206 protein-coding genes and 1 tRNA gene (1 of these 207 cut by a window edge) are annotated in these 230,686 nt (G+C 57.2%); 110 read left to right on the top strand and 97 right to left on the bottom strand.

All coding sequences use genetic code 11. The features are described 5' to 3' along the window. On the top strand, window positions 1-1,450 hold the 3' portion of the coding sequence (locus D9N14_RS02445) for a 3-hydroxyacyl-CoA dehydrogenase NAD-binding domain-containing protein (protein ID WP_290576489.1). 695 nt of this gene lie to the left of the window's left edge; 1,450 of the gene's 2,145 nt are visible here — the last part of the coding sequence; its start codon lies beyond the left edge, outside the window; the stop codon is at window positions 1,448-1,450. 163 nt (window positions 1,451-1,613) lie between these two features. Further along, a complete protein-coding gene (locus D9N14_RS02440) occupies window positions 1,614-3,263 on the top strand; it encodes a hypothetical protein (protein WP_290576487.1) in 1,650 nt (549 codons plus the stop codon). A 29-nt stretch (window positions 3,264-3,292) separates the two neighbouring features. Here D9N14_RS02440 and D9N14_RS02435 read toward each other — a convergent pair whose 3' ends face one another. After that, window positions 3,293-3,841, bottom strand: coding sequence for an outer membrane beta-barrel protein (locus D9N14_RS02435; RefSeq protein WP_290576485.1), 549 nt, complete (start codon window positions 3,839-3,841; stop codon window positions 3,293-3,295). A 233-nt stretch (window positions 3,842-4,074) separates the two neighbouring features. Here D9N14_RS02435 and D9N14_RS02430 point away from each other — a divergent pair, with 233 nt between their 5' ends. The 3 genes from D9N14_RS02430 (at window position 4,075) to D9N14_RS02420 (ending at window position 7,499) form a co-directional block, all read left to right on the top strand. Next, window positions 4,075-5,457, top strand: coding sequence for a tetratricopeptide repeat protein (locus D9N14_RS02430; protein ID WP_290576483.1), 1,383 nt, complete (start codon window positions 4,075-4,077; stop codon window positions 5,455-5,457). A 56-nt stretch (window positions 5,458-5,513) separates the two neighbouring features. Further along, a complete protein-coding gene (amrS, locus tag D9N14_RS02425; protein WP_290576481.1) occupies window positions 5,514-6,635 on the top strand; it encodes an AmmeMemoRadiSam system radical SAM enzyme in 1,122 nt (373 codons plus the stop codon). 105 nt (window positions 6,636-6,740) lie between these two features. Next, complete coding sequence (locus D9N14_RS02420) at window positions 6,741-7,499, top strand: SDR family oxidoreductase (RefSeq protein WP_290576479.1); 759 nt, start codon at window positions 6,741-6,743, stop codon at window positions 7,497-7,499. A gap of 51 nt (window positions 7,500-7,550) precedes the next feature. Here the strand turns inward: D9N14_RS02420 and D9N14_RS02415 are convergent, their stop codons facing one another. Continuing rightward, a complete protein-coding gene (locus D9N14_RS02415; protein WP_290576477.1) occupies window positions 7,551-8,396 on the bottom strand; it encodes an SDR family oxidoreductase in 846 nt (281 codons plus the stop codon). A gap of 468 nt (window positions 8,397-8,864) precedes the next feature. Between D9N14_RS02415 and D9N14_RS02410 the strand changes: the two genes are divergently transcribed. Beyond that, complete coding sequence (locus tag D9N14_RS02410) at window positions 8,865-10,034, top strand: alginate export family protein (RefSeq protein ID WP_290576475.1); 1,170 nt, start codon at window positions 8,865-8,867, stop codon at window positions 10,032-10,034. A 95-nt stretch (window positions 10,035-10,129) separates the two neighbouring features. Here the strand turns inward: D9N14_RS02410 and can are convergent, their stop codons facing one another. The 10 genes from can to D9N14_RS02360 all read right to left on the bottom strand — a co-directional run bounded on the left by can (window position 10,130) and on the right by D9N14_RS02360 (window position 21,658). Continuing rightward, window positions 10,130-10,777: a carbonate dehydratase gene (can, locus tag D9N14_RS02405; RefSeq protein WP_290576473.1), complete on the bottom strand. Its 648-nt coding sequence runs from the start codon at window positions 10,775-10,777 to the stop codon at window positions 10,130-10,132. A gap of 109 nt (window positions 10,778-10,886) precedes the next feature. Further along, window positions 10,887-13,277 carry an endopeptidase La gene (lon, locus tag D9N14_RS02400; protein ID WP_317622562.1) on the bottom strand — a complete coding sequence of 797 codons (2,391 nt, stop codon included), beginning with the start codon at window positions 13,275-13,277 and terminating at the stop codon, window positions 10,887-10,889. Between the two features lie 158 nt (window positions 13,278-13,435). Beyond that, window positions 13,436-14,329, bottom strand: a complete 894-nt coding sequence (locus tag D9N14_RS02395; RefSeq protein ID WP_290576471.1) for a MerR family transcriptional regulator — start codon at window positions 14,327-14,329, stop codon at window positions 13,436-13,438. Window positions 14,330-14,368: 39 nt separating this feature from the next. Then, complete coding sequence (locus D9N14_RS02390) at window positions 14,369-15,160, bottom strand: hypothetical protein (RefSeq protein WP_290576469.1); 792 nt, start codon at window positions 15,158-15,160, stop codon at window positions 14,369-14,371. A gap of 32 nt (window positions 15,161-15,192) precedes the next feature. Further along, a complete protein-coding gene (locus D9N14_RS02385) occupies window positions 15,193-16,452 on the bottom strand; it encodes an SAM-dependent methyltransferase (RefSeq protein WP_290576467.1) in 1,260 nt (419 codons plus the stop codon). Continuing rightward, window positions 16,449-17,195: a DUF1365 domain-containing protein gene (locus D9N14_RS02380; protein WP_290576465.1), complete on the bottom strand. Its 747-nt coding sequence runs from the start codon at window positions 17,193-17,195 to the stop codon at window positions 16,449-16,451. The genes D9N14_RS02385 and D9N14_RS02380 overlap by 4 nt, the downstream gene beginning before the upstream one ends. Continuing rightward, on the bottom strand, window positions 17,165-18,469 hold the full coding sequence (locus tag D9N14_RS02375; RefSeq protein ID WP_290576462.1) for an NAD(P)/FAD-dependent oxidoreductase: 1,305 nt from the start codon (window positions 18,467-18,469) through the stop codon (window positions 17,165-17,167). Before D9N14_RS02375 ends, D9N14_RS02380 begins: the two co-directional genes overlap by 31 nt. Continuing rightward, the gene (locus D9N14_RS02370) at window positions 18,459-19,226 is read right to left on the bottom strand and encodes an SDR family NAD(P)-dependent oxidoreductase (RefSeq protein WP_290576460.1); all 768 of its coding nucleotides are present in this window, start codon (window positions 19,224-19,226) and stop codon (window positions 18,459-18,461) included. The genes D9N14_RS02375 and D9N14_RS02370 overlap by 11 nt, the downstream gene beginning before the upstream one ends. Then, window positions 19,223-20,653 (bottom strand): deoxyribodipyrimidine photo-lyase, encoded by a 1,431-nt coding sequence (phrB, locus tag D9N14_RS02365; protein ID WP_290576455.1) that lies wholly within the window; start codon window positions 20,651-20,653, stop codon window positions 19,223-19,225. The genes D9N14_RS02370 and phrB overlap by 4 nt, the downstream gene beginning before the upstream one ends. A gap of 39 nt (window positions 20,654-20,692) precedes the next feature. Continuing rightward, window positions 20,693-21,658 (bottom strand): YbgA family protein, encoded by a 966-nt coding sequence (locus tag D9N14_RS02360; protein ID WP_290576453.1) that lies wholly within the window; start codon window positions 21,656-21,658, stop codon window positions 20,693-20,695. Window positions 21,659-22,230: 572 nt separating this feature from the next. On the opposite strand from D9N14_RS02360, the gene D9N14_RS02355 reads away from it, so the two are divergent. Genes D9N14_RS02355 through D9N14_RS02345 form a run of 3 tightly spaced genes read left to right on the top strand, consistent with a single transcriptional unit; the run spans window position 22,231 to window position 24,566 of the window. Further along, the gene (locus D9N14_RS02355; protein WP_290576451.1) at window positions 22,231-22,503 is read left to right on the top strand and encodes a PepSY domain-containing protein; all 273 of its coding nucleotides are present in this window, start codon (window positions 22,231-22,233) and stop codon (window positions 22,501-22,503) included. Window positions 22,504-22,547: 44 nt separating this feature from the next. After that, window positions 22,548-23,222 (top strand): response regulator transcription factor, encoded by a 675-nt coding sequence (locus D9N14_RS02350; protein WP_290576449.1) that lies wholly within the window; start codon window positions 22,548-22,550, stop codon window positions 23,220-23,222. Between the two features lie 3 nt (window positions 23,223-23,225). Beyond that, window positions 23,226-24,566 carry an ATP-binding protein gene (locus tag D9N14_RS02345; protein ID WP_290576447.1) on the top strand — a complete coding sequence of 447 codons (1,341 nt, stop codon included), beginning with the start codon at window positions 23,226-23,228 and terminating at the stop codon, window positions 24,564-24,566. Between the two features lies 1 nt (window position 24,567). Here D9N14_RS02345 and D9N14_RS02340 read toward each other — a convergent pair whose 3' ends face one another. Continuing rightward, window positions 24,568-26,967, bottom strand: coding sequence for a hybrid sensor histidine kinase/response regulator (locus D9N14_RS02340; protein ID WP_290576445.1), 2,400 nt, complete (start codon window positions 26,965-26,967; stop codon window positions 24,568-24,570). A gap of 269 nt (window positions 26,968-27,236) precedes the next feature. Between D9N14_RS02340 and D9N14_RS02335 the strand changes: the two genes are divergently transcribed. Together D9N14_RS02335 and D9N14_RS02330 are read left to right on the top strand one after the other, a co-directional pair. Then, window positions 27,237-27,890, top strand: a complete 654-nt coding sequence (locus D9N14_RS02335) for a hypothetical protein (RefSeq protein WP_290576443.1) — start codon at window positions 27,237-27,239, stop codon at window positions 27,888-27,890. Next, window positions 27,859-30,858, top strand: a complete 3,000-nt coding sequence (locus D9N14_RS02330) for a Dyp-type peroxidase domain-containing protein (protein WP_290576441.1) — start codon at window positions 27,859-27,861, stop codon at window positions 30,856-30,858. The genes D9N14_RS02335 and D9N14_RS02330 overlap by 32 nt, the downstream gene beginning before the upstream one ends. A 16-nt stretch (window positions 30,859-30,874) precedes the next feature. Here the strand turns inward: D9N14_RS02330 and D9N14_RS02325 are convergent, their stop codons facing one another. The 5 genes from D9N14_RS02325 to tcdA form a co-directional block, all read right to left on the bottom strand. Continuing rightward, window positions 30,875-34,096 carry an adenylate/guanylate cyclase domain-containing protein gene (locus D9N14_RS02325; protein ID WP_290576439.1) on the bottom strand — a complete coding sequence of 1,074 codons (3,222 nt, stop codon included), beginning with the start codon at window positions 34,094-34,096 and terminating at the stop codon, window positions 30,875-30,877. Window positions 34,097-34,255: 159 nt separating this feature from the next. After that, window positions 34,256-34,465: a hypothetical protein gene (locus D9N14_RS02320; protein ID WP_290576437.1), complete on the bottom strand. Its 210-nt coding sequence runs from the start codon at window positions 34,463-34,465 to the stop codon at window positions 34,256-34,258. A 325-nt stretch (window positions 34,466-34,790) separates the two neighbouring features. Further along, the gene (locus D9N14_RS02315; RefSeq protein ID WP_290576435.1) at window positions 34,791-35,999 is read right to left on the bottom strand and encodes a GAF domain-containing protein; all 1,209 of its coding nucleotides are present in this window, start codon (window positions 35,997-35,999) and stop codon (window positions 34,791-34,793) included. Window positions 36,000-36,126: 127 nt separating this feature from the next. Then, window positions 36,127-37,758, bottom strand: coding sequence for a M12 family metallo-peptidase (locus D9N14_RS02310; RefSeq protein WP_290576433.1), 1,632 nt, complete (start codon window positions 37,756-37,758; stop codon window positions 36,127-36,129). An 81-nt stretch (window positions 37,759-37,839) separates the two neighbouring features. Then, window positions 37,840-38,646, bottom strand: coding sequence for a tRNA cyclic N6-threonylcarbamoyladenosine(37) synthase TcdA (gene tcdA, locus D9N14_RS02305; protein WP_290576431.1), 807 nt, complete (start codon window positions 38,644-38,646; stop codon window positions 37,840-37,842). 190 nt (window positions 38,647-38,836) lie between these two features. Here tcdA and D9N14_RS02300 point away from each other — a divergent pair, with 190 nt between their 5' ends. Both D9N14_RS02300 and D9N14_RS02295 read left to right on the top strand, forming a co-directional pair. Further along, window positions 38,837-39,130 (top strand): ArsR/SmtB family transcription factor, encoded by a 294-nt coding sequence (locus D9N14_RS02300; RefSeq protein ID WP_290576429.1) that lies wholly within the window; start codon window positions 38,837-38,839, stop codon window positions 39,128-39,130. Beyond that, a complete protein-coding gene (locus tag D9N14_RS02295) occupies window positions 39,130-40,407 on the top strand; it encodes a serine hydrolase domain-containing protein (RefSeq protein ID WP_290576573.1) in 1,278 nt (425 codons plus the stop codon). The genes D9N14_RS02300 and D9N14_RS02295 overlap by 1 nt, the downstream gene beginning before the upstream one ends. Window positions 40,408-40,420: 13 nt before the next feature. Here D9N14_RS02295 and D9N14_RS02290 read toward each other — a convergent pair whose 3' ends face one another. Continuing rightward, entirely contained in the window at window positions 40,421-40,657 is a 237-nt protein-coding gene (locus D9N14_RS02290; protein WP_290576427.1) for a TM2 domain-containing protein, read from the bottom strand. Beyond that, window positions 40,641-41,222 carry a DNA-3-methyladenine glycosylase I gene (locus D9N14_RS02285; protein WP_290576425.1) on the bottom strand — a complete coding sequence of 194 codons (582 nt, stop codon included), beginning with the start codon at window positions 41,220-41,222 and terminating at the stop codon, window positions 40,641-40,643. The genes D9N14_RS02290 and D9N14_RS02285 overlap by 17 nt, the downstream gene beginning before the upstream one ends. Before the next feature lie 444 nt (window positions 41,223-41,666). Between D9N14_RS02285 and D9N14_RS02280 the strand changes: the two genes are divergently transcribed. Together D9N14_RS02280 and D9N14_RS02275 are read left to right on the top strand one after the other, a co-directional pair. Continuing rightward, window positions 41,667-42,407 carry a response regulator gene (locus D9N14_RS02280; RefSeq protein WP_290576423.1) on the top strand — a complete coding sequence of 247 codons (741 nt, stop codon included), beginning with the start codon at window positions 41,667-41,669 and terminating at the stop codon, window positions 42,405-42,407. 36 nt (window positions 42,408-42,443) lie between these two features. Beyond that, window positions 42,444-44,069: an ATP-binding protein gene (locus D9N14_RS02275; protein WP_290576421.1), complete on the top strand. Its 1,626-nt coding sequence runs from the start codon at window positions 42,444-42,446 to the stop codon at window positions 44,067-44,069. Here D9N14_RS02275 and D9N14_RS02270 read toward each other — a convergent pair. From D9N14_RS02270 to D9N14_RS02250, 5 genes are all read right to left on the bottom strand, one after another. Next, window positions 44,066-45,010: a LysR family transcriptional regulator gene (locus D9N14_RS02270; protein ID WP_290576419.1), complete on the bottom strand. Its 945-nt coding sequence runs from the start codon at window positions 45,008-45,010 to the stop codon at window positions 44,066-44,068. The genes D9N14_RS02275 and D9N14_RS02270 overlap by 4 nt on opposite strands. A 132-nt stretch (window positions 45,011-45,142) precedes the next feature. Then, window positions 45,143-46,804 carry a glycerol-3-phosphate dehydrogenase gene (gene glpD, locus D9N14_RS02265; RefSeq protein WP_290576417.1) on the bottom strand — a complete coding sequence of 554 codons (1,662 nt, stop codon included), beginning with the start codon at window positions 46,802-46,804 and terminating at the stop codon, window positions 45,143-45,145. Between the two features lie 265 nt (window positions 46,805-47,069). After that, the gene (locus tag D9N14_RS02260; protein WP_290576415.1) at window positions 47,070-48,131 is read right to left on the bottom strand and encodes a heme-binding protein; all 1,062 of its coding nucleotides are present in this window, start codon (window positions 48,129-48,131) and stop codon (window positions 47,070-47,072) included. Window positions 48,132-48,249: 118 nt separating this feature from the next. Continuing rightward, a complete protein-coding gene (gene pdxH / locus D9N14_RS02255; RefSeq protein WP_290576413.1) occupies window positions 48,250-48,885 on the bottom strand; it encodes a pyridoxamine 5'-phosphate oxidase in 636 nt (211 codons plus the stop codon). Window positions 48,886-48,911: 26 nt separating this feature from the next. Continuing rightward, on the bottom strand, window positions 48,912-49,700 hold the full coding sequence (locus tag D9N14_RS02250) for a DeoR/GlpR family transcriptional regulator (protein ID WP_290576411.1): 789 nt from the start codon (window positions 49,698-49,700) through the stop codon (window positions 48,912-48,914). A gap of 231 nt (window positions 49,701-49,931) precedes the next feature. On the opposite strand from D9N14_RS02250, the gene glpK reads away from it, so the two are divergent. Next, on the top strand, window positions 49,932-51,419 hold the full coding sequence (gene glpK / locus D9N14_RS02245; RefSeq protein WP_290576409.1) for a glycerol kinase GlpK: 1,488 nt from the start codon (window positions 49,932-49,934) through the stop codon (window positions 51,417-51,419). 23 nt (window positions 51,420-51,442) lie between these two features. On the opposite strand, the gene D9N14_RS02240 is transcribed toward glpK, so the two are convergent. The 4 genes from D9N14_RS02240 to D9N14_RS02225 are packed head-to-tail and all read right to left on the bottom strand — an operon-like array spanning window position 51,443 to window position 56,491. After that, complete coding sequence (locus tag D9N14_RS02240) at window positions 51,443-53,260, bottom strand: methyl-accepting chemotaxis protein (RefSeq protein ID WP_290576407.1); 1,818 nt, start codon at window positions 53,258-53,260, stop codon at window positions 51,443-51,445. Window positions 53,261-53,306: 46 nt separating this feature from the next. Next, window positions 53,307-54,359, bottom strand: a complete 1,053-nt coding sequence (locus D9N14_RS02235) for an ABC transporter ATP-binding protein (protein WP_290576405.1) — start codon at window positions 54,357-54,359, stop codon at window positions 53,307-53,309. A gap of 5 nt (window positions 54,360-54,364) precedes the next feature. After that, a complete protein-coding gene (argF, locus tag D9N14_RS02230) occupies window positions 54,365-55,279 on the bottom strand; it encodes an ornithine carbamoyltransferase (RefSeq protein ID WP_290576403.1) in 915 nt (304 codons plus the stop codon). Between the two features lie 33 nt (window positions 55,280-55,312). After that, a complete protein-coding gene (locus D9N14_RS02225; protein WP_290576401.1) occupies window positions 55,313-56,491 on the bottom strand; it encodes an aspartate aminotransferase family protein in 1,179 nt (392 codons plus the stop codon). 252 nt (window positions 56,492-56,743) lie between these two features. On the opposite strand from D9N14_RS02225, the gene D9N14_RS02220 reads away from it, so the two are divergent. The 3 genes from D9N14_RS02220 to grxD all read left to right on the top strand — a co-directional run bounded on the left by D9N14_RS02220 (window position 56,744) and on the right by grxD (window position 60,920). Beyond that, entirely contained in the window at window positions 56,744-58,354 is a 1,611-nt protein-coding gene (locus D9N14_RS02220; RefSeq protein ID WP_290576399.1) for a hydantoinase B/oxoprolinase family protein, read from the top strand. A 30-nt stretch (window positions 58,355-58,384) separates the two neighbouring features. After that, entirely contained in the window at window positions 58,385-60,484 is a 2,100-nt protein-coding gene (locus D9N14_RS02215) for a molybdopterin oxidoreductase family protein (protein WP_290576397.1), read from the top strand. 109 nt (window positions 60,485-60,593) lie between these two features. Then, window positions 60,594-60,920, top strand: coding sequence for a Grx4 family monothiol glutaredoxin (gene grxD, locus D9N14_RS02210; RefSeq protein WP_290576395.1), 327 nt, complete (start codon window positions 60,594-60,596; stop codon window positions 60,918-60,920). 72 nt (window positions 60,921-60,992) lie between these two features. Here the strand turns inward: grxD and D9N14_RS02205 are convergent, their stop codons facing one another. After that, on the bottom strand, window positions 60,993-63,380 hold the full coding sequence (locus tag D9N14_RS02205) for a putative bifunctional diguanylate cyclase/phosphodiesterase (RefSeq protein ID WP_290576393.1): 2,388 nt from the start codon (window positions 63,378-63,380) through the stop codon (window positions 60,993-60,995). Window positions 63,381-63,571: 191 nt separating this feature from the next. On the opposite strand from D9N14_RS02205, the gene D9N14_RS02200 reads away from it, so the two are divergent. The 3 genes from D9N14_RS02200 to D9N14_RS02190 all read left to right on the top strand — a co-directional run bounded on the left by D9N14_RS02200 (window position 63,572) and on the right by D9N14_RS02190 (window position 66,447). Next, window positions 63,572-63,880: a hypothetical protein gene (locus D9N14_RS02200; protein WP_290576391.1), complete on the top strand. Its 309-nt coding sequence runs from the start codon at window positions 63,572-63,574 to the stop codon at window positions 63,878-63,880. Window positions 63,881-63,992: 112 nt separating this feature from the next. Further along, window positions 63,993-65,393 carry an asparagine--tRNA ligase gene (asnS, locus tag D9N14_RS02195; RefSeq protein WP_290576389.1) on the top strand — a complete coding sequence of 467 codons (1,401 nt, stop codon included), beginning with the start codon at window positions 63,993-63,995 and terminating at the stop codon, window positions 65,391-65,393. Between the two features lie 127 nt (window positions 65,394-65,520). Further along, window positions 65,521-66,447, top strand: a complete 927-nt coding sequence (locus tag D9N14_RS02190; protein ID WP_290576387.1) for an alpha/beta fold hydrolase — start codon at window positions 65,521-65,523, stop codon at window positions 66,445-66,447. 35 nt (window positions 66,448-66,482) lie between these two features. Here the strand turns inward: D9N14_RS02190 and D9N14_RS02185 are convergent, their stop codons facing one another. From D9N14_RS02185 to D9N14_RS02170, 4 genes are all read right to left on the bottom strand, one after another. Next, a complete protein-coding gene (locus D9N14_RS02185; protein ID WP_290576385.1) occupies window positions 66,483-68,090 on the bottom strand; it encodes a flagellin in 1,608 nt (535 codons plus the stop codon). A gap of 70 nt (window positions 68,091-68,160) precedes the next feature. Beyond that, the gene (locus D9N14_RS02180; protein ID WP_290576383.1) at window positions 68,161-68,508 is read right to left on the bottom strand and encodes a hypothetical protein; all 348 of its coding nucleotides are present in this window, start codon (window positions 68,506-68,508) and stop codon (window positions 68,161-68,163) included. After that, the gene (locus tag D9N14_RS02175) at window positions 68,474-68,905 is read right to left on the bottom strand and encodes a class I SAM-dependent methyltransferase (RefSeq protein WP_290576381.1); all 432 of its coding nucleotides are present in this window, start codon (window positions 68,903-68,905) and stop codon (window positions 68,474-68,476) included. Before D9N14_RS02175 ends, D9N14_RS02180 begins: the two co-directional genes overlap by 35 nt. Before the next feature lie 224 nt (window positions 68,906-69,129). Then, window positions 69,130-70,530 carry an SDR family NAD(P)-dependent oxidoreductase gene (locus tag D9N14_RS02170; RefSeq protein ID WP_290576379.1) on the bottom strand — a complete coding sequence of 467 codons (1,401 nt, stop codon included), beginning with the start codon at window positions 70,528-70,530 and terminating at the stop codon, window positions 69,130-69,132. A gap of 145 nt (window positions 70,531-70,675) precedes the next feature. Here D9N14_RS02170 and D9N14_RS02165 point away from each other — a divergent pair, with 145 nt between their 5' ends. Next, window positions 70,676-71,659, top strand: a complete 984-nt coding sequence (locus D9N14_RS02165) for an alpha/beta hydrolase (protein ID WP_290576377.1) — start codon at window positions 70,676-70,678, stop codon at window positions 71,657-71,659. Here the strand turns inward: D9N14_RS02165 and D9N14_RS02160 are convergent, their stop codons facing one another. Genes D9N14_RS02160 through rnt form a run of 4 tightly spaced genes read right to left on the bottom strand, consistent with a single transcriptional unit; the run spans window position 71,660 to window position 74,986 of the window. After that, the gene (locus tag D9N14_RS02160; RefSeq protein WP_290576375.1) at window positions 71,660-72,772 is read right to left on the bottom strand and encodes a saccharopine dehydrogenase family protein; all 1,113 of its coding nucleotides are present in this window, start codon (window positions 72,770-72,772) and stop codon (window positions 71,660-71,662) included. Next, window positions 72,769-73,845 carry a DUF4166 domain-containing protein gene (locus D9N14_RS02155; RefSeq protein ID WP_290576373.1) on the bottom strand — a complete coding sequence of 359 codons (1,077 nt, stop codon included), beginning with the start codon at window positions 73,843-73,845 and terminating at the stop codon, window positions 72,769-72,771. Before D9N14_RS02155 ends, D9N14_RS02160 begins: the two co-directional genes overlap by 4 nt. 10 nt (window positions 73,846-73,855) lie before the next feature. Continuing rightward, complete coding sequence (locus D9N14_RS02150) at window positions 73,856-74,335, bottom strand: DUF2269 family protein (RefSeq protein WP_290576371.1); 480 nt, start codon at window positions 74,333-74,335, stop codon at window positions 73,856-73,858. Window positions 74,336-74,341: 6 nt separating this feature from the next. Beyond that, window positions 74,342-74,986 (bottom strand): ribonuclease T, encoded by a 645-nt coding sequence (gene rnt / locus D9N14_RS02145; protein WP_290576369.1) that lies wholly within the window; start codon window positions 74,984-74,986, stop codon window positions 74,342-74,344. Between the two features lie 152 nt (window positions 74,987-75,138). Here rnt and D9N14_RS02140 point away from each other — a divergent pair, with 152 nt between their 5' ends. The 9 genes from D9N14_RS02140 to D9N14_RS02100 all read left to right on the top strand — a co-directional run bounded on the left by D9N14_RS02140 (window position 75,139) and on the right by D9N14_RS02100 (window position 84,842). Next, window positions 75,139-75,987 (top strand): flagellar protein MotY, encoded by an 849-nt coding sequence (locus D9N14_RS02140; RefSeq protein WP_290576367.1) that lies wholly within the window; start codon window positions 75,139-75,141, stop codon window positions 75,985-75,987. Between the two features lie 105 nt (window positions 75,988-76,092). Continuing rightward, window positions 76,093-77,313, top strand: a complete 1,221-nt coding sequence (locus D9N14_RS02135) for an argininosuccinate synthase (RefSeq protein ID WP_290576365.1) — start codon at window positions 76,093-76,095, stop codon at window positions 77,311-77,313. 173 nt (window positions 77,314-77,486) lie between these two features. Next, complete coding sequence (locus D9N14_RS02130; protein WP_290576363.1) at window positions 77,487-79,580, top strand: EAL domain-containing protein; 2,094 nt, start codon at window positions 77,487-77,489, stop codon at window positions 79,578-79,580. 94 nt (window positions 79,581-79,674) lie between these two features. Further along, a complete protein-coding gene (gene gloA, locus D9N14_RS02125) occupies window positions 79,675-80,061 on the top strand; it encodes a lactoylglutathione lyase (protein ID WP_290576361.1) in 387 nt (128 codons plus the stop codon). Window positions 80,062-80,095: 34 nt separating this feature from the next. Then, complete coding sequence (locus tag D9N14_RS02120) at window positions 80,096-80,374, top strand: hypothetical protein (protein ID WP_290576359.1); 279 nt, start codon at window positions 80,096-80,098, stop codon at window positions 80,372-80,374. A gap of 246 nt (window positions 80,375-80,620) precedes the next feature. Beyond that, entirely contained in the window at window positions 80,621-82,582 is a 1,962-nt protein-coding gene (locus D9N14_RS02115) for a TonB-dependent receptor (protein WP_290576357.1), read from the top strand. 20 nt (window positions 82,583-82,602) lie between these two features. Continuing rightward, window positions 82,603-82,872, top strand: coding sequence for a hypothetical protein (locus tag D9N14_RS02110; RefSeq protein ID WP_290576356.1), 270 nt, complete (start codon window positions 82,603-82,605; stop codon window positions 82,870-82,872). Next, window positions 82,865-83,152, top strand: a complete 288-nt coding sequence (locus D9N14_RS02105) for a hypothetical protein (RefSeq protein WP_290576354.1) — start codon at window positions 82,865-82,867, stop codon at window positions 83,150-83,152. Before D9N14_RS02110 ends, D9N14_RS02105 begins: the two co-directional genes overlap by 8 nt. A gap of 43 nt (window positions 83,153-83,195) precedes the next feature. After that, complete coding sequence (locus D9N14_RS02100) at window positions 83,196-84,842, top strand: PepSY-associated TM helix domain-containing protein (RefSeq protein WP_290576352.1); 1,647 nt, start codon at window positions 83,196-83,198, stop codon at window positions 84,840-84,842. On the opposite strand, the gene D9N14_RS02095 is transcribed toward D9N14_RS02100, so the two are convergent. From D9N14_RS02095 to metG, 10 genes are read right to left on the bottom strand one after another with little or no spacing between them, the layout of a single operon-like run. Continuing rightward, window positions 84,826-85,494 carry an alpha/beta hydrolase gene (locus D9N14_RS02095; RefSeq protein ID WP_290576350.1) on the bottom strand — a complete coding sequence of 223 codons (669 nt, stop codon included), beginning with the start codon at window positions 85,492-85,494 and terminating at the stop codon, window positions 84,826-84,828. The two genes, D9N14_RS02100 and D9N14_RS02095, sit on opposite strands and share 17 nt — an antisense overlap. Before the next feature lie 6 nt (window positions 85,495-85,500). Beyond that, complete coding sequence (locus tag D9N14_RS02090; RefSeq protein WP_290576348.1) at window positions 85,501-85,713, bottom strand: Trm112 family protein; 213 nt, start codon at window positions 85,711-85,713, stop codon at window positions 85,501-85,503. A gap of 7 nt (window positions 85,714-85,720) precedes the next feature. Then, a complete protein-coding gene (gene nth / locus D9N14_RS02085) occupies window positions 85,721-86,359 on the bottom strand; it encodes an endonuclease III (RefSeq protein WP_290576345.1) in 639 nt (212 codons plus the stop codon). 35 nt (window positions 86,360-86,394) lie between these two features. Beyond that, window positions 86,395-87,108: an electron transport complex subunit E gene (locus D9N14_RS02080; protein ID WP_290576343.1), complete on the bottom strand. Its 714-nt coding sequence runs from the start codon at window positions 87,106-87,108 to the stop codon at window positions 86,395-86,397. A gap of 51 nt (window positions 87,109-87,159) precedes the next feature. Continuing rightward, window positions 87,160-87,825: an electron transport complex subunit RsxG gene (gene rsxG / locus D9N14_RS02075; RefSeq protein ID WP_290576341.1), complete on the bottom strand. Its 666-nt coding sequence runs from the start codon at window positions 87,823-87,825 to the stop codon at window positions 87,160-87,162. A gap of 10 nt (window positions 87,826-87,835) precedes the next feature. Beyond that, a complete protein-coding gene (gene rsxD / locus D9N14_RS02070) occupies window positions 87,836-88,882 on the bottom strand; it encodes an electron transport complex subunit RsxD (protein WP_290576335.1) in 1,047 nt (348 codons plus the stop codon). Next, window positions 88,882-91,050 (bottom strand): electron transport complex subunit RsxC, encoded by a 2,169-nt coding sequence (gene rsxC, locus D9N14_RS02065; RefSeq protein ID WP_290576333.1) that lies wholly within the window; start codon window positions 91,048-91,050, stop codon window positions 88,882-88,884. The genes rsxD and rsxC overlap by 1 nt, the downstream gene beginning before the upstream one ends. Then, window positions 91,047-91,643, bottom strand: a complete 597-nt coding sequence (gene rsxB / locus D9N14_RS02060) for an electron transport complex subunit RsxB (RefSeq protein ID WP_290576331.1) — start codon at window positions 91,641-91,643, stop codon at window positions 91,047-91,049. Before rsxB ends, rsxC begins: the two co-directional genes overlap by 4 nt. Before the next feature lie 9 nt (window positions 91,644-91,652). Continuing rightward, a complete protein-coding gene (gene rsxA, locus D9N14_RS02055) occupies window positions 91,653-92,237 on the bottom strand; it encodes an electron transport complex subunit RsxA (RefSeq protein WP_290576329.1) in 585 nt (194 codons plus the stop codon). 35 nt (window positions 92,238-92,272) lie between these two features. After that, window positions 92,273-94,318, bottom strand: a complete 2,046-nt coding sequence (metG, locus tag D9N14_RS02050; RefSeq protein ID WP_290576327.1) for a methionine--tRNA ligase — start codon at window positions 94,316-94,318, stop codon at window positions 92,273-92,275. A 157-nt stretch (window positions 94,319-94,475) separates the two neighbouring features. Between metG and apbC the strand changes: the two genes are divergently transcribed. After that, a complete protein-coding gene (gene apbC, locus D9N14_RS02045; protein WP_290576325.1) occupies window positions 94,476-95,570 on the top strand; it encodes an iron-sulfur cluster carrier protein ApbC in 1,095 nt (364 codons plus the stop codon). A 190-nt stretch (window positions 95,571-95,760) separates the two neighbouring features. Beyond that, entirely contained in the window at window positions 95,761-96,330 is a 570-nt protein-coding gene (gene dcd, locus D9N14_RS02040; RefSeq protein ID WP_290576323.1) for a dCTP deaminase, read from the top strand. Window positions 96,331-96,407: 77 nt separating this feature from the next. On the opposite strand, the gene D9N14_RS02035 is transcribed toward dcd, so the two are convergent. Further along, complete coding sequence (locus tag D9N14_RS02035; protein WP_290576320.1) at window positions 96,408-97,028, bottom strand: carbonic anhydrase; 621 nt, start codon at window positions 97,026-97,028, stop codon at window positions 96,408-96,410. Between the two features lie 132 nt (window positions 97,029-97,160). Here D9N14_RS02035 and D9N14_RS02030 point away from each other — a divergent pair, with 132 nt between their 5' ends. The 7 genes from D9N14_RS02030 to D9N14_RS02000 all read left to right on the top strand — a co-directional run bounded on the left by D9N14_RS02030 (window position 97,161) and on the right by D9N14_RS02000 (window position 107,814). Further along, window positions 97,161-97,613 (top strand): NfeD family protein, encoded by a 453-nt coding sequence (locus D9N14_RS02030; RefSeq protein WP_290576318.1) that lies wholly within the window; start codon window positions 97,161-97,163, stop codon window positions 97,611-97,613. A gap of 17 nt (window positions 97,614-97,630) precedes the next feature. Beyond that, on the top strand, window positions 97,631-98,482 hold the full coding sequence (locus D9N14_RS02025) for an SPFH domain-containing protein (protein WP_290576316.1): 852 nt from the start codon (window positions 97,631-97,633) through the stop codon (window positions 98,480-98,482). A 172-nt stretch (window positions 98,483-98,654) separates the two neighbouring features. Further along, window positions 98,655-100,478, top strand: coding sequence for a diguanylate cyclase (locus D9N14_RS02020; RefSeq protein ID WP_290576314.1), 1,824 nt, complete (start codon window positions 98,655-98,657; stop codon window positions 100,476-100,478). Window positions 100,479-100,657: 179 nt separating this feature from the next. Further along, a complete protein-coding gene (locus D9N14_RS02015; RefSeq protein WP_290576312.1) occupies window positions 100,658-104,260 on the top strand; it encodes a response regulator in 3,603 nt (1,200 codons plus the stop codon). Beyond that, window positions 104,260-105,102: a CheR family methyltransferase gene (locus tag D9N14_RS02010; protein WP_290576311.1), complete on the top strand. Its 843-nt coding sequence runs from the start codon at window positions 104,260-104,262 to the stop codon at window positions 105,100-105,102. The genes D9N14_RS02015 and D9N14_RS02010 overlap by 1 nt, the downstream gene beginning before the upstream one ends. Continuing rightward, the gene (locus D9N14_RS02005) at window positions 105,095-105,676 is read left to right on the top strand and encodes a chemotaxis protein CheB (RefSeq protein WP_290576309.1); all 582 of its coding nucleotides are present in this window, start codon (window positions 105,095-105,097) and stop codon (window positions 105,674-105,676) included. The genes D9N14_RS02010 and D9N14_RS02005 overlap by 8 nt, the downstream gene beginning before the upstream one ends. Beyond that, complete coding sequence (locus tag D9N14_RS02000; protein ID WP_290576307.1) at window positions 105,673-107,814, top strand: EAL domain-containing protein; 2,142 nt, start codon at window positions 105,673-105,675, stop codon at window positions 107,812-107,814. Before D9N14_RS02005 ends, D9N14_RS02000 begins: the two co-directional genes overlap by 4 nt. 2 nt (window positions 107,815-107,816) lie before the next feature. On the opposite strand, the gene D9N14_RS01995 is transcribed toward D9N14_RS02000, so the two are convergent. From D9N14_RS01995 to purM, 3 genes are read right to left on the bottom strand one after another with little or no spacing between them, the layout of a single operon-like run. After that, entirely contained in the window at window positions 107,817-108,515 is a 699-nt protein-coding gene (locus D9N14_RS01995; RefSeq protein WP_290576301.1) for a DUF3108 domain-containing protein, read from the bottom strand. Window position 108,516: 1 nt separating this feature from the next. Beyond that, window positions 108,517-109,158 carry a phosphoribosylglycinamide formyltransferase gene (purN, locus tag D9N14_RS01990; RefSeq protein ID WP_290576299.1) on the bottom strand — a complete coding sequence of 214 codons (642 nt, stop codon included), beginning with the start codon at window positions 109,156-109,158 and terminating at the stop codon, window positions 108,517-108,519. Further along, window positions 109,159-110,205 carry a phosphoribosylformylglycinamidine cyclo-ligase gene (purM, locus tag D9N14_RS01985; protein WP_290576297.1) on the bottom strand — a complete coding sequence of 349 codons (1,047 nt, stop codon included), beginning with the start codon at window positions 110,203-110,205 and terminating at the stop codon, window positions 109,159-109,161. It abuts the gene before it with no gap. Window positions 110,206-110,355: 150 nt separating this feature from the next. Here purM and D9N14_RS01980 point away from each other — a divergent pair, with 150 nt between their 5' ends. The 6 genes from D9N14_RS01980 (at window position 110,356) to D9N14_RS01955 (ending at window position 119,401) form a co-directional block, all read left to right on the top strand. After that, window positions 110,356-111,510, top strand: coding sequence for a DUF2066 domain-containing protein (locus D9N14_RS01980; protein WP_290576295.1), 1,155 nt, complete (start codon window positions 110,356-110,358; stop codon window positions 111,508-111,510). Window positions 111,511-111,520: 10 nt separating this feature from the next. Next, window positions 111,521-112,087: a CDP-alcohol phosphatidyltransferase family protein gene (locus D9N14_RS01975; protein WP_290576293.1), complete on the top strand. Its 567-nt coding sequence runs from the start codon at window positions 111,521-111,523 to the stop codon at window positions 112,085-112,087. Continuing rightward, the gene (hda, locus tag D9N14_RS01970) at window positions 112,080-112,784 is read left to right on the top strand and encodes a DnaA regulatory inactivator Hda (protein WP_290576291.1); all 705 of its coding nucleotides are present in this window, start codon (window positions 112,080-112,082) and stop codon (window positions 112,782-112,784) included. Before D9N14_RS01975 ends, hda begins: the two co-directional genes overlap by 8 nt. 57 nt (window positions 112,785-112,841) lie before the next feature. Further along, complete coding sequence (locus D9N14_RS01965) at window positions 112,842-115,718, top strand: EAL domain-containing protein (protein ID WP_290576289.1); 2,877 nt, start codon at window positions 112,842-112,844, stop codon at window positions 115,716-115,718. Window positions 115,719-115,798: 80 nt separating this feature from the next. Further along, window positions 115,799-118,300, top strand: a complete 2,502-nt coding sequence (locus D9N14_RS01960; protein ID WP_290576286.1) for a hybrid sensor histidine kinase/response regulator — start codon at window positions 115,799-115,801, stop codon at window positions 118,298-118,300. A 75-nt stretch (window positions 118,301-118,375) separates the two neighbouring features. Beyond that, window positions 118,376-119,401, top strand: a complete 1,026-nt coding sequence (locus D9N14_RS01955; protein ID WP_290576284.1) for an AraC family transcriptional regulator — start codon at window positions 118,376-118,378, stop codon at window positions 119,399-119,401. 53 nt (window positions 119,402-119,454) lie between these two features. Here D9N14_RS01955 and D9N14_RS01950 read toward each other — a convergent pair whose 3' ends face one another. From D9N14_RS01950 to D9N14_RS01925, 6 genes are all read right to left on the bottom strand, one after another. Beyond that, window positions 119,455-119,925: a hypothetical protein gene (locus D9N14_RS01950; RefSeq protein ID WP_290576282.1), complete on the bottom strand. Its 471-nt coding sequence runs from the start codon at window positions 119,923-119,925 to the stop codon at window positions 119,455-119,457. Beyond that, entirely contained in the window at window positions 119,915-121,363 is a 1,449-nt protein-coding gene (locus tag D9N14_RS01945) for a Ni/Fe hydrogenase subunit alpha (RefSeq protein WP_290576280.1), read from the bottom strand. The genes D9N14_RS01950 and D9N14_RS01945 overlap by 11 nt, the downstream gene beginning before the upstream one ends. Continuing rightward, on the bottom strand, window positions 121,363-121,905 hold the full coding sequence (locus D9N14_RS01940; RefSeq protein ID WP_290576278.1) for an NADP oxidoreductase: 543 nt from the start codon (window positions 121,903-121,905) through the stop codon (window positions 121,363-121,365). Before D9N14_RS01940 ends, D9N14_RS01945 begins: the two co-directional genes overlap by 1 nt. Beyond that, window positions 121,895-122,626, bottom strand: coding sequence for a 2Fe-2S iron-sulfur cluster-binding protein (locus D9N14_RS01935; protein WP_290576276.1), 732 nt, complete (start codon window positions 122,624-122,626; stop codon window positions 121,895-121,897). Before D9N14_RS01935 ends, D9N14_RS01940 begins: the two co-directional genes overlap by 11 nt. Continuing rightward, window positions 122,619-124,304: an NADH-ubiquinone oxidoreductase-F iron-sulfur binding region domain-containing protein gene (locus D9N14_RS01930; RefSeq protein ID WP_290576274.1), complete on the bottom strand. Its 1,686-nt coding sequence runs from the start codon at window positions 124,302-124,304 to the stop codon at window positions 122,619-122,621. The genes D9N14_RS01935 and D9N14_RS01930 overlap by 8 nt, the downstream gene beginning before the upstream one ends. A gap of 157 nt (window positions 124,305-124,461) precedes the next feature. Then, the gene (locus tag D9N14_RS01925) at window positions 124,462-125,412 is read right to left on the bottom strand and encodes a glucokinase (protein ID WP_290576272.1); all 951 of its coding nucleotides are present in this window, start codon (window positions 125,410-125,412) and stop codon (window positions 124,462-124,464) included. A 169-nt stretch (window positions 125,413-125,581) separates the two neighbouring features. Between D9N14_RS01925 and glgP the strand changes: the two genes are divergently transcribed. Next, window positions 125,582-128,140 (top strand): alpha-glucan family phosphorylase, encoded by a 2,559-nt coding sequence (glgP, locus tag D9N14_RS01920; RefSeq protein WP_290576270.1) that lies wholly within the window; start codon window positions 125,582-125,584, stop codon window positions 128,138-128,140. A gap of 10 nt (window positions 128,141-128,150) precedes the next feature. On the opposite strand, the gene malQ is transcribed toward glgP, so the two are convergent. The 3 genes from malQ to glgC are packed head-to-tail and all read right to left on the bottom strand — an operon-like array spanning window position 128,151 to window position 132,561. Continuing rightward, on the bottom strand, window positions 128,151-129,602 hold the full coding sequence (gene malQ / locus D9N14_RS01915) for a 4-alpha-glucanotransferase (RefSeq protein WP_290576268.1): 1,452 nt from the start codon (window positions 129,600-129,602) through the stop codon (window positions 128,151-128,153). Between the two features lie 3 nt (window positions 129,603-129,605). Further along, on the bottom strand, window positions 129,606-131,309 hold the full coding sequence (locus tag D9N14_RS01910) for a glycoside hydrolase family 57 protein (protein ID WP_290576266.1): 1,704 nt from the start codon (window positions 131,307-131,309) through the stop codon (window positions 129,606-129,608). Then, window positions 131,299-132,561 carry a glucose-1-phosphate adenylyltransferase gene (gene glgC / locus D9N14_RS01905; protein ID WP_290576264.1) on the bottom strand — a complete coding sequence of 421 codons (1,263 nt, stop codon included), beginning with the start codon at window positions 132,559-132,561 and terminating at the stop codon, window positions 131,299-131,301. The genes D9N14_RS01910 and glgC overlap by 11 nt, the downstream gene beginning before the upstream one ends. Window positions 132,562-132,916: 355 nt before the next feature. Here glgC and glgB point away from each other — a divergent pair, with 355 nt between their 5' ends. Continuing rightward, window positions 132,917-135,085 (top strand): 1,4-alpha-glucan branching protein GlgB, encoded by a 2,169-nt coding sequence (gene glgB, locus D9N14_RS01900; protein WP_290576262.1) that lies wholly within the window; start codon window positions 132,917-132,919, stop codon window positions 135,083-135,085. A gap of 46 nt (window positions 135,086-135,131) precedes the next feature. On the opposite strand, the gene pgi is transcribed toward glgB, so the two are convergent. After that, a complete protein-coding gene (gene pgi, locus D9N14_RS01895) occupies window positions 135,132-136,781 on the bottom strand; it encodes a glucose-6-phosphate isomerase (RefSeq protein ID WP_290576260.1) in 1,650 nt (549 codons plus the stop codon). A 260-nt stretch (window positions 136,782-137,041) separates the two neighbouring features. On the opposite strand from pgi, the gene glgA reads away from it, so the two are divergent. Beyond that, window positions 137,042-138,505, top strand: coding sequence for a glycogen synthase GlgA (gene glgA, locus D9N14_RS01890; protein ID WP_290576258.1), 1,464 nt, complete (start codon window positions 137,042-137,044; stop codon window positions 138,503-138,505). Window positions 138,506-138,509: 4 nt separating this feature from the next. Beyond that, window positions 138,510-139,493 (top strand): carbohydrate kinase family protein, encoded by a 984-nt coding sequence (locus D9N14_RS01885; RefSeq protein ID WP_290576256.1) that lies wholly within the window; start codon window positions 138,510-138,512, stop codon window positions 139,491-139,493. A 24-nt stretch (window positions 139,494-139,517) separates the two neighbouring features. Here D9N14_RS01885 and D9N14_RS01880 read toward each other — a convergent pair whose 3' ends face one another. From D9N14_RS01880 to arsC, 12 genes are all read right to left on the bottom strand, one after another. Continuing rightward, entirely contained in the window at window positions 139,518-140,900 is a 1,383-nt protein-coding gene (locus D9N14_RS01880; protein WP_290576254.1) for a serine/threonine-protein kinase, read from the bottom strand. Between the two features lie 2 nt (window positions 140,901-140,902). Further along, a complete protein-coding gene (locus tag D9N14_RS01875; RefSeq protein ID WP_290576252.1) occupies window positions 140,903-141,784 on the bottom strand; it encodes a DUF3365 domain-containing protein in 882 nt (293 codons plus the stop codon). 17 nt (window positions 141,785-141,801) lie between these two features. Next, window positions 141,802-142,656 carry a hypothetical protein gene (locus D9N14_RS01870; RefSeq protein WP_290576250.1) on the bottom strand — a complete coding sequence of 285 codons (855 nt, stop codon included), beginning with the start codon at window positions 142,654-142,656 and terminating at the stop codon, window positions 141,802-141,804. A gap of 171 nt (window positions 142,657-142,827) precedes the next feature. Next, window positions 142,828-144,171: a DUF58 domain-containing protein gene (locus D9N14_RS01865; protein WP_290576248.1), complete on the bottom strand. Its 1,344-nt coding sequence runs from the start codon at window positions 144,169-144,171 to the stop codon at window positions 142,828-142,830. Window positions 144,172-144,182: 11 nt separating this feature from the next. Further along, window positions 144,183-145,106: an AAA family ATPase gene (locus tag D9N14_RS01860; RefSeq protein ID WP_411267911.1), complete on the bottom strand. Its 924-nt coding sequence runs from the start codon at window positions 145,104-145,106 to the stop codon at window positions 144,183-144,185. 47 nt (window positions 145,107-145,153) lie between these two features. Further along, window positions 145,154-146,392 carry a DUF4350 domain-containing protein gene (locus D9N14_RS01855; protein WP_290576244.1) on the bottom strand — a complete coding sequence of 413 codons (1,239 nt, stop codon included), beginning with the start codon at window positions 146,390-146,392 and terminating at the stop codon, window positions 145,154-145,156. Beyond that, complete coding sequence (locus D9N14_RS01850) at window positions 146,389-147,903, bottom strand: DUF4129 domain-containing protein (RefSeq protein WP_290576242.1); 1,515 nt, start codon at window positions 147,901-147,903, stop codon at window positions 146,389-146,391. Before D9N14_RS01850 ends, D9N14_RS01855 begins: the two co-directional genes overlap by 4 nt. Further along, window positions 147,890-148,867, bottom strand: coding sequence for a stage II sporulation protein M (locus D9N14_RS01845; RefSeq protein WP_290576240.1), 978 nt, complete (start codon window positions 148,865-148,867; stop codon window positions 147,890-147,892). Before D9N14_RS01845 ends, D9N14_RS01850 begins: the two co-directional genes overlap by 14 nt. Further along, window positions 148,864-149,544 (bottom strand): RDD family protein, encoded by a 681-nt coding sequence (locus D9N14_RS01840; protein WP_290576238.1) that lies wholly within the window; start codon window positions 149,542-149,544, stop codon window positions 148,864-148,866. Before D9N14_RS01840 ends, D9N14_RS01845 begins: the two co-directional genes overlap by 4 nt. Window positions 149,545-149,549: 5 nt before the next feature. Further along, window positions 149,550-149,921 carry a DUF2069 domain-containing protein gene (locus D9N14_RS01835; protein ID WP_290576236.1) on the bottom strand — a complete coding sequence of 124 codons (372 nt, stop codon included), beginning with the start codon at window positions 149,919-149,921 and terminating at the stop codon, window positions 149,550-149,552. Between the two features lie 6 nt (window positions 149,922-149,927). Next, complete coding sequence (gene wrbA, locus D9N14_RS01830; protein ID WP_290576234.1) at window positions 149,928-150,521, bottom strand: NAD(P)H:quinone oxidoreductase; 594 nt, start codon at window positions 150,519-150,521, stop codon at window positions 149,928-149,930. Then, window positions 150,518-150,862, bottom strand: a complete 345-nt coding sequence (gene arsC, locus D9N14_RS01825; RefSeq protein WP_290576232.1) for an arsenate reductase (glutaredoxin) — start codon at window positions 150,860-150,862, stop codon at window positions 150,518-150,520. Before arsC ends, wrbA begins: the two co-directional genes overlap by 4 nt. A gap of 102 nt (window positions 150,863-150,964) precedes the next feature. Here arsC and D9N14_RS01820 point away from each other — a divergent pair, with 102 nt between their 5' ends. Then, window positions 150,965-152,230 carry a YihY family inner membrane protein gene (locus D9N14_RS01820; protein ID WP_290576572.1) on the top strand — a complete coding sequence of 422 codons (1,266 nt, stop codon included), beginning with the start codon at window positions 150,965-150,967 and terminating at the stop codon, window positions 152,228-152,230. Here D9N14_RS01820 and D9N14_RS01815 read toward each other — a convergent pair. Further along, window positions 152,217-153,758 (bottom strand): hypothetical protein, encoded by a 1,542-nt coding sequence (locus tag D9N14_RS01815; protein ID WP_290576230.1) that lies wholly within the window; start codon window positions 153,756-153,758, stop codon window positions 152,217-152,219. The genes D9N14_RS01820 and D9N14_RS01815 overlap by 14 nt on opposite strands. A 241-nt stretch (window positions 153,759-153,999) precedes the next feature. Here D9N14_RS01815 and D9N14_RS01810 point away from each other — a divergent pair, with 241 nt between their 5' ends. The 5 genes from D9N14_RS01810 (at window position 154,000) to D9N14_RS01790 (ending at window position 158,668) form a co-directional block, all read left to right on the top strand. Next, window positions 154,000-154,968 (top strand): alpha/beta fold hydrolase, encoded by a 969-nt coding sequence (locus D9N14_RS01810; protein ID WP_290576228.1) that lies wholly within the window; start codon window positions 154,000-154,002, stop codon window positions 154,966-154,968. Window positions 154,969-155,013: 45 nt separating this feature from the next. Continuing rightward, the gene (locus D9N14_RS01805; RefSeq protein WP_290576226.1) at window positions 155,014-156,531 is read left to right on the top strand and encodes a fumarate hydratase; all 1,518 of its coding nucleotides are present in this window, start codon (window positions 155,014-155,016) and stop codon (window positions 156,529-156,531) included. A 190-nt stretch (window positions 156,532-156,721) separates the two neighbouring features. Beyond that, window positions 156,722-157,087, top strand: a complete 366-nt coding sequence (locus tag D9N14_RS01800) for a response regulator (RefSeq protein ID WP_290576224.1) — start codon at window positions 156,722-156,724, stop codon at window positions 157,085-157,087. Continuing rightward, window positions 157,084-157,719, top strand: coding sequence for a histidine kinase (locus D9N14_RS01795; protein ID WP_290576222.1), 636 nt, complete (start codon window positions 157,084-157,086; stop codon window positions 157,717-157,719). Before D9N14_RS01800 ends, D9N14_RS01795 begins: the two co-directional genes overlap by 4 nt. Window position 157,720: 1 nt before the next feature. Further along, a complete protein-coding gene (locus D9N14_RS01790) occupies window positions 157,721-158,668 on the top strand; it encodes a diguanylate cyclase (protein ID WP_290576220.1) in 948 nt (315 codons plus the stop codon). Between the two features lie 11 nt (window positions 158,669-158,679). Here D9N14_RS01790 and D9N14_RS01785 read toward each other — a convergent pair whose 3' ends face one another. The 4 genes from D9N14_RS01785 to D9N14_RS01770 form a co-directional block, all read right to left on the bottom strand. Next, window positions 158,680-159,270 (bottom strand): lytic transglycosylase domain-containing protein, encoded by a 591-nt coding sequence (locus tag D9N14_RS01785; RefSeq protein ID WP_290576216.1) that lies wholly within the window; start codon window positions 159,268-159,270, stop codon window positions 158,680-158,682. Window positions 159,271-159,294: 24 nt separating this feature from the next. Beyond that, window positions 159,295-161,022, bottom strand: a complete 1,728-nt coding sequence (locus D9N14_RS01780) for a proline--tRNA ligase (protein WP_290576213.1) — start codon at window positions 161,020-161,022, stop codon at window positions 159,295-159,297. Window positions 161,023-161,189: 167 nt separating this feature from the next. Beyond that, a complete protein-coding gene (locus D9N14_RS01775; RefSeq protein ID WP_290576211.1) occupies window positions 161,190-161,654 on the bottom strand; it encodes an HU family DNA-binding protein in 465 nt (154 codons plus the stop codon). Window positions 161,655-161,852: 198 nt separating this feature from the next. Continuing rightward, a complete protein-coding gene (locus D9N14_RS01770; RefSeq protein WP_290576209.1) occupies window positions 161,853-163,001 on the bottom strand; it encodes an HD-GYP domain-containing protein in 1,149 nt (382 codons plus the stop codon). A 186-nt stretch (window positions 163,002-163,187) separates the two neighbouring features. Between D9N14_RS01770 and D9N14_RS01765 the strand changes: the two genes are divergently transcribed. The 17 genes from D9N14_RS01765 (at window position 163,188) to nadA (ending at window position 176,645) form a co-directional block, all read left to right on the top strand. Continuing rightward, complete coding sequence (locus D9N14_RS01765; RefSeq protein WP_290576207.1) at window positions 163,188-163,451, top strand: FmdB family zinc ribbon protein; 264 nt, start codon at window positions 163,188-163,190, stop codon at window positions 163,449-163,451. 40 nt (window positions 163,452-163,491) lie between these two features. After that, a complete protein-coding gene (gene aspS / locus D9N14_RS01760; protein ID WP_290576205.1) occupies window positions 163,492-165,258 on the top strand; it encodes an aspartate--tRNA ligase in 1,767 nt (588 codons plus the stop codon). A gap of 75 nt (window positions 165,259-165,333) precedes the next feature. Next, window positions 165,334-166,080 (top strand): YebC/PmpR family DNA-binding transcriptional regulator, encoded by a 747-nt coding sequence (locus D9N14_RS01755; protein ID WP_290576203.1) that lies wholly within the window; start codon window positions 165,334-165,336, stop codon window positions 166,078-166,080. Between the two features lie 360 nt (window positions 166,081-166,440). Further along, window positions 166,441-166,965, top strand: a complete 525-nt coding sequence (ruvC, locus tag D9N14_RS01750; RefSeq protein WP_290576201.1) for a crossover junction endodeoxyribonuclease RuvC — start codon at window positions 166,441-166,443, stop codon at window positions 166,963-166,965. Between the two features lie 38 nt (window positions 166,966-167,003). Further along, entirely contained in the window at window positions 167,004-167,612 is a 609-nt protein-coding gene (gene ruvA / locus D9N14_RS01745) for a Holliday junction branch migration protein RuvA (protein WP_290576199.1), read from the top strand. Window positions 167,613-167,654: 42 nt separating this feature from the next. Then, window positions 167,655-168,710: a Holliday junction branch migration DNA helicase RuvB gene (gene ruvB, locus D9N14_RS01740; protein ID WP_290576197.1), complete on the top strand. Its 1,056-nt coding sequence runs from the start codon at window positions 167,655-167,657 to the stop codon at window positions 168,708-168,710. Further along, a complete protein-coding gene (gene ybgC, locus D9N14_RS01735; protein ID WP_411267910.1) occupies window positions 168,685-169,107 on the top strand; it encodes a tol-pal system-associated acyl-CoA thioesterase in 423 nt (140 codons plus the stop codon). The genes ruvB and ybgC overlap by 26 nt, the downstream gene beginning before the upstream one ends. A 26-nt stretch (window positions 169,108-169,133) precedes the next feature. Beyond that, window positions 169,134-169,817, top strand: coding sequence for a protein TolQ (tolQ, locus tag D9N14_RS01730; RefSeq protein WP_290576193.1), 684 nt, complete (start codon window positions 169,134-169,136; stop codon window positions 169,815-169,817). Between the two features lie 17 nt (window positions 169,818-169,834). Next, window positions 169,835-170,272 carry a protein TolR gene (gene tolR, locus D9N14_RS01725; protein WP_290576191.1) on the top strand — a complete coding sequence of 146 codons (438 nt, stop codon included), beginning with the start codon at window positions 169,835-169,837 and terminating at the stop codon, window positions 170,270-170,272. Window positions 170,273-170,275: 3 nt separating this feature from the next. Continuing rightward, window positions 170,276-171,037 (top strand): cell envelope integrity protein TolA, encoded by a 762-nt coding sequence (gene tolA / locus D9N14_RS01720; protein WP_290576189.1) that lies wholly within the window; start codon window positions 170,276-170,278, stop codon window positions 171,035-171,037. A gap of 30 nt (window positions 171,038-171,067) precedes the next feature. Continuing rightward, on the top strand, window positions 171,068-172,363 hold the full coding sequence (gene tolB / locus D9N14_RS01715; protein ID WP_290576187.1) for a Tol-Pal system beta propeller repeat protein TolB: 1,296 nt from the start codon (window positions 171,068-171,070) through the stop codon (window positions 172,361-172,363). A 222-nt stretch (window positions 172,364-172,585) separates the two neighbouring features. Then, the gene (pal, locus tag D9N14_RS01710; protein WP_317622561.1) at window positions 172,586-172,969 is read left to right on the top strand and encodes a peptidoglycan-associated lipoprotein Pal; all 384 of its coding nucleotides are present in this window, start codon (window positions 172,586-172,588) and stop codon (window positions 172,967-172,969) included. A 251-nt stretch (window positions 172,970-173,220) separates the two neighbouring features. Then, a complete protein-coding gene (ybgF, locus tag D9N14_RS01705) occupies window positions 173,221-173,793 on the top strand; it encodes a tol-pal system protein YbgF (RefSeq protein ID WP_290576183.1) in 573 nt (190 codons plus the stop codon). Between the two features lie 61 nt (window positions 173,794-173,854). After that, window positions 173,855-174,499 carry a 7-carboxy-7-deazaguanine synthase QueE gene (gene queE / locus D9N14_RS01700; protein WP_290576181.1) on the top strand — a complete coding sequence of 215 codons (645 nt, stop codon included), beginning with the start codon at window positions 173,855-173,857 and terminating at the stop codon, window positions 174,497-174,499. A gap of 2 nt (window positions 174,500-174,501) precedes the next feature. Then, complete coding sequence (gene queC / locus D9N14_RS01695; RefSeq protein ID WP_290576179.1) at window positions 174,502-175,179, top strand: 7-cyano-7-deazaguanine synthase QueC; 678 nt, start codon at window positions 174,502-174,504, stop codon at window positions 175,177-175,179. Between the two features lie 141 nt (window positions 175,180-175,320). Next, window positions 175,321-175,396: transfer RNA gene (locus tag D9N14_RS01690), tRNA-Lys, on the top strand. Window positions 175,397-175,586: 190 nt separating this feature from the next. After that, the gene (gene nadA, locus D9N14_RS01685; protein WP_290576177.1) at window positions 175,587-176,645 is read left to right on the top strand and encodes a quinolinate synthase NadA; all 1,059 of its coding nucleotides are present in this window, start codon (window positions 175,587-175,589) and stop codon (window positions 176,643-176,645) included. Here the strand turns inward: nadA and D9N14_RS01680 are convergent. Continuing rightward, window positions 176,642-178,093, bottom strand: a complete 1,452-nt coding sequence (locus D9N14_RS01680; RefSeq protein WP_290576175.1) for a M48 family metalloprotease — start codon at window positions 178,091-178,093, stop codon at window positions 176,642-176,644. The two genes, nadA and D9N14_RS01680, sit on opposite strands and share 4 nt — an antisense overlap. Before the next feature lie 194 nt (window positions 178,094-178,287). Here D9N14_RS01680 and D9N14_RS01675 point away from each other — a divergent pair, with 194 nt between their 5' ends. Together D9N14_RS01675 and D9N14_RS01670 are read left to right on the top strand one after the other, a co-directional pair. Further along, window positions 178,288-178,533 carry a sulfurtransferase TusA family protein gene (locus D9N14_RS01675; RefSeq protein ID WP_290576173.1) on the top strand — a complete coding sequence of 82 codons (246 nt, stop codon included), beginning with the start codon at window positions 178,288-178,290 and terminating at the stop codon, window positions 178,531-178,533. Window positions 178,534-178,560: 27 nt separating this feature from the next. Next, the gene (locus D9N14_RS01670) at window positions 178,561-179,658 is read left to right on the top strand and encodes an AI-2E family transporter (protein ID WP_290576171.1); all 1,098 of its coding nucleotides are present in this window, start codon (window positions 178,561-178,563) and stop codon (window positions 179,656-179,658) included. Here the strand turns inward: D9N14_RS01670 and D9N14_RS01665 are convergent, their stop codons facing one another. After that, entirely contained in the window at window positions 179,659-180,129 is a 471-nt protein-coding gene (locus tag D9N14_RS01665) for a peroxiredoxin (protein WP_290576169.1), read from the bottom strand. A 61-nt stretch (window positions 180,130-180,190) separates the two neighbouring features. Further along, window positions 180,191-180,718: a glycine cleavage system protein R gene (locus D9N14_RS01660; RefSeq protein ID WP_290576167.1), complete on the bottom strand. Its 528-nt coding sequence runs from the start codon at window positions 180,716-180,718 to the stop codon at window positions 180,191-180,193. 262 nt (window positions 180,719-180,980) lie between these two features. Between D9N14_RS01660 and dapA the strand changes: the two genes are divergently transcribed. Genes dapA through purC form a run of 4 tightly spaced genes read left to right on the top strand, consistent with a single transcriptional unit; the run spans window position 180,981 to window position 184,516 of the window. Then, window positions 180,981-181,856, top strand: coding sequence for a 4-hydroxy-tetrahydrodipicolinate synthase (gene dapA, locus D9N14_RS01655; protein WP_290576165.1), 876 nt, complete (start codon window positions 180,981-180,983; stop codon window positions 181,854-181,856). Between the two features lie 58 nt (window positions 181,857-181,914). Further along, window positions 181,915-182,982, top strand: coding sequence for an outer membrane protein assembly factor BamC (bamC, locus tag D9N14_RS01650; protein ID WP_290576163.1), 1,068 nt, complete (start codon window positions 181,915-181,917; stop codon window positions 182,980-182,982). Further along, window positions 182,982-183,770: an MBL fold metallo-hydrolase gene (locus D9N14_RS01645; RefSeq protein ID WP_290576161.1), complete on the top strand. Its 789-nt coding sequence runs from the start codon at window positions 182,982-182,984 to the stop codon at window positions 183,768-183,770. Before bamC ends, D9N14_RS01645 begins: the two co-directional genes overlap by 1 nt. A 32-nt stretch (window positions 183,771-183,802) precedes the next feature. Further along, entirely contained in the window at window positions 183,803-184,516 is a 714-nt protein-coding gene (gene purC, locus D9N14_RS01640; protein ID WP_290576159.1) for a phosphoribosylaminoimidazolesuccinocarboxamide synthase, read from the top strand. A gap of 80 nt (window positions 184,517-184,596) precedes the next feature. Here the strand turns inward: purC and D9N14_RS01635 are convergent, their stop codons facing one another. From D9N14_RS01635 to D9N14_RS01625, 3 genes are all read right to left on the bottom strand, one after another. Continuing rightward, window positions 184,597-185,379, bottom strand: a complete 783-nt coding sequence (locus D9N14_RS01635) for a TIGR04219 family outer membrane beta-barrel protein (protein ID WP_290576157.1) — start codon at window positions 185,377-185,379, stop codon at window positions 184,597-184,599. 128 nt (window positions 185,380-185,507) lie between these two features. Beyond that, a complete protein-coding gene (locus tag D9N14_RS01630; protein WP_290576155.1) occupies window positions 185,508-185,942 on the bottom strand; it encodes an SRPBCC family protein in 435 nt (144 codons plus the stop codon). A 15-nt stretch (window positions 185,943-185,957) separates the two neighbouring features. Beyond that, window positions 185,958-187,181: a saccharopine dehydrogenase family protein gene (locus D9N14_RS01625; RefSeq protein ID WP_290576153.1), complete on the bottom strand. Its 1,224-nt coding sequence runs from the start codon at window positions 187,179-187,181 to the stop codon at window positions 185,958-185,960. 317 nt (window positions 187,182-187,498) lie between these two features. Here D9N14_RS01625 and D9N14_RS01620 point away from each other — a divergent pair, with 317 nt between their 5' ends. The 5 genes from D9N14_RS01620 (at window position 187,499) to D9N14_RS01600 (ending at window position 194,161) form a co-directional block, all read left to right on the top strand. Continuing rightward, window positions 187,499-187,903 (top strand): CBS domain-containing protein, encoded by a 405-nt coding sequence (locus D9N14_RS01620; RefSeq protein WP_290576151.1) that lies wholly within the window; start codon window positions 187,499-187,501, stop codon window positions 187,901-187,903. Window positions 187,904-188,176: 273 nt separating this feature from the next. Next, the gene (locus D9N14_RS01615) at window positions 188,177-189,925 is read left to right on the top strand and encodes a 7TM diverse intracellular signaling domain-containing protein (RefSeq protein ID WP_290576148.1); all 1,749 of its coding nucleotides are present in this window, start codon (window positions 188,177-188,179) and stop codon (window positions 189,923-189,925) included. 79 nt (window positions 189,926-190,004) lie between these two features. Continuing rightward, window positions 190,005-191,066: a patatin-like phospholipase family protein gene (locus D9N14_RS01610; RefSeq protein WP_290576146.1), complete on the top strand. Its 1,062-nt coding sequence runs from the start codon at window positions 190,005-190,007 to the stop codon at window positions 191,064-191,066. A gap of 3 nt (window positions 191,067-191,069) precedes the next feature. Beyond that, window positions 191,070-191,741, top strand: a complete 672-nt coding sequence (locus D9N14_RS01605) for a class I SAM-dependent methyltransferase (RefSeq protein WP_290576144.1) — start codon at window positions 191,070-191,072, stop codon at window positions 191,739-191,741. 179 nt (window positions 191,742-191,920) lie between these two features. Next, window positions 191,921-194,161, top strand: a complete 2,241-nt coding sequence (locus tag D9N14_RS01600) for a M48 family metallopeptidase (protein ID WP_290576142.1) — start codon at window positions 191,921-191,923, stop codon at window positions 194,159-194,161. Here D9N14_RS01600 and D9N14_RS01595 read toward each other — a convergent pair. After that, the gene (locus D9N14_RS01595) at window positions 194,131-194,775 is read right to left on the bottom strand and encodes a TetR/AcrR family transcriptional regulator (RefSeq protein WP_290576140.1); all 645 of its coding nucleotides are present in this window, start codon (window positions 194,773-194,775) and stop codon (window positions 194,131-194,133) included. The genes D9N14_RS01600 and D9N14_RS01595 overlap by 31 nt on opposite strands. Before the next feature lie 327 nt (window positions 194,776-195,102). On the opposite strand from D9N14_RS01595, the gene D9N14_RS01590 reads away from it, so the two are divergent. The 11 genes from D9N14_RS01590 (at window position 195,103) to D9N14_RS01540 (ending at window position 206,192) form a co-directional block, all read left to right on the top strand. Continuing rightward, complete coding sequence (locus D9N14_RS01590; RefSeq protein ID WP_290576138.1) at window positions 195,103-196,548, top strand: glyceraldehyde-3-phosphate dehydrogenase; 1,446 nt, start codon at window positions 195,103-195,105, stop codon at window positions 196,546-196,548. A 519-nt stretch (window positions 196,549-197,067) separates the two neighbouring features. After that, window positions 197,068-198,402 (top strand): Na(+)-translocating NADH-quinone reductase subunit A, encoded by a 1,335-nt coding sequence (locus D9N14_RS01585; protein ID WP_290576136.1) that lies wholly within the window; start codon window positions 197,068-197,070, stop codon window positions 198,400-198,402. Window positions 198,403-198,408: 6 nt separating this feature from the next. Next, window positions 198,409-199,608, top strand: coding sequence for an NADH:ubiquinone reductase (Na(+)-transporting) subunit B (locus D9N14_RS01580; RefSeq protein WP_290576134.1), 1,200 nt, complete (start codon window positions 198,409-198,411; stop codon window positions 199,606-199,608). Continuing rightward, the gene (locus D9N14_RS01575) at window positions 199,598-200,413 is read left to right on the top strand and encodes a Na(+)-translocating NADH-quinone reductase subunit C (protein WP_290576132.1); all 816 of its coding nucleotides are present in this window, start codon (window positions 199,598-199,600) and stop codon (window positions 200,411-200,413) included. Before D9N14_RS01580 ends, D9N14_RS01575 begins: the two co-directional genes overlap by 11 nt. Window positions 200,414-200,417: 4 nt before the next feature. Next, window positions 200,418-201,080: an NADH:ubiquinone reductase (Na(+)-transporting) subunit D gene (locus tag D9N14_RS01570; protein WP_290576130.1), complete on the top strand. Its 663-nt coding sequence runs from the start codon at window positions 200,418-200,420 to the stop codon at window positions 201,078-201,080. Between the two features lie 15 nt (window positions 201,081-201,095). Continuing rightward, on the top strand, window positions 201,096-201,707 hold the full coding sequence (nqrE, locus tag D9N14_RS01565; protein ID WP_290576128.1) for an NADH:ubiquinone reductase (Na(+)-transporting) subunit E: 612 nt from the start codon (window positions 201,096-201,098) through the stop codon (window positions 201,705-201,707). A gap of 21 nt (window positions 201,708-201,728) precedes the next feature. Next, window positions 201,729-202,961 carry an NADH:ubiquinone reductase (Na(+)-transporting) subunit F gene (gene nqrF, locus D9N14_RS01560; protein WP_290576126.1) on the top strand — a complete coding sequence of 411 codons (1,233 nt, stop codon included), beginning with the start codon at window positions 201,729-201,731 and terminating at the stop codon, window positions 202,959-202,961. A gap of 14 nt (window positions 202,962-202,975) precedes the next feature. Then, window positions 202,976-204,004 (top strand): FAD:protein FMN transferase, encoded by a 1,029-nt coding sequence (locus tag D9N14_RS01555; RefSeq protein ID WP_290576124.1) that lies wholly within the window; start codon window positions 202,976-202,978, stop codon window positions 204,002-204,004. A gap of 64 nt (window positions 204,005-204,068) precedes the next feature. Next, a complete protein-coding gene (gene nqrM, locus D9N14_RS01550) occupies window positions 204,069-204,296 on the top strand; it encodes a (Na+)-NQR maturation NqrM (RefSeq protein ID WP_290576122.1) in 228 nt (75 codons plus the stop codon). Window positions 204,297-204,401: 105 nt separating this feature from the next. Further along, complete coding sequence (gene sthA / locus D9N14_RS01545) at window positions 204,402-205,799, top strand: Si-specific NAD(P)(+) transhydrogenase (protein WP_290576120.1); 1,398 nt, start codon at window positions 204,402-204,404, stop codon at window positions 205,797-205,799. Continuing rightward, on the top strand, window positions 205,800-206,192 hold the full coding sequence (locus D9N14_RS01540) for a VanZ family protein (RefSeq protein WP_290576118.1): 393 nt from the start codon (window positions 205,800-205,802) through the stop codon (window positions 206,190-206,192). A 12-nt stretch (window positions 206,193-206,204) separates the two neighbouring features. Here the strand turns inward: D9N14_RS01540 and D9N14_RS01535 are convergent, their stop codons facing one another. The 8 genes from D9N14_RS01535 to D9N14_RS01500 all read right to left on the bottom strand — a co-directional run bounded on the left by D9N14_RS01535 (window position 206,205) and on the right by D9N14_RS01500 (window position 212,920). Next, on the bottom strand, window positions 206,205-207,128 hold the full coding sequence (locus tag D9N14_RS01535) for an HD-GYP domain-containing protein (protein WP_290576116.1): 924 nt from the start codon (window positions 207,126-207,128) through the stop codon (window positions 206,205-206,207). A 32-nt stretch (window positions 207,129-207,160) separates the two neighbouring features. After that, window positions 207,161-208,237 carry an aminopeptidase gene (locus tag D9N14_RS01530; protein WP_290576115.1) on the bottom strand — a complete coding sequence of 359 codons (1,077 nt, stop codon included), beginning with the start codon at window positions 208,235-208,237 and terminating at the stop codon, window positions 207,161-207,163. Next, window positions 208,221-208,949 carry a glycerophosphodiester phosphodiesterase gene (locus D9N14_RS01525; protein WP_290576113.1) on the bottom strand — a complete coding sequence of 243 codons (729 nt, stop codon included), beginning with the start codon at window positions 208,947-208,949 and terminating at the stop codon, window positions 208,221-208,223. The genes D9N14_RS01530 and D9N14_RS01525 overlap by 17 nt, the downstream gene beginning before the upstream one ends. Window positions 208,950-208,959: 10 nt before the next feature. Further along, window positions 208,960-209,880, bottom strand: a complete 921-nt coding sequence (locus tag D9N14_RS01520) for a carbon-nitrogen hydrolase (protein ID WP_290576111.1) — start codon at window positions 209,878-209,880, stop codon at window positions 208,960-208,962. Next, window positions 209,877-210,914, bottom strand: coding sequence for an agmatine deiminase family protein (locus tag D9N14_RS01515; protein ID WP_290576109.1), 1,038 nt, complete (start codon window positions 210,912-210,914; stop codon window positions 209,877-209,879). The genes D9N14_RS01520 and D9N14_RS01515 overlap by 4 nt, the downstream gene beginning before the upstream one ends. Before the next feature lie 70 nt (window positions 210,915-210,984). Further along, window positions 210,985-211,278: a hypothetical protein gene (locus D9N14_RS01510; RefSeq protein WP_290576107.1), complete on the bottom strand. Its 294-nt coding sequence runs from the start codon at window positions 211,276-211,278 to the stop codon at window positions 210,985-210,987. 70 nt (window positions 211,279-211,348) lie between these two features. Further along, window positions 211,349-211,924, bottom strand: a complete 576-nt coding sequence (locus tag D9N14_RS01505; RefSeq protein ID WP_290576105.1) for a PilZ domain-containing protein — start codon at window positions 211,922-211,924, stop codon at window positions 211,349-211,351. 96 nt (window positions 211,925-212,020) lie between these two features. Continuing rightward, window positions 212,021-212,920: an oxidoreductase gene (locus D9N14_RS01500; RefSeq protein WP_290576103.1), complete on the bottom strand. Its 900-nt coding sequence runs from the start codon at window positions 212,918-212,920 to the stop codon at window positions 212,021-212,023. Window positions 212,921-213,155: 235 nt separating this feature from the next. On the opposite strand from D9N14_RS01500, the gene D9N14_RS01495 reads away from it, so the two are divergent. The 3 genes from D9N14_RS01495 to lolD are packed head-to-tail and all read left to right on the top strand — an operon-like array spanning window position 213,156 to window position 215,793. Continuing rightward, window positions 213,156-213,815 carry a TetR/AcrR family transcriptional regulator gene (locus tag D9N14_RS01495; protein WP_290576101.1) on the top strand — a complete coding sequence of 220 codons (660 nt, stop codon included), beginning with the start codon at window positions 213,156-213,158 and terminating at the stop codon, window positions 213,813-213,815. A 45-nt stretch (window positions 213,816-213,860) separates the two neighbouring features. After that, on the top strand, window positions 213,861-215,096 hold the full coding sequence (locus tag D9N14_RS01490) for a lipoprotein-releasing ABC transporter permease subunit (RefSeq protein WP_290576099.1): 1,236 nt from the start codon (window positions 213,861-213,863) through the stop codon (window positions 215,094-215,096). Then, window positions 215,089-215,793, top strand: a complete 705-nt coding sequence (gene lolD, locus D9N14_RS01485; RefSeq protein WP_290576097.1) for a lipoprotein-releasing ABC transporter ATP-binding protein LolD — start codon at window positions 215,089-215,091, stop codon at window positions 215,791-215,793. The genes D9N14_RS01490 and lolD overlap by 8 nt, the downstream gene beginning before the upstream one ends. Before the next feature lie 9 nt (window positions 215,794-215,802). On the opposite strand, the gene D9N14_RS01480 is transcribed toward lolD, so the two are convergent. Then, window positions 215,803-216,261: a DUF2062 domain-containing protein gene (locus D9N14_RS01480; RefSeq protein ID WP_290576570.1), complete on the bottom strand. Its 459-nt coding sequence runs from the start codon at window positions 216,259-216,261 to the stop codon at window positions 215,803-215,805. Here D9N14_RS01480 and D9N14_RS01475 point away from each other — a divergent pair. The 8 genes from D9N14_RS01475 to murB all read left to right on the top strand — a co-directional run bounded on the left by D9N14_RS01475 (window position 216,154) and on the right by murB (window position 223,287). Then, window positions 216,154-216,426, top strand: a complete 273-nt coding sequence (locus D9N14_RS01475) for a hypothetical protein (RefSeq protein WP_290576581.1) — start codon at window positions 216,154-216,156, stop codon at window positions 216,424-216,426. The genes D9N14_RS01480 and D9N14_RS01475 overlap by 108 nt on opposite strands. 54 nt (window positions 216,427-216,480) lie before the next feature. Continuing rightward, window positions 216,481-218,667 carry a ComEC/Rec2 family competence protein gene (locus D9N14_RS01470; RefSeq protein ID WP_290576095.1) on the top strand — a complete coding sequence of 729 codons (2,187 nt, stop codon included), beginning with the start codon at window positions 216,481-216,483 and terminating at the stop codon, window positions 218,665-218,667. Between the two features lie 176 nt (window positions 218,668-218,843). Next, window positions 218,844-219,479, top strand: a complete 636-nt coding sequence (locus tag D9N14_RS01465) for a MotA/TolQ/ExbB proton channel family protein (protein WP_290576568.1) — start codon at window positions 218,844-218,846, stop codon at window positions 219,477-219,479. After that, window positions 219,476-219,892: an ExbD/TolR family protein gene (locus D9N14_RS01460; protein WP_290576093.1), complete on the top strand. Its 417-nt coding sequence runs from the start codon at window positions 219,476-219,478 to the stop codon at window positions 219,890-219,892. Before D9N14_RS01465 ends, D9N14_RS01460 begins: the two co-directional genes overlap by 4 nt. Window positions 219,893-219,912: 20 nt before the next feature. Next, window positions 219,913-221,004, top strand: coding sequence for a tetraacyldisaccharide 4'-kinase (gene lpxK, locus D9N14_RS01455; protein ID WP_290576091.1), 1,092 nt, complete (start codon window positions 219,913-219,915; stop codon window positions 221,002-221,004). 7 nt (window positions 221,005-221,011) lie between these two features. Further along, the gene (kdsB, locus tag D9N14_RS01450) at window positions 221,012-221,776 is read left to right on the top strand and encodes a 3-deoxy-manno-octulosonate cytidylyltransferase (RefSeq protein WP_290576089.1); all 765 of its coding nucleotides are present in this window, start codon (window positions 221,012-221,014) and stop codon (window positions 221,774-221,776) included. 21 nt (window positions 221,777-221,797) lie between these two features. Next, a complete protein-coding gene (locus tag D9N14_RS01445) occupies window positions 221,798-222,265 on the top strand; it encodes a low molecular weight protein-tyrosine-phosphatase (protein ID WP_290576087.1) in 468 nt (155 codons plus the stop codon). Then, window positions 222,262-223,287: a UDP-N-acetylmuramate dehydrogenase gene (gene murB / locus D9N14_RS01440; protein ID WP_290576085.1), complete on the top strand. Its 1,026-nt coding sequence runs from the start codon at window positions 222,262-222,264 to the stop codon at window positions 223,285-223,287. The genes D9N14_RS01445 and murB overlap by 4 nt, the downstream gene beginning before the upstream one ends. 73 nt (window positions 223,288-223,360) lie before the next feature. On the opposite strand, the gene rne is transcribed toward murB, so the two are convergent. Beyond that, window positions 223,361-226,312: a ribonuclease E gene (rne, locus tag D9N14_RS01435; protein WP_411267908.1), complete on the bottom strand. Its 2,952-nt coding sequence runs from the start codon at window positions 226,310-226,312 to the stop codon at window positions 223,361-223,363. Window positions 226,313-227,211: 899 nt separating this feature from the next. Here rne and rluC point away from each other — a divergent pair. The 3 genes from rluC to D9N14_RS01420 all read left to right on the top strand — a co-directional run bounded on the left by rluC (window position 227,212) and on the right by D9N14_RS01420 (window position 229,836). Further along, window positions 227,212-228,156, top strand: a complete 945-nt coding sequence (rluC, locus tag D9N14_RS01430) for a 23S rRNA pseudouridine(955/2504/2580) synthase RluC (protein ID WP_290576081.1) — start codon at window positions 227,212-227,214, stop codon at window positions 228,154-228,156. Between the two features lie 4 nt (window positions 228,157-228,160). Next, entirely contained in the window at window positions 228,161-228,817 is a 657-nt protein-coding gene (locus D9N14_RS01425; protein WP_290576079.1) for an HAD family hydrolase, read from the top strand. Window positions 228,818-228,930: 113 nt separating this feature from the next. Further along, on the top strand, window positions 228,931-229,836 hold the full coding sequence (locus D9N14_RS01420) for a S49 family peptidase (RefSeq protein WP_317622563.1): 906 nt from the start codon (window positions 228,931-228,933) through the stop codon (window positions 229,834-229,836). A gap of 84 nt (window positions 229,837-229,920) precedes the next feature. Here D9N14_RS01420 and D9N14_RS01415 read toward each other — a convergent pair whose 3' ends face one another. After that, the gene (locus D9N14_RS01415) at window positions 229,921-230,559 is read right to left on the bottom strand and encodes a TetR/AcrR family transcriptional regulator (protein ID WP_290576075.1); all 639 of its coding nucleotides are present in this window, start codon (window positions 230,557-230,559) and stop codon (window positions 229,921-229,923) included. Window positions 230,560-230,686: the final 127 nt, after the last annotated feature.

The raw sequence follows: 230,686 nt of genomic DNA, 5'->3' as shown, positions 1-230,686 counted from the left end.
GCTGCCGATCGTCCCGGCGATGCTGAAAGCTAAAACCAAAGGCTGCTATCCGGCTCCGGAAAACATCCTCTGTGCCGCAGTGGAATCCCTGCAGGTGGACGTGGACACCGCGTTCATCATCGAAGGCCGTTACTTCACCGAATTGGCGGTGGGCCCGGTTTCCACCAACATGATCACCGCGTTTTTCTTCAACCTGCAGCAGATCAACAAGGGCGGCAGCCGTCCTCAGGGCTTCGACAAGTACACCACCAAGAAAGTGGGTATCCTGGGTGCGGGCATGATGGGTGCGGGTATTGCGTACTCTTCTGCCATGGCGGGCATCGAAGTGGTGTTGAAAGACATCTCTGAAGAAAACGCTCAGAAAGGTAAGGATTACAGCAAGAAGCTGTTGGACAAAGCCATTTCCCGCGGCAAGATGACCCAGGAGAAGGCCGACGCTGTGTTGAGCCTGATCAAGCCGACCGCCAACGCGGAAGACCTGCAGGGTTGTGACCTGGTAATCGAAGCGGTGTTCGAGAAAACGGAACTGAAAGCGGCGGTGACCCAGGAAGCGGAAGCGCAAATGCTGCCCACCGGTGTGATGGCGTCCAACACCTCCAGTCTGCCGATTACCGGTTTGGCACAGGCTTCCTGCCGTCCCGCCAACTTCATCGGTCTGCACTTCTTCTCTCCGGTGGATAAAATGCCGCTGGTTGAGATCATCTGCGGTAAAGAGACTTCCGACGAAGCGCTGGCCAAGTCCATCGACTATGTGCTGCAAATCCGTAAAACGCCTATCGTGGTCAACGATGCCCGCGGATTCTTCACCACCCGTGTGATTGGCACTTATGTCAATGAAGGTCTGGGCATGCTGGCTGAAGGCCTGAGCCCGGCTTCCATTGAGATGGCCGCGTCCTGTGCCGGGTTCCCGGTGGGTACCCTGGCCATCAGCGACGAGCTGAACCTGCAGACCATGCGCAATATTCGCCTGGCGACAGAAGCCGCCCTCAAAGCAGAAGGCAAAGAGCTGCAGAAAGGCCCATCTGACACCGTCATTGATCGCATGATTGATGAGTTCGACCGTGCCGGTAAGCTGGCAGGTAAGGGCTTCTATGATTATCCGCAGGGCGGTAAGAAGACTTTGTGGCCTGGATTGAAGGATGCCTTTGGTGCCGGCAGCAACGAAATTCCGTTTGAGGACATGAAAGAGCGCTTCCTGTTCGTTCAGTCCCTGGAGACCGTTCGTTGCATGGAAGAGGGTGTGGTCGAGAAAGTGGCAGATGCCAACATCGGTTCCATCTTCGGCATTGGCTTCCCCGGCTGGACCGGTGGTGTGGTGCAGTACATCAACCAGTATGGCCTGCGTGAGTTTGTTGCTCGCGCCCAGGAGCTGGCTGACAAGTATGGTGAGCGTTTTGCTCCCCCTGCCTTGCTGGTGGAAAAAGCGGAGAAGGGCGAACTGTTCGAATAAGTTTGTCCTGATCCAAAAAAGCCCGCCCTGCTTTCAGGGCGGGCTTTTTTGTGCCCGTTGTAAACAAGTCACAAACCGGTTTGGGGATATTTCACTGCGCTGCGGTGTGGTTCGGTATTAGCCTTGGGTTTCCGTAACAGGTTGATTGCCGGAGAGGGATATCATGAGCCAATTCTACCAACGGGTCTGCCAACAGAGTCTGTTCACTCTGGTGTTGCTGCTGTGTCCAGTGCTGGCTCAGGCCTATCTGCCGGGCACCATCCAACGGGTGTCCATCGTCCCTAAAAGTGCGGAGCCTAACGCGGCCAGTGAGAGTCCTGCCGTGGATGACGATGGCAGCCATGTGGCCTTTTTATCTCGCGCCACCAACATTTCGTCGATACCGGTTCCCCCCAATACCCGCCAGGCTTACCTGCGTGACATGAGCAATGGCAGCATTCAGCTGGTGTCCCTGAATCCGGATGGCAACCCGCTGCCAACCGGGGTGCAGGAAGTGGATATCAGCAGTGATGGGCAGTTTGTGATTTTTACCTCGCAGTATGTTACTGGCCCACCCAAGAGTTTTCCTTCTGAGCTGTACATTCGGGACATGGCGGCCCAGACCACCACCCGCATCACTGACTACACCAGTTATAACGGATTTGTGGATGATGGTATTGCCATCAGCAGCGATGGGCGCTATGTCTCGTTTTCCGGTCACCGTTCCAATCTGGTGCCGGATCTGGACAGCGCCACCATGTATGTTTTTCGCTGGGACCGACTGACCGGCGTGACCGAGGTGGTGTCCCGTTCATATTTTGGCGAGCCGGTATATGGGCGTGGCCTGACCGACATCAGTGCGGATGGTCGTTTCGTGCTGTTTGAATCCCCGCGCGCGGACATCACCTTTGGCGATACCAACGATGGCAATGATGTATTTGTCCGGGATATGGAAAAGGGAATCAATCTGCGCGCCTCTTTGGCCAATGATGGCAGCCAGTTTGATTTCTATATTATGCCGGCCCGTTTGAGCGGCAACGGGCGCTATGTGGCAATGATGATTCTGGATGATGGAAAAGACCCTGTGTATCCGGATTCCAACACGGGCATCAGCCTGGACGGCTATGTGCGCGATCTGATGCTGAATACCACCCGCAGGATCACCATCTCCAGTGAAGGATATGAGGCCAATGATTACAACAGTGGCCTGGTCTCCATCAGCCAGGATGGCCAGGTGGCCGTGTTTGAATCCCTGTCCAGTAACTTTGACCTTGCGGATACCAACGGGGATTGGGATGTGTTTGTTCGGGATGTCGCGCACGGGCATACTGATCGGGTTTCCCGCAGTATGAATGGAAATTTCTCCGGAAATCTTGGTTCCTATACCGCGGTGATCAGCGATGATGGAACCCATGTGGCATTTGCCTCCAAAGCCAGTGATCTGGTGGCAGGAGACAGTAATCAGGTGGCAGATGTGTTCATCGCTACGCTGGTTGAGGGCACCCATTTTCCCCGCTACCGGTTCAAGTGGCCACTGGAATACAATCCTTGGGTGAACCCCTATTTCAAGGAGCTGGTGGAGAAGGTGCTGCTGGATCATGACCACAACCCCAGAACCAAGCCGGTGGTCGTACTGGACTATGAAGTCACCCAGTGGCGGGAGAGCCTGCTGCAGGTGGGGAGTTGCCTGTTACCGCTCCCCGCTAATGAGGAGCAGTTCACTCATATGCTGCTTGAAGGCAAGTACATCAGTGCAGAAGGCGAAGAGAGTGAATGGGTGGACGGGTGCTTACCGGATGCGGTGCTTGGCGCAATCCGGGCGGAATTGCGCTAGTACTCAATGCTGCTCCAGTTCAATTAGCGCTACAGTCCAAACAGAAATCCCAGTTGGAGTACGTCCACGTCCTCATCGATGACTGTGTACTCCAGTTCTGTGCGCAACCGGCCCTGCATTGTCAGGCCCAGTCCAACGCCATAGACGGTGGCGCCATCATCCCTGGAAAGGGTATTGGTGCAGAGGCTGTAGGGGCACTCGAGCTCGGTCGCGTCCAGGCGATTGACGGAAACGCCCAACTTCAATTTGCCATAGAAAGAACCGGGTGTGCGATACACACCGTAGGCGCCCAGATGTTGAATCCGAATTTGCCCACCTTTGATGGTATCTCCGTCGTAGTCGAATTCCGCCTTCCCGCTGTCACCGTACTCGAACTCCAGGGCAAGCCCTTTGCGCAGGGCGAGATTGCCCAGCAGGGAGAAGCCATGGCCTTCCTCCGTTCGGGAGGCGTGGTCCAGGGTGAAGTCGTATTGTCCGTATTTGGCTCCCAGAAAAAACGTGCTCTCCTGCGCATAGAGAGGGCTGTTCAACATATAGAACGTGGTCAGCAGTGTGATAATAAGTGGGGACTGTTTCATGGGGAGGTCCGGACTGCAACAAACGGTGTTCATCAAAAGCCAGTATTGTAGCGGAAAAGTTGCAGCTGGAACGTCACTGTGTGAATCGGGGATACAGACTTTTTGTTCCGTTTGGCGGGAGTTTTGTAATTGCGTCCTTTGGAATCGGACATCAGCAGTGGTGCTATACTGGAGGCAAACGAGGGGAAGGCATGGCGCGTCAATTCTGTAAATATCATCCATTGGAACCGGCGATGTGGTATAGCACCCAGCGCCATATCGCCTATTGTGAACGCTGTGTTGACAGTGGCGAAACCCTGGGTGGCCTGGGGCAGGCCAGGTGCTTCACCACCGGGGAGGAGCTGGATTACCTCGGCAGCTCCAACACTGCACAGCCATTCTGGGATCGGCTGGGTGTGTTTTTCCGTTATCCGTTGAAGCAGGACAGCCTGCTGGTCATCGCGGTGTTCATGGTGCTGACCTGGGTCCTGGTGGGATTGACGGACATCACCTCTTTTGTGTTTTTCCTGATCGGTGGATTGTTGCTCCTGGCCTGCATAACCCGCTATGGTTTTATGATCATTGAGCACACCGCCGAAGGTCGATTTGACCCGCCAACACTGCAGGAGACGTTCTCAGAATCCGGTTTCAGTGTGCTGTTCCAGCAGGTGGTGGTGCAACTGGTCTTTGCCGGTTTCACCATTCTGGTGGCGATGTTGAACAGCAGTTTTCTGGATGTGCTCGCCAATGCCCTGGTGATCTTCGTGGCACCTGCCAGCATGATGATCCTGGCTACGGAAAAATCCATTTCCTCAGCGATTTCCCCTGCGGCCATCTCCCATCTGATTCGTGGTATCGGCTGGTCCTACCTGCTGTTGTACGCCTTTTTGTTTCTGCTGCTGGGGGCCGAGGCCGCGCTGTTTGAGGTGTTCGCAGAAGAGCTTTCTGCTGAGTTGTTCATCCCGGTGTTTGTGGGGGTGACCCTATATTTCCTGATGGTGGGCTATCACCTGATGGGTTACGTGATATTCCAGTACCAGTCCGAGATCGGCTTCATCGCGGAAGACCAGCAGGCTCGCGAGCGCCGCCGCCGCACGGTGGAGCCGGTGGACGCCAAATCAGAAATCCTGGTGAAGGAGGGGCAGTACCAGCAAGCAGCCGAAGTGCTGACCCGCTATCTGATGGCCAACCCCAACAGCGTGCGTCACCATGACAAGTTGTCCCGTTTGTTGCTGGCCATGGGGGATAAGGAACAGGCCCTGGCCCATGGCCAGCGGTATATGACGGTACTGAATGGCTTGGGGGATGATTCGCGCCTGTACTTTCTGTTTGGCAGTTACCAGGCGCTGGACCCGGCGTTCACTCCGGATGATCCTGATGTGGTGCTGAACCTGGCCCAGCAGTATTTTAACCGGGGCAAGTACAAGCCGGTGTGCCAGCTACTGGCCAATCTGCATAAAAGCGCCCCTCATTACGACCGAATCCCGGAGGCCTATCTGCTGATGGCCAGGGCACTGGTGGAAGGCTTTCAGCACACCCAAAAAGCCACTCAATATCTGAAGTTCATCAAGGCCAAGTATCCGGATTTCAAGGAAATGGCCGAGGTTGATCAATTGTTGGCCCAATGTGGCGCTTGAAATTCACCGGCTTGACAGCAATATAGAGGGAAGACCTGTTATACGCCGGAGGTACGATGACCGGTTCCACTGTTGTGGGGGGGGCGGACGGTCTCGATCCCGCCAGCCCCTTCATTCATCCCACCGAATACTGGCACAGCCTGCCGGATGGTCGCGTTCAATGTGACCTGTGCCCCCGTGCCTGTTCGTTGCGGGAAGGGCAAAGGGGGTTGTGTTTTGTGCGGGCCAACCTGAGCGGGGCGGTGGTATCCACCACCTACGGACGTTCCAGCGGGTTTTGTGTGGACCCGATCGAGAAAAAGCCCCTCAATCACTTCTATCCTGGGTCCTCGGTGTTGTCGTTCGGTACGGCCGGTTGCAACCTGTCTTGCAAGTTCTGCCAGAATTGGGACATCTCGAAATCCCGGCAAATGGACACCCTGGCCAGCCAGGCTGCTCCCGAGCGGATTGCCAGGGCGGCAGTGGACGCCGGTTGTCGCAGTGTGGCCTATACCTACAATGACCCGGTGATCTTTCAGGAGTACGCTGTTGATGTGGCACAAGCTTGCCGGGAGCTTGGCGTGCTGTCGGTGGCGGTGTCGGCGGGATATCATTGCCCTGAACCCAGGCAGCGGTTTTATCAACACATGGATGCCGCCAATATTGATCTTAAATCGTTTAATGAAGAGTTCTACTGGAAACTGACCGGTGCCCATCTGGCGCCGGTGCTGGACACCCTGCAATATATCCATCATGAGACGTCCACCTGGCTGGAGATTACCACGCTGGTGATCCCGGATCACAACGACTCGGTTGCCGAGCTGGAGTCCATGTGTTCCTGGATTCGGGAAGCGTTGGGGCCTCAGGTGCCGCTGCATTTTTCCGCCTTTCACCCGGATTACAAAATGACCGGCGTGCCCGCCACACCCAGGGCTACCTTGCTCAAAGCCCGCGATATCGCCATCGCCCAGGGGTTGCAGTTTGTGTATACCGGTAATGTTCACCATCGGCAGGGTGACACGACGTTTTGCCCCGGTTGCGGTGAGGCCGTGATTGAGCGCGACTGGTATGAGCTGACCCGATGGGGGCTGAATGCGGAATCCGGTTGCCAGCACTGCGGAACCACCATCGCCGGACGCTTTGACCCGCAACCTGGCCACTGGGGTAGAAAGCGGCGGGGAATTGAGATCACTGAGTGATCTGGAGGTGTTGCTCGATGATCGTCTGTTCCGGTGCGGTCCCTTTAACCTGTTCCTGCTAATATACTTTAGACCAATTGGCCACTTGAAGGGGGCATCCTGTTGATGAAGACTATTTTGATTACCGGTGCCGGTTCCGGTATCGGGCGGGCGGTGGCAACCCTGCTGTACGAACATGGCTGGAATCTGGGGTTGCTGGATATTAACCGGGAGCCATTGGCGGAGTTGAGCGGACACTGGGATCCGGGTCGATATTCCATCCAGGTGGCGGATGTGACCAATGCCGATAGGGTTTCCACCGCCATTGAGGGATACATGCAGACGGTGCCCCATCTGGATGTGCTGTTCAACTGCGCGGGGGTGTTGGAGATCGGGGATTTTGAATCCATTGACCTGAATCGGCACCACCAGATTCTGGATATCAACAACCGGGGCCTGTTGAACTGCACCTATCTTGCGTTCCCGTACCTGCGGAATACCAAGGGCGCCAGGGTCATCAATATGTCCTCCGCCTCTTCGCTGTTTGGGGTGCCGGGATTTGCCAGCTATTCGGCGTCCAAATTCTGGGTGAAGGGCTTTACTGAATCGCTCAATGTGGAGTGGGCCCGCCACGACATTACCGTGATGGATATCGAGCCACCCTTTGTGAGAACGCCGATGCTGGCCGGTAAGGAAAGCCAGATTATCCAACGCCTGGGAGTCAAACTGGATGCCGATGATATTGCGCAGCAGGTGCTGGCGGCCTTGACCGACACCAGCCTGCATCATCCGGTGGGGTTGGAATACAAGCTGCTGCGCACTGCCCGCAAATATCTGCCGGATGCGGCAACCCGTACGTTAATGAAGGTGCTGTCGGGGTATTGAGAAGCGCCCCATGGCCGGGGCACCTCGGCTCTACAGGATTGTTCTGTTCACTCAGTCTATAAAGAAGTCAGGGATGAGCTGGTTGGCTTCCAGGGACTGGTCCACCTGATACTGGCGCAGGTCGGTGACACCGGCCTCTGCCAGCACTTCATCATCAATAAAGAAATTACCGCTGCAGTCGCCACTGGGTCGCTTGAAAATCTCGTAAGCGGCATCCGCCATTATGGTGGGCAGGCGAGACAGTTTGATGGTGATGTCTCCACCCAGGTGATTCTGCACGGCGGCGGTGGCGATGGCTGTGCGGGGCCACAATGCGTTAAAGGCGATTTGATCCCGGCTGAATTCTTCAGCCATTCCCAGCACACAGAAACTCATACCGAATTTGGCCATGCTGTAGGCCAGGTGCGGCGCGAACCAGCGTGGGTTTGTGCTAAGAGGTGGCGCAAGATTGAGCACGTGTGGATTTTCTGCATTTTTTAGGTGCGGCACCGCGAGCTTCGAACACAGAAAAGTGCCCCGAAAATTTATCTGGTGCATCAAATCGAAGCGCTTCATGTCCACTGACAGGGTGTTCGATAAATTTATTGCACTGGCATTGTTCACCAGGATGTCGATTCCACCAAAGGTATCAACGGCTTTCTGCATGGCTTCCGCCACCAGTTGTTCCTCCCGCACGTCCACCACCAGAGGCAGGGCTTTGCCCCCGGCTGCTTCGATTTCTTCGGCGGCACTGTAGATGGTGCCTTCCAGTTTGGGGTGGGGCTCGGTGGTTTTCGCGGCGATCACCACATTGGCCCCGTCCCGCGCGGCTTTCAGGCCGATTTCCTTGCCGATTCCGCGGCTGGCTCCGGTGATGAAAAGGGTTTTTCCTGCCAGGTTGTCGAGCGCTTTGGACATGATTTTTCCTCTCAATTAGGCGTTCACCAGAACACTATAAAACAGTTTCTGCAGGAAAAAAGCAGGTTGCCCTGCGGAGTGAATTATTTGTCATTTTGGGTCGAAAACGGCCTGAATTCAGGCCTGCCCCAAATTTGGGCGACAAAATCTGGCCTGAGTATTGCTAATTCGATGCTGTATTGTTGCAAAGTGATGACAGTCACTTTGGTGCAGTGTGGTATGTGATTAAAGCCGTGCAGGCCAATGGGAAGCCACTGAATGTTTTCCAGCATGGTGATTTGTGGGGGCACAGGCAATACATCTGTGAGCTTGAATTGTTTTTTGACTGTATTTTAAGAATCTCTGAGGAGTACCACCATGGCTAACACCAAACCAATGGCTAAAGCAGTTGCAATCAGTTCCGTACTGGGGGCAATGGGTATAGCAATTCCCTTTAATGCGATGGCTGCTGATTCCCTGGAAGGTGCTTTGAAAGAAAGCACGACCAAACTGAACCTGCGTCCCCGTTATGAAAATGTTGAAGCCGTAACGGCCGCGGGCGACGAATCCCGTTCCGAAGCTGCCACATTGCGAACCCGATTGACCTTTACCACCGGCAGTTTCTATGACTTTTCTGCGGTACTGGAATTTGATGATGTGACTTCACTGAAAGATGTGAACTATTTTGACGGTGTGAATTCCAAGGACGGCCCGATCATCGCAGACCCGGAAGGCACTGAAGTGAACCAGGCTTACCTGGCCTATTCCGGATTGCCGGATACCAAATTCATTTGGGGCCGTCAGCGAATTCTGCTGGACAACCAGCGTTTTGTCGGTGGAGTAGGCTGGCGCCAGAACGAGCAGACTTATGATGCGTTCTCCATTGGTAATTCCAGTATTCCCGGCTTGTCCGCGTTTTATGCCAATGTATCCAACGTGAACCGAATTTTTGGTGAGCAGGCCACTCCCGATGTGGTGCCCGTTGCACGCCAGGGTGATCACACCCAAGAGACCAATCTGTTGAACGTAGGCTATACCATCGACGGCATAGGCAAGATCAGTGCGTACTACTATGACATTGACAACCTGGATGCTTTGGCGCTTTCCAACACCTCGATGGGTGTGCGTTTTGCCGGTGCCACCGAATTGGACGCCATTAAACTGGACTATGAGCTGGAATGGGCGGAACAGGAAGATACCGGTGACAATCCCAACGATTACACTGCGGACTACACGCTGATCAGCTTGTCCGGTACCATGAGCGGATTCACCCTGGGGCTGGCGCAGGAAACCCTGGGCGCGGATGATGATGCGGGTGTGGGCTTCACCACCTCCCTGGCCACGCTGCACAAATTCCAGGGTTGGGCGGATGTGTTCCTGGCTACCCCGGGCACGGGTATCGAAGATATGTACGTAACCTTCAAAGCCGGCCTGCCCATGGGTATGTCCTTCATCGCTATGTACCATGAGTTCGAAAGTGCCGAAGATGTGGCTGCAGGAACCTCCTCTGATTTCGGTTCTGAAATCGATATGGCGTTGAGCAAGAAATTCAGCAACGGTGCAACCCTGTTGTTGAAATACGCTGACTTCAGCGGTGGCGACGACTACTTCACTACAGATGTGACCAAAGTCTGGGTGATGGCGGAATACGCTATCTAATCATCCGCAGAATTTGAGGTCCAGGGCGCCGCTTAATTGCGGCGCTTTTTTTTGGGGGGGAGGGGCCACTGCCAGCGTTTGCAGGGTGGCTGGTGTTATGAATCCTGGGGTGTATTGTTTACCCGATATTCGTCGGCCAGGTCATCCGGTGAGTGAATATCTATGCCCAAGTCGTTTACCAGCCCGTCCTTCAGGCTGTAGATCCAGCCATGTACCGTCAGATCCTGACCCCGGGACCAGGCATCCTGAACCACATGGGAGTGCGCGACGTTCTTGACCTGCTGGGTGACATTCAGTTCACACAAATAATTATGGCGAGCCTCTTCGGACTGCAGTGTGTCCATCCGGTATTTGTTGCGGTAGTAGAGATTTTTGATGCTGTAGAGCCAGTTGTCGATGAGCCCGTGAGAGGTGTTATCCACCGCCGCCTTGACACCGCCACAGCCATAATGGCCGCATACAATGATGTGTTTTACCTTGAGGACTTTGACGGAAAATTCGATCACGGACATGCAGTTGAAGTCGGTGTGCACCACCAGGTTGGCAATATTGCGGTGCACGAAGATTTCCCCGGGTAACAGACCCACGATTTCATTTGCCGGTACGCGGCTGTCGGAGCAACCGATCCAGAGATACTCGGGGGATTGCGCTTCAGAGAGGCGACGAAAGAACTCAGGGTCTTCCCGGGTGATGCCCTCCGCCCATTTGACGTTATTGTCCAGCAGTGCTTGTAGCTTGTGCATTTGAATCAACCCGGTTTGTCTGGCTTTACCGGCAGATGATAAGGACCGACAGCCCGGCTGTCGATCCTTTGAGGTGGGCAAAAGTTGTTACAAATAATGGCCTGACCGCTTAGCCAAACACGACCTGGTATACATCCCGGTAGTGATCGGCGAAGTGCACAGTGAGGCCTTTACGAATGTAGTCCGGCAATTCGTCGTAGTCCCGTTGATTGGCTTTGGGGAGGATCAGTTCCTTGATCTTCTGGCGCCGGGCCGCAATCACTTTCTCGCGGATGCCCCCCACCGCCAATACCTGGCCGGTCAGCGTAATTTCACCGGTCATGGCGATGGGGCGGCGCAGCTTTTTGTTGCAGGCCATGGAGATCAGTGCGGTGGTCATGGTGATACCGGCGCTGGGTCCATCCTTGGGGGTGGCGCCTTCTGGCACATGGAGGTGCACGAAGGCTTTGGCAAAGAACGCCTCCGAGCCGCCGTACTCCTCGATGTGGGAGGAGGCATAACTGTAGGCCAGTTCCGCAGACTCTTTCATCACATCACCCAGTTGCCCGGTAATTTTCATGCCCGCATTGCGGTGGTGTACCGCGGTGGCTTCGATGGGCAGGGTGGCACCCCCCAGTGAGGTCCAGGCCAGGCCAGTGACCACGCCGACCCCTTGGATGGGGGTTTCGTCCCGGAAGATGGGTGGGCCCAGATACTCCTCCAGATTGGCCGGGGTGATGCTGATCTTGTCATTGGGGGCCTTCAGCAGTTTCACCACTGACTTGCGGACGATCTTGTTGAGGGTTTTTTCCAGGTTGCGCACCCCGGCTTCCCGGGCATAGCCTTCAATGATGTTGCGCAGGGCGGTCTTGGAAATTTTCAGCAGGGACTTTTTGACGCCGGCCCGGTTCAGGCATTTGGGCCACAGATGATTTTGGGCGATGGCCAGTTTTTCCTCGGTGATGTAACCGGACAGGCGAATCAGGTCCATGCGGTCCAGCAGGGGGCCGGGTATGCTGTCCAACTGATTGGCGGTACAGACAAACAGCACGTTGGAGAGGTCCAGGCGCAGATCCAGATAGTGATCCAGGAATTCCCGGTTCTGTTCCGGGTCCAGCACTTCCAGCAGGGCGGAGGCGGGATCGCCCTGATAGGAGGCGCCGATCTTGTCGATTTCATCCAGCATGATCACCGGGTTACTGACCTCCACATCCTTCAGGGCCTGCACCAGTTTGCCGGGCATGGCGCCGATGTAGGTGCGGCGATGACCTTTGATTTCCGCTTCGTCGCGCATGCCACCCAGGCTGAATCGATAGAATTTACGCCCCAGTGCTTCGGCGATGGATTTGCCGATGGAAGTCTTGCCCACGCCGGGCGGGCCCACCAACAGCAGAATCGAGCCGCTGATTTCCCCTTTATAGGTACCCACCGCGAGAAATTCCAGAATGCGTTCTTTAACGTCATCCAGGCCGTCATGATGTTTGTCCAGGGTGACCCGGGCGTGTTCTATGTCCAGCATGTCCTCGGAGGTGATACCCCAGGGCACCGCGGTGGCCCAGTCCAGATAATTGCGCGTGACGGCATATTCCGGTGAACCGATTTCCAGCATGGACAGCTTATGCAGTTCGTCCTCGATCTTTTTCATGGCAGCCGGGGGTACGGTGCATTTGTCCAGGCGCTCACGAAACTCGTCAACGTCGCTTTCCTTGTCATCCTTGGTGATGCCCAATTCTTTCTGAATGACTTTCAGTTGTTCCCGCAGGAAGAAGTTGCGCTGGTGTTCCTCCAGCTTGGCATTCACCTGGCGATTGATCTGCAGGTGCAGGCGGGCGACTTCCAGTTCCTTTTTCAGCAGCAACAGCACCTTCTCCATGCGCTTTAACAGCGGCACGGCGTCCAGCACTTCCTGCAGGTCTTCCGGTTCGGCAGTGGTCAGGCCGGCGGCAAAGTCCGTCAGCGGAGAGGCGTCGTTGGGGCTGAACCGGTCCAGGTAGTCCCGCAGTTCTTCAGTGTAAAGGGGGTTGATGGATACCAGTTCCTTGATGGAGTCGATGATGGCAATGCCGTAGGCTTTTACCTCCTGGGCATCTTCTTCCCGAGGATATGGGTAGGTGACTCCGGCCATCAGCGGCGGGGACTTGTGCAGCCACTGGTGGACCCAGGTACGGCGAATACCCTGGGCTATGAACTGGATCTTGCCTTCATCGCGCACCACATTGTGAATGCGCACCACGCAGCCCATGCGCTCAAAGCGGTCGGTCAACAGGACGCCGTCGTCCGGCTCCGGGGCATAACAGAGTGCCAGGCAGCGGTGAGGCGTTTTAGCCACCCGTTCGATGGTGGAGGCCCAGGGCTCTTCGTCCACCACGATGGGTTGTACCTGAGCCGGGAAAAACGGCTTGTTGGAAATGGGAATAACGTAGAGACGTTCCGGTAAAGAGGAATCCGGCAGGGCCAGGCCCCGTTCCAGTTGTTCCTCACTGACTTCGATGATATCCGGATCCTGATCGTCTTTTGCCACCTGGTGTCCACCCGTGTTGCAGAAAATGAAATATCCATTTATATCGGTGCCGGGGTGACAATTTTCAAGTGGGGCAGGGATTTATTTTACAGTCTGGGTCCGTTCGCCGTGGTGTGGATGGGAGCGCGCCGGGTATTTTTGTCAGGAGCGTTACCAACTCAGCGCAGGGAATCCAGGACTCCGGACAGGTTGCTCAGCGAATCCACCTGCAGGGCGCCGATCTGCGCCAGGGTCGCTGTGTAGCGTGCCGCGCTGCTGCCGCCGACGATGAGCCGGCTTTGGGTCGGCATGCTGCGCCCGAGTTGTTCCAGTTGCAGTGGAATGGACGGGTCGTCCATGGGATAACCCAGGCTGATGGCAACGGCGCGGGCGACTTTGTCCTCAGCGCAGAACAGGATCTCCTCAAGGGGCACGGCGGCGCCCAGGTAAATCACGTTCCAACCGCTTTGGGCTGCTACCACCGCTGACATGGTGGCTCCCAGTTCATGAAGCTGCCCCGGCAGTGTGGCAACGATGATTCTGGGGCCGTGGGCGTCGGTGTTGGCTTCCAGCATGAAGCGGCCCAGGAAAGAGCGCACGTGGGCGCTGGAAAAGTGCTCCTGACAGGTGCGTATCGCCCCGCTGCGCCACAGTTCACCCACCTGCTCCATCAGTGGGTAGAGAAAGTGCAGCATGAAGCCCACGGAGCCCATGCTGACGAAAGCCTGCTGCAGGGTCTGTTCCAGCCGCACTGGGTTGAGTTCGATGATGGCGTCGATGGCCTCGGCGATGGTTTGGTTTACCGCCAGGTTTGCCGCTGGGCGGCTACTCGGGGTGGCGGAGACGGTGATGTCGCGTAATTCCTCATTGCTGAGTGCGGCCACAGCACTTATGCGCCGCCCCTGCTCGGTCACCCGCCGTAACAGGCTCAGGCGTTCTATATCGTCGTCGCTGTACAGGCGTTGATTGGATGGCGTGCGCTCCGGGGCAACCACGTTATAACGCCGCTCCCAGATGCGAATGACATCCGGGGTGAGACCGGTTTTTTCTGCCACGGACTGGATGGTGTGCACTGCCTGTAACCTCGTATTTGAAAGCGCTATTGTAACCCGTCAGAACAGGTTCACAATCGGTTGCGCGGGCTGCTGTGGGTATTCGTAAAATATGTTTGCCACCACCGGTTGGTCGCCTGAAAGCTGCATATTGGTCTGGCCGCTGTAATGCATCAGCTGCGGACGAGCATCCGGATTAGTGCCCAGTTCATAGGTCAATAGAATGGGGTCCACTAACCATCGTAACAGGGTGTTTTCCGGATACACCCGCAGGGTGATGGTATGCGGGGATTGCTCCAGGGGTTCAGCGCGAAAACGGAACCAGTCCAGGCGTGCCGGATTGATGAAGTTGAACTGCAGGGGCTGGCCGGCCCGCAGCGTGTCCATATTGTCCTTCAGGAAGGCATCAAAGCCGGCGTCCGCCACCACCGGCTCCGGAATCCGCAAGCGCCGCTCCCGCCATTCCTCACCGGCTTCTTTGCATCGCACCAGCACCTGGTCGGGGCCTTGCCAATACAGGGCCTCCTGGTAATCCGCGGCATGGTTGGCGAAGGTGAATTCCGGGGCGTAGGGGTGTTTGGCATAATCCAACGCTTTGCTGGCCAGCGGGGTGTTGCCTTGTGCCGGCCGGTATTCGACAGCACTGGAGAGCAGTCGACCCTGCTGATCGAACCGGTTGCGATAGGCTTCAGTGAAGAACAGGGCCCCTGTTCGCTCATGGTAGGCGTAGCCGACAATGGTGGGCGCCTGGCGGGACATATGAGGTGTTATTTGGGGTGCCATTGGGGGTTGAGTCCAGCCTGTGCTGGACACCAGTAACCCCAGCAGCAAAATGGGCAATGCAATTCGCATGGTTTTGACCTCCCTGCAGTGTGTCCGGCCGGTTACAGTTGACCCAGTACCGACGGGCCGCGATACATCGGCTTGGCGAACAGCATCTGCACGTCACCGATGATGCGCTCGGCAAAGCCGCCCTCGCAGTAGCAGAAGTAGTAGTCCCACATGCGAATGAATTCCTCGTTGTAACCCAGGGCACGAATGGCATCGATATTGTCGAAGAATTGTTGCCGCCACAATTGCAGGGTGCGGGCATAGTGGGGCGTGATGTCTTCCAGGTGGGTGAGTGCCAGATCGCTGTTGCGCCCACTGACTTCGGTCAGGGCTTTCACCGAGGGCAGGCAGGCTCCGGGGAAAATGTAGCGTTGAATCCAGTCGATATTGTTCTTGGCTTTTTCGTAGCGTTGATCATCAATGGTAATGGCCTGAATCAGAGCCAGTCCATCCTCTTCCAACAGGCGGCCCAGGGCACGGAAGTAGTCCGGATAGTACTGATGTCCTACGGCTTCAATCATCTCAATGGACACCAGCTTGTTGTACTTGCCCTGCAGGTTGCGGTAGTCCTCCTTGAGCAGGGTGACCAGGTGGCCAACACCGGCTAGCTGGATTTGTTCCCGGGCGTAGTCGTATTGCTGCTGGGAAATGGTCGTGGTGGTCACGCGGCAACCGTAGTGACGGGCCGCATAAATGGCCATGCCACCCCAGCCAGTGCCGATTTCCACCAGGTGGTCGCTGGGCTTCAGATCCAGCTTCTGACAGATACGCTGTAGTTTATAGAGAGAGCCTTGCTGCAGTGATGCATCGGGGCGGGGGAAAACCGCAGAGGAATACATCATGGTGGGATCCAGAAACAACTTGAACATCTCGTTGCCCAGGTCGTAGTGGGCGGCGATGTTGCGGCGTGAGCCTTTTTCCGTGTTGCGGTTGCTGAGGTGATAGGCCAGCTGTGCCGGCTTTGATAACAGGGCGAATCCGGAATCCAATCGTTGTACCGTGGCCAGATTCTGACTCATGAAGCGGATGACGTCAGTGGTGTTGGGCGAGTCCCAATCCCCGGACATGTAGGATTCGCCGGCGCCGATGCTGCCACCCAGGACCATGGCGGGATAGCAGGCCGGATCACGGATCACGATTTCGGCCACCACTGAGTCGGCCTGCTTTTTGCCGGTGAAGGTATAGCTGCCTTCTGCATCGGTCACCTTCAGGGTGCCGTAGTCGACTCGCTGTAACAGCCTGAACAGTTGCTGTTTGCAGAGCCGTTTCATGCCTTTGAGCGGGGCCGATGTGGTCAATGTGGTGGAGTTCATGATGATGGGTCCTCGTGAATGTTGGGATGATGATAAAAGCGCGCGCCCTTGAGCCAGAGCTTGAGAGCCTGCCAGTAGATGCCACTGATGGTCTTCAGTGTCACCAGGGGAAATTTGAACAGGATGCGGTTCAGGTTGTGCCGGGTGGCGGCCATGCGTTCCAGCTCCAGCAGTGCTGTGAATACGGTGTCACCGTTGCGCAGGCAGCGAATGGATATGTTCGCGGATTGGTCGGGGGCGGGTATCCGCCAGCGGTACTGCAGGTCCATGTCCAGAAAAGGCGACACATGAAAGCGTTTTTCGGTGTCCTCGCTGCGTTGAAGTTCCGCCTCGGTCAGGACGTAAGTGTGTTTTTCCTGCCAGGGGGTGTTGGTGACTTCCGTGACCACATATTTAAGTTGGTCCCCTTCAAAGCAAAAATAGAACGTGGCCGGATTGAAACAGATGCCGAGATAACGCAGGTGGCCCAGCAGGCACACGCGGCCGCTGAATGTCTGTCCGGTCTGGCGTTCGATCTCGGCGCTCACGGCTTGCTTGAGATCGGGTATGTCTGGTCGCAGATAGTCTTCGCGATGGAAGCTGGCCCAGTTGAAACGCTCGCGGGACCACAGTGGGGAGGTCCGGAAAAACGGATCCAGCTCATCCAGGTCCAGGTACAGCATGAACATGGGGTAGCGGAACTGATGTGCCGGCGCCTGGCGGCGCAGGTGGGTTACAAAGCCCTGGTAGAGTGCGCTGTGCATGCTGGCACCAATTCATCAAAGTGGACGTTGAGGGACTCGGCAACCCGTATGGCGCTGTTGACCCCGTCTTCGTGAAAGCCATTGAACCAGTAGGCACCGCAATAGAATGTGTGTTGATGACCGTTGATCTCGTCAAACCTGTTTTGAGCGTCAGCGCCGGCCAGGGTGAAGGCCGGGTGACTGTAGCGATAGCGACGCAAAATGGTGGCGGGATCAATATCGGCATCCTGATTCAGGCTGACGCAGAACGTGGTTTCGGAATCGAAATTCTGCAGAATGTTCATGTTGTAGGTGACGGTCACCGGCTGCCCTGCGTGGGTGGGAATGCGGTAATTCCAGGCCGCCCACCCGTTTTTGTTGCGGGGCAACAGGCGCGTGTCGGTATGCAGTACCACGCTGTTGTCCTGATAGGGAATCGCCCCCAGTATGCTGTGTTCCCGGACACTGGGTTGGGCCAGCATCGCCAGAGCCTGGTCGCTATGACAGGCAAACACCACGGCATCGAAGTCATGCTCTGCGCCCTGGTGGTCGGTGAGCCGGACTCCGTGTTCATGGCGGGTTACCCGGCGGATGCCCCGCTGCAGGTGTACGGCTCCCGTCAGTTTGCGCTTGAGTACATCCACGTAGGATCGGGAGCCACCACTGATGACGCGCCATTGGGGCCGGTTGTTCACAGACAGAAGTCCATGATGGTGGAAGAACCGAATAAAAAAGGCGGCAGGAAACGCCATCATGTCCGCTTCCGGTGCTGACCAGATGGCTGCGCCCATGGGAATAATGTAGTAGCGGCGGAACGCATCGCCGTAGCCTTCACGGTTCAGGTAGTCCTGCAGAGTAATGCCGTTGTCCAGGGTGCCGCTCAGGTAATGGCGGGTGGCTTCCTTGTTGAAGCGCATGATGTCCTGGATCATGCGCCAGAAACGCAGATTCACCAGGTTGCGCCGTTGACAGAACAGGGTGTTGAGGTTGGAACCGTTGTATTCCAGGCCGCTGCGATCACAACGTACGCTGAAGCTCATGTCGGAATCTTCGCTGGCCACGCCCAGATGATCCATCAGGCGAATGAAATTGGGATAGGTCCAGTCATTGAATACAATGAAGCCGGTGTTCACCGGGTAAACCCGGCCATTGTGTTCAATGTCCACGGTGTTGGTGTGGCCGCCCAGATAATCATCCTGTTCGAACAGGGTCACCTGGTAGCGACGTTGCAACAGGTAGGTGGTGGTCAGGCCGGAGATGCCGCTGCCGATGACGGCGATGTGTTTATAGTTCATGGTGTACGTTCCTGGAGAGGCTGCTGGTAATACGGTGACGCAGGAAATGGGGGGTGGACCTGAGGCAGCGCAGTACCCACGTTAAAGGCTTGGGGAAATCAATATTGAAGCGACCATGCTCGATACCTTTAATGATGCGCGTTGCCGCCTGCTCGGAGGACATCAGCAACGGCATGGGGAAATCGTTGCCCTGGGTGAGCTCGGTATCTACAAAGCCCGGATGAATCACACTGAGGGCAAATCCTTCCGGTTTCAGGTCGGAGGCCAGAGATTCCATAAACTGGGAGATGGCAGCTTTGGCGGCACTATAGGCTTCGGCCCTGGGCAGACCCGCGTAAACCGAGCTGCTGCTCATGGCGACAATATGGGGGTGGTCGGAGCGCCGCAGCAGGTGCAGGCAGGATTCCAGCGTGTAGACGAAGCCCAGATAGTTGGTTTCCATCATGCGGCGCGCGACGCCACTGTCGAAGTGGCGTACATCCAGGTATTCGCAGTGACCGGCGTTGGCGATCAGGCAGTCCAGGCGTCCGAACATGTGGTCGATGAAGGCGCTGGTGTCTGCCAGTTGCGACATTTGGGTCACGTCCGCTTGCCGGATCACAATCTCCGGAACTTCCTCTTTCAGTTGCAGCAGCTTCTCCTGGGAGCGGGCACTGGCAATCACGGTGTTGTAGCGGGCCAGCTGGACAGCCAGGGCACGTCCGATGCCGCTGGAGGCGCCGGTGATCCAGATGACGTTGTTACGCAATTCCATCATGCTATCTCCGCGGCCATGGCCTGAGCGTTCTTGAACGCTTGTTTGACCTGCTCTACTGAAGTTCGGTGATCCACGATGGGTTGCGGGTAACCGCACATCTGTCGTTCCAGCGGGGTCGGATCGTGAATTTGCCTGGGGCCTAATTGCGCCAGCTCCGGCACCCACTGGCGAATGAAATCGCCGTTGGCATCAAAGCGTTGCGACTGGCGGACCGGGTTGAAAACACGAAAGTAGGGGGCGGCATCGGCACCGGTGGAGGCGGACCACTGCCAGCCGCCGTTGTTGGCGGCATAATCGCTGTCGATCAGGGTCTGCATGAAATAGGCCTCCCCCAAGCGCCAGTCCATGAACAGTTGCTTGGTAAAAAACATCGCTGTGACCATGCGCAGCCGGTTGTGCATCCAGCCCATCTGATTGAGTTGGCGCATGCCGGCGTCCACCAACGGGTAGCCGGTCAGGCCCTGTTGCCAACGTTGCAGATGCTCCGGGTCTCTCGACCAGGGAATGAACCGGGTCTGGGGGTTAAAGGCTTCACCCTTACTGAGTTCCGGGTAGTGATAGGAGAGGTGCTTGTAAAATTCCCGCCAAACCAGTTCGTTGATCCAGGTGAGAATGCCGGGATTGCCGGAATCCCACTCAAAGTGGTTACCCTTCAGAGCCTGCAACAGGCAACTGCGGGGTGAGATGGCGCCCACCGCAAGGTAGGGAGACAATTGGCTGGTGGCACCCAGGGAAGGTATGTCCCGCCGCTCTTTGTAGTGGTCGATCAGGCGCTCGGAGAACTGATTCAGCCGTTGCCAGGCCGCCTCGCTCCCGGCCTGCCAGAAACGGTTGGCCGCGGTGGGATGCTGCCAGGACAGTATTTCTTCTTCCGGTGTGGCGGCGATGGGCAGCGGGGACTGGGCGCTGGGACGCGGCAGGCTGGTCAGGCTGTGCTCGGCTATCTGCTTTTGCCAGGCCCGTTTGAACGGTGTGAAAACCCGATAAGGGTTGCCTTCGGCCGTCAACACCTGGCCCACCGGTAGCAGGGTTTGATCCTGATAAAATTGAACCCCGGTGCCGGCCTGTTGCAGTGCACGGTGGGCGTCGCTGTCCCGCCGCCGTTCGTTCAGCTCCAGCTCCCGATTGGCAAACAGGGTTTGCACCTGATGCTGGCGGCAAAGCTTCACCAGCAACGTAACCGAGCTGCGGTAGTCGTCACACAAAAGGGCGAGCAGGGGGATGTTCAAGTCAGCCAGCTCTGCGCGCAGCGCCGCTACATTTTCCAGGATAAAACGCTGCTTGGTTGGCCCCACGTCATGTCGTGCCAATTGCGCCGGCGTGAAGAAGTAAAACGCCACCACCGGCTGGCCGCTTGCGGCGGCTGCGTGCAGGGCCGGATTGTCGTGGGTACGAAGATCGTTACGGAACCAGACGGCGTGCAGCATGTAGTACTCCCTGTGACGGTGTCTATAGCAAATGGGCGGTTAGAAAATATGGCTGCGCAGACCCAACTCATGGGGATAGGGCGCCAGATAGTGCTGTTGCAGCGGATAGGCGTACTCTTCCGCTTGTTGTTCAAAGTGATGACGCAGCAGGGCAATGGGGACAATCAAGGGCACGATACCGCGGCGATAGTCCTCGATGCTGACCACCAGTTCCTGCTTGTCGCGGGGGCTTAATACCTGTTTGAGGTAGCCCATGAGGTGCATCAGCACATTGCACTGCGTGCCCCGCTTGGGTGGGGTTTCCAACGCGGCCATCAGCAACTTGATGTACTGGTCAGCGATGGGCTGCAGGTCCGGTTGATCCAGGCGCGATACCAGGCGGCCAAGGGTTTTGTAGGCGGCGTAGTCGCGGGACATCACCAGGTACTTGTGGCGACTGTGGAACGCCACCAGCCCGGCGGCGGTTACGCCTGTGGACACCAGGTTTTTCCAGCGGTGCAGGGTGAACACCCGAACGATAAAATTCTCCCGCAAGCCGGCATCGTTGAGGCGCCCTGCCTCTTCGATGGGGAGCAGCGGATTGGATTGGCGCAGGGCCAGGCTGAACAAACCCTCGGTCTTGTTCACCGGGTGCCCGTTGGGCAGGTACAACTTCACCCCGAACACACCACAACTGGGCGAGTTTGGGGTGGCGATGAAGCCGCACAGGTCTGGCTGTGCCCGGGCATAATCGCGGCCATGCTGGAGCAGTGGAATGCTGTGATCCCGGCTTGGGTCATCGCTCTCCACCGCCCGTACGTCATTGCCCATGTCCACCAGACGAATGGGCTTGCGGGGTACTGGCAAGCCAATTTCCACCTCCGGGCAGGTGGGCACGAATTCAAAGTGGTCGGCGAGCACCGAAGTGCAGAAGCGGTTGTGTTTGTGATCGCCGTTGTAGCGTACGTTATCCCCCAGCAGGCAGCGGCTGATGCCGACGGGGATTTTGGAAGTTGCCTGGTCCATTTTGTTTGTCCATATGTTGTCCTAGACAAATGAATATTAAATCCAGTTGTTGAGGGTTGTCAAAGTTTATGTCTAGGTATTGTCTAATTCTGTTTCAGAGTTGTTCAGGCAGGGGGTAGCAATAGGGCTGGGGCATAAAAAAAGCCAGCGGGCGCTGGCTTTGAACTCGAACGGGAGGAATAACGTCAGGTTTTGTACAATAAACGGGTGCTGGATTATCCGAAATACATGTTCTCGAGGTATTCTTTCAGAGCACAGAAGCCGGCGGCCTGCTCTGGATGAGTGATTTCAAATAAGAAAGTGGCGGATTCCTTGATGCTCATATCGTGCCTCCAGGCTTGTGTAAGGTGATCAGCGAAATGCTTGATCGCATTTTGTATACAGCAACCCCCATGCCATTCGGCTATCCTTGTTGCTAAGGTTATGAATATTCAATAAAAACAGTTGTGGCTATGGGATTGTTCTGCGTTCCTGATGGGGTGACGACGTTTTAATTGAGGGCAGTCAATTCAGGGTTGGTTCACAATGGGTGCGTTATGGTGATCACCAGATTATCGGAGTTGTTCAGGTTCATGAGATTCAAATTCCCTATGCTGTGCGTCGTAATGCTGCTATTGGGCAGTCTGCCGGTGGCCTCTCATGCCCGGGATGGGGTCATGTGGGTGGCGGAGCTCAGTCCGTCCCAGGCCGCCAGCAAGGTGGTCAAGAAAACCGGTGGCAAAGTGCTCAAGGTCACACTGGAAGAGCGCGACGGTCGCGGGGTTTATCGGGTCAAGGTACTGTTACCGGAAGGCCGCATCAAAACCGTGTTTGTGGACAAGGAAACCGGCGGCAACGGCGGTTAAAGGTGTCTAGGCTGGTCAACGTTGTGTAAGGAGGGAAGTTTCCGGTGAGAATTCTGGTGGTGGAAGACGAGCAGCACTTGCGCGAGCAGATCGGCAATGCGCTGCAAAAGAAGGGCTACAGTGTCGATCTGGCGGTGGACGGTGAAGAGGGGCGCTATTACGGCACGGAGTTCGAATACGATGTGGCCATCATCGACCTGGGGCTGCCCAAGCTGAGTGGCATCGACCTGATCCGCGCCCTGCGGCAGCAGGACATCAACTACCCAATATTGATCCTGACCGCCCGGGGGCATTGGCAGGACAAGGTGGACGGACTGGAATCCGGAGCCGATGATTACGTGGTGAAACCCTTTGAAATGGAGGAGGTGTTTGCCCGTCTCAATGCCCTGATCCGACGCTCCGCCGGACACGCCAAACCGGTGGTGACGGTGGGGGGCATCGCGCTGGACACGGCGGCGCAGAAAGTCTCGCTTAACGGCACCGCGGTGGAGCTCACCAGCTTTGAGTACAAGGTGCTGGAATACCTCATGCTGCGGCCCGGCGAAGTGGTTTCCAAAACCGTATTGACCGAGCACATCTATGCCCAGGATTTCGACCGCGACAGCAATACCATTGAAGTCTTCGTGGGGCGTCTGCGTAAGAAACTGGACCCGGACAATGCCCTGAAGCCCATCGAAACCCTGCGCGGCCGTGGTTACCGGTTTGCTCTGGAGTCCTGATTCTTGTTATCGCTGAGAACCCGTTTTGTGCTGGTGGCGGCGCTGATACTGGCGGCCTTTTCCATCAGCGCCGGTTGGATTTTGCGGCAGTCGTTCCAGGCCAGTATCGTTGATCGGGCGCGGGAACAGCTGAAGCTGCAGATGTTTGGCTTCATTGCCACTGCGGATTACGACCACGACCGGCTGGAATTGCCGGAGCAACTGGCGGACCCTCGCTTCAATCAATTGAACTCCGGCCTGCTGGCGGTGGTCATTCATGAGGGAGAGGTGATCTGGCAGTCCCGCTCCCTGTTGCTTGAGCAATTCCCCCTGCCGCCCACCTCCGATACCGGGCAATGGATATTCCAGACGGTGGAAGATCAAAACGGGCGGCAGTATTACCAGCTCAGCATCAATGTATTCTGGGAAGAAACCGCGGCAGCCTCACCCTACACCTTCGTGGTAAGGGAATGGGACCAGCCCTACCTGGCCCAGATCAAAAGCTTTGAAACCACGCTCTGGATCTGGCTGGGTGGTCTGGTATTGGCGGCCATTGTGCTGGTGTTCGGTGTACTGAACCTGGGTTTTCGTCCCTTCCGCAGGCTGGCCCGGGAGTTGGATGGGGTGGAGATGGGCCGCCAGCAACGCATCATCAAACAATACCCCTCTGAGATCATGCCGGTGGTGAATAACCTGAATCGCCTGGTGGAGCATGAGCGTTCCATGCGCGAGCGCTACAAGCACAGCCTGGGCAACCTGGCCCACAGCCTGAAAACCCCGTTGGCGGTGCTCAAGGGATTGGAGCGTGGTAGCGATCCGCTGGCCGACCCGCAGCAGGACACCCTGAATGAACAGGTGCGCCGTATGGACGAAATCGTCAACTACCAGTTGAAACGGGCAATCACCGCCGTGCCTCAGGTGAGTGGACAGGGCGCCGTGCTATTGGACATGTACCAGCGCATGACCAAGGTGCTGGCCAAGGTCTACGCCGACCGTGCGATCAGTTTTGAGCAGGACATCCGCCCGGGCCTGCGTATGCCCTGGGATGACGGTGACACCCTGGAGGTGCTGGGCAACCTCATGGACAACGCCTGCAAATACGGGGGCGATCGGGTCAGAGTGGGCGGGCACATCCACGATGGGCAGATTCGTTTTTACGTTGAAGACAACGGACCGGGGATTGCGCCCGGTGATGAAGCCAGGGTCCTGAGTCGTGGTGTGCGCCGGGATGAACGGGCCAGCGGGCAGGGTATTGGCCTGGCGGTGGTGAATGACATTGTTACGGCGTCCGGCGGCACCCTCAGTATCGCGGCCTCTGAATGGGGCGGAGCCCGCTTCCTCATCAGCCTGCCGTTGAACTGGTAACTCAGGCCAACTGTGGCGATTCGGTATCGTAGCTCAGCCAGCGGTTGATGGCGGCAATCAGGATGGCCTGGTTGAAAGGCTTTTTGATGTAATCGTTCATGCCGGCGGAGATGCAGTGTTCCCGGTCCCCCGGATTGGTGTTGGCGGTGACGGCAATGATGGGTATGGATGCATTGCGATTGTTCAGCTGGCGGATGCGGCGGGCGGCCTCAAAGCCATCCATGATCGGCATCTGGCAATCCATGAACACCAGATCATATTCCCGCTTCTCCATCATATTGATGGCTTCACGGCCGTTGCCCGCAGAGAATACCTGGAAGCCCAGTTTGCGCAACTGGCCTTCCATCACCAGTTTGTTCACGTAGTTATCCTCCACTACCAGGATGTCGGTGTTATCCGGACGAATGCTGGTGGAGATCTGGTTGGCCTGGCGGAACTGATCTGCAGCCGGTTTGAAGGGCAGGGTCAACACCACCTGGGTGCCTTCGTTCACCACCGACTTGAATTCCAGTTTGCCCTGCAGGATGTTCACAATCTTCTGGCAGAGGGCAAGGCCGATCCCCAAACCGCCTTTACGGCGCGTCAGTGAGCCGTCTGCCTGTTTGAAGGAATTGAAAATATCCGATTGCAGGGATTCCGGCACACCGCAACCGGAATCCCGGATCACAAACATGAGTTTTTCCGTCTCCGACTCACTGGACTGCAGGTGGGTCACCTCAAACCGCACAAACCCCTGATCGGTAAACTTGAATGCGTTGTCCAGCAGGTGATCCAGCAGCAGGCGCAGCTTGTCCTCGTCCCCTTCCAGCGTCATGGGGATGTTATTGTCCAGCCGGAAGTCAAAATCCAGATCCTGCATGGAAGCGCGCCCCCGATAATACATCGCCATCTCCTGCAGGCATTCCTTGATACGGAAGGGGTGGGCATTGGGTTTGGCGATGCCGGATTCCAACTGGGTGTAGGTCAGTATATTTTCGATCATGCCCATCATGTCCCGGCTGGAACGGCTGATGGTGCTCAGGTATTTCACCTGCTCGGTATTCAGGTCGGTGTGTTCCAGCAGCTCATAGGCGCCGAAAATACCGTTCATGGGGGTGCGCAACTCGTGGCTGACGGTGGACAGGAACTCATCCTTGAAGCGATTGCTGGCCGCCAGTTTCACGTTGCTTTCCTCCAGGCGCCGCTTGGCATCCTGCTCCACCTGGATGCGCTCGGCCTGCAGTACGTTGATGCGGTCGCCCAGGGCCAGACCCAGCAGGATGGTTTCCAGCAGGGCCCCCATATGCACACTGAACAGGGTGAATTTATTCAGCGGAAACACACCGGATATGGTCAGCACCCAGCAGGCGCTACCGACAATGACACTGAGCCAGGCGATGAGAAAGAAGCGGGCGGTCTTCAACCCCCGCAGCATACCGACGCTGCCGGCGGAAAGACCGGCCACACAGATCAGTATGGTCAGCAGGTTCGCGGAGTTGGGCAACAACACTTTGCCGGTGACGATGATCAGCAGGATGTCGATTACCCCCATCAGCACCAGAAAACTGAACGCCTTGTGATGCAGAGGCATGTTCTCGCCGGTGTTCAGAAACTTCTGACAGAAGATGGCCCCCATGCAGATACTGAGCAGGGTGAAGATAAAGTGCACCCGGTAGGAGGCCAGGGACTCGTTGTGCATGAACAGCATCTCGCGCAGCAACCCATCGTGGGACAGCGTCCACAGGCCCAGGGAAATGATGTAAGCCACGTAGTACAGATAACTGCTTTTGCGGGTGGAGAAATACAGGAACAGATTGAACAGCCCCATCACCATGAAGGCGCCATAGAACAGCGCAGACAACGCCATCATGATGCGTTCGCTGCGCAATTGGCTGTTGGGGCTGCGCAGATTGATGGGCACAAACATGGGGGAGTCACTGTTTACCCGCAGGTACAGGGTCTGGATGTTGGTGCTGTGGCTGATGGAAAAGCAGGGGCGGGAACAATGCAGTTTGCTGGTTTGGGGATCGCCATAGCCCGCGTTCTGCTCATCCAGCAGGCGCCCGTTCTCAAAGCGGAACAGAGTGATGTGTTTCAGATGCGGGTAACCCAGCTCCAGCACCAGGTCGGAATGTTCCTGGTTGAAATCCACATCAAAGCGGAACCAGAACACAGAATGGGTGCGCCCCAGATAAGGCGTGTCCACGAACAGGGGCTCGAACTGCCGGCTGATCGCGGGCGAGCGCACGTCCTCCACCAGCAGGGTGCCGGACGGGTCCTCCAGCATCTGCAAATGCCGGCCCATGGGCATGTCCGTCACCTTCGATGCCTGAATAGGAGCAAAGTGGGGGGACGCTGCCCCCGGCCCGCAGGCAAGAACCAGCAACACGAACAGCAAAGGCTGATAAATGCGAAACTTCAACACGCCCCCCGGCCTGCCCTGCAATCAACGGGAATAATCATGTGGTGGGTCTTTAGTACTAAATTGCTGTAAGTGTAGTAAATAATTTCTTAAGTGATCGAATTTTAATGTTTTTTTTTGCAAGATCAGCCGCCACTCAGCCGCTAAATACACAAAATGTGAAAAGCAGTTTACAGAGTCCCAATCAAGTGCTTTGATTAGTCAAGGAAAGTGAAGTAGTTCTCATTTTCCTGGTCATCATTCTTTTAATAACCATCAAGGATCACTGGATGTCACACGTTCAGGACTCACGTTTTCTGGGTGGTGTGAATGAGCTTACTGTCATCACCACCATAAAAAGGGGGCGCACACAGGATGGTGTGCTGACATACAAACAACAACTGCAGAAAGTTCTGGACTCCGTCGTGAATCGGGAATCGAAAGGAATTCCCACCCCGATTCGACTGGTTCAGACCATACACTTTGCTCGCTGGATCATCTGGGAGGACCCTTCTTCCCAAGAGGACAAGCTGATCTTCACCTCCAATTATGACGGCAGCATGTGGCAATACCTGAGAGACTTCTCGACCCTGATTGCAGCGGACATGGATCGGGTTTGGGGTAACTGTGAAGGTTACCCGCAGCAGGGATGCCGCGACTTCGACGCCTTCTGGCAATACGTAAAACAGCATCAGGTGAAAACCACCGCCTTCTACGCAGCGATTCCCGACGAGTCCCTGTTGCGAAGACAATCCCTGCGCAGTTTCAAGGCCAACTTCGATCGCTTTATGGCGGAGTGGTATGCTGATGAGCGCCGGGGATGCAATGGTGAGTTTCGTCAGGCGTTCGATCGCTTCGTCAAAGAAAATCAGACCTACCTCAATCTTGAATCCACTGATCCGGAGCGGCCAAGTGAACACGGGAAAAAATCATCTTCAGCTTGATGATATTCAGGCTCACCTCATTCGCAGTGCCCGGCCATCAGCGGCACGTTATTACTTTCTCACCATCACCAACCCCCAGGAATTTGCCCGCTTTATCGCAGCGCCGGCGTTCCGGCAATTGCTGATATCCGATGGGAATCTGCATACTGAGGGTGGTACCGCCATCGCCAGCCCTTGTTTTCTCAACATCGGGTTCACCTACAGTGGCCTGCAGCGCATGGGGCTGCCGGAGCATCTGATCCGCCAGTTTCCGCCCGCCTTCCGGGAGGGGATGGCCCGCCGGGCTCAGTTTATCGGCGACCAGTGGGGGGATTACCCCACCCAATGGGAGGGGTTTTATGGCAGCCCCCATATCCATGTGTTCCTGGGGGTTAATTACGTACCGTCTCTGGAGGACGAATGCGCGAGGCCGCCACAGGAGTGGAGCGACGCCGATCGCGACCGGCACTTCAAGATCATTGATGACTGTGTTGCCAGCCTGCGACAGGAGCAACCTGAATTTCCAGGCTGCCATTGTCTGGCCCAGGAACAGGCCCATGTCATTCGTTACCAGAGCCTCATTCGGGAGCACTTCGGCTTTGTGGACGGCATCTCCCAACCACGCATCAACGACGGCATGCCGGGCTGCGCGGTTGCCGGCAAAAAAGAATCACGAGAAGCGGATTGGGCGCCATTGGCCGCGGGGGAGTTTCTGCTGGGGTACCAGGATGAGCTGGACCTGAAGAACCGCGAACCAGTCACCAGCAAGACCGATAAGGCCGCCGCAGGCGACATCAATCCCCTGAGCCCGGTCCAGCAAGATCCCGACAAAGCGGCGTTCCAGGCGTTGACCATGAACGGTTCCTTTCTGGTGTACCGAAAACTGGAGCAGGATGTGGCTGCCTTTCGCGATTATTGCCAGGACGACGCGGAACTGGCCGCCAAGCTAGTGGGTCGTCAGCAGGACGGCACGCCGTTGACGGGGGGGCACCCCAAGCCCAAGCAGAATGACTTTGATTACCACGACGATACTCAGGGTGAGCGCTGTCCGTTCACCTCCCACGTGCGGCGGGTCAATCCGCGCCTGACCCTGAATGATGGCGTGGACGAAGGCACGTCGCTGGTGGATCAGCACCGAATCATCCGCCGGGGCATGCCCTACGGCCGCTTTATCGAACCCGGTGAGTGTGCCGCATCGGCACCCGCTGAACCCCGGGGTCTGCACTTCTTTTGCTATAACGCCCGCATTGATTCCCAGTTTGAGTTCATCCAGAAGAACTGGATCAACAACTGCGACTTCATGCATATGCCAAGTCCCATCATTGACCCCATTGTCGGTAGTCGTGGGCCGGCGGATTTGGGGCAGTTCTCCTTCAACCAGCAGCGCCTGCCGGTGTTTGGTTTGAAGCAGTATGTGCATGTAAAAGGGGGCGAGTATTTTTTTACACCCGGGCGCAAGGCACTGGGGTTGATTGCGGGGCTGGCCCAACCCATCAACCCTTTCCAGATTCCCAAGCAGCATATTGACACCTTTCAGCCGGAGTCCTCTGATCCTCTGGATGTGGCCCGTTACGTGGACGCCACCGCCTTGTTAAGCGGCAAGCGCTTTGTGAAACTCAAGCTGGATGCCGGGGGCGCGGAGCGTTTCTATTATTACTTTGCCCATCCGGAAGATGTGATGAGCATCCTCAAGCAAACCGCGTTGTTCACCAACGATCACTATGCGCGCAAGATTCGAAACCTCACCGGTGGCACCATGCTGTTGTCCCGACCCAACACCGCGGAGCGCGTTGAACTCAAGGCGCAATCGGCACAGCAGATTGAACACCAGGGCTTTCAGCAACAATTGAAAACCCTGTTGCAGGCACCCTTGCAGGAAATCCGGAACGCGTTTCTGCAGACGGGGCAGCTGGAGCTGGTGGAGGGCTTGGCGCGCCAGTTGCCGCTGCAAGTGATCAAAGGGTTCTATGGTGTCGCTGCGCCGGAAGCCGTCGCTAAACGTATTCTCTCCAAAACCCAGATCGCTCACTTTTTTGATCGGGCGGATTTTGCGGAACTGCCGCCGGTGTGGCAGACCAAATATGACGAACTGGGCTTTTCCACCACGCCGGACCAGACCCTGTTGTTTTGGGTACGGATGCTGTTCATCGAGGTGTTCCTGAATCTTTACAACGCAGACTACCTCACGGAGCTTGCCAAGAATGCTTCAGGGGAACTGATCGAGCATCTGGATGCACAGGTTCGCCAGCGCATTGAGGCTGCCGAGGATGACGGCACTTTAATGTCCCGCTTCATCCAGCTGTTCCAGCAGCACTATGGTGACTCCGGGGATGCCTTGGTCAAAGCGGTGCGGCAGAGTGTGCTAGAGCTGATGGTAGGGAGTACCGACACCACGGCGAAAGGCATCAGCATGGTGGTGAAATCCCTGCTGGAGATGGGCAACGATCTGGTCAGTGGATTGCAGTTTTTGGCGGCCAGTCAACCGGGGGTGTCTGACGCCGCCAAACCGGCGGTGATGGCCCAGGTCAAACAGGCACTGGAAGCCTGGAGAATGGCGGACGAGTCCACCAGGGCCGCCATGGAGCCCGGTCTGGACCCTATGCTGGACCAGGCCATCGTGACCTGCCTGCGCCTGAATCCGGTGGCGCCGGTACTGCCGCGCTATTGCACCAACGGTGCAACCTATACCTCCTCAGCCGGGGAGGTGCTGAACATTGAGCCGGGGTCGGTGGTATTGCTGGTGTCCCAGGTGACCATGGGGGCCAATCTGAAGCATCAGGTCTCACCGCAGCAGGAGCCGTTTATTTTTATGGATGGAACCCCCCATGCCTGCATGGGGCATCATGTGGCGATGCTGGAAATCCGGGAAGCGTTGAAAATGCTGCTCACCCTGCCCAATGTGCGGCCGGCGGCGGGCAACCTGGGGGATATGACCTTCAAGTACAACATGCCGGCGAGCATGCTGTTGCGTTGTGACCGGGCAGACTGATCAGGCAATCCCTTGTTCAGGCAATCCGGTCTTTCAGGTAATGCAGCTTGTCCAAAAAGGGGCGATGGCCTGTGATCTGTGCAAAATCATGGGCCAGCTCCAGATACACCAGGCTGGCGTCGTGGTCTTCCCGACGCTGCAGTTCCTCCACGTTGTAAACAGCGGCCTGATAACCCAGCAGCGCCATGTTTTTCTGCTTGGCGATGTCCAGCGCCAGGTCGATCAGTTTGTCGGCCTGGCGTTGCTGGTCCATGGCGTTGTGGACTTTGGCCAGGGTCAGACAGGCCCAGCCGTGATGGGCTTTCTCGTTGGTTTCACTGGTGACGGTGAACGATTTCCGCGCGTAAAGATGGGCTTTATCCAGGTTCTGCAACGCCAGCTGGAGCTCCGCCATGGCCTGGAACAGATAGAACCAGGTGTAACGGCCCCCTTTGCGATAGCAGCTGGGTTGCACGGCCTGCTCCAGCACCTTTTCCGCCAGCTGCAACTCACCGCTGCCCACCAGTGCCTGACCGAGTTTGGCTGAGACTGCCGGCACCATGGTGTGGATGGCAAATTCATCGCAGATGGTGAGTGCGGTATCCAGTATGCTGCGGGCACTCTGGTAATCGCCCACGGCCAGCAGATAGTAGCCATAGGTATCGTAGATCATGGCTTTGGAATAGGGGTGTTGAGCGCCTTCTGCGATTTCCACAGCACGCTGGATGACGTTTTCCGCGTCCGCCAACTGTCCCAGTTCCACCAGGCTGTTGCCATAAAAAGTACGGCAGAACACGCTGGGGTAACCGGTCCAGCCCAGACGGCTGACTTCCATATCGCCGGTCAGAATTCTGAGGATGCCTTGCTCCAGCCGGATACAGCTGTCGAACTCACCCATGGCATGATAGACCATGGCGTGATTGTAGTTAGCGGCGATCTGCAGTGGCACGTGTTGAATCTCATTGGCCAGCTCCACCGCCCGGCTGGATGCACTGAACGCCTCCTGGTGCTTGCCCACCATCCACAAAGCGTTGGTGAGCTGACACAGGATCGAGCAGGTGCGTTTGGGCTCTCCCACGGCATCACAGAGCTTTTCTGCTTCCTTCAGGTCCCGCACCAGACGATCCTGTTCCCCCAGGGGGATCAAGGCATTCATGCCCACCGCCAGGAAATCAATGCGCTGGCCCAGGGTGTCTTTGTTCAGGGGCAGGTGCCGCAATGCCTCCAGGCCGCGATCCAGCAACAATACGGCCTGATGGTGGGAGGAACGGCCGATGGCGTGATAACAGGCCTTCAGGTAATACTCCACCGCTTTGTGCCAGTACTGGCCCATATAGGCGTGCTCCGCCAGCCGGTAGACATGTTCCTCCAGGCGCTCCTTGTGCAGGGACTCGATGGCATTCACCAGGCTGGCGTGGATCAGCCGCTTGCGTTCCCGGGGAATGGAGTCGTAGGTCACCTGGTGCACCAGGGCGTGCTTGAACTGGAACTCGTCGTTGAGCCCGTCGCTGGCCTTGATCACCAGGCCGCATTGGACCAGCTCATCAATGGCGTGCTTGGCGTAGTCGCGGGGAATGTCGGTAATGTAATCCAGCAACCCGGTGGAAAAACGCTGGCCGATGGCGGAGGCCGCCTGCAGGATATTTTTGGCCAGCTTGGAACGCCGGTCGATGCGGGTGGAAATGACCGAGTGGATGGTGAGCGGCAAGGTGTCCGGCAGGGTGTTCAGCCCCGAGGTGTAGCTGCCCGGTTCTCCCCAGATCAGATTGCTGTCCATCAGGTGGTGAATCATTTCCTCGATGTAGAGAGGGTTGCCCTCACAGCGACGGCTGATTTCATCCCGCAAGGTGATCAGGCTTGGGTCCTTGCCCAATACGCCCTTCAGGTAATCGCTCGATTCCAGGTCGGTGAACGGTTTCAGCTCCAGCAGACTCACATTCTCGTTCAACCAGCTGGCCTGATATTCCGGGCGATAGGTGACGATCAGCAGGCTGGTGTGGTCGTGCACGGATTTGACCAGTTGCTCCAGCAGCGTTTGGCTTTCACCGTCGATCCAGTGCAGATCCTCCAGCAGGATCACCAACGGCTTCTGGCGCGCCAGCTCATCCAGTAGGGCCCGCATGGCTTTTCTGGCCCGCTGCCGCTTCTGCACCGGCTCCAGGCTGTTCCAGCTCTGGTTCTGGATCGGCAGATCCAGCAGGAAGTGATAGGCCGACTGGTGTTCCGCAAAGCTCTCGTTCAGGTTGGCGATTCGATCCCGCAGTTTCTGCGCGATATCCAGCTGTGAATCGGAATCCTGCACGTTGAGCCAACAGCGAATGATGTTGGAAAAAGGCAGATAAGCCGTGCTGCGGTTGTGGGAGTCGCAGGCGGTGGTGAGCACATGATATTGGGTGGGGTTTATGCCCTGCAGAACCCGGGTCACCAGGCGGGATTTACCCACCCCGGGCTCAGCACAAATGGCCACACAGCGGCCACAGTGTTCCCGGGTTTCTGCCAGGTTCTGCTGGATCAGCTTGACTTCGTTGTCGCGCCCCACAAAAGGGGTGTCACCCAGTTTGCTCTCATTGCCTTCATCCTGGCGCACACGACCCTGGATCTGGTACAGCTCCACCGGCTCATCCAGGCCTTTTACCTGCACCGGACCCAGGTTGTCCACCCGGATCTGTTTCTGAGCCGCGTGGTAGGTGTCCTTGGAGATCACCGCGGTATTGGGCCGGGCCAGCACTTCCATGCGATGGGCCAGGTACACCGTGGGCCCCAGGGCTTCATAATCCACCGAAAAGTCGTTGTAAAACGGCTTCATCAGCACTTCACCGGAATGGATGCCGATGCGCACGGCAATGCCGGTACGCTCAAACTCGCTTTTCACGGATTTCAGCATATCCAACGCCGCGTAGCAGGCCCGAAGCGCATGGTCTTCATAGGCCACCGGAGCCCCGAAGATCACCATCATGCCGTCGCCATCCACCCGGTTGATCATACCACCGTAGCGATGGGCATTTTGCTTGAGGGAGGAGATGGTTGGGTCCAGGTAATCAGCGCTGTCTTCGGCTTTGAGCTTGTGAATAAGCTGAACTGAATTGGTGATATCCACAAACAGGATGGTGACCTTCTTCAGCTCGGGCTGCAGGTCCTGGGTTCGTGGCGCAGAGAACTCACCTTCATTATTGGAGGATTGTTGGGCTATTTTGTTGCCACATTGGTAGCAAAATGCGTGAAAAGCTGGATTATCAGCCCCACAGTTTGGGCATCGCATGAAACGTTCTCGAATCCTGTCCGCTAGACTCGTGCAGCGCTCAAAGCACCTTGGGGACCCATGTTAATGCGAGCTGGGTCGTTTTTTGTACAACGTTTTTCACTCAATTGTTCAAGTATAAACCCAGCGATTTATGATGCCAATGTACAAATAGGATGCTCAGGGGGCAGTTTGACAGAAAATGACGGGGAAACCCTGGAAGTAGGAAGGCACCGGTGCGGTGATCGCCGCCGGGTTGCAGTTGGTCAGCACCACGATGGCATCCCCATTGGGGGTTTTAGAGGCCTGAACCTGTACGATGCCTTCGTATTTGAGCCAGCTTTGCGCCTGCTGTAGGGCAGACTGAATATCAAGTTTCACAGCGTGCATTGCGTTACCATGTTGACAGTATGTTCTCTCCAACTAACCCCGGAAGCCGGACCCAAGATTAAAAAAGTGTTGGTAAGGGGCTCGCATCCCTTACCAACACATACTGACCGTTCCAGAGCGTCCATACTCATGGCCAGTTGGTGCTCGCATAGTTGTGAGTTCCCCGAACTTGGTATTCGGGGCAGGCACTTAGAACGAAGGGTGCTCGCGGTGTTCTTAAGCGCCTGATTTAAATAGTAGTAGCATTCGGCATGGTTTTTTATTGGCAAAATACCGAGGCATTTTGTGAAAAATTACCAAAATTGCGGATTCGCGGCGGGACTGGTCACTGATTGACGGTTTTTCTGATTGCTTTATCAGTGTGCTTGGCGTGCACCAGCATGTCGTTTTCCAGGGTCATGGCTGCGTAGGAGGCCAACCCTTTCACCAACGGCTCCAACTGGCTGGAGAACGCGATCACATCCTGATTGAAGGCGTTGCGCGCATTGATCAGCTGCATGACGCCAATCACTTCCTGAGCATGGTTCAACAGCGGCACGCTGAGGAACGATTTGGAGTGATAGCCGTACTGCTGATCGAAGCTCTTCATACCCGAGAAATCAAAGGTGGTGTTGTTATAGGCGTCATCAATATTGACCACCTGTTTGCTGATGGCGGTGAAGGTGGCCACGTTCTGCAGATTGGGCTCTCCATCCACCTCCAGCAGCAGGGGGGAGATGTCCCTGGATTCGGATTCGAATGCGGTAAACGCCAGGTTCAGGGAGTTGTTCTTCAGGGCCACAAATTCCAGGCGCTTGGGCGCGTCATCCCGGTACCAATAGATAGTGCCGCCGTCCGCCCGGGTGACCCGCATGGCTTCGTCCAGTACCCGCTCAAATATGGCGTCGGTGCCCTTGGGTTGGGAAAGCCGCACCAAGAGGCCGCCTTCGGCATGTTCCAGCTCGGCACTCTCCAGAATCGTCGCCATCAATGCTGCCAGGGATTCAATGATGGCAATCTGGGTTTCGGAGTAATGGGCCACGGTGCCAGACAGCGGATTGAGTGGATTCACCAGCTGGATAACCCCCAGCACCCGGCGTCCGGGTTTGATGACCGGCACCGACAGCACCGACCGGGTGCGGTAGTCGAACAGGTCATCAAAGGCCTTGATGCCGCAGATATTGAACTGGGTGGAGTTATAGACATCCTCCACACACACAGACTTGGCCTGCAGAGCACAATAGGCGGCAATACTGTGGGTCTGGTTGTTGTCGGAATCGGTGGTCTGTACCCGGATGGGGGTGAGGGCGGATTGGCCCGGCTCACAGAATTTTTGATTCAGGCCCAGGGATTTGTTCTGGATCATGGCGTAGTCCAGGCGCGGCCCGGCTTCGTCTTCCTCCAGTAAATACAGGGTCGCTCCGTCGCAATGGGTGATGCCCTGGCATTCATTGAGGATGTTACTGAACAGTTTCCACTTGTCGGTTTCGGTGGACAGTGATCGGGTCAGATTGATCAGGCGCCAGAAAAAAGCGTCTTGATGGAAAATGGCCATGGAATACTCCTGCAAGTCCTAATCCCTCCAGTTTAGTACCTGGGGGGGTATTCAGGAGTATTCCACTGTTATTTCTTTCACACAGCCACGAACTCTGGCGGATAAACGACCAGAACTGTGACGGTTTTCACGATGGCGACCGGGCCCTGCAATGTCGTCTGGCCACCAGCAAAACCATCAGGTTAAGCGATAGCCAAAGCAGGGCGCCACCGCTGCCTTTGTTGTCCAGAGACGCCAGGTTTTCGGAGTCGTTGCCGGCTCCGTCAAAGTCCACGCTGATGGTCTCCACCACCTGGTTGTCTGCGCTGTCCACATCAAAATCGTCCCCGTTGGTGCTGGCCACCTGATGACGGATGCTGAGATTGCTGAGGGCGGTCTGCAACTCCAGTTCCAGGGAGTGCACACTGGCATTGGTGATGTTACAGGTATATTGCGTGTTGCCACTGTTGAGGGTGCAGGGGGTGCTGTCCAGACGGGCACTGATCAGGGTCGCCGCGCTGCTGGTGATGGTGCCGGTGAGCCGAAGGTTCAGGGTGCGGTCGCTGCGGGCAATGGCGGTGATGTCATAGCGGGTGTTGACGATGGAGCCGGGTTCGGCAAATGCCGGGTTGCCGCTGTCCACCACCAACGAGGCATTAATGGGGAAGTCGAAGCAGGTCTCGATGTTGTTGATGGCGTTCAGGTTGGGTGCCAGCGCGTCGTGGGAACAACTGGAAAAGCCGCTGGCGGAAGGGTTCAGTTCCGCAGCCATGATGAAGGCCGAGGAAGAACAGGAGGTGACGCCGGGATCAACACCGTCGTGCAGGAAACCGAAATTGTGGCCGATTTCATGGGCGACGATGATGGAGGTCAGGGCGGTGCGATTGCTGCCGCTGCCGAATACCTGCGAGGTGCCCATGGCGTAGCCGGAACAGAGTAAAGGAAAGTCCGGAGTGGGGAAGCTGGCGTAAGTGGGGCCGAAGGCAATGCCGATGGCGGGGCCTGCGTCGGCGTAGTTACGCCCGCTGATGAAATGCAGAATGGAAAACACATTGGGGTCGAACGAGGCGGTATCACCGGCCACCCGCTGGGCCTCCATGTCGTCCAGCACCGCTTCGATGTCGTTGCCGCCGCCAAACTGGTCACCGGAACCGAAGGCCATGCGCAGTTTGTTAAACGCGATCTTGAATTCCTGCTGGTAAAGCAGGTCCACGTATTCGGTGATGGCAATGGCCTGGGATTGATAGCTGGAACCAAAATCGGACTCGAACTGGCTGTCAAACACCAGGGTGAGCTGACCGACCAGGCACACGCCTTCCACAGTATCGTCACAGTACGTGTCGTAATCGATCTGCAAAGCCCGTGGGGTAAAGTTGCGGGGTGTAATGGTCTGGCTGGCGGCGGGGGATTGTGTTGCAGCGGACACCTGAGGGGTGAACCCACACTGACCCAGGCTCAGGTCCTGATTGAGTGTCTGGGCCACAAAGCGGTTGGTTGCCGCTGCGCTCTTGGCCTCACCCTCAGGGCTGAGCGCGCTGATCAGGTGAAGCTGGCCGTCGTGGAGCAGCAGGCCCTGCCACTGGCCGTCGATGTAGGCGGCCCGGCCTTTACTCTCCGGGAAATCCCGCAGGTGTACCCCATAGAAACGGGTGGAAGAATCCGCCGGTTGGATGCCGTAGCGATCGATGTTTCTGGGGGTCAATTCCAGCGCCATGGGTTGGCCGGCAACGTCCAGATAGAGAGTGCTCTGTGCAAAGGTCAGGGCACTGGTGGCCCACATCAATAGGGTGCAGCAAAGGCGTAGAAAACTAAATGAGTTATGGTTTTTCATATTGTTATCCGTACTTCCATTCAACACCGACTATGGCTCAGTTCGGTGCGCTTTATCCAATATTTTTTTGATAATACGTGAAGTGGCCACAAATCCAAAGGTGGCGGTCACACAGGTTGAGGCACCGATGCCCCCGGCGCAGTCCAGTCGTACACTACTGTCAGCGTGGGCCGGAGGGCGGGTGGAGCACACGCTGCCGTCTGCCTGTTGAAACAGAACCGGCTCATCGGAATAAACGCACTCGATACTGAAGCGACGTTTCAGGTTACTGGTATAGCCGTGGTCCTGCCTGAGCTTTTTCCGTACCAGGGCCAGCAACGGGTCCTGCTCCGCCCGGGTCAGGTCGGCATAATGAATGCGGGTGGGATCGGTTTGGCCGCCGGCGCCACCGACCACATAAATGGGAATCTTGTTGCGCTTGCAATAGACAATCATGGCGACCTTGTGCTTCACACTGTCGGTGGCATCCAGCACGAAGTCGAACTCCGGTCGCATTTTTTCGGCCACGTTGGCCACGGTGACGAAATCCATGTCGGGGTGACAATGCAGTTCCGGATTGATGGCCAGCAGGCGTTCCGCCATGGCCTCCACTTTGACCCGGCCAAACTGGCCGCCCAGGGCATGGATCTGCCGATTGGTGTTCGAAACACAGATCTCGTCCATGTCCACCAGGGTGATTGCGCCCACGCCGGAGCGGGCCAGGGCCTCTGCCGCCCAGGAGCCCACGCCGCCAATGCCCACCACACAGACGTGGGCCCGCTGCAGGATGTCCAGGGTGCCGGCACCATAGAGGCGTTCAATGCCCCCAAAGCGATTTTGGTAGTTGTCAGACAGCATGAATAAACCTGGCCCCGGCAAGGGCGCGCCGAGGGACGCGCAGCATGAAAACCGGGGATTATAAAGGAGCGGGCCCGGGAGTGAAATGAGGGCGTGAAAAGCGGACGTGGACAGAGCGATGCTCAGGGTGCCCTGACCCCGGATTAGTTTTATACTTGTCGAAGTATGAAATTCCGGGAGAACCCATCAGGTGGATAACCGTCAGTTGGCGAAGGCCTTCAAAGCTCTGTCACACCCCAACCGATTACAGATCTATCAGGAGATCATACAGCGCCGGGCCCTGTCTTCGCAGGCGTTGGCGGGCTGTGCCCTGACGGACTTTATCAATGCGCTCAATGTGGGGGCGCCCACCGTATCCCACCACATCAAAGAGCTGGTGAATGCGGAGCTGATCAGTGTGGAACGTCAGGGCAAGTTTGTAACCTGTTACCTGAACGAAGCCACCTACCGGAATTTGCAGCAATTTTTCCAGGAGCAGGTGTGATGCAATACAAAGGTTATGTTCACCCGGGATTCAGCGTGGTGGCCTCGGAGTTTGTGCGCCAGATTCCGGATGATGGGCGCAGCGGCGCCGCCCTGTCGGTGTATTACCAAGGCAAGGGTGTCGTGGATATCTGGGCCGGAAAGCGGGACAAGCAGGGCAATCCCTGGTTGGAGGATACGCTGGCCCTGTCCTTCTCCACCACCAAAGGTGTAGCCTCGGTGATGATGCACATTCTGGCGGACCGTGGACTGATTGAGTATGACCGGCCGGTGGCTTTTTACTGGCCGGAATTCAAAGGTTCCGGCAAAGATGAGATCACCATTCGCCACCTGCTGTGTCACCAGAGCGGGTTGTATGACATTCGCGGCATGATTGATGACGCCACCCACATGCTGGATTGGGAGCACATGATCGACCGCCTGGAACGGGCCACACCCAGCCATCGGCCGGGCACCAGCCACGGCTACCATGGTCTCACCTATGGCTGGTTGCTGGGGGAGGTAATGAGCCGGGTTACCGGCAAGACCTTTTCTGAATTGATGTTCGAATTGCTGGTGGTGCCGTTGGGGTTGGACGGAATGTTTGTGGGGCTGCCGGATGAACACATGTCGCGGCGGGCCATCCTGGCGGCTTATGCGGAAGCATCCCGGCCACCTTCCGGGTCTGCTGGGTCCCGTTCCCGGCCCAGCCTGATGCGCCGGGCCCAGGGGCAATTGATCAGCCGCGGTGTCCGCCTGTTGGGGGCTGACCCTAACGGCTTTGTGGCCGGTTTGGCGCCCCGCGGTATCGGTCGCCTCAGTTTTAACGATCCGAAGGTGGTGCAGAGTTGCATTCCAGCCGCTAACGGCATGTTTACCGCCCGCTCATTGGCGCGTATGTACGGTGCTATTGCTGAAGGTGGTGAGTTGGACGGCGTGAGGATTCTATCGCCGCAACGGGTGCGGGCCATGGCGGAAATCCAAAGCCGGCGGGTGGATCGGGTGGTGCCGTTACCCATGCATTGGCGACTGGGCTTCCATCGGGTGTTCACTACCGGTCCGCGGACGCCAGAGGCCTTTGGTCATTTTGGCTGGGGTGGCTCCGGCGCCTGGTGTGATCCGGGCCGGCGTCTGGGGGTGGGTTTCATCGTCAACAGCAGCGGGGGAACATCACCCTTTGGTGATACCCGCATCGCCCGGTTGAACGGGGCGATTATTCGCTGTGCAGAGCAGGTGGAAGGGCGGCGTGGACCGTTCCGTAATATCCTCACCGACCGGTTTTACGACCTGGTGAACTGAGCGTCTGCAACCGCTAGGTCCAGTCCCGTAGCTGGGCACCCTGAGCATCAACAAACTTGCCCAGTACCAGCAGCACGGCGTCAAACAGTACCCAGAAACCGAGCCCGCCCAGGGTCAGCATCTGCAGAATCCCGGTGCCCACCTTGCCCACATAAAAACGATGGGTGCCGAACAGGCCAAACACCAGGCACAACAACAGCGCCGGCAAAATTTTTCGTCGGGACTTGGGGCGCTTAGGTTCGACTGACAACGGCGCACTCCTGATGGCGGAAGCAAGTGGTCAGATGATCGTTCACCATTCCCATGGATTGCATGTACGCGTAACAAATGGTGCTGCCCACAAAATTGAAACCGTCTTTCTTCAGCTGCTTGCTCATGAGGTCGGATTGAGGGGTGGAGGCGGGCACCTGAGCCATGGACTTCCAGCGGTTCTGCTTCGGCTCCCCATCCACAAACTGCCAGATGTATTCTGAAAAACTGGATTCCCTTTCCACGATGGCGAGGTAAGCCCGGGCGTTGCGAACGGCACTTTCCACCTTCAGGCGGTTGCGGACGATACCGGGGTTGGTCAGCAGCTTCTCGATTTTTTTGGGTGTGTAGCGCGCGATCTTTACGGGATCGAACTGATCGAATGCAGACCTGTAATTTTCCCGCTTGCGCAGAATGGTAATCCAGCTCAGGCCGGCCTGGGCGCCTTCCAACAGCAGGAACTCGAACAGAACCGTATCATTGAAACAGGGCACGCTCCATTCGTCGTCATGATACTGTCGATACAACTCGTCATTACCACACCAATCACAGCGTTTCAGGTTCATAGGGGGTCTCGCTACCAGGCCGAGGCAGCATCATAACCAAAATATGACAAAACAGAAAAAAATCCCCGCCATCGCGGGGACGATGCGGGGCAGGAATAGCGCGGTTTTCGGTTGTTATAGTTATTCTCGGTACAAAGTCCGTATTGGGAGACAGATACAACATCTAGTTATGGAATAACCAGTACACTACAAGATAGTGCGCCATATTGGCCTTATCAAGGCGACTTGCAGTGGAAAAGCTGTGGATAAAGTGTGGGGTTGCTGTGTAGATTGAAAATTTTGCCTAGCTCAATTAGAGGCTGCTGTTATAACCTAGGCTACAAAATTTGAACGATGCGCTTGATAAAACTGGCGCAGTTGTCGTATACAACCTATCTTTGTAGGTAAGTCGTTAAAAAAACATAATATTTTTATAGACATAGCAAGGTTCAAGAGGTCGCAGCCATGCGCACAGATACCAACGAGAACAGCCAGCCCTATGTGATAATCGTCGAAGATGACGAACGCCTGGCGGAATTGACCGCGGAGTACCTGCGCGGCAATGGTTTGAAGGTGGAGATCATCGGAGACGGTAACCTGGCCATCAGCGCCATCATTGATCGCCAGCCGGACATGGTGGTGTTGGACCTGATGCTGCCCGGGGCCGACGGCCTGGAAGTGTGCAAGAGTGTGCGCGACAAGTATAAGAAGCCCATCCTGATGTTGACCGCCCGGACTGACGACGTGGATCAGGTGCTCGGCCTGGAAATGGGCGCCGATGATTACGTGGCAAAGCCGGTCAAACCCCGGGTGTTGCTGGCCCGAATTCGGGCGTTGCTGCGACGGTCTGACAGCAGTGACGCGCAGCAAGAGAAAAACACGTCAGAGTCCACCCAGAACCGCCTCGAGTTCGGAGATCTGGTCATTGATAACAGTGCCCGTGAAGTCTGGTTGGGTGGGGCGGCCGTGGATCTCACCAGTGCTGAATACGACCTGTTGTGGTTGCTGGCTTCCAATGCCGGCTCCATCTTGTCCCGTGAGGAAATCTTTGAGCGGTTGCGGGGGATTCAGTATGACGGTCAGGATCGTTCCATAGATGTCAGGGTGTCGCGGATTCGCCCCAAGGTGGGAGACGACCCAATGAATCCCCGCCGCATCAAAACCGTCCGCAGCAAAGGTTATTTGTTTGTCAGAGACCTCACCTGATCAGCGGGTGAGGCAGGCTGTAAAGGTTGAAGCCCTTTGAACAGTATTTTCCTGCGCATTTACGGTGGCATGATCATGGTCTGCCTCGTAATCGGTATTGCGTTCTACGTATCCCTCGAAGCCATTAATTTCTTCCGCCTGCAGTATTTTCGCAGTGCCCTGATCACCGGGCCGGTGCAACTGATTGCGGACCTCACTGCCAGTCAACCGGAGGACTACCGGGAGCGCTGGGTGCAGGAGGTGGGCCACATGCTGGATTCACGCATGACGCTGGTAGGCCTGGATCAATTGGAGCTTACCACCACCCAGCGTGAGGAGCTGAAAGAGAATAAGGTGGTTCTGCGCATCCTGGATGAGTTCAACCGGGAAGGTGAAGCCATTGTCTCGATTCCCTATCGGGAGGGGACGCGTTATCTGGTGGCCCGGGGGGAATACATGACGGAACAGCAGGGTCGCGGTATGGCCGAGCTGATCGCTCAGTACCTGTCCCGCTATCCGGTAAACGAATGGAATGCCCGCCTTGCCCAGATCAATAAAACTTTCGGCTTTCCCGTGCGCCGCATCGCGCCGTTTGAAGTCAAACTGGACGACGACAAAAAGCATCGCCTGTTCAATGAGGAGCAGGCCGTGGCCAATTTTGCCGGCAACCGCGGCAACAACACGCAGATCACCGCCTATAAACTGCTGAACGAAACCGGCGAGGTGCTGCAGCTCGGGCCCCAGAACATGTTCAACTGGTACCCGTTTGAGCTGATGGCAGTGATGGTGGTAATCGCGTTGGGGCTGGTGGGGTTTGCGGTTTATCTGTTGGTGAAACCCCTGGAAAACCGGCTTTCCGCACTGGAAAAAGCGGTGTTGCGCATCCGTGGGGGTGACCTCAATGCGCGGGCTCCGGTGGAAGGCTCCGATGCCATTGGCCAGTTGGCGGGCACCCTGAATGGGATGACTGAGCACATCCAGCGCCTGCTGAATTCCCAGAAAGAATTGACCCGGGCGGTATCCCATGAGCTGCGCACGCCGGTGGCCCGGATTCGCTTTGGTCTGGAAATGCTGATCGACGCCGATAACGACGAGCAGCGATTGCGGCAGGTGGATCTTATCGACCTGGATATCGAACAGCTGGACAAACTCATTGATGAGATTCTCACCTATTCCAAGCTGGAGGAAGGCACTCCGGTACTGGATTTTGTGATGATCGACCTGGATGCCCTGATGCGGCGGGTGGAGCAGGAAAGCAAGGCGCTGTCCGGCGACAAGGCGGTGGTGTATGTGCCGCCGGACCTGCCGGAGGAGCGTTGCTACGCGGAAGGGGAAGAGCGTTACATCCATCGGGTGGTGCAGAACCTGGTAGGCAATGCGTTACGCTATGCCCAGGGCCGGGTGGAGATCACGTTCTCTGCCATGGGGGATGTGTTTCGTATTGATGTGCATGATGATGGCCCGGGCATTCCCGAATCCGATCGCAAGCGGGTGTTCCAGCCGTTCACTCGCCTGGACGACAGTCGCACCCGGGCGTCCGGTGGCTATGGGTTGGGGTTATCGATCGTGAACCGGATCGCCTATTGGCACGGTGGGCGAGTGCGGGTAGGGGAGAGCGAATTGGGCGGGGCCAAATTTAGTTTTCTCTGGCCCCGTTTGCAAAGTCTCAGGGAGTCGAACTAAGCCGCCGGATCGTCTTCCGGCGCGACGGCCAGTATGCCGCGCAGGTTCTGCTGGCTGCACAGCCTGGCCGTGTTGATGAACTCTTCCATATAGGGTGACTCTGCCTGATCCTCACGAATGGCGGCATACAGGTTCGCCCAGATGCCGTCGTCCCCCAGTGAGCGCGCCACCACATAGCCTTTTTCCAGATAATCCGTGATGCCCCAGTTTGGCAGGGCGCATACGCCACGACCGGAGGCCACCAGTTGAATGATCATGATGGTCAGCTCCGCAGTCCGGGTGTGGGCCGGTTGCACGTTGGCCGGCAGCAGGAAGTACTTGAAAATATCCAGCCGTGCATGCTCCACCGGGTAGGTAATGAGCGTTTCGCCGGCTAGGTCCTGGGGCAGAATTACGGGTTTTTTGGTCAGGGGGTGATGCTTGGCCACGCACAGCAGGGCTTCATACTGAAACAGGGGAATATAGCGGATGCCCGGCAGGTTCTGCGGATCGGAGGTGATCACCAGGTCCAGTTCTGCCCGCGCCAGTGCCGGCAGGGGATCAAAGTTGAAGCCACTGATCAGGTCGATCTCCACGTCTGGCCAGTCTTCCCGGTATTCGTCAATGGTGGGCATCAACCAGTCAAAACAACTGTGGCATTCAATGGCAATGTGCAAGCGGCCCTGCTTGCCCTCGGCCAGACGTACGATATCCTGTTCTGCCTGCTCCACGGCCGGCAGCACCTGTTCCGCCAGCTGCAGCAGCCGTTCTCCACCTTTGGTGAACTTCAACGGCTTGGATTTGCGGATCACCACCGGTTGCCCCAGGCGATCTTCCAGTTCTTTCAGTTGATGGGAAAGAGCGGATTGAGTGAGGTGCACCTGTTGCGCGGCATCCACCAGGCTGCCGCAATCCCTCAGGGCGACGAGCGTGCGTAAATGTTTGACTTCAATGCGTGCCATGCTTTGGTCCGGTATGGGGGTAGTGCCGTGTGGCGATAATGCAACAGCGGGGTATTGTCACCCAGACCCGGGCCAAATAAAAGTTCGTAGCAGGCAAATTGCATAGGCAGTGGGACGTTCGCAAAAAGCGCGTCAAACGGCCTGTCGCAATGCCGGCTCAATGGTTGGAGTGCAAGGCAACTGGGCTTGTGCCGGGCCGGCATCCACCTGCTTGGCCTTAGCCTTTAACCTGAGCGCTATATAATCTGACAAGTGTTGCGCTTCCTGCGGGCTCAGGCGCAGCCCCAGTTTGCTGCGGCGCCAGAGAATGTCGTCGGCGCTGTGCGCCCACTCCTGTTGCATCAGGAAATCCACTTCCCGCTGGAACAGCCCGGCACCAAAATGCTCGCCAAGATCAGTAAGCTGCCGACAATCTGCAAGCAGTGTGTGAATGCGCGTTCCGTAGGCGTTACACAACCGGCGGCAGTGTTCGCCATCCAGCCACTCGTATTGATGTTGCACCAGAGCCACCCAGACATCGAAATCCGTGTCACCGATGTCCCCGCCGGGCAGCACGGCAGCATCCGTCACCGCCGGTTGCAAGTTCTCCAGGTGGGGCGCAAGCGCTTTCATGGCGGCCTGGGCCAGCCTGCGGTAGGTGGTGATCTTGCCGCCGAAGATGCTCAACAAGGGGGCTTGGTTCTGCTCATTGGTCTGTAATTCCAGCGTGTAATCCCGGGTCATGGCCGAGGGGGAGTCCGACTCGTCATCACACAGGGGGCGAACACCGGAGTAGCGCCACAGCACGTCTTCGCTGCTGATGGCGTGCTTGAAATGGCGATTAACGATGTCCAGCAGATAGGCTTCCTCTTCGGCATCCATGGCCACCTGGGCGGGATCGCCATGATAGGCTTTGTCGGTGGTGCCGATCAGGGTGAAATCATCCTGATAGGGAATCACGAAGACGATGCGCTGATCTTCGTTTTGCAGGATGTAGGCCTGATCGCCCTGGTACAGTTTGCGGGTGACCAGGTGGCTGCCCTTGATCAGGTTTATTTTACGCGGCGAGGTCGCCTGCAGATTCTGCTCGATGAAGCGCTGGGCCCAGGGGCCGGCGGCGTTCACCAGTGTTTTGGCGGTGCAGGTTTGGCGCTGACCGCTGGCAATGTGCTGCAACGTGATGTGCCACAGGCCATCCTGTCGCCGGGCATTGAGGCAGCGGGTTTGCACCTGGATGTCGGCTCCCTGCTCGTGGGCGGACAACGCATTGCTGATCACCAGGCGGGCATCGTCCACCCGGCAATCATAGTATTCGAAACCCTTGACGATGGAATCCTGTAAAGGGTTGGCGGGATGCTGGTCATTGCCATGGAATGCCAATCCCCGGGAGCCCGGGATCCTGTTGCGGCGGGCCAGGTGATCGTACAGGAACAGGCCTGTACGAATCATCCAGGCCGGGCGCAAATGGGGGCGATGGGGCAACACGAAACGCAGGGGTTTGATCAGGTGGGGGGCCTTGTGTAGCAGGATCTCCCGCTCCGCCAGGGCTTCACGTACCAGTCGGAATTCGTAATGTTCCAGATAGCGCAGGCCGCCGTGAATCAATTTGCTGCTGGCGGAGGAGGTTGCCGCGGCCAGGTCGCTCTGTTCGCAGAGCCCCACTTTCATCCCCCGGCCCGCCGCTTCTGCCGCAATGCCGCAGCCATTGATGCCGCCACCCACCACGAAAACGTCATAACTGTTTGATAAGTTGACATTTTTCCGGTCGGTGGCGGTGCCATGGATGACGCTTTGAAGAGGGGGGTGGCTGTGCATGATTGCGCTACCTTTAGTAATCAAATCGTTTCGTACAGCGTGTTATTCAAGTTTATTTGCTTTCGTTTGTTTTCGCAATAGAAATAAAACGAAGATTTCGTGACAGTAAGCGCGCATAACGGGGGCTGACAAGCGGTAAGGGGCTTTGGGGCTTCAATGAAGGGGCGTGGAGTGGGCCCGTGAAAAGGCCTTCTGGAGAAGAAAGCCGGCGGCTGGGGCCACCGGCTTTGCTGGCGGGTGAGCAGGATGGACTGCCCCGGTTGACTTATCGGGAGACTTTTTCCAGTGTGTTGATGCTGATGTGGGGCCAGCGGATCAAGCCGGGCAAGCCATCAAAGCGGGGGAAGAAATCCAGCATCACGACCTGCAAATACTGCATACGCAACTTGCCCTCGAGCTCCTGAATCCAGAATGTGGACTTCATCGAGGCCGCGTTGGCCTGCTTCACCACAAACGGAATGTTGACGATGCCACCGCTTTCGATTTCCGTATCAAACATCAGCCGGGTGATGCGCTTGAATTCGAGGTTGCGATTGGCGACGTTCAGCAGGTCGTGAGGATCTTTTGGGTTGAAGCCGGGAAACCCGGACACTGTGTCTGGCACAGTGCCCCTGAACGGTTTCTCCACATAGTGGGAATAGGGCGTCATGTAGCCGAGCTTTTGGCGGGTGGGTAATTCCGACGGCAGTGGCGGCAGCTCCGGGTTGACGCCGATGGGAAGGCCGTTAATGCCCGGGATTCTGAATTTCTTCAGGGCCTCCGGATCCTCGATCACTTTGCTGGTGCCCAGTGCCAGCACTGAATCTCCGTGTGGAATGGTGGCAAGGCGGGCAATATCCACGTTGTTGGAACGTTCATCCTTCATGTGCAGGAAGAGCCCGGGTTCGTGATGGATGGTGGAAGGCACATCCCCTTGCAAGCCGCTTGCCACGATGTCTTCACTGCCGTCCTCCTGAATGGCAATCATGCGGTCTTCGGCGGCGACCTGGGTAATCACCTGCTTGTAGTCCAGACCAATCAGGAATTGGTCCGGGTCCTTATCCTCTTCCTGTTTGTTGGGGTCGTTGCGGAGTACGCCGCGATTGGGGATGTTATCGTCCACCTCCAGAAATTCCAGAGTCTCACTATACTGGTTCATGAGCAGTCGATAACTGAACTTGGGGCCTTCGGTGGGCAGGGCAATCATGTTCCAGCCGGTGTCCTGGCTTTTCCATTTGCCAGGCAGCAGCTTGAGCACGCCCAGGTTTTCATCCCCTTCCCGGGCGGGGCGAACTTCTCGGCGGGGGCGGCGACGGTGGCACTTGTCCATAATTCGATGGGTAGACATGGTAATATCCTTATTGGCCTGAATGGTAAAAAGGATATTACTGAGCCCGGTGCCACGCTGTCCGCAGCATAGTGCCTAATTGGAATCGGTAATTTTTATCATGGCAGCCGAGCCTGGCTCAGGGCTGCAGGCGCTGGATGCCCCATTGCTCCCCGTCACGCAGATACTCAAACCGGTCATGCAGGCGATGGGGGCGCCCCTGCCAGAATTCCACCCGTTGCGGCACAATCTGGTAGCCACCCCAGAAGGTGGGTAACGGAATGTGCCCTTCACCGAACTTGCGCTTCATTTCCGCCAGTTTTTGCTCCAGCAGACCGCGGGAGCTGATGGCTTTACTCTGGTCGGAAACCCAGGCGCCAATCTGGCTTTCCCGCGGCCGTGAGGAAAAGTATTTGAAGGATTCCGCTTTGCTGATGCGGCGTACGCTGCCCTGTATCGAGACCTGTCGGTTCAACCCCAGCCAGGGGAACAGGGCGGCGGCTTTGGGGGTGTGCTCTATATTGTGGGCTTTGCGGCTTTCGTAATTGGTGAAGAAGACAAAGCCCTGTTCATCAAAATACTTCAGCAGCACCGTGCGCACCGTCGGTTGGCCGGTGGCGTCCACCGTGGCCAGGGACATGGCGTTGGGTTCCAGGATACCGGCGTCGCGGGCATCCTGAAACCACCGTTCAAACTGCTGTATGGGGTCGTTATCAAGATCTTCTCGGTTGAGTCCGGCGCTTTCAAATTCGCGCCGCATATCGCTAATGTCCACGCCAGATTCCGTCCGTCAGGTTGTGCTCAGTTTGATTCCAGGTCTTCGTCCGCCACCAGGGTGGTGACCCCCGCTTCCTGCAGCAGGCTGCGGAAATGCTCGTCCGGTGCGCGGTCGGTCACCAGCACATTCAGGTCAGAAACCTGCCCCAGTTTGATCATGGCGTGACGGCCAAATTTGGTGTGATCGCAGGCCAGTAATACCTGCCGGGAATTCTTGATCAGGGCCTGGGCCACCCGCACCTCCTGGTAATCGAAATCCAGCAGGGAACCGTCGTCGTCAATGCCGGAGATGCCGATGATGCCAAAGTCGGTGCGAAACTGGGACACAAAATCCATGGTGGCTTCACCGATGATGCCGCCGTCCCGGCTGCGCACCTTACCGCCGGCGATGATGACGTCGAAATCCTCTTTGCCGCTGACGATGGCGGCCACGTGCAGGTTGTTGGTGATGATCTTGAGGCCGGTGTGGTCCAGCAGCTCCTTGGCGATGGCTTCGTTGGTGGTGCCGATATTAATGAACAGCGAAGCATGATCCGGTATGTGTTGCGCCACCCGCTTGGCGATGCGGTTCTTTTCCGGGGATTGCTGCAACTTGCGCTGGGCGTACTCGATGTTCTGGGTACTGGGGGCGGCGCTGGCACCACCGTGAAAGCGTCGCACCCGGTTCTCAGCCGCCAGGGTGTTGATGTCCCGACGCATGGTTTGCGGAGTTACCTCAAAATGGCTCGCCAGGTCCTCTACCGAGACAAAACCCTTGGCGTTCACCAGTTCCACAATGTGTTCATGGCGGGCGGTTTGCGATAAATTGGCCACGTTACTTTCTCGCTCGTTACTTCTGTCTTTATTATAGGGTGTGTTCGTTTCGTGCTGAATGATACACCAAATGGTGACTGATTCGGTTTGTTATCGAAAATCAGCTATGATCCCAGGCTGCCGTTGCACGACTGTAAGCATCAGCACATTGACCTACAGTTGCCCACAGTGATCGAATCGACCCAAAACCTGGATTGATCACCGGCCTAACATAACAAGGAAGACTCAGCCATGAGCCAATTTTTGCTTTCCATTGACCAGGGTACCACCAGTTCGCGGGCCATCGTGTTTGACCAGCGGGGTACCATTGTGACCTCAGCCCAAAAGGAGTTCACCCAGTTTTTTCCGGCGGATGGATGGGTTGAGCACGATGCTGAGGAAATCTGGGAAACCACCCTGTCAGTGTGCCGGGAGGCGCTGGAAAATGCCCAGTTGCAGGCGTCGGATATTGCCGGCATCGGCATCACCAATCAGCGGGAAACCACCATCCTGTGGGATCGTGCCACCGGCAAACCGATTCACAAGGCCATTGTGTGGCAGGATCGCCGCACCTCCGCGCTGTGTCTGGAACTCAAGAAGCAGGGCCTGGAATCCCAGGTGCAGGACGCTACCGGGCTGTTGATCGACCCGTACTTTTCCGCCACCAAGGTGGCCTGGATTCTGGACCAGGTGGAAGGGGCCCGGGCGCGGGCGGAGCGGGGCGAGCTGGCCTTTGGCACGGTGGACAGCTTTCTGCTGTGGCGGCTTACCGGTGGCGCCAGCCATAAGACTGATGCCACCAACGCCAGCCGGACTCTGTTGTTCAATATTCATAGTCAGCAATGGGACGATGCCATGTTGGCCATCTTCCGGGTGCCAAAGGCCGTGCTGCCGCAGGTGGAAGACAGCGCCGCGGACTTTGGCGTCACTCTGCCGGAGTGGCTGGGTGGGCCGGTGCCTGTGGCAGGGATTGCCGGCGACCAGCAGGCGGCGCTCATCGGCCAGGCCTGCTTTCGCCCTGGCATGATCAAGAGCACCTACGGCACCGGTTGTTTTATGATCCTGAACACCGGTTCCGAGGCGTTGGCGTCGCAGAACCGCCTGTTGACCACCGTGGGTTATCGGTTGCAGGGTGAGGTGACCTACGCCCTGGAAGGCAGTATTTTCATCGCCGGCGCCGCCATCCAATGGTTGCGGGACGGCATCGCCCTGATCTCCCACGCCCGCGAAACCGAGGCCATGGCACAGGAAGTGGGGGTGGAACACGGCGTGTACATGGTGCCGGCGTTCACCGGGCTGGGGGCGCCCTATTGGGACCCGGAAGCCCGGGGTGCCCTGTTCGGGCTCACCCGTGATACCGGGATCAAGGATATTGTGACCGCCGGGCTGCAGTCCGTGGCCTATCAGACCAAGGACCTGATCCACGCCATGGAGGCGGATGGCGCCGGCAAACCCACCACCTTGCGGGTGGATGGGGGTATGGTGGCCAATAACTGGGTGGTGCAGTTCCTGAGTGACGTACTCAATGTCAACGTGGACCGCCCGGCAGTGATCGAAACCACAGCGCTGGGGGCGGCCTATCTGGCGGGGCTGCAGGTGGGGGTGTACAAGTCCCTGGAGGATATTGCCTCGCTCTGGCATTGCGAGCGCCATTTCAGTCCTGCCATGGATGACGGGCTGCGCGATCGACTCTATAACGGCTGGCTGCGGGCAGTGGCCCGGGTGCGCACAGCGGACTAAACCCGGCTCACAGCCGGTTTCCCTCACGGCCGGTTCAGCGCCTGCAGTTCACGGCAGAGTGACAGGACTTCGCCGCCACTGGCTTTGTGTTGGTGCTGATCCAGCATCTGTTCCAGGGCTTTGATGAGGCTGTGTTCCAGCGCGGCCAGCTGGTCCCGGCGGTGCTGGGCCCCGGCTTCGGCCCGCTGCGTGATGCTGCGGATCTGTTCCAGATAATCAGACACCCCGGACATGGCGGCGGCGACCTGTTCCAGACTGGTGCCGGCGCTCTGGGTTTCCTCCACCCGTGCCTCCACCATCTGTTGGCTGACTTCCATCATGTCCACGCTGGCGGCGGCAGAGCGTTGGATGTCGGCAATTTGCTTTTTGATGTCCTCTGCTGCGCTGGCCGTCTTGGTGGCCAGCGAACGCACCTCGTCGGCCACTACGGCAAAGCCACGCCCATGCTCACCGGCGCGGGCTGCCTCGATCGCCGCATTCAGCGCCAGCAGGTTGGTCTGGCTGGTGATGTTGGTGATCATGTCCACCACGGTGCCAATGGACTGACTGTTTTGCGCCAGCTCCTGGATATGACCGGTGGCAGCACTGATCTGATCGGTGAGCTGATGGATATTGGTGGTCATGGACTGCAGATTGCTGCGGCTGATGTCGATGGAGTCCAGTGCCTCACTGCCGGCGGCGATCGATGCCTGGCATTGCTCATCAATACGGTGAAATTCCGCATCCACTTCCCGGGAGTCGGCGTTCAGCGCACTCAACTGTCTGCCCAGCAGTTGGTTGAGGTCGCCACTGTCCAGGGTAGGGGTGGCGCCCTGTTCGAGCTTTGTCAGTAACCGATCCATGAGGGCGTCCCGCTGGCGTCGCTGATGGGCAGCGGTGTCCAGCAGTTGCTGCAGTTGATCCAGGTTTTCTACGGCCCCGTTGCGCAGGCCAATGGCACTGGAGAGCAATTCCTTTTGCTTGCGTTCAAAGCCGTGGATAATGGTGGCAAACAGGAAGTACACCCCAAAGGCCACCAGAATCAGGGTCAGCACGAACATCAATTCCAATGACCCGTTGTTCTGCTGCGTATCGCCCCGTTGCAGTCCCTGGTCGATGTCAGCACTGAGGGGCGACAAACGGGAGAAGGTGCCGTGCAATGCGGTCTGCCGCGACTCGACTTCGGTCAGTTGTTTCACCAGCGTGCGGAACAGGGCGCTCTGCTGTTTGATTTTCTCGGCGGCCGCAGAGAAATCCTCCGGTGGCAATTCGGACAGAGGCACCTCTTGCAGGAGTGTTGTTGCCAGCGTGCCCGCAGCGGTGGCCGATTCCGGGTTGTGGGTCACCTGAAACTGTAATTGCTGCGCCTGCATGTCCGTGAACAGGCTGAACAGGTAGACCGCGTTCTGTTCCTTCAGGTACTGCTCTAACGAGCGGGTTTCTTGCTGCAATTCCGACTGGGTACTGATCAGCTTCTCCTGCCAGGCCACCAGCTCGTTGAGGTTACGCTGATAGGCACCCAGTTGTCTGATCAGGGCCAGCACGGTGTTTTCCAAGACAGGGTCGGCGCTTTTGAAGGAGAGGCTGGCCACCTGGGCCAACGCCTGGCTGTGTTGCTGCAGGGCTTCGAGAACGCGACGGTTAGCGGCGGGGTCGGTGCCGGTACGCAGTTGCTGCAATTGAATCACCAGCCCCTGAATCTGGTTGGCACTGGTCAGCACCTGCAGCACCTGTTGCTGGGCGTTCAGATGCTCACGGGCGCTGTCCCGCTGGCTGAGGAACAGCAGGCTGAGCAGGGCCACCGCCGCCAGGATGACTGCAGTGATCAGTTTGATTCGGGCCGAATGGTATGCCTGCAACATGGGTACAATGCTTCCAAAGATGAGACTTTTTTAAGCATAGCACCCCTTAGCGGGTGGGCGACGAGAATGCCACCAGATGGTCTGCTTCCAGCCGGATACCGACCATGGTGCCGATTTCATGATCATTGTGACTGGGGAAGATAGCCTCCACGATGCTGCCGGTGGGCAGCTGCAGCTTGAACAGCATGGAGGCGCCGGTAAAGGTTTTCTGCAGCACCTTGGCCTGCAGCGGGCTGTCCGGATCGGGCAGGATATCGTCCGGTCGCAGGAGGATGTCCACCGGGCTTTCCGGCACCCATTGATAGGCCCGGTTGCCCCGAATCACACCCATCTCTGTGTCCACCAGTTCCGGAGACAGGGCTTTACCACGAATAAAGTGTCCCAGCCCGATAAAGTTCGCCACAAAGCGATTCAGGGGCTCGTGGTAGATGTTGTAGGGGGTATCCCACTGTTGCAGTTTGCCCTCGTTCATCACGCCGATGCGGTCGGCCACGGCAAACGCCTCTTCCTGGTCATGGGTCACCAGCAGGGCCGTGGTGCCCAGGGATTTCAGGATGTCCCGCACCTCCAGGCTCAGGCGTCGACGCAGGTCCACATCCAGGTTGGAGAAGGGCTCGTCCAGCAGGATAAGGCTGGGTTCCGGTGCCATGGCGCGGGCCAGAGCCACCCGCTGCTGCTGCCCGCCGGACAGCTCATGGGGGTAGCGCTTGGCGTAGGCTTCCAGGCCCACCAGTTCCAGCATCCGGGCGGCCACCGTGCGCCGCTTGGCGGTAGAGGCCCGGCGCAGGCCGAAGCACACGTTTTCCTGGATGGTGAGGTGGGGGAACAGGGCGTAATCCTGGAACACCATGCCCAGGTTGCGTTTCTCGGGGGGGACCAGCAATTTGGGCGCGGATACCTCCATGCCATCCAGTTGGATGCTGCCGCGTTGGATGGACTCAAAGCCGGCGATGGCGCGCAGGGTGGTGGTTTTGCCGCAGCCGCTGGGCCCCAGCAGGCAGGCGATATCCCCTTTATTGATGTGAAAGCCCAGGTCTTCGACAACGGTGCTGTTGTCGTAGGCACACCAGACGCCATCCAGTTGCAGCAGTGGTTCCATCCGATTCAGGGTTTCCAGGTGCCCAGCAGATATTCCATCAGCGCTTTCTGCGCATGGAGGCGATTTTCCGCTTCATCCCACACCACAGAGCGGGGATCGTCCAGCATGTCCACACTGATTTCCTCGCCGCGGTGGGCGGGCAGACAGTGCATGAACAGGGCGCTGGGGTCGGCTTTGTTCATCAATGCAGGGGAGACCTGGAATGAGGAGAAAGCTTTCTCCCGGGCGGCCTGCTCCTCTTCCTGGCCCATGCTGGCCCAGACATCCGTCACCACCAGGTGCACATCGGTCACGGCGGCTTCAGCACTGCTGGTCACGGTCACGCGGTCACTGTTGTTGGCCACCAGGGTGGCATCCGGCTCAAACCCAGGGGGGCAGGCGATACGCAACTGGAACCCGAATTGGCGGGCGGCGTTGATGTAGGAGTGGCACATATTATTGCCGTCACCGATCCAGGCCACGGTTTTGCCGCGAATGGAGCCGCGGTGTTCGATATAGGTCTGGATATCCGCCAGCAGCTGGCAGGGGTGATAGGAATCGGTGAGGGCGTTGATCACCGGCACCCGGGAATGGCGGGCGAAGGTTTCGATCTTCTCATGTTCGAAGGTGCGGATCATGATGATGTCCGCCATGCGGGACAGCACCCGAGCCGTGTCGGCTACCGGTTCGCCGCGGCCCAGTTGGGTGTCCCGCGGTGAGAGGAACATGGCGCCGCCGCCGCACTGGATCATGGCACTTTCAAACGACACGCGGGTGCGGGTGGAGGATTTCTCAAAAATCATCGCCAGCACTTTGTTCTTGAAGGGTTCGTACGGATCCCCGTCGCGCAGCATGCGCTTCAGCTCGATGGCTCGGTGCAGGAGCTTCTCAAGGTGGTCCGGTTCCACGTCCAGCAGTGTCAGAAAATGCCGTGTTGCCATGGCTTACATCTCATTCCAAATCGTTAACAGGGTTTATTGGGCTGCGAAGTCCCTGATCAGCTGGCTCACCGCCTGCACCATTTGCCCGGCCTCAGCGTCGCTCATCACCAGGGCTGGCAGTAGACGGACCACATTGTCGGAGGTCACGTTGATCAGCAGGCCGCGCTCTTTGGCCTGGGCCACCAGCTCAGCGCAGGGCTTTTTCAGCTGGATGCCGATCATCAGGCCTTTACCGCGAATGTCGGTGACCATGGCCACGCCGCTCAGCTGGGCTTTAAAATCGTTAAGGATGTTTTGACCCAATTGCAACGCCCGCTGTGGCAGGTTGTCGGCGACCAGGGTGTCCACCACGGTCAGCGCCGTGGCGCAGCACAGCGGATTGCCGCCGTAGGTGGAGCCGTGATTGCCGGGCTTGAGAGTGGCAGCGGCTTCACCCCGGGCCAGGCAGGCGCCGATGGGCAGGCCGTTACCCAGGCCCTTGGCAGTGGTGACCACATCCGGCATCAGTTCGTGCTGCTGGTAATGAAAGTAGGTGCCGGTACGGCCATTGCCGGTCTGGATCTCATCCAGCATCAGCAGCCAGCCATGATCATCACAGATTTGGCGCAGCCCTTTCAGGTAATCGTCAGACGGGATGTTGATGCCGCCTTCTCCCTGCACCGGTTCCACCAGGATGGCCACCACGCTGGGGTTATTTTCGGCAATGGTGCGAACCGCGTTCAGGTCGTCGTAGGGTGCCCGCACAAAGCCCTGCACCAGGGGCTCGAAGCCGGCTTGTACCTTGCGGCTGCCAGTGGCGCTGAGGGTGGCCAGGGTGCGACCATGGAAGGACTTGTCGGTGACCACAATGGCGGGCTTTTCGATGCCCTTGTTGTGGCCATAGAGCCGCGCGATTTTGATGGCACACTCATTGGCTTCTGCGCCGGAATTGCCGAAAAAACAGGCTTCCATGCCGCTGACTTCCGCCAGCCGGGCGCCCAGGGCTTCCTGTTGTTGGATGCGGTACAGGTTCGAGGTGTGTACCAGGCGCTGCGCCTGTTCCTGAATGGTCTGGGTCACGCGGGGGTGGCAGTGTCCCAAGCCACACACGGCGATGCCGCTGATGCAGTCCAGATACTTGTTGCCGTCGGTGTCGTAGAGCCAAACCCCTTCGCCTTTCTCGAAGGCCACCGCCATGGGTTTGTAGGTGGTCATCAAACCGCTTGTTGCCATATATCGTTCCTGAAAACCTGAGACTGTTGAGGGTACCGCAAACAAAAAAGGCAGCCATTGCTGCCGATGAAACCGTTTATCATAGTCTGATAACATGACAGTTGCAATCGTCGGGGGCTGGGGCAGCCCTTGAAAAATCAGTGGTTTCCCTCCAGCTGTCCGAAAGCTGTCGTTTTTCGCCGTTGAAGCGGGTGCTGGATTGGGAAACCATTGTTTGGTCTACGTTCGACAACCTGAAACCGAGTTCCACCTATGAATCCCATTGAGCTCAGTCTGTTTTCCAGCCGCATTGAATCCATCTGTGACGAAATGGGCGCAGCACTCAAGCGCACGGCGTTTTCCCCCAACATCAAGGATCGTCTGGACTTTTCCTGCGCCATTTTCGATGCCCAGGGGGCGTTGACGGCACAGGCGGCCCATATTCCGGTGCACCTGGGCAGTATGGCGTTCGCCATGGCGTCCATTGTTGCCGGCATTCAATGGCAGGAAGGGGACATGGTGGTGGTGAACGACCCGTTTATGGGCGGGACCCATTTGCCGGATGTCACCGTGATCGCACCCTTGTTCGCTGAAGGCCAGTTAACGGCGTTTGTGGCCAACCGGGCCCACCATGCCAATATCGGCGCCTCCGCGCCGGGGTCGATGCCGGTGTCCCGCACGCTGCAGGAGGAAGGCGTGGTGATTTCCCCCACCCATTTGCTGCAAAAAGGCAGCTGGAATACTTCCGTACTGGAGCGTCTGGCGGGGTTGCCGGCAGGGTCCCTGGCCACGGAGGACCTAACCCATTTGACCCCCCACGTGTTGGCGGCCATTGGCGATTTCACCGCCCAGGTCAGTGCCAACCGCACCGGGTTGAAACGCCTGCAGCAACTGATCGCGCGCTATGGTGTTGCCCAGTACCGCCAGATGGTGGCGGGCCTGAATGAATACGCGGCCACGCTGGCGGCAGAGAGCCTGAAGCAGATTCCCGATGGCGACTATTGCTTCCGCGATGTTCTGGACGATGACGGGGCCGGCACCCGCAACATTCCCATTCAGGCCCGGCTGCAGGTGGCCAACGGTCATGTGGTGGTGGATTTCAGCGGCACCTCAGCCCAGGTCAGCGGCAATGTGAACTGTCCGTTGTCGGTGGCGGCCGCGGCGGTATTTTATGTGTTTCGATGTTTGATGCCGGATCAATTGCCGGCCTGCGCCGGGGCGTTCCGCCACATTGAGTTGCGTGCCGAAGCGGGCTGCCTGCTCAATGCCCGGTTTCCGGCGGCGGTGGCAGCGGGCAACGTGGAAACCAGTACCAGGGTGGTGGATGTGGTCATTGGAGCCCTGTCTCAGGCCATTCCACAACGTCTGGCTGCCGCTAGCCACGGCAGTATGAATAATGTCGCCATGGGTGCCATCGAGCCGGACGGCCGGCGCTGGGACTATTACGAAACCATGGGTGGAGGCATGGGGGCGTCGCCACGGGCGGACGGCCTCAGTGCGCTCCAGACCCATATGACCAACACCCTCAACACCCCGGTGGAAAGCCTGGAGCTGCACTATCCCATTCATGTTAACCGCTATGAAATCCGTCGTGGTTCCGGCGGTGCCGGTGCCCATCGGGGCGGTGACGGGCTGGTGCGTGAGCTGCGGTTCAACACGGCCGCCACGGTTTCACTACTAACTGAGCGTCGTCACAGCCAACCCTGGGGTCAGCAGGGCGGTGCCCCTGGCAGTCCGGGGCAAAATTCCCTGAATGGCGAACCCCTGGCGGCGAAAACCACTTTTCAGGCCAAACCCGGCGATGTCCTGCGCATCGCGACACCGGGTGGTGGTGGCTGGGGTCAGGCACCGGAACAGCATAACAACACAAGCGTAATTATGTAGAGCGTCATTGTGTAGAGAGAGGAAACGGGAATGTCAGAAGCAACAACTCATTACCGGGTATGTCACCTGTGTGAAGCCATGTGTGGACTGGAAATCACCACGCAGGGGGACCAGGTGGTGACCATCAAGGGGGATGCCGACGATCCCTTCAGCCAGGGGTACGTCTGTCCCAAGTCCACGGCCATCGCCGATATTCACGAGGACCCGGATCGGATACGCCAGCCTATGCGGCGCGTGGGGGATACCTGGCAGCCCATCGCCTGGGAGGAGGCCTTCGACCTGGTGGCCACCAAGCTGGTGGAGGTCCAGGGCCAGCACGGCACCAACGCCGTCGGCATTTACCTGGGTAACCCCTCGGTGCATAACTGGGGCATGCTGACCCATGGTGCCAACTTCTTCAAACCCCTGAAAACCAGGAACCGGTTTTCCGCCACCTCGGTGGATCAGCTGCCCCACCAGCTGATGTGCTATTGGATGTACGGGCACCAGGTGCAGGTGCCTGTGCCGGATATTGATCATACCGATCTGTTGATCATCGTCGGTGGTAATCCCATGGCCTCCAATGGCAGCCTGTGGAGCGTGCCCGGCTTCCGCCTGCGGGCCAAGGCCTTGCAGAAACGTGGCGGCAAACTGGTGGTGATCGACCCCCGCCGCACCGAGACGGCGGCGATTGCCGATCAGCATGCGTTTATTCGCCCCGGCACCGACGCTTTCCTGTTGCTGGCCATGGCCCGGGAGATTTTCAGTAACGGCTGGGTCAAGACCGGCCACCTGACGCCCCACCTGGCGGACCTGGACCAGGCGGAACAGGCTGTCGCCACCTTTACTCCGGAATTGGCGGAGGAAAAAACCGGGGTCAAGGCGGACACCATCCGGCAACTGGCTTACGACCTGGCCCATACCCGGAACGCGGCGATTTATGGTCGTATGGGCATCTCTGTGCAGCAGTTCGGTGCCATCTGCCAGTGGGGAATTCAGCTGCTGAATATTATTACCGGCCACCTGGATGTGCCGGGCGGCTACACGTTCAGCCTGCCGGCGGTGGATATGGTGTGGGGCCCCATGGGGAAGGCGGGGCACTTCAATGCGTGGCAGACCCGGGTGCGGGGCCTGCCGGAGTTCGGCGGTGAGTTGCCCAGCAGCGCGTTGGCGGAAGAAATCCTCACCCCCGGTGAAGGCCAGATCAAGGCCCTGGTGACCGGTGCCGGCAATCCCGTGTTGTCGACCCCCAACGGGGAGCAGTTGGAAGCGGGACTGGCTTCCCTGGAGTTTATGGTGTCCATTGACTTCTACATTAACGAAACCACCCGTTTCGCCGATGTCATCCTGCCCCCCACCAGTCCCCTGGAGCACGACCACTACGATCTGGCGCTGTCGGTCTTTGCGGTGCGCAACTTCGCCAAATACAGTGCCGCGGTGTTCGACAAGCCTGCCGGAGCAATGCATGACTGGGAGATCCTGGCGGCCCTGGGGGAGCGAGTGAGCCGCTTGAAGGGCCTGGAGCCCCTGCCATCCTTTGCCCCGGAGATGGTGTTGCACATGGGCCTGCAGAGCGGACCCTATCGGGATCAGCTGAATCTGCAGGTGCTGAAGGATAACCCCCACGGCGTGGATATGGGGCCCCATGCCTCCCAGTTTCCGGAACGCCTGGTGCACAGCGACAAATTGATCCGCTGCGCCCCGGAGCCAGTGCTGGAGGATCTGGCCCGTCTGCTGGAGCAGACGGAAGAGGAGGACGAATGGCCTTTCCGTCTGATCGGACGGCGCCATGTGCGCAGTAACAACAGCTGGATGCACAACTATCAACGCCTGGTGAAAGGCAAGAGCCGCTGCCAGTTGATGATGCACCCCGATGATGTGGCGCGGTTGGGCTTGCAGGATGGGCAGCCGGTGCGGGTCAGCTCCCGGGTGGGTGAAGTGGTGGCGCAACTGGAAAGCACCGCGGACGTGATGCCCGGTGTAGTGAGCCTGCCCCACGGCTGGGGCCATGGACGCCAGGGTGTTCAGGCCCGGGTTGCCCAGGCCCATGCGGGGGTCAGTATGAATGACCTCACCGATGACCAGTTTTTGGACGAGTTATCCGGCAATGCGGCGCTGAATGGGGTGCCGGTGGCGGTGGTGGCGGCATGAAGGCCATTATCCAGTACCCAGTACAATGGAGGAAGCCTTAGTGGAAGTATGGTGTTAGTGACCCCGGTGTTTGATACAATAGCGGGACTTTTACATTAGCAGGTGCATTATGGATACGCTCGACGTCATTAAAGATCAAATCGGCAGTAACTCAGTGTTGTTGTACATGAAGGGTACGCCGCAGTTTCCCCAGTGTGGCTTTTCCGCCCGCGCAGTGGAAGCCCTGATGTCGGTGGGCAAACCCTTCGCTTATGTCAACATCCTGGAACACCCGGACATCCGTGCGGAGCTGCCCAAGTACGCCAACTGGCCCACCTTCCCGCAACTGTGGGTGAAGGGTGAGCTGATCGGCGGCAGCGACATCATTCTGGAAATGGCCCAGCAGGGTGAACTGCAGGGGCTGGTGGAGGAAGCGGCGGCGGACGCCGGCCAGTAAGCTGATCTCCAAAGCTGAGAAAGGCGCCTTTATAGGCGCCTTTTCTATTTCTGCCGCAATCACATCCTGGCATCAGGACACGGCTTTTTGGATCGGGCTGTTGTCTTTGATCTCGGTGTCAGCGGTGTAATGTCCCTCAAAGAACGCCATGGCTTCATCCGGCTCAGTGGGGCGGGCAAAATAGAAGCCTTGTATGTAGTTGCATTCGCGGGCCTGCAGCAGGTCCAGTTGCTCCCGGGTTTCCACACCTTCGGCCACCACATGCAGGTCCAGGCTTTTGGCCAGCCCGATAATGGATTCCAGCACTTTCAGCGACTCCGGGTGGGAGTCGATGTCCCGAATGAACGCCCGGTCAATTTTAAGGGTGTCGATGGGAAACTTCAGCAGATAGGCCAGGGATGAATAGCCGGTGCCGAAATCGTCCAGGGCAATGCGAACCCCCAGGGATTTGATGTCATTGAGCAGTTGCACCGCATGCTTCTCGTTCTGCATCAGGCCGGATTCGGTGATCTCGATTTCCAGTTGCTCAGGGCGGATATCAAAGCTGGCCAGGGCCTGCTTGATGGTGTCCAGCGGATTGCCGTAATTCAATTGCACCGGTGACAGGTTCGTGGACACGGTGACATTCTTGTAACCCTTTTTATTCCAGTACTCAATCTGGCGGCAGGTCTGCTCAATGGCCCAGTCCCCCAGGGTCTGTATGTAACCGGAATCCTCGGCCAGGGGAATGAACAGGCCGGGGCTGATCATGCCTTTTTCGCTGTGGTTCCAGCGCATCAGGGTTTCAAATTCAAAACGGGTTTCGCCAAAGAGCGGTACCTTGGGCTGGTAATAGAGAATGAATTCGTTATTGGCCAGGGCAGAGCGCATGGACGCTTCCAGCTCGATGCGTTCCAGCACTGGCTTGTTCATCTTGGAATCATAAAAGCGGGAGTGATTCTTGCCACTGGCCTTGGCGGCGTACATGGCGGTGTCGGCGTTCTTCAGCAGGTCTTCCGGGGTACGACCGTCTTTGGGGTACATGGAAATGCCGATACTGGCGCTGATGAACACGTCATTGTCCTGCAGGGCGAAGGGCTTGGACAGCTTGTGCAGTATGCGGGTGGCCACCTTGGCGGCTTCATCCGGCGAATTGATCTTCGACAATACCAGAGTGAACTCGTCGCCACCCAGACGGGCGATGACCTCATCTGCATCCTGCAGCGCCAGATGGTTGCCAGGAGCAATCACATCGTGACTGCGGATGCATTCTTTTAAGCGGGTGCTCACCTGCATCAACAATTCATCGCCGAATTCGTGGCCCAGTCCATCATTGATGTGTTTGAAGTTGTCCAGGTCGAAGAACAGGATGGCCAGCTGGTGGCCGGAGACCTGGGACTTTTCAATCAGGTGCTGGATGGTGTCGATGAAGCTGACTTTGTTGGGCAGGCCGGTGAGGGGATCGAAATAGGCCAGCTCCTCAATGTGTTCCGAGGTGTCCTGCAGGTGCTGCCGCATGGTCTCCATGGATTGTGACAGTACCCCCAATTCATCCTGCCGCTGGATAACCTTCACCGGCTTGAAGTTGCCGTTGATGATGTTGAGCGTAAGGGCCTGAAACCGTTGCAGGGGGTTGGTCACCAGTGTGGCAATGCTGCGATGCAGGATCAGCAGGCTGATGAGGCCGCTGGCGATGGCCACATAGGACAGTACTTTGTTCAGGGTTTCATTGGAGGCTTCCATGTCTACGGTGGGTGTGAGCGTCACCATCTGCAGGCTGGGCGTGATGTCGCTGCGGTTCACCAGATAATGATTGCTGTTCCACTGCAGCTGGTTGTCGCCGGTCTCACCCTGACGGGGCAACAACGTCTTGAGGGCAGATTCTTCGCTCAGCACCTTGCCGTGATCCAGTAACACCAGCAGGATGTTGGAGGATCGGCGCGTTCTCTGAATGAAGGTCTCCATTTGCTGCAGGCGCATCAGGGTACGGATACTGAGGCCGGGAGCAACCGCGGCATCCGCGGGTTGTTGGTGGTTTTCGAGCATGTACAGGTGGTGATCGGCGTGGAACAGTCGCAGCGGGTCCGACGCTGGCAGCGTGGCCGGTAGCTCGGTGGCTGCAGCCGCCTGAACCCGGGCGAGGGAGGTACCCGCGTCGGACAGAACCTCCACATATTGCAGCCTGGGGTGATGCTGCTGGAAATGCTCCAAGCGGGACTGCAGCAGTTCCGGTTGTTCCTGCTGCTGATCAAAGGCTGCTCTCAAATCCGGATAGCTCAGGATTTCAGCCACCAGGCTGGCGCTGTCCTGCCGGGCCTGGTCCAGGTTCCACAGCATCTGCTGTTTCAGAATATTGTTCTGCTGGGCCACGCTTTCCCCCATCATTTCCGCAAAGTGCTGGCGGGTGATGTAGGAGTTCAGCAGCAGAGGGACCACCACCAAAGGGAAGAGGATCACAAGGAATTTGGTTTGAAGCTTCATAAACCGGCAACTGCAACAATACGGGCATTAATAACAGTATAGTGAGCCGAATTAGGAGGGTTGCTGTGTAAACTCTTCAGGGCTTTAGAAATTTCCATGCTTTCCACCTAATTCCTTATTCCCAAAGAATTTTTTGGCTTTTGGTCATATTTTGATAATGTGATGTTCGTCACAGTTTGGAGGTGAGACCTATGCAAGCCAATCAGTTTCTTCACGATGTCCGCGTGTTCGATGCAAAAGGACACCATGTTATTGGCCACGTTATGGCAGTGGATGATTATGGTCTTTTGATGCTGTCGGATGTGGCGGTGGAGTCCGAAAAGGAGATCTCCTTTATGCTGGAGGATGTCACCCGCATGGAGTCCGGGCGCCTGGCCTCCTTCTCGGCCACCTGCGATTCCTGCGAATTGGTGCAGAATGTGTTGGATATGTATCAGGTGAGGCTGAACTTCACCCATCTGTCCACCGCCGCCAGTGAAGTGGCCAGGGCCCTGCACTGAACTGTCTGGGAACGCACCTTCATTCGATTGGCAGCCGATTGGGGGTTGACGAATTCCTGCCGCTGATGGAGTCTAGGAGCAACAATAACTCCATGGTTTAGTAAGGAATTTTATGGATTGGCCGGTTCAGATCGTGGATTGTCTGGCGGGAAAACTACCCGTGGGACAGTCAGTTACCTTGAAAGGGTGGGTGCGTACGCGCCGGGATTCCAAGGCGGGCTTTTCGTTCGTCAATCTGCATGACGGCTCCTGCTTTGACGGCATTCAGATTGTGGCGGACAAAAGCCTGCCCAATTACGAGTCGGATATCCTGAAGCTGGGGGCCGGCTGCAGTCTGGTGGTCCAGGGTGAGATCGTGGCCTCCCAGGGTAAGGAACAGGCGGTGGAGATCCAGGCCGCTGAGGTTTCCGTGCTGGGCTGGGTGGATGACCCGGAAAGCTATCCGGTGGCCAAGAAGCGGCACACCTTCGAATACCTGCGCACCGTGGCCCATCTGCGGCCCCGCACCAATACTTTCGGCGCCATTGCCCGGATCCGCAATACCGCCTCCCAGGCCATCCACCGTTATTTCAACGAGCGTAACTTTTACTGGGTGAACACACCGGTGATCACCGCCAGTGATTGCGAAGGAGCGGGGGAGATGTTCCGGGTCAGCACGCTGGATCTGCTCAATGTGCCCACAACCGACCAGGGTAAGGTGGATTTCAGCCAGGATTTCTTTGCCAACGAAGCCTTTCTGACGGTGTCCGGCCAGCTCAATGGCGAGGCCTACTGCACCGCGCTGTCACGGGTGTATACCTTTGGCCCCACGTTCCGCGCCGAGAATTCCCATACCAGCCGGCATCTGGCGGAGTTCTGGATGGTGGAGCCGGAAGTGGCCTTTGCCGATCTGAATGCCAATGCGGATATGGCTGAGGAGTTCCTCCAATACGTATTCAAAGCGGTGCTGGAGGAGCGGGCAGATGACATGGGCTTTTTTGCCAAGCACATTAACGGCGAGGTGATCAGCCGCCTGGAGAATGTCATTGCCTCTGAATTTGTGCGCATGGACTACTCGGAAGCGATCCGGATACTGGAGCAGTGTGGCAAAACCTTCGAGTTTCCAGTGCAATGGGGTCTGGATCTGCAGTCCGAGCATGAGCGCTATCTGGCGGAGGAGCACGTTGGCCGTCCGGTGATCCTGATGAACTATCCCCGGGAGATCAAAGCCTTTTACATGCGGGAAAACGATGACGGCCGCACCTGTGCCGCCATGGATGTGCTGGCGCCCGGCATCGGCGAGATCATCGGCGGCAGCCAGCGGGAAGAGCGGCTGGAGATTCTGGATCGCAAGATGGCTGCCCTGGGCCTGGCGGAGAACCTCTGGTGGTATCGGGACCTGCGCCGCTACGGCACCATTCCCCATGCGGGCTTTGGCCTGGGCTTTGAGCGGCTGTTGAATTACATCACCGGCATGGAGAATATTCGGGACGCCATCCCGTTTCCGCGGGTACCGGGAAGCGCTTTGTTCTGAGTTTTGACTAACCGTCTTAGCGTGCAACTGATCAAACACAAAAAGTAAACGGATATTACCGGTCTGCTGTGTCACCATGCGCAGCAGTTGATTTCATGCCTGTTGCCAGTTGGGGTCGAAGTACGTTTTGAGTTTTATTGAATCCAAAGATCTGCGAAACCTTTCCCGTTATGTGCGCGGCTACCTGGGCGGGCTGCGCTCCCTGCATATGGACATTGAGGGGGAGGAATTCAAGTATCTGGAAGGGGGCGAAGGGGAGACCCTGATTTTCCTGCACGGTATTTTGGGTTCGAAAACCCAGTGGCGGAGCCTGATGCAGGCCTATACCAGCCACTATCGTGTGGTGGCGGTGGATATTCCCGGCTTGTGCCTGCATCAGACCTTTGCCCAGAAAAAACATACCCTACGTCAACTGAGCATCTGGCTGGACCGGGTGGTGGACCGTTTGCGGTGTGAACGGGTGCATCTGGTGTGTCATTCCATGGGCTGTGCGTTGGGAACCTACTTTGCCGCCACGCGGCCGGAGCGGGTCGACTCCATTGCCCTGATGTCCTTTCCCAATCTCTTCAGTAACCGTGGTGAGTTGCTGATGTCGAAGGTGGAAGAGGTGAGCGATATGCTCAATGGCACGGACGTGGAGCCGCTGGCGGACTATTATCGGCGCGCCTTCGCCAAACCCCCGAGCATTCCCAAGATTGTGTTGCGCTATAACCTGCGGGAAGTGTGTAAATACCGGGAAAGCATGCTGCAGGCCATGCGGGAGTTTTCGGAATCGAGCCCGTTATTGCTGGCGCAGATTCGCCATTTGAAAGCCCCATGCCTGATCATTCAGGGCGATCAGGACGGCATGTCGCCCGTCTTCGATGATGAGTTCTGGCGGGTGAATGTTCCGCATCATGAGTCTATGAAACTCACTGAGTGCGGGCACATGGTGTTGTTGGAAAAACCCGACGAAATCATTTTCGAGCACCGCCGTTTTCTGGAGCGGGTCAGCAAAGCGCAGCAATCCACGCCTGCCGAAGATACCGGCCGCTACGGTATTATTCTGGATTAAAGCCGAACCGTTTGTTCACGCTCAGAAGCAAACACTCAAGCCAATAACGACAATATCTGCTGTGACAGCGCGTTGGCCTGGGCCTGTAAGGCCAGGCCGGCCTGGCGCTTGATCTGTTCCCGCGACAGGGCGGTGATCTGCGACGCAAAATCCGTATCGGCAATGCGCGAACGGGCGGCAGTTTGAGCCTCACTGACGGAGGACAGGTTGCGGATACTGGATTCGAACCGGTTCTGGATAGCCCCTAAAGAAGCACGATAACTGTCGATGCGGTTCAGGGCGGAGTCGATGGATTCCACCGAGGACTGTGCACCCGCCACCGTACTGACATCAATGGATGCCACGCTGCCGGTGGCCTGGACGTTATCCTCCTGCAGCGCATCCAAGCCGGCGGATGCCACATCGGTGCCGCCGAAGGTCAGGCTGTCCTCGGCGCTGACCGTCACCTCGCCGCTCACACGCAGGTCCTGAAACCGCTCACTGAAGCGGTTCTCGCCACCGCCAAACACGCGGTTGCTGACGGCGGCCGAGGATGTGGTGACCACGATGTCGCGACCGTCACCCGCCCGTAATTGCAATTCACCCTGAGCGTTGATCGAGGCCGTCACACCGGTGACGTCGCTCCTGGCGTTGATCGCGTTCGTCAGGCTGCCATTTCCATCATTTTCAGAAAACTGTGCCGGGCCGATGTCGACTCCATTGATGTTGAGATCGCCGTTGCTGAGCGCACCGGCGGCCACATTGGTGGCCGTGCTGGTGTTGACGCTGCCACTGAAATCGGCGGACGCCACATCGTTGGTGTTGAACTCGGTGCGGGCGCTGGCGTAGACGTTTTCCAGCCCCTCGGTGCCGGACTGCCGCAGTGTGTTGATGCGTTCAGCGATGGATTTCGCCAGACCGGAGCCGTAGTTTTGCGCATCGGGATCGGTGAGCTCTGCGCTTGCGGCAACGGAAGCGATGGCGCCGCCATTGGCGTCGTCGGCAATATTCACCGCTGTACCGGAGCTGACTTGAATGCTCAGGTCGGTAATGGCGGGGGTGTCTGCGTCACCTTCCTGAATGCCCTGATTACCCAGATCTGTGCTGCCCAAGGTTGCGCGGCTGCCGCTGGACTGTAACGCCCCGGGCAGCCCACCGAGCGCGCTGCTGCGGGCATCAAAGCCGCTGACTTGAACGGTTTCACCGGCATTGGCGCCGATCTGGAATGACTGCTCCGCCAGGGAGCCGTCCAATACCCGTTTGCCGTTGAAAGTGGTGGTGTCGGCAATGCGATCCACTTCCTGTTTGAGCTGATCGATTTCCTGTTGTATGGCATTACGGTCGGACGCATTCAGGGTGCCGTTGGCGGCCTGCAGTGAGAGCTCGCGGATGCGTTGCAGGGCTGTGGTGGTTTCTTCCAGGGCGCTTTCGGTGGTCTGCGCCAGGGAGATCCCGTCGCTGGCATTGCGGCTGGCCACCGTGAGTCCGTTGATCTGGGAGGTGAAACGATTGGCAATGGCCAAACCGGCCGCGTCATCCCGGGCGCTGTTGATGCGCTGACCGGAGGCGACTTTCTCCAGAATTCGGTTGAGGTTGGTTTGAGTCTGGCTCAGTTGGCGCAGACCCACCAAAGACGACAGGTTGGTGTTGATGTTCTGCGGCATAGCATGGTCCTCCTCAGCTATACACTATACCCCTGCCGCAAATGGTTGAATATTAATCAGGTTAGGCTGGTTATATCGATTTCTTACCAACGTACAGAATCAAAGGCCAATAAATTTTCTTCTCCCGCTCCAGGTTGCCCCAGGCGCTTTCCAACTGATGGAAGTGCAGTTCGATGGGGTTTTGCCCCAGTGCCTTCTCATATTGTTTGACCGCAGACCAGGTGTTGAGATAGCCGATCAGGTGAGAAAACTGCCACTGTTCCTCCATGAAGAAGGGCGGCGTCTCCAAGCGGGGGTAGGGGAACCTGATGCGGGTGTAACCGTTGTCCAGCAGGGCGCGTTCCGGGGGCCAGTAGGGGCCAATAACGTCGCTGTGGAAGTGCTCAATCAGGGGGTCCAGTTCCGTGTCCGTATACAAGAGCTGGTAGCCCCAGGCCGCCATTGGGTTTCAGCACCCTGTCCACCTCGGCAAAAAAAGCATCGTGCTGAAACCAGTGGATGGCCTGGGCCACGGTGACCAGATCCACACTAGCGTCCGCGGCGTGGATCTGTTCCGCCGGGGACACATGGTAGTGCACGTTGGCATGGGGTAACGCCTGCTCGATCTGCGCGGCGCTGGCGTCACTGGCTTGCACCTGCTGAAAGTAGGGAGCCAGTTCCCGGGAAGCCTGGCCGTTGCCGCAGCCCACATCGAACGCCAGCTGCGATCCGGGGGCAATGTCCGCCAGGCATTGATACAGCGCTTGCGGATATTGGGGGCGAAAGCGTTTGTAGTCGTCCGACGCGGTGGAAAAATAATCTTTGAATTCGGCCATCGTTTTTGCCTTTTGCAATGTGATCGGGTGTCACCAGCATCTTACGCATTGGTTTTGGCAATGAGAAGGGTGATTAAGAATAAGGTTGATTAAGAAAAGGGTGATTAAGAAAAGGGTGATTAAGAATCAGTGCAGCAGGTGGTGTGAGACAGGATAAAAAAGGCCAACGCTGAGGTTGGCCCGTTACCACAACAAAGCGGCATCATAAACCGGTAATAAAAGTCTCAGGCTTTGGCGAACAACCGCTTTAACAGCCCGGGTTTTTTCTGGCTGTCCAGTTCCGCCTGTTGTCGGCTGGCCTGCTTGGCGGTCTCTGCGGGATCACCGAACACCGGTTTACCGAGGAAGGCGCAATCCATGACGGTTTTGCCCATCAGGGTGCCCACCACTTTGCCCTGCAGGTTTTGATCCTTATCCACCTGCCCGTGGTAGGTGAGGGTCATGGGCACCGGTTTGGTCAGCTTGCATTTCCACACCAGGGCATCGCCGTTTTCGATTTTACCGTCCAGCACCGTTTGATTGCCGTGTTCTTCGTTCAGTACATGGCCGCGCACGTGGCTGCCGCTGGAGTTCAACACCAGCTGGCTGAACTGGTCACCGACGGGGGATTTGATGGTGATGTCCCAGACGTTGTCCACGCGGTCGATGGGTACTGCTTCAATGGGTCCCAGCTCCTGCTGCGTGGCGGTCATGTCGTAGAACATCTGGCACTCTTCATCGGAAAAGCCCAGGTTTTTCAGATCATCGAAGGTGGTTTTGAAAATCTGCAGCTGGCTGGTGTCGTCCGTCATCACGGTTTTCATCTGGGTTGCAACGGATTCCATGGTCATGTCCACCGGCAAGGCGTCGCTGGAGGCCATCACAATGCGGGAGAACTTGCCGCCGCCGATGGAAAAAATCTCGCGGGTGATGTCGCATTTCTCGTGGCACAGATAGGACACCACCGGTGCCAGTTTTTCCGGCTGGAAATCTTTTTCCAGATGGTTGCGAAAGCCGCCTTCCGGCAACAGGGCAGACAGGCGGGTAAATGCTGCCGGCATGATCACATTGACGTTGATGTTGTGCTCCAGCCCCAACAAACCGGCATTGCGGGACAGACCGATCAAGGCCGCTTTCATGGAGGGGTAGGTGGCCTGGGGACTGAAGCCCAGCACAGAATCCGACGCCGTATTGATGATGCGGCCGTAACCCTGTTTCATCATGTGGGGCCAGGCGGCCTGCATGGTATTCAGCGCACCCAACACATGTACCCCCAGGTGCAGGTCGTATTCTTCCTTGCTGACCTTGGGGAATACTTCGGTACTGGCGATGCCGGCGTTGTTGACGATGATGTCGATGCGACCCCAATTCTGCAGCGCGGTTTCCACCATGCGCTCTGCATTTTTCGCGACTGATACATCATGGCCGTCAGCAATGGCTTTCCCTTTACCCAATGCGTTGATCTTTTCCGCCGCGGCGCTGGCTACTTTTGAGCTGGGTTTGCCGTCATATCCGAAGGTGCCACCACCCAGGTCGTTGACGATCACGTTGGCGCCGTGTTCCGCCAGATATTGGGCATAGGCAAAACCCAATCCGCCGCCCGCACCCGTTACGATGGCAACCCTGCCTGTGAAATCGAATGACATGCTGTGCTCTCCCGGTGTTTTTTTATTGTGTGATGTTGTTGTTCGTTATAGCGCTCTAGTATACGATGTATACCAAAAAAGAACAGCCCTGATTTGTAATCCTGTTCCTCACAATAAAAAACAATCACTTAAACCGGAGTTTCCCATGCCCGACTTCCACCATCCCCAATTGATCAGCGTCAACGGTGTGCAGTTGGCCGTCTATGAGCAGCGCCCGCAAGGGGAGGCCAAGCCCTGGCCGGTGTTGCTGTGTCACGGGATGCCGGAGTTGGCTTATTCCTGGCGTCATCAGTTTGCCCCATTGGCGGCGGCGGGCTTCCATGTGATTGCCCTGGACATGCGGGGGGTGGGGTATTCCCAGGTGTTGCCCAACCAGGAGGATTACACCCTGCAGCAACGTTTGGGGGATTTATGCGGTTTGCTGGATCATTTTGGTTATGAGCAGGGCATATTCATCGGTCATGACTTCGGCGGCACCATTGTGTGGGGCATGGGGTTGTATCATCAGGAGCGGGTGAAAGCGTTGTGTGCCTGCAACTCACCGTTTGCAGACATGCCCATGAATCCCCTGGATCTCTATAACCAGCTCTATGGCCCCAACAACTACTTTGCCTACTTTCAAACCCAGGCCTGCGAAGATAAATTCAACGAGGACCCGGCGCGCACCTTCCGCTTCTATGCCCGTCGGGATACGGGGCAGGGCACCAACCTGTCCCGCAGTCGTCAGCATGATGCCGAGAGCATCGGGCACGTACACTGGATTCATGACGCGGAATCCAGTTGGCCCGGTGAATTAATACTGACAGATCAGGAGCTGGATTATTACGCCAGTGCCTATGCCCGCACCGGATTTGGCGGTGCCTTGAATTGGTACCGTTGCCTGCCGTTGGATTATGAACACCAGAAACAGGTCTACCCCAACGGCTTACCGTCCATCGAAGTGCCGGTGTTGGCAGTGGGGTCGGAGCTGGATTTTATCGCCGCTCATCATTTCTATGATCTGCTGGACGGCTATTGCAGCAACTGGAAAAAAGTGGTGATCGTAGACGCCGGACACTGGACGCAGCAGGAACAACCGCAGGCGCTGAACCGGGTGTTGGTGGATTGGTTGCAGGAAGTCAGCGGCTAGTCACTCTTTAGAGGAGAGGGTGCGCCACTCAATATGCAGCGGTTGCAAGCGCTCCAGGTATTCATCCAGGGTGACCAGTCCGATGCAGGGATGGGCGCCCCGGGTGTCGAGGCTATCACGGCACAGTTTCAATGCGACCACGATGGCGGGGATGGTGGGAATGTTCAGGCCATCCCCCTCACGGGCCACCAGATCAAAGCGCAGGGCCTGTGACTTGCCGTGCTGGTTGACGCCCTCCATCACCATAAAAAAGCCACTGTCGGCGCTGCCAAAGCGGTCGAACAGATTGGACATCGCCAGCATGGGGCGGGCTGCATGTTGCAGATTGGGAAACAGTTTATGCTGCACCAACCACGCCAACCCAGCCAAGGTGCGATGCAGCAACGCCAGCTCCAGACCGGCCTGGAAGCGAATGGTTTTGAGGCTGGGAAAATACTCAGGGAAGAGTTGCAGATCGGGTACGTCGCAATTGCCCAGCAGGCGCCTGCCCAACTGCCAGAACGGCCATGAACGGGTATCCCGCCAGCCGATCAGCTGGGTGGTTTTCCCTTCAATCAAGGTTCGGATCGGATGGCCCGCGTAACTCAGCACCGCCTGGGTGGTGGCCAAACCACGGCTGGTGCGGTGGGCGGTGCTGATGCCGTAGTCGATGCTGTGCAGGGCCTGAAACTGAGCTTGGTAGTGCAGCAGAATGGCACTGCTCAACCCCGGCACCGAACTGGCGCCGCTGCACACCAGAACCTTGGCGGCCACCGCTGCGTCCTGCAGTTGACTGATGCCACACACAAAGTCACGGCCGTCCGCCAGGTCAATGTAATGGCATCCCTGCCGGATGCAGGCTGCCGCCACTTGATAACCCTGCCCCTGGAACGGGCCGGAGGTGTGAATCACTACCTGGGGGTGGTGTGTGGCCAGAACGGGATCCAAAGGCTCGCGGATGTCCATCTGCAGAGCAAGTGGCGGATTCACCGCCTGCAGCTGCTGGCAGCAACGTTGGGCTTTCTCCGCACTGCGGCCGGCGACAATGACCTGGATGTCCGGTTCTTTCGCCAGGGATTGGCTGATGTAGGAACCAAAGTTTCCGTAGCCGCCGATGACCAGCACTGTCTTCATAGGCTGGAACTTTCTTCCTGCTGGTCGGCCGTATCCAGAGCCTGAGTGACCGTGAAGGTGCCTGAATACGAATACTGGGTGCCAAAGAGGGGATGGGTCATGGTCACGTTCATGGCGAACCGGTTGTCGTCGATGGCCCATTCCTCTGCGTCTCCACGCCCCAGTAGCCAGGTGACCGGCAACGGGATCAGGTGGCCGAACCAATACAGACCGTAACCGTCGTGGATCAGTTTGACTTTGTCGTCTTCCCACCGGTAACGCATTTTCCAGCAGAAACCGAAGCGCATGATTTCAATGACCTGCTCGCCGCCCAGTGCCAGCATGCGGGAGCGAAACCGATAGAAGCGCTGGTGGACAAACCAGAAATGCCGCACGAAGCCAAAGCTGCGATCCCGCAGCGAGCTGTTGAAATGCACGGTGCAGCGCACACCGTATTCGGTGGTCAGGGGAATGGCGCCCAGTAACCGGTACAAGGGTCTGGCCATGTTGAGCGGCCGCAAACAGACTACGTCCATCACCCCGTCCACAATGACCTGGTCGATACTGTAGGGGCGAATGGCGTAGTGTTTTTTCATCACCGGCGGCAGGGCATCCCATTGGGCACCGAACACCGGTTTGAAAATGGGTTCCCGGGCCCGCTGCAAGTTATCGATGGGCCCTTTGTGGCGCAGGCGCAGCAAGCCATTGCGGATCGCCCGCATCCAGGGGTAGGCCAGTCTACTGAGTGGTCGCCAGCGGAACAGGCGGATGAAGTGATTGAATCCTGCCCGAGATCGCCACGGCAGCCCTGCTTGAGGCTCGCCGTGTTGCGCCATGAACAGAAGGGCGTCCTGGCCATGGTAGAAATGCTGGTTGTGGACAATCACCATGCCCTCATCCAGATCCAACTGGCGTGCACGCACTTCCTGCAACAGTGGGTGATCCGGATATTCCCGTGCATTCAGCAGAGTGACCCGACCGTATTGCTCTTTGAGGCGAAGCGCGTGGGAGGCCATGGAACAAATCGGGCAGTCGCCGTCGTAGATAAACCAGACGCTGCCGTCCACTCCTGAATATTGATCCGTTGCAGTCATTGCATTGCGCTCATTGAGGTTTTGACACCATCAGATAAAAAATCAGCGCCAGTGCCAGGAACGCTGGCCAACCCAGAATAATCCAGACTCGGAACAGGCGTTCGTGATTTGCAGGGAGCTGAACCTGGTGCTGCACGCAGTATTGCAGATTCTTTTTCAGTTGTGCTTGGATCCACAATACCGGCAGCCAGCACAGACCGGCCAGGGTAAACAAGCACAATGACAGGAGCAGCCAGGTCTGGGTGAGATCCCAACCCGCCTCCTGAACCAGCCACAGTCCGGTCCCCAGCTGCAGCAGACCGGCGGGCAGAGTAAAGAGTTTGTCCGCCAGAACCGTGGTGCTGGTGGCGTAGAGCTTTTGCTGGAGATCCGGCGTGAAGTGGGAGCGGAACATGAAGAAAGCGATGCCGATACCAGTGCCGAACAGAATGGTGGCGCTGATGATGTGCAGAGTTTTAATTAGCAGATACCCGCTCAATGCCAGCCCCATTGGCCGTCATTCTCCATCATCAGCCTGGCTCAGGGGCCAGCCCCCGAGGGCTTTCCACTTGTTGATCACCCAGCAGAAAAACTCAGCCGTTTTCACCGCATCATAAATGGCAGAGTGGGCCTCTGCATTGCTGAAAGAGATGTGGGCCGCCCGGCAGGCTTTGGCCAGCACCGTCTGGCCTACCGCCACGCCGCCGATGGTGGCGGTATCAAAGCAGGAGAAGGGGTGGAACGGATTGCGCTTGATGCCGTTGCGGTCCACCGCGGCGTTGACAAAATCCCGGTCGAAGAAGGCGTTGTGACCCACCAGGATGGCGCGGGTGCAGCCTTCCTCTTTCATGGCGGAACGCACGGCGCGGAAGATGTCCTTGATGGCTTCCACTTCCCCCACTGCGCCACGAAAAGGGTGATAGGGATCGATGCCGGTGAAATCCAAAGCCGCCTGTTCGATATTGGCACCCTCAAAAGGCATCACGTGGTGGTGGATCTGCTGGCCCGGCTCCAGGTTACCGTTTTCATCCATGTCCAGAATCACCGCCGCGATTTCCAGCAGGGCATCGGTCTTGTGGTTGAAACCGCCGGTTTCCACGTCGATGACGACGGGAAGGTAGCCGCGAAAACGTTTGGCGAGGCTGGGGGTATGGTCAGTCATGAGAATAATTCTTGTGCATGTGCCGAAATGCTATCGCACCGGCTTGGCCCGCACAAATGTTTTGCCCCTTCCGGGCGAGAAATCTCTCAAGAATTCACATTTCTGACCGATAACCACTGCTATAACTGTGATTGCAAGCAGGACAGCGGTATATGCTTCGTAACCTGTTGATTGGCTTGGTGGTACTCATATCGGCCCCGGCGCTCGCCCACACCTATGTGGCGCGGGTGGACGAGGCCGTCTGGCATTTGGACCCCTCGCCCTTAAAATGCCGGCTGTGGCAGGCGGTACCGAACTACGGCGATGCGGTGTTCGAAGTGGCGGCCGGCGAGAGCCTGCGCTTTTATATGGACCTGTACCGGCCGGTGAGCAAAGCCGGTGAGGCCCGTATGCTGATCGAAGCCCCGGAATGGCGGGGCGATCTGTCCCCCAAAGCCATTGGCACCACCGCCTTCAAGCAGGGGCGGCGCCCTATAGAGCTGGCGGAGGAGGTGGCCAGTGAACTGCTGGCGGAGCTCCAGGTGGGCATGACCCCGTCTTTCGTCCATCCCGGCTGGTACGGTAAACACAATATCTCGGTGGGCGTGTCGGCAGTTAATTTCCAGAGCGCGTACCTGGGCTACGTATCCTGTGTGGCGGGGCTCTATCCGGCGGGCTTTGGCGAGCTGCAGCAATCCTACCTGCATTTTGAAACCAACAAGTATGGCATCCGCGGTGCCCTGAAAGAGCGTCTGGACCTGATTGCCGGCTACGTGGCCATCGACACCAGCGTCAAGAAAATCTACATTGACGGTCACACCGACAGTCGCGGCCGCCGGGGCCACAACTGGGAGCTGTCACGGCTGCGGGCCAAGGCGGTGCAGGATTACCTGGAGGAAAAGGGGGTGTTCCCCGATATGATCGAAATGCGCTACCACGGCGAAGGCAGCCCCGCCAAGAAAAACACCAACCAGACCAACATGGCCTTCAACCGCCGGGTTTTGGTGCGGCTGCGACGCTAGCAACGCACCGGGCCCGGCATTAGCAAATTCCCCCCGCTATCAGGTATAATTCGCGCCTTTCTCACTCTCCATCACACACAGTCCTGAAGGTTTAAGGGTTTTCGCATGTCTGACATCAAAAAGGTGGTTCTGGCCTATTCCGGCGGCTTGGATACGTCCGTTATCGTAAAGTGGCTTCAAGAAAGCTATCAGTGTGAAGTGGTCACCTTCACCGCCGACCTGGGGCAGGGCGAAGAGGTGGAACCGGCCCGCGCCAAGGCGAAGGCCATGGGCATCAACGAAATCTACATTGAAGACCTGCGGGAAGAGTTCGTGCGGGATTTCGTGTTCCCCATGTTCCGGGCCAACACCATCTACGAAGGCGAATACCTGCTGGGCACGTCTATTGCCCGCCCCCTGATCGCCAAGCGCCTGGTGGAGATCGCTGAGGAAACCGGCGCCGACGCCATTTCCCATGGTGCCACCGGCAAGGGCAACGACCAGGTGCGGTTCGAACTGGGTGCCTACGCCCTGACCCCCGGTATCAAGGTCATCGCCCCCTGGCGGGAGTGGAATCTTACCTCCCGTGAGACCCTGATGGCCTATGCCGAGCAGCACAATATCCCGGTGGACTTCTCCAAAGCGGGCAAGAAATCCCCCTATTCCATGGACGCCAATCTGCTGCATATCTCCTACGAAGGTGGCATTCTGGAAGATCCCTGGGCGGAGCCGGAAGAAGATATGTGGCGCTGGTCCGTGAGCCCGGAAGCCGCGCCGGACCAGCCCACCTACATTGAGCTGACCTATGAGCACGGCGATATCGTGGCCATCGACGGCGAGCGTCTGGCGGCCCATGAGGTGCTGGAAAAACTGAACAAGCTGGGCGGTGCCAATGGCATCGGCCGATTGGACATCGTGGAAAACCGCTATGTGGGCATGAAATCCCGTGGCGCCTACGAGACCCCCGGAGGCACCATCATGCTGCGGGCTCACCGGGCCATCGAATCCATTACCCTGGACCGGGAAGTGGCTCACCTGAAAGACAGCCTCATGCCCAAGTACGCCGAGCTGATTTACAACGGCTACTGGTGGAGTCCTGAGCGCAAGATGATGCAAACCATGATCGATGAATCCCAGGCAGTGGTGAACGGCGTGGTGCGGGTCAAGCTCTATAAAGGCAACGTCAGCGTGGTGGGGCGCAAGTCTGACCAGACCCTGTTCGACGATAAAATTGCCACCTTTGAGGATGATGCCGGTGCGTATGACCAGAAGGATGCGGCCGGCTTCATCAAGCTGAATGCCCTGCGTCTGCGCATTGCTGCCAACAAGGGCCGCAAGCTGAAATAGCCGCGGCCGATCCTTCCAGGCACATCCCCTGCAAGGTGAATGGAAAGCCCTGTCCGCTCCGGCCAGGGCTTTTTTGTGCTTTTCTCACTGCCTCCCCCCCAATCTCTATCTATACTGGAAGCCATAGCCGACGAAATTCTTCAATTAAAATCAGTGACCTGTAAGTAAACACCATGACTAAACAACAGCCGCTCGTCATTGTCTGCGATCCGGAAGACAGCAATATCGCCTACTACACCGAAGTGATCGAAGCCATGGGTGCCCGCTGTGTGGCCACGTCCGTGGGTGGCAATGTGGTGAATCTGGTGGAAAGCCACCAGCCGGCCCTGGTGATCCTGGATTCCCAGCTGGAAGAGCCTGACGGTTACCAGACCCTGAACCTGCTCAAGTCGGGCAAGAAAACCCGGCCGATACCGGTGTTATTGGTGGTGAGCAACCTGTCGGAACGCAAGATGTGCCTGTACGAGGCCATGGTTGACCTGGTGACGGTGTTGAGCAAACCCGTCAATGAGCGTCAGCTGCAACGTTACCTGCAGCACTATCTGGCACAGTATGCCGTGCGGGCGGAAATCGAAGCCCTCTACAGTGAGGAAAAGGCCGATCCTATCGGCAGTCAGGAGGAGGGCATTCTGGCACTGGATGCCAAAGGCCAGATTGTGTTTGCCAATTTCGCCGCGGAGCAATTGCTGAAAGCCAACTCAATGGCCCTGAGCGGTGTCTATCTGGAAAGCCTGTTCGAGGAGGGTTGCACCCAGGCCAGGTCGCGCTGGAGCGAGCACCCGGTGGCCCGGGTCACCGGTGAAGATCAGATTCTGCAGGTGGACAAATCCATTCTCTGGCGCCGGGACGGCGAGTCCATCTCCGCCAAGTTTGCGGCCATACCGTTCAAATCCAACCACGGCGTCACCCTGTTGTTTGCCTTCAAACAGCTGAAGGATACCCGCGAGTCCAAGGACAAGCTGGCCAAACTGTCCCAGGTGGACCACCTGACCAATCTGCCCACCCGCGCCTTCATTGAGGAACACATCGACCGCACGGTACTCAAGGCCGGCATCACCGGCTATTACTTTGCGGTGCTGTCGGTGGACCTGGATCATTTCCGCCACATCAACGAGTCCCTGGGCCATGACCGGGGGGATACGCTACTGAAAGCGGTGGCGGACCGTATCCATGCCCTGGTGCGGCGGGATGATCAACTGGCGCGCCTGGAAGGGGATGAATTCGTGTTGGTGCTCAGCCACATTGACTCGCCGGAAAACGCCGGCATGGTGGCCAACAAAGTGATCGAGCGCATTCGTGAGCCTTTCCTGCTGGATGGCCATGAGGTGTTCACCGGCTGCTCCATCGGGGTGAGCGTGTACCCCAATTGTGGGGACGATGCCACCACCCTGATGAAAAACGCAGAAGCCGCCCTGGCCCGGGCCAAAGCCGTGGGGCGCAACCACTACCAGTACTACACGGTGGAAATGAACAAGTTGCGGGTGGAACAGATGCAACTGGAATACGAGCTGCATCTGGCCCTGGAACAGAAACAGTGGCGCATCCAGTACCTGCCGGTGACCAGTCGTGACCAGGCCGACGTGGTGGCCTGCGAGGTACGCCTCAGTTGGTTGCATCCACACAAGGGCGAGCTGGCGTTGGAGGCCTTTCTGCAACAGGCGGAAGAGGCGGGGCTGGCGCCCACCCTGTTCCGCTGGCTGTGGCAGCAGGCGTTGGCGCGGTTTGATCGCCTGCCCGACGACAGCAAGTCCAAAGTGCGGCTGATTCTGCCCATCTCACCGGCCATCCTGCTGCAGGAAGGCGGCGTGGACTGGGTGATCAATGCCATTGCTGAAGTGGGACTCGGCTCCCATCAAATTTACATCGAGTTGCCGGAGAGCTATTACAGCGTGCGTCACCAGCAGCATAGTGAGGTATTGAACGAGCTGTGCCGCAACGGCTTCAACCTGATTCTGGACAGCTTTGGTACCGGCTATGCGCCGCTAAATCGCCTGAAGGAAGTGCCCTATACCCTGGTGAAGTTAAGTGAATCCTTCGTGGCCGCTTGCGAGTTGGCCAAGACCGATCAGGCCATCATCAAAGGCGTGGTGGACATGGTGCATCAGTTGGGCATCCAGGTGTTGGCCACGTCGGTGGATCGGGATGCCCAACAGGGGTTTCTGCAATCCGTTGGCTGTGACTGGTTGAGCGGTGATGCCATCGACCGGGAGCTGGAGCGTACTCCCCAGAAGCTGGATGAAATGGGGATCTTTGTGTTCCCGGGATGAGCCTGCGGCATCCGCCAGCGGCGTTATGGTAGACTCCATGCTCTGGCTTTTCGCACCTGCTATCTGCACCCGAGATTTCACCAAGGAGCTTACCATGCGTTTACTGCATACCATGATTCGAGTGGGCGACCTGGATCGCGCCATCGCTTTCTATACCGAAGTGCTGGGCATGAATTTGCTGCGCCGCAAGGACTACCCGGATGGCCGTTTTACCCTGGCATTCGTCGGTTATGGTGAAGAAAGTGATCAGGCCTGCATCGAATTGACTCACAACTGGGATACGGATCACTACGATCTGGGTAATGGATACGGGCATATCGCCCTGGAAGTGGACGATGTCTATCAGGCCTGTGAACAGATCCGCGCCCGCGGTGGGGTGATAACCCGGGAGCCCGGCCCCATGAAGCACGGCAGCACCATCCTGGCTTTCGTCAAAGATCCCGATGGTTACGCCATCGAGCTGCTGGGTCGAAAATCCTGATCACCGCTGCCGCTCTGCGTTCCCGTCCCGCCTCATGATTGTCCGGCTCATTCAGAACCTCCTGTCCCGGCAAGATCCGCAACAGGCCCATACGCTGCTCACCCGCATGGTGGTGAGCGGCATTCTGCTGTTTGTGAATCTGGTGCTGGCCGGGTTTTATGGTGTGCTGGGGGCCACGGTGGTGTATCTGGTGGTGGAGTGGGGCGGCTTCTCCACCACCTGGGTAATGGCGCCCATTGCGGTGGCCCTGTTGGTGGGGTTGCGCAAAGGGCTGTTGGCCATTCAGGACTATTGGCAAGGCTACGGCCACTGAATACACCGAGGTCGCGTACCTTTTCCACAATTAATAATGCTAATGTAAATGATTATCATTTGACATCAATCTTTCCTGAGCGTATTTTGGTCACCTCAATCCGGAATATCTGCCCGTTCCTTGGGATTCCGGTGTATTTCATGCGTTTTGGGGGCTGGTTAGATGAAGAATGCCAATCGGATTCTCCAAATTGGACTTGGGGCTGTTCTGGCCGGTCAGGGATTGACCTGCGTATATGCAGATGAGGTGTCTGAAGAGACTTCGGTGTTGAAAACGGTGACGGTTACCGGGGAGAAGGTGGACCGTTCGCTGCAGGAGACCACTTCCTCGGTCACCGTGATACCGGAAGAAAAGATCGAGGGCGTGCAGTACCGGACCATCAGTGAGGTGGTGTCGGAAGTCAGCAATGTGGTGGTTACTTCGGGTTCGGTACCGGACATTCGTGGCGTCAGCGGCAACGGCTCCGCCGGCGGCTTCAATTCCATATCCGGTGGTGCCAATCCCCGGGTCTCCACCTTGGTGGACGGGGTGGCAGAACCCTTTGTGGCGGACCTGACCGGTGACTCCGGGCTTTGGGATATCCGCCAGATCGAATTGTTCCGCGGGCCACAGTCCACCAGCAATGGTCGCAACAGCATCGGTGGCTCCATCATCATCACCACCCAGGATCCAACCTTCGACTGGCAGGCTGCCGGGCGTGTGGGCTACCGCAATCAGGAGCAGTTCGTTGATACCTCGGCCATGGTGTCCGGCCCCATTGTGGAAGACACTCTGGCATTCCGCATCACGGCCCAGCGCACCGACGGCGAAACCCTCACCAGCGAGGAACAGTTCGATACCAATCCTGCCGATTATGATCTGAATGAAGTGCTGACGGAGCGGGTGCGGGCCAAGCTGCTGTGGACCCCTACGGACCAGCTCAAGACCCTGTTGACCTACTCCAGCAATAACGAATCCGGGGACACCGGGCGGGTCTATTACGCGGCGGATGATCCCTGGGATTACCAGCGTATCTATTTCCGCGATATTGATACCGACGCCGACACCACCAGCCTCAAGGTGAATTATGAGGTCAGTGACAGTCTGTCCTTTGAAGTGCTGGGGGCGTATGTGGACTACCAGTGGGGCTTTGAGTCCTATGAGCCTTCGTCAGCGGCGGAGCAGCAACTGGTGTTTGATGAAGAGGACCAGACCCTGGATGTGAAAATCAATATGGGTAACCAGCAGGGTGTTGTGTACGGGTTTCTGGGGCTGGCGTATTTCGAGCGCAGCCAGGACTTTGAGAGCACCGGCGCCTTTGCTTACTTCGGCGATGATGAAAGCGATTCCGAAGCCCTCTATGGGGAGCTGACCTACGCGGTGACCGACGCTTTTCGTGTGGTGGCCGGGGGCCGTGTGCAGCGGGAATCCCAGGTGCGGAACTTCAATTACAACAACGGCCAGATCATCTCGGTGCTGGATGAAGAGGAAACCATCAGCCTGCCCAAACTGGCGCTGCTGTATGACGTCACCGCCAGCACCACCCTGGGCCTGAGTGCGCGTAAAGGTTACAACTCCCCCGGTGGTGCACTCAACTTCGCCGCGGGCCAATACTATTATTTTGACGAAGAAACCGTGGACACCTATGAAGCCACCCTGCGCAGTCAGTTGAGCGCCGACACCTACCTCAGCGCCAATCTGTTCTTTAACGAATATGAGGGCTACCAGGCGCTGAGTTCCAGCCGCTATATCACCAATATGGATGAAGTGGTGACCTACGGTGCGGAACTGGAAGCGGTGACCCGGTTGGGTGGCAGCCTGGATGTGACTGCTGGCCTGGGCCTGTTGCGTACGGAGATCAAGGATGCCGGTGCAGGCTTTGCTGATGCCACCGGTAATGAACTCAACTCGGCGCCGGAGATCACAGCGAACCTGGGTGCCAAGTATTGGCTCAATGACGCCTTCAATGTGGGTGCGGCCGCCAACTATGTGGATGAGTATTTTGGTGACTTCGAAAACACCGAGGAGCGCATTGCCGGCAACTACACGCTGGTGAATTTCACCGCCAACTATGAAGTGGAAAACTGGCTGGTGTCTGCGTTCGTCAACAATGCCTTCGACAAACGAGCCTTTACTCTGCGTGAGCCTCCCGGGGGCCGCTATCCCGCCGGTTATGTGGCCATTGTGGAACCGCGCAACGTAGGGCTTTCCATCACCTATTTCCTTTAACGCCTGACGGGAGGGATTCCATGGTTCTTCTGGCCGCCATGCTGCTGGTAACCGGCAGCAGTTGCATCTACCTGAGTTCGCCCAAGCAGCTCTGGTGTCGTCAGCCGCTGCCCGCGTTCGGTCGATATCTGGGGAGTGTGTTGCTGATGGGCAGTTTCATCCTGCTGTGGTTGCCCTATCAGCCGGTGGTGGCGGTGGCCGTGTGGCTTACCGGCACCATGTGTGCGCTGGTGGTTCTACCGTATTCAGGCGCTGCCTTGCAGCTGCGCAGGAGGCGGACCCATGGTTAACCCCCGTTCGGATTCACGGCAGGGCTTCCAGTCCGGCTGGCTTGGTCAGGGGCTGGCGGGCTTGATACTGGGGTTCACTCTGGCGCTTGGGTTCAGCAAGCTGTTCATGTTAATGACCCCGGAGATGGTGCAGACCGCTCGGGTACAGTTGGCGATGTGGATGGTGATGCCGGTATGGTTAACGGTGTTTGCCATCAGCTTTCTTTGGCGCCGGGCTGTGCATGCCTGGGTGTGGTTAGCGCTGCTTAATCTGGCGGTTTTCGGATTGGCCGCGATTTAACCCTGGCCGAGATTTAGTACGGGACTGTAGAGAGGTAAGTCTCATGGTGTTGCAACGGGCACGGCTCAATCAATGGGCGCGGTTGTATAAGGGGGTCCATACCTGGACCGGAATTGTGGCGGGCATGGCGTTGTTCATCGCGTTCTACGCCGGCGCACTCACGGTATTCAAAGCGCCTCTCGAACGCTGGGCCTCGCCCCCGGCGAACACCTCGGCCTGGGTGGATGTGGCGGATACCCAGGCTTTGATCCAGCAAACCCTGGCTCAGGATCCTACGGTGGCAGACGAATTCTTTATTCACCTACACCCACTGGAGCACCGCCCGGCAGCCATGGCATGGATGGTGGCGGCTGAAGGTGCCGACGAACACGACCAGCTTGCCCAGGTGCACTATCAATCCTTCTTTGATGGCGACGGTGAGCTGGTGATCGAGCAGGCTTCGCCTTCGCCGCTGGCGGAGTTTCTGGATGTGTTGCATCGGGTGGTGGGATTGCCTTTCGATACGGAATACACCCGCTGGGTGATGGGGATCTTTGCGGTGCTGTACGCGCTGGCATTGTTTTCGGGCCTGGTGGTGGTGTTGCCCACGTTCGCCAAGGATATCCTCTCCTTCCGGTTAGGCAAGAATCGCAAGCGCATGTGGTTGGATGCCCATAATGTGGTGGGCATTGTCAGCTTGCCATTTCATGTGATTATTGCGTTAACGGCCGTGGGCTTCGCCTTCCATGATGGCATTTACATGGCACAGGACAAAGTGGTGCACGACGGCACCTTGATCCAGTCCTTTCGTTCCGGGTTGCCGGCACCGGACCCGTCGCCCAAGGAGCCGGCCGACTTACTGCCCCCCGCGAAGATTCTGGCCCAGGTCGAGGCGCTGGCGCCGGAGTTTGAACCCACCATGCTGCAATACCTGAGGGTGACCAGCCCCATGCCGGCGGTGCGGGTATGGGGGAACGATCAGCAGGGTATGGGGGCTCGAGCCTGGGGCAGCTTTGCCATCTTGCACCCTTACTCCGGTGAGGTCTTGAATACGGATTACCTGCCATCCCATCAGGCGGCTGCCTTCACTGCCATCAACACGATCTTCTCCCTTCACTTTGTCACCTTTGGGGGCACCTTGGAGAAATGGATCTATTTCATTCTGGCGCTGGCCGGCGCTTGGTTGTTTTATACAGGCAACCTGTTGTGGGTGGAAAGCCGGCGCCGCAGCCAGAAACCCAGACAGCCGCTGCCGGTTCAACGCGGTAACGCGCGTTGGCTGGCCAGTGCTACGGTGGGTGTGTGCCTGGGGGCTGTGTGTGGCATGTCGGCCACCATTGCCGCCACCAAGTGGATGCACGGCTGGGTGGACAATCTGCTGCTTGGCCATCAACTGGTGTACTACGTGACGTTTTTCCTTGCCATTGCCTGGGCGTTCACGGTGGGCGCTGCCAGGGCTTCTGTGCAATTGCTCTGGGTGGCCGCAGCATTGACGCTCAGTATTGCCGCCAGTTCGTTGCTGGGCTGGGCCGGATGGGTGCCTGCCTGGTGGAGCCACGGCAGCGTGGCGGCGCTGGGGGTGGATGCGATGGCAGTGATGGGCGCAGCGTGTTTTGGGCTGATGGCCATGAGCACAGCCAAGCGGGTTTACAGCGGGAGCGCAGACAGCGTCTGGACAGTTGAGGCCCCTGCCGTCACAGCCACTGATTGAGCCACACTCCGATCTGGCGAATCTCGGTGATACAGACTTCATGTCCCATGGGATAGTGGTTCCAGTCCACGCTATAACCCTGTTCCTGCAGCCAGGTATAGGCCGCGCGGGCGGCGCGTTCGGTTACCATGTCGTCATAGTCGCCATGGACAATGTGAATGGGCAAATCCTGATTGGGGATTCGCGCTTCCGCCGCCAGGGTATCCGGATTGGGTAAATAGGTGGACAGCGCTATCAGGCCGGCCAGTCGTTGATGAAACTGCAGAGCTGTGTGATAGGCGACGGCGCCGCCCTGGGAGAAGCCGATCAACACGATGCGGTGGGCGGGAATGCCCAGGTCCAACTGCTCCTGAATCAGCTGGTTGATGGCCGCTTGCGCCTGGCGCAGGTGATCCAGGTTGATCTCCCGGATTTCGGTGAGGGCCAGGATATCGTACCAGGCGGGCATCACATAACCGCCGTTACAGGTCACCGGAATGTCCGGCGCATGGGGGAAAATAAATCGAACCGCCAGCCCCGCTTTCAGTTTCAGGTGCGGTACCACCGGTACAAAGTCATGACCACTGGCTCCCAAGCCATGCAACCAGATGACGCAGGCATCGGCGGGTGTGGTGGGCTCAACAATTTCCCTGCGCAGCGGCGTGGCAAACACCTGGCGTTATCCTTGGGCTTTGAACTGGCGTTTGTAGGCTTCTTTCTCGTCCAGAGTGATTTGGCGGGCTTCTTCCTCCAGCATCACCGGAATGCCGTCACGAACGGGATAGGCCAGGTTGCCGGCCAGACTGATCAATTCGTCTTTTTCAGAGTCGTATTCCAGTTTGGCCTTGGTGACCGGGCAAACCAGGATTTCCAGAAGTCTGGTGTCAAACATAGCGGCCTCACTCGTATTCCGTTTTATCTTTGTATTCGCACAGGTCTTCAATGATGCAGGCACCGCAACGGGGTTTGCGGGCGGTGCAGACATAGCGGCCGTGCAATATCAGCCAGTGATGGGCATCCAGCAGGAATTCCCTGGGCACATTGCGCAGCAGCTTTTTTTCCACTTCCAGCACGGTTTTACCGGGCGCGATTTTGGTTCGATTGGACACCCGAAAGATGTGGGTGTCAACCGCCATGGCCGGTTGACCAAAGGCCGTGTTCAAGACCACGTTCGCGGTTTTACGGCCTACCCCGGGCAGCGACTCCAGGGCCTTGCGCTCGCCGGGCACTTCGCCATCGTACTCATCCATCAGTATTTTGCAGGTCTTGATGACGTTTTCTGCCTTGCTGTTGAAGAGGCCGATGGTCTTGATGTAGGGCGTGAGCCCCTTGACGCCCAGCCGGTAGATGGCGGCTGGGGTATTGGCCACCGGATAGAGCTTGGCGGTGGCCTTGTTGACGCTCACATCGGTGGCCTGGGCCGACAGAATCACCGCGATCAGCAGCTCGAAGGTACTGCTGTACTCCAGCTCTGTGGTGGGATTCGGGTTCTGGTCCCGCAGGCGGGAAAATATTTCGTACCGCTTCTCTTTGTTCATGCTGCCGGTTACTGGTTCATGACTACTGCAGGTGTTCAGGCGATATTGCCGGTGGTCCGCACCCGTTTGCTGCCCACGGTGGATTTGTCTTTCCTGGCCTTGGCGGCGGCTTCCATGCGTGCATCAATGATGTTCTTCAGGGCCAGCAAGACGCCCAGCAGCATAAAGGCCCCCGGCGGCAGAATGGCGATGAGGAAGCCCCGGTAGTCTGCAATCAGCTCGATTTTCCAGTGCAGCGCGATGTCGCCAAACAACAGGTGCATATTCGCAAACAGCGCGCCGGTACCGATCAGCTCGCGCACGGCACCCAACAGCACCAGCACCAGGCTGAAGCCTGCGCCCATCATCAGGCCATCCCACAGGGCGGCCGGCACATTGTGCTTGCTGGCAAAGGCATCGGCCCGCCCCAGTACAATGCAGTTGGTGACGATAAGGGGGATAAAGATGCCCAGGATCAGGTACAGCTCGTAGGTGAAGGCGTTCATCAGAAATTCGATGCAGGTGGTGAAGGCCGCGATGATCATGACGAACGTGGGCAGGCGGATGGCATCGGTGGTGGCATTGCGAATCAACGACACCGCCAGGTTGGACAGGGTGAGCACACAGGTGGTGGCCAGTCCCAGGGCGAGGGCATTCACCACACTGCCGGAGACGGCCAGCAATGGGCACAGGCCCAGTACCTGAACCAGCGCCGGGTTGTTCTTCCACAATCCGTCCACGGTAATCTTCTTGTAGTCTTCTGCTGACATGTCGCTGTACCTTTGTGTCCGCTGTACCTGAGTATTCAGATTACAGAGCCGCTAATCGTGTGTACCGGGTTGCACCGCCGCCACGTCCGCCCGGGCCGGGGTGCCGTGCAGGAGTTCACTCTGGTGCTGCTGAAAATAGAGCAGAGCTTTGTGAACCGCATCCACCACCGCCCGCGGCGTAATGGTGGCCCCGGTGAACGCGTCGAACTGCCCGCCATCTTTTTTCACCCGCCACCCTTTCTCATTCAGATTGGCAAGCGATTTGCCGTTGAAGGACATGATCCAGTCGGATTTCTGCACATCAATGGCATCCCCCAGGCCCGGTGTTTCGAAATGCGGGGGAATAACCCGCACGCCGGTGATCTCACCCTGTTCGGTAATGCCCACCATCAGGTTGATGGAGCCCCCGTAGCCCTCTGGCGCCACCACCTGAAAGATGATCCCGGTGGGGTGGCCATCCCGTTTGGCCACATAGGCCTGGCGGCTGTCTGCGGTGCCCAACAGCTGGCTGGCTGGCAATTCCACCACGCTGGAGAGCAAATCGTTATCCAGGCGTTCACTGGGCATGACCTCCAACAGGCTGCGCTTCATGGCATTCTGCTTTTCCAGCGCAATCTTGTCTTTGGTCAGGTTGGCCGTGGCCACCACCAGCCCGGTGGTAATAATGGCAAACACGCCGAGGATGATGCTGTTACGGGTAACGGATTGACCAATCATACACTGCTCCTCAATCCGACTTGGCCAGCCCTTTATTGGGCTTGCGATGACCGTAGGTACGTGGCTGGGTGTAATAATCCAGGGTGGGGGCTGCCAGGTTCATCAACAGAACGCTGAACGCCACCGCATCGGGATACCCGCCCCAGGTGCGAATCACATAGGTCAGCACACCGATCAGAACCCCGTAAAGGATCTTGCCGCGATTGCTGGTGGCGGCGGTGACCGGGTCGGTGGCGATGAAAAACGCCCCCAGCATGGTGCCGCCGCTCAGCAGATGATGCAGGAAGCCCGGGTAGTTGTCGGCGTCCACGGCGGTATTGAAAAAGCCCGACAACAGGAACAACGCCAGCAGCATGCCGGCAGGAATGTGCCAGGTGATGATCTTGCGCCACAGTAAATAGGCCCCACCCAACAGAAAGCCCACGTTAACCCACTCCCAGCCGAACCCGGCAAACACCCCGTGGAGAATGGAATTGGAATCCAGCACTTCCGGCTGCCCGGCGTAGGTTTTAAAGGCATCCAGGGGCGTGGCTCCGCTGAGGGCGTCCGGGTTCATGCCCAGGAACGCCATTCCCAGGCTGTCGGGGATGCCCGGTGCGGTGACGGTATTGTCCAGGCCGGCTGCCGGTAGCCAGGTGGTCATCTCTTTGGGGAAGGAAATCAGCAGCAGCACATAACCCACCATGGCCGGGTTAAACGGATTCATACCCAGGCCGCCGTACAGGTGCTTGGCCACCACAATGGCAAACGTGGTTCCAATCAGGGTCAGCCACCAGGGGGCAGTGGGGGGAATGGCCAGGGCCAGCAGCACGGCGGTGACCACCGCGCTGTAGTCGTTGAGGTAAAAAGCCACTGGCTTGTTGCGCAGCTTCAGGATCAGGGTTTCGCAGACCAGGGCGATGCCCACTGCCAGGGCGATGTTGATGAGCGTGCCGAAACCAAAGAAATAGGTCAGCATGAACAGGCCGGGCACGGTGGCGTACAGCACCTGGCGCATGAAGCCACCGGTATTGCCCGGTTTGTGGATGTGGGGGGAGGTCACACTGAGCAGGGCCATCAGGCTTGCTCCTCTTCAATTTTTTTCAGGGCATGCTCGGCCGCTTCCAGCGCCTGTTCTGCGGCTTTTACGTTGGACTCGAGCGCGTCATCGGCACCGGCATCGCTGTCTTTGGCGGCCTGCAGGGCTTTGCTGGCTTTTTTCAGCAACACCTGCTGTTTGGCCACTTCCAGCTTGGCGGCTTTTACCGGATCAGCAGCGGCGTTCTTCGCCTGAATCTGTTCCTTTTCCCTGGCGCGGGCTTCTTTCATGGCGGCCTTTGAGGCATCGGAGCGGGCTTTCAGCTCCGTCACCCGTTGCTGTAAGGCTGCCACGTCTTCAGCACCGCTGGCTTCTGCTGCGGCCAGTGCTTTCTCGGCCTCTTTGTAGGCGGCAAAGTCTTCTGCCGAGGCCTGTTTCAGCGCGGCAAAGGGATCGTCTTTGCTAGCGGCCGCCGGCTTCGGTTTTGCGTCTGCGGTTTGGCCCTGGGCGTTTTTGGCCGTGGTAAACGCCTCTTTGGCAGCGTCCGCTTTGGCTTTCAATTGCTCCACCTTTTTCTGCAGCGCTTCCAGGTGTTCGGAGCCGTTCTTCTCCGCCGTCAGCAGGGCTTTCTGGGCCTCTTTATAGCGCTTCATGGTGGAGGCGGCAGCGGTTTGCAATTTTGCCAAAGCATCGGCCTCGTCCACTGCGCCTGCTGCAGAGGCGGGGGCGGCCTTGGCGGCCGGGGCGGCTTTTTTCTCCGCTTGCTTGGCCGCGGCGGCTTTGGCCCGCTCCTGGCGTTTGCGTTCCTTTTCCTCTTCCTCCCGGGCCAGTCGGGCCTGGCGCGCTTCAAACCGTTGCCGGGCGTGATCGGCCTTGGCCTGTTCCTGTTGCTGGGTGCGGATTTCACCCTTGGCAAAGCGATAATACTGTACCAGGGGAATATTGCTGGGGCAGACATAGGAGCAGGCGCCGCACTCAATGCAGTCCGCCAGGTTGAAATGCGCGGCCTTGTCGAACTCCTTGGTTTTGGCAAACCAGTACAACTGCTGCGGCAGCAGGTTCACCGGGCACACCTGGGCACAACTGCCACAGCGGATGCAGGGCTGCTCAGGCACCGGATCGGGGAATTCTTTGCTGTTGGGGACCAGCAGGCAGTTGGTGGTTTTCACCACCGGCACCGCCATATTGTGCACGGCGAACCCCATCATCGGGCCACCCATGATCAAACGGTGCAGGTCGGTGGCTTTGACCCCGGCCTGTTGCAGCAACCATCCCACCGGCGTTCCCATCAATACTTCGTAATTGCCTTTCTCAGCCACGCAATCGCCGGTAAGGGTGGTGATGCGCGAGATAAGCGGCTCCCCGTCCATGATGGCGCGTTTGATGGCATAGGCGGTGCCGGTGTTGTGGCACACCACACCCACGTCCGCCGGAATGCCGCCGCTGCGTACTTCCTTACCGGTCAGCAGGTGGATCAATTGCTTCTCACCACCGGAAGGGTATTTGGTGGGCACCACCACCACTTCGCACTGGGTGCCGGCGGTGGCCTTCTGCATGGCGGCGATGGCGTGGGGTTTGTTGTCCTCAATGCCAATCAGAATTTCTTCGGGCTCGATCAGCCAGGCCACGATTTGCAGTCCCTGCACGATTTCGTCAGCCCGTTCCCGCATCAGGCGATCATCCGCCGTGATGTAGGGTTCGCATTCCACCGCGTTCAGGATCAGGGTTTTGATTTTCTGATCGGGTTTGACCCCCAGCTTCACCACACTGGGAAAGCCGGCACCGCCCATACCGGCGATGCCGGCGTCACGAATGCGGTTCAATATTTCCTGCTTGCCCAGTGTTTCGTAATCGCCCACGCCCTGATGCTCGATCCACTCATCCTGACCATCGGGGGTGATCTCTACACACAGCGCGTCCATACCGGAGGGATGCTGGATGGGGCGCAGCTCGATGGCGGCGACAGTGCCGGAGGTGGGGGCGTGCACCGGCAGGCTGACAAAGCCCGCGGCTTCAGCCAGCTTTTGGCCTTTCAGGACCGGGTCGCCGACGTTGACGCAGGGCTTGGCCGGAGCACCAATGTGTTGTTGTACTGGCACCACCAGACGTTCCGGCAAACCGGCCCAGCGGATGCTGGTTTCGGAGGATTGCTTTTTGTTTTCCGGCGGATGAATGCCACCGTGAAAATCCCAGATGTGGCGGCTCATGCGATGTTCCTCACCGGGATCAATTCACCGGGGCGATTACCTATGCCTTTGGGGGCGGCCCAATGCCAGGTCTGTAACGTGGTGGCCACGGGGACCATGTCGATGCAGTCCACGGGGCAGGGTTCTACGCACAGGTCACAGCCGGTGCACTCGTCGGCGATGACCGTGTGCATTTGTTTGGCCGCACCCAGGATGGCGTCCATGGGGCAGGCCTGCAGACACTTGGTGCAACCAATGCATTCCGCTTCGCGGATCACCGCCACCATTTTGGATTCCGGGGTCTCACCGTGCTCTTCGTCCAGGGGCACAAAATCACGGCCCAACAGATCCGCCAGCGCCCGAATGGTGTCTTCGCCACCGGGTACACACTTGTTGATCTCTTCCCCGTCGGCCATGCCTTCTGCGTAAGGGCGACAACCAGGATGGCCGCACTGGCCGCATTGGGTTTGCGGCAACAACGCATCAATCTGCTCCACAATGGGATTGCCTTCCACCTTGAATTTGACGGCAGCAAAACCCAACAGGGCGCCGAAGCCCAACGCGATGGCGGTGAGGGCACCCAAGGCAGTGAAATTGTCAAAAAGAAACTCCATATACTCCCCCTAGATCTTGATCAGGCCGGAGAAGCCCATAAAGGCCAGGGACATCAGTCCGGCGGTGATCAGGCCAATGGAAGCACCTTTGAAAGGAACCGGAATGTCGGCCACTGCGATGCGCTCACGCATGGCCGCGAACAGCACCAGCACCAGGGAGAAACCCAGGGCGGCACCAAAACCGTAGAGAAAGGCGTCCATAAAACTGTCGATGCCTTTTTTCACCGTGAGCAACGCCACCCCCAGTACTGCACAGTTACTGGTGATCAGGGGCAGGAAGATCCCCAGTACGCGATACAGCAGCGGGCTGGTTTTACGCACCACCATCTCGGTGAACTGCACCGTTACCGCAATCACCAGGATGAACGAGATGGTTTTCAGGTACGCCACGTCCAGTGGCACCAGTACATAGGTGTAGGTCATGTAACTCAGCACCGACGACAGGGTCAGCACAAAGGTGGTGGCCAGGGACATGCCCATGGCGGCTTCCAGCTTGTTGGAAACCCCCATAAACGGACACAGCCCCAGGAACTGAACCAGGACAAAGTTGTTCACCAGAATGGTACTGACGAGAACCAGTAAAAATTCGGGCATGATGCTCTCTTCGTTTCGGTAGTGTTAACCGGGGCTTATTTGACCCGCATGCCGGGCACAGCGCCGCTGTCCGGGGATAACAGGAAAATGTCTTTGCCGCCGGGTCCGGCCGCCATGACCATTCCTTCGGACACGCCAAACTTCATTTTGCGCGGCGCCAGGTTGGCCACCATGATGGTGAGGCGACCTTCCAGGTCTTCCGGTTGATAGGCGGACTTAATGCCCGCAAATACGTTGCGGGTTTCTCCGCCCAGATCCAGGGTCAACTGTATCAATTTATCAGCCCCCTCTACATGACATGCGGTGACAATCTTGGCCACCCGCATGTCAATTTTCGCAAAGTCATTAAATTGGATCTGCTCGGCGATGGGGTCTTCGTCCAGAGCGCTTTGGGGTTTGGCCGCTTTGGCCTCCGCTTCCGCCTCGGTTTTGGCTTCTTCCGTCATGGCCTCAATTTGCTTCATGTCAATACGCTGCATCATGGCCTGGAACTTATTGATCTCATGCCCGTGCAGCAGGGTGTGATGGTCGTTCCACTGCAGCGGTTCGATATTGAGGAAGGCTTCCGCCTTTTCGGCCAGGCCAGGCAAGACCGGTTTCAGGTACAGGGCCAGCAGGCGAAACAGGTTGACCCCCACACTGCAACAGTCCAGTACTTCCTGCTCCTTGCCGGCCTGTTTCATCAGGGCCCAGGGCGCTTTCTCGTCGATGTACTGGTTGGCTTTATCCGCCAGGGCCATGATGTCCCGCATGGCGCGGCCGTATTCCCGTTGTTCGTAGTGGTTGGCAATGGCCGCGGCCGCCTGCTGGAATTCGTCGGTCAGGGCCGGGTTGGCATTGCCTTCGGCCAGCTTGCCCCCCAGCTTCTTCACAAAGTTGGCGGTGCGGCTGGCGATGTTCACCACCTTGTTCACCAGGTCCGCATTCACCCGTTGGGCAAAGTCTTCCAGGTTAAGGTCGATGTCATCAATGCGCCCGCTGAGCTTGGCGGCAAAGTAGTAGCGCAGGTATTCCGGGCTCAGGTGATTCAGGTACGTGGCCGCCTTGATGAAGGTGCCTCGGGATTTGGACATCTTGTTGCCGTTCACGGTGACAAAGCCGTGGGAGAAGATGGCGGTGGGGGTGCGGAAATCCGCGCCACTGAGCATGGCTGGCCAGAACAGGCCGTGAAAATTGATGATGTCTTTGCCGATGAAGTGATACAGCTCGGCGTCGGAGTCCTTGCCCCAGTAGTCGTCGAAATTGAGGTCGTCGCGGCGCTCACACAGGTTCTGGAAACTGGCCATGTAGCCGATGGGGGCGTCCAGCCAGACGTAAAAATACTTGCCGGTCTCGCCGGGGATCTCAAAGCCGAAGTAGGGTGCTTCGCGGGAGATGTCCCACTGTTGCAGGCCGGCGTCCAGCCATTCTTTCAATTTGTTGGCGATGCCTTCCTGCAGGCTGCCGGATTGGGTCCATTGCGCCAGAAAATCCTGAAACTTGGGCAGATCGAAAAACAGTTGGGTGTTTTCCTTTAAGACCGGCGCCGCCCCGGAGATGGTGGAGCGGGGGTTTTTGAGTTCCTCCGCGCCGTAGGTGGCGCCGCACTTTTCACAGTTGTCGCCATACTGGTCGTCGGCGCCGCATTTCGGGCAGGTGCCCTTCACAAAGCGGTCGGACAGGAACAGTTGTTTCTCCGGGTCGAACAGTTGGGTGATCTGGCGCGCGACGATATTGCCGCGGGCCTTGTTGCGCTCGTAGATCAGGCCCGACAGCACCCGGTTCTCTTCAGAGTGGGTGGAATAATAGTTGTCATAACGGATTTCAAAACCGGCAAAATCCCGTTCATGTTCCTGCTGCACCTGGGCAATCAGCTGTTCCGGTGTGATGCCGAGTTGCTCCGCCTTGAGCATGATGGCTGTGCCGTGGGCGTCGTCCGCGCAGACATAGATGCACTGTTCACCACGCAGCTTCTGGAATCGCACCCAGATATCGGTCTGGATGTGTTCCAGCATGTGCCCCAGGTGGATTGAGCCGTTGGCATAGGGCAGGGCACTGGTGACAAGAATTTTGCGTTGCTGTTTCTGCTCGGTCTGATTCATGAAATTGGAGGAAGTTAGCCGTTTAAAATGAGGCGGGTAATATAGCGGTTCTGGGGGCCGGATACCAGTTGGCGGGGGCTGGAATGCCGATAACCCACTATATCAGTTGGGTAAATTCCGCTAGCATAGCCGGGCTATTGATCGAGGAGTACCGACCATGACCCAAGCCCTTCACGACCAGATTCACCAGATACTGGCCAAAAATGCCGATCCCGTTTCCCTCCAGCCCCTGAGTTCCGTGGCCGAAGTGAAAGATATTGCCTCATCCGGGGAGGTTGTGAAGGTGGTGTTGCACTTCGGCTACCCGCTGGAGCGGGCCCGAGCCAGCCTGCAACCAGCCCTGGAAGCGTTGTTGGCGCCGTTGGCCAGCAAGCTGGAACTGGTGCTGAGCTGGGCGGTGAAGCCAGCCCAGAACAAACCGCTGGAGGGGGTGGGCAAGGTCAAGAACATCATTGCCGTCTCTTCCGGCAAGGGTGGGGTGGGCAAGTCCACCACCGCAGTGAATCTGGCCTTGGCCCTGGCGGCTGAAGGCGCCCGGGTGGGCATGCTGGATGCCGACATTTACGGCCCCAGCCAGTCACTGATGCTGGGGGTGGCCCCGGGCACACGCCCGGCCATCGAACAGGACAAGTTTTTTGTGCCGGTGCCGGCTCTGGGCCTGCAATCCATCTCCATGGGTTACCTGGCCACGGCCGATACCCCCATGGTGTGGCGCGGCCCGATGGCCAGTGGCGCCCTGCAACAGCTGCTGAAACAGACCCTGTGGGATGACCTGGACTACCTGATTGTGGATATGCCGCCGGGCACCGGTGATATTCAGCTTACCCTGTCCCAGCAGGTGCCGGTGGCCGGGGCCGTTGTGGTGACCACGCCCCAGGACATAGCGTTGCTGGATGCCAAGAAAGGGGTGGAGATGTTCCGCAAAGTGCACGTGCCGGTGTTGGGGATTGTGGAGAACATGGCCACCCACATCTGCTCGCAGTGTGGCCATGAGGAGCATATTTTCGGCCAGGGCGGCGGCGAGCGCATGGCCCGGGAATACGGTGTTCCGGTGCTGGGCAGTCTGCCCCTCAGCCTTTCCATTCGCGAGCAGGCGGATGGCGGCAAGCCCACAGTGGTGGCAGAACCGGACAGCGAGATCAGCAGCCTCTACCGCCAGATTGCCCTGCGGGCCGCGGGCTCCCTGGCGGGGATGGCCCAGGCCGCGGGCGGGGCGGGGGCATTTCCTTCCATCAGCATCGTGAACGATTGACCGCCCTGGCCCCGGGTGGGGAACAGATCATTTCACCCTGGGGCTCAAAACGGGTATGATTCCGCCTCCGAATTCCCTGCCCACGGAGGATTCGGGGAAACCCGCTCTTATAAATCGATGTCAGACCGATATTAATACCAAGCGATCAAGCGTTTACGCGAGCTAGAAATCAGGGGAGTGCGACCAGACAATGTCCATCAAATCAGACCGCTGGATACGCCGAATGGCGGAAGAACATGGCATGATCGAACCATTTGAACCGGGCCAGGTGCGCCAGGGTGTGGATGGTAATCGCATTATCTCCTATGGGACGTCCAGCTACGGCTACGATGTGCGTTGTTCCACCGAGTTCAAGGTGTTCACCAACATCCACTCGGCCACCGTGGACCCCAAAGACTTTTCCGAGCGCAGTTTTGTCGACATCAACAGCGATGTCTGCATTATTCCGCCCAATTCCTTCGCCCTGGCCCGTACGGTGGAGTATTTCCGCATTCCCCGCAGTGTGCTCACCATCTGCCTGGGTAAATCCACCTACGCCCGTTGTGGGATTATCGTCAATGTGACCCCGCTGGAGCCGGAGTGGGAAGGGCACGTGACCCTGGAATTCTCCAACACCACCAACCTGCCTGCCAAGATTTACGCCAATGAAGGGGTGGCCCAGATGCTGTTCCTGGAGTCGGATGAGGAATGCGAAGTGTCGTATAAAGATCGCGGCGGCAAGTATCAGGGGCAAACCGGGGTGACCCTGCCTAAGACCTGATCCGGCAGGGGTTTCTGTCTCTGCTTGGCTCTTCGGATTGTTGCTTCTTACGCAACGGATGTTGGAATGGGTGCCGGTTAAACCGGCACACCATCGAAGAAGGTCACTTCGCCGCTTTCCAGCGAGTATTCGGCACCTACCACCAGCAGTTTCCCGCTCTGCACCAGTTGCTCGAGAATTTCAGAGCCATGGCGCAGGGAGCCCGCCGCCACGCAGACGTTGGAGCGAACCGCAGCGGCGGTCAATTTGTCCGGGTCGTTGACCAGGTCGGTGTTGATGAGCGCCGCGACGGCCGGTCGGACCCGGTCCACGATGGAGCGCAGGTTACGGCTCTGGCTGCCGCCGGGATTGCGCAGCGAATCCAGAGTGGCCTTCACTGCACCGCAGTTACTGTGGCCCAACACCACCACCAGGGGGGTGCCGAAGGCCTCAGCAGCAAACTCGATGGAGCCGATCTGTGAGGGCGCCACGATATTACCCGCCACGCGAATCACGAACAGGTCCCCGAAGCCCTGATTAAAAATAACCTCGACCGGCACGCGGGAATCGGAACAGCCCAGGATGATGGCGAAGGGGCTTTGACTGGCTGCCATTTCGCTGCGCTGCTCTGCGCTCATTTCCTGGTCTCGATACTGCCCTGCAACAAATTGACGATTGCCTTCAATCAGGCGCTCTAAAGCTTCTTTTCCGGTAATCATGTTCGTTCTCAAGTCCTTGCGTTGGTCGTTGTATATCAGCCAGGAGACACATTACCAAAAATGTCATTCATCTTCTAATCATTCCCTATGCTATTCTTGAAGCTAAATCATTCATTTCCTTGTGGAATAAATATGGGATTCGAGGTTTTGTACTGGCACTGGGTGGTCCTGGGTGTGCTCCTGATGCTCAGTGAAATCATGCTGACGACGTTTTTTGTCTTGTGGTTTGGCATTGCGGCGGTGCTTATGGGGGGTGTCCTGTTTGTGGCGCCCGGCCTGGACCTGACCTGGCAGATCCTGATCTGGACGCTGCTGTCGTCCGTACTGGCGTTTTTCTGGTTCAAATATCTGAAGCCGCTTTCCATCGACAAGACCAAGGCCGGGCTCTCCCGGGAGGCGATCGTGGGCGAGGTGGGGCAGGTGATCAGTGTGCCCCAGGATGGCAAGCGGGGGCGGCTGCGGTTTCCGGCGCCTATTCTGGGGGCGGACGAGTGGCTGATTATGTCACAGGATGCCCTGGCGGAAGGGGATCGGGTACGGGTGAAGGACGTCTCGGGTAACTCATTGATTGTGGAAAAAGTATAACAACAGGAGAAATCGTTATGTACGCCGGACTCTATGTGGTGGGAGCCTTGTTCGTTCTGGTGTTGGTCACCCTGGCCAAAGGGGTGCGCTTGGTGCCGCAGGGGTATAAGTGGGTGGTGCAGCGGCTGGGCAAGTATCACAGTACCCTGGCGCCGGGCCTGAACATCATCATTCCGTTCATCGATTCGGTGGCCTACAAGGTCACCACCAAAGACATCGTACTGGACATCCCCTCCCAGGAGGTCATCACCCGGGATAACGCGGTCATCATTGCCAATGCGGTGGCCTACATCAATATCATTTCGCCGGAGAAGGCCGTGTACGGGGTGGAGGATTACCGGATTGCGATCCAGACCCTGGTGCAGACCACCCTGCGCTCCATTATCGGGGAAATGGACCTGGATGACGCGTTGTCTTCCCGTGACAAGATCAAGGCCCACCTCAAGAACTCCATTTCCGACGATATTTCGGATTGGGGGATTACCCTGAAGACAGTGGAGATCCAGGATATCAACCCCTCCGGCACCATGCAGAGTGCCATGGAAGAGCAGGCTGCGGCAGAGCGGGCCCGACGGGCGACAGTGACGCGGGCGGACGGGGACAAACAGGCGGCCATTCTGGAAGCGGAAGGCCGCCTGGAAGCTTCCCGGCGGGATGCCGAGGCGCAGGTGGTGCTGGCCAAGGCCAGTCAACGGGCCATTGAGATGGTGACCTCGGCCATTGGGGAGCAGGAAATGCCGGTGGTGTACCTATTGGGTGAGAAGTACGTTAAATCCCTGGAACAGATTTCCAAATCCGCCAACGGCAAGACCGTGGTGCTGCCCGCCGACCTGCCGGCTGCGGTCAAGGGCATGATGGGTAAACTCTGACGTCTCCCTGACAATATCCTGGCAGCACTGGGCCGCCGATAGATTGACGACCACGGTAGGTGAACTAACCTGAATGTATACAGGATAGTCACTTACCGTTGGACCGACCCCTTCTTTGACAACCACCGCGGACGTTAACGTCAACCACAAAACAATAAGACTGAACGGGCGGATGCTGTTGGCAGCCGCACTGGGTCTCTGGTGGTTGCTGTTGGCCGGCGCAGGCTTTGCCCGGTCGGACGTACCGCCAGGGTTTGAGGCCATTGATCTCAGTGAGATCAACCAGCTGGACCGCATCAACCTCAGCCCGTTCCTCCTGTTTCTGCCCGATGACCAAAGCCGGACCATTGATAACCTGCTGCGGGGTGAAGTGGCACCCTGGCAATTGAACAAGGCGGGTGTCACGAACTTCGGTCAGTCCAACATTCCCTACTGGTTTGTGGTGCAGTTGAACAACCTCCATCAGTTGCGGGATCCGGTCTATATCCGATTGAACTACCCGCACATCGACCGCCTGGACGTGTACTGGGTCAACGACGGCCGGATCATCGAATCTTACCAGCTGGGGGATACGGTACCCTTCCATCGACGCCCGGTGGATAACCGGGTGTATCTGTTTCCGGTCAATGATCTGAAGCTGACCCAGGCGCAGCTTTACCTGCGGGTGGAATCCCAGGGTCCGTTGGAAGTGCCGCTGGATGCGATCACACAATCCCGGTTTCACGAGCAGGACAAGCTGGAGATGGCATGGTATGGGGCCTATTTCGGCATCATGCTGGCAATGTTCTTCTATAACCTGTTTATTTTTATCCTGGTGCGGGATTTTACCTACTTCTATTACCTGTTCTATGTGCTCAGCACCACCGCCCTGCAATTCACCCTGACCGGTGCCAGCTTTCAGTATCTGTGGCCGCAATCGGTCGCCATGAACAACATCATGGTGCTGGTGTTGACGGCCATCATGCCGCTGGCGGCCGTTGCCTTTGTGCGCAGCTTTCTCAAACTGGAAACAGAGCGGGGGATTAACCGGCTGCTGGGTCGGGTGCTGTTGGTGGCGTTCGTTGGGGTGTTGGCCTCAGCGTTTGTGTTGCCCTACCTGCTGGTGTTGAAAATTGCCCATGCGATCTCCTTTGTTGCGGTCAGCTTTGGTGTGTATCTGGGAGTGGTTTATTCCATCAAGGGGGTGCGGGCGGCGCGCACCTTTGCGTTGGCCTGGCTGATTTATCTGGTGTTCATCCTGGTGTACCTGTTGCAGATTACCGGTCGTACCCAACCCAATATGATTTCGGCTCATGCGTTGGAGATCGGGTCAGTTCTGGAGCTGATTCTGCTGTCGCTGTCATTTGGGCATCGGGTCAATGAAGAAAAAGAGATGCGCATCAAGGCGCAGGACAAAGCGCTGCAGGTTCAGGAGGAGGTCAACCAGAACCTGGACCAGATTGTTCGGCAGCGCACGGAAGAGCTGGAGGTGGCCAACCGGCAACTGAAAGAACTGAGCATCAAGGACGGTTTAACCGGGCTCTATAACCGGCGTCATTTTGATGAGTTGCTGAAAACCGAGTACCAGCGCAGTTTCCGCGAGAAAAGCACCATCACGGTGTTGATGATGGACATTGATCACTTCAAGAAGCTCAATGACCGCTACGGACATCAGTGTGGAGATGAATGCTTGAGGCGCTTTGCGCAGGTGGTGACGGACGCGTTGCGCCGTCCGCCGGACTTTGTGGCACGCTACGGCGGTGAGGAATTCGTGGCACTGTTGCCGGGAACCGATGAGGCCGGAGGACGGGTGGTGGCGGAAAATATTCGCGCTGCCGTGGCGTCCATCACGGTGGAGTGGGAAGGGCAGTCCATCACCATGACCACCAGCATTGGTGTGGCCAGCCGGGTTCCCTCCGACCGGTATGATAACGAAAGCCTGTTGAAAACCGCGGACGCCAACCTCTATCAGGCCAAGGCAGCGGGCCGCAACCGGGTGGTGCACAGTTCCGCTTGATTGGCCGGCATTTTTGACCAGACAGTTTCGGTCAACTATACCTATTAGTAATCTATTGAAATAGAACTAAAAAAACTAGGGAGCCAGGTTGCGGCCCGAATCCGGGGTCCTGGCGGGATGGGATGTGCCTGGCGGAGGCCTAAGTCATCTTGAACCATTGAATCAATTGCCGGGCAAAGATGTTTAACAGTCTCAAAAACCTGTCCATCAAGCTGAAGATGACCACCATCGCGCTGATCGCCCTGGTGGGCTTCTCCTCCATCGTGTTCAGTAACTACAGTTTCTTTCAGGACACCACCCAGGCGCTGGAGGAATTCCAGGAAGTGGATCTGGTGCTGGTGCAGTATGCCAACCAGTTGCAGGTAGGCCTGGTGGATGTCAATCGCCTGTTTGAGGCCGCCATGGCTGAGAACGACAAGGACACCTTGAGCGAAGCGGTGACGTTGGCACGCAGCCAGCGCCAGATGTTGAATAAGCTGGATGAGCTCAAGCCATCCCTCAGTGTGCAGGCAGACCTGCTGCAGGCGGCCTTCGAAGAATTCGTGGAAACCACCCAGCGCTTTACCTCGGACGTGCTCGACGGCACGTACAGCAGCGACGAAATGTACGCGGCGGTGGGGCCCTCCATTGCCAAGCGCCGCCACTATGAAACCCTGTTACGGGAGTTTGCGGACGAAATCAACGGCAACCTGGAAGCCACCATGACGTCGATCCGGGGAGACGCCGAAGTGGTCACCCGCGAGCAGTTTGTTTTTGGCGCGATGTTGGTTGTGCTGGTGCTGGGCGCGTATATCTGGCTGTTCCTGGTAGTGAACAGTGCCATGGATGACGTGATTGAACTCTCCGGTGAAATTTCCGATGGCAATCTGGATGTGGAAATCGGGGAGGCCAACAGCCTGGAAGTGCAGAAGCTGTTTGCCGCACTGGCCATCATGCGGGACCGGCTCAAGGAACAAAGCAGCGAGGCTCACCTGCGTAGTCGGCGCCAGGAACAGGTGGCCAGGCTGAACGAGGCCCTGCGTGGCGAGCAGACCATCGATCAGGTTATGCAGTCCATGTTGCGCAGCCTGGCTTCGATGCTGAATTCCCTGGTGGGGGCGGTGTATCTGGTGGAAGGCGATGAGTTGGTGATGCGGGCCAGCTACGCCTATTCCCAGCGCAAGGGCGATCGTAGCCGCCTCAAGATCGGCGAATCCCTGGTGGGGCAGGCGGCCGTGGAGCGCAATCTGTTTGTGGTGGGCGATCTGCCCAGCGATTACACGCCCATTGCTTCCGGGCTGGGTGAATCCACACCCCGGCAGGTGATGGTGATTCCCCTGGAATTCAATAATCACCTGCTGGCGGTAATGGAGCTGATGAGCTTCAAACCGTTTTCTCAAGAGGACATTGAATTTGTAACTCGGGCAGCAGAGGGCATGGCGATTGCCTTGAACTCCGCGATCTCCCGGGTGCAGCTGGCGGATGCGCTGGACCGTTCCAAATTGCAGGCGGAGGCATTGGAACAACAGCAGGAGGAATTGCGCGCCACTAACGAGGAGTTGGAAGAACAGGCCGCCATTTTGCGTTCCTCGGAGGAAAGTCTGCAGCAACAGCAGGAAGAGCTGCGGGTAATGAACGAAGAGCTGGAAGAGCGTAATCGCCTGTTGGATCGACAGAAAGACGAGATCGAGAAAAACAACCAGGCGCTGGAAGTTTCCCGTAAGGAACTGGAGCAGAAAGCCCAGCAGCTGGAGATGAGTGGCCGTTACAAAACGGAATTCCTCTCCACCATGTCCCACGAGCTGCGCACACCACTGAACAGTATCCTGATTCTGTCGCAGGGCTTGATGGAGAATCGGAAATCCAACCTGGATAACAAGCAGGTTGAGCACGCCCGCGTGATCAATTCCTCCGGCCGCGATCTGCTGATGTTGATCAATGACATCCTGGACCTGTCGAAAGTGGAGGAGGGGAAACTGGAGTTGGTGGCGGAAGCCATGCCGCTGGAAGATCTTGCGTCGAAGTTGCACGGCCAGTTTGATGCCCAGGCGGAAAACAAACAGATTGGTTTTGTGGTGGAGATTGATGAGAATCTGCCGGAGAGTATTGTGGTGGATGAGCATCGTCTCAGCCAGATCCTGCGTAATTTTATTTCCAATGCCTTGAAATTCACACACCAGGGCCAGGTGGTGGTGAGTATGTGTGTGCCCCCGTCCGATGTCGCCACCAGCGCCGGCATTTTGCCGAAGGCCGATGCCATCGAGTTTCGGGTTCAGGATTCCGGTATCGGCATTCCCAAAGACAAGCTGGACCTTATCTTCGAAGCCTTTCAGCAGGTGGATGGCACCATTTCCCGCAAATACGGCGGTACTGGCCTGGGTTTGACCATATCCCGCAAACTGGCGGACATCATGAAGGGCGCAGTCAAGGTCACCAGCGAAGGGGAAAACACCGGGTCGGTGTTCAGTTTGTTCCTGCCCAGAGTCTCCAGTGGTAGCGCCGCGCCGGCCGCCGTCATGGCGCCGGCACGGGTAAGTGCCAGCGCGGATCAACCGGTCGTCTCACCGGCCTCATCCGCATCCGTAAACGGGCACAAGGCAATCGCAGCGGAGCCGGTTCCTGTCAGCAATGCGATTTTGATTGTGGAAGACGATGCCAGCTTCAGTGGTGTACTGAAAAACCTGGCAGAGGAATTCGGCTTCACCGCATTCTGTGCCCACTCAGTGAAAGATGCCCGGCAGTTTTTGCAGCAACAGCGCCCGGGCTCCATCGTGCTTGATCTGGGGTTGCCGGATGAGCCTGGTGAAGCCTTCCTCAGTGAAATCAAAGGGGATGACCAAACCAAAGATATTCCTGTGCACGTGATTTCCGGAAAACTCAATGTCAATCCATCCAGCATTGAGGGGGCGGAGGAGTTCATTGCCAAGCCCTTTGGTCGCGACCGTCTGGATCAGCTGTTCAACGACATCAGTTCGGAATTGAGCCAGCTGAGCAGCAACCGGGTATTGGTCATTGAAGATGATGTTGTTCAGCAGGAACAACTGCAAAACAGTTTCGCAGAACAGAATGTCATCTGTGAGATGGCGGAGACCGGGCAGCAGGCCATCGATTGCCTTAAGCGGCAGCAGTTCGGCGCCATTATTCTGGATCTGGAGTTGCCAGACAGTGACGGCTTCCAATTGGCGGAAACCCTGAGCCACTGCACCAACGGCAATACCCCTATCATTATCTATACCGCCCGGGACCTGGATAAGCGCCAGGATGCGCAGCTGCGCAAATTCGCCAAGCGTATTGTGTTGAAGACGGACAAATCCATCTCCCGCCTGCTGAATGAAACCACGCTGTTCCTGCATTGGTTGAAAGGGGCAGAGCAGCCAGCCCACCTCAAGGAGCCGGAGGATACCTCCACGGTAAAATTAGCCGATGTGGAAGGTAAGCGCCTGCTATTGGTGGACGACGATATCCGTAATCTGTATTCGTTATCGGCGGTGTTGGAGGAAAGCGGTTTTGAAATAGAGACCGCCGGTACCGGTGTTGAAGCCATCGAAATGCTGGAGTCCTCCGCTGAGTTCGATCTGGTGCTGATGGACGTGATGATGCCGGAAATGGACGGATTGGAAGCCATGCAGCAGATTCGCAGCAACCCCAGGTTCAAGACTCTGCCGATAATCGCACTGACCGCCAAGGCGATGAAGGATGATCGTGCCCGCTGTATTGAGGCGGGGGCCAACGATTACTTATCCAAACCGGTGGACACCAATAAACTGAAAGCCATCGTGAAGATGTGGTTGGGGCAGGCGTAATGGCGCAGGATGGAAAGCTGGATCAGCTCAGTGAATTTGAAGTGGAGGTGGAGTGCCTGATGCAGGCGCTTTATCTGCGCTGGGGTTATGACTTCAGGGAATACTCCAGAGCCTCGTTGCGGCGCCGGGTGGCGCGTTACATGTCGGATAATCACATCCTGCGACCCTGTGATCTGCAGCATGAGCTGGTCCGCGATAAAAAACGCTGTGTCCACTTCGTGCGTGGGTTGACCGTGAATGTGACGGATATGTTTCGGGATCCGGTATTCTATCGGGTGATCCGGGAGCAAGTGATTCCGGAGCTGCGCAGTCATCCGTTCATTAAGATCTGGCATGCCGGTTGTTCCACCGGGGAGGAGGCTTACTCCATGTCCATTCTTTTACATGAAGAGGGACTGGGGGAACGAGCGGTAATCTACGCTACGGACATCAATTCCCAGGTGCTGGACCAGGCCAGCAAAGGCGTCTATCACGACAAGATGCTGGCCACAGCACGGGAGAACTATCGGGATGCCGGTGGCAAAAGCGGCCTGGATGATTTCATTTCAGTGGGTTACGAGCGCTTCCTGATTGATCCCGGCCTCAAGAAAAATATTGTGTTCACCCAGCACGATTTGGTTACAGATCAGGTGTTTGGGGAGATGCAGATGGTGATCTGCCGTAATGTCCTAATTTACTTTCGGCGCGAACTTCAAACTAAGGTGCTAACCTTATTTCATAACAGTCTGGATTTGGGTGGCTTCCTGGGTCTCGGCATCAAAGAGTCTTTGCGCAGTTTGCCTAACGAATTTAGATATAAAGCCATCGATGAATCAGCAAGAGTGTTCCAGCGGATTGATTAAGCAGGTTGAGTTGGTGGTGATCGGCGCTTCCAGCGGTGGGTTGGATGTACTGATTACATTGCTGAAGACATTGCCTGAGCATTACCGAATACCAACCGTGGCTGTGTTGCATCAGCGTCCCAACAGGTCCAGTGGCGTACCCGAAATGCTTGCCAAGTATACTCACTTACAAGTGCAGGAGCCGGAAGATAAACAGGGAATAGAAGCGGGCTGCTTTTATGTGGCACCGCCCAATTATCATTTGCTCATTGACAGCGGCAAGGTGTTCTCACTGAGCCTGGATGCCCCGCTGAATTTCTGCCGGCCCTCTATTGATATGGCGATGGAGTCGGCGGCGGAAGTCTACCAGCAGCATCTGGTGGGTTGTGTGCTCACCGGAGCCAACGCCGACGGTGCAGAGGGCGTGCGCTACATCAAAGAAAATGGTGGCTATGTCATGGTGCAGGAACCTGCTGAGGCTACCGTGGATTCCATGCCCAAGGCCGCCATTGCCGCCACCGAAGTGGATGAGATCTTGCCGATGGTGCGCATCGCGGAACGCTTGTCTTCCTTTGCTGCAGGAGGGCAGTCATGAAGCAGAGCATTCTGATTGTGGACGATCAAAAGGCCAACCTGGTTGCGCTGGAAGCGACCCTGGGTGAACTGGACAATGTTGAAGTGATCGCCGCCACCTCCGGTCCGGAGGCCCTTTCCATCCTGCTCAAGCAAACCGTTGCCATGGTGTTGCTGGATGTGCAGATGCCGGGCATGGATGGCTTCGAAGTGGCAAGCTTCATGCGCCAGCGTCCCAAGACCCGTCATATCCCCATTATCTTCCTTACCGCCATCAATAAAGAAGAAGGCTACATGTTCAAAGGCTATGAAAGCGGCGGGGTGGACTTTCTGTTCAAACCCTTCGACCCCTTTGTGCTGCTGAGCAAAGTGCGCATCTTCCTGGAGTTGGACGGTCGCCAGCAGAAACTGGAAGAGGCTCTGAGCAAACTCAAACAGGTCAAAACCAGCAATGAAGTTTTATTGCGCTCGGTGGGTGAGGGCATCATCGGGGTGTGCCTGAAAGGCACCATCACCTTTGTGAACCCCGCGGCGGAAATGATTCTGGGCATGCACAGTTCGGTGCTCATCGGTCAGCCCCTGTATAAGGCCGTGATCGTGTCGGCCCAGCAACCGGAAGACAGCGGCTGGTCAAAGACGAAACTCTACAAAGCCTGTTCAGAGGGTAAGGCTTATCACAGTGACGTGGGGGTATTCCGCTCCCATCATGACAAGATGTTGCCGGTGGAGTATACCGCCAGCCCCACCCATTCTCCTTCCGGCCAGTTTGACGGCGCGGTGATCGTGTTCAAAGACATTACCGAACGCAAAAAGATTGAAGAAAAGCTGCACTTTATGGCGCAGTACGATGCCTTGACTGAACTGGGTAATCGTAACCTGTTCAATTCCGCGTTGAATAATTCCATCACCTACAGTGATCACAGCGGCCAGCCCTTCGCTTTGTTGTTTATGGATCTGGACCGCTTCAAGCAGGTCAATGATTCCATGGGCCATGATGCCGGCGATGAGCTGCTGAAGGAAGTGGCTTTGCGGGTCAATCATTGCATTCGCGATTCGGACATTCTGTGCCGCCTGGGTGGGGACGAGTTTACCGTGATCATCAACGGCGATCAGGCGGAACGCGCATCTGAGCGTGTGTCTGAAAAGCTGATCCAGTCCCTGTCGCAACCGTTCGAGATTTTTGGCCAGGAATTGTATGTGGGTGCCAGTATCGGCATTGTCTATTATCCGGAAATGGGTAAAGACGCCAGCGAATTGATCCGCAACGCCGACATGGCCATGTATCAGGCCAAGCATGAAGGTCGCAACCGTTATCGCGTTTTTGAGCCGGATATGAAGACCCAGGTCGAGGAGTCCATGGCGTTGGAAGTGGAGTTGCGCCGCGCGGTCGAGCACATGGATTTTGCGCTCCACTATCAGCCCAAGTTTGATATGCATACCGGGCGCGTGGTTGGCGCGGAGGCCTTGTTGCGCTGGCAGGTGGCGGGAAAGATGATTTCCCCCACGGTGTTCATTCCGGTTGCTGAGGAAACCGGGTTGATCAATGGGATTGGCCGCTGGGTGTTTGAAACCGCGGCCAATCAGGTGAAGCAGTGGAGCGAACGTTACGCGTTACCGGATGGGTTCCGGATCTCCGTGAACATGTCGGTGCAGCAGCTGCAGGATCTGGAATTGGTGGATGTCATGAGCGCCCACATCCACTCCATTCAGGTGGACCCACAACTGTTGGAAATTGAAATCACTGAAAGCCTGTTCCTGGAACGGACGGAGCTCAACCTGAGTAACCTGGCGGGCATTCGTAAGCTGGGTGCCGGTATTGCCCTGGATGATTTTGGCACCGGTTACTCCTCCATGGGGTATCTGGCGCAGTTACCGTTGACGGTGCTCAAGATTGACAAGACCTTCGTCGACAATGTGCACAAGCCTCAGGGCAGCGCGATCATCTCGGCGGTGGTGGCGCTGGCCAAGGGACTGGGTGTGGATGTCATTGCTGAAGGGGTGGAGCAGGAGGACCAGGCCAAGCGCTTGCTGGAATTGGGGTGCAGTACGGCCCAGGGCTTTTATTACAGTATGCCGGTGCCGGCGCCTGAATTGGAATCCCTGTTGGACAAGCACCTGCTGCCTTTGGACAGCCGCATGGACGGTGCTGCCAACTCCTGAATTCAGTGAATTTTGAAACGGGTCAGCTCCAGCAGGAAGCGGTCGCCGTCGTCGGTCTGTTCCACTTTGACTGGAATGAACGGATAGTCGTAGTGCAACCAGATTTCGGTGTGGCGCTTGCTGTCATCGTGTTGCCGTTTCAGGTGGAAGGTTTTGATGCGCCCGGCTTCGGTTTCCAGCTCCGGCGTCCCCAGCAGTGAAAACACCCGCAGGTCCTGATCATCGCCTTTTGCTTCCCGGAAGCGAATTGTGGATTGCCCCGCCTGCACCTGCAACGCCAACAGTAACGTGCTGCTCAGTGGGTCCTGCAGTCCCTCGCTCAGGGTGAACTTACCTGCCTTCTTTTTATGCACGTAGCGACCCTGGCCTGCAGTCCAGTTGAAGTCGATCCTGCTTTCACGTTTCTTGAGAAACGTGCCACGGCTGGAATCGTAATGAAGGGGCTGGGGCTGACCGTTCTCCCAGAGGAACTCAGAGGTTTCCTGCAGGCTGTAGATCATGGCCTTGGCCCGATATTCAATGCGGTAACGCTCCTGGCCCAGGCTGCTTAGTGTGCGTGTACCCAGATCCTGCACCGACATCCCATTGGCTTCGCCCCGATAGTGGGCGGTGAACGGGCTGAAGGGCATGGTTTCGGCGTCGGCCCGGGAGATGCCGGCCAACAGCACCAGCAGCAGGGGGAGGGCGCGCAGCAATGTCATATTAATCCTCAGTGAGATCCAGTCCGGTGGCCGGCAGCAATGAGCCCTGGTAGAGCACGCCGTCCGCGGACAGGCGGATGGCGTTGCTGCAGAACAGCGCCACACAGGCAGGGTACAGGCGATGTTCCTGCTGCTGCACTTTTTCAGACAGGCTCTGCGCGGTATCGTTCGCCTCAACCGGCACTTTGGCCTGACCGATCACGGCGCCGCTGTCCAGCTCACTGCTGACGAAGTGCACGCTGCAGCCGTGTTCCGTTGCGCCGGCATCCAGGGCCCGCTGATGGGTGTTGAGGCCCTTGAATTCCGGTAACAGGGAGGGGTGGATGTTCAGCATGCGTCCACTGAAGTGGTCCACAAAGTGATCCGTGAGGATGCGCATGAAGCCCGCCAGTACCACCAGGTCCGGCTGGTAGTGTTCAATAGCCTGCAGCAAATCGGCATCAAAGGCTTCCCGGGTGCCATAGCTGGTGTGGTCCACCACCAGGGTTTCCACGCCGCGTTCACGGGCCCGGATCAAGCCTTTGGCATCGGGGCGATTGCTGATGACGGCGGCCAGGTTGCCCTGGATCTTGCCGCCTTCCACAGCGTCCATAATGGCCTGCAGGTTGGTGCCGCTGCCGGAGATCAGAACGACAATGTTCATTTACAGGCCCTGCAGCACCACTTTTGCGTCAGCATCGGCACTGGCTTCGATGCCGCCGATGACCCAGGCCTGTTCCCCCAGATTGTTCAGCTCGGCCACCACTGCCTGGGCCTGTTCCGCCGGCACCGCCAGGATCATGCCAACGCCACAATTGAAGGTGCGATACATTTCCCGGGTGTCCACGTTGCCGTTTTGCTGCAGCCAGGAGAACACCGAAGGCCACTGCCAGGAGGTGGTGTCAATCACAGCGTTGGTCCCGGCCGGCAGTACGCGGGGCACGTTCTCGGTGATGCCGCCCCCGGTGATGTGAGCCAGGGCCTTGATTTGGAATTGCTCGATCAGTGAGAGCAAGGGCTTCACATAGATGCGGGTGGGCGCCATCAGGTGCTCGGCCAGGGGTTTGCCGTCCAGGTCTGACTGCACATCGGCGCCGCTCACGGCGATGATCTTGCGGATCAGGGAGTAGCCGTTGGAGTGGGGTCCGGATGAGGCCAGGCCAATCAGCACATCACCGGCGCTCACACTGGCACCGCTGATGATCTTGTCTTTCTCCACCACCCCGACGCAGAAGCCGGCCAGGTCGTAGTCGTCGCCCTCATACATGCCGGGCATTTCGGCGGTTTCGCCGCCCACCAGGGCACAGCCGGCCTGCTCACAGCCGGCACCGATGCCGGTGACCACGTCGGCGGCCACGTCCACATCCAGGTGCCCGGTGGCGTAGTAATCCAGAAAAAACAGCGGCTCCGCACCGGTCACCACCAGGTCGTTCACACACATGGCCACCAGATCAATGCCCACGGTGTCGTGCTTTTTCAGGTCAATGGCCAGGCGCAACTTGGTGCCCACGCCATCGGTGCCGGACACCAGCACCGGCTTGCGGTATTTTTCTGGGATCTCGCAGAGAGCACCAAAGCCCCCCAGGCCACCCAGTACCTCTGGTCGGCTGGTGCGTTTGGCGACCCCTTTGATGCGTTGAACCAACTCATCTCCGGCATTGATGTCCACACCGGCGTCTTTATAACTGAGAGAAGGGGTCTTGTCTGACATGGTCGCTGAGCCTTGACTGTCTGGGAGTAATTAGGGGGCGCTATTCTATCAGGTGTTGCCCACAAGCCCAATGCGCAGGTTTCGGTTTTATCACCGGCAGGGACGTTGTACACTTTCGCGCAATGGTTTTTCGAGGTTCGCCAGTGCGTTATGAGTAAGGTTGTCAAGCATTTCATCACCCTGACAGTGTTAAGTTTCTTGATGGTGTTGGGGGCGGTTGCCCACGGGGCAGAGGTGGCGAATCTCTACCAGGCCACAGTGGTGGTGGACAACCGCAGCGCCGAGGCGCGGGAAGCCGCCCTGGGTGAGGGGCTGGCCCGGGTACTGGTGCGGGTCAGCGGTAACTCGGCCATAGTCGCAGAGGGCGCGGTGCAGGATGCCCTCAAGTCCGCTTCCCGATTTATGGTGCAGTATGGTTATCAGACCCGGGAGACCCTGTCTCCGGAAGACGGCAAGCTGATCAAGACTGTGCTTCTCAATGTCAGTTTCGATGAAGTGGCGGTGAATCAGTTCCTGCGCCGGCAGGGGTTCCCGATCTGGTCCGCCAGTAGACCCAATATCGTGTTGTGGTCAGCGGTGCGTGATGGCGGCGGTTCCCGCCAGGTGATCGGTGGCCAGAGCCAGCCCGCACTGCAACAATTGCTCGAAACCCAGGCGGCCCGCCGTGGCTTGCCGGTGGTACTACCCCATTTTGACAGCGAAGATCTCGCCCTGGTGAGGGCTGGGGACATCTGGGGTATGTTCGTGGACCCGATTCAGCAGGCGTCGCAACGCTACCAGGCCAACGTGGTGGTGGTGGCCAAGTTGCTGCTGACGCCCGATGGCGCCCAGATCAGTGCCGCCATGAGCCTGGACGATCGCCAGCAATGGTGGGAGGTGTCCGGCGCCACCGTGGAGCAGGCGGTGGTGGCCTTTATGGATCAGCTGGGGGACCGGGTGGGTGCCCGCTTTGCGGTTCAGGCCTCCATGGAGGTGGGAGAACAGGTGCTGCTGGACGTATCCGGTGTGGACGAGCTCAAGGATTATGCGCGCCTGGGGGAATACCTGGACGGCGTGTTGGCCATCCGCGACTGGCGCCTGCGCCAGGTTAAAGGCAGCCAGCATCAATATCTCATCACTCTGGAAAGCAATCTGGAAGCCCTGGAGCAAAGTCTGCGCATTGATCGTAAACTGTTGCCCCAGCCACCGCAGTTGGTGGTACCCCTGGGTGGGGCGTCAGACCCGGAACCGGCAGCACAGATCCCTGAGGCCGCCCCGGGCGCAGCGACCACGCCTGAGATTCTCTATTATCGATGGAACGGGTAAATCCCTTTTCATGAGCTCAGCGGTTCGACACATACCCAATATCCTCACGGTGCTTCGCATGGTGCTGGTATTGCCATTCGTCTGGTATACGGTCAACGGGGAGCATGACCGGGCCCTGTGGACCCTGCTGCTGGCGGGTGCCACCGATGGCGCGGACGGTTTTCTGGCCCGCAAATTTCAGTGGCGCAGCCAGTTCGGCTCCATCGCCGACCCGGTGGCCGACAAAGTCCTGATGGTGACCGCTTATCTGACCCTGGGGCTGACCGGGCACATGCCCTGGTGGGTGGTGGCGGTGGTGGTGACCCGGGATGTCTACATTTTTCTGGGGGCCATCGGTTACTGGTTTGCGGTGGGTCGTTATCAGGGCCGCCCCACGCTGTTGAGCAAAGCCTGCACCTTCCTCATGATCACCCTGGGCCTGGCGGTGCTGGGCAATCTGGTGTGGCCGCTGTTGGCACCCGTCTGGATCGAGGGCCTGAGTGCGTTGGTGGTGGTGCTCTGTGTGGTGAGCATGGGGCAATACACCCTGCAGGCGATCCAGGGCTATCGTAACAAGCGGAGGCAGACCGGTGGCTGAGCCGTTTCATCCCCAATTGGCGCTGCGCTTCTATCGCAGGCCGAATACGGACTTCGCCAGCTACTACAGCGGGCAGAATCAACAACTGGTGGAACGCCTGCAGCAGGTGTCGACGGGGGCGCTTGGCGGCTGGGTCTATCTGTGGGGCAGCCATGAAAGCGGCAAAAGCCATCTGCTGCAGGCTGCCGCCCAGCGGGCGGAAGACAGCGGCTACAGCGCGTTTTACCTGGCCGGCGAGCAGGCCACCTCCCTTTCGCCCCAGCTGCTGGAGAACCTGTCCTCATTCCAGCTGTTGGCCATCGACGATCTGCACCTGTTGGTGGCCCAGCCGGGGTGGGCCGAGGCGCTGTTTCATCTGTACAACCGGCTCAAGGATCTGGGGGCCGCGCTGCTGGTGAGTGCCGATGCGCCGCCCCGCCAACTGTCGGTGCCGCTGCAGGATCTGCAATCCCGGCTCATGGCCATGGAGGTGTACCAGGTGCTGGGCCTCGACGATGAGGATAAGGCCGGTCTGTTGGAGCTGATGGCTCGCCAGCGTAACTTTTCCCTGTCAGAAGACGTAATTGCCTATATTTTGTCCCGATCTGACCGTACCCTGGGGGCTCTGCAGGCGGTGGTGGAGCGGCTGGACCTGCAGTCTTTGCAGGAAAAACGCGTAATAACAATCCCTTTCGTAAAAAAGGTCATGAGCTGGTAAATCTCTCATCTATACTTTTTAGGATAGATGAATCAATAAGAGTCGATCCAGCTCTCGATGACCGATCCTCATACGCATCACAAAAAGCGCTTTATCAGCCTCAAGTGGCGGGCACTGGCCCTGACCAGTGCGCTGCTGGTGATTGTGTTTACCATCTTTCTCATGGCCTCCCGCTATTCCTCCCAGTTGCAGTTGAAGGAACAGGGTAAGGACCGGACCCAGCGTTATGTGGAGCAACTGGAAGCCTTGCTCAATCGCCAGGTGCACCGCATGCAGGCGTTGTCCGGACTGCTGGTGGATTTTGAAGGGGTGGAGCAGGCCATCCGCGCCGGCCAGCCTGAGGAGATCAGTCAACGCATCCAGGGGGTATGGACCCGCTTCCAGGCCGAGGCCTCCATCAATTCCATCGTGATTTTTTCCCCTTCGGACGAAGTGCTGTTATGGCAGGGGGACCCCAGTATCCCGCCGGACATGGTGGAAAAATTCCGCACCGATTGGCAGCAGCGCTCGGCCCTTTCCTGTTTTGATTCCTGCGAGGTGTATACGGTGGTGCCCCTGGAGCTGGAAGGTTGGGGCAAGGGCATGGTGGTGTTGGGGGCCTATATGAACCAGGTGGTGGAGCGCCTGCAGGGTTTATCCAAAGCTGAAGTGGCGCTGGCGGTGCGGCGCAATCAGGATGGTATTGAACACCAGAATAATCTGTCCGGCTGGAACAGCGACGTGGTGTATGTCACCAATGAGGGGCGTTCCCTGGACATGCTTAAGCAGCTGGCCGATCAGTACAACCGGGCAGAAGTATTCAATGGCATATTGGTGCAGCTGGGCGCCCGCTATTACGAAGTGGTGCTACGCCCTCTACGGGGCGCGGTATTTCCCCGCCAGGGCGAACTCTATATTGTCACCGACATCACTACGGAAATGATCCAGCACAAAACCATGCAGCGTAATGGGCTGGTGTTTGGCGTGGTGGGATTGATCTTTGCCGAGCTGGTGCTGCTGACCACATTATGGGGCCCCTTGAACCGACTGCGGGCCATGGCCTCGGTGTTGCCCATGCTGGCCACCCAGAAGTTCACCCACATACGTCAGGAATTGAATGCGCTGCATCGGGACATTCCGTTTTCGGACGAAAGCGATGTGCTCAACAGCTCCGCCATGCGCCTGTCCCATTTGTTGGAAGAGCTGCAGTCGGAATTGCACAGCCGTGCCGAAGAACTGGAAAAGAAAACCGTCGACCTGGAATCGGAAAAACATTTCGTGCAGGGGATTCTGGATACGGCCCATGCCTTGATCCTGACCCAGGATCGCACCGGCTGCATCGCCATGGTGAATCACCACTGCAGCTGGATCACCGGTTATGACACCGGGGAGCTGGTGGGCAAATCGTTCTTTTGGTTGTTGCCCCAGAGTGAACAATTGCCGGATCTGCAATTCCAGATCAATGAGCTTTCCAACGGCTTCCGCAATGAGCTGCATCATGAATCCGCCGTCGTGCGCAAAGACGGCACCACCATGTACATGGCCTGGTATCACTCGCTGTTGCCGGCGGGCAAGGAAGGTCACCAGATCCTGAGTATCGCCCTGGACATCAGCGAGCGCAAGGAAGCCGAGGAGCGCTTGGGCTGGCTGGCGTCCCATGACACCCTCACCGGGTTGTTCAACCGTCGCCGCTTTGGTGAGGAACTGCAAAAATCCATTTCCCATGCCAAGCGTTACAACCGCTCCGGCGCGGTCCTGTTTTTCGACCTGGACCAGTTCAAGGATGTGAACGACACCAGTGGCCATAAAGTGGGGGACAATCTGTTAAGGCGGGTTTCCGAACGTCTGCGTATCGAAGCCCGGGATTCGGATCTGATCTTCCGTTTGGGGGGGGATGAATTTGCCATGCTGGTGCGGGAGGTGGACACCGAAGGCGCCGGCAAGGTGGCTGCACGGCTGTGCGATGCGCTCAGCGGTGTGGAAGTGATGGGCAGCAACCGCATTCACCGGGTCTCCACCAGCATCGGTGTGGCGTTGTTCCCCGATCACGGCGAGTATGTGGATGATCTGGTGGCCAATGCGGACATCGCCATGTATCAGGCCAAGGCCTCCGGTCGCAACGGCTGGCATATCTATTCGCCGGAAGAACAGGATCGTGAACGTACCCACGAGCGGGTCTACTGGAATGAGAAAGTGAAGGAGGCCCTCTCTACGGACAGCCTGGGCGTGGCATTCCAGCCGATCCAGAACATTGAAGCAGGTAAGCTCTCCCATTTTGAGGCGCTGTTGCGGGTGTCGGATGAAGACGGCAAGCCGTTGCCCACTTTCAAATTCATTCAGTCGGCGGAAACCTCGGGCCTGATTCAGGAAGTGGACCTGAAGATCGTGGATAAGGTGCTCGCCTATAAGCGGGAGTTGGAACAACGGGGTGAGGCCGCGGTGTTTGCCATCAACCTGTCGGGCATCTCCTTCCGCAACCCCAATCTGTATGAGGAGATATCCCGCAAACTCAAACATTACGCCGTCAATCCGGAAGAGATTATTTTTGAGATCACTGAGACCTCTGCGGTGGAAGATGCGGTGACCACCGCGGAAAAAATGCGGGACATCAAAAAGCTGGGCTGCAAATTTGCGCTGGATGATTTCGGGGTGGGCTTTTCCTCCCTCTATCACATCAAGCAGTTGCCCATCGACCTGGTGAAAATCGATGGCTCTTTCATTCGTCATCTGGCGTCGGAGACGGAAGACCGGGCCTTGGTGAAGGCGGTGGTGGAAGTGTCCAAGGTGTTTGGCTTGACGACGGTGGCCGAGTTTGTCGAAAACCAGGAAATCCTGGATATTCTGCGGGAACTGGGGGTGGATTATGCCCAAGGCTACCACATCAGCAAGCCGGAGCCGTTTGCCTCCATCTGGGGGGAGAACGTGCCTCAGGGGGGCACGGTCAATGGAGATTGATTGAGCTTTCGCAGGCGAGTGGTTATATTCTGCCATTCCGATAACAAGAATACACACAAACAGGGCCGTGTTGGAGTGTGATGGAAGCTCGCAAAACCTTGGGGAAAATCCGCTCAGGACAGGTTTTCCTGTTGTTGATGTCGCTGCTGGTGACGCTGTGGATAGCCGTGGCCCGTGCCGACCAATCCCTGGAGCATTACCCGATCGTTTCGCTTCCCCTCAAAGTGGACGGCTTGAACCTGGCGCCCTATTTGCTGTATTGGCACGACCAGGAAAGCCGCGCTGGCTTTGATGCAGCATTACAGACGTTGCGGCTGGGTGAGTTCGTGCCGTTGCCAAAGGGCTCACCCAACCTGGGGTTTCTGGATGGGGGCTTCTGGTTCTACCTGGAACTGCGTAACCCCCTCAACTATAAACGGCAGTTGTTTCTGGAAGTGGATTACGCGGTGCTGGATGCCGTTGAAGTCTTCTGCTTCGGCCCCAATCAGGCACCCATATACTACCCGGCGGGTGACCATGTCCAGTTTGACAGCCGCCCTTTGCAGGTGCGCAACTTTGTTTTTCCGTTGACGTTGGAAGCAGCGCAAGCCCTGGAATGCCTGCTCCATGTGGAGACTTCCACCAACATTCTGTTGCCCCTGCGGGTGTACGACCAGCTTTCCTATATTGAACGATCACATAAAGTGGAGCGCCTGTTGGGCGCCATGTACGGTGTGGCAATGGCGCTGCTGTTGTATAACCTGATTCAATACCTGCTGACCAAGAAATCGGTGTTTCTGTATTTTTCGCTGCATGTGTTGGGTGGAACCACCTATATGACATTCATGGATGGCACCTTGTCGCGCTTCTGGACGGGGCTGGATCTGCAGGACATAGGGCTGCCGTTTGCGATCTGCCTTGGGGTGGGCTCGGCGGTGTTGTTTACCCGCGAATTTCTGGAAATGAAAAACACCCGGCCGTGGTTAAACCACCTGGGTAACGTGCTGGTGGTGCTGTCGGTGGCCTTAGCCGCCGTATCCCTGTTTATCCCCCTGAAGATCATTCATATGTGGGCGGCGCTGATTACCCTGGCGGTTTGCAGTTACCTGCTATTGATCGGCGCAATACGGTTTGTGGATGGGCACCGCCCGGCGCGGGTATACCTGTTGGGCTTCGGTACTGTGTTTCTGGTGGTCATCTGGATTGTGCTCAATATTTTCCTGATCCGTGCGGATGTGCGATGGATTACGTATGGGGTAAACCTGGCCTGGATGTTTGAGTTGGTGGTGTTGTCGGTGGTGATCAGCATTCGCATAAAATCCATCGAACAGGAGCACGTGACCATGAACGAGCAGATGCGCCTGATCAAAGATGAAAGCCACACCAAAACCGAGTTCCTGGCGAAAGTGAGCCACGAAATCAGAACTCCCATGAATGGTATGCTGGGACTGGTGGAGCTGATTCAGGAAACCCCACTGAACAAAGATCAGAAGCGTTATATCAACGCGATCCAGAATGCGGGGCGTGGGCTGCTGGAAGTGATCAATGATGTGCTGGATCTGTCCCGCATTGAAGCTGGCAAGATGGAGTTGAACGAAGCGGAATTCGGATTGCAGGATATGTTATCCGACGCCTGCTCCATTTATGAATTCGATGCCCGCCACAAGGGGTTGGAGCTGGGTTGCATCATCGCGCCGGGGACGCCGTTGCAGTTGATCGGTGATAACGTGCGCATTCGCCAGATCCTGTTGAACACGCTGTCCAATGCATTGAAATACACTGAGAAGGGCTACGTTCACATCAATGTGCACCTGACCGACCACATCCACAATGACCGCCTGGTGATTCGTTTCGAAGTGGAGGATTCCGGAATGGGGATCGCCTATGAAGACCAGGCACGGCTGTTTCAGTCCTACAGTCAGGTAAATCAGCTGGGTCGCTCCAACCGCGTGAGCACCGGCCTGGGGCTTGCCATCAGTCAGCAGCTGGTGCAGCTAATGGGCGGAGAGATGGGCGTCAAGAGTGAGTTGGGGGCGGGCTCCTGTTTCTGGTTTGATATTCCGCTGGCCATGCCCGAAGATGTCAGCATCGCCGACCGCCCCATTGTGCTGGACCTGTTTGATGGCGAAGCCGTTGAGGTGCGCCCTCCGGTTTCGACGCAGGCAACCGAACGCCAGCGCACTCAGGTTGCGGATGATGCCTTCAACGTGTTGCTGGTGGAAGACAATGAAATCAATCAGAACGTGATGCTGGAATTTTTGAAGAAGATGGGCATTGCGCCAGAGCTGGCGGACAATGGCCGGGCGGCAGTGGAAAAGGTTCAGCGGCGCAGTGGCAGCTATGATTTGATTCTGATGGATTGTGAGATGCCGGTGATGGATGGCTATGAAGCAGCCGTTCGCATTCTCAAGTGGCAGAAGTCCAAAGGGCTGCAGGCGACCCCTATCATTGCGCTGACCGCCCATGCCATGGACAAGCATCGGGAGTTGGCACTGGAATCCGGTATGGTGGATTTCCTCAGCAAACCGGTATCCTTTGCCCAGCTGCAGAGGGTGTTGAGTCGCTATCTGGAGCTGGGCGCAGAGGCATCCAATGCGAATTAGGCGCTGGCGTCTGATCTGTATGGCCAGCGCCAAATGCAGTAAACTGGGCGTTTACAACAAGAAAATGTGTACACGATGAAAGAGCGATTGGTACCGGCTGCAATTATTCCCGCCATTATGGATCTTGCCATCAAGAATCGACTGAATATGGAAAAGATTCTGCAGCGGGCCAATGTGGATCTGTCGGTAGAGCAGAGAGCCGGCGCGTTTTTAAGCGTCACCCAGCAGATGCGGATTCTGGATGCCGCCTATGAGGTCACCGGTGATCCGGCCTTCGGCCTGGTACTGGGGGAGGCCATTCAATATCACAGCCTGGATCTGGTGGGACAGCTGATTGCAACCAGTCAGAACATCCAGGAAGCGTTGGATGAATTGTTCCAGTTCAAGAATCTGATTACCCCATTTACGGAGTTTTCACTGACTACCGTGGGCGCTGATGCGGTGCTGCGTTACCAGATTGACACCGCCATGGTGCCCCACAACCTGCGGGTACACTACGATCTGGTGGCATCCACAGTGGTGTCCATTGCCAATGCCCTGGTTGCTGATCGCCTGAAACTGAAGCGGGTGCGCTTCTCCCATGCACCGCCGGAGTATCTTGAGGATTATCAACGGGTGTTCGGTGATTGTGTGGAGTTTCATTGCAGTCACAACGAAATTGTTTTCGACCGGGACCAGCTGGGGCAACCGTTGTTGACCTCCTATCCGGATTATCACGAAGGGGTACGGGTGCTGGCGGCAGAAAAGTTGCGTTCCATTGAAAGCCGTGAATCCTTGTCCGCCAAAGTGAGCTACCTGATCAGCCGCAACCTGGGCACGGGGTCTGGCTCGTTGGAGGATGTGGCGGAACATTTCAACATGACGGCCCGCACCCTGCAGCGCAAACTGAAACAGGAGCATACCTCTTTTGTGGCGTTGCGCGACGCCTGCCGTCATGAGCGGGCGCTGCGGGATCTGGCGGACCCGGGCATTGATATCGACGGCCTGGCGGAACTGCTGGGATTCTCCGACACATCAAACTTTTATCACGCATTCAAGCGCTGGCAGGGGATATCACCCGGAGCCTATCGCAAGCGGGTGTTGGCAGAACGGGATGGTTGAACTTGATGGCTGGACAAGGTGTTTAAACAGGTGGCCGTTGAGTGGGTGCGGGTTCAGGCAAAATCCGCCTGTCGCAAACGGTGCGCCAGTTGCAGCTTGGCCAGCTCCAGCGCTTTTTGTGTGGCTGGGGACATCGCCTTACCCAGGCTGAAATCCTCACCGCGAATGCCCAATAGGTAGCAGGGCGGCGCCGGTTGCTGCAATGTGTTCTCATACAGGAACAGCAGGCTTTCCGCTGTGAGGCTGTGACTGCTGAACATGAGCTGGCTGCCCACGGGCACCGCCTGCCACGTCACCGCTTTCTCACTGGCAGCGTGACAGTCCACAAAAATCCCCAGAGCGCTGCCCTCCAGATCAAATATGTGTTCTGGCTCCAGTTGAAAATCCAGTACCTGGCGTAATTCAATGCCTGCTGCCAGTTTGTCCGGTTGGGTGAAATAGTGCTGCGCCCATTGATACAGGGCTTCACCCACGGCATCGTCACCCCGGTCCGGATTGCCGAAAAAAAACAGGCTAATCTGCATGCTGGATGCTGCCATCGCTGTGGCGCGTCAAGCTGCCGAGTCGGGCGCCGTCCGTTCCCATCAGTTCCAGTTGCAGGGGCATTTTTCCCGCTGCGTGGGTGGCGCAGGACAGGCAGGGATCATAGGCCCGGATTGCCACTTCCACCAGATTCAACAACTCCGGCGTCAATTCCCGGCCATTCAGGTGATCGTTGGCAACACGACGGATGCTTTCGTTCATGGCCTGGTTGTTGTTGGTGGTGGACACAATCAGATTGGCCATGGTCACCTGGTCCTGTTCATTGATGCGGTAGTGGTGGATCAGGGTGCCGCGGGGTGCCTCGATGATGCCGATGCCTTCCCGCCGCTTGTTACCCTGATTCACCAGGTCGTCGGACAGCAGGGCCGGGTCATCCAGCAGTACGGCGATGGCTTCGGCGCAGTGCAGGGCCTCGATCATCCGTGACCAGTGATAGGCAAGGGGGGCCTGAACGGTCTTGCCCAGCAGTGCCTGATATTCCTGGCGGCGCTGTTCGGCCTTGGGGGTGTCGATGTGGCTGCAGGTGTTGAGCCGCGCCAACGGGCCCACCCGGTACCAGCCGGTGTCCGGGGTCAGATCACTGAGAAAGGGGAACTTCATATAGCTCCAGGACTTCACCTGTTCCTGCAGCAGGTGATGATACTGATCGCAGGGTTGTCGATGCAGCAGCTGGCCGTTGGCATCTATGACCTTGATCTCTCCGTCGTACAGTTCCAGCTGGTCTTGTGGTCCCACCAGGGAGAGGAACGCGGCCGGCGCCGTGCCGAAGTTTTCGTGAAAGTCGCGATTGGCCTGGAACAGATCCCGTACCGTCTGCACCGTTTCATCACACCAGGTTATGATGTCGGTTACCTGTTGTTTGAACGGGGTGATTTTATCGGCGGTGAGAGGTTGGTTCATGCCACCCGGGACCGCGGCAATACCATGGATGCGTTTGCCGGAGATGGCTTCGATGACCTGTTGACCGAATTTGCGAATCCGGACGCCCTGTAACGCCAGGGTCTGGTGATGGCGGATGACGGCGACAATATTGCGTTTGGCAACATCGCTGTCAAAACCGAACAACAAATCCGGAGACGCCAAGTGGAAAAAGTGCAGGGCATGGGATTGCAACACCTGGGCGAAATGCATGAGCTTGCGCAGGGCCAGGGCGGGCTCAGTCAGTTGATCAACGCCGGCGATCTGGTCAATGGCTTTGGCCGCCGCCAGGTGATGGCTTACCGGGCAGATACCGCAGAGCCGTTGTACCACCAACGGCAACTCCCAATAGGGTCGGCCCTGGATGAATTTTTCAAAACCGCGAAATTCCACAATGTGCAGACGGGCCTCTGTGATGTGATGGTCATCGTCCACCAGCAAGGTGACCTTGCCATGGCCTTCCACCCGGCTGACGGGGTCAATGGCAACACGCCTGGCCATCAGTCAAACCTCCTGCTCGCATAGTCCAGATTGGGTGCCCGTTGTTCCAACACCGCCTGCACCAGTTCCAGAAACGCCGCCGCTGGGGGCGGGCAGCCTGGCAAAAAGAAATCGATGGCCACTTCCGCCTGCAGGGGCAACACTTTGGGCAGCAGTGCGGGCAGCTCGGGGTCATTGGGGATTTGTGCATCCACCACACCCAACCCGTCCAGATAGGACTCCTCCAGGCACGCCTGCACCGACAGATGGTTGCGCATGGCGGGCACACCGCCGTTGATGGCGCAGGCGCCCACCGCCACCAGATACGTGCACTGCTCGCGGAACTGGTGCAGCACCTCTTTGTTTTCCTCGTTGCAGAGCCCGCCTTCGATCAGTCCGATGTCACAGCGCGTTGCGGTCTTGATGTCGGTTAATGGCGAGCGGTCGAATTCAATGTGGTCCAGCAGTGGAATCAGGGCTTCGTCCATATCCAGAAACGACATATGACAACCGAAGCAACCCGCCAGGGAGCAGGTGGCTACCCGCACTTTTTTAGTCGTCATGAGTGCCTCCGTCATCGCGCCGGTGATTGCCTTGTGCGTGGATAGGAATCTGATCGTACAGACGCGCGCCGGCAATGTCAGGGTAGTTGCCGGATTTGGGCAGAATACAACCCACCGGACAGACATGGGATGCCCGATCCTCCGCCTGCGCCTGGGTTGAGCCCAACTCCCCGTCGTCGCTGCGAAACGCCACGTGGGTATGTTGTCCGCGCCCGGCCAGCAGGTAAATGGCTTTATGGTCCGCTTGTTCCGACGCCCGTCCGCACAGGTCGCACTGGATGCAACGATCCCGGTCAATAAACAGTTCCGGGTGGCTGCCATCCGGGATGCGGGTGGGATAAAACGGGTCATAGTGATAGTGGGTCATGCCCAGATCGTAGGCTAACGCCTGCAGCTGGCAATTGCCGCTGGTTTCGCAACTGGGGCAAAAGTGGTTGCCTTCGGCAAACAACAACTGAATCAACCGCAGGCGTGACTGGCGCAGTTCCGTGGTTTCAGAATGCACCTCCAGGTCGATGCTGGCCGGTTGAGTGCAGGCGGATACGGTTTTGCCCTGCATGTTCACCACGCACAACCGGCAGCTGCCGTGGGGGCGAAACTGGGGATGAAAACAGAGATGGGGAATGTATACACCGGCCCGGTGGGCCGCCTGCATGATGGTGTCCCCTGGCTGGAAGGGAATGGGTTGCCCGTCCAACTGAAACTGCGGTTGGTCACTCATGGCCGGCTCCCTGGTTCAGAAAATTCAACACCGGCAAGCCCGCAGTCTTGCCCAGACCGCAATGGCTGGTGTGCTGCATCAATTGTGTAAGTTCGATCATGTCCGCCCGTGTTTGTGCTTTCTGGCGGGCGGTTGTTGGTTGCTCGTAGCGGTCCAGCAGGTGGTTCATGGCCACGGTGCCGGCACGGCAGGGGGTGCAGAATCCACAACTCTCGTGCTGAAAAAAACGGGTGAAATTGCGGGTGATATCCCACAGTGAACGGTCACGGTTGAACACCATCACCGAGCCGCCCCGTCCGGGGCTTTCAAAGTCCAGCGGCGTCTGGAATTGATGGCGCAGCAGTAACGCGCCGGAGGGTCCGCCGGACTGCACGCAGTGGGCGTCTTCGGCACCGCAAAGCGCGAGCAGATCCTGCACCGGAGCACCCTGGGGTAATTCGTACAGACCCGGTCGTCGACAATCACCGGAGACGCTGTGCAGGCGGCTGCCCGGGCTATGTTCGGTGCCCACCAAGCGGAAGGCACTGCTGCCCTGCTGCAGGATATAGGTGGCGGCCACCAGGGTTTCCACGTTGTTGACCACTGTGGGTTTGCCGAACAGGCCTTTTTGTCCGGGAAAAGGCGGTTTGCTGGTGGGAATGCCCCGCTTGCCCGCCAGGGACTCCAGCATGGCCGACTCTTCACCACACACATAGGCACCGGCGCCCAACTGCAGTTCAATGTCGAATCCGGCACCCAGTTGGCCCCGTTCACGCCATTGCTGCAACACGGCTTCAATGTGCTTCACCAGATACAAATACTCACCGCGAAGATAGAGATAACCTTTGCTGGCCCCCACTGCCACGGCTGCGATGGCCATGCCCTCGATCACCTGATCCGTTTGCACGGTCAGGTAGAAGCGATCCTTGAAGGTGCCTGGTTCCCCCTCATCGGCGTTGCAGGTGATGTATTTAACGGGATCTGCTTGCTCTGCGCACAACCGCCATTTGACCGCTGTGGGAAAGCCCGCCCCCCCCAATCCCCGCAGCCCGGAGGCGTCCATATGGTTTAAAACCCATTGCTGACCCTGTTGCGTGGCCAGGGCCAGACCTTGTCCACGAGCATAGGGGTAGGAGGTCAGGGGGCCGGGGTGGTGGATGGTGTTGTCCACAGCGAACCAGCGGCGGGGCCATTCCTGCAGTGATTTACCGGCGCGGATCAGTTGGCACAGCTCATTGATGTTGCTCCGGTTCAAGCGGGTAATCGGGTGCCCGTTGATCAGCGCGGCAATGGGATGATCGCTGAGACCGATGCAGGAGGTGGTCTCCACTTTGCAGTCCGCGTCGTGCAATGTTGCGCGGGCCTGTTCTACCAGATGGTTCACCCCGTTTATCTGCTCAATGATGTTATTGGCAAAACGCAGGTGGTAACGGGGAGGAGGCGTTGGTTCCAGGAATTGGTAAAACGACACCAGGCTGCGAAGATCGGCTACTGTCACTCCGGATTTGCTGGCGAGCCAGGTTTGCATGGGGGGGGATACCTGACCGAACTGTTGTTGCAGGACCACCAGGCTTTGTAGCGCCCGCTCCGGTCGGAAGGGGGCAGGGTGCTGGTTGAGCAACGTCTGCTCCGCCAGGTCGGTATCCCATTCCGGAAAATCACTTTTTGCCCTTAACCACTCAAACGGGGATTCTGCCACCAGCTCTCGGCCTCCTGCGCATGTGGGTCCAGCATAGCAATCGTGAGTGCGAATGTCCTGCGATGCGTCATGTAATGAACGGGTTTATTAGCCTGTTGCCAGGCTATCGTGTTCGGCCTTTACAGGTGAACCATGACCGGCGTATGACGAGCCGGTTTCAAGATGATTCATGCCAGCGCTGTTTACAATAGGTGGCTGCCCCGGTTAACGGCGCGTCCGCCTCCTGACACAGCGCCACTGGCACTGCGCTCAGTCGGTCAAGGTATTCATTTTTACGCTCGATATAGGCGATGTGCTCGGGTTGGCAGAACAGTTTGCCCAGTTTGGGAGGAATGCCTCCCGCCACAATCACGCCGCCCCAGGCCAGATACTGCAAAACAAGATTACCGGCCTCGGCGTAAATGGCCTGGGTAAACAACTCCATGCAGCGGGCGCTGGAACTGTCGGGGTCGCTGATGGCCTGCTGCCCCATGGTCGCATTGTCCGGCACCGGGGCACCCGGGAACATGGTTTGGAACAGTCGGCTGAACCCCGAGCCGGAGAACCAGTTTTCCCAACTGGGTGGATAGTCGTATTGCTGCCAGTGCTGCAGGATCAGCTCCGCACTGAGCCGGTTGAAGGGGGCGATGGTTTTGTGGCCGCCCTCGGTTCCCTGAATCACATACTGGTCCTGATGCGGCTGGATGCAGGCTTGTCCCAATCCGGTTCCGGGGCTGATGACCACCACGGGCTGCTCGAAATTCAATCCGCTACCCCGCAGCATGCCCAGTCGGGATTGCACCCCCGGGTCCGTCATGCTCCAGGCGGTGGCTTGCAGGTCATTGAGCAGGTTAACGAATTTCAGCTGCAGCCGCTGTTGCAGGGCGACGCCGTCGATCAGCCAGTTGAGGTTGGTCATCCGACAGCGAATGCCGTCATCCACGGGGCCCGCCACCGCCAGAATCGCGCATTGGGGGGGCGGTTGAGTGTGCAGGAACTGGTCTACCAATGCATCAAAACTGGGGTGCTCATGATTTAACACCGTCCTGCGGTGGATGAACGCACCCTGCTCATTCATCAGGGCCAGTTGGGATTTGGTGCCGCCGATATCCGCCAGTAGTGCAATCATCAGATAAGTGGCTCCTATAATGCGCGGTTGAATGCGTGGTAACGTGGCCGTGGCTGAGCGCGAACCCCGATCCACCTTGATTGGTGTCAAACGCTTTGTAATGATTGTCTGGTTTAATCGCAGTTTGCCATAATAAATCAACGGATCAAATCTGCCAGGATACCCCCTCATGCCCGGAACCCTCTACAGCATCGAAGTGCAACCCAAAATTCCACCGGCTTTGCAACGGCTTGAAGAACTGGCCAATAACCTGTTGTACAGCTGGGATCGTCAGGTGCGGGGAATGTTCTTTCGCCTGGATCGGGAGCTGTGGGAACGGGTGGGGCACAACCCCAAACTGTTCCTGCGCCGCATTGATCAACGCAAACTGGAGGAGGCAGCAGAAGATCCGGCCTACATGCAGGATTACGCCAAGGTCATCTCCACCTTCGACGCGTATCTTAAAGCCAAAAGCGGCAAGAACGTACGCAAGCACATCAACTCCCAAAGTGACCTGATCTCCTATTCCTGTGCCGAGTTCGGCCTGCATGAAAGTATGCCCATCTATTCCGGCGGCCTGGGTATTCTGGCGGGGGATCACTGCAAGGCGGCCAGTGACATGGGCTTACCCTTTGTGGCGGTGGGTATGCTGTATCGGCAAGGCTATTTCATCCAGCAGATCGACAGCCACGGCAACCAGCTGGCCCAGTACAATCCATCCCGCTTTCAGGATTTGCCGGTGCAGCCGGTGCTGGATGACAGGGGTAAGCCGCTCACAGTGCACATTCAGGTGCCGGGGCGGGAAATAGAGTTGAAAATCTGGATGGCCAAGGTGGGTCACAATAATCTCTATCTGTTGGACAGCGATCTGGCCAGCAATCAGGAAGAGGATCGGCGCATCACCTATCAGTTGTACGGCGGTGATTCCACCAACCGCCTGTTGCAGGAAATGGTACTGGGCATCGGTGGGGTTCGGGCCAAGCGGATGCTCGGCCTGGAGCCAACGGTGTGGCACATCAATGAAGGTCACGCGGCGTTCCAGGTGCTGGAGCGTTGCCGTGAACGGGTGGCCAGTGGGCTGTCTTTCGGTGCAGCGCTGGAAGCGGTGGCGGCCAATACGGTGTTCACCACGCACACCCCGGTGCCCGCCGGCCATGATATTTTTGACCACCGCCTGATTGAATTTTACTTTGCCGATTACGTTAAGGAGCTGGGCATCAGCATGGAGCAGTTCCTGGGGCTGGGTTCCAGTCCGGTGAACAGTCACGGCTTCAATATGACGGCGCTGGCGTTGCGGGGGTCGCGCTTCCACAACGGCGTGAGTCGTATCCATGGCCAGGTGGCGTCAGAAATGGAGCGCTACATCTGGCCCCAGATTGAACCTGCAGAAAACCCGATCCGCCATGTAACCAACGGCGTACATGTTCCCACCTTCCTGGCCAATGAATGGGTGAACATGTTTGACCTGCAGTTCGGTGGGGGGTGGCGTACCGAATTGCTGAATCCCGAGTTCTGGAAGAGAACCTGGGATATTCCCTACCACAGCTTCTGGAGTGTGCGTCAATCCCTGAAAGCCAAAATGCTGGAAGCCGTGCACGAACGCAGCGTGGAGCAACAACGTCGTAACGGCATCAGCGAATCCCAGATCCGGCGTCTGACCCGGTACATCAAACCCCGTAAAACCGACATTCTCACCATCGGCTTCGCCCGCCGCTTTGCCACTTACAAGCGGGCGACGCTGATTTTTTCGGATCGCCAGCGTTTGTCCCGCCTGCTTAACGACCCGGAAAAACCCGTGGTGCTGATCTTTGCCGGCAAGGCCCATCCCAGTGATCACCCGGGGCAGGAATTCATTCGCCAGATTCATCATTTCGCCCATGACCCTGAATTCGAAGGCCGCATTGTGCTGCTGGAGGATTACGACATGGCCCTGGCACGCAAGCTGGTGACCGGCGTGGATGTGTGGCTCAACAACCCGGCCTATCCGCTGGAAGCCAGTGGTACCTCAGGCCAGAAAGCCGGCATCAACGGCGTACTTAATCTCAGTGTGTTGGACGGTTGGTGGGATGAGGGATACAACGGCGTCAACGGTTGGGCCATTACCCCTCACGGCCCCCAGTTTTCCCCGGATTTTCGTGATCGGGAGGAGGCCAACGAACTGATGGACGTGTTGGAGAACGAGGTGGTCCCCCTGTACTACGAACGGGATGGCCACGGCTTCTCGGTGGAGTGGATCGAAAAAAGTAAAAATGCCATGGAAACCCTGATCCCGGCGTTCAATGCCCAGCGCATGGTGATGGATTATTTACGGGACTTCTACAGTCCGGCCATCCGCCACGGCCAGTTATTGTGGAACGATGACTTTCAACTGGCCCGGGAGCTGGCAGACTGGAAACAGCGGGTGCGGGAATGCTGGCACCAGGTTAAGGCGGAGCGTTGTGACCAGCCCATGGACACGCTGTTTCGGGATGACACCTTTGAAGTGAAGATTCTGGTGGATCTGGCCGGATTGTCTCCCGCCGATGTGTCCGTGGATTGCCTGGTGGGTACGGTGGACAGGGAAGGCCAGTTTGAACGGCATTCCTGTTTCCAGCTCCAGCATGAAAACACAACAGACGATGGGAAAAGTGTGTTTGCCCTGTCGGTAACCTTGGCGGAAAGCGGCAAGCAATGCTACAAGCTGCGCCTGTATCCCTATCACTCTGCTTTGGGGCAACGCTTCGAAGTGGGAGCCATGATCTGGCTATAGGCAAGCGTGGTCAGCGTGCGTACAGATGGTTGAGGGCTTTCATTTTATCCGCCAGGCCCCCATCCACCTGGGACCACTGAAAGCGCCAGCGCCAGTTGCCTTCGGTGGTGCCCGGTGTGTTCATGCGGTGTTGCTCGTCCAGTTCCAGTAAATCCTGAAACGGCATCATGGCCCAGCGGGCGGGGGAGGCCAGGGCACTCTTGATCAGGGGCCAGGGCATGGCCTCCGCCGGTTGGGAAAAATACTCATGAATACGGTCCCGGGTGGGTTGCGGCAGGTGTTTGTACCAGCCCACGGTGGTGTTGTTGTCGTGGGTGCCGGTATAGATCACGGTGTCCCGGGTGTGGTTGTGGGGCAGGTAAGGGTTGGCACCGTCGCTGTCGAAGGCAAACTGCAGAATTTTCATGCCCGGTAAACCGTAGCGTTTACGCAGCGCAATGACGTCATCGGTGATGATGCCCAGGTCTTCCGCAATCAGCGGGAGCTCGCTGGTCTCTGCCAGCAGTGCTTTGAAAAGTTCGTCACCGGGGGAAGGCACCCAGTGACCGTTGATGGCGGTGGGCTCGGTGGCGGGGATTTCCCAATAGGCCACGAAACCGCGGAAGTGATCAATGCGCACGGCATCGTACAATTCTAGGTTGTGTTTGAGCCGTTGCTTCCACCAGCTGAACCCACTGCCGGTGTGGGCCGGCCAGTGATAGATGGGGTTGCCCCAGCGTTGACCGGTTGCCGAGAAGTAATCCGGCGGTACACCGGCCACCACCTCGGGCGTGCCATCCTCGTGCAGTTTAAACAGATCCCGGTGCGCCCAGACATCCGCACTGTCACCGGAAACAAAAATCGGCAGGTCCCCGAATACCAGAATATTGCGCTCGTTGGCGTAGCGTTTCAGATCCAGCCACTGCCGATGAAACAGAAACTGAATGAAATTCTCCAGCTGGATCGGGTTGGCGTGTTGTCGTTGAAAGGCCTCGATGGCGGCTTTGTCACGATTCCTCAGGGGCGCCGGCCACTGCAGCCAATGTTCCGAATACTGTTGTTTGATCACGGTGAAAAGACTGGCATCCGCCAGCCAGTCCGTTTGCGCCAAGAAGGCCTGAAATTCGGCGGCGATGGGGTGTTGCGGGTGTTCCTGTAACCACAGATGGGCCTGGGTCAGCGCTGCCCGTTGATTCAGGCGGCTGGCAACGTCTTTTTTGTATTCCGGGAATCCCAGCGCTTTCAGTTGACCGATGTCCACAAAATCGGGATTGCCGGAAAACGCAGAGAAGCTGTTGTAGGGGGAACCGTCCGCCACCGGACACAGGGGCAGAGTCTGCCACACACCGAACCCGGCCAGTTGCAACCAGTTCAGCCAGTTATAGGCTTCGGCCCCAAAGGAACCATGGTACTGCGGGCCGGGCAGGGAAGTGGGATGCAGCACCACACCGGACAAACGCCTGTTGAGAACGCCTTTTGGCATGAATTATCCTTGTCCCCTGCGCATGACCCCATCGTTTTCCGCTACGCCGCCGCCGCGACTGATCACGTGTTCCAGGCTCTCTGGTGCCGGTTCATCCAGAAAACGGTACAGATTCTTCAAGTGGGTTCGATACAACTGATCGAAGTCAGACACCGATTCAGCCGGGTTGTAATCGCCAAACCACCAGAACCAATCGGAGCCTTCACAAATGGCCATCTGCTCTTCGGCCCGTTGGGCAATTTCCGGTGCCAGTTTGCCGCTGCTCATGACGCGATCGAAATCGTCTTTCGCCTGACACAATAAATCCCAGGCCCGGTTTTTGGCCGGATCTCCGATCCAGGTGGAAAAGGTGCCGTACACCCAGCTGCCCGCCACCAGCGATGGCAACTCAGTGCGTTTGCTGTGGCGTTTGCTGTAGTCACGAAAGGTGGTGAGATTGATCTTCGGGTGCTCCACCAGCTTTGAATAGAGTTGTTTCAAAAAGTGGTAGCCATTGTTGGCGTAATATTCCCAACAGTTTTCACCGTCGAGAATAATGGGCACGATGGTATCTTCCTGGTAACCGCAGGCCACTCGGATGTTTTCAATATGGTGAACCAGGTTGTTGACGGCATCCACTTCATTCCAGCCGGAATACGTGAAACCAATCAGATCTGAAATGTTATCGTCCCGGAAGAAACACGACACCTCATTGTTGCGAACCTTGAATCCATGGTGGATGCACAATTTATGCAGTTTGTTGGCGTTGCGGGTGTTGCCCAGCACGCCGCCGCCAGTGGCGGTCCATTGAAACTGAACCTGATCCAGTAATTCCAGAGTGGGCTCACTGAGTGCACCCTCGGAAGGCCAGCAGCCCACCGGACGAAAGCCGAAATGCCGCTCGAAAGTCTTCAGTCCATTTTCCAGGTGCACCATCGCCCGCTCTTTGCCACCAGGGTAGTGTGGCCGCTTGGGCAGCGGGGCATCGGGCATGGCTTCCAGTGTGGATTTAAAATCCAGCAGCAGGGGCAGGATGGGGTGTTTATCCGGGGTGACGCTGATTTCCATCTGCCCGCTTTCCGCCAAATGCCGATAGCGCGGCACCACGGAGCGAATCAGGATGTCAATGACACCCAGCAGTTCCCGCCGATCTTTGCCATCAAAACCGCGGGCCTTGCGGATCAGGCGTTGCACGGTTTCGTTTTCCATGCGCACCGTTTCACCCATCCACACCAGGTGGTACCAGACCAGCAGATCAAAAAAGAATTGCTCATCCAGGTAGTTCAGGTAGCCGGGTTTGTTCAGTGCCAGGCGCGCCAGTTGTACCAGGTCCTGATAGGGCGGGAAGCGTTCCACCAGGCGTTTTTCATTGGCGCGGATACATTGCTTGGCAATGAACAGGCGCAAGGATTCCGTGGGGCCGATGGTGGCCATGGCCAGGGTCGCCAACAGCCGGTCGTTGAAGGCTTCACCCTGATTGAAATAGCGATCGAACTGCTGGATGTAATCGTCAATCTGATCCAGCAACACGGGCGTGAAGTTCACCACCACCCGGCTTTGCGGAACCTGCTCCACCACCGCCGCCATATCGGCGTAGTCCTTGATGGCATGGAGGTAAGTCCAGGGCAAGTGGACGTTGCGGGTGAATTGATCCTGATACTGGGGCTGGTGCATATGCCAGCACAGCACTACGTTGACTTTGGGTTTATCATCCTGCTCATGCGACATTGGATAGGGACTTTCCTAACATTTCAGCCGAGACCAACACGATGCCATTGGGAGACACATAAAACTGCTTTGCATCCTGATCATGTTCATACCCAATGACCGTACCCGGTGGAATTTTGCAGTCGCGATCAATGATGACGTTCTTCAATCGACAATTGCGACCAATCTCCACATTGGGAAGAATAACAGCGTCTTTAATGGTTGAGTAGCTGTGAATGCGCACATTGTTGGATAACAGTGAACGCTTCACTGAGCTGCCGGAAATGATGCAGCCGCCAGACACCAGGGAGTCCACTGCCATACCCCGACGGTTTTCATCATCAAACACGAACTTGGCCGGTGGCAGTTGCTCCTGATACGTCCAGATGGGCCAGGTCTGGTCGTACAGGTTCAGCTGCGGCGTGACCGACAGCAAATCCATGTTGGCATCGAAATAGCTGTCGATGGTGCCCACGTCGCGCCAATAGGCGGTGTTACCGGTATTGCTGTCCGTGAATGGATAGGCCAGCACTTTGAGATGCTTCACCGCCGACGGAATGATGTTTTTACCAAAGTCATGGGCGCTGTTGGCCTGCTCGGCGTCGTCCTGCAGCAGCTCATTGAGCAGCGCTTTCGGAAATACATAGATGCCCATGGAGGCCAGGCTCAGGCCGGGTTTGCCGGGCACCGGTTCCGGGTGTGCCGGTTTCTCCTGAAAACGTTGAATCCAGTTCTGTTCATCCACCGCCATCACACCAAACTCCCGGGCCTGGGCCAGAGGAACCTCGATGCAGCCCACGGTAATGTCGGCACCGGAATCGATATGTTGTTGAATCATCAGTGCATAATTCATCTTGTAGATGTGATCCCCGGCCAGGATCAGTACGTAGTCCGGGTGCACCATGTCGATGATGTCCAGATTCTGATACACCGCATCAGCGGTACCCAGATACCAGGAATCCTTCACCCGTTGTTGCGCCGGCAGCAGTTCCACAAATTCCCCCAATTCCGGACGCAGAAAACTCCAGCCTTTCTGGATATGGGAATTCAGCGAGTGGGATTTGTATTGGGTGAGAATGCTGATCTGGCGAATGCCCGAATTGATGCAGTTGGAGAGCGGGAAGTCGATGGTGCGAAACTTTCCCCCGAAAGGCACTGCCGGCTTCGAATGCCAGCGGGTCAGGGATTGCAGTCGCGTGCCACTGCCCCCTGCCAGAATCAGAGCCAGTGTGTTTTTCAGCGTGCCAAAATTGGGTGTCGTTGCTCCTAGCATGATGTACCTGTACGGCTGACCTGTCTGGGTGAAATGGGATTAGTGGTACGTCACGAAAACCACATCCGAATAATGGACAATACTGCACATCCTACATGACAAGCATGCTACATCGCGGCATGCATTTTATGATCCAAATCATAGGAACAACGAGTAGGTTGTTTGAATTATCGAAGGTAAAACCAAAATTACTGGATTCAAAATAACAATCGGTTATATAAGTGTTCAGGCGAAGCGGTGGTACTTTGAAGTCAGACTTCAGGACACCGATAATGCCTGCTCAGTATAGAACCGGGCTTCCGAGTACAGGATTTCAACGAACGTGATGGCCACATCCCGAAACCAATCGCCCCCCATGAATCGTCTTCAGCAGAATCTTGAGCGCATTATTGCGGCCCGCCACCATGACCCGTTCACGGTGTTGGGCATTCATGACGAAAGTGATCAGAGCTATCTGACCGTTTATCGACCTCATGCGGATTCGGTTTGGGTCACGGTGGAGGGCCAGCGCACTGAGATGAAGCAAATTGGCAGCAGTGGGTTGTTCCGTATTGAAGGGGATGCCACCAGTTGGGGGCGGCATCCGGTGCTGGTGGAACGCAGTGGCGATTGGGAACAACACTTTATTGATCCTTACACATTCTGGCCGCAGGTGAGCGAGGAATGGTTGAACGGGTTTCACCTGCAGGAATGTTTTGACGCTTATCGCTTGATGGGCGCGCACCCCTGGCAGATTGATAATATCGACGGTACGCTGTTTGTGGTTTGGGCGCCCAACGCCGAACGGGTCAGTGTGGTTGGGGATTTCAATCGCTGGGATGGGCGCGTCAATCCCATGCGCAGCCGGGGACAGAGCGGTATCTGGGAGCTGTTTATACCCGAGTTCGAAGACGGCGCGTTGTATAAATTCGAGATCCGCAATCGCGATACCGGGGAGGTCACCATCAAGTCCGACCCCTACGGTCGGTTTTTCGAGGTGCGACCCAATTCCGCTTCCCGCTACTGTGCTCCAGCCCACTATCAATGGCAGGATGACCTGTGGCTGCAGCGGCGCTCAAAAGCCGATTGGTTGCACAGTCCCCAGTCTATTTATGAGGTTCATCTCGGGTCCTGGCGGCGGCAGGACAACGGCGATTTCCTGAGTTACCGGGAACTGGCTGAGCAGCTGGTGTCCTACGTCAAAGAGATGGGCTTCACCCACATTGAGCTGTTGCCGGTGACCGAGTTCCCCTTTGATGGTTCCTGGGGTTATCAGGTGACCGGGTTTTTTGCCCCCACCAGCCGTTTCGGTGACATCAATGATTTCAAATACTTTGTGGATCATTGCCACTGTAATGGTATTGGCGTGATCCTGGACTGGGTGCCGGCCCACTTCCCCAGGGATGCCCATGGCCTGGCCCGGTTTGATGGCACCTGCCTGTACGAGCACGATGACCCGCGCCGTGGTGAACATAAGGATTGGGGGACATTGATCTTCAACTATGGCCGCAATGAAGTGCGTAACTTCCTGTTTTCCAGTGCTTATTTCTGGCTGGAGGAATTCCACGTGGATGGTCTGCGGGTGGATGCGGTGGCCTCCATGCTGTACCTGGATTATTCCCGCCAGGCAGGGGAGTGGACGCCCAATCAATACGGCGGCAACGAGAACCTGGAAGCCATTCATTTTATCCGCCGCACCAACGAAAAGGTGCACCAGGACTTCCCCGGGGTGTTGATGATGGCGGAGGAATCCACCGCCTGGCCCCAGGTGTCACGGCCAGTATATCTGGGCGGATTGGGTTTCAGTATGAAATGGAATATGGGTTGGATGAACGACACCCTGCGCTACGTCAAGCATGATCCGGTGCACCGACCCTTCCACCATGAAAACCTGACCTTCAGCTTGTTGTATGCGTTTTCCGAGAATTTTGTGCTGCCCCTGTCCCACGACGAAGTGGTGCACGGCAAGTATTCCCTGTTGGAAAAAATGCCGGGGGACGGTTGGCAGCAGTTCGCTAATCTGCGCTTGTTGTTCACCTACATGTACACCCATCCGGGCAAAAAACTCCTGTTTATGGGCGGCGAGTTCGGCCAGGGCCGGGAGTGGTGTCACGATCGGGCTCTGGATTGGCATTTGCTGGAACACGACTGGCAGCGCGGAGTGCAATCGGTGGTGCGGGATCTGAACGGCCATTACCAGAAATTGCCGGCGCTGCATCGCTATGATTTCGAAGAGCGCGGCTTTCAGTGGATTGACTGCCATGACAGCTCACAGTCGGTCATCAGTTTCCTGCGTCGCAGCGAGCAGGGGTATGTGATCGTGGTGCTGAATTTCACCCCTGTGGTGCGGGAGCACTATCGCATTGGCGTGCCGGAAGGGGTGCAGTATCAGGAGATATTCAACTCCGATTCCATCTATTACGGTGGCAGTAACATTTCCAACGGCACCGCCATTCAGGCGGAGCCGGATGCCCACATGAATCAGCCCTGCAGCATTACGCTGACGCTGCCTCCGCTGGCGGGTATTATCCTGAGCCCGGCCTGAGCCTGCTGTTCATCCCAGGCAGGGCCCTTTGTTCAGTTGTACGTTGCTAGAAATAATAGCTGGGCTCTTCCCGGGGGCTGTGTAACTCCTGGGTGTCCGTTTCCTGATTCCATTGTTTGAAAACCTGCAGCAGCCCCAGGGTGGAAGGGTCATGGGCGTGTGGTTGCGCGCTGAAATCGTTGCCGTAGCGCTTGCTCAGTTCCGTACCCCAGTGGGTGAACGGGTTGATGTTCCAGATGATGGCGCGGGTGAAGGCAATGTGTTCATACAGGGCGAGTAATTGGCCCAGAGTTCCTGGCGTGAGCTGTTTCATAATGATGCTGGTGGATGGCTTGTTGCCCGGCAGCACCTGGTCGTTTATGGCAGGATTGCTAGCCGTTTGATTTGACGGGGGTGTCTCGCCCTGGTTACCCAGCATCAGGGCTTCACTCTGGGCCAGGCATTGCATCAGGTTCTGATGTTGTGCGCCGGCAACCGGCTCCCGGGCAACCGCAATGAAGTCTGCCGGAATGGTGTGCGTTCCCTGATGCAGCAGTTGAAAATAGGTATGCTGGCTGCTGTTGCCCGCCGTGCCCCAGATCACCGGCGCGGTCTGGTAGGCAACCGGGTGTCCCGCCAGATCGATGGATTTGCCGTTGGCCTCCATCAGGCAGTGTTGCACCAGTGCCGGCAGCAGCTCCAGGGATTCATGATAGGGCAGCAAAGCATGATTGCTGGCCTGCCAGAAATTGGTATACCACACTCCCAGCAGGGCCAGGATCACCGGAAAGTTCCGTGCCGGCTCGGTGGTGAGGAAATGCCGGTCCATGACATGGGCTCCAGCCAGAAACTCCACAAAGCGCTCCATGCCGATGGCCAGGGCCACGGGCAATCCCGCCGCGGTCCACAGGGAATAGCGACCGGGCAGCCAGTCCCAGACCGCCAGAATGCATTGCTCACCCACGCCAAACTCAAGGGCCGCTGCCTTGTTGCCGGTGATGGCGATAAAGTGGCGTTGCAGGGCGGTGTCCGTTCTCGACTGTTGCAGCACCCATTCCCGGGCCAGCTGCGCGTTGGCGATGGTCTCCTGAGTGGCGAAGCTTTTGCTGGAGATGATGAAGAGGGTGGTGTCCGGTTGCAGCTGGTTCAGCAATTGACGGAAGTGATCCGAATCGCCATTGGACACAAAGTGTATGCGGATGGAGTTGGTCTGGTAAGCGCCCAATGCCTTGTGCACCGCTTCTGCATCATTGGCCGCACCCCCCACGCCCAGTGTGACCACATCGGCGATGGGCTTGTCGCTTAATCCGCGCCAGCGCCAGGAACGTACCTCGCTGCAGATGCGTTCCATCTTGAACAGGTTGTCCCGAATCAGTGAGGAGATGTCCTCCCCGGCGATGCTGGTGGGGGTCAACGCCTTATCCCGCAGCGCAGTGTAGGGGATGGTTTGCAGGCCACTGGTGAGGGGTTCTGCTCTGGCCAGCCGCTGAATGGCTGTGGTGAGTTGTTGCTGCTCCGCCAATCCCAACAGCGCCGTCATTACCCGCTGGTCAACAAAGTGCTTCGAGTAGTCGATGAACAGATCCTGGCAATAACCGGAATACTGCTGAAACCGGTTGGGCTGCTGCCGGAACAGATCCGTTAAACGTGTGTTTAAAAAATCCTGGCGCAGGGCTTCCAGTTGCGGCCAGTAAGGTGAGGATATTGGGCTGGGCATATCCGGCTTCCTGATGGTTATGTTGGCAAGCGGCTGCCTTGCCAATGAGCTTGCTGGGGACAACAGGTGGAGCATTCCCCCCGAGCATAGAGACACAAAGTGACAAATAGCTTGATCCCAATCAAGTTTCCACAAACCCGCTTGCTCTTCGTCGGATTCGTTTGTCATGATAGAGTAGTTTCGTAGTGCTAATTTTTATAAGTACGATGGGTGATTGCTTTGACCCTGACCTATGGCGGCATGCGCCGAATCAGTTTCCAATGAACATACTTTTTGTTTGCAGTGAAGTGTTCCCCCTCATCAAGACCGGCGGCTTGGCGGATGTCTCCTATTCCCTGCCGCGGGCATTGGCGGACCTGGGGCATCAGGTGACGGTGGTACTACCCGGTTACCGCTCGGTTCGCGCCAGGTTGGGGGAACCGGATCAGCGCCGGTCATTGCCGGATGATTTTTTGCGCTCGGATATCCGGGTGGCGGAATATGCATCCAGCCCCGTGGGTGTGCCGTTGTTGCTGGTGGAGTCAGACAGCCTGTTCGACCGGGATGGAGGGCCCTATGAACGCAGCAGTGGTGATCCCTGGCCGGATAACGCCGATCGCTTTGCCCAGTTTTGTCGCGCTGTGGTGAGTTGGGTGGTGGCGGCGGAACAGGCCGGAGCCGGTTACCAGGTGGTGCACTGCAACGACTGGCAAACCGGGTTGATTCCGGCACTGCTGAGTTTGCACGAAAGCGCCGTGAAAACACTGTTCACCATTCATAACCTGGCCTACCAGGGTGTGTTCGATTACGCCACCTTTCAGCATCTGCAGCTGCCGGATACCTGGTGGCACCTGGATGCGCTGGAGTTCTACGGCAACCTGTCCTTTCTCAAAGCCGGCATTGTGTTTGCCGATTGGGTTACCACCGTGAGCCCAACCTACGCCGATGAGATCCTGCGGGAGCCGGCGGCCTGTGGCATGGGCGGGCTGCTGCAACACCATCAGAACAAACTGGTGGGCATTCTCAATGGGGCCGATTATGAGATCTGGAATCCACAAACCGACGACCATATTCTGTTCCATTTTGACCGTGACTCTCTGGAACAAAAGCTCAAGAACAAGTTGGACTTGCAGCGGATAAGCGGCCTGCGCTTGAGTAAATCGGCGCCCTTGATTGGGCTGGTGAGCCGGTTGGTGGAACAAAAGGGCATTGATTGGGTGGTGAGTGCCATGACCGCCACCCAGGAACACAAGGTGCAGTGGGTGATTCTGGGCAGCGGAACACCCCACTATGAGCAGCAGTTGCTGGAACTGGCCCAGGCCAACCCGAAAACGGTGTCCGTCACCATCGGCTATGATGAAGAACTTGCCCATCGCATCGAAGCCGGCAGCGACCTGTTTGCCATGCCTTCCCGGTATGAACCCTGTGGACTGAATCAGATTTACAGCCTGCGCTACGGCACCCTGCCCATTGTGCGGCGTACGGGAGGGCTGGCGGATACCGTGGTGAATGTGGACGAGTTGTCCCTGGAGCAGGGGACTGCCACCGGTTTTGTGTTCGAGGAACCCGCTGCCGCCGCGTTCACCGACACTGTGTTGCGGGCGATTGCCATGTACAGCCGGCGCAAAACCTGGCAGCGCATCCAGCAAACCGCCATGGCGCAGTGTTTTGACTGGCAACACAGTGCCCAGTCCTATCTGGAACTTTATCAACAGGACCATCAACAGGATCATCAACAGGAGTAGGTAAATGTCCTACGACATTGTGGCGATCGGCAGTGCGACCGTCGATCAGTTTGCGGATACGGATTCGGAGTTGATCCGCATCGAAACCCCCACCATGCAGGAGAAACTGATTGCCTTTCCCCTGGGCAGCAAAATTCTGGTGAAGGAACTGAATCTGGCCGTCGGTGGAGGCGGCACCAACTGTGCGGTGACCTTTGCCCGGCTGGGCTTGAAGACGGCGTATCTGGGTAAGGTCGGCACCGATGGCAACGGCGACTTTGTGGTGCGTACCCTGCAGCAGGAACATATCGATTTCATCGGCCCCAGGGAGGGCACCACCGGTATCTCGGTGATCCTCAACAGCTTTGCCCACGATCGCACTATCCTGGCCTACAAGGGCTGCAACAACAGTTTGCGGCTGGATGAGATCAAGCCCTTCGAAACCCGCTGGGTGTACCTGGCCAGTATGCTGGGTGAGAGCTTCGACACCATTGTCTCGTTACTGGCACAACAGGATTATCGGGTCGCCTTCAACCCCAGTAACTATCAGGCGGAACTGGGTTTCAAGGCGCTGCAACCCCTGTTGGAAAAGGTGGAGATCCTGGTGATGAACCTGGAGGAGGCCTGCAAGTTTCTGGGGTTGATCTACCAGGAGCGGCCCCCGGCCAGGGAGCTGTTGAAGAAAATGGCGGAACTGCCGCCCCGGGTTTTCGTCATTACCGATGGTGGCGACGGGGTGCATGTGTATGACCGGGAGCACTATTGCCGGGGCTGGCCGCGGGAAGGGCTCACCGTATTGGAGACCACCGGTGCCGGCGATGCCTTTGCGTCAACTTTCACTGCGGCCTGCGTGTTGGATGAGCCGATAGAGCAGGCCATACACCTGGGCATGACCAACGCCGAGTCAGTGCTGGTGCACCAGGGTGCAAAAGAGAAGCTGCTGAGTCGGGAAGAGCTGTATCAACAGGCCCAATCCTTTTCGCGCAAAATTGAGAAACAGGCAATCTGAGGGTTTAGAGAGCTTACTGAGGGTTTAGAGTTTGCTGGCCCGAGCCAGAAACTGATTGCGTTCATTCTGGTCCGGAATATGGCGGGCCAGTGCTTCCACCAGGTCCATCAGGTTGGGATGCTGGCGGCTCATTTTTTTCACCAGGCGGCTGGCCAGCGGCCCCACGTGAAACGCCAGGATCTCGGTGATCTGTTGCTGCTGTGACTCGGTGATGGTGGTTGCAGCCATTTGGGTGGGCTGATCAGCCGCACTGCGGGAATGGGAGGTCAGTCCGGCCTGGGAACCCCCCAGCGACGAGACTTTGGATATTCCGCTTTTTTCCACTGACTGCATGAACTGGCTGCGCTCGTCTTCATTGGGAATGTGCAAAGTCAGGTTGGCCATCAGTTGTTCCAGGCTGGTGGCGGAACGACTGTTTTTGCGCACCAGCAGCTTTGCCATCGGGCCAACGTAGCGCGCCAGAGAATGCTCCAGCGACAGCAACAGGTCGTCACTCCACTGAGAGGACGAAAAGGCATGGCTTTCGGTGGGGGCCTGTGCCACATAGTTGTCCGGTTTCGGGAAGTGGGCCGTGGTGGCCAGGGTCAGATCCATATCCTCAATGGAACGCAGTTTGTCGATGAACTGGGCGCTGGACTGGAAGCGTTGCCCCGGCTCCGGTTGCAGGGCGCGATCCAGAATCGGCTTGATGGAGCGGATGCTCTGGCCGGATAAATGCCGGGTGCTGTTCAGTTTGTCCAGGTTCTGGCTGAGGCTCAGCTCGCGGGATGGCCGCTCTTTGGTCAGCAATTCGTAAAACAACACGCCCACGCTGTAAAGGTCCGAACGCGCGTCCACCTGATAGCCTTGCAGGCCCTCAGGGGACATGTAGTTGGGGGTGCCTACCATAAAACCGGTGCTGGTGAGCTCCGAGGTGTCCAGGCGGGCAACGCCGAAATCCGAGACTTTGACGGTGCCGTTTTCCAGCAGGATGATGTTGGCGGGTTTGATGTCCCGGTGCACGATGCCCTTGTCGTGGGCATGGCCCAGGGCTTCCAGTACCTGGATGCAGATGTCGGTGGCGGAGGGCAGGGAGATGAAGGTGTCACTGCGCAGGTGTGCTTTCAGCTCAATCCCTTCCACGAACTCCATGACGATATAAGGCTCGCTGTCGCTGCCGAAATCGAAAATGGTGACGATATTGGGGTGCAGGCAGCGGGCTGCGGCCTTGGCCTCCTGCAAAAAACGCACTTCCAGATCGGCACCGTGTTCACCCTGGCGCAGGTGCTCATGGAGCACCTTGATGGCCACAGGCCGTTCAATCTGACTGTCATAGGCTTTGTAGACCACGCCCATGGCGCCGCTGCCCAGAATGCGTTCTATGTCGTATTTTGCAATGCGTTGAGGAGGCAAATGACCGCTACTCATGGTTAATCAATGGTTTCATCCAGCATCTGCACGGCGTTGCTCAGGCTGCGATGCATGCGGTTAAAGGAGCGGCCCAGGGAGGATATCTCGTCGTTGCCCTTCACCGTCAGCTCTTCTACGTTGAGGTTGCCCAGGCTGATTTCATCCGCCTTGCTGGACATGGCCTGTACCGGCTTGATCACGATAAAGTGTAGCAGCAGGTTGAGGATGATGGCGATGATCACAAAGATGCCAATCAGGGCCCCCATAAAGGTATAGAAGGTCTGGTCTGCCCGGGCCAGCGGCAGGGACATGGGTACCGATACCACCTGGGCGCCGATGGTTTCATTCAGTTTCCAGCCAAAACCGTTGCTGGAGCCGTAGGTCTCGATCAGGGTTGCAGGGGCCTCTGCCGGGGTGTTGTGGCAGGCCAGGCACCCGGGGTTGGTGATGGTGATGGGGCGGCTCAGGTACAACTGAGGTCCGGTTGGGGTTTCCCGTTCGCCGATCAGTTCCTCTTCGTTCACATGATTGCGGAACCAGTTCACAATATCCGCTTCCCACTCCGTGGCCCGGTTGGCCGGGTTAGTGGGGTTCAGGGCCGCCTCCTTGTAGCTGTAATCCTCATGGGATTGCTGCAGGGTCTTGATATATTGGGCAGCGGCATAGGCGGGTACGGTCTGGGGAATAAAGCTGCGACGCTGCTGCACCTTCAGCAACGGTTTGATCTCGTTGACTGTATAGGCCCGCACCGCCACCGCACTTTCCATCATGATGCGGGCCATATCCAGAACTTCTTCCCGGGCGTTCTGCTGCAGAATCTTGTGGCTGACGAACCCGGAAACCAGCAGCCCGATCAGCGTGGTGATGAATAAAACAAGGTTGAACTTTAAGCGTAATCCCATGGGTGGCTCCGGTTATGCTAGCGTGCGCTGATGCGGCGGTTGCAGCTTTCCCAGGCGTTCAGGGCCGGTGGGAAATGGGCAACCGAAATGGTGATGGATCGGGTCTCAGTCACCGGCCAGGTGGGCCAGTAACCCAATGCCACCCGAACCGAGTCCGAGGCTTTTAAAGCTTCAGTAAGTTGCTGTTTTTGTTTCGATATCGAGATTCTAGTGTCTTTGATCACGGATTCCAACGGAATGTGGGTGCCGTTACTGAGGAAGAGACCGGTTTCCGGGTAACTGAGATCGATGTCTGACTGGGTGACCACCTGCCAATCGGCTTTGGACAGGCGCAGTGTGACGCTGGTTTGGCCGGCGCCATCATCCATGGTTACAGGGACGGTCTGCAATGAGCAGCTGTCCTGGTCCGCCGCCAGAATCCAGGTGTCCATGACGGTCAGCGGCAGCTGGTCCAGATTGAACCGAATCGGCTCTGCCGGTGGGGCCTTGGCAGGCACTTCCGCTGTTTCCGGAGCAGCCACCGGATCAGCGGCTTCCCCAGTCACTGCAAGGGTGGCGGTTTCAGGGGGGAGGGCTTCGGGCTCGGGTGCAGGTGCTGGCGTTGGCTGTGGGGGGCGGAGGGGCGTGCTGGGTTGGCGTTTGGGGGCGTCTTCACCGGTGGGCAGTACCGTTTTTGGGGCAGGCTTGCGGGCGGCTTTTTCCTGATCCTGCTTCAGCACTTCTTCGAACGGAACCGCCTTGTACTGGTAGGGCTCCGGCTTGGTGACGGCTTCTGTTGCCGGTGCCTCCACTGTCTGTTCCGGCTCTGTTGTCACCGGGGGCGTGGGCTCCGGGGTGGGTTTTACCTGTTTGCCCGCACAGCCTGAGAGCAAGCCTGCCCCTGTGAACAGATACAAAGACATCACGAAAACAGCGGGCCTGATTGCCTGGTTCATTGGTTTCGTCCGGTGATTATAGGGTTGCGAATAAGGATATTTATTATTGTTATATAGTGGCCAATAGTCGTTCATTTGTAAAACGTAAAAATACACACTTTAACCGCGCTAGAGTAAACCTTCCCGCTTCACTTCGAAGTACTTGTTGATCAAGGCCACCGGCATCATCTGTGGGGTGCTGTTGACCGTGTGTATGCCGGAGTGATTGAAGGCCCGGGTCACCGCCTGGCGCCGCTCCAGATAGAGTTTGGTGCCCGCATAGCGCAGTGCATCCTGGAATTGGTGGATGGGCTGTTCCAGCAACTCATGCAGCTCGGGCTCTTCCAGGTTGGCCACCATCACCAGGTGTTTCTTGCGCAGCAGAGACAGAGCAGGTTTCAGGTCGTCCACGTTTTCGTCGCGAATGTTGGACAACAGCACCACCAGGGCCCGTTTCTGGTGGCGGGTCATCAGGGCACGTATGGCGGTATTGTAATCGCTGGCCCGGGTGCTGGCGTCCACGTCGTAGACGCAGTTCAGAATCTTCGACAGGTTGGCTACCCCTTTCACCGGCTTCAGCCAACGATCATCCCCCCCAAAACTGAGCAGGCCCACCGCATCGCCCTGTTTCAGGGCGGCGTAGCTCATCAACAACATGGCGTTCAAAGCGTGATCCAGATGACTGTGATCACCGTCTTTGGAGCGCATGCGTCGCCCGCAATCCACCAGGAACAGGATCTGCTGGTCCTTCTCATCCTGGTATTCCTTGGAGATCAGTTTGCGCAGCCGGGCGCTGGCGTTCCAGTCGATCTGGCGCAGGCTGTCGCCCTGACGGAATTCCCGCAGCTGCTGGAACTCCATGCCTTCCCCCCGGCGTTGCTGCAGGCGAATGCCCAACTGGGAGGATTGCTGTTCCATGGACATCATGGCGTAGTTGGAAACGGCGGCGAAGTTCGGATACACCTTGACGCGGCTGGGCGTGCCCACCAGCAGGCGCCGTTGCCAGAACCCCATGGGCGAGGGAAGCAACAGGTCCGTCAGGCCAAAGTCATGATTGCCGCGTTGCTTGGCCCGTACTCGGTAGCGGAATGCGGTGCCTTGCCGGGGTTGCAATCGCCCGTTCTGGAGGGCGTGCTCCGCCTCGCAATCCCCCGGGTAATGATCGTGAACCTCGATGCTCACGGGCCGTCGGTAGCGATGCAGAAGCTCCAGCTCCACCACAGACCAGACCCCAAGGGCCAGGGATTCGCTGTGGGAGCGGCGCACGGTGGGAGCGGCCATACGTCGCACGGCCACCACATCAAACAGCAGCAGAAACAGCAGGGTGGCGGTGCTGATCTGCCAGACCTTGCTCAGCTGTGGCTGCCATTCGGGTTGGCTCCATCCGGCGGGTAACCAGTTATTGAGGGCCGCAAGCAAGCCCAGCAGAGTCCAGCCGAGAGCAAACCAGAACAGGCGTTGGGTGGGTCGCATGGTGTTCCCCGCTACAGCCTGGGTGCTTCCACTTCCTGCAGCAATTGCTGCAGGGCCTGATCGGTTTTCAGGCCTTCTATTTCCATCTCCGCGGTCAGGGCCACCCGATGGCGCATCACCGGCAAGGCCATGGTTTTCACGTCATCCGGAGTAACAAAATCCCGCCCCTCCAACAGGGCGTGGGCGCGGGCGGCACGGATCAGCGCGATGCTGGCCCGGGGGCCGGCACCGTGGGCAAAGCTGTGCCACTCCCGCGAGCTGCGGGCGATGCGCACCGCATAATCGAACACCGCGTCGTCCACTTGGATACCCGCGGTGACTTTCTGCAGCCGGGGAATGTCGGTGGCGGAAACCACGGGCTCGATGGCGTCCACGCTCAAGGTATCCTGCACCTGCCCGGTGGTGATCTGCTTGACCAGGTCCTGCTCTTCCTGCTCGCTGGGGTAGTCAATCAACACCTTGAGCATGAACCGGTCCAGCTCCGCTTCCGGCAGGGGGTAGGTGCCCTCCTGTTCAATGGGGTTCTGGGTGGCCAACACCATAAACGGTGTCAGCGCCGGGAAGGCTTTGCCCTCAATGGTGATCTGCTTCTCCTGCATCACTTCCAGCAGAGCGGACTGGGTTTTGGCCGGAGCCCGGTTGATTTCGTCCGCCAATAACAGGTTACAGAAGGCGGGCCCGCGGCGGATTTTGAACTGCTCGGATTTCATATCATAGAGCGCGTGGCCGGTGACGTCCGACGGCATCAGATCAGGGGTGAACTGGATGCGTCCGAATTGCCCCTGAAAACACTTGGCCAGGGCTTTCACCAACAGGGTTTTTCCCAGCCCGGGCACCCCTTCCACCAGAACGTGGCCGGTGGCCAGCATGGCAATCAGCACCTGGTCGATGACCGGTTGTTGCCCCACCACCACCCGGGCAATCTGCTCCCGCATGCGCTGTACCCGTTGGATTGCCTCGGTCAGGTTAAGGGTTGGCTCCGTCATAGTGCATTCCTTATGGTTTGTAATTGAGAAATCAGTTCTGTCCAGGGGTGTTCCCGTTCCGGGCTGGGCTGGCTCATGGCCTGCACCACCAGGTTCGGGTCAAGCTGACTGCTGCGGGCCACCAGCTCCAGCCATTTCGCTTGATCCGCCTCAAAATCCAGATGATGCTGGCGGCTGACTTCGGCGCGGATGTCATGGCGCAGGCTTTCCACCATGGCGCCCGCACCCGCGTGGTTCCAGTCAAAACGGGTAGCGGCTTCGATGTGTTCCAGCAACTGGCGGTGCTCACCGGCGGGCTCGGGAATCATGGGGCCAAAGCGCACCCAGCGTCGCCATCCCCAGATCAGCAGCAGTACCAGCAGGCCGGTCATTAAGAAGGGAGCGGTACGCCATAATTTATCCAGCAGGCTCTCGCTGTCGTTGCTGCTGACGAACCAGACCACGTCGTCAGCCTTCACCAGCTGCCAGAGAAAATACGCGTGATCATAGTCTCCGATCCGGTCGCTTTCCCAGATGGTGGTGTCCATCAGCACCGTCAACCTGCCGGCGCCCACCTGGTACTGTAATACCGCGTTGGGCCAGGCATCGCCACCGTAACGGGCTGCGCCATCGTCGTCGTCCAGGGTGTAATTCCACACCGATTCGATTTGCAGCGTTTCCCCTTCCCACTGCAGGGCAAACAGGTTATCGAAGCTGAAAAATGTGCAACTTTGCTCAGCCTCGTCTTCCTCTTCGTCGGGGGTGGTTGCGTCCTCCACCGAGGCTGCCTCGATGTCTTCCCCTGTCCAGTCCTCATCTTCTGCGTAGTCTTCGTTTTCATCCTCTTCCAGGGCATAAAGGCGCACACCGAACTCGTCCAGCAGGGGATCGGCGGCTTCCTGGTCGAAGTCCCACTCAGCCACCGCCGTGATCACCAGGTGGCCGCCGTTGTTCACCCAGTCCAGCAGGGTTTCCCGGGTGGCCGGGTTGGCGATGGGGGCGCTGTTGTCCAGGATCAAGGCGTCATAGGGATTCAGTTGCTCAAACACCGGATGCAGATTAAAGGAGCGATGGGATTCTTTCTGTTGGCGCGCCAGAAATTGCTGGGCAGCGTGCCAGGGGTTGAACAACACGTTCAACTCCGGGCCGGAGTCCCACTGGTGGGTGTAACGTTCCACCTGAGTGGACAGCCAATACAACCCCGCCCCGGCCAAAGCCAGAATCACAGTACCCAGCAGCAGGTGGCGGCGGTTCACGGTTGCGGCTCCTGCTGGTCAAAGTCGGGCCAGGCGGCACACAGACGGTCGAAGTCCTCGGAGCTGAGCGGACGGTGGGCATAGGCCAGGGCAATCCAATGCCGCGTCAGCTCCTGGAAGAACTGCCCCCGAGGTGGCGATTCATGCTTCAGGCACAGGCGCAGGCATTCCTGTTCGGTATGGCTGCTGTTCAGGGGCAGGTGACGTTCGTGGATCAGAAACGTCAGGGCCGCCCGGTAAAGCAGGCTCACGGCCTGACGAAACTGCTGCTGCTGCCACAGGGCCTGGGCCGCAGCCACGATATCCTCGGGTAGACTGTCCTGGTTCAGCTCCAGCCCGAACAGGTGGCTGGGCGGTGGTGCGTGGGCGGCTTGCTTCAGTTTCAGGCCTGGCCCCCGCAGACCCCGAAAGCGGTAGACCAGATAGGCAAAAAGGGCGATCACCAACCCCCACAATATGGCCTCCAGCAGAGCAACAATGACACTGTACCAATCACTGATGCCGTCAAACAGAGTCCACCCTTCCAACTTGTCCGCCAGCCATTTACCCAGGTCCTTGAACATGCCGTCTTCCTCTGCGGCGGCATCTTCGGGTGGCTCGATCCAGCGCCAGCGCTGTTCCTCTTTGATCTGGTGGAAATCATCGCTCTCCAGAATCTCTGCGATGATGAGCTGACTTTCTTCCCGGGTAACCTGCGCCTTGGTGGGTTGGGGCAGGGTGAATGGGACCAGTAACAATAAAGCCATGACCAGTGTCGCCAGGCTTTTGCCGCGCTGCTGATGCTCATTGCTGAGCTGGCGGAAGGTAAGTTCGATGTCCCACGCTTCCAGCCAGGTGCGCCGGTTGATGTACAGCATGAAGCCCCCGCAGACGTAAAACGGCGACACCAGCGCCATGGCGATAAACCCGGCAACGGTAATGGTGGGAAACAGCAACGGGCTGGAGTACAGCATATCGAAGTCGAAATCGATAGCCATCTCCATAGGAATGAAAATCCAGGCCAGGCTGAATACCCCGAACACCAGCACTCCTTCCAGGGTGTTGCCCACCGCCGTCAGCCAAAGGCCGGACGAACCGGCACCACGATGCAGGGTTTCCAGGCGCTGTCCGCGGCGGCGCCCATGTAATTGCTCCAGCTCCCCCACCGGCATGTTGAAAGAACGGGAGAAGGCCAGACGTTGGATCACCAGCTTGCTGAACCACTGGTGCAGTGCGATTTTGTGGGCCTGGCGCAGCGTGTCCTGCCAGCGAATGCGGTCGTCAAACAGCTTTTCCGAGATATAGCGCAGTTGCACGGACTCGAACAGGGGTTTCAGCCACCACACCAGCAACAGCGCCCACAGGGGCTGATCCATGAACAGCAGATAGCTCAGAACCATGAGCGGGGCCGCCGGAATCAGCCACAACCACAGCAGTGGCATGAACCACTGCCGGGCCATCACGAATCCCAGGTCAACCGCCTCATAGGGGTTGCGGGGGCGCACCTGTACGCTGATCTTACTCAGATCCACGGCGTGCCCCCAAAGCAAAGTATGACAACACCAGCAACCAGAAACTGGCCCCGGCGGTGTATTTTGCGGTAATGGACAGGTAGCTGCTGGAGGACCAGAAGGCCTCAACAAAGGCCGCAACCAGCAACATAAAGAACACACCATAAACGAGTGGCATGGCTTCGCGGGCGGAACGAATCAATGACTGCTTGCGGCTCAGGCGTCCTGGGCACAGCAGTCCATAACCCAGCTTCAACCCGGCAGCGCCGGCGATGGCGATGCCGGTGAGTTCGAATGCGCCATGGCCCACTACAAAGGGGAAAAAGGTTTCTGTGTAGCCGAGTTCCGTGAGATAGCCAGTGACCGCGCCGATGGCGATGCCGTTGAACAACAGATTGAAGATCGCACCGGCCCCCAACAGGAAACCGCTGGCAAAGGTTTGAAAGCCGATGCCGATGTTGTTCTTGATGTAAAAGCTGAACATGGTGAAATCATCGGCCGCGGTGCGTGTCTCTTCCATACGTGCTTTGCTGGCCGGGTTGTACATCTCGGTGAAATCCATCACCGATTCTTCGGGATAGATGCTGTACACCAGGCTGGGGTTGTAATAGGTGAGTACTGCAGTCAATAACAGGGAGCCAAAAAACAGGGTGCTGGCGATGCCCACAAATGCGATTTCCCGGCGCACAGCCGCGGGAAAACCCACCAGAATAAAATACACCATGTTGTAGAGAATATTGGTGTGACTCTTATAGAGCTGCTGATGCCCCCGTAACGCCAACTGGTTCAGACGGTCGATCAGGTGGGGGCTGTACTGCCGCTCCTGGGCCAGTGCCAGGTGGTGACACACCTGACGGTACTGCTCGGCAAACCCGGACACCTGGGGGGCTTTGCCGCTGCGCTTGCGCGACTCCAGACTGTCCAGTTTGGACTCAAACTGCTGCCAATGGCCGCGGTTATTCTGCTCAAACAGTTCCTGCTTCATTGTCCCCCCCGCAGCCAGGTGGCAACGCGCACAATGTGATTGACGGCTTCCTGATTTTGCTGTTGAAACACCGGTTGCAGGTGGTTCGCCAGTTCTTGCTGCCGCTCTTTGGTGAGCGAGTTTTGACGTTCCACAAACGACAACATGGCGCGCTGCTGTTTCAGGTTGAGGGCAATCGGGGGTGGGGAACTGGTGCTGGCCGGCCATTTGGGCGCGGCTTTGGATTTCTCCCGATAGATCACCACTGTGCCGGCGGCCAGGTCGCCCACCCGCTTGAAGTCTTTATTGAGAATCATGCTGACCAGTCCGGTGACGTAACCCATGGGTAGAAAATCCACAATGCGTAAAAAATTACGCACGATGGAGGCGGACCAGCCGATGGGTGTGCTGTCGTCGTTCACCACCGCAATGGCCATGGCTTTCTTGCCCGGTGTCTGACCCTGGTTCAACACTTCGAACAACACCGGGTAGAACCACTCCAGCACAAAGGTCAGGATCAGCCACAGGGCCATGCCCACTTTTCCCAGAAAAGCCAGTGCGATGAGCAGGCCGATCTGAACCCCCATGCGGATCAGGCTGTCGATGGTGAACGCCAGAATGCGCACCAATGGACCTGCGATATGAATATCAAGATCGATGTTTTCCGGTGTTTCCAGTTTCCGGTATGTATCCAGCATGCAACCTAACTGATATTTTCCAGGCGCGCGTAATAGCGTGCAGCCATCATCGCAGCGCAGAATGCCCCAATGGTGAGTATGGTTTCGAGTAATCCCATTACTCCCAGTATAGTGGGAAGTGCGAAACTGCTCATAACACCTTGGCAAAAGTAGAGCAAAATCACGAAACAGAACCAGATGAAGACTTTGGGCTTGCGCGCCAGCATCCCCGGGATAAACAAAATCAAGGGAATCATGTGAATCAGGAGGATGGTGATCCAGTGCTCCACCGGAATAAAAATGACACGCCAGGCCACAAACAGCAGCAACAGGGCGGCCAGTAGCCCCAGGGTCAGGGTGCGGCAGAACTCCGCACGTTTGGTCAGCAGTTCAGTCATCACAGATTACTTTAATTTGGTTGCCAGCGTTGCTATTCGCAGCCCCAGGGCCTGGCACAATTCAGTTTCGATGGTGTCCAGCGTCTTGCTGTTGTCTGCTCCGGCCCAATGGCTGGCCCCATAGGGGGTGCCGCCGGATTGGGTTTTGGTCAGGCCCGCTTCCCGGTACGGAAGGCCAGCGTAGACCATGCCGTGGTGCAGCAGCGGCAGCATCATGCTGAGCAGGGTCGACTCCTGGCCACCGTGCAGGCTGCTGGTGGAGGTGAAGGCCGCAGCGGGCTTGTCCACCAGGGCGCCTTTCATCCACAGGGAACTGGTGCTGTCCAGGAAGTACTTGAGCGGTGCGGCCATGTTGCCAAAACGGGTGGGTGAACCCAGGATCAAACCGTCACACCCGGCCAGATCGCTCAGTTCTGCATAGATATCCCCGCTTTCCGGAATCGCCGGTTGGCTGGCGGCAGTATCCGGTGACACCGGTGGCACGGTCCGCAGAATGGCCTCGGCGCCGGAGACCTGTTCCACGCCCCGCGCCACCGCCTTTGCCATGCTGCGGGTGTGACCGGAACGGCTGTAGTACAGCACCAGAATACGCGTGCTCACAGAATCTCCAGAACCTGTTCTGGTGGCCGGCCCAGCGCAGCCTTTTTGCCGTTCACCACAATCGGGCGTTCAATCAGCTTGGGAGTGGCGATCATGGCGGCCACCAGATCGTCGTCAGACAAATCCGGATTATCCAACCCCTGTGCCTTGTACTCGGCTTCCTTGGTGCGCATCAGCTGCCGGGGTTTCAGCCCCAGTTGTTTGAGCAGACCCTTCAGGGTCTTGGCGTCCGGCGGCGTTTCCAGGTAAAGGATGATCTCCGGATCGATGCCGTTATCCTGCAGCAGTTTCAGGGTTTCTCTGGATTTGGAACAGCGGGGATTGTGGTAAATCTTGGTCATAGGTGTGTGTTATGCTTGAGTTTATAAAGGCTTATGATGGTCTATTGTATAGGGTAACGGCCCGTTAATCATCCAATACGGACAGGAGTTGTTTTGAACTCGATGATGGAATCCCTGCGCCGGGTGCTGGCGTTTACGCCGATCGCCTTTCTGGTCTATGTGGGCCGCTCGTTTCTACACCATGGCAACGGCCGCTCGGCCTTCTATCTGGCGTTCACCTCGCTGTTTGCGGTGGTACCCATGATGACGGTGGTGTACTCCATTCTGGCGCTGATACCGGAACTCAAAGGCATGGAAAACAAAATGCAGAACTTCATGTTCGAGCACTTTGTTCCCGCCACCGGCAGCCAGTTGCAGGAACACCTGCACGCGTTCGCCCAACAGGCCGCCAATCTCACCAGCATCGGAGTGGTGATGTTGTTTGTGACCTCGGTGCTGATGCTGCGCAAAATCGAGACCTCTTTCAATACCATCTGGCATGTGACGGAGGCCCGCAAAGGCGTGAACGGCTTTCTGTTGTACTGGGCACTCCTCAGTCTGGGGCCGGTGATGATGGGGGGCGCATTCGCCATGTCGTCCTACCTGGCATCCCTTAAGATGATCTACGACATGGTCCCCCTGGCGGGCACCCAGAAGTTTGTGCTGGGGCTATTGCCGATCTTCATGAGCGGGCTGGCGTTTTCACTGGCGTACATAGCCATTCCGAACACCAAGGTACCGATCCGCCATGGTCTGGTGGGGGGCTTGGTGGCCGCGTTGTTGTTCGATCTGGCGCGCCGGGGCATGACCCTGTTTGTCAGTATGTTTCCTACCTACCAGCTGGTGTACGGGGCGTTTGCCGCTGTGCCGATCTTCCTGATGTGGATACTGGTGTCCTGGAACATCATGCTGGTGGGTGCGGAAATCGTTCAGGCGCTGACCAACTTCAAGGTGAACAAACAACGTTCCGCGTCGTCCATGGGCAATCTGTTGGCGATCCTGGAGTCGCTCTACCGCCTGCAGGGGCGGGGTGAAACCATCGAAGAGGTGGATCTGCTGCAGAAAATGCCGTGGATTTCCAGTCGGGAGTGGGAGTATTACACCGATACACTGATCCAGGTGCTGTTGATTCACCGGAGTGGGGAAGGGCAGATTTCGCTGACCCGCGATCTGCACAAGTACACATTGGCGCAGCTATTCCAGGATTGCTTTGGCGAGACCGTGAGCCTTGATCTTCACAGCGATGAAGGCTGGCAGGGCCGGATAAGCCGCCTGTATAAAAACGGCCTGGATAATTGTCTCAGCAGCTGGGAGATTCCGTTGTCAGAACTGTTTGATGAAGGCGTGGAGGAGCGTCCCGCTCTATCTGCGCTGACTACGGCTCAATAACCTGGACATCAAACACCTCCACGATGCGGGAACGTTGCAGTATCTGTCTGATATCCGCCCGGGCCGGTTCGTGATGGCCCACCGCCAGCAGCGATGCTTCGGAAGCCACCGTGAGCGCACCTGAGGGCGCCACCAAGCGGGTGACAATGGCCCCATTGCGGTTGCGCAGCAGAATCAGCAATCCATTGCGGTCTGTGGCCTGGTCGTCCTGCTGATGGATCAACACTTTTTTCACATTGCCACGGATGCGCTCAATCCCGCATTCCGGCGCGTCATCCCGGGATATGGCCGCCCAGCGCACCAGTCCCACTTCCAATGTTTTGCGCCCGTTGTGTTGCCGAATCAGCGCCACGATCTGGCCCGCTTCGGGAAAGCAGGTGGGCTCACCGCTGAGTTTGACCCGCAGTCCGGTCGTGCTTTCGTCGCTGCCCCGTGACCAGGCCCGCTTGTCGCTGCCGGCATTACGGTTTTGCAACCGGTCCATGCGGCGCTGGTTCGGGTCCAGCATGTTGCAGATGTTTTCCAATCCCCACACCAAGCCGATTTGTTCGTCAATCTCCCGCCGTTCCCCGTTGCGGTGCGGATTGCGGCACCAGCGGTCCGAGAGCATGGTCATCAAGTCCATGGCCTGCTTGCGCTGCATGTTGTGCAGCCCGGTGAGGCGCAGGGAATCACCGCTGCGAATGGCCGTCAGATGGCGGTACACGGTATCCATCAGTCGCGACAAATCCAGAACCCGCGCCTGGGTAATGGTTTCCGGCAGTTTGCCCTGAACAAAGGCCGGCTGCAGGCAGTCGGGGGTAACAAAGTAGGACTCCGTGAGCTGCGCGATGGATTCAGGTTCCATCAGAGTCAGCAGGCCAGCGAACTTGGTGGTGTAGTCGTGGGTGCGCCATTGGTCTTCCGCGCTCATGGAATAGGGCGAGGCCAGGCCCATCAGCAGTGACTGCTTGTACAGGTGGGCAACGGTGCCCTCCGTGCCGCTGGGGCCGGTGACGGGCTTGTCTTCCTGCTGCAGATCGGTGGCCAGAAAATAGAGGTAGTGAAATTCCTGCCAGTGTGCACGCTTCAGCATGCGGCCGCGATTGTAGGAAAACAGTCCGTGGTAATACTGATACAGCATGGCCATATACAACACCGTGGCAAATCCGGCAGGTCGTTTCAGGCGCCCCAGGGTGTCACGAATGATGTGTTTGTAAGCGAACCCCAGCTCCCGAATAAACTCCAGCAGGTTATCCAGTTCACTGGAGCTGATTTCCTTGGCAAACAGACTGCCGGTCAGCTGCTGTCGATAGTGATCCACAAAACGCACAAAGGCATAGTGAAACGGGCTTACGATCTGCAGCCGTTTGGCGGGGGCCAGGGCAAAACGGTTGAAGGTGTGCAGGCGGCGATAGGCCAACGTCAGGGCAGAAGGGATGTCCAGATAGGGCAGATTGTGAATTTCCTCGGTCAGCCGCCGACCGTCAGCATCCAGAAGTAGATGCTGAGTGCGTTCTGTGGTTGGAACTTTGAGAGGCCCATTCATCGGGTGTACCTGTACCTGTCCTGGTGTTGTCCTGGGGTGGCTCTGTGCTTCCTGGGATTTCCGGGTGAGGGAATTCCGTTAACGCTGCACGGTTTCCGTGTGATCCAGTCGTCAATTAAGGTGATTAATTTTCACACAGTGGCGGGTTGAAAGGAAGCGGTTTTTACTGGCAGGAACCTCGGCCGTCGCTGATAATTGGATTAGTAAAATTCACTTCCTAATGGACAAGGCGACGGAAAACATGCCTACAACCGCACCGCTGCTGGCGCCGGTGAAGGGAATTAAACCCCAGATCCTGAAGAAAATCTGTGAAAAAAGAACATTCAGTGCTTACTACTGGGATGGTTCCGGGCCTCTGGTGATTTGCCTGCACGGCTTCCCGGACACGGTTAACAGCTTCCATTTGATGGTGCCCGCACTGGTGGAGGCCGGTTACCGGGTGCTGGTGCCGGTGATGCCGGGGTACGAACACAGCAGCTCAGATCCATTCAACCGATACTTTGTCACGGATCTGGCCGAGGATGTGGTGGCCTGGGTTGATCGAATGGGGGAGGACGCTGCGCACCTGGTGGGCCATGACTGGGGTGCGGTCACCGCCTGGCTGGCCAGCGCCATGTTTCCGCACCGTTTTTTCAGCATGACCAGCATCGCCATACCACCGCTCAAACGGTTTGGTGAGGCGTTGCAGCGTTGCCCATCCCAGTTGCTGAAATCCTGGTATATGGGGTTTTTCCAGCTGCCATTACTGCCCGAGCGGGTGATCAAGGCACGCGATGGGGCCTTTGTTCGAATGCTCTGGCGGCGCTGGTCACCGGGATGGCCACCACCGGAGGCGCTGTTGCAGCCGGCCCTGGATGCCCTGCAGGACCCGATCATATGTCGATCCGCCCTGGGCTACTATCGCTGCCTGACCCGGGTGTTTCATCCCCGTCATGAACAGGGTCGCCGGGCGTTAAAGCTGCCCTACCAGGTGCCCTGCCTGATGATCACCGGGGCCGATGATGGCTGCATGGATACCCGGCTGTTCGAGCTGGGTATGCGCGAGGCGGATTTTATGGCCGGGGCGGAGCTCTATCGTTTGATGGGGGCCGGACATTTTTGTCATCTGGAGAAACCCCGGCAGGTTCATGCTAAGTTGTTGAGTTTTCTGGAGTTGCACCCAAAGGGTGCGAAAAAGCTGGCGGATGAATTAGCCCGGCAATTGGGGTAGAATGCGGCGGTTTTATACCGTAGCGACGTCAGAGAGGAGTGGGCCATGGCCGTGATTCGCCAGGACGATTTTATCCAGAGCATTGCAGACAGCCTGCAATACATTTCCTATTACCATCCAGCGGATTTCATCAAAGCCGTCAACGAAGCCTATGAGGCGGAAGAATCTCCGGCGGCAAAAGATGCCATGGCGCAGATTCTGATTAATTCCCGCATGTGTGCCGAAGGCCATCGCCCCATTTGCCAGGATACCGGCATCGTCACCGTGTTCCTGAAAGTGGGGATGAACGTGCAGTGGGACGCCAAAATGAACGTCACCGACATGGTGAACGAAGGTGTGCGTCGCGCCTATAACAATCCGGATAACGTACTGCGGGCTTCCATCCTGGCGGACCCCGCCGGGGCTCGTAAAAACACCAAGGACAACACCCCTGCGGTCATTCACTACGAGATCGTCGAAGGCGATACCGTGGACGTGCATATTGCGGCAAAGGGCGGCGGCTCCGAGAACAAGTCGAAGATGGTGATGCTGAACCCCAGCGACAGCATCGTGGACTGGGTATTGAAAACCGTGCCCACCATGGGAGCGGGCTGGTGCCCTCCCGGTATGCTGGGGATTGGTATCGGCGGCACGGCAGAAAAAGCCATGGTACTGGCGAAAGAATCCCTGATGGACCCTATCGATATCCATGAATTGATGAAGCGTGGCCCCAGCAATCGAGTGGAAGAGCTGCGCCTGGAGCTGTACGACAAGGTTAACGCTTTGGGCATTGGTGCCCAGGGCCTGGGTGGTCTGACCACCGTAGTGGATATCAAGATCAAGGATTACCCGACCCATGCTGCATCCTTGCCGGTGGCCATGATCCCTAATTGTGCTGCTACCCGCCATGTGCATTTTGAACTGGATGGCAGCGGGGTGGCCGATCTGCCGGTTCCCAAGCTGGAAGACTGGCCAGAAATCTCCAATGCCGGCAGTCAAAGCGCCAAACGGGTGAACCTGGACACGGTGACTCCGGAAGAAGTGCAGAGCTGGCAGCCCGGTGACACCCTGTTGCTGTCCGGTACCATGCTTACAGGGCGGGATGCCGCTCACAAGCGTATGGTGGACATGCTGAACAAAGGTGAGCCTCTACCGGTGGACTTCAAGGGCAAATTCATCTACTACGTAGGCCCGGTGGACCCGGTGCGGGATGAAGTGGTTGGACCAGCGGGCCCGACCACTGCGACGCGCATGGACAAGTTCACTGAAACCATGCTGGCCAAGACCGGCCTGTTGGGCATGATTGGCAAGTCTGAGCGTGGCCCGGTTGCCATTCAGGCCATCAAGGACCACAAGGCCGTTTACCTGATGGCGGTTGGCGGGGCTGCATACCTGGTCTCCAAAGCCATCCGCAAATCCCGCGAGGTGGCCTTTGAAGAGCTGGGTATGGAAGCCATCCACGAATTTGTGGTGGAGGATATGCCGGTGACTGTGGCGGTAGATTCGGCGGGCACCTCCGTGCACAACACCGCCCCCAAAATCTGGCAGGCCAAAATCGGCAAAATTCCCTTGGAAAATGCCTAGGCAGGTTAGCTTGTAAATCAGGCAAGCCCGCTCAAGTCCTCGAAGCCCGCCAATAGGCGGGTTTTTTTTGTGGTTATGTTATCTAACGTAATTTTGTTCGTAAGCTGTGTGTACAGCCATTGCGGCTCCCGGAAAGCGTCTATACTGAAGAAAAATCTTGTTAATTCATGGGCAGATTTGAAGGAGCACCATGTCCATACCGCTGTTAATTTGTGATGACTCCGCCATGGCCAGAAAGCAGGTCAAGCGGTCGTTGCCAGAAGACTGGGAAGTGGAAATCACCATGGCAACCAACGGCGTGGAAGGGTTGGAAGCCATCCGCGCAGGCAAGGGCGAAATGGTATTTCTGGACCTGACAATGCCGGAACTGGATGGGTATGGCGTCCTCCAGTCCGTGAAAGAAGAAGGGCATAAATGCATCATCATTGTCATTTCAGCAGACATTCAACCGGAAGCCCGGGAGCGGGTGATGGGATTGGGGGCGTTGGACTTCATCAAAAAACCGGTGGATGGCAAGAAGCTGCAGGATGTGCTGAGGAAATATGGTCTGATATGAACGATTCATTAGCGTTAACAGAAGATCAAAGGGACTGCTTGCAGGAAGTGGTAAACGTTGCCATGGGGCAGGCCGGTGATTCTCTGGCGCGATTTCTGGAAGTCTTTATTCATCTCTCGGTGCCCCGCATTCGCCTGGTGGAACGGGAAGAACTGAACGCCGAGCTTGAACGTATGGTGGGCGGGCAGGCCGTTCCCGTATCCGGCGTCAGCCAGGGCTTTTATCAGCTGGACTCGGGAACCGGTATTCGTGGTGAAGCCATCGTGGTTTTTACCGACAGCTCCTTCAAAGAGCTGGCGGATTTGCTTGCCTACGACGACACCCTGACCACAGAAAGTGAAAAAGAGCTGTTGCTGGATGTGACCAATATTCTCAACGGCGCCTGCCTTAACGGGGTGGGCGAACAGATCGAGGCAGAGCTGGGCTTTTCGCCGCCGTCCATCATGGGGCAGCACGTCCCCATCTCCCAATTGCTGGAATATCAGCAGGCCTCCTGGGATCATGCCCTGCTGGTTGAAATCACCTATACCCTTGAAGACCGGTCCTTCAGTTGCACTATGTTCCTGTTGATGCCGGGCGAATCCATCCAGGTGGTGAAGCAGGCACTGGATCGTTTGCTGGAAGATCTCTGACTTGACCCATTTCGACGCTTCCAAAGAGCTGCTTGAATTCATTGTTGATCGCGTCAACATCGGCGTTTTTATCCTCAATCAAAATCACGAAGTTCAGCTCTGGAACAGTTTTATGGCCTCCAACTCCGGCAAGTCGGCGGAAGAAGTGGTGGGGCAGAATCTTTTCCAGTGCTTTCCCGATTTGCCGGAGCGTTGGTTTGCCCGCAAGGTGAACAGCGTTTTCATGCTCAAGAACTTTGCCTTCACTTCGTGGGAACAGCGGGCTTATCTGTTTCCTTTTCGACATAATCGCCCGGTCACGGGTGGCATGGATCACATGTGTCAGGACATGACGCTGATGCCGATCAAGAATGCCGATGGGGAGGTGGAGAGCGTCTGCATTGTGCTGTTTGACTCTACCGATACCGCGATCTATCGCAACATGCATCAGGCCGCGATGCAAAAACTGGAAATGGCCAGCCGGGTGGATGGCCTGACCCAATTGTTCAATCGTGCCCATTGGCAATCGCGCCTGGTGGAGGAATTCAGCCGGGCCGGCCGTTACAAGCACCCCATGAGCCTGTTGCTATTCGATCTGGATCACTTCAAGTCCATCAATGACAAATATGGCCATCTGGGTGGGGATGCGGTACTGGTCAGGGTTGCGCAGCTGGTCATGGAGTCCCTCAGGGAATCTGATGTGGCGGGCCGCTATGGCGGGGAGGAGTTCGGAATCATTCTGCCCAACACCGATGGGGGTGGGGCCATGGTGGTGGCGGAGCGCCTGCGTCGGTCCATCGAATCATCGCCAGTGCCTTTCGAGAATCTCACGATTGCCATGAGCGCCAGTATCGGTGTCGTGGAGTTCTGTTCTGACTTTACCGATGCCGAGCACATGATTTCCAAGGCGGATGAGGCGCTGTATCGGGCCAAAGAGATGGGACGCAACCGGGTCGTGCCGGCGTCCTGAGGATCAGGCGGTCAATATTTCACGAACCAGTAGCGTTCCCAGGCATTGAACACCCGTTCCGGATACCAGGTCTTGCCCACGCTGCCGTTATAACGGGCCAGTGCCCGCATCATGTTGCCTTGTTCCCGGTTCAAATAGGTTTTCAGAATGGCGCAACCGTAGCGGATGTTGGTGGCGATGTCGGTCAGATTGTCATCACCGGTGCCGATTTCCTCCTTCCAGAACGGCATCACCTGCATGAGCCCCTGAGCGCCGACGCGGGAAACCGCATAGCGGTCAAACAGGCTTTCCACGTGCATTACCGCCAGCACCATCTCCGGCTTCAATTCAAAACGATGGGATTCGGTGTGTACCAGGTGCAGGATTTTCATGCGCTCCTGTGGATCATCCACATAGCGGGACAGTCGGCGATCCATATCCACCAGCCACACCTCGGCATCAAAACGATCCTTGAAACTGTTGGCCTTGGTGATGGTTTGCAACAGCAGGGAGCGCATTTCGGCGTCCGGACGCTCAGTCGTGGCGGCGCTGCAGGTCGCCGAGGCAACCTGCAGCAGGAGTAGACAGAGGCAGTGGGTTAGAAGTTGGTTGACCTTGTTCATACCCTTGATTTTAGCTGTTTTTGCTTAGCCGGCCTGTTGAATGCGCGACTGTATGAACTGGATCACCTGGTCCGCCGGCACACTGAGCTTGTCGTTTTCCCGCCGGTGCTTGTATTCGTAGGCGCCTTCTTCAATGCCCCGGTCACTGATGACAATGCGGTGGGGGATACCAATCAACTCCATGTCCGAGAACTTCACCCCCGGACGCTCTTTGCGGTCGTCGTACAAGACCTCGATACCCAGCTCGGTGAACTGCTGGTACAAGGCATCTGCCGCCTCCTGTACCGCCGGGGACTTGTGATTGTTAAGGGGCACGATGGCCAATTGGAAAGGAGCGATGGCTTCCGGCCAGATAATGCCGTATTGGTCGTGGTTTTGCTCAATGGCCGAGGCCACCACCCGGGTAACCCCGATGCCGTAGCAGCCCATGGGCATAATGTGGTTTTTGCCGTTCTCATCCAATACCGCTGCCTTGAGGGCTTCGCTGTATTTGGTGCCCAGCTGAAAAATATGACCAACCTCAATACCGCGCTTGATCACCAGTGTGCCCTGGCCGCAGGGGCTGGGGTCGCCTTCTGCCACGTTGCGCAGGTCCGCCACTTCATCAAAGTGGGCATCCCGTTCCCAGTTGGCACCGCTCAGGTGGAAGCCGTCTTCATTGGCTCCGCAAACAAAATCCGACAGGTTTACCACGCTGCGGTCGGCAATGACTGGAATGGATAGCTGGATCGGGCCGATGGAGCCGGGTTTACATCCAATGGCCTGTTCCACTTCCTCGTCGCTGGCGAAGGTGAGCGGGGCGGCCACCAGCGGATGCTTCTCCGCTTTGATGTCATTCAGCGCTTTGTCGCCACGCAGTACCAGTGCCACCAGCCCTGTGCTGCCGTCTTCCGAGGTGCCGTGTACGATCAGGGTTTTGACAATGCGTTCTGCCGGTACCTGCAAAAATGAGGCTACCTCCTCAATGCTGTGCTGATCTGGCGTGGCGACTTTCTGCAGCTCCGCAGTGGGTTGTGGGCGGTGGTCACCGATCTCCAGTGCCTCTGCCATTTCAATGTTGGCGGCGAAATCACTGCTGTCACTGAAGGCAATGTCGTCCTCACCGGAATCCGCCAGTACGTGGAATTCGTGGGAGCTGTTGCCGCCGATGCTGCCGGTGTCTGCCAATACCGGGCGGAAATCCAGCCCCAACCGGGTAAAGATGTTGCTGTAGGTGGCGTACATCAGGTCATAGGTGTGCTGCAGTGACGTCTCGTTCAAGTGGAAGGAATAGGCGTCCTTCATAATGAATTCCCGCGAGCGCATGATGCCGAAACGGGGCCGGATTTCATCCCGGAACTTGGTTTGAATCTGGTAAAAGTTACAGGGCAGTTGTTTGTAGCTCTGGATGTTGTTGCGAACCAGGTCCGTGATCACCTCTTCATGGGTGGGGCCCAGCACGAAATCCCGACTATTGCGATCCTGGAAGCGCAGCAGCTCGGGGCCGTATGCGTCCATACGCTGGGATTCCTGCCACAGTTCCGCCGGTTGCACCACCGGCATCAGCACTTCCATGGCGCCGGACTTGTTCATCTCCTCCCGGACAATTCGCTCCACCTTCTGCAACACGCGCAGTCCCAGGGGCAGCCAGGTATACAGGCCCGAGGCCAGTTTGCGGATCATTCCGGCACGCAGCATGAGCTGGTGACTGATTACTTCGGCATCCGCAGGGGTTTCCCTGAGTGTGGCAAGCAGGTATTCGGTGGTTTTCATCGGGTGAATTCTCAATCTCTGGACAGTGAAGCGAACAAGGCCCCGATTTTACGGGTTGTTGCGGTTCATAACAATAAAGGTCATTGAGTAGGGGAGACAACCCCATTGCCCCGGCCGGAACGGCGGGGTGGAAGGCAAAGAAAAAGGGGCTTGCGCCCCTTTCGTTCTTAGGAAGCCATGTCTTTCAGCTTCTTCAGCGGCAGTACCTTAACACGGGTGCTGGCAGGCTTGGCTGCCACATCCATGGTTTCGCCGGGACGGAAAGGGTTGGGCACATTTTTGCGTGCTTTCTGTGCAGGCTTCTTGATGGTTTTGATCTTCATCAGGCCAGGTACAGTGAAGGTACCCACGCCACGTGGTTTTACGTGCGCTTCGATCAGCGTGCTCAGTTCGTCGAGCACAGCCTGAACCTGCTTACGGCTCAGTTCAGTGTTCTCAGCGATGGTGTTCAGGATTTGGGTCTTGGTCATGGCTTCTTTAACGACCACGGGCTTTTTCGGTGCGGCGGCTTTGGCTGGGGCGGCTTTCTTGGCAGCCACTTTTTTCGCGGGAGCCTTTTTGGCAGCTACTTTTTTAGCAGGTGCTTTCTTGGCAGCGGCTTTCTTAACAGGAGCTTTTTTCTTTGCAGGCATAATTGCTTCCTTTGATTTTAGTTATGGCAAGTCCTGGTGTTGTATCGCGAAGTGTGAGTATGGGAGCCCAAAACAATGCAATCGCAGCAACAGTACCAGCTGTCGCGGATAATTATTGATCCTAAATTTGGGAGTAGCAAGTAAATAAATGCACTTTTTGCCTGTTTTTATAGGGTCTAACGCAAAAAATCGCCGATTTTATCCATCTTGCTGCAGGGTTCTGGCGACTTCGTTAAATACGTTGACCCAGTTCGGATCAAAGTGGGTGCCGGAACAGCGGTTGATTTCCAGCACTGCGCGCACGAAAGGCCGCTTCAGGTTGGTGCTGTATGCACGTTCATGCGTGCGGGCTTCAAAGGCATCGACGATGGCAAGAATTTTCGCACCCGGGCAAATGTGTTGCCCGGTTAAACCTGCAGGATAACCGGTTCCATCTTCTCTTTCGTGGTGTTCCAGCACAATATAACTGGCCTGCTCCCAGGCCCGCATGGCCGATACCAGGGTGAATGCCTGCTGCGTGTGGGAGCGCAGCAAAGCGGTTTCCTCGGTATTCAACGGTGTGCTCTTGTGCAGGATTGGCAGAGGCAGGAACGCCATGGCCACGTCGTGCATAAACACCGCGGCGGCCATTTGGGCAGGCTCCACCGGCTCGCCGGCATGCCGGTTCATGGCCAGGCTTAATTGCAGAATGCGTGCGGTTCGTCCCCGCCAGTATTGAGAGCGCTCCTCCAGGGGAGTACTCAACTGGTGGAAGAAGCGCAGGTCGTCATCGAGCTGCACGGCGAACTGATCGAGAATAGCGAGATTGTCCGGGGTGGCCATCAGGGTCTTTGCAGCGGACGGCAGAGGTTTGCCTTTGCTGACATTGTGCTGCAGTGTGTCGGGCGCCATGATCCCCAGCGCGGCACGAATGGCATGCTGCCTCTGCGCCTCATTTTCGGTGCCGGTTTGGCTGATGTGCCCGCACAGGATTTCCAGTTGTGGCAAAGAAAGCGGTGCTGGCTGTTGTTCCAGGCGGGCCCGCACCAGCCGATCGGTGGTGTCCATGGCCAGTAGGATGACGTCACTTAAGTAGGTATCAAACGTCACTCTGCCGTTGCGGATGGCGTCCAGCACATCTTCCACGCTCTGCAAAAGTGGGGAGAGATCCCGCAGCCCCACGTAGATCAAATTGCCTTTTATGGTGTGCACTGAGCGGAACAGGTCGTTGAGCAGGGTGCTGTTGGTGGGGGTGTGCTCCAGCTCGATCAGGGCACTTTCGCAATGGGTGTGGGCTTCCCGGAAATCCAGGAAGAAGTCTTCCATCAGGTCATGCTGGAACTCGTCGTCGGAACTCTGGGTGGCCATACGCTCTCTCCCGGTTGGTGATTGCTTTAGTATAGGCGCTGAACAGTCAGTCCTGGTGCTGCCAAATGGGCGGCAACCCGCTATAATGTGGCCCCTTTTTCCGGATGGCGGTGGGTTTGATCCTGTCAGCTGTCATAAAATCTTTTAAAAACATATAGATACAGGTTTTGCTCGAGGTGTTTGGTCATGCCGATTTATGAGTATCAATGCCAGTCTTGTGGTCACGAATTGGAAGCGATCCAGAAAATGAGTGATGCGCCCCTGACGGATTGCCCCCAATGTCAGGAAAGCACACTGAAAAAACGCATTTCCGCCGCCGGTTTCCGCCTTTCCGGCAGCGGCTGGTATGAGACCGATTTCAAAACCGGAAAGAAAAAGAATCTGGCGAACCAGGATACCGGTTCCGCCCCCAAATCCGCCGACAAGCCCACCAGCCCGTCGGCCAGTTGATTGCAATCCTATACAGACGAATCAGACAGGTATTAATGTTATGCGAAGCCATTACTGTGGCCATCTCAACGAATCTCACATCGACCAAACCGTAACGCTCTGCGGCTGGGTGCATCGTCGTCGCGACCATGGTGGCGTTATTTTTCTGGATCTGCGTGATCGTGAGGGTATAGCCCAGGTAGTGGTGGACCCGGACACCGAAGAGGCTTTTGCCCGTGCTGACCGCGTGCGCAGCGAATACGTCATCCGGCTCACCGGCCGCGTGCGCAACCGCCCGGAAGGCACCACCAATCCGGAAATGCCCACTGGCATGATCGAGGTGCTGGGCAAAGAGCTGGAAATCCTCAACGCCTCGGAAACGCCGCCGTTCCAGCTGGATGAGCATACCAATGTGGGCGAGGACGTGCGCCTTAAATACCGCTATATGGATTTGCGCCGGCCGGAAATCCAGAATCGCCTGGCGTTCCGCTCCAAGGTGACCAACGCGATCCGCAATTATCTGGATGGCGCGGGCTTCCTGGACGTGGAAACCCCCATCCTGACCAAAGCCACACCGGAAGGGGCGCGGGATTATCTGGTGCCCAGCCGCACCCACCCCGGCAGCTTTTTCGCGCTGCCCCAGTCTCCGCAGTTGTTTAAACAGCTGCTGATGGTGTCGGGTATGGACCGTTACTACCAGATTGCCAAGTGCTTCCGGGATGAAGACCTGCGGGCAGACCGCCAGCCGGAGTTCACCCAGATCGACATCGAGGCGTCCTTCGTCAATGAAGAGGATGTCATGGCGGTGGCCGAGAACATGGTGCGCAAACTGTTCAAGGATCTGCTGGATGTGGAGCTGCCTGAGTTTCCCCGCATGCCGTATTCTGAAGCCATGTCCCGCTATGGCAGTGACAAGCCTGACCTGCGTATTCCGCTGGAACTGGTGGATGTGGACGACCTGATGCGTCAGGTGGAGTTCAAGGTATTCTCCGGCCCGGCCTCCGACCCCAAGGGGCGGGTGTGTGCCCTGCGCGTGCCCGGTGGTGCCAGTCTGAGCCGGAAGGAAATCGATGACTACACCAAATACGTGGGCATTTACGGCGCTAAAGGCCTGGCCTGGATCAAGGTGAATGAGCTGGATAAAGGCATCGACGGCCTGCAATCACCCATCGTGAAAAACATGACCAATGTGGTGATGGAGATGATGGCCCGCCTGGAGGCGCAGGACGGTGATATTATTTTCTTCGGCGCCGGCAAGGCCACCACGGTGAATGAGTCCATCGGGGCGCTGCGCATCAAGCTGGGGCACGACCTGAATATGGTGCAAGGTGAATGGGCCCCCTTATGGGTGGTGGATTTCCCCATGTTTGAGGAGGACGATACCGGGCGTTGGACCGCGATCCATCATCCGTTCACCGCGCCCTCCTGCGATCCGGAAATGCTGGAAAAAGACCCCGGTGCCGCGTTATCCCGTGCCTACGATATGGTATTGAACGGCACCGAGCTGGGTGGTGGTTCCATTCGTATCCACAGCCCGGAGATGCAGCGCACCGTGTTCCGCGCCCTCAACATCAGTGATGACGAAGCCAATGAGAAATTCGGTTTCCTGCTGGATGCGTTGAAATTTGGTGCACCGCCGCACGGTGGTCTGGCATTCGGTCTGGATCGGTTGATCATGTTGATGACCGGTGCTCAATCCATCCGGGACGTGATCGCTTTCCCCAAAACACAAACGGCCGCCTGTGTCATGACTGCAGCGCCGTCCACGGTGGACCCCAAGCAGTTGCGTGAAGTGGGCATCCGGTTGCGACAGGCTGATGAAAAGTAAGACCAGTGTGTGCCAGCAGCCACAGGCACACTAAACAGGCACACACTGAAGAGAACAGTGAAACAGGAGTGATCCATGGCCGGTCATAGCAAATGGGCCAACATCAAGCACCGAAAAGCGGCTCAGGATGCCAAGCGGGGGAAAATCTTCACCCGCTTGATCCGGGAGATCACCATCGCTGCCCGGGCCGGGGCGTTGCCGGAAGACAACCCCCGACTGCGCCTGGCGATGGATAAAGCCCTCGCTGCCAACATGACCAAGGACACCATCGAACGGGCCATCAAGCGTGGCTCTGGTGGGGAAGACGGCGGCCAGCTGGATGAGCTCACCTATGAAGGCTACGGCGTAGGAGGGGTTGCGGTTATCGTAGAAGCCATGACGGACAATCGCAATCGTACCGCGGGGGAGGTGCGTCACGCCTTCACCAAATTCGGTGGCAACCTGGGCACCGAGGGCTCAGTGGCGTTCCAGTTCACCAAGCGCGGTGAGATCGTGATTGCGGCCGGTGTGGATGAGGATGCCCTGATGGAGGCGGCCCTTGAGGCCGGTGCCGAGGACGTGCTGCCTGCCGATGATGGTGGCTTCGAGGTGATTACTCCCTGGGAGGACCTTGCCAAGGTCAAAGCCTCTCTGGATCAGGCGGGGCTGCCCTCTGTCAGCGCCGAAATCAACATGGCGCCGTCGGTACAGGTGGATATGGACCTGGAAACCGCCACCACCATTCTGAAAATGATCGACATGCTGGAAGAGCTGGATGACGTGCAGAACGTCTACAGTAACGCCAATTTCACCCAGGAATTGATGGAGCAAATGGATTCCTGAATTGATGTTGGTGTGTATGTTGACCAGCGAGAGGCCACGACGATTCGGTACAGTGGCCTTTTTTTCGCCTGCAGTAGTGGTCATGCCCGCTGGTACTATTTCATAACCCCGCACGCTCGACCTGCGTACACTGATCTCAATCGCGGGCACCTCTCCTATCTCTTCGCAGACGCTTTTCGAACTCGTGGGTGCTCGCGAGTAAAACGCCAGGAATGGCGTAACCCCCCCTAAAGCGGCACCACCCCGGGTGCCGCTTCTTTTTTCTAAACTTATGAAATTAGTGGAAATGGGTGTCGACTCCCATTGCAGTGCTGCTAGACTAGGCTGCAAACAGCAGGCAAACGGGATTTCCTTTATTACATGACCATTGTGCTGGGCATTGACCCGGGTTCCAGGGTGACGGGGTACGGGGTAATCGCCTCCGAGGGCTCAAAGTTAATCTATATCGACAGTGGGTGTATCCGCACCCAGGCGGCGGAAACCCTGAGTGAAAAGCTGGACATCATCTATCGCGGTGTCAACGAAGTGATCCACCTGCATACGCCCCAGGAAGTGGGGGTCGAACAGGTTTTTATGGCGCGCAATGCAGACTCCGCGCTCAAGTTGGGGCAGGCCCGTGGCGCCGCCATCGTCGCCTGTACTTTCAACAAACTCCCGGTTTACGAATATTCCGCCCGCCAGGTCAAACAATCCGTGGTGGGCACTGGTGCGGCAGACAAGATCCAGGTTCAGGCCATGATCTGCCGCTTACTGGGGCTGGAAAAGGCACCCCAGGCGGATGCCGCGGATGCCCTGGGGGTGGCGGTGTGCCACACCCATATGATCCAGGGTATGATCCGGATGGCCGGTGCCCGCAAATTGCGCAGAGGTCGCCTGCGCCGCTGACCGCTGCAGCCCATTCAGCATTCTGACTAAGACAATCTATGATCGGACGAATAAAAGGTATCATCATCGAGAAACAGGCCCCGGTGCTGCTGGTGGACGTGGCAGGGGTGGGCTATGAAGTGGAAGCACCCATGACCACGTTTTACCGCATCCCGGAGGTGGGCAAAGAGGTGGTTCTGCACACCCACTTTGTGGTGCGGGAAGACGCGCAGTTGCTCTACGGCTTTTTTGAGAAGGAAGAGCGGGAGTTGTTTCGCCTGCTGATCAAGGTGAACGGCGTTGGCCCCAAGATGGCGTTGGCCATTTTGTCCGGCATGGAGGGCTCTGAATTCGTGCGCTGTGTACAGGATCACGATACCAATACCTTGGTAAAATTGCCCGGCGTCGGCAAGAAAACCGCAGAACGGCTGGTGATTGAAATGCAGGATCGTGTGAAAGCGTTCACCCATTTGGCCCCGCAAGCGGAACTGGCCCCGGTCGCTGAACGCCAGCGAGGCCCGCGGGCGGAGATCAATGATGCCGAAAGCGCACTGATTGCGCTGGGTTACAAGCCTACAGAGGCTGCCAAAGCCATTGCCGCCATAGACTCAGATGGGCTGAAAAGTGAAGAAATCATTCGCCAGGCACTGAAGCGCATGGTGAACTAAAGGCTGAACCATAGAAAAGCTGAACCAATAAACGAAGGCACTATGATCGAATCTGATCGTCTGATATCACCATTAGGTTCCCGGGAGGATGCCCATGATCGGGCCATTCGCCCCACGTCATTGGCGGATTACACCGGCCAGGAAGCCGTGCGGGAACAAATGGAGATCTTCATTACCGCCGCCCGCGGGCGCAGTGAAGCCCTGGATCATACCCTGATTTTTGGGCCCCCCGGCCTGGGCAAGACCACTCTGGCCAACATCATCGCCAACGAGATGGGCGGCAGCCTGAAAAGCACGTCCGGCCCGGTGCTGGAAAAAGCCGGTGACCTGGCCGCCTTGCTCACCAATCTGGAGGAGGGCGATGTGCTGTTTGTGGATGAAATCCACCGCCTCAGCCCCATGGTGGAGGAGATCCTGTACCCCGCCATGGAAGATTACCAGCTGGACATCATGATCGGGGAAGGGCCCGCCGCCCGCTCCATCAAAATTGATCTGCCTCCCTTTACTCTGGTGGGCGCCACCACCCGAGCTGGCCTGTTGACTTCACCCCTGCGTGATCGTTTTGGTATTGTGCAGCGGTTGGAATTCTATTCCGTCGAGGAACTGGCGCGCATCGTGTCCCGCTCTGCTTCGATTCTGGGGGTGACCATGGATCATGAAGGCGCGGTGGAAGTGGCGCGGCGCAGTCGGGGTACACCCCGAATCGCCAACCGGCTGTTACGTCGGGTGCGGGATTTTGCGGAAGTGAAGGGCGATGGCCGGGTGTCGGCCGAGGTGGCCGGCAAAGCCCTCGATATGCTCAAGGTGGATTCCCACGGGTTCGACACCATGGACCGTCGGCTGCTGCTCACCATCATGGAGAAATTTGACGGCGGACCGGTCGGTGTGGAAAGCCTGGCCGCCGCCATCAGCGAAGAATCCGGTACCCTCGAGGACGTCATCGAGCCCTACCTGATCCAGCAGGGCTTTATCATGCGCACGCCCCGGGGGCGGGTGGCCACCCGCACGGCTTACCAGCATTTCGGTTTAAATCCACCCCGCGATTCCTCGGCTCCTGATTCCTCACCCCCCACTGCGGATTTGTTCAGCAATGAGTGAATTTTTTGTGCCGGTACGGGTCTATCTGGAAGATACCGATGCGGGCGGCATTGTATACTACGTGAATTACCTGAAATTCATGGAGCGGGCCCGTACGGAGTTGCTCCGGCAGATGGGGTCTGAATTCGGCGAACTGTACAGGCAGGGGTTGCAGTTTGTGGTGCACAGTGTGGATGCCCAATACCGCAAACCGGCACAGGCAGACGACGAATTGCAGGTGTCTGCCCGGGTGGAGAAGATCGCCCGTACGTACATCCTGTTTCACCAGCAGGTACGAAAGGGGGATGACCTGATGTGTGAAGCCCGGATCAAGGTGGCCTGCATCAGTGCGACCAAACTCAAACCTGCTCCCATACCTTCAGAATTACAGCAACAATTTGCCGACGTTTCGGCCTGAATAGGAGACCATCTCTCGTGGAATCTATGTCCGTTGTCAGTCTCATCATCAATGCGTCCATCGTGGTCCAGCTGGTGATGCTGATCCTGTTCTCACTTTCCATGATTTCCTGGTACATGATCTGGCAGCGGCAGGCCGTTTTGTCCAAAACCAAAAAGGCTCTGATGAACTTCGAAGAGCGTTTTTGGTCCGGCATTGATCTGAGTCGCCTGTTTGTGCAGGTCAATACTGAACCCAATGCGTTCAGCGGCGAAGAGAATATCTTCCGTGCTGGCTTCAAGGAGTTTGCCCGTCTGCGCAAAAGCGCCCACAGTGATCCGGAAGCCGTCATGGCGGGTACCGAGCGTTCCATGCGGGTGGCGCTGCTGCGGGAACAGGAAAAACTGGAAACTCATCTGCCGTTTCTGGCGACGGTGGGGTCCACCAGCCCCTATATCGGCCTGTTTGGCACGGTATGGGGCATCATGCATTCCTTTCTGGCGCTGGCCAATGAAACCCAGGCCACCCTGTCGGTGGTGGCACCGGGTATTGCCGAGGCGCTGATCGCCACCGCCATCGGTCTGTTTGCGGCAATCCCGGCGGTGATCAGCTACAACCGCTTTTCCTCCTCCGTGGACCATCTGTTGCACAACTATGAGACCTTCATGGACGAGTTCTCCAGTATTTTGCACCGCAAGGCCCATTCCTCCGAACCGGAAGCCAAAGGGTGATGGAGCGTTAGAGGCCTATGTCCCAGAAACGAACGACTGTCCGCCGCAAACCACTCTCCGAAATCAATGTGGTGCCCTACATCGACGTAATGTTGGTGTTGTTGGTGGTGTTCATGATCACCGCCCCCATGATGACCTCGGGTATCAAAGTGGATTTGCCGGATGCCAATGCCGAACCCCTGATTCTGCCCAAGGACCAGCAGTATGTGATTGTGTCCGTGAATCACAATGGCCAGTACTTTATCAGCACCGCCGACGACAAGCAGACCCCCAAGGCGCTGCCTGAGATCGTAGCCGCTGTGGCGGCCCTGAAGGAAAAGAAACCCGATACCCCGGTTTTGATGGAAGGCGATGAGCGGGTGGCGTACGGGCTGGTGATGCGGATGATGATTGCGTTGCAGCAGGCCGGCGTGAACGACGTGGGTCTGGTCACTGAAAGCAGCGCCAAGGAGTAGCCCTTGTCCTTATCCTCGGTGGACATCGCTGCCCTGACCAAGGCCATACTGGTGCATGCACTGGTGGTGGGTCTGCTGTTTTTCAGTTGGCCATCCAGCGATGAGGTGGTGCGCCTGAAGCCCATGCCCAAGCACGTAACCGCTGTGGTGGTGGAAAAACCCAAGCCCAAGGCTGCCCCAAAACCGGCGGTGCAACCCAAGCCGCAGCCGAAACCACAGCCCAAGCCTGAGCCGAAACCGCAGCCCAAACCCAAACCGGAGCCCAAGCCACAACCGAAACCGCAGCCCAAACCCAAACCGGCACCCAAGCCCCAGCCTGCAGCACAGAAACCGCAGCCGAAGCCGGAGCCCAAACCGGAGCCGGCCGGCAGTGCTTTCAGCGATCTGTTGAAAGAGGAAATGGAGGCGATCCAGAAAGATGAAACGGCATCGGTGGAAGCGGTGGATGCCAGCGAAACCCAACAGCAACTGGATGAAATCACCCAATATAAAGCGATGATCCAGCAAACCATGAAGCGTTACTGGGCCAGACCCCCCAGTGCCCGCAACGACATGGTGGTGGACCTGAGCATCAGCCTGCTACCCGGAGGTGAGGTGAAGACCGTCACCATTGACCGGTCCAGCGGCAACGGCGCGTTCGATAGCTCCGCGGTGCAGGCGGTACAGCGCGCGGGGCGCTTCTCCGTTCCTTCCGACCCGGTTTTGTTTGACCGGCATTTCCGGCACTTTAAAATGCGGTTCAAACCGGACGATTTACGCTATTAACCCGAACACGAGGTGAGCAAGAGACCGATTATGAAACAACTGGTTACGATGTTGTGTTGGCTGGCCTTATTCGCAGTGCCAGCGCGAGCTGAATTGATCATAGAAATTACCGAAGGGATAACCGATGCAACCTCCATTGCCATCGTGCCCTTCGCCTGGGCTGGACCACGGCTGCCAGAGGATGTGGCGGGCATAGTGGCGGCGGATCTGCACCGGTCCGGCCAATTCGCACCCCTGGACCGTTCCAAGATGCTGAGTCTGCCGACGCAGCAGAGCCAGGTGTTTTTCCGGGACTGGCAGTCCAAAACCAACGGCGCCCAATACCTGGTGATCGGGCGCATGAGTGGAACCGGCGACGGAAAATATCGGGTGGACTACCAGCTTTTTGACGTCTACCAGCAACGTTCCATGAACAAATGGTTCGCTACCGGCAATGACCTGCGGGCGCTGGCGCACCATATCAGTGATGTGCTCTACAAGGAACTGACCGGCATTCGGGGGGCGTTCTCCACCAAGATGGTCTACGTCACCATGGAGTATCTGCAGAAACTGGGGGTCAGGGTGCAGCGCTATCGTCTGTACGTGGCGGATGTGGATGGGCATAACGAGCGGATTCTGATGGAGTCCAGCGAGCCCATTCTGTCCCCCAGCTGGGCGCCCAACGGCCGCCATATTGCCTTTGTTTCGTTCAAAAGCACCCGGCCAGCCATTTACATCATGGATACCAAAACCCTGCAGGAGAAGAAAATCACCGGTTTTGCCGGTTTGAACGGTGCACCGCGATTCTCCCCGGATGGTCGTAGCATGGCGATGGTGTTGTCCAAGGATGGCAACCCGGAGATCTACACCATGGATCTGAGCACCGGAAAACTGAAGCGGATTACCAATCATTACGCCATTGATACCGAACCCACCTGGTCGCCGGACGGGCAAAGTCTCATTTTTACCTCTGAAAGAGGCGGTTCACCACAAATTTATCGCCAGCATCTTGATTCTGGAAAGGTTGAACGCTTAACATTCGATGGCAACTACAATGCGCGTCCGGCATTGACTCCAGACGGTAGATTCCTGGCAATGGTGCATCGATCCAACGGCATCTTTCACATCGCTGTGAAGGACCTGTATCGGGGAACATTCAACATTTTGACGGAAACGAACCTGGACGAATCGCCCAGCATTGCACCTAATGCGAGCATGATCATTTACGCCACCATGGATAACAACCGCGGTGTGCTCGCGGCGGTGTCTTTGGATGGCAGAGTCAAAGTGAAGCTGCCATCGCGGATTGGGGATGTGCGTGAGCCCGCCTGGTCGCCGTTTTTGTAAAAAAAATGTTGTAAGCCTGTTTAAAAACTTTAAACGAACCACTAATATCTGCCAGGAGTTACCACTCTTAGGAGTTAAATGAAAATGTCCATGAATACCCGTAACGTTGTTTTCGCTCTGATTGCTGCTGTTGCCATTTCTGCTTGTAGTTCCACCCCTGAGGACACAACTACAACAGAAGCTCCTGTATACACTGCTCCCGAGACTGAAGTGGGCGGTGGTGTGCAAGAGAGCTACGCTCCTGCTGAGCAAAGCGATCCTACTCTGCAATACCGAGTGGTGTACTTCGACTTTGACAAAGCCAACATCCGTTCAGACGCTATTGCGATTCTGAAGGCTCACGCCCTGTACCTGTCTCAGAACCCTGCAGCTCGTGTACGTATCGAGGGCCATGCTGATGAGCGTGGAACCCGCGAGTACAACATGGCTCTGGGTGAGCGTCGTGCCAAGGCTGCTGCCAGCTTCCTGGCTGCTAACGGAGCCTCTGCTTCCCAGCTGGAAATCATCAGCTACGGTGAAGAACGCCCGGTGGCTCTGGGTCACGAAGAAAGCTCCTGGTCCCAGAACCGTCGCTCTGAATTGAACTACACCTCCGAAGCGCCCTAATATAGATGCTTCGAACGTTAATAGTTCTAGCGGTATCCACGGCCACTGCATCCGCAGTGGCCGTTCCTCCCTACGAACCACTCCCCACCAGCAAGCCTAAGACCACCCAAACCACCACACCCAGCTATTCAGCATCGACCCCCGTTCAATCTGGTCCGGTCGCTGCGGACACTGACCCCGGATTTTCCTACAGCGCGGCGGTGGATAGCAACGCAAGCGCCGGTGTCGCCGGAGGAGTGTCCTGGGATGTCATGTCTCAAGTACAGCAAATGCAGCAGGAAATCCTGCAATTACGAGGCATGGTGGAGGAGCTCAAGCACCAGATCGATATCATGCAAAAGCAGGAGCGCGAGCGCTACCTGGATCTGGACCTGAGAATCAATCAGCTGCAGTCTGGCGGTTCTGCCACTGGCAGCAGCAAAGCCACCAAGGCGCCGCGAGCCAAAGAAGACGACAAAGTCCTCTATGACAAAGCCAGCCAACTGCGTAAAGAAGGCAAGTACGAAGAGGCCATCGCTGTGCTTAATCAGTTATTGCAGCAGTCTCCGGAAGGGCTTTATGCGCCTTACTGCGAGTATTGGTTGGGCGAACTCTATATGGTGGCAGATCCGGTTGACCTGGATGAAGCCAAGCGCCATTTTATCAACTTGCTGGCCAACCATCCGGACCACGTGAAAGTACCCGATGCGATGTATAAGCTAGGTAAGCTGTATGCATCCAAAGGCGAAACCAGTAAGGCGAAAAGCACATTGAACGAGCTGGTCAAAAGATACCCAGACAAATCCGCCGCCAAATTGGCAAGTGACTTGTTAAAAACACTCTAGAGACTGTCATCGGCCCCGGCCTTGAGTTAAGATTGCGCGCTTTCCAGCCACGGAGTGCAGTGTGACTCAGCTACGAATTACCGAAATTTTCAATTCTTTACAGGGTGAGGCCAGAACCATCGGGCGCCCCACGGTATTCGTGCGCCTGACCGGCTGCCCGTTGCGCTGCCAGTACTGTGATACTACTTATGCGTTTTCCGGTGGCGACATGTGGGCCCTGGAGGATATCCTGCAGGAAGTGGCATCCTATTCCCCCCGCTATGTGACGGTCACCGGCGGCGAGCCTCTGGCCCAGCCGGGCTGCCGAACCTTGCTGACAGCGTTGTGCGATGCTGGCTACCAGGTGTCCCTGGAAACCAGTGGTGCGCTGGATATTGCCGGTCTTGACTCCAGGGTGAGTGTGGTGCTGGACCTGAAAACACCCGACTCCGGAGAGAGCCATCGCAACCTGATGGAAAACATTCCCCATCTCAAGCCCCTGGATCAGGTGAAGTTTGTGATCTGCAGTCGCCAGGACTACCAGTGGGCGCGGATGAAGGTGGACGAGTTGGGCTTGGCGCAACGGGTTGACGACGTGTTGTTCTCCCCCAGTCACGGGCAGATCAGCGTGGTGGAGTTGGCAGACTGGATCGTCGAGGATCGCCTGCCGGTCCGTTTCCAATTGCAGTTGCACAAAGTGTTGTGGGCCGACGAGCCGGGGCGTTGATGATGTCTGATTCCAAGCGAGCAGTCGTGTTGTTATCCGGAGGTTTGGACTCCGCCACCTGTCTGGCAATCGCCCGCAGCCAGGGCTATGCCTGTTATGCCCTCAGTTTTCACTACGGTCAGCGCCACGATTCTGAATTGGCAGCGGCCCAGCGGGTGGTGGCAGCTCTGGGGGCTGAGGAGCTCAAGACCATTCACATCAATATGGGGGACATCGGCGGCTCAGCCCTGACGGACCCGGCCATTGACGTCCCGGAGGCGCCCACTGAGGGCATACCGGTAACCTATGTACCGGCGCGAAATACGGTTTTCCTGTCGTTGGCGCTAGGATGGGCTGAGGTGCTCGATGCTGACGCGATATTCATCGGCGTCAATGCGGTGGACTATTCCGGTTATCCGGACTGCCGACCAGAGTTCATTTCTGCATTTGAACGCCTTGCCACACTGGCCACCAAGCGTGGTGTGGAAGGCCACCCCATCTCCATTCAGGCGCCTCTTCTGAAGCTGTCCAAGGCTGAGATAATTCAGCAGGGGGTGGCGTTGGGGCTGGACTACGGGCTCACGGTGTCCTGCTATCAGGCAGACCATCAGGGCAGGGCCTGCGGTGTGTGTGACAGTTGTCGGCTCCGAAAAGAGGGTTTTGCCCAGGCTGGCGTGGCGGATCCAACACCCTATCGTTAAAACCCTGTTTTTTCAGGTGCTTTGGTCAGTTTTGTGAACGGAGTAGGGTGAACGCAAAAAAGCGTATGAAAATCAAGGCCATAAAATTGAAAAAAAGCCTTGTGATTTAATTTTTAATCAGTATTATACGCATCCGTTGACGGGTCGTTAGCTCAGTCGGTAGAGCAGTTGGCTTTTAACCAATTGGTCGATGGTTCGAATCCATCACGACCCACCACTATTCGGAAAGGCCGCTTTGATCATCAAAGCGGCCTTTTTCATTTGGGGCATGGCGCGCTGGATTGGCCGGAGCTTGATTGCCCGGATAGATCCCCCATATAGACGTAAAGTACTTATGGTATGATTGGACCCCATTTTTACTCTGTGTCACCCGTTGTTGCCAGGGCAGCCCTGGAGGTATCAGTAGCATGAACACATCCGTAGCGGACTTTGTCAGAGATCATCTGGACGGCAGCCACCTGCAGTCGCACCTTACCGATGCTGAGAAGTCAGAATACCGCGAACAGATTAAAGCTTTGTTAAAGGAGCAAAATGCGGTTCTGGTGGCGCACTACTATACCGACCCGGAGATCCAGTCCCTGGCGGAAGAAACCGGTGGCTGCGTATCGGATTCGCTGGAAATGGCGCGTTTTGGCAAAGCTCATCCGGCGCAGACCCTGATCGTCGCCGGCGTCAAGTTTATGGGGGAGACCGCCAAAATTCTGAGCCCCGAAAAAACCGTGCTGATGCCCACCCTGGAAGCCACCTGCTCCCTGGACCTCGGTTGCCCGGTGGATGAGTTTTCGGCTTTTTGTGATCAGCATCCCGAGCGCGAAGTGGTGGTGTACGCCAACACGTCGGCAGCGGTGAAGGCTCGGGCAGACTGGGTGGTGACGTCCAGTATCGCCGTGGAGTTGATTGAACACCTGCACAACCAGGGCAAGAAGATTATCTGGGCGCCTGACAAGTACCTGGGTTCCTATGTGCAGCGCCAGACCGGGGCGGACGTACTGCTGTGGGACAGCTCCTGCATTGTGCATGAGGAGTTCAAAGCCAAGGGCATTGAAGACCTCAAGAAAGCGTACCCGGGTGCTGCCGTTCTGGTGCATCCAGAGTCGCCCGACTCGGTGGTGCAGATCGCGGATGCCGTCGGTTCCACCTCACAATTGATCAAGGCGGCCAACACCCTGCCCAATGACACGTTTATCGTGGCCACGGATCGGGGTATTTTCTACAAGATGAAGCAAATGGCGCCGGAGAAGCGCTTCCTGGAGGCGCCCACGGGCGGCAATGGAGCCACTTGCCGTTCCTGTGCCCATTGCCCGTGGATGGCCATGAACGCCCTGGACAGCCTGGCTCAGGAGCTCAAACAGCATCGTAATGAGATTCACGTGGATGAGGCGCTGATCGAGCAGGCGATGATCCCCCTTAACCGCATGCTGGCGTTCGCCGAGCAGCTGAAGCGGGCGCAGGCTGCCCCTGCCTAAATCTCCATATCGCGCATGGACTGCTGCATTTCACTGATGCGCTCGCTGATGCGGGCGGTCACGTGAAAATCATCCCGCGCCAAGGGCAGGGCATACTGGAGTTGTTCGATGGCTTTTTGTGTGTGGCCATATAAGAAAAAGTATTCTGCCTTCGATTGATAGACCCCGAGTCGATTACCTGCTTTACCGTAGGCTTCTGCCATCAGAAACCACAGCAGGGGCTGGTTTTCCCGTTGGGTGAGCTGTTCTCGGAGCACACTGACCGCTTTTGCGGTTTGCTTGTCCAGTGTCAGGGCATCCGCATAGTGTATGCTCAGCGGATAGTTGCCAGGCGAGAAGTCCAGGCCCTTCTCAAGCAGGGCAATGGATTCTGCATAGCGCCCTGCCTTGTTCAGTATCTCTGCCTTGGAGGCGATGTAGGTGATGCGGTTGCGCCGTTTCTCCAGTAAGCGATCAATGGAGGAGAGGGCTTTGTCCAGCTGGTTGCTTTTGAGGTAGGCGCAGCTCAACCCGTATTCTGTGACTTCAAGAAACCCATTGGAGTTTTGGATCTGGCGCTCGAGGTCATTGATTTTGGCGCTGGCATCCCGTGCAAACTCCACTTCCATCCGCATTTTCATCAGATGAAATTCCAGTGAGTCACTGTTGGGTACTGCGGGCAGCTGGGCTGCCCGGGCCCGGGCATCGGTGATACGGGATTCGGTCACCGGGTGCGTGAGCAGAAACTCCGGGGGCAACTCGCCGTAATAGCGCATGCTTCTTTGCAGCGCTTCGAAGAAGTCCGCCATGGCTCCGGGGTTCATGCCGGCTCGCGCCAGCGTCTGCATGCCCACGCGGTCTGCCTCCTGTTCGTTGGCGCGACTGAACCTCAACTGTGAATCAATGCTCGCGGCCTGGGTGGTGGCCAGGGCCGCCATCCCGGCTTCGCCGCCGGCGGTGGCCGCGATGGCGATACTGGCCAGCAGTGCAGCCAGCCCCGCCCAGGAGTTCTGTTGCGAGCGCTCCACACCGCGGGCGAAATGGCGTTGGCTAAGGTGCGCCAATTCGTGGGCGATGACACCCCCCACTTCGTCTTCGGTGCGGGCATTCAACAGCAGGCCGCCATTCAGGCCCATAACGCCTCCGGGCACGGCGAATGCGTTGATGGCCGGGCTGTTGATCACCACCATCTCGATATCGGGCTCCGCAATATCACTGGCGGATGCCAGGCGGTAAACCAGGTTGTACAGGTAATCGAAAATCAGCGGGTCGTGAATCAGGGGCGCCTGCGCCCTCAGTTGTCGCAACCAGGCGCGCCCCAGGCGGTATTCCTGCTCCGGGCTGACAATGGAGGAGCTCGCGTCGCCAAGGGAGGGCAGGGTAGAGGCGACGGTGGGCAGCGGCGAGCACACCAGCCACAACGCAATCAGGAGTCGGGCCGTGAGTCTGTGTCTGAACTGCGGGGTCATATTCAAGTAGATGCTGGTTTCCAGAGAGTCTTGTGGTTTGACCGGTAAAAAGAACAAAAGTTTATCAGCAGGTTAGCAGAAGGGGATTGTCCTCACAAAGTCAAATTTATCATCCGCTTAGGGTTGGATGTGGTGTCAATTCCATCAATCGTTGTATATAGTGGGCTTCCATTTTAGAGTGGGTGACCCGCTGAATGAGTGAACAAACGCCCCGGGTGGAACTGGACGCCCGCGGATTGAATTGTCCGATGCCCTTGCTGAAGCTGAAGCAACAACTGAACCGTATGTCGGCGGGGCAGGCGATCCGTGTCCTGACCACAGATCCGGGGTCAGTGGGCGATTTCATCGCATTTGTCGGGTTGGCAGGTCACAAAATTCATGAGCAATCAGAGCAAAACGGCGAGTATCTGTTCATAATTGAAAAACGGGCAGATTCGTAGTTCGGAACGGAAGTAGCACACAGCCTTATGTTTCAGATATTCACTGATTGGTACAAAGAGTACTTCTCCAATAAGGAAGCGGTGGTCCTGATCCTGCTGTTAACAGCCGGGTTGACGGTCGTGGTGACCATGGGTCAGGTATTGGCTCCGGTGCTCACCGCCATTGTGCTGGCCTATTTGCTGCAGGGGCTGATCAATTATATGGTGGGCCACAAGATTCCTCCGCTGGCCGCCTTCATCTTCACCTATGTGCTGTTTTTTACTGCCCAGATGGCGTTCCTGTTTGTGTTGGTGCCGTTGACCTGGGGGCAGCTGGTGCGCTTTCTCAATGAACAGGTGCCGCGGATCCTGTCGGAGGCCAATGCGTTTTTGACGGTGTTGCCGGAGCGCTATCCCGACCTGGTGTCAGAACAGTGGGTGAATGAGATCAGCGCCATGACCACCACTACCCTGAAGAGTGTGGGGGAGTCGGTGGTGACGTTTTCACTGGCCAATATCCCCAACCTTATGGGCATCCTCATCTTCCTGGTGTTGGTGCCGCTGTTGGTGTTTTTCTTTCTGAAAGACAAGGATCGACTGATTTCCTCGGTGGTGGAGCTGCTGCCCGCTGACCGCCCGTTCATTACCCGGGTGATGAGTGAGATGGACGTGCAGATCTCCAATTACGTGCGGGGTAAGGCGATGGAAATCATCATTACCGGCGGCGTGACCTACATTACTTTTGTCATACTGGGGGTAAACTACGCAGCCCTGCTGGGGTTGTTGGTGGGGTTGAGTGTGGTGGTGCCCTATATCGGCGCGACGGTGGTGACCATTCCGGTGGCTGTGGCGGCCTATTTCCAGTTCGGTTGGGGGTCGGAGTTCATGTGGGTGATGGTGGCCTACGGCATCATCCAGGCCCTGGACGGTAACGTGCTGGTGCCGGTTCTGTTCTCCGAGGCGGTTAACCTGCACCCGGTGTCCATCATCACCGCGGTGTTGGTCTTCGGTGGGTTCTGGGGGCTGTGGGGGGTGTTTTTTGCCATTCCATTGGCAACGCTGGTGAAGGCCGTGTTTACGTCCTGGCCCAGGGAACCTTTGCCGGAACTGCTCACGGACAAGGAACCGCTGGAACCGGGCCAGTAATCAGTCCACTGCTTCCGCTGCTTCCAGTACTTCCTCTACGTGACCGTTCACCCGCACCTTACGCCATTCCCGGCGCAGAATACCGTTTGAATCGATCAGGAAGGTGCTGCGCTCGACGCCCTGGATCTGTTTGCCATACATGTTCAGGGGTTGGATCACATCGAACATCTGGCACAGATAGGCATCGGTATCGGAAATCAGCTCAAACGGAAACTGATACTGGGCCTTGAACTGTTCATGGGACTTCAGAATGTCTTTTGAAACCCCGAAAATCAGGGTTTTCGCCTTCACAAAGTCATCATAGTAGTCCCGAAAATCCAGGCCCTCGGTGGTACAGCCGGGGGTGTTGTCTTTCGGGTAGAAGTACAGAACGACTTTCCAGCCCTTGAGTTTGGACAGCACAACATCTTTCTGGCTGGTAGCCTGTGCTGCAAAATCCGGAACCGGTTTGTCGATTTCGACGATTGCCATTGACTCCTCCTAAGCCTTACAGTGGTTTTTGTTTTTAAACTGAATGCCAGTCTGCGCTGGCTTAACGGCGCGGCTCAATGGTGGCATCCAGGTTACGTTCGTCACAAAAGGCGATGAAAGCCTCTTTCAGGGGCGCAATGGCCAGGTTGGCTGGTACGTTCACAGCCAGCTCCAGGGAAAACATGGGGCTGCCGGTATGGGCGGCGGCATAGGTCCCGGTTTCCATTTCTTCAATGTTTATATCGCGCTCACTGAAAAAGCCGGCGATTTCCCGCACGATCCCGGGGTGATCCAGAGAGACCACCGAAATGAAATAGGGGCTGGAAGCGTCTTTGCTCGATCGGGGGTGTGTGCGCTTTAGGATGGTGGTCAGGCCGAACCGGTCAGCCACCTGGGGAATGGCGGTCTCTGCGCTGGAAATCTGTTCAGTTTGGCCGCTGATCATCATCATCAGCGCGAACTCACCGCCCAGCACCGTCATTCGGGTGTCCAGAATGTTGCAGCCGGACTCCCCAGCCGCCTTCGAGAGGCCGTTGATGATCCCGGGTTTGTCTTCTCCAATGGCAGAAATAACCAGGTATTCTTGCATTGCTCAGTCCTGATTGGCTGGAAGTTGAACAGGTTGGCCTGTGCCAAAAAGTTCAGGCTTCTTAACCGGTTAAAAACTGAATTTGAGTTTAGCATCGGTATTTAGGAACAACTAGCTGAAAATGCTACAAATAATGGCCGGTGACAGAAAACGGCTGGAATGCCCCCCTATTTTGGGTCCTGCAGGTGGTATCTGCTTGTTATTGTTAACACGCGTCAGTACCATACCGGTTTGCCCAAATTAGGTGGAGATACGTTCGCAGATGATTACCGGTAGCCTGGTCGCGCTCGTCACCCCGATGCATGCTGATGGCAGCATTCATTGGGAGGCTTTGGCCAAATTGATCGATATGCACATTGAGCAGGGAACCAACGCCATCGTGGCGGTGGGGACCACTGGCGAGTCCGCCACTCTGGATGTGGATGAGCATTGCGCGGTAATCAAATTCACAGTTGAGCGTGCGGCCGGACGCATTCCTATTGTGGCTGGAACCGGGGCCAACTGCACCCGGGAAGCGATCGACCTCACACGGGCTGCCAAGTCAGCAGGGGCTGATGCCTGCTTGTTGGTGGCACCCTATTACAACAAACCCACCCAGGAAGGCTTGTACCGGCATCATATGGCCATCGCCGACGCGGTGGAAATGCCACAGATCCTTTACAATGTGCCGGGTCGAACCGTATGCGACATGCTGCCCGCCACAGTGAAGCGAATCAGCTCCCATCCCAATGTGGTTGCCATCAAGGAAGCCACCGGCGACCTGGACCGGGGCCGGGAGATTCTGGAGCTGTGCGATCCGGGGTTTCTTCTCTATTCAGGGGATGATGCCACGGCCATGGAGCTGATGCTGTTGGGGGCAAAGGGAAATATTTCCGTTACGGCGAACGTTGCCCCCAAAGCGATGTCTGATTTGTGTGCGGCCGCCATGGCGGGTGACCGTGAACGGGCAGAAGCCATCAATGAGCCGTTGATCGGCTTGCATAAGAACCTGTTTCTGGAAGCGAATCCGATTCCCGTCAAGTGGGCATTACAGCAGATGGGCCTGATCGAAGAAGGCATTCGCCTGCCGCTGACGCCCTTTTCGGAGCAATACCACCCGCCTCTGAAGGACGCTCTTGAACAAGCCGGCATTCTCTGAACGGGCTTGGTCTGCATAATACGCGAAAATCAATCATTACATGTTCCCGGAGATTTGAATGCACATTGTACGAGCTGCGCTGCTCTTTACTGTGCTGATTGCGCTGTCAGGTTGTTCCTATCTGTTTGGTGAAGAAGGTCAGTTTCGTGAGCGCACGATGGACTATCAACAGGCGGAAAGTTTGCCGCCATTGAGCATCCCTGAGGGCATGGAAAGCCGGCCCAGACCGCAGCGTTACCCGATACCGGAAGTGGGGGCAGGCCCCTTCTACCAGCCCGAAGACAGCGAATCGATCCCCCGACCTCAGTCCCTGCTCAATGTGAATGAGGCCGCTGGCCTGGAACTGCGGCAGGATTCCGGCCGAATGTGGCTGGTGGTGGAGCGGCCGACCGACGAGCTTTGGCACCAGCTGAATGAATTTGCCGCCAGCAATGTGTCTATCGATGTGGCAGATCGCAGCCAGGGTGTCATCGAAACCGGCTGGCTCGCGCCGCGCAAGTTGCCCGGCGACGATGGTTTCTGGAAGTCCCTGTGGCGATTTATTACGTTCAGCGGGGGCGAACACCGCGATCGCTTCCGCATCACGATGCAGGCAGTGGACCAGAACGGGCTTGAAACCAGCGTGGTCCACATCAATCACGTGCGCCACAGCACCCCGCTGCCGGACACCATTGCCTGGCCAGAGGAGCCGGAGAATGACCCGCTGGTGACAGTGGTCTACGATGAGCTGATGCTGTATCTGGAACAGGGCGGTCGTAAAGTGGGTGCGTCGGTGCTGTCCCAGGATCTGCGGGCCCTCCCCAAATACACTATGACCCGCGATGGTAATGGCTACCCCATTCTGGTGATCAATCTGGACTTTAACCGGGCCTGGCTTTCTGTTGGCCAAGCCCTCGAGCGCAGCCGAATCGGCATCTCCGACCTGGATCGCACCCTGGGCATTTACTATCTGGCGGAAACAGCGGTGGTGGAAGTGGACGATGAGGAAGAGGAAAAGGAGCTCCAATTGCGCCTGATCAGTTCCGAAAGTGGCATCCAGGTGTCGGTGCAGGTGGATGATGACACCCTGGCCCCGGAACAGCAGTCCACCAGAATCCTTAACCGGGTGCGGGAGAATCTGCAGTAGTGAGATTTGCGTCCATCGGCAGTGGCAGTGATGGCAACGGTACCCTGATACAGGGTCAGGATCAGGCCACGGTGCTGGTGGATTGTGGATTTTCGGCCCGGGAAGCACTGGCCAGGATGGGGGAGCAAGGTGTGGTGGCAGAGGATCTCGCCGCCATTCTGGTTACCCATGAGCACGGTGATCACATCAAAGGGGTGGCGCGATTGGCCAACCTGTGCCGGATTCCGGTGTACTGTACCTGGGGCACCTGGGCCAGCAAGTTGAACGGTGTGCTGGATGACGCACTGTTCAGGTTGATCACACCCCATGAAGGATTTTCCGTGGCGGGGTTGATGGTACAACCGGTACCTGTGCCCCATGATGCCCGTGAACCCTGCCAGTTCGTGCTGGAACAAGGGGGCCGGCGTTTGGGCTTGCTCAGTGATGTGGGCAGCGTAACCCCTCATATGGTCGAGAGTTACCAAGGCTGCGATGCCCTGATGCTGGAATGCAATCACGACCTGGCCATGCTGGCGGAAGGCCCGTATCCACCCTCGCTGAAACGGCGCGTCTCCGGGCCTCTGGGGCACTTGAATAACCGACAGTCTGCAGACATGCTATCCCAATTGGAACGATCCGGTCTGCAGCATCTGGTGGTGGCTCACATCAGCCAGAAAAATAACCACCCGGATCTGGCGTTGGAGGCGTTGTTGGGCGATGCGCTCTGCCCCGAACACATTATCCGGCTGGCTACCCAGAATTCAGGCTTCGATTGGCTGACGATTGAGCCCGAAACCGAAACTGTTTAACTGAACTTCTTATCGAAGCAGGTGATTTCAAAATGGAAAAGCGTGAAGAGTTGTATAAAGGCAAGGCAAAGTCGGTTTTTTCCACCGATGACCCGAAATCGTTGATCTTGCTGTTTCGTAATGACACATCGGCTTTTGACGGCAAGAAAGTGGAACAACTGGACCGCAAAGGCATGGTCAACAACAAGTTCAACGCGTTCATTATGGAAAAGCTGGCGGCTGCGGGCGTAGAAACCCACTTCAACAAACTGCTCAGCGACCAGGAAGCGCTGGTCAAGAATCTGAAGATGATTCCACTGGAGTGTGTGGTGCGTAACATCGCCGCAGGCAGTATCTGCCGTCGATATGGTGTGGAAGAGGGGTTGGACCTGAATCCCCCCACGTTCGAGTTCTTCCTCAAGAACGACGCCCTGGGCGACCCCATGGTGAACGAGTACCACATCCAAAGCTTCGGTTGGGCAGAAAAAGAACACGTGGAAAAGATGAAAGAGCTGACGTTCCAGGTGAATACGGTGTTGAAACAGCTGTTTCTGGATGGCGGCATGCTGCTGGTGGATTACAAGCTGGAGTTCGGCCTGTTTGAGGGGCGCGTGGTGCTGGGTGATGAGTTTTCTCCCGATGGCTGTCGCCTGTGGGATAAGGAAACCCGTAAAAAGCTGGATAAAGACCGCTTTCGACAGGGGCTGGGTGACGTGGTGGAGTCTTATGAGGAAGTGGGGCTGCGCCTGGGCATCAAATTCGATTGATGGCCTCTGCGATCAACCCATAAAAAAAACCGCAGATTCAGGTCTGCGGTTTTTTATGGGCGTTCGGCTGGCTTCAGAACCTAGAAATGGAAAGTGGCCGCCAGATAGGTGCCTTCCAGGGTCACATCCGCATCCAGATCTTCCACATCATCCAGCTCGATGGCCATTTTGCGCATACCGGCTTCCAGCCCCAGGCCAAACGCAAAGGTATAACCAACTTTACCCCACAGATCATACAGTTGGGTGCCACCGGCACCGATCCAGTTGCCTTCCACCCCGGCATACAAGCCGGTCAGAGGCAGGTCGAACTGGGCTTTGCCGTAGAGCAGGGGCACCGCAAAATCCAGGTCTTCCTTGGCGCTGATGACGAAGCTGGGGCTGCTGATCTGGTAACCTTGTATTTCCATCTCGCCATCCAGCTGGCGGACCGTCAGGCCCAAATCCAGATTGACCCAGTTGTCCAGAAGCTCGTAGTAAAAGGTGAAGTCATAGTGACTGAAGTCCAGGTCGGTGCGGATGCGTGAGTCCGCCGGGAAAGTCTCACCACCGAAATCGATTTCATTGTCGGTCAGGTTGGTGGCCGTTTCCGTGATGTCAGAAAAAGCGACTTTCACATTCGGGACAATGGGAATACCGTGCTCCAGGGCGATGTACAGGTAGCTACCCGCTTCACCCTCCAGGCCCAGGTCATCCTCCAGGTCCAGGGAGTTGGCGTCCTCCTGCTCCAGGTCTTTGATTTCCCCAGACATGTCATAATCGATGGAGCCGCCACCGATATACAATCCGAACAGGGTGTCGCCATAGGTTACGGGGGTTAAACAGAGTCCCAGTCCCACCAGGGTGGCAGAGGCAAGTGCTTTCATGATGTGCTCCCTTTGTTTCACTGCCTTAATTAAAGCATATCGGAAGCAAAGGCCAACCGAAATTGGCCTTTTTATTCATGGGTTTGCGAACACTTTCAAGGAAAAGGTCGAGATTGGCCGCGTACGGCTTACTGGTAGCGCTTGGCCAGTTTGTGGAGGCCGGCAAGAATGGCTTTCTCCAGAATGGTTTTCACCAGCAATCCGCTGAGGGGAATCGGCAGCTTTGGCTCGAACTGGATGGTGTAGTGCAAATGAGCTTTGCCGTCGCGTTCACTGAACACCATTCGGCCCAGGTGATTCTTGAGGGGGCTGCCCTTGGTGATGGTGTATTCCACCAGGCGGTTCGGTTCAAAGGCAGTGACGGTTTCCTCAAAGTCGGCAAAGGGCACGGGAGTCAGGCGGCGTACTGAGCCAACCCCGTTGACCGAGTCCTTGCCATCCTGGATCCGCTTTACCTTGGCACCGAGGACTTGGCCCATGGCTTCGTGGTCCGAGAGGATGGCGAACACGGTTTCCACCGAGGTGTTGAACTCCACATTCATCTGAATGAATTGACTGCTCATAATGACTGGTTCCGTTTAAAGTGTTCTGAATGTGATGCCGGCGTGATTGAGTCGCTCAATCAGTGCGGTGCCCATACCTGCCCCTGGCGTGGTAACGCCATAGACTTCCGGCAGGTTGCTGTCCTGGGCCAGGCACAGCGCAGATTCCGCCAGCATTTTTGCGGTTTCGCCATAGCCGGGATCGCCACCGGCTACTTCTGTCCAGACGTGGAGACCGTCTGCTTCGCCCACGAAATGCACCTTGAACCAGGATTTTGCCCGCTGGCTTTCACTGGGCCCCTGGCCGGGGTCTTTGATGGCGAGTAACTTGTTGCGGCTGTATTTGAACTGGGACAACAAAACCACGCCACCTGCACCCGCCACCCCGCCAATCAGGTTGGGCAGTTTTTTCACCAGAACATAGTGACCGTAAATAAAATCCGGACCAAATTCCCTGCAGGTGGCTGCGGTACGCTTGACCACTTGCGGATCAATACTGGGGAAGGGGCAGGCCCATGCGGAATAGGCATTGACCCAAAACACCTTGGGGCTCATCACTCGGCTGCGGCGGCGATCAGTGGGTTTGGTGGTTTTGCTTTTGTGCCACTCTTTGCGCTTGTTGCGATACTCTTTCAGGCGCGAGAACTGGGTGATCGCGGAATGCCAGGTGCCGCCGGAAAAAGAACCCTGAGCTTCGATGAAACCTTCCACCTTCATTGGCACTTTGCCGGCGCGCTCCGGGCCTACCAGCTCGTTGAGCTGTTGTACCGTGTAGAGGGCTCCCAGGTCATGGGGAATGCTGTCAAAGCCGCAGCAGTTGATGATCTTGATTTTCTTTTCTGCCGCCTGATCGTGAAACTCGTGCTCCAGGCCCTCGACAAATTCCGGTTCGCCGGTGAGGTCCACGTAATGGGTGCCGGCCTCCACACAGGCGCGAACCAGCGGCTCGCCGTATTTCAGGTAGGGGCCAACCGTGGTGATGACGACCTTCGCCTGCGCGGCCATGTTGACCAGGCTGGTGTAATCGTCGGAGTCTGCCTGCAGTGTTTCCACCTTGGCATTGCTGTTTTTCGCCAGCAGGTCCTGCTTGCAGGCTTGCAGTTTGTGCGCGTTGCGCCCCGCAATGGCCAGCTTGAGCTGTTCGGCTCCGTCAATTGTAACCAGATATTCCGCGGTGAGTTTTCCAGTGAAGCCGGTGGCTCCGTACACCACAATGTCATAGGGTCGCGAAGCACTTGCGGCTGTGGTCTGAGTGGACATGCTCATCCCCTGTAAGTAGTCAAAAATCCAATGAAAAGCGGTGCCTAGAGTAAGCTGATTGAATTATCGGTTTCAAGCACCTGAAGTGACATTTTTAGTGTAGATGGGGGCGGCCGCAGATCAATGCAAGCCCGGACTGCCAGCTTGGCGCAGGGCGATAATTAGTTGAGCTTAAACAAAAGCTGTGACATTGTTGATGTCACGGGTAACGCCCGGCACAGAGGGCGGTTCCCCCATAACGATAAGTGATCATGACAGGGTCCACCTGCGGGTGAGGAGGTCTTATGGTTGATAAGTCTGCAGTGGTTCGGGATTGTATGAGCCGCAAAGTAGTGAGTTTTGATATTAAGGATGATGTAGGGGATGTGGTTGCCGTCCTGCTGGAGAACAAAATTACAGGGGCTCCGGTACTGGATGAGAACAAGAATGTCATCGGTTTTATTTCCGAGCAGGACTGCATCAAGGAAATGCTCAACACTGCGTTTTACTGTGATCTTACTGCCAACGCGGGGGATGTGATGAAAACGGAAGTGCTCACCGTAGACCCTGATATGGGTATTTCCGAACTGGCGGATATGCTTTCCACCAACAAACCCAAAGTCTATCCTGTGGTGGAAGCGGGCAAGTTGGTAGGCATCATCAGCCGGTCAGACGTGCTTCAGGCGCTCTATGATGCCAGCGTTCGCTGCCATCACCTCACTGACAAGAAAACCGCTATCTGAACCCGGTTCGGCGCAGCCTGGGGCTGCGTCAGCATTCCCAAGGCATTCTGCTAAGCAATATAGGTTAATTTTTGTTCTTCGGTTTGCGTTTCGCTGCAGCCATCCTACCCTTTATTTGATAATCCGCTAAACATGGAAGTAGAGAGGCTGTTCCATCTCCTTGAAAAGAGGTACGTAGCCGTGAGGCTTGTTCGCAATCTGCTTTTATTTTGCTTCCTCCTGCAACCAATGCTGGTGCAGGCGGCTATTGCTGTTGATCAGCCTTCTGAATCTGTGAATGAGCAGGTTTATTTTCTCGAAGATGCCGCGGACCGGCTCACCATTGATGCGGTACGCCAGGACACGGCTAACTGGACCAAACAGCAGGATAGCAAGGCATTTAATCAGGGCTACAGTGATTCCGCCTGGTGGTTGCGACTGCAACTGCACAATGGAAATGCCACTGAGGTGATGCGTTATCTGGAGCTCAGCTACGCGGTGTTGGATTATGTGGATGTCTGGATCTACTCGTCCGACCGGTTGCTGGAATTTTACGAAATGGGGGACAAGTTACCCTTCAATTCGCGCCCATTGGAGCACCGTTTTTTTGTCCTGCCTGTAACCTGGGAAGCGGACCAGACCCTGGATATTTATCTGCGCGTTAAAACCAGTACGGCGGTACAGGCACCGCTGACACTTTGGGATCGGGACGCTTTTGAGCGCCGTGAGAATCAAGCCAATATTGCCCAGGGTCTGTATTACGGCGCGATGGTGGTGATTGCCATCTACAACTTCCTGATTTTTATTGTGGTGCGGGATCGCAGTTATCTGTACTACGTCGCCTTCGTCATGTCCCTGCCGCTGTTTATTGCATCCATGAGCGGGCAGGCCTATCACTATCTGTGGCCGGATGCGGTGTTGTGGAATGATCACAGTATACCGTTCTTTCTGGCGATGGCGTTCGGCTCGTCTGCCATGTTCACCCGGCGTTTCCTGCAGGTAAAAGAGTGGTCCAGGGTGCTGAATGTCGGCTTGACCATGGTGGCCACAGTGGCGTTCGGCACGATGTTGTTGTCCTTCGTGATGCCCTATCGCTTCAGCATCCATGTGCTGGTGCCGTTGGGATTGTTCGCCTGCGTATTCGATATGATTGTTGGTGGACTGTCCTGGTATAAAGGGGTTAACAATGCCCGCTTTTATGTGATCGCCTGGTTGATGTTCCTGGGCGGTGGTGTGCTGCTGGCGTTGAACAAGCTGGGCATCCTGCCGCAGAATTTTATCACCGAATATTCCGTGCAGATCGGCTCGGTGCTGGAAGCCGTGCTGTTGTCGTTTGCCATGGCCGAGCGCATCAACGTGGAGCGTCGACTGCGTTTTGCCGCTCAGGATGAGGCCCTGAAAGTGACCCGCCGCCTCAATGAGCAGCTGGAGGAACGGGTGCGAGAGCGCACGCTGGAATTGGAAAAACTCAATGCCCGGCTGGAGGAAATGAGCAACACCGATCAGCTCACTAATCTGAAGAACCGTCGTTATCTTGAACATGTGATGCAGGAAGAGTGGGCACGTTGCAAACGCTATGAACGTGATTTTGCCATCATGATGCTGGATGTGGACTTTTTCAAAAAAGTGAACGATCAATATGGTCATCCGGCCGGGGATGCCTGCCTGAAGCGGGTTGCCGAGTTGGTGAATCAGTGTATCCGCTGGCCGTCAGATCAGTTGGCGCGTTATGGTGGTGAAGAGTTCTGTCTGATTCTGCCGGAAACGGGAGAAGAGGGCGCCAGGGTGGTGGCAGAACGCATCAGGGTGGCCGTGGAAGGGGATGTTATCGAGACCGACAGCGCCTCCTTCGGTGTGACCATCAGCGTCGGCGTGTGCGTGGGCAAGCCCAAGGCGGGTTCGGTGGAAGACATGCTCAAATCGGCGGACCTGGCCCTGTATCAGTCCAAAGAGCGGGGGCGCAACAAAGTCACGCTGTACAATCAGGACAAGCCGGCCGCGGTTGCCCCGTTGCCACTGGGTGCGGCCAAGACCGATAAATGATTCCCTGGCGATGACTTTGTAATTCTGCCTGCAGAGGGCATAATCCTGCCCATTGATTCCAATCTCAGCAAACTTGGGCATGACCGCAGCAATTCACATCAAATCTCCAGTACTGAAATGGGCCATCGGTGAGAAGGCCCGCCAGCACATCGAACGGCACGGGTTGGGTGTGGAGGACATCGATCTGCTGGTAGGGGCGTCCGGAGGCCCAAAATGGCTGGTATTGGCCGGTCTGGATCGGGCCTTGTTCAGTGAATTTCTCAGCACCCGCCACAGGCCATTGACCACACTGTCCTCCAGTATCGGGAGTTGGCGCTTTGCGGTGCTGGCGCAACAGAACCCGGAAGCGGCCCTGGACCGGTTCCTGGAAGCCTACCTGGCGCAAAGCTACTCGGAGCAGGTCACCATCGATGAGGTGTCCCGGGTGCTGGATTCCGTGCTCTCCCATCTGCTCGGCGCCACTGGCAGCAAAGAGATACTGTCCCACCCGGTGTTCCGTAATCACGTCGTCACCATACGCAGTGGCCGGTTGCTGCGGACTGATGCCAGGCTGCCATTGGCTGCCGGCCTGTCGGCGATGTTCCTGGGTAATCTGATGGGGCGCAATCGGCTGGGGTGGTTTTGTGAGCGTGCTGTCTTTGGGGACCCCCGCGACGCAATGCTGGAATTTGGGGATTCGCTGCCCACCCGCCACATTGCCCTGCAGCAAGACAATCTCGAACTGGCGCTGAGGGCATCCGGCGCGGTGCCGCTGGTGCTCGCCGGGGTGTCCCAGATTCCCGGTGCCCCAACGGGTGTGTATCGTGATGGCGGGGTGACCGACTATCACTTCGACCGAGGTATCGGGGCTGCCAAGGGCTTGGTGTTCTATCCGCATTTCTACGACCATTGCATACCGGGCTGGTTTGATAAAATGCTGAAGCGTCGTCATCAAATGGATCCGCCCTGGGAGAACCTGGTGATGGTGTCTCCCTCCGCTGAGTTTGTCGCTGCCCTGCCTGCTGGGCGCATACCCGACCGCAAAGACTTTTTTCAGATGGACGACCGGCAGCGCAGGGCGTTCTGGCAAACCACCGTGGCTGAGTCTGAACGTCTGGGCGAAGCTTTTCTAAAGGCCATGGAGAAACAGTGTTTCAATTGATCTATGCGTTCCAAACAACCTGACCCCTATACGCTTCCGTTCATTCTGGACGGGGTTCGTATTGAGCCCCGGATCTTGCCTCTGGTGCCCGAAATTTCCCTGTTCCTGATGCAGGATGAATATCCGGATGAACGTCTGCAGCAGGTGGATTACCAGCGCCTGATGGAGGCGCCTCCCTACTGGGCATTTTGCTGGGGGGGAGGGCAGGCTCTGGCGCGCTGGATTCTGGATCACCCCGATCTGGTCCGCGGGCGCTCAGTGGTGGATTTTGGGGCCGGCTCCGGTGTGGCGGGCATTGCTGCAGCCAAAGCGGGGGCGGACCAGGTGCTCTGCGTGGACATCGATGGAGATGCCCTGGTTGCCTGCAACCGTAATGCACAGTTGAATGAAGTGAGCGTGCAAACCGCCCGGGTGATGGCGCCGGCACCCGGTGACCTGTTGCTGGCGGCGGATGTCTGCTATGAAGACAAGGGTTTCAGCGGTGTGGTCAACCACCTGCTGGCCGGCGGCGATGTGATTGTGGCGGAATCCCGCTTGCGGGATCTGTCTGAGCGCTTTCCCCAGCTGCGTTTGGCGAGCCACTACCAGGTGCGCACACTTCCGGATCTGGATGAGTCCGAAAACTATGACCTGGTGCACATTTTTTGCGCTTATCAAGACCCGAAAAAACCTTAGAATTCCTACCGTTACAAAGGTCAACATTTCTTCACACAATCCCCAACGGATGTCCACGTAGTAATTGAATGTCCTTTGCTATAGTCCTACTCATAAGAGTATCCCGATACCAGAATCTCCACCCCCAATGACGCTAACAATTTCAGACCAGTTCAGTTTGAATGTCGGAGTTTTCATCAATGCTGCAGGGCGTACACAATCCGGAACTGGCACTCGACTGGAATGCCGCTGGACGCCCGAAAAGCGGGACCGGGCCTGTGTTCACTGAAGGTTACAGCCAGGACGATATCAAAAACGGCTTTCGCGTTGACTCGCTGACCCCCAAACCACTGGGTGACCGCGTGAAGATGGGGTGTGCCGCTTTGTTTTCGGTGGCGATTCCGCTCCTGTTCTTGGTGGCCTTGCTGTTCATCACCGGAAGCTGGCTCAATCTCACCTGGCAAACCCTCACGGCCGAAGAGGGCATCAATGGCCTCGCGTTGGCCGTGTTTGTGGTGGGCGATCTGTTCCTGCTGGGTTTTCTTTATGCGCTGTATCGGCGCCTGTCCCTGATTCGGCGGCAATCCAAATCCTTTTATGTGGTGACCACCGAGTCCCAGCCTGAATTGCATGCCTTCATCTGCCATATTGCCGACATGCTCGGGGCGCCCACGCCCAAGAGCGTCAAGCTGGATGCGGAGGTCGGTCTGATTCTGCGGCCCACTTCATTGCGCGATGCCTTATCCGGGGAAGGCCCCGAGGTGGTGATTGGTCTGCCCCTTTTGTACGGCTTGAGTGTGCGTCAATTGTCCGGGGTGATTGCCCATGCCTATGCCGGCTATTCACGGGAGGCGCGCTTGCAGGGGTACCCTGTGCTGAGTTCGGTAGACCGTTGGTTGTTTACCCAAACCGGTTTGGGGCGGCTCAACGCGCCGACCCGTTCGGACTTCGAAGCCAAACGCCGCAGTCGCGTGGATACGCTGTTCAAGCCTTGGGACGTGCTGGTACAGGGTACGTTCTATGTGGTTTATCGGGTGGTGAGTTCGCTGACGTTCGATGTCAGCCGCAAAGTGGATATGGCCGGTGACCTGCTCAGTGCGCGGGTAGCGGGTTCCACCGAGTTTCGTTCCACGCAGTTTCGCCTGCGCTCCCTGCATTACGGGCAGGTGAATGCCAATCAGGAGCTGGTGGGCAGTTGGCGCACCAAAAAGCTGTCGGATAACTTCCCGGCCCTGGTGGTGGATCACGCTGACACGCTGCAATTATCCCTGCGTCCCCGTTTGATTCAGGAGATGGAAGAGCTGGTGACGCCGCTTACCCGCAGTCGCATTGTCGATCTGGGGCGGATTGTGAACGTGGAGCATACCCAGGAAGAGGGCGCCTGTTTTCTTCTGGGCGCGGCGATTTCCCTGCTGCGGGAGCCGGCCAAGGTGAGCAAGGCGGTGACGTTGGCCCACTATCGTTATATCGGCATTCGTCACCCGGATGTGTATACCACCCAGAAAGTACAATCCATTCAGAAGGCGGAGCGCGAGAAAGCCAAGCGGCATCAGGTGTTTCTTGGCCTGGAACGCAGTGGGCGCATTGTGCGCGTGGACGAGTTTGAACACTATCAGGCCAATGCGGTGGAGTCCCAGCTGGTGGATTACCGTATCCTGTCAGAAAAGTTGCGGGCCAACGAGGCGGAAATCGCCCATGCGGCGGACACGATCCGGGAATTGGAGTTTCGCAAAAATCTGCTGCATACCCGTAAAGTGCTGGAAGAATGCAAAGACGCTAACGGCACGGTGCTGCGCGACCTGGAAGTGCAGTGGCTGACCCTGATCAAGGATCAAAGCGAGTATAAATCGGTTCTGGCAACCTATGAGTCCAGCTTCTCCCGTAAGGCGGCCATTGCTCTGAGCCTGGCACTGGAGACCCCGGTGGTGCAGGAGCAGCTGCAGATGAGTCGTCACGAACTGCATTCCCATTTTGTCCGCCTGGTGGATGCGTTGAGCTTTTTGCACCGCAGCTTTGAATCCATCCAGCGTTTACGCTCCTACACTCAGGTGTTGGGTCAGTTGCTGGTGGAGATTGGGTCCGATGCCCGGGTGAATCCGGTTCTGGTTGAAATGAGCAACCGTTACCAGCGTTATATGATGATCGAACTGGATGCGTTGATCCGCGTGTTTTCCGGAGTTGCCTACCCGCTGGGTGGGTTCAGTTTCCGGGGCGCTGTGTCGGAAAGCAATGACGCCGGACTGCTCACCGTAGGCGACGTGGTGCGGGAGGAAGTGCCCGACCTGGATTCAGCGGGCTCCTGTCCAGAGGCCTGTCATCGGGTGGCTAATACGGTGTGTCAGTATCTGGATTCCTTTAACGAGGAACTGCAGCAGCGCCTGACTGGCATTGTCACCAGTGTGGATCACTGCTACCCCTCGCTGGAAGACGCTCCCAGATAGGTATCCGCCACTGCCTCCAGCATCTCCCGGCCCTCTGCCGGCAGGTATGGGGTTATATGGCTGATAACCTGGTGTACGCCGGCTTCCAGGTCATCGGGTTCACCCTGGGCGCCCATGTGCCGAATATGCTGAAAGTTGAGCCAGTAGGTGGCGGTCAGGGCAATGTTGGTGGCCAGCCTCTCAGCTTCGTCCCGGCTGATTGAAATCAGGGATTGCTCTTCCATCACCCGCAGAATGCTGAGTGCGGCATCCTGTTTTTTGTCCAGAATGCGATTGAATTTCTTCTGCAGTTTCTCATTGCGTTCCAGGATGGTGACCGGGTCACGATAGAGGAAGCGATATTCCCACATGCGCTCAAAGATCATGTGGACGTACATCCAGTAATCCATCATGTCCAGGCCTGGATCGGTAGGCGACTGCAGCACCTCCAGCATGCTTTCCTCGAAGGACTGGAACAGCTCTGCAATGATTTCGTCTTTATTGCGGAAATGGTAATAGAGATTGCCGGGACTGATATCCATTTCGTTGGCGATATCAATGGTGGTGACATTTGGTTCGCCACACAGGTTGAACAGCTCCAGGCTGGTTACCAGAATGCGGTCACGAGTTTTCATGTATAAAGTTCTTTTGTCCCTAAACTGCCTTGGTCTACACGCCGAAGCCCCCAGTTCAGGGTTAAGCATACGCCAGGGCGGCGGCCAAGTCATCCCGCCAATGCTTTGCTGGAGGGTTAAGTGGCTGAATTCGTGGATGAATTTTGATAAACCGCAATGTGCGCCTCGAAGCGGCAATAAGTCAGATTGATAATTGCGCCCATTAAAAAGATAATAGGCGCCCCGATGAGCCGGCAGGCAACGTTTTTATAGGCATTTCTGGTTAAACCAGGGGTGACGGCCGGTTAAAGCAACAAACCTCGAAGCAATTGTATAAAGGTATTAGCCGTGGCAGACAAGTCTACTCAACATTTGCAATCCTGGATTAATCGTGAAGCTCTGGCCGAGTCCATGATCCCGTTGATTGGTAAACTGTACCGTGAACACAACGTGGTTACCTCCGTGTATGGTCGACCCGTCATCAACCGTTCCGTCATTGACATCATCAAGGCACACCGCTTTGTACGTCAGTTACAGGTTGAGGAGCTGGACGTTTCAGAAACGTTTCCAGTTTTGCAAGCCCTGGTGGGATTGAATCTTGGACCTGCCCGCATTGATATCGGCAAGTTGGCAGTAAAATATCGAAACGAAGGCAATGGGCAGAACGTGGCGGATTTCGTTCGCACAGAAGTGGCGGATGCGCTTGATCCCAGTGCTTCGTCCATTGCGCCACCCAAGGACGTGGTGCTCTATGGTTTCGGCCGTATCGGCCGGTTGCTGGCTCGCATCCTGATTGAAAAAGCCGGTGGTGGAGCAGCCCTGCGCCTGCGCGCTATTGTGGTTCGACAGGGTGGGGCAGAGAACGATCTGGTCAAGCGCGCCAGTCTGCTGCGCCGCGACTCTGTGCACGGTTCCTTCCAGGGCACCATTTCGGTTGATGAAGAAAACCAGGCCATTGTCGCCAACGGCAATTACATCCAGGTGATTTATTCCAACGATCCTGAGACAGTGGATTACACCCAGTACGGAATCAAAGACGCCATCGTGGTGGACAACACCGGGAAGTGGCGTGACGAGGAAGGTCTGGGTAAGCACCTGAAGTGCGCTGGCGTTTCCCAGGCCGTGCTGACGGCGCCGGGCAAGGGCGATGTCAAGAACATCGTGATGGGCGTCAATGATGACCTGATCACCAGTGATGATCGCATTCTGTCTGCAGCCAGCTGTACCACCAACGCGATTGTGCCGGTGCTGAAGGTGATCAACGATACCTATGGTATTGAGAACGGCCATGTTGAGACTGTGCACTCTTACACCAATGACCAGAACCTGATCGATAACTACCACAAGGGCAACCGTCGTGGCCGTTCCGCTGCGCTCAACATGGTGATTACCGAAACCGGAGCCGCCAAAGCGGTAGCCAAGGCGCTGCCGGAGCTCAAGGGCAAGCTCACCGGTAATGCGATCCGTGTGCCGACCCCCAATGTTTCCATGGCAATTCTGAACCTGACCCTGGGTCAGGAAGTGTCAGTGGAAGAGATCAACAAGCAGCTGCGGGACGCGTCCCTGGAAGGTCCTCTGCGCAAGCAGATTGACTACGTCAACTCGCCGGAAGTGGTTTCCACCGACTTCGTGGGCTCCCGTTACGCCAGTATCGTGGACGCGGAATCCACCATTGTGAACGGCAACCGCTGTGTACTGTACGTTTGGTACGACAATGAGTTCGGTTACAGCTGCCAGGTGGTGCGTATGCTGCAGAAAATGGCCGGTGTGAACTACCCTGCGTTCCCCAAGTAAGTTGAGCGCGCCTGTAAGGTATTGAAAAACAAGCAGGGGTGGTTCAGGCCACCCCTGTTCGTTTTTTAGGCCGAGCGCAAAGATATTCCTGTCTATTTACAATAAATTCGGTTCTCAACTAGCCAATTCTGGCGATACAAATTATAATCCGCCCGCAAATTTAGGGTTGAGGGACTGGATTCGTCCAGATTTTCGTGAATGCACCTTCCTGAAGTAATCGGAGCGTTGGCCGACAGAAGTACGATTTCAAACTAGAGTGGACGCAGTTGTCTCTCTTTCGATCACTGACAAACCAGAATGGACAGAATTTCCATACAGTTTCCATACAGAAGTTAGGCTGCGTGGTTTTCGTACATTAAGGTTACGGTATCCGTACTACACTGTTGTCTGACGGAGCTCAGATGTGAGCGGTCTCTGATCCTCTGCCTTAAGTTTAAGCATCTACATCGAACGGAATTGTCGACTCACAAGGTATGGCAATTCACTGGAGCGTAAATTTAACAGAAACGGTTAGGGGCTATGATCAAGATCAAGCGAGGTCTGAATCTCCCCATAAGCGGCGCACCCAAGCAGACCATCGAAGATGGACCTGCGATCAGGACTGTCGCCGTTCTGGGTAGTGACTATGTGGGTATGAAGCCCACGATGCATGTCAAAGTAGGTGATCAGGTCAAGAAAGGCCAGGCGCTTTTCGCTGATAAAAAGACCGAAGGGGTGATCTATACAGCACCGGCTTCGGGCACCATCTCTGCGATTCACCGCGGTCAGAAGCGGGTTCTGCAGTCAGTTGTAATCGACGTGGCAGGTGATGAAGAGGAAACTTTTGACGCCTTTGCCCCCACCGAGCTGAGCAGCCTTAGCCGCACCAAGGTTGAAGAAAACCTGGTCAAATCCGGTTTATGGACCGCATTTCGAACCCGTCCATTCAGTAAGGTTCCCGCTCTGGGTTCCGAACCCAGCTCCATTTTTGTTACCGCCATCGATACCAGCCCCCTGGCGGCGGACCCGGCTGTGGTGATCAAAGACGACTCGGTGGCATTTCAGCAAGGTCTGGACGTGCTCTCGAATCTGAGCAAGCAGGTCTGGTTGTGTAAGGCGGCCGGCGCCAGCATTGGCGGCAACGGTATCGCCAAGGAAGAAGAGTTCGATGGTCCCCACCCCGCGGGCCTGGCCGGGACTCATATCCATTATCTGGACCCGGTATCGCTGTCCAAAACCGTTTGGCACATCAACTATCAGGATGTGATCGCCATCGGCAAATTGTTTACCACCGGCAAGCTGAACAGCGAGCGGGTGATTTCACTGGCAGGGCCCCAGGTCTCCAATCCGCGCCTGGTTCGAACGGTGCTGGGTGCCAGCACTGACGAAATCGTGGCCGGTCAGATGGAAACCGGTGACAACCGGGTGATCTCCGGGTCGGTATTGTCTGGTTTCCACGCCTATGGCCCGTACGCGTTCCTCGGCCGTTACCACACTCAGGTGACGGTGGTGAAAGAAGGGCGTGAGCGCGGTATGCTGGAATACCTGTGGGCCGGTAAAGACAAGCACTCGGTCATGAACACCTTCCTGTCGGCCCTGTCACCGGGCAAACTGTTCTCGTTTACCACCACCACCAACGGCAGCCCCCGCGCCATGGTACCCATTGGTGCTTACGAGAAAGTAATGCCGATGGATGTTCTGCCCACTCAATTGTTGCGTTCGCTGATTGTGGGAGACACCCAAACAGCCCAGCAACTGGGTTGTCTTGAGCTGGATGAGGATGACGTTGCGCTGTGCACCTATGTGTGCCCGGGCAAATACGAGTACGGTCCTATCCTGCGTGACAATCTGGATCGTATCGAGAAGGAGGGTTAAGCGGTTATGCGTAGTTTCCTGGATAAACTGGAGCCACATTTTGAGAAGGGTGGAAAATACGAGAAGTATTATGCCCTCTATGAGATGGTGGATACCTTCTTCTACAGCCCACCGACGGTCACCCATACGGCCTCTCATGTACGCGATGGCATTGACCTGAAGCGCATCATGATCACGGTGTGGCTGTGCACGTTCCCGGCCATGTTCTTTGGCATGTATAACGTGGGTGCCCAGGCACTGACGTACATGGCGGACAACAACATCACTGCTACCGGCGACTGGCGTTTCTTCTTTACCGATCTGTTGATTGCCTACAACCCCAACAGCATCTGGGATTGCTTCATTTACGGCGCGGCCTTTTTCATTCCCATCTATGCGGTCACTATGATTGCCGGTGGACTCTGGGAAGTATTGTTCGCGGTGAAACGCGGGCATGAGGTGAATGAGGGGTTCTTCGTGACCTCGGTGTTGTTCGCGTTGACCTGTCCCCCAAGCATTCCTTTGTGGCAGGTGGCGCTGGGTATTTCCTTTGGTGTGGTCCTGGGTAAGGAAGTGTTCGGTGGTACCGGCAAGAACTTCCTCAATCCGGCGCTCACTGGCCGGGCGTTCCTGTTCTTTGCTTACCCGGCCTCTATGTCCGGTGACGCTGTGTGGACTGCGGCTGACGGCTTCTCCGGTGCTACTGCGCTGAGCGTTGCGGCGAACGGCGGTATGGAAGCCCTGCAGGGCAGCCTGACCTGGTTTGATGCCTTCCTCGGTAACATGCAGGGTTCCATCGGCGAGACCTCATCACTGGCCTTGCTGATCGGTGGTGCGTTCCTGTTGATCACCGGCATTGCCTCCTGGCGTATTGTGCTGGGCGTGTTCCTGGGCACTGCGGCCATGGGCTTGATCTTCAACGCGGCCGGCAGTGATACCAACCCGATGTTCGAAATCCCGTTCTACTGGCACTATGTGCTGGGTGGATGGGCGCTGGGTACCTTCTTCATGGCGACGGACCCGGTGTCTGCCTCCATGACCGATAAAGGTAAGCTGGTGTTCGGTATCCTGATCGGTGTAATGGTGACGCTGATTCGCGTGGTGAACCCGGCCTTCCCCGAAGGCATGATGCTGGCGATTCTGTTCGGTAACCTGTTTGCCCCCACCATCGACCACTTTGTGATTCAAGCCAACATCAAGCGGAGGTTAGCACGCAATGTCCAGTAACGATTCAACCGGAAAAACCCTGCTGGTTGCGTCACTGCTGTGTATCGTATGCTCCATCGTAGTATCGACCGCTGCAGTGGCCCTGAAAGGGGATCAAGTGAAAAACAAACTGCTGGACAAGAATAAGAACATTCTTGCCGCAGCAGGCATGCTGGAAGAAGGTAAATCCGTACAGGAGATCTTCGAACAGCGTTTGGAAGTGAAACTGGTTAACCTGGATACGGGCGAATACCTCACTGAGGAAAACGCCACCGAAGACTGGCAAAAAGCCGCTTTGAAAAACCCGGTGGCCTATGATCAGCGCAAAGCCGCAAAAACCCCCGGTCAGAATGAAATTCTGGACGGCGGCGAGGACATTGCCAGCATCAAGCGCCAGGCCAAGTATGCCACTATCTATCTGGCTAAGAGTGAAACCGGTGACGTGGAAACCATTATCCTGCCGGTGCACGGTTATGGGTTGTGGTCCACGCTCTACGGCTTCCTGGCGTTGAAGACCGATGCCACCACCGTCGTGGGCCTGGGTTTTTATGAGCACGGCGAAACGCCAGGACTGGGCGGCGAAGTGGATAATCCAAAGTGGAAGTCCATGTGGCCCGGCAAGCAGGTGTTTGATGAGCAGGGTAATGTGGATATTCGTCTGATCAAAGGGTCAGTGGACCCCTCCAGCCCGAAAGCCCCTCATCAAGTGGACGGTTTGGCCGGTGCTACGCTGACCAGCAATGGTGTAACCAATCTGATCCAATTCTGGCTGGGCGAAAATGGCTTCGGCCCATACCTGGCAAAAGTCAAAGAGCAGGGGGTGTAAGAACATGGCATCTGAAACCAAAAAAGTCCTGTTTGGACCTGTATTAGACAATAACCCCATCGCGTTGCAGATCCTGGGTATTTGCTCAGCCTTGGCGGTGACCAGTAACCTGAACACCACAGTGACCATGTGTATTGCATTGACCACGGTTACGGCGTTCTCGAACTTCTTCATCAGCTGTATCCGCAAGCACATTCCATCCAGCATCCGCATCATCGTGCAGATGGCGATCATTGCCTCGTTGGTAATTGTGGTTGACCAGTTCCTGAAAGCCTATGCCTACTCCATCAGTAAGCAGCTTTCAGTGTTCGTTGGCCTCATCATCACGAACTGTATCGTAATGGGCCGTGCGGAAGCCTACGCCATGAAGAACCCGCCGCTCCCCAGTTTCCTGGACGGTGTCGGTAATGGTTTGGGTTACAGTGCGGTACTGCTGAGTTTGGGTGTGGTACGGGAACTGTTCGGTGCCGGTAAGCTGTTCGGTATTGAAATTCTCCCCACTGTGAACGAGGGCGGCTGGTACGTTCCCAATGGTTTGCTGTTGTTGCCACCCAGTGCGTTCTTCCTGATCGGGTTGCTGATCTGGGCACTGCGCGCGGCCAAGCCTGAACAGGTTGAGAAGTCTGAATTCAGCCTGGCTCCCCAGTCCAAAGCGCTGGCGCATTAATCGGAGGTTGATGAGATGTTAGAACATTATTTAAGCCTGCTGATTAAGGCAATCTTTGTAGAGAACATGGCGTTGGCCTTCTTCCTCGGGATGTGTACGTTCATCGCCGTATCCAAGAAGGTGCAAACTGCTCTGGGCCTGGGCATTGCGGTGGTTGTGGTACAGACCATCACTGTGCCGGTGAACAACCTGATCCTGACTGGATTGTTGAAAGAAGATGCGCTGGCGTGGGCCGGTATCGAAGGTGTTGACCTGACCTTCCTCAGCCTGCTCAGCTTCATCGGTGTTATCGCCGCGTTGGTGCAGATCCTGGAAATGTTCCTGGATAAGTATGTGCCGGCGTTGTACAACGCGCTGGGCGTGTTCCTGCCGTTGATCACGGTGAACTGTGCCATCATGGGTGGTTCTCTGTTTATGGCCGAGCGCGATTACACATTCGGAGAGAGTGTGGTGTACGGTGTGGGTTCCGGTGCTGGCTGGGCGTTGGCCATCGTGGTGCTGGCTGGTATCCGTGAAAAGATGAAATACAGTGACGTGCCTTCCGGCCTGCGTGGTCTGGGGATTACCTTCATTACCGTTGGTTTGATGTCACTGGGCTTTATGTCTTTCTCTGGCATTCAGTTGTAAGCGGACGGGGAGAGTAGAGTAATGGATCAATCAACTATCTTTTTAGGCGTTGGCATGTTCACGGTCATCGTATTGGCGCTGGTGGCGCTGATCCTGGCCGCTCGTTCCCGCCTGGTCAGTACCGGTGACGTGCACCTGGACATCAATGATGACCCGGAGAAAGGCATCGACGTACCGGCCGGTGGCAAGCTGCTGAACACGCTGGCTGACAAAGGCATTTTCGTATCGTCCGCCTGCGGTGGCGGTGGTACCTGTGCCCAGTGCAAAGTCATCGTCAAGGACGGTGGTGGTGATATTCTGCCAACAGAGGAAAGCCATTTCACACCCCGCGAGGTGAAGGAAGGCTGGCGCCTGTCCTGTCAGGTGGCGGTGAAGCAGGATATGAAAATCGAGTTGGATGAAGCCTTCTTCGGTGTGAAGAAGTGGGAAACCACCGTGCGTTCCAACCCCAACGTGGCCACCTTCATCAAGGAGCTGTGCCTGGAGCTGCCGGAAGGGGAAGTGGTCAACTTCCGTGCTGGCGGTTACGTGCAGCTGGAGTGCCCGCCTCACCATGTTAAGTACAAGGATTTCGATATTGAGGAACAGTTCCGGGGAGACTGGGAACGTTTCGGTTTCTTCAATCTGGAATCCAAGGTGGATGAGACCGTCATTCGTGCCTATTCCATGGCCAACTACCCGGAAGAGTACGGCATTTTGAAGTTCAACATTCGGATCGCTACACCGCCGCCGGGGTCCCACGGTATTCCCTGTGGCCAGATGTCTTCCTGGGTGTTCAATCTGAAACCCGGAGACAAGGTGACAGTGTATGGTCCCTTTGGTGAGTTCTTTGCTACCGACACCGATAACGAAATGGTGTTCATCGGTGGTGGTGCGGGTATGGCGCCCATGCGCTCGCACATTTTTGACCAGCTGAAGCGCCTGAAGTCCAACCGTAAAATTTCGTTCTGGTACGGTGCCCGCAGTCTGCGTGAACTGTTCTACAAGGAAGAGTACGACCAGCTGGCGGAAGAGAACGACAACTTCAAGTGGCACATCGCCCTGTCGGATCCGCAACCGGAAGACAACTGGGATGGCCTCACCGGCTTTATTCACAACGTGTTGTACGAACAGTATCTGAAGGATCACGATGCGCCAGAAGATTGTGAATATTACATGTGTGGGCCGCCGATGATGAACGCCGCGGTGTTGAAGATGCTGGAAGACCTGGGTGTGGAGCGCGACAACATCCATCTGGACGACTTCGGCGGCTGATCGAGACCTTGACCATGAAAACAGTGCAGCCCGTTATATTCAGTCTGGTGATCAGTCTGTTGTTAACGGGCTGTTCCCGTTCTGATGCTCCGGAAATTATGGAGTTCAGCGGCCGGACCATGGGCACCTGGTATACCGTCAAGGTTGCCGAATTTCCGGCGACGGCAGACCCGCAGGTCATTGCCGGGGTCATCGAGGCAGAGCTCGATAACGTCAACGACAAGATGTCCACCTATAAGCCCGATTCGGAGCTGTCCCGCTTCAATCGCGCACCGGTGGGGGAGCCGTTTTCGGTTTCTGCGGACACCTTCGAAGTCCTGAGCCGTTCCCTTGAGATCTGGCGAATGAGCCAGGGGGCATTCGATGTCACCATCGGGCCCTTGGTCAATCTGTGGGGGTTCGGACCTGATGGTCGCCCGGAAAAAGTGCCTTCCGCCAAAGCGATGAAACAGGCCTGGGATCGGGTTGGGTCCGATGGCCTGTTGCTGCATATGGATGATCAGCAGCTGGTCAAGCGTAAGGATCTCTATGTGGACTTGTCGGCCATTGCCAAAGGCTATGCGGTGGACCGGGTGGCTGAGGCGCTTGAGGATGCAGGCATCCGTCGCTACCTGGTGGAAGTGGGTGGCGAGATCCGCGCTGGCAACAGCAAGGCACAGAATGTGTCCTGGCAGGTGGCCGTTGAGGAGCCTGTGAGCGACCGCCGGCAGATTCACAAAATCATCAAGCTGGATAATGCAGCCATGGCGACCTCCGGTGACTATCGCAATTACTTCGAAGCCAACGGCAAGCGCTATTCTCACACCATTGATCCCCGTAATGGTCAGCCCATCGACCATACATTGGTGTCGGCATCCGTGATTATGCCCAGTTGTGCTGATGCCGATGCCTGGGCTACCGCGTTCATGGTGTTGGGCCCCGAGCTGGGGATGCAGGTGGCGGAAGCCAATAACCTGGCGGTGTACATGATTCTGAAACAGGATCAGGGTTTTAGAACCACGTATAGCCGTGCATTTGAGCGGTATTTACAGGTAACCCCGTAAGCGGGTTTGTTCAGGCCCTGTCCCAGGGTGTAAACTGGGATGACATAGTAGTGAGGGTTTCAATATGACTACCTTTTTCATAGCACTGGTGTTTTTTGGCTTGGTGATCGCCGCCATGGCGGTGGGTGTGATTTTTTCAAACAAGCCCATTCAGGGCTCCTGTGGCGGCCTGAACAACATCGGCCTGGACGGCGATTGTGAAATCTGCGGTGGAAATCGGGATAAATGCGAAGAATCCCAAAAATCCGATGACACCAAGGGCAGCCTGGCCTACGACGCCACCAAGCGCTAGCCCCGCACTGGATTCAAAAAAACGGGCCCCGAGGAAACAATCCACGTTTCTTCGGGGCTTTTCTTTTTCTATACTGAAAAAGAACGCGATTTCAGAAGGTTAGTTATGCCAACGCATTATGAAGTGGTTGTGATCGGGGCTGGCCCGGCGGGTGAAGGGGCGGCCATGCGGGCCAGTAAAACCGGGTTGAGCGTCGCCATGGTGGATGACAAACCTATGGTGGGTGGGAACTGTGCGCATTTGGGCACGATTCCTTCCAAGGCACTGCGCCATGCGGTTAAACAGATCATCACGTTCAACACCGATGCGTTATTCCGGGATATCGGTGAGCCCAGAACGTTTTCGTTTCCCAAGGTGTTGAAGCGGGCGGAGAGCGTGATCGCCAAGCAGGTTAAATTGCGCACCACTTTTTATGCCCGTAACCAGGTGCGTGTGTACAGTGGCCTGGGGCGCTTTACCGATGCCCACACCCTGGAAGTGGTGAAAAGCGACGGCTCCATTGAAACCCTGATCGGGGATAAGTTCGTGATCGCTACGGGTTCCCGCCCCTACCGGCCTCTGGATGTGGACTTCAACAATCCAAGAGTGTACGACAGCGATACCATCCTCAAACTGCAACACACGCCACGGAAAATTGTGATCTATGGCGCCGGGGTAATCGGTTGTGAATACGCTTCCATTTTTTGCGGCCTGGGCGTGCGGGTGGAGCTGATCAACACCCGTGACCGGCTGCTGGATTTTCTCGACCATGAAATTTCCGATGGCTTGAGTTATCACCTGCGGGACATCGGCGTGCTGATCCGCAACAGCGAAGAATATGAAGAAGTCATCTGTCGGGAAAACGATGTTATTCTGAAACTGAAGTCCGGCAAAGTGGTGCGGGGTGATGCCTTTCTGTGGTGTAACGGCCGCAGCGGCAACACCGACTCCCTGAATCTGGCTGCGTTGGGTTTGGAAGCCAATCATCGTGGCCAGTTGGAGGTAAATGATCGTTACCAGACCCAGGCGGCCCACGTGTTTGCGGCGGGGGATGTGATCGGCTGGCCCAGTCTGGCCAGTGCGGCCTACGATCAGGGGCGTTCCACCGGCGCCGGCATTGCAGAGCTGGACGATTTCTACCTGGTGCAGGATGTGCCCACGGGCATTTATACCATTCCGGAGATCAGCTCTCTGGGCTTGACCGAGCAGGAGCTGACCACGCAGAAAGTGCCTTACGAGGTGGGGCAGGCGGCCTTCAAAACCGTTGCCCGCGCCCAGATCACCGGGGAGACGGTGGGTGTGCTCAAGCTGCTGTTTCATCGGGAAACTCTGCAGATTCTGGGGATTCATTGCTTCGGCGATCAGGCCTCGGAGATCATTCACATTGGCCAGGCCATCATGAACCAGCCGGGCAATGCCAACACCATCGAATATTTTGTGAATACCACCTTCAATTATCCCACCATGGCGGAAGCGTATCGGGTGGCGGCGCTCAATGGCCTGTATCGTGTGAGAAGTTTCTGAATGCTGAATCTGCCCCTGCGCGCGGGACAAATCACCTGGTTGTTTCGGTTGGCACTGTTGCTCAATCTGTTGGTGATCAGCTGGTTTGCATTTAGCACACAAACCTGGAGTGGCATGCCCGAACTGCTGACGGACAAGGTCAATCACTTTATCGCGTTCTTTGTGCTGTCGTATTGCATCGACCGCGGCTTTCCCCGCTATCGATTTCTGGTGTTCAAGGTGCCGGTATTAATGGCTTATGGTCTGGCCATTGAGTTGATCCAGAGTCAGATACCCGGGCGGGAAATTTCAGGTCTGGATTTACTGGCGGATGCTGGCGCCATTGCGGTGTACTGGCTGGTGCGACATCCCATGCGCACACTGTTGCTGGCTTCCCGACCGGACTCTGATTGAGGCTGGAGCGGGTTATTCAAACAAAGCCGAAAGGTCAACGGAAGGGCGTGCCGGGGGCGACGTGGCGCCGGTGACTTTGAAGCTGGGATCTTTGGCATCCCGCGGCACCGGCCCCATGTAGGGAATATTGTTGGGGTCGAACAGGGCTCTCACAATGGGGGTGGGACTGCTGGGGTTGCGTTTGATAACAATGGCGGTTTCGCCGCTGGCCAGCTTGACCCAGGTACCGGGTGGGTACAGGCCAATGGACTTGGCAAAGTTCAGCAACAGACCCTTGATGCGGGCGTCATCGCCGTTCTGAAAATGTGACAAGGCTTCCCGGGCCAATACCGGCTTGCGGTGAGCGCGATTGTCGATCCGTGCCGTATACACCTCACACATGGACACCACCAACGCCAGATCGGAGATATCCTTGCTGGGCAGCCGGTTGGGGTAACCACTGCCGTCCGGGCGCTCGTGGTGCTGGCGGATGGCTTTGATCATCTGCGGGTCCATAAAGCCAGCGGCTTCCATAATGGTGGCGCTTTGCAGCGGATGCTTCTCCAGTTTGGCGCGCTGGGCATCGGTGAGTTTGCCGTCCATGCGATTGAGCAACACCTGGAATTCATAGAACGTGATGTTGCAGAACAGCACTGCCTGCATCAACGCACGGCTTTTGTTGGCGTCCAGAGGCTGCTGTTGGGCAAACAGATGGGCGATCACCGCGCAGTAAACCGGTTGCTTCAGGGGCGAAGTCTGTCGGGACAGGTGGATCGCAGCCAGAGCAGCATCCGGATTGGCGTCCGTCACCCGGATGATGGTGTCCATCAGTTGGTCCATCATCGCCGCCGCCTTTTCATGCTTCGACTTGATGGCTGTGTACAGGTCGGATAGTTCCGGTATCAGACTGTCCAGCTGGGTGAACGGGTCAATGGTTTTTTTGGCCACGTGTGACATGGTGGATCGGTAACCGCCTTTAAATCATCAGCTTAATCCTGAGTATAGACGAAGTTGCCGTGAGCAAGCTGAATTAGGCGTTGACGGCGTTGATCCTGGTCCTGCTCGGCCAGCGTTCGACAGGCATCGAGAAAATCGCCTAAATTTTGGTCGGTCTTTTGGAATAGAGCGATGAATCCCGGTTTCAGTTCGTGATAGGTGGCCACCGTGGAGAGCTGCGCATTATTCAGGTCGCCAGCAAACCAGCTGTCGTAGCCGCTGTAACCCCAGTCCTGCTTGAAGCGCTCGTATTCCGCGCGCAGCTGTGTGATCAGCGCCTGTTTGCCACGTCGTTGTTCCGGGGCACTGATTTCTGCTTCGAACAGCGCCTCCCGCGCAGCCCGGTTGGCCAGCACCAGTTGGATAAAGGCCTGGTGTCGGCTGACAGCAGTTTGGTATTCCTGCCAGCGATTCTGCAGCCCCTGCTGTTCTGCCCATTGTTGTAGAAGAATGGTTTCCACCGCACTGGCGAAGCTTTCGTTGAACACCGTATCATCCTGCACGTACAGCACCTGATGGGCGAGTTCATGGAACAGCAAGGCGGCCAGGGACAGCGGGCCCCGCTCCAGAAAACTGCTCAGCACCGGATCGGCGAACCAGCCCAGAGTGCTGTAGGCACCGACGCCCCCAACGTACGTGTCCAGACCGGCCTGTTGTAATTGTGCGGCGTACTGCTCGGCATCCTGCCGGGCGAAGTAACCCCGATAGCTGACGCAACCCGCAACCGGGTAGCACCAGGTGTGATTCTGCATGGACAGTTCTGGCGTGGCGAAGACATTCCAGGTGACGTACTCGCGCTCCAGTTCCACGTATTCCAGATAGCTTGGGTTGTCTTCCAGCCCCAACTGCTGCACCGCAAACTGACGGGCTTCGAGCAGATAGGTTAAGGATTCCCGGGTGGAGGCAGGCGTTGCGTCGTCCTGCAGCAGGTCGTGAATGGGTTGCTTGCGTTGCATCAGATCCCAGTGGCCCTGGGCTGCCTGCCAGTAATAGGGAAGGTCGCAACCGCTGAGCAGAATACTCAGGGCCAGCAGCAGGGACGAAGCGATAGTACTATTCGGCGGCCACATGCAGATGTCTGAGCAATGTGCTGGGCACGTCGGTAATGATGCTGTCCACGCCCCAGTGTTGCAGGCGCCGGGCTGCGTTCACCTCATTCACCGTCCAGGTGGACACCTCCAGGTCAAGGCCGTGGGCATAGGCGATCAGCTCCGGGCTGCAGCGGTGGTGGTTGATCACCAGATGGCTGCAGTGATGATTGAGGCAAACCGCGATCGGGTCGCGGGTGAACCGTTCGGCCACAAACCCCCGTTTAATTGCGGGTGCCAGCCGCTGCATGATGGCCAGCAGGTTCTGGTCGGAGGAGGTGATGATGGCGGTGGTCTGCAAGTGATATTGCTCAATCAGGTCCACCAGGCCATGGCCGATCTGGAGCAGGATTTCCGGGGTGTCGGTTTTGACTTCCAGCTGGATGCTCTTCAATTCTGGCCATTCATCCAGCACGGCGGCCAGGCGGGGCACGCCTGTGGTTTCCGGCCAATGGGGCAGGGGGATCGTTGCATCCATCTGTTCCAGTTCCGCCGCGGTGTAATCCAGCACGCTGCCTTTGTCTTTGGTGGTGCGGTTCACGGTGGTGTCATGCAGCACCATCAGCTGGTGATCCTTGGACAGGCGCACGTCCAGTTCAACGTGATTGATGCCCAATTGGCGCAGGTGGCGGAAGCCGGCCAGTGTATTTTCCGGAGCTTCTTTGCGCGCACCCCGATGACCGATCAGAATCATATTGGCGGGCTCAGGGCTTCAGAAAGCGCTTGGTGAGTCCGCCGTAGGCGTCGATGCGGCGGTCGCGGAAATAGGGCCAGATGCGACGCAGGTATTCGGTGCGACCCAGTTCGACCTCGGCCCACAGGTACTGCGCATTGTCAGAATCGGCTTGCGCCAGAACGTCGCCTTGCGGCCCGGTAATGAAGCTGCCGCCCCAGAATTGGATGCCATCACTCTGCTCACTGGGGTCCGCTTCATGGCCGACGCGATTGGCCACCAGCACCGGCAGGTGATTGGCGACGGCGTGGGAGCGCTGGATCAGGGTCCAGGCGCCTTTCTGGCGGCTCTGTTCCAGTTCCGTATCGTTGGGGTCCCAGCCGATGGCCGTGGGGTACAGCAGCAGGTCTGCGCCGGCCATGGCCATCAGCCGGGCCGCTTCCGGGTACCACTGATCCCAGCACACCAGCACGCCGAGTTTGCCGATGCTGGTCTGGATCGGAGTAAAGCCGCTGGCGCCGGCCAGGGTTTCCGCATCCCCGGGGGTGAAGTAAAACTTTTCGTAGAAGCCGGGATCATCGGGTATGTGCATCTTGCGATAGGAGCCGCAGAAGCTGCCATCCTTGTCGTACACGACGGCGGTATTGTGGAATACACCGGGGGCCCGTTTTTCGAACAGGGAACCGACCAGTACCACCTGGTGTTGCCGGGCCAGCGCACTCAGGCGTTGACCGCTGGGGCCATCCAGAGGTTCTGCCAGGTCGAACAGGCTGGTGTCCTCGGTCTGGCAGAAATAATGGGTGCAATGCAGCTCCTGCAACAACACCAGGTCCGGTTTGGCGTCGTGCACCAGCGCCTGCAGCAGGCGTTCGGTCTCCGCCAGGCTCTGCGCTTTGTCGGGCCAGGCGGGTTGCTGAATCACCGCGACACGGAGGGAGGTAGGCTGGCTCATGGTAAGACCTCGTGTAAGACCCCTTTGGGTAACTGCATGGTGGCGCAGTGGGGGCCGCCATATTGTTTGATCAGATTATTGCCCGGCACGCCAAGGATGGATTTGCCGGGGAAACAACGTTGCAATGTGCTGATGGCCGCTTGGTCCTGGGGGCAGTTGAACACCGGCACGATCACGCTCTGGTTCAGAATCAGAAAGTTGATGTAACTGCCCGGCAGCCGTTTGCCGGCTTCGTCCCACTGGGGGCTGGGCAGGTCGATCGGCACCAGCCGGTAAGGGCGTCCATCGGTCTGGGTAAAGGTTTTAAGCTGCGCTTCCATGGCGCAGAGCGGAGCGTGATGGGGGTCAGATTTATCTGCGCAGCGGGCATAGACCAGGGTTTCGGGGTCGGAAAAGCGGGCCAGGTTGTCGATGTGGCTATCGGTATCGTCCCCGATCAGGGCGCCTTCGCTCAACCACAGCGTGCGCTCCAGACCCAGCTGCTCCAGCACCAGGGCTTCGATTTGCCGGCGGTCCTTATCGGTGTTGCGATTGCTGCCCAACAGGCAGTGTTCGGTGGTCAGCAGAGTACCCTGGCCATCGGTTTCGATGCTGCCACCTTCCAGTTCGAAGTCCACCCGGTGCAGGGGAGGCTGCCAAAGGCTCTGCAACTGTTCGTTGATGGCGTTATCCAGCGTGGCTTCGTATTTGTCGCCCCAGCCGTTGAAACGAAAATCCAGCAGCCGCAAACCGGCCTGGCCATGCAGGGTCAGCGGGCCATAATCACGACACCAGGTATCGTTATAGGGTTGGATCACCAAGTGGGGAGCATGGGGACAGCGGCCAGCCAGTAAGCTGTGTATGTGATCCTGGTGGGCTTGATCCTGGCACAGAATCAATGGCGGAACCTCTTGCGCGATGGCCGCCGCCAGCGCCACATAATCCTGCTCGATGGCCTCCAGCCAGGGCTGCCAGTCGGTGGACGCATGGGGCCACGCCATCAATACGGAGGCCTGCTCAGCCCATTCCGGGAGCAACTGAAAATGCTTGGTCATATTGGTGGATCAAGATAATGGAAACGAGGCGGTAAAATAACGTAATACCGCCCCGGTTTAAAGAGGGATGTTAATTGCTATGCAGAACGCTGTGAATGACGTGGTCGTGCTCGAAATACACGGTGTAGTGATCATACACCCAGCGGGTGATGGGAGGCTCGCCTACCGACGCGATTTTCTGGCCGGGCGCGCCAAACCGGTTGCTGACCTGATCCATGCTCATGCCGCTTTTAGGGCGGGCTTCGTTGGCGTAAGCGCTGCCTTGCTGACCTGCGGGGACCGGAATGCTGACGTCTTCAGCCACGGCAGAGGCTCCGCAAATCAAGAGTAAACTGGCGAACAGGGGCTTCATCGTATTCTTCATGGTAAAGACCTTTTTTCGGCGGTTTGCCTTGAGTATCTGTTTAGTTATAGCAGATAAATCTTTGCTTTCGCTAATTGTTTTCATTGGAAGTATGGGATTGGTCACGAATCTCCCGGGATTGCAGTCGGCGAATGTGGCGTACAATCTGTTTGCGATCCGGCTCCAGTAAGACTTCGAATTCCACGCCCACTCGGTAAATTGAGGGTTGTTCCTCTATTTTTTCGCAACTTTTGACGATACCGATGCTGGCGATGGTGGCGTAGCTGGGGAACAGCACCATGATCACGTGGAGATAGCTGTCCAGGGGGAGTTCATTGGCGTGATAGAAGGAGATGCCGCCCTCGCTCAGGTTCACGGACTCTTTTTGACTGATCTGTTTGTCGTGGCTTACCAGATATTTCGCAATGAGATCGATTTTCTCTTCCAGGTAGCGCAGGTAGCTGCCCAGAGCCCGGTTGCTGTCACCCACCTGCCGCAGCAGTTCCCGGCTCTCGTTGTCGATGGATTGCAACTGACTCACCAACAGCGCCTGCCGCGGAATGTGGTAGATATCGCTGTAGGGATCATCCGACAGCAGATGACGTTCAATCGGGGTTTTAATCAGGTGAACCCGGTCTTCTATCCGGTAAAAGTCCCGCCGCTCCATAGTGTGCTTCCCAAGCCGTAGTTGTCTAAGTGTAGACGCTTTAGGCTTAGTGGGCAGCTCCCGGGCCTGTGCGGGCCCGGAAACGTTGCTCCTGGTTCAGGCTGCGCCCAGAAACGGCTCGCCCGTCATTTGCTCGGACACTTCCCACAGTCGTTGTGCCATGGGGCCATCATTGGCGCGGCGAGTGGAATAGGCAAGATCCGGTTTGCCCTGCATTTCCAGGAAACCGTTGGGACCAATATATTCACCGCCGCGCAAGCCTGGTTGTGTCACTGCGCACAGGGTCGGTAGCGCACCGGCGGCCTGGCTTTGTGAAAAGATCGAATTGAGCAGCCGGTTGGCGGGCATATACTGCTGCAGATTGGTATTGGAATAGCCGGGGTGCACGGCCACCGCGATCACGTTCGAGCCCCGTTGTTGCAGCCGGCGTTGCAGCTCCTTCGCAAACATGAGGTTGGCCAGCTTGCTTTGTCCGTATGCTTGCCAGCGGGAGTAGCGCTTCTCCCAGTTGAGGTCCTGGAACCGGATGTAACCCAGGCGGTGGGCCACACTGCTCACCACCACCACGCGCCCGGCTTCGGCTTTCTCCAGCAGAGGCAGCAGACGCGCCGTCAGGGCAAAGTGCCCCAGATGATTGGTGCCGAACTGGCTTTCAAATCCGTCCGCGGTTTTACTGTAGGGTGGTGCCATGACGCCGGCGTTGTTTACCAGCACGTCCAGGTGATCGAACCGGGCTGCCACCTCCGCACAGCAATCCCGTACCGATTGCAGGCTCGACAGGTCCAGGCTCATTAGCGTCAACTGGGCACCCGCGTGGTCTCGTTTAATGGCGTCTATGGCTGCCTGCCCCTTGTTGGGGTTACGGCAGGCGAGAATCACGTGTGCACCTTTGGCCGCCAGCACCTTGGCCGCTTCAAACCCGATGCCGCTGTTGGCACCGGTGATCAGTATGGTTTTGTTATTCAGATCAGAAATGGAATCAATGGACCACTGCATGGCATCCTCCTTGGAATGAATGGGTGTGTTTACCCGGGTCGTTCGGATAAAGAGCCGGTCAGGCTGCTATCCTGTAAGAGACCAGTGGTCACAAAATTAAAAGACCGCCAGTCTTTTGTCAATTGTCCGGTTGTTATGGCCTGTAGAAGTTGGGAGGCGAAAGCAGGGCTCAGTGGCACTGTTTTTGGTATAAGGCGATGATTTTTAACGCAGCGAACGTGCTAGAATCCGTCCGATGAAGTGTGTATCGGATTTCAAACGGGCCCGTCAGCCTGAACAAATTGAGCAGCGCAGGCAGGATATCCTCAGTGCCGCGGCGCACCTGATGGCGGAAAAAGGGTTCGACCAGGTGAGCCTGAATGCCATCGCCCGTGGTGCGGGAGTGGCCAAGTCCAATGTCTATCGTTATTTCGAAAGCCGTGAAGAGATCTTCCTGACGCTGTTGCGCCAGGATTGGGATGACTGGTTGATACAGCTGGAGCAGGGGGTGGCCGCGCTGAAGGGCAGTGACGACATTCCGGCTTTTGCCGCTCTGGTAGCGGACTCCATCGCCGCGTGCCCGCGCATGTGTGAGTTGGTGAGTGTGTTGGCCTCGGTACTGGAACAGAATCTGTCCGAGCAGGCGTTGCTGACCTTTAAGACCGAGTCCATGGCGCTGGGGGTACGGATCATGGGTACGGTACAGACAGCGTTGCCCAGCCTGCCATCACAGAACCTGATGCAGATCGGCCATACCCTGTTTGCGCTGATTGCCGGGCTCTGGCCCCTGGGTAATCCGCCCCCGGCGGTGCAAAAGGTAATGGCGCGACCGGAACTGGCACCGTTCCAGATCGAATTCCAAAGTTCACTGGAGTTGGCGTTGAACTTGATGTTGAAAGGGGCCTCTAAAGCCTGAGCCTGTCATAGCTTTACCGTTAACCCTGTGGTTTAATTGCGCCCCATGTTCAGACCCGTTTCCCTGTTTGTTGGATTACGCTATACCCGCGCCAAGCGGCGTAATCACTTCATTTCATTTATTTCCCTCACCTCTATCCTGGGCTTGACCCTGGGCGTAACCGTATTGATCGTGGTTCTGTCGGTCATGAACGGCTTCGACCGGGAGCTGCAGCGCCGCATCCTGGGGATGGTGCCCCAGGCCAGTGTCATGGGCTATCAACCCATTGAGGATTGGCAGTCCATTGTCGACATGGCCCGCCAGGACCCGCGGGTGACCGGCGCCGCCCCCTTCATTCAATTGCAGGGCCTGCTCAGCAATAAAGGGATGGTGGACAGTGCCTTTGTCAGCGGTATTCATCCGGACTACGAAGGCCAGGTGTCCATTCTTCCCAATCATCTCAAATCGGGGTCGCTGCAGGAATTGCAACCCGGTAGTTTCAATGTGGTGTTGGGCTCGGCCCTGGCCCGCAAACTGGGCCTGGTGATCGGGGATAAGGTAACCCTGGTCCTGCCCGAAGCCGCCTTGACGCCGGCCGGGGTCATTCCGCGCTTCAAGCGGCTGACTCTGGTGGGAACCTTTGAAGTGGGGGCAGAGCTGGATGGCATGGTGGGTTTTGTCAATCTGGAGGATGCCGCCCGCCTGGCCCGTATCAAGGGCAATGTGGAAGGGGTGCGCCTGCAGGTGAAGGACCTCTTCACGGCGGGACAGGTGGCCTGGGATCTGGTGGCCAAGCAGCAAGGACAGTTCTACGCCAGCGACTGGACCCGCACCCACGGCACCCTGTTCCAGGCCATCAAAATGGAGAAAACCATGATGGCATTGCTGCTGTTGCTGATTGTGGCGGTAGCGGCTTTCAATATTGTCTCCAGCCTGGTGATGGTGGTGACCGACAAGAAATCCGACATCGCGATACTGCGCACCCTGGGTGCATCACCCAATACCATCATGGGGGTGTTCATGGTGCAGGGCAGTTTCATCGGCGTGGTCGGTACTCTGGCGGGCACAGCCCTTGGGGTGTTGGTGGCGCTCAATATCAGTGATTTCGCCCTCTGGCTGGAGCAGGTGCTGCATCGCAAACTGTTCGCCCAGTACTTTGTGAATTACCTGCCGTCAGAGCTGCGCTGGGAGAACGTCATGTTTGTCAGCGGCATGGGCTTTCTGATGAGCTTTTTTGCCACCCTGTATCCGGCGCGCAAGGCCGCCAAAGTTCAGCCGGCGGAGGCACTGCGTTATGAGTAAGGTGGTGCTGGAGTGTCGTCAGCTGTCGAAGAGTTTCGATGAAGGACCGGTGGAAGTGCAGGTCCTCAAGCAGGTGGATTTTACGCTGCAGGAGGGGGAGTTTGTGGCGATCATTGGCAACTCCGGCTCCGGTAAAACCACGCTGTTGCATCTGTTGAGTGGCCTGGACGTGCCTTCACAGGGACAGGTTTTGATTGGCGGTGAGGACTTCAGTGTCCTCAGTGACAAGCAGCGGGGCGTGGTGCGTAACCAGCACATCGGTTTTGTGTACCAGTTTCACCACCTGCTGCCGGAGTTCAGCGCCCTGGAGAACGTGGCCATGCCCCTGCTGTTGCGCAAGTCCCCCATCGGGGAGGTCAAGCGCCGAGCCACTGAGATGCTGGAACGGGTGGGCCTTGGCCACCGGATTCAGCACAAGCCAGCGGAGTTGTCCGGCGGTGAGCGCCAGCGGGTGGCCATCGCGCGGGCACTGGTGACCCAGCCATCCTGCGTAATGGCGGATGAACCCACCGGCAACCTTGATGTGCATACTGCGCGCGAGGTTCAGGCTCTGATGCATGAACTCAATCGCAGCTTGAAAACCTCGTTCCTGATCGTGACCCATGATCTGGGGCTGGCCAGCCAGGTGGACCGGGTGGTTAAGATGGAAGACGGGCACCTGATGGATGCCGACAGGGAAGGGTTGGCGGCGCTCTGAGTCCAGGGATCAGCTGCGCTTTTTGAGGCGGCGTTCCCGGCGATGGTTCCACGATCGATAAATGTGCATACGCCACAACAGGCGAATGGCGACGAAACCCAACGTGGCCGAGACCAGTCCCACCAGCGCACAGCCAAAAAACAGCGGTCCAATGGCTTTCCAGCCCAGCTCTGCCAGCTGTTTCAGAAACCCGTCGAAGTCCGTCAATATAATGTTGAAATCCACGCTGATGGGTTGACCCTGGGTGTTCACGGGCACTCCGACGATCCAGGCCCCCACTTCATAGCAAAAATAGTACAGCGGGATGTAGGTAAAGGGGTTGCTGACCCAGGTCGATGCCACGGAGATAGGCAGATTGCCATGGATAAAAAAGCAGAGAAAGATAGCGACAAAGATCTGGATGGGCAGGGGAATGAAGGCACAAAGGATGCCGGCGAATATGCCTGCAGAAACCGAGCGTCGATTCAGGTGCCACAGGTTGGGATCTTTGATTCTTGGCCCGAGCTTCGAAATCCAACGATTTTCAATAATGGTCTGGGGCGCCGGAATGTATTTTTTGAATATGTTTTTCAAGGCCAATGGTTACCTGATTCCTGCCAAAGCGCGCTTATTATGCCGGCAATAGAGGCATAACACTAGATGTGGATGTGGGTGTTGGGCGTTCCACTGGGAATAATGCTCCCAGTCATGATCCTGCCCTCCGAATGCGGCCAGTTCTCCCCGGTTTTCATGGGGTTAGCGGCCACTTTGGGGGTGGTCACATGGCGGCTATGGCAGCGTGGATTGGCCTCGTCAAAGGGGCTGGTAGTGGGCTTTGTGAGCGCCCTGATGCTGGGGGTGGGCATCGGCAGCCTGGTCAAGCAGCGGCTGTCTCCCTGGCCGCTGGAGGCCGGGGCGACCTACTATCTGAGCGGCGAGCTATTTGGTGTCCCCCAGGTCAGCCGGTTCAATACCCGCTATCGGGTGCGGGTGGATTGCCTGGGTCAGACCGCCGCGGACTGCTCCGTTTTCACGGACCGGCTGCCGGGGTTATGGCCTGTGGTGGTAGAGCTCAGCACCACCAGGCAACACTCACTGCTGCGGCCGGGGCAACGCGTCCAGGTGCCGGTGCAACCTACGGCGATCCGCGTGCAGTCCAGCCCCGCCGCGTTCAATGTCCAACGTTGGTTGCTTTCTAATCATGTAGTGGCCCGGGTCAAACTCAAGAAAGGGGCCGCGGTAACGCCGTTGCGTGAAACCTGGTGGTCTATGGATCGGGTTCGAACTGAGCTGAATGCTGTTCTGGCCCGGCGGATGCTGGCATCCGGCGAGGGCGGCCTCTCGTCCTACCCGGTGATTCTGGCGCTGGTGAGCGGGGATCGCAGCCTGATGGGGGACCCGCATTGGGAAGTCTTTAACCGCACCGGGACCACCCACCTGGTGGCCATCTCCGGCTTGCATGTGGGGCTGGTGGCCACCCTGGTAACCTTCCTTGTACTGCCCCTGTTTCGGCGCTGGCATGGCTTTACCAATCGCTACCCGGCCAGTCACGGGGCGTTGGTGGTGGCCTGGATTGCCTGTCTGTTTTACGCCGGCCTGGCCGGATTTGCCATTCCCACGCAGCGGGCGCTGATCATGCTCAGCGTCTACGTATTGCTGAAATTGACCGGGCGTGCCCAGCACCTTTGGTTTGGGTTGCTGGTGGCGCTGACGCTGGTGCTGCTGTGGGACCCGGTGGCCTGCTTGAGTCTGGGCTTCTGGCTGTCGTTCGTGGCGGTCTATCTGATTCTCTGGCTCATCGGTGGCGGAGTTTCCGCCCGATCAGGCCTCTCCCAATGGAGCCAGGTCCAGTTGGGTTTGTTCGTGGGGCTGGCCCCGGCGCTGCTGTACGCGGTGCATTCCGTCTCCCTGGTGTCGGCGTTCACCAACGCACTGGCGATTCCTGTGATCGGCTTTGTGGTGGTGCCCCTGAGCCTGCTCTGGGTAACCCTGTGGTCCTTGTGCGGAGAATCCGTGGTATTCCTGCTGGATGCTGCGCTGTGGGTGACCGAGGGTTTGCTCTGGTTCCTGCAGCTCATCAGCGGTTGGCGTTACAGTGTGTGGACGGTGGGGGAACGCAGCCTCGCCAGCCTCCTACTGGCCATGGTGGGGGTGCTCTGGCTGGTCAGTGCGGGTCTGCCGGGGCGGGCCTGGGGGGTGGTGCTGTTGTTGCCGATGTTGTTGCCCCAGTCATCCGGCAACGGTTTATACATCATGGGTTCGGGATCAGGCCGTGTGATACTGCAGTCGAAGTCGCAGGTGTGGTCCCTGTCCCGTAGCCATTGGCCGCAACCGATCGCTCGCTGGCAGTCGGATCTGCTCTCCCATTGGGGAGTGATGATGCCCATGGGTGAAGTACCGCTGCACCACAGCCGGGATCTGTGGTTGGCCCGTGGCGGGGTGTTTTCAGCGTTTGAACTGGACACCGATGCATTGGGCGCCAGAGCAGTGCAAAGCATCCACTATGCGGGGCTGTGCTCCCGGGCGCAATGGCACAGTGGGGGCGTGCAGTTTGAGCGTTACCCGGTGGCCGCCAAGCCGGAGCGTTGTGCGCTGGGGTTAACCTGGGGCCAAACCCGACTGCTGTATTGGCCTTTGGGCACCCAGCGTGATCAGCGGCAGGTCTTCGAGCAGATTGCCGGCGAGCGCTTTGATGCCATCGTGCTGGATCTCGGCAAAGGTAAAGCCGCGATCCCGGAGTTGCTGTCGCTGCTGGGTCATTCCGGTGAACTGATCGCAATCAAACCGCTGCCGGAGTCTCTCCAAGAGCCGGTGTTGGATCGGGGAATCCCGCTGCATGTGATTGCTGAGGACGGGTACTACTACCGGGCGCTGCCAGAGGGTGCCGGTGACTGATTGGTGGCCGAGTGGGGGCGGACATCCTCTTTGCCCAAGATCACTGGCTAAAACAGGATCAAAATGAGATCCAGTCAGCGCTCCCAATACGAAAAGCTGCTACAGTATGCTAGAGTTAAAACCGGCAAAAAATCGATAAAAAACAGTTAGAAAATAGGAGATTACAGCGCGTGCGAGTGCTTGATGTGATTATGTCCGGGGGCTTGGTGATGTACCCCATTATTCTGTGCTCCATTTTGGCGTTGGCCATCATTGTTGAGCGCCTGTGGGCGCTGCGGGTGACCCGAATCAGTCCCCGCAATCTGATCTCCCAGGTCTGGGGTTGGGTCAAGAACGGTAAGTTGGACGGTAAGAAAGTGAAAGAGCTGCGGGATTCCTCCCCCCTGGGCAGGGTGTTGGCCACCGGTCTGATCAACGCCAAGCACGGCCGCGACATCATGAAAGAAGCCATCGTCGATACGGCAACCCATGAAATCCATGAGATGGGGCGTTTTCTCAATTTGCTGGGTTCCATCGCTGCGGTGGCGCCGTTGCTGGGTCTGTTGGGTACCGTCATCGGGATGATCAAGGTGTTCAATGCCATCGTGCTGGAAGGGGCAGGTAATGCCGCGGTGCTGGCGGGGGGAATATCAGAGGCCCTCTACACCACCGCCGCCGGCCTGGTGGTGGCGATTCCTGCGTTGTTCTTCCATCGCTTCTTCAGCCGCCGCATTGATGAGATTGCGGTATTGATGGAACAGGATGCCGTGAAATTGGTGGATGTGATCCACGGTGACCGTGAGGCAGAAACGTCCGAGGGTGACAGGAAGTGAAATTTCAGCGTCAGCCGGTGGAAGAGGTTAATGTCAATCTCACGCCACTCATCGATGTGGTGTTCCTGCTTCTGATCTTTTTCATGGTGTCCACCACCTTCACTCGGGAGCGCGAGCTGACCCTTGAATTGCCACAGGCAGTGGGGGAGGCCGCCGCGGAAGCTCCGGAGTTCATCGAAATCCAGATCACGGCGGATGGGGAGTACGCCGTCAACCAGCAGCGCTTGGTGAATCGGGATCGGGAAACCCTGGAGCGGGCGCTCAAACGGGAGTCGAAAGGCAATGTGGATATTCCCCTGATCATCACTGCGGACGCCAACGCTGCCCACCAGTCAGTGATGACGGCCATGGATGTGTCCGGCGCCCTGGGCTTTACCCGGCTTAGATTAACCGCCCAGCAGCCGGAGCAGTAAGTGCTGCGGTTGCTGTGACCATGCTGCACCGCGTCTTCAACAGACTATGGTATCGGGGGCACGGGTCGGCCTGGTTGCTGTGGCCGCTCTCCCTGTTGTTTGGCTGTCTGTCCCGCCGTCGCCGCAATGCTTACATGAATGGCGAAAAAAGTGCCTACCACTGCGAGCTGCCGGTGATCGTGGTGGGCAATATCAGTGTTGGTGGTACCGGCAAGACCCCCATCAGCATCTGGCTGATCGAGGCTTTGCAGCAGCGTGGGCTGCGTCCGGGCTTGGTCAGTCGGGGTTACGGCGGCAAAGCACCGAGTTACCCCTATGTTGTATCCGTAACGGACGAAGCCTCAGTCACCGGCGACGAACCACTGATGATTCACCTGCGCACCGGCGTGCCGGTGGTGGTGGACCCGGATCGGGCCAGTGCCGCGCGACATCTGGTACACGGCGGCGAAGTGGATGTCATCATCAGTGATGACGGGCTCCAGCATTATGGCCTTTCCCGCACCATCGAGCTGGTGGTGGTGGATGGCGAGCGTGGTTTCGGTACCGGCAGGCTGCTACCGATGGGGCCACTGCGGGAACCGGTTGTGCGCCTCAACACTGTGGATGCTGTGCTGGTGAACGGAGCGCCATCCCATCCCAGCCTGCGCCATCTGAGCGCCCTCAGCAACCGCACCTATCCATTTACTGTGCAGCCCGGCCAGTGGATACCCCTCAATGGAGAATCTGAAGCTGACGTGGATACTTTCATCAGTGCCTTTACTGATGCCACTGTTGATGAGAAGGCATTATCCGGCAGCAAGGTGATTCATGGTCTGGCAGGCATCGGCAATCCCCAGCGTTTTTTCGACACCCTGCAGCAGTTGGGCATACCTCACCAGCCACACAGTTTTCCGGACCATCATGATTACACCGAGCTGGATCTGGAAGCGTTTGAGGCGGGCCTGGTGCTGACCACAGAGAAAGACGCCGTCAAACTCCGTAAGTTTGATCGAGTGCGGGGGGCTTACCTGCCGATTGATGCGCATGTCGACGCCCGGCTCCAGCCCGCGCTTATCGATGTTATAATGGCGCGCCTTGAGGCCTTCAACCAACAACACCGCCACCTCTACTGAGAGCACCATGACTGAATATCGCGTCATCATACCAGCCCGCTATGCATCCACCCGACTGCCTGGCAAGCCACTGCAGGATATTGCCGGCAAACCCATGATACAGCGCGTGTATGAGCAGGCCTGTCGCAGTCAGGCGGCGGAGGTGATCATCGCCACGGATGACACCCGCATCGAGACGGCGGCCAAACAGTTCGGTGCCAACGTGGTTATGACCCGGCCGGATCATGAATCCGGTACCGACCGTCTGCAGGAGGTGGTGACTCAGCTGGGCCTGGCTGATGAGGATATCGTGGTGAACGTGCAGGGGGATGAGCCGTTGATTCCACCGGCGGTGATCGATCAGGTGGCCAGGAATCTGGCGCAATCCAGTGCGGGTATTTCCACCCTCAGTGAGCCCATTGACGAGATCGAAAAGGTATTTGATCCCAACGCGGTAAAAGTGGTGGCCGACGTCCACGGATATGCCCTCTATTTCAGTCGTGCCCCCATTCCCTTTGGTCGGGACAGCTATGATATGGCGCAGCGCTCCGGTGCCTTGCCGGCGCACATGGCGGTGCAACGGCATATCGGGATCTACGGCTACCGGGTCAGCCTGTTGCACGACTTTGTGCAGTGGGGCCCCTGTGCGTTGGAAAAAACCGAGTGCCTGGAGCAATTGCGGGCCATGTGGCATGGGGTCAAAATTCATGTGGAGCAGGCGGTCGTCACCCCACCGGCGGGAGTGGATACTCCGGCGGATCTGGAGCGGGTGCGGGCCTTATTCTCCCAATAACGATTGCAGCCGGGAGCAGCCGTGAAGAAAGTGTTATTTGTCTGTCTGGGGAACATTTGCCGATCGCCCACTGCGGAGGCGGTTTTTCGCGCCAAGGTGAATCAGTTGGGGTTGGAGCAGCGGATCGTTCACGATTCCTGTGGTACGGCCGGTTATCACGTGGGGGAACCCCCTGACCGCCGGGCAACGGAGGCGGCACAAAAGCGCGGTTACCCCATGGCTGATTTGCGCGGGCGCCAGGTGTGCGATCAGGACTTTGAAGAGTACGACTATATACTGGCCATGGATAAGTCCAACTTCGCCGACCTCAAACGGCGGGCGGCAGAACATCACCACCCCAAGATTCAATTGTTTCTGAAATACAGCTCCACTGACGAACGGGAAGTGCCTGATCCGTACTACGGTGGTGCTGAAGGCTTCGATTATGTGCTCGATCTGGTGGAAGACGCCTGCGATGGCCTGCTGCAACGTTTGCAGGATGAGTTGTGACAGCCTCAGTCCAGGTCCAGCATCAGATCTCCCTTCAGCCCTATAACACTCTGTCCATCAACGTCCGTGCCGCCCGCTTTTGTGCGGTACAGAATCAGGCGCAATTGCATCAACTTCTGCATGACTCCGCTGGCGAACCGTTGCTGGTGTTGGGTGGGGGCAGCAATTTGGTGCTGACTTCGGATTTCAGTGGCCTGGTGATTCACAACTGCATCGAAGGGGTGACGCTGCTGGAGGAGACCGCTGATGGTGTCGTGCTGGAGGTGGGGGCCGGCGAGCATTGGGACCGGCTGGTAGCCACCTGTGTGGACAGGGGATGGTATGGATTGGAGAATCTCAGTTGGATACCGGGTACGGTGGGTGCTGCGCCTATCCAGAATATTGGTGCCTACGGTGTCGAGCTGAAGGATGTGTTGGTGCAGGTGACCACTCTGCAGCGCAGTGATTTGTCTGAGCGGGTATTCACATTGGAGCAGTGTGGGTTCGGCTATCGGGACAGCGTATTCAAGCGCGAGCAGCAGGATCGCCAGATCATTCTGTCGGTACGCCTGCGACTGAGTAAAACCGCCCATCCCAAACTGGGTTACGGTGAGATCCGCCAACGGGCGGAGGAGTGGGGATACGATTGTCACCTGATGACCCCGGCCCAGCTGCGACAGATCATCATTCGGATTCGCTCAGAAAAACTGCCGGACCCGGCACAGCAGCCCAATGTGGGCAGCTTTTTCAAAAACCCGGTGGTGTCGCAGCAGCAATATGAGCAGTTGGTTGCCAGTGAGCCCGGGCTGGTGGCCTATCCACAGACCGATGGTCGCGTGAAGCTGGCGGCCGGCTGGCTGATTGACCGACTGGGTTGGAAGGGCCGGCAATGGGGACAGGCCAGGGTGCATGATCGACAGGCTCTGGTGTTGATTAATGAAGGGTCGGCAAGCGGGGATCTGATGGCCCTGGCGGCTGAAATCCAGCGTTCTGTCCGAGATCGTTGGGGTGTGAATCTTGAAATCGAACCTCGAGTATTATGACCTGATCCGGCATTCATAAAAAAGCCCACCCTGGTTACCCCGGGTGGGCTTTTTCGTGGTTCGCGGCGGTGGATCAGTCTTCTTTTTTCGCTACCGCTTCACTGCCGCTGGCCGCTTTGGCGTCTTCCCGCTGACGACGGCGAATTTCCCGAGGGTCATTCGCCGCCCGTTGTGCCGGCTGGTCAGCATCACTGGCGGCGGACTGCTCCGCAGCCGGTGTTGAGACCGGTTTCACCACCGCGGTGCTGACCGCAGGGGCGCTGGGCGCTGCTGTGGTCTTGGCTTCCGGGGCTTTAGCTTCCGGTGCTTTGGCTTCTGGGGCTTTTGCGACGGGAGCCTTGTTCTCCGGCGCTTTGGCTTCCGGCTTTGGCTCCGCTTTCACCGCGGCGGGAGGTTGAGGAGCCGGTTGCGCTTTTTCGGTCGGTGCCGATGCCGGTTTGGGCGCTTCTGCTTGGGTAGCCTGAGGCTTGGGTGCCACCGCGGGCTTGGCATCCACCGGTTTGGCCGCTTGCGCTTGCTCAGGGGCTGCAGGCGCCTGTGGCTTAGCCGCTGCTTGTGGCTTTTCGGCAGATTCCTGCTTAGTCGCCACCGGGGCTTTGTCCTGGGGCGCAGGTTGCGACTGAGCTGCTGGAGCCGCCTTCTCTTCGGGTGCCTGAGCGGGCGCCTGGGCCTCTGCGGCTTTGGGCTGGCTTTGGGGCTTGCCCGCAGATTCCGCTGATTCCGTCTTCTCCGCTTTCGCAGGCTTGTCTTCCCGAGCAGGTTTCTCGGCCTGCGCAGGCTTTACTTCAGCCTGAACGGGCTTGGCATCCGCCGGGGAGGGCGCTTTTTCAGCGGTCGCCGGGTCTGCGTTGGTGTTGTCACGCTCGTTGGCCTGCGCCTTGTTCTGGCGTCGGCGGCGATTATCGCTGGGGCTGCGACGGCGGCCGCGGCGAGCATTACCGGAATCCTGGCCATCATCACCGGACTCGTCCGCTTTCTGTTTGCTGTCCGCTCTTGGCTCACGGGGTTCCTGCTGATCCCGTTTCTGGTTGCGACCCCGTCCGCGGCCCTGTTTCTGCTCGCGGCCCTGGTTGTCCCTGCCAGACTCTCTGCCTGAGTCTCTGGCCGAATCTTTGTCAGAGGATTCCTTGCGCTTGTTGCGGGTGTCGTTGTCCTTGTCTTTATCTTTGGCCTTGTTGTCATCGCGGGACTTGTCATCTCGGGATGGCTTTTCATCGCGACGGTTGCGGCCCTTCTGGTTGCGGTTACCACGCTGGTTGTTGTTGCGGGTGTTCCGCTGATTGCGATTCTGTTGTCCCTGCTTCTGGTCCGGCTTGCTTTCCTCCTGCTCGTTGCTGCTGAACAGCTGGATAAACCAGGCAAACAGACGGGAGAAGAAACTGGGGTCTTTCTTCACAATCGGGGTTGGTGCCGGCGTGTTCGGCTGGATCATCTGAACCGCAGCCTGCTCCTGGCGATGAATCGGGCTTTCACCGGGGGCCAGCAGTTCCTCTTCCACCTCGTCGGCGGCGTCGATCAGCTCGTAACTGGCGGTGGCTTCGCCTTCCACCTGGTCGCTGCGGAAGCGGCTGACCTCAAAGTGAGGGGTCTCCAGGTTGGGGCTGGGCAGCACCAGAACGCGCACCTTGTTGCGGGCCTCGATGGCCACAATGTTGTCGCGCTTTTCGTTCAGCAGGTAGGTGGCCACATTGACCGGTACCCGGGCGTGAATTTCGCTGCTGTTCTCTTTCAGTGCCTCTTCTTCAATCAGGCGCATGATGTTGAGAGACAGCGAATGCAGGTCGCGAATGAAGCCGACCCCGTTGCAACGGGGGCAGATGTGACCGCTGGTCTCACCCAGGGACGGACGCAGACGCTGACGGGACAGCTCCATCAGTCCAAAGCGGGAAATGCGCCCTACCTGAACCCTGGCCCGGTCCAGCTCCAGAGCATCGCGCATGCGGTTTTCCACTTCGCGCTGGTTGCGGTTGGCGTTCATGTCGATGAAGTCCACCACAATCAGGCCGCCGATGTCCCGCAGGCGCAACTGACGGGCGATTTCGTCGGCCGCTTCCAGGTTGGTCATGAGGGCGGTTTCTTCGATGTCCGCGCCCTTGGTAGCCTTGGAAGAGTTGATGTCGATGGACACCAGGGCTTCCGTCGGGTCGATCACGATGGATCCGCCGGAGGGCAGTTTCACTTCGCGCTCAAAGGCGGTCTCGATCTGGGATTCGATCTGGTAGCGGTTGAACAGCGGGATGTTGTCGCTATACAGCTTGATCTTGTTTTCGTACTGGGGCATCACCTGGCGTACGAAATTCAGGGCTTCCTGATGGACCTGAGGTGTATCAATCAACACTTCGCCGATGTCCTGGCGCAGGTAATCCCGCACCGCCCGGATGATGACGTTGCTTTCCTGATAGATCAGGAAGGGGGCCTGGCGTTTTTCAGACGCTTCAGTAATGGAGCTCCACAGGGTCAGCAGGTAATCCAGATCCCACTGCAGTTCTTCCACGCTGCGACCGATACCGGCCGTACGGATAATGACCCCCATATCCTGGGGAATGTTCAGGCCGTTCATCACATCACGCAGGGCTGCGCGATCATCACCGTCGATCCGGCGAGAAATACCACCGGCCCGAGGGTTGTTCGGCATCAGCACCAGGTAGCGGCCAGCCAGGCTGATAAAGGTGGAAAGGGCGGCACCCTTGTTACCACGCTCTTCTTTGCCTACCTGCAGGATGACTTCCTGACCTTCCTTGATCACGTCCTTGATCGTAAAACGACCCTGGACGTCTTTGGGGTTCTTGGTGAAGTATTCCCGGGAGATTTCCTTTAAAGGCAGAAAGCCGTGGCGCTCAGATCCGAAATCCACGAACGCGGCTTCCAGACTGGGTTCAATGCGGGTGATGCGACCTTTGTAGATATTGGATTTTTTCTGTTCTCGTGTTCGGTGTTCGATGTCCAAATCGTAAAGGCGTTGTCCATCGACCAAGGCAACGCGCAGCTCTTCCGAGTGGGTTGCGTTAATCAGCATTCTTTTCATGCAGATTGTTATCCAGCAATCAATGCGATCAACAGGACAGGAGACGGATTACGGGCGGGAAAGCGGATTATCAACCGATCTGAGCAACATCACTGCAGATCAGCGGCCTGACCCATCATAATGGCAGGCAACTGTGGCAACACCATGTCTTATGTTGTGCATGGGTTGGGTCACACGCTGTGTCCGGTATGAACTCTGTTGCAGCCAGTACCGGTTAATGACTTTTCGCCGGGTTGAACAGCGGTACAAACGAATGAATCCAGCTGCTCGGGTTACCTTCGTCTGGCCGTGATGCTCCATTTTTGATTGCACTGTGTGATAGCGTCTGTGCAATGGACTTATGGAGCGTTTGTTTGAATCAGGCCAGACAAACAATCTTGTCTCTTAATCTCTGTTAAACGCGTGTTTAACATTCACGTGTACAATCCCGAAGCGGGACGCACAACGTACCATTTTTTACTTGAGCCAATCCGTTCAGGAACGATCACAGGACACTGGGGTGCCGGTTACTGGTTCCACCGTGTTTGGCGGTTTGCTGCAGGGCAGCGATCATCGTCGGTTGGGGTCAGCTGCCGGGTCTTAGCCATTGGCAACGCTGATGAGCCCACGTTGGATAATGTTTTGGTCGATCCTGAGCTGCACATTCGGTTTACATCTAAACTGCGGGGCAGGCACGGTGGTGCGACCAATAGTAACCTGTTGGAGCGGGGTGCAGGATAATTAGGTGATTGCCGGTATTCTGGTTAGAATATGCAGCCTCCCTGATCTTAGCTGCAAATGGCAAGGATCATCCGGGAACGTACCTGATTATGCCTTGCCCGCCGCTTTTATAGGCTCATCGCAATATAGCAGGAAATCTTAACCTCATCAAACAGATAGCTATAAGTCCTTGATTCCTCATGAGCAGTACAGATAAACGCCCCTCCGTGGCCATGGTTACCGTAACGGAAGACCAACACGGGCAACGACTCGATAATTTTCTGGTGAGCCGGCTAAAAGGTGTCCCAAAATCAGCCATTTACCGCATGATTCGCAAGGGTGAAGTGCGGGTGAACAAGGGCCGTACCAAGCCGGAGTACAAGCTCAACCAAGGGGACCTGGTGAGGGTGCCCCCGGCGCGAACCAAGCCCGTTGCTGAGGTTGCCCCGTTTGTGGGGGACAGCTTGAAATCCCAGTTGGAAGCCGCCATTTTGTACGAGGATGACGGCCTGATCGTGATCAATAAGCCCAGCGGTCTGGCGGTGCACGGTGGTAGCGGAGTGAGTCTGGGGGTGATCGAGGCCCTGCGCCAGATGCGCCCGGCACAGCGCTTCCTGGAATTGGTCCACCGCCTGGACCGGGACACCTCCGGTTGCCTGATGGTGGCCAAGAAGCGCAGCGTGCTCAAAAAGCTGCACGACGATCTGCGCCAGGGCAACATGCAGAAAACCTATCTGGCCCTGTTGTGGGGGCGCTGGAATGGTCTGGAGCATCGCATCGAGGCCCCCCTCAGAAAGTTCCAGCTGGCATCCGGTGAGCGTATTGTGCGGGTTTCTGCCGATGGCAAACCTTCCCTGACGCTGTTTCGCCAACTGGAGCTGTACAGCAACGCCACCCTGGTAGAGGCCAAGCCGGTCACCGGTCGCACCCATCAGATCCGGGTGCATGCCCAGTTTGCCGGCCATCCCATTGCCGGTGATGACAAGTACCTGCATCGGGAACAGGCCGGGTATTTCGAGGAGAAAGGGCTCAAGCGCCTGTTTTTGCATGCCGCCGGGCTGGAGTTGGAAGACGCGGCGGGGCAGAAACGGGTATTCAATGCGCCATTGCCCGAAGAGTTAAACAGCTTTTTAAGCAGGTTGTAGCAGTATGTCCCAGTATCAACTGATTGTATTCGATTGGGATGGAACCCTGATGAACTCGCTGAGCCGAATAGCGGATTGTATGCAGGCAGCGGCTCGGGATCTGGCGCTGACGCCCGCTACCGACCAGCAGGTACACGATGTGGTGGGCCTGGCCCTGGACATCGCTATCCAGCGTCTGCATCCCCAGCTGGATGGACATCAGGTGGCACAGATGCGGGAGCGATATTCCCATCACTACGTTGTAGCTGAGTCCACGCCCAGCCCATTTTACGGGGGGATACCCGAGATGCTGGGCAGCCTCAGTGCCAAAGGGGCGCTGCTGAGCGTGGCAACCGGCAAGAGCCGGAAAGGGTTGTCCCGGGTGTTTGCTGCCCACGGTGTGGAGTCCCTGTTCCACAGCTCCCGCTGTGCCGATGAAACCCGTTCCAAACCAGAACCGGATATGCTGCTGGAGATTCTGGCCATGCACGGTTTAAACCCGGATCAGGCGGTCATGGTGGGTGATACGGAGTTTGATCTGGAAATGGCCCGACGTGCCGGCGTGGACTCGGTTGGCGTTACCTGGGGTGCCCATGATATAACTCGCCTCCAACGCCATCATCCTAAAGTATGTGTGGATAGCGTTGCGTCGCTATCGAACTGGTTACACCAAGCAGTGTAAGGGAAACTTTCATGACAGAAGATCAAAACAGCAATAAAAGCTATCAGCAGCGCAATGAGCGGGGGCGTTTCAATCGGCCACGTTCCAGTAAAGAGTGGAAGCTGATTGAAAAAATGGTGATGTCCTCCCAGGATGAGCACCGCAAAGCCCGTCGCTGGGGCATCTTTTTCAAATCCCTCACATTCCTGTATTTGTTTGTGGTGTTGATGATGTTCAATCCCGGAATGTGGGGATCTTCCGGTATCAGCGTCAGCGCGCCCCATGTGGCGTTGGTAGACCTGAAAGGCATGATTGCGGACGACACCGAGGCCAGTGCGGACCGGCTGGTGGCAGGGCTTCGTGACGCTTTCAAAGCGGAACATTCCAAAGGGATCATCCTGCGGGTGAACAGTCCGGGTGGCAGCCCGGTTCAGTCTGGCCTGGTCTACCGGGAAGTGCAGCGCCTGAAGAAAGAGTATCCTGAGAAGAAAGTCTATGCCGTGATTACGGATCTGGGTGCATCCGGCGCTTATTATATTGCCGCCTCGGCCGACGAAATCTACGCTGATCCCGCCAGTCTGGTGGGGTCCATTGGTGTGGTCAGTGACGGGTTTGGTTTTGTCGGGACGATGGAAAAATTGGGCGTGGAGCGCCGCGTTTACACTTCCGGTACCAACAAGGCCATGCTGGATCCGTTCCAGCCGGAAGATCCCAAGCAGAAGGAATTTTTTGCCGGCATTCTGGCCGATGTGCATCAACAATTTATTGATGCAGTCAAAGAAGGGCGTGGTGATCGGATCAAGGACGATGATGTCGTGTTTTCCGGTCTGTTCTGGTCTGGTCGCCAGGCGTTGGAGTTGGGCTTGATTGATGGGTTGGCCAGTCCTGGACAGGTGGCTCGGGAAATTATCGGTGAAGAAAAGATGGTGGACTACACTCCCCGGGTGAGCCCGCTGGAAGCGTTCACCGGTCGCTTGGGGGTCGCCATGGCAGATCGCGTGATGGCGATGCTGGGTATTGGTACCGTCTCGCTGAAATAGCGTGATCGAAAACCCGATCCACAAAAAAGGCGCAGATTACTGCGCCTTTTTTTATGCATTACTTTTTGTTTGTTTCTGCTCGTGTCAGTTTACGTTCAACAAGCGGTTGATGATGGTGTCCACGGTGGATTGCATGGAGTGGTACTCAAGATAGACATTACCGTTCTCGTCGTTGCGGGTGGGCAACCAGCTCAAGCGCATCAGCATAAACCCGTGCAGGCAGGCGGTAAAATCCGCTGCGGTGATTTTGCTGTCCTCACCACAGTGGCGGTCGATCAGGTTTTGCACGCGGGTATGCATGTCATTGATCTCGGAGGGTAGACTGAAGTTCTGATTGACTGCGGCCCGGTGATTCAGCGGATCGTAACCCAGTGGCACCGACTGGTCGCGCAACATGAGGCGGAAGTAGGCTGGATGATCGCCCAGTAACATCAGCATTTCCTGGGCACCACGTTTCAGTGTCTCGATGGGGGATTCCCCCGCTTTTGCCACATAGAGCTGCGTGAAGCCCTTGCTTATACGACCACCCATGGCAGCGAGAATGTCTTCCCGGCCGCTGAAGTGAGCGTAGACTGACGGCAGTTTTATACCGATCTTGTCCGCTACGTCCTGCAATTTTAAATGCTCGATACCATGCAACGCAGCCAGTGCCTCAGCTTCGTCAATAATCTTCTCTTTGGTATTTCGGCGTCTTGGTTTGTTTATTTGAATATCATCGGCCATCTGTTTTTTGCCTCGTATCACAGGGTGCGCGACTTACAGCTCACGCACGCCGTAGCACCTAACAATATAAGTGTAGACGCCCGATGAAATTTGTTCAGAATTTGGCAAAAAAAATTACGGAATTTGT

This window comes from Ketobacter sp., from assembly GCF_003671495.1.
Lineage (GTDB): Bacteria > Pseudomonadota > Gammaproteobacteria > Pseudomonadales > Ketobacteraceae > Ketobacter.
This window is presented reverse-complemented; position numbering and strand designations above follow the sequence as displayed.

Coding starts and splice junctions, on each gene's coding strand:
- D9N14_RS02440 (WP_290576487.1), top strand. CDS start 1,614: ATGAGCCAATTCTACCAACGGGTCTGCCAACAGAGTCTGTTCACTCTG.
- D9N14_RS02435 (WP_290576485.1), bottom strand. CDS start 3,841: ATGAAACAGTCCCCACTTATTATCACACTGCTGACCACGTTCTATATG.
- D9N14_RS02430 (WP_290576483.1), top strand. CDS start 4,075: ATGTGGTATAGCACCCAGCGCCATATCGCCTATTGTGAACGCTGTGTT.
- amrS (WP_290576481.1), top strand. CDS start 5,514: ATGACCGGTTCCACTGTTGTGGGGGGGGCGGACGGTCTCGATCCCGCC.
- D9N14_RS02420 (WP_290576479.1), top strand. CDS start 6,741: ATGAAGACTATTTTGATTACCGGTGCCGGTTCCGGTATCGGGCGGGCG.
- D9N14_RS02415 (WP_290576477.1), bottom strand. CDS start 8,396: ATGTCCAAAGCGCTCGACAACCTGGCAGGAAAAACCCTTTTCATCACC.
- can (WP_290576473.1), bottom strand. CDS start 10,777: ATGCACAAGCTACAAGCACTGCTGGACAATAACGTCAAATGGGCGGAG.
- D9N14_RS02390 (WP_290576469.1), bottom strand. CDS start 15,160: ATGCGAATTGCATTGCCCATTTTGCTGCTGGGGTTACTGGTGTCCAGC.
- D9N14_RS02385 (WP_290576467.1), bottom strand. CDS start 16,452: ATGAACTCCACCACATTGACCACATCGGCCCCGCTCAAAGGCATGAAA.
- D9N14_RS02380 (WP_290576465.1), bottom strand. CDS start 17,195: ATGCACAGCGCACTCTACCAGGGCTTTGTAACCCACCTGCGCCGCCAG.
- D9N14_RS02375 (WP_290576462.1), bottom strand. CDS start 18,469: ATGAACTATAAACACATCGCCGTCATCGGCAGCGGCATCTCCGGCCTG.
- D9N14_RS02370 (WP_290576460.1), bottom strand. CDS start 19,226: ATGATGGAATTGCGTAACAACGTCATCTGGATCACCGGCGCCTCCAGC.
- phrB (WP_290576455.1), bottom strand. CDS start 20,653: ATGCTGCACGCCGTCTGGTTCCGTAACGATCTTCGTACCCACGACAAT.
- D9N14_RS02360 (WP_290576453.1), bottom strand. CDS start 21,658: ATGGACCAGGCAACTTCCAAAATCCCCGTCGGCATCAGCCGCTGCCTG.
- D9N14_RS02355 (WP_290576451.1), top strand. CDS start 22,231: ATGAGATTCAAATTCCCTATGCTGTGCGTCGTAATGCTGCTATTGGGC.
- D9N14_RS02335 (WP_290576443.1), top strand. CDS start 27,237: ATGTCACACGTTCAGGACTCACGTTTTCTGGGTGGTGTGAATGAGCTT.
- D9N14_RS02325 (WP_290576439.1), bottom strand. CDS start 34,096: ATGCGATGCCCAAACTGTGGGGCTGATAATCCAGCTTTTCACGCATTT.
- D9N14_RS02320 (WP_290576437.1), bottom strand. CDS start 34,465: ATGCACGCTGTGAAACTTGATATTCAGTCTGCCCTACAGCAGGCGCAA.
- D9N14_RS02315 (WP_290576435.1), bottom strand. CDS start 35,999: ATGGCCATTTTCCATCAAGACGCTTTTTTCTGGCGCCTGATCAATCTG.
- D9N14_RS02310 (WP_290576433.1), bottom strand. CDS start 37,758: ATGTGGGCCACCAGTGCCCTGACCTTTGCACAGAGCACTCTCTATCTG.
- tcdA (WP_290576431.1), bottom strand. CDS start 38,646: ATGCTGTCTGACAACTACCAAAATCGCTTTGGGGGCATTGAACGCCTC.
- D9N14_RS02295 (WP_290576573.1), top strand. CDS start 39,130: ATGCAATACAAAGGTTATGTTCACCCGGGATTCAGCGTGGTGGCCTCG.
- D9N14_RS02285 (WP_290576425.1), bottom strand. CDS start 41,222: ATGAACCTGAAACGCTGTGATTGGTGTGGTAATGACGAGTTGTATCGA.
- D9N14_RS02280 (WP_290576423.1), top strand. CDS start 41,667: ATGCGCACAGATACCAACGAGAACAGCCAGCCCTATGTGATAATCGTC.
- D9N14_RS02270 (WP_290576419.1), bottom strand. CDS start 45,010: ATGGCACGCATTGAAGTCAAACATTTACGCACGCTCGTCGCCCTGAGG.
- glpD (WP_290576417.1), bottom strand. CDS start 46,804: ATGCACAGCCACCCCCCTCTTCAAAGCGTCATCCATGGCACCGCCACC.
- D9N14_RS02260 (WP_290576415.1), bottom strand. CDS start 48,131: ATGTCTACCCATCGAATTATGGACAAGTGCCACCGTCGCCGCCCCCGC.
- glpK (WP_290576409.1), top strand. CDS start 49,932: ATGAGCCAATTTTTGCTTTCCATTGACCAGGGTACCACCAGTTCGCGG.
- D9N14_RS02240 (WP_290576407.1), bottom strand. CDS start 53,260: ATGTTGCAGGCATACCATTCGGCCCGAATCAAACTGATCACTGCAGTC.
- D9N14_RS02235 (WP_290576405.1), bottom strand. CDS start 54,359: ATGGAACCACTGCTGCAACTGGATGGCGTCTGGTGTGCCTACGACAAC.
- argF (WP_290576403.1), bottom strand. CDS start 55,279: ATGGCAACACGGCATTTTCTGACACTGCTGGACGTGGAACCGGACCAC.
- D9N14_RS02225 (WP_290576401.1), bottom strand. CDS start 56,491: ATGGCAACAAGCGGTTTGATGACCACCTACAAACCCATGGCGGTGGCC.
- D9N14_RS02220 (WP_290576399.1), top strand. CDS start 56,744: ATGAATCCCATTGAGCTCAGTCTGTTTTCCAGCCGCATTGAATCCATC.
- D9N14_RS02215 (WP_290576397.1), top strand. CDS start 58,385: ATGTCAGAAGCAACAACTCATTACCGGGTATGTCACCTGTGTGAAGCC.
- grxD (WP_290576395.1), top strand. CDS start 60,594: ATGGATACGCTCGACGTCATTAAAGATCAAATCGGCAGTAACTCAGTG.
- D9N14_RS02205 (WP_290576393.1), bottom strand. CDS start 63,380: ATGAAGCTTCAAACCAAATTCCTTGTGATCCTCTTCCCTTTGGTGGTG.
- D9N14_RS02200 (WP_290576391.1), top strand. CDS start 63,572: ATGCAAGCCAATCAGTTTCTTCACGATGTCCGCGTGTTCGATGCAAAA.
- asnS (WP_290576389.1), top strand. CDS start 63,993: ATGGATTGGCCGGTTCAGATCGTGGATTGTCTGGCGGGAAAACTACCC.
- D9N14_RS02185 (WP_290576385.1), bottom strand. CDS start 68,090: ATGCCGCAGAACATCAACACCAACCTGTCGTCTTTGGTGGGTCTGCGC.
- D9N14_RS02175 (WP_290576381.1), bottom strand. CDS start 68,905: ATGGCCGAATTCAAAGATTATTTTTCCACCGCGTCGGACGACTACAAA.
- D9N14_RS02170 (WP_290576379.1), bottom strand. CDS start 70,530: ATGTCATTCGATTTCACAGGCAGGGTTGCCATCGTAACGGGTGCGGGC.
- D9N14_RS02165 (WP_290576377.1), top strand. CDS start 70,676: ATGCCCGACTTCCACCATCCCCAATTGATCAGCGTCAACGGTGTGCAG.
- D9N14_RS02160 (WP_290576375.1), bottom strand. CDS start 72,772: ATGAAGACAGTGCTGGTCATCGGCGGCTACGGAAACTTTGGTTCCTAC.
- D9N14_RS02155 (WP_290576373.1), bottom strand. CDS start 73,845: ATGACTGCAACGGATCAATATTCAGGAGTGGACGGCAGCGTCTGGTTT.
- D9N14_RS02150 (WP_290576371.1), bottom strand. CDS start 74,335: ATGGGGCTGGCATTGAGCGGGTATCTGCTAATTAAAACTCTGCACATC.
- rnt (WP_290576369.1), bottom strand. CDS start 74,986: ATGACTGACCATACCCCCAGCCTCGCCAAACGTTTTCGCGGCTACCTT.
- D9N14_RS02140 (WP_290576367.1), top strand. CDS start 75,139: ATGCTTCGTAACCTGTTGATTGGCTTGGTGGTACTCATATCGGCCCCG.
- D9N14_RS02135 (WP_290576365.1), top strand. CDS start 76,093: ATGTCTGACATCAAAAAGGTGGTTCTGGCCTATTCCGGCGGCTTGGAT.
- D9N14_RS02130 (WP_290576363.1), top strand. CDS start 77,487: ATGACTAAACAACAGCCGCTCGTCATTGTCTGCGATCCGGAAGACAGC.
- gloA (WP_290576361.1), top strand. CDS start 79,675: ATGCGTTTACTGCATACCATGATTCGAGTGGGCGACCTGGATCGCGCC.
- D9N14_RS02120 (WP_290576359.1), top strand. CDS start 80,096: ATGATTGTCCGGCTCATTCAGAACCTCCTGTCCCGGCAAGATCCGCAA.
- D9N14_RS02110 (WP_290576356.1), top strand. CDS start 82,603: ATGGTTCTTCTGGCCGCCATGCTGCTGGTAACCGGCAGCAGTTGCATC.
- D9N14_RS02105 (WP_290576354.1), top strand. CDS start 82,865: ATGGTTAACCCCCGTTCGGATTCACGGCAGGGCTTCCAGTCCGGCTGG.
- D9N14_RS02100 (WP_290576352.1), top strand. CDS start 83,196: ATGGTGTTGCAACGGGCACGGCTCAATCAATGGGCGCGGTTGTATAAG.
- D9N14_RS02090 (WP_290576348.1), bottom strand. CDS start 85,713: ATGTTTGACACCAGACTTCTGGAAATCCTGGTTTGCCCGGTCACCAAG.
- nth (WP_290576345.1), bottom strand. CDS start 86,359: ATGAACAAAGAGAAGCGGTACGAAATATTTTCCCGCCTGCGGGACCAG.
- D9N14_RS02080 (WP_290576343.1), bottom strand. CDS start 87,108: ATGTCAGCAGAAGACTACAAGAAGATTACCGTGGACGGATTGTGGAAG.
- rsxG (WP_290576341.1), bottom strand. CDS start 87,825: ATGATTGGTCAATCCGTTACCCGTAACAGCATCATCCTCGGCGTGTTT.
- rsxD (WP_290576335.1), bottom strand. CDS start 88,882: ATGGCCCTGCTCAGTGTGACCTCCCCCCACATCCACAAACCGGGCAAT.
- rsxC (WP_290576333.1), bottom strand. CDS start 91,050: ATGAGCCGCCACATCTGGGATTTTCACGGTGGCATTCATCCGCCGGAA.
- rsxB (WP_290576331.1), bottom strand. CDS start 91,643: ATGGAGTTTCTTTTTGACAATTTCACTGCCTTGGGTGCCCTCACCGCC.
- rsxA (WP_290576329.1), bottom strand. CDS start 92,237: ATGCCCGAATTTTTACTGGTTCTCGTCAGTACCATTCTGGTGAACAAC.
- metG (WP_290576327.1), bottom strand. CDS start 94,318: ATGAATCAGACCGAGCAGAAACAGCAACGCAAAATTCTTGTCACCAGT.
- apbC (WP_290576325.1), top strand. CDS start 94,476: ATGACCCAAGCCCTTCACGACCAGATTCACCAGATACTGGCCAAAAAT.
- dcd (WP_290576323.1), top strand. CDS start 95,761: ATGTCCATCAAATCAGACCGCTGGATACGCCGAATGGCGGAAGAACAT.
- D9N14_RS02035 (WP_290576320.1), bottom strand. CDS start 97,028: ATGATTACCGGAAAAGAAGCTTTAGAGCGCCTGATTGAAGGCAATCGT.
- D9N14_RS02030 (WP_290576318.1), top strand. CDS start 97,161: ATGGGATTCGAGGTTTTGTACTGGCACTGGGTGGTCCTGGGTGTGCTC.
- D9N14_RS02025 (WP_290576316.1), top strand. CDS start 97,631: ATGTACGCCGGACTCTATGTGGTGGGAGCCTTGTTCGTTCTGGTGTTG.
- D9N14_RS02020 (WP_290576314.1), top strand. CDS start 98,655: ATGCTGTTGGCAGCCGCACTGGGTCTCTGGTGGTTGCTGTTGGCCGGC.
- D9N14_RS02015 (WP_290576312.1), top strand. CDS start 100,658: ATGTTTAACAGTCTCAAAAACCTGTCCATCAAGCTGAAGATGACCACC.
- D9N14_RS02010 (WP_290576311.1), top strand. CDS start 104,260: ATGGCGCAGGATGGAAAGCTGGATCAGCTCAGTGAATTTGAAGTGGAG.
- D9N14_RS02000 (WP_290576307.1), top strand. CDS start 105,673: ATGAAGCAGAGCATTCTGATTGTGGACGATCAAAAGGCCAACCTGGTT.
- D9N14_RS01995 (WP_290576301.1), bottom strand. CDS start 108,515: ATGACATTGCTGCGCGCCCTCCCCCTGCTGCTGGTGCTGTTGGCCGGC.
- purN (WP_290576299.1), bottom strand. CDS start 109,158: ATGAACATTGTCGTTCTGATCTCCGGCAGCGGCACCAACCTGCAGGCC.
- purM (WP_290576297.1), bottom strand. CDS start 110,205: ATGTCAGACAAGACCCCTTCTCTCAGTTATAAAGACGCCGGTGTGGAC.
- D9N14_RS01980 (WP_290576295.1), top strand. CDS start 110,356: ATGAGTAAGGTTGTCAAGCATTTCATCACCCTGACAGTGTTAAGTTTC.
- D9N14_RS01975 (WP_290576293.1), top strand. CDS start 111,521: ATGAGCTCAGCGGTTCGACACATACCCAATATCCTCACGGTGCTTCGC.
- D9N14_RS01965 (WP_290576289.1), top strand. CDS start 112,842: ATGACCGATCCTCATACGCATCACAAAAAGCGCTTTATCAGCCTCAAG.
- D9N14_RS01960 (WP_290576286.1), top strand. CDS start 115,799: ATGGAAGCTCGCAAAACCTTGGGGAAAATCCGCTCAGGACAGGTTTTC.
- D9N14_RS01955 (WP_290576284.1), top strand. CDS start 118,376: ATGAAAGAGCGATTGGTACCGGCTGCAATTATTCCCGCCATTATGGAT.
- D9N14_RS01950 (WP_290576282.1), bottom strand. CDS start 119,925: ATGCAGATTAGCCTGTTTTTTTTCGGCAATCCGGACCGGGGTGACGAT.
- D9N14_RS01945 (WP_290576280.1), bottom strand. CDS start 121,363: ATGGCCAGGCGTGTTGCCATTGACCCCGTCAGCCGGGTGGAAGGCCAT.
- D9N14_RS01940 (WP_290576278.1), bottom strand. CDS start 121,905: ATGACGACTAAAAAAGTGCGGGTAGCCACCTGCTCCCTGGCGGGTTGC.
- D9N14_RS01935 (WP_290576276.1), bottom strand. CDS start 122,626: ATGAGTGACCAACCGCAGTTTCAGTTGGACGGGCAACCCATTCCCTTC.
- D9N14_RS01925 (WP_290576272.1), bottom strand. CDS start 125,412: ATGATTGCACTACTGGCGGATATCGGCGGCACCAAATCCCAACTGGCC.
- glgP (WP_290576270.1), top strand. CDS start 125,582: ATGCCCGGAACCCTCTACAGCATCGAAGTGCAACCCAAAATTCCACCG.
- malQ (WP_290576268.1), bottom strand. CDS start 129,602: ATGCCAAAAGGCGTTCTCAACAGGCGTTTGTCCGGTGTGGTGCTGCAT.
- D9N14_RS01910 (WP_290576266.1), bottom strand. CDS start 131,309: ATGTCGCATGAGCAGGATGATAAACCCAAAGTCAACGTAGTGCTGTGC.
- glgC (WP_290576264.1), bottom strand. CDS start 132,561: ATGCTAGGAGCAACGACACCCAATTTTGGCACGCTGAAAAACACACTG.
- glgB (WP_290576262.1), top strand. CDS start 132,917: ATGAATCGTCTTCAGCAGAATCTTGAGCGCATTATTGCGGCCCGCCAC.
- pgi (WP_290576260.1), bottom strand. CDS start 136,781: ATGCCCAGCCCAATATCCTCACCTTACTGGCCGCAACTGGAAGCCCTG.
- glgA (WP_290576258.1), top strand. CDS start 137,042: ATGAACATACTTTTTGTTTGCAGTGAAGTGTTCCCCCTCATCAAGACC.
- D9N14_RS01885 (WP_290576256.1), top strand. CDS start 138,510: ATGTCCTACGACATTGTGGCGATCGGCAGTGCGACCGTCGATCAGTTT.
- D9N14_RS01880 (WP_290576254.1), bottom strand. CDS start 140,900: ATGAGTAGCGGTCATTTGCCTCCTCAACGCATTGCAAAATACGACATA.
- D9N14_RS01875 (WP_290576252.1), bottom strand. CDS start 141,784: ATGGGATTACGCTTAAAGTTCAACCTTGTTTTATTCATCACCACGCTG.
- D9N14_RS01865 (WP_290576248.1), bottom strand. CDS start 144,171: ATGCGACCCACCCAACGCCTGTTCTGGTTTGCTCTCGGCTGGACTCTG.
- D9N14_RS01860 (WP_411267911.1), bottom strand. CDS start 145,106: ATGCGGGAGCAGATTGCCCGGGTGGTGGTGGGGCAACAACCGGTCATC.
- D9N14_RS01845 (WP_290576240.1), bottom strand. CDS start 148,867: ATGAAGCAGGAACTGTTTGAGCAGAATAACCGCGGCCATTGGCAGCAG.
- D9N14_RS01840 (WP_290576238.1), bottom strand. CDS start 149,544: ATGCTGGATACATACCGGAAACTGGAAACACCGGAAAACATCGATCTT.
- D9N14_RS01835 (WP_290576236.1), bottom strand. CDS start 149,921: ATGACTGAACTGCTGACCAAACGTGCGGAGTTCTGCCGCACCCTGACC.
- arsC (WP_290576232.1), bottom strand. CDS start 150,862: ATGACCAAGATTTACCACAATCCCCGCTGTTCCAAATCCAGAGAAACC.
- D9N14_RS01820 (WP_290576572.1), top strand. CDS start 150,965: ATGATGGAATCCCTGCGCCGGGTGCTGGCGTTTACGCCGATCGCCTTT.
- D9N14_RS01815 (WP_290576230.1), bottom strand. CDS start 153,758: ATGAATGGGCCTCTCAAAGTTCCAACCACAGAACGCACTCAGCATCTA.
- D9N14_RS01810 (WP_290576228.1), top strand. CDS start 154,000: ATGCCTACAACCGCACCGCTGCTGGCGCCGGTGAAGGGAATTAAACCC.
- D9N14_RS01805 (WP_290576226.1), top strand. CDS start 155,014: ATGGCCGTGATTCGCCAGGACGATTTTATCCAGAGCATTGCAGACAGC.
- D9N14_RS01800 (WP_290576224.1), top strand. CDS start 156,722: ATGTCCATACCGCTGTTAATTTGTGATGACTCCGCCATGGCCAGAAAG.
- D9N14_RS01795 (WP_290576222.1), top strand. CDS start 157,084: ATGAACGATTCATTAGCGTTAACAGAAGATCAAAGGGACTGCTTGCAG.
- D9N14_RS01785 (WP_290576216.1), bottom strand. CDS start 159,270: ATGAACAAGGTCAACCAACTTCTAACCCACTGCCTCTGTCTACTCCTG.
- D9N14_RS01780 (WP_290576213.1), bottom strand. CDS start 161,022: ATGAAAACCACCGAATACCTGCTTGCCACACTCAGGGAAACCCCTGCG.
- D9N14_RS01775 (WP_290576211.1), bottom strand. CDS start 161,654: ATGCCTGCAAAGAAAAAAGCTCCTGTTAAGAAAGCCGCTGCCAAGAAA.
- D9N14_RS01770 (WP_290576209.1), bottom strand. CDS start 163,001: ATGGCCACCCAGAGTTCCGACGACGAGTTCCAGCATGACCTGATGGAA.
- D9N14_RS01765 (WP_290576207.1), top strand. CDS start 163,188: ATGCCGATTTATGAGTATCAATGCCAGTCTTGTGGTCACGAATTGGAA.
- aspS (WP_290576205.1), top strand. CDS start 163,492: ATGCGAAGCCATTACTGTGGCCATCTCAACGAATCTCACATCGACCAA.
- D9N14_RS01755 (WP_290576203.1), top strand. CDS start 165,334: ATGGCCGGTCATAGCAAATGGGCCAACATCAAGCACCGAAAAGCGGCT.
- ruvC (WP_290576201.1), top strand. CDS start 166,441: ATGACCATTGTGCTGGGCATTGACCCGGGTTCCAGGGTGACGGGGTAC.
- ruvA (WP_290576199.1), top strand. CDS start 167,004: ATGATCGGACGAATAAAAGGTATCATCATCGAGAAACAGGCCCCGGTG.
- ruvB (WP_290576197.1), top strand. CDS start 167,655: ATGATCGAATCTGATCGTCTGATATCACCATTAGGTTCCCGGGAGGAT.
- tolQ (WP_290576193.1), top strand. CDS start 169,134: ATGTCCGTTGTCAGTCTCATCATCAATGCGTCCATCGTGGTCCAGCTG.
- tolR (WP_290576191.1), top strand. CDS start 169,835: ATGTCCCAGAAACGAACGACTGTCCGCCGCAAACCACTCTCCGAAATC.
- tolB (WP_290576187.1), top strand. CDS start 171,068: ATGAAACAACTGGTTACGATGTTGTGTTGGCTGGCCTTATTCGCAGTG.
- ybgF (WP_290576183.1), top strand. CDS start 173,221: ATGTCTCAAGTACAGCAAATGCAGCAGGAAATCCTGCAATTACGAGGC.
- queC (WP_290576179.1), top strand. CDS start 174,502: ATGTCTGATTCCAAGCGAGCAGTCGTGTTGTTATCCGGAGGTTTGGAC.
- nadA (WP_290576177.1), top strand. CDS start 175,587: ATGAACACATCCGTAGCGGACTTTGTCAGAGATCATCTGGACGGCAGC.
- D9N14_RS01680 (WP_290576175.1), bottom strand. CDS start 178,093: ATGACCCCGCAGTTCAGACACAGACTCACGGCCCGACTCCTGATTGCG.
- D9N14_RS01675 (WP_290576173.1), top strand. CDS start 178,288: ATGAGTGAACAAACGCCCCGGGTGGAACTGGACGCCCGCGGATTGAAT.
- D9N14_RS01670 (WP_290576171.1), top strand. CDS start 178,561: ATGTTTCAGATATTCACTGATTGGTACAAAGAGTACTTCTCCAATAAG.
- D9N14_RS01665 (WP_290576169.1), bottom strand. CDS start 180,129: ATGGCAATCGTCGAAATCGACAAACCGGTTCCGGATTTTGCAGCACAG.
- D9N14_RS01660 (WP_290576167.1), bottom strand. CDS start 180,718: ATGCAAGAATACCTGGTTATTTCTGCCATTGGAGAAGACAAACCCGGG.
- dapA (WP_290576165.1), top strand. CDS start 180,981: ATGATTACCGGTAGCCTGGTCGCGCTCGTCACCCCGATGCATGCTGAT.
- bamC (WP_290576163.1), top strand. CDS start 181,915: ATGCACATTGTACGAGCTGCGCTGCTCTTTACTGTGCTGATTGCGCTG.
- purC (WP_290576159.1), top strand. CDS start 183,803: ATGGAAAAGCGTGAAGAGTTGTATAAAGGCAAGGCAAAGTCGGTTTTT.
- D9N14_RS01635 (WP_290576157.1), bottom strand. CDS start 185,379: ATGAAAGCACTTGCCTCTGCCACCCTGGTGGGACTGGGACTCTGTTTA.
- D9N14_RS01630 (WP_290576155.1), bottom strand. CDS start 185,942: ATGAGCAGTCAATTCATTCAGATGAATGTGGAGTTCAACACCTCGGTG.
- D9N14_RS01625 (WP_290576153.1), bottom strand. CDS start 187,181: ATGTCCACTCAGACCACAGCCGCAAGTGCTTCGCGACCCTATGACATT.
- D9N14_RS01620 (WP_290576151.1), top strand. CDS start 187,499: ATGAGCCGCAAAGTAGTGAGTTTTGATATTAAGGATGATGTAGGGGAT.
- D9N14_RS01610 (WP_290576146.1), top strand. CDS start 190,005: ATGACCGCAGCAATTCACATCAAATCTCCAGTACTGAAATGGGCCATC.
- D9N14_RS01605 (WP_290576144.1), top strand. CDS start 191,070: ATGCGTTCCAAACAACCTGACCCCTATACGCTTCCGTTCATTCTGGAC.
- D9N14_RS01600 (WP_290576142.1), top strand. CDS start 191,921: ATGCTGCAGGGCGTACACAATCCGGAACTGGCACTCGACTGGAATGCC.
- D9N14_RS01595 (WP_290576140.1), bottom strand. CDS start 194,775: ATGAAAACTCGTGACCGCATTCTGGTAACCAGCCTGGAGCTGTTCAAC.
- D9N14_RS01585 (WP_290576136.1), top strand. CDS start 197,068: ATGATCAAGATCAAGCGAGGTCTGAATCTCCCCATAAGCGGCGCACCC.
- D9N14_RS01580 (WP_290576134.1), top strand. CDS start 198,409: ATGCGTAGTTTCCTGGATAAACTGGAGCCACATTTTGAGAAGGGTGGA.
- D9N14_RS01575 (WP_290576132.1), top strand. CDS start 199,598: ATGTCCAGTAACGATTCAACCGGAAAAACCCTGCTGGTTGCGTCACTG.
- D9N14_RS01570 (WP_290576130.1), top strand. CDS start 200,418: ATGGCATCTGAAACCAAAAAAGTCCTGTTTGGACCTGTATTAGACAAT.
- nqrE (WP_290576128.1), top strand. CDS start 201,096: ATGTTAGAACATTATTTAAGCCTGCTGATTAAGGCAATCTTTGTAGAG.
- nqrF (WP_290576126.1), top strand. CDS start 201,729: ATGGATCAATCAACTATCTTTTTAGGCGTTGGCATGTTCACGGTCATC.
- D9N14_RS01555 (WP_290576124.1), top strand. CDS start 202,976: ATGAAAACAGTGCAGCCCGTTATATTCAGTCTGGTGATCAGTCTGTTG.
- nqrM (WP_290576122.1), top strand. CDS start 204,069: ATGACTACCTTTTTCATAGCACTGGTGTTTTTTGGCTTGGTGATCGCC.
- sthA (WP_290576120.1), top strand. CDS start 204,402: ATGCCAACGCATTATGAAGTGGTTGTGATCGGGGCTGGCCCGGCGGGT.
- D9N14_RS01540 (WP_290576118.1), top strand. CDS start 205,800: ATGCTGAATCTGCCCCTGCGCGCGGGACAAATCACCTGGTTGTTTCGG.
- D9N14_RS01535 (WP_290576116.1), bottom strand. CDS start 207,128: ATGTCACACGTGGCCAAAAAAACCATTGACCCGTTCACCCAGCTGGAC.
- D9N14_RS01530 (WP_290576115.1), bottom strand. CDS start 208,237: ATGTGGCCGCCGAATAGTACTATCGCTTCGTCCCTGCTGCTGGCCCTG.
- D9N14_RS01525 (WP_290576113.1), bottom strand. CDS start 208,949: ATGATTCTGATCGGTCATCGGGGTGCGCGCAAAGAAGCTCCGGAAAAT.
- D9N14_RS01520 (WP_290576111.1), bottom strand. CDS start 209,880: ATGAGCCAGCCTACCTCCCTCCGTGTCGCGGTGATTCAGCAACCCGCC.
- D9N14_RS01515 (WP_290576109.1), bottom strand. CDS start 210,914: ATGACCAAGCATTTTCAGTTGCTCCCGGAATGGGCTGAGCAGGCCTCC.
- D9N14_RS01510 (WP_290576107.1), bottom strand. CDS start 211,278: ATGAAGAATACGATGAAGCCCCTGTTCGCCAGTTTACTCTTGATTTGC.
- D9N14_RS01505 (WP_290576105.1), bottom strand. CDS start 211,924: ATGGAGCGGCGGGACTTTTACCGGATAGAAGACCGGGTTCACCTGATT.
- D9N14_RS01500 (WP_290576103.1), bottom strand. CDS start 212,920: ATGCAGTGGTCCATTGATTCCATTTCTGATCTGAATAACAAAACCATA.
- D9N14_RS01495 (WP_290576101.1), top strand. CDS start 213,156: ATGAAGTGTGTATCGGATTTCAAACGGGCCCGTCAGCCTGAACAAATT.
- D9N14_RS01490 (WP_290576099.1), top strand. CDS start 213,861: ATGTTCAGACCCGTTTCCCTGTTTGTTGGATTACGCTATACCCGCGCC.
- lolD (WP_290576097.1), top strand. CDS start 215,089: ATGAGTAAGGTGGTGCTGGAGTGTCGTCAGCTGTCGAAGAGTTTCGAT.
- D9N14_RS01475 (WP_290576581.1), top strand. CDS start 216,154: ATGGATAAAAAAGCAGAGAAAGATAGCGACAAAGATCTGGATGGGCAG.
- D9N14_RS01470 (WP_290576095.1), top strand. CDS start 216,481: ATGATCCTGCCCTCCGAATGCGGCCAGTTCTCCCCGGTTTTCATGGGG.
- lpxK (WP_290576091.1), top strand. CDS start 219,913: ATGCTGCACCGCGTCTTCAACAGACTATGGTATCGGGGGCACGGGTCG.
- kdsB (WP_290576089.1), top strand. CDS start 221,012: ATGACTGAATATCGCGTCATCATACCAGCCCGCTATGCATCCACCCGA.
- rne (WP_411267908.1), bottom strand. CDS start 226,312: ATGAAAAGAATGCTGATTAACGCAACCCACTCGGAAGAGCTGCGCGTT.
- rluC (WP_290576081.1), top strand. CDS start 227,212: ATGAGCAGTACAGATAAACGCCCCTCCGTGGCCATGGTTACCGTAACG.
- D9N14_RS01425 (WP_290576079.1), top strand. CDS start 228,161: ATGTCCCAGTATCAACTGATTGTATTCGATTGGGATGGAACCCTGATG.
- D9N14_RS01420 (WP_317622563.1), top strand. CDS start 228,931: ATGGTGATGTCCTCCCAGGATGAGCACCGCAAAGCCCGTCGCTGGGGC.
- D9N14_RS01415 (WP_290576075.1), bottom strand. CDS start 230,559: ATGGCCGATGATATTCAAATAAACAAACCAAGACGCCGAAATACCAAA.